Raw genomic sequence first — 230,686 nt, forward strand, 5'->3', positions numbered from 1 at the left:
CCGTTGCCTGTTGAATCTGGAAGCCGCATTGCGCGCCTTGCCGATCCCGGTGCTCGGGCGCATCGATGACGACGCGTTGTGGCTGGATCTGCGGCAACTCGATGATGAACCAGCGTGGCAGGCGCAACTCGGGCAGTTGCAAACGTGATCGTCGGCACGGCGGGGCACATCGACCACGGCAAGACGTCACTGCTCCAAGCGCTGACCGGGCAAACCGGTGACCGCCGCCCGCAGGAACGCGAGCGCGGGATGACCATCGACCTCGGTTATCTGTACGCCGAACTGGCGCCCGGCGCCGGGCTGACCGGCTTCATCGACGTGCCGGGGCACGAGAAATTCACCCACAACATGCTCGCCGGTGCGCAGGGCATCGATCTGGTGTTGCTGGTGGTGGCGGCGGATGACGGGGTGATGCCGCAGACCCGCGAGCATCTGGCGATTGTCGAGCTGCTGGGCATTCCACGGGCGCTGGTGGCGATCACCAAGTGTGATCGGGTCGAGGCGGGCAGGGTGGAAGAGGTTCGCCGACAGGTTGAAAGCCTGCTGGCACCCGGGCCCTATGCCGAAGCACCGTTGCTGACGGTTTCCAGCGTGACGGGCGAGGGCGTCGATGCGCTGCGCCAGACATTGCTGCAGATAGAAGGCGAGGAGCGCAGTCGCGAAGGCGGTTTTCGCCTGGCCATCGACCGGGCGTTCAGTGTCGCCGGCGCCGGGATCGTGGTGACGGGGACGGCGCTTTCGGGCTCGGTCGTCGTGGGTGACAAACTCAGCCTCGGCCCGGCGGACAAAACCGTGCGGGTCAGGGGCCTGCACGCGCAGAATCAGACCGCCGAACAAGCCTTCGCCGGCCAGCGCGTGGCGCTGAATATCAGCGCGGACCGCCTGGAACTCGGGCAGATCCATCGCGGCCAATGGTTGCTCGCCGAATGGCTGCACGCACCGACCCAGCGGCTGGATATCGAATTCCGGTTGTTGCCGGGCGAGCGGGTTTTCGAGCACTTCCAGCCGGTGCACCTGCATCTCGGCACTCAGGACGTGATCGCCCGGGTCGCCTTGCTGGAAGGCCCGAGCCTGGCACCCGGCGAGCGCATGTTTGCGCAACTGCTGACGAACGCTCCGGTGCATGGCGTCCACGGCGATCCGCTGATCCTGCGTGATGCCAGCGCCCAGCGAACGCTCGGCGGCGGGCGTGTGCTCGATCCCTTCGCCCCGGCCCGTCAGCGCCGCAGTCCGGAACGGCTGGCGCAACTGCGTGTGCTGGCGATCAGCTCCGAGCTGGAACAGGCGTTGCCGACGCTACTGGAATACAGCGCAAGCGGCCTCGATCCGCAGCGTCTGGAACGTCAGTTCAATCGTCCGCGTGACGGCTGGACGCTGCCGGACAACGTCCGCCTGATCGAAACCCGACAAGGCCCGGTGCTGTTCAATGCGCAGCGCTGGGGCATGCTCAAGTTCACCCTGCTGGAACAACTGGCGCGCTTTCATGAGCTGGAGCCCGATCAGATGGGCCCGGACCGCGACCGTCTGCGGCGTTTCAGCGGTTTGAGCCTCGAACGCGCTACCTTCATCAGCCTGCTGGAAGAATTGCTCGGCGCCGGCTCGCTGGTCGCCAGCGGCCCATGGCTGCATTTGCCCGACCACCAAGTGCGCCTGAGCGCCGACGACGAAACCCTGTGGCAGGCGTTGCAACCGTTGTTCGAACAGGCCGGTTTCGATCCACCGTGGGTACGCGACGTGGCGAAAGTCGTCGACCAGGAAGACGCGACCGTGCGTTTGCTGCTGCGCAAACTGGCGCGCCTTGGCGTGATGCATCAAGTGGTGCGTGACCTGTTTGTCACCGATATCACGCTGCGGCAAATGGCGGCGGTGCTGCTGCGCCTGGCCGAAGAAAATCCGCAGATCGAAGTCACGGCCTTCCGCGATGCGCTAGGCTTGGGACGCAAGCGCAGTATTCAGATCCTCGAATACTTCGATCGGCTGGGCCTGACCCGGCGCGTCGGCGAAGGCCGGCAAATCCGCTCCGACAGTGCGCTGGCCAACCCCGGCGCGGACTGAGTTCATGGAAGGCAATCGCGCCCGGTGGCGCGGCCGGGCTTCAAACCCGGTTGGGGACGGCATCCGTTCCCGGGCAGGTTCGACTCCGGCTGCCTTCCGCCAATTTCCCTCAAAAGCCCAACGGGTACTGGATCACCACGTAGATCCGGTCGATGTCATCGCCCGCTTGGGCGCTGTTGGCCCGGTGCGAAACGTGGGACAGCTGCACCGACAGATCCTTGGCCGCGCCGGACTGGACGATGTAGCGCAGATCGATGTCGCGTTCCCAGTGTTTGCCGCCGTCCCCTTGCTGCGGCTGATATTGCCCGCTGTCCGCGTCGAACGGGTTGTAGGCGCCGCCCTTGGGTGCGTGGGTGCCGTCGATGTGGCTGCCGGAAACATAGCGGGTCATGAAGTTCAGCCCGGGAATGCCGAAGGCGCCGAGATCCAGGTCGTAACGTGCTTGCCAGGAACGTTCGTTGGCGCCGTTGAAGTCGGCGTATTTGATCGAGTTGGCCAGGTAGATCGAGTCGCCGCCGACGAAATCGAACGGCGTGTCACCATTGATGCGTTGCCAGCCGAGCATGACCGCGTGGGCGCCGAAGGTGTATTTGCCCGAGAGGCTGAACGCGGTGTTGTCGATTTCTCCCGCCAGTGCCTGTCCGGTGTCGCGGGTGTGGTAGACGTTGGCGTCGAGCAGCACACCGGACCGTTTGAAATGCAGGTTGGCGTAGTACTGGCGCCAGGTGTCGCTCAGGTCGGACGCATACAGCGCGCCGCCCACCGGGCTGTCGCTGAACAGGTCGGTGCCGACAAAACTGATGCTTTCGCCCCGGGTGCTGGCGCCATAGCCCTGAAAATCGCCTCTGCCGGAAGAGCTGTCCTGATTCTTGAACGCCGTGAAACGCCCGGCGACAAGACGCGCGTTATCGATCTCGCGGCTGTCGAGCAGAAACCCCGTGGCGTATTCCGGTTGCAGGCGTTTGTCCGAAGTGTCGAATACCGGCGTTTCCACGGTCATTTCACCGAAGGCGAGGGTGGTTTTCGAGGCCTTGAGCTTCAGCGCACCACCCGCGCTGGAGTATTCGCTTTCGCTACGGCCATCACTGTCCACCGGCAACAGTCCCGTGCCGGAATGCCCTTTGCCGCCATCGAGTTTCAAACCATAAAAGGCATGAGCATCGAGGCCAAAGCCGATGGTTCCATCCGTGAAACCGGATGCGAAAGTGCCGATAAACCCTTGAGCCCATTCCTGTTTGTAGTTTTTCCCGGACGGAGAGGGCGAGCGATAGTCGTTGCTCAGGTAGAAGTTGCGGCTGAGCACTTCGGTTTTGGCGTCGTCGAGAAATCCGCTGGCAAATGCCGAGTCGGTCATTGCGCAATACAACAGTGCCAGGGCGAAACGCGGTTGCATGAAACCTTTCATGTGTCAGTGACCGGCCGTGATGGAAGTCGCCGGATACTGAAGCAAACAGTCGCGCCGCGATTGAGCGGATGTGCTGAGTCAGCGTCCTCAGGTCACCCGGCCTTTTCGCTGTCTGGAAGGATCGACAACAGCGACTCTTGATGTTTGCAGAAGACTGGCGAAGGCCGCCTTGTCGATCGGGCGACTCATGTAATAACCCTGAACTTCGTTGCATTGATCCTTGCCCAGGATGTCCAGTTGTTCCTCGGTTTCGACGCCTTCGGCGGTCACGGTCAGCCCCATCGCTTTACCCAGTCCGATGATGGCCTGTACCACCGCCCGATCATTGGCGCCGGTGCTAATGGACGCGATGAAGCGTTTGTCGATCTTGATGCCATCGAACGGGTATGCCCGCAGATAGCCAAGGGAGGAATAACCGGTGCCGAAGTCATCCATGTTCAGGCGCACCCCCAGTTCCTTGAGCGCGGTCATGGTGGTCAGCGCGCCGTCCGTGTCGTTGAGCATTACGTTCTCGGTGATTTCCAGCTCCAGCCGGCTGGCCGGGAAGCGAGTGCCGACCAGCACTTCGCGTACATCTTCGACCACATCGCTGATCGCAAACTGCGCAGGTGACAGGTTGACCGACAGGAGAATGTCCGCCGGCCAGGTCAGTGCCGTTTCACAAGCCTCACGCAGGACCCAGCGACCGAGGGGAACAATCAGGTCGGTCTGTTCGGCCAGCGGAATGAATAAATCCGGCCCGAGCAAGCCTTTGGCAGGATGCTGCCAGCGCACCAGTGCCTCGACCGAGACGATCTGCTTGCCATCGACTTTGTATCGGGGTTGATAGTGCAGCACGAACTCATTGTTCGTCAGGGCCCTTCGAAGGTCGTCCTCCATCTGCCGACGGGTCTGGATCTGATCGCTCATGTGCGCTTCGAAATAGCACCAGGTGTTCTTGCCTTCGGATTTGGCCTGGTACAGCGCAATGTCCGCGCAACGGATCAGCTCGCTGGCGATGTACCCGTGACGCCGGCTCAGGGCGATTCCGATGCTGGCGCCGATGTGCAACGGTTGCTGTTCGAAGAGGATGGGCTGATGCAGGCTGCCGATCAGGCGTGTGCAGAACCTGTCGATCTCCTGATGCGTGTCCATGCCGCAGAGCACAACGACGAACTCGTCACCGCCCAGACGGGCGACGATATCGTGGTCACGCGTGCATTCGCGCAGTCGGCCGGCAACCTCCTGCAAAACAGCATCGCCGGCGGGGTGGCCGAGCGAATCGTTGATCGGCTTGAAATTGTCTAGGTCAATCATCAACAGCGACACAGGCGGAGCGTGTTCCTTGAGCAGCAGAGCGTCGTCCAGATAGCGCGACAGTTTGTTGCGGTTGGGCAGTCCCGTCAGCGCGTCATGCAAGGACAGGTGCTGGATCTGCGCATGGGCGGCGACTTCATCGGTGATGTCGCTGGCCGTGCCGCGATAGCCGACGACTGCCGCTCTTTCCACGATGGGCCGGGCCGAGAGGCGGCAGTGGCGCTGTTGTTCCTTGCGGTCACGGTAGGTGCAGCGCAGGTCGCTGGCGTTGTTCTCCTCATCGAGTTTTTTCAGCCACAGATCCAGCGGCGTGGTGTCGCAGACCAGCAAGTGCCCGATGTGTTTCCCGATCCACTGGGCCTGCGGATAGCCGGTGACTGCACTGAACCGGGTCGACAGATAGGTGATGGACAACACTTCATCCACTTCCCAGATCCAGTCGGACGCGGCTTCGGCCACCGCCCGGAAGCGCTCTTCGCTGGCTTCCAGTGCGCGGTTGGACGCCAGCAGTGCCTGATTCGAGGCCTGCATCGCTTCAAAACTGTTGTCGACATAGCGCGAGGAACGCAATGCATGGCGAAAGAACCAGGCCGTCAGCGCCATCAACACAATCAAGGCGGAGCCGAGGGTGGGCAACAATGACCACAGCAGATGCAGGCCCGGTCGCTCCAGATCCGCAACGAGGCTGTATCCGGTGCTGTCCAGCGGGACGCGGGGCTGGCCCTGGTCGATGCTGTCGTCCGGTGCCAGCGACAGATTGTTCAGCCCGTACCCGCTGCCGATCTTGCGCAACTTGGTGGGTGTCAGTTTGTCGACGAATACCAGTACCGAAGTCTTTTGGGGATCGCCCACTGGGCGCTCATCGTTGGGAAGGATCGCCGCCGCGGTGACCAGCGCCGGCCAGCCTTCGAACAATGAATAACTACTGACGGGCTTGGTCAGGTCGGGCTGACTCTGCACTTGCTCAACCAGACTGTTCGCCGAAAGCTGAAGGAACTGGGGCATTTGCGCATCGAGCATTTGTCCGCGAACCACGGCATATTTGGTGCGTTCCCGATCAAGCACGAACAGACCGTCATAACCGTCGCTGGTAAACAGGGTCTTGCCCATGTTCTGCTCGGTATACGCCCAGTTCGTGTCGACCGTGCCGCTCAAACGTTCATACGCTGTCGTCCAGTAGGCGTAACTGGTGATGTAGTTCTTCGATGCCGTGATGCGGTTTTCCAGCGCTCGGCCGGAATAGAACCGCACGTCATTGACGTCATCCTCATCCAGTTGAGTGGCAATGCCGAGCAACGCAGTGGTCGCCGCCATCACGCCGGCAATAAACAGCGCGCCCACCGCAATGGCCAGGCGCCGGGTGACAGAGCCCTGCAGGGTGGGTAACGACGTCGCACGGCTGGAAATGTCCATTTGCTCGTCCTTGATCCGGTACTTCTTCAATCTAGAACATCTTCAGCTTCGAGATGTTCAGAAGTTCGCCAAAGGTGTCTGACCGCTCAGGCCCCGTTGCGCAAAAGCACAAGACTTCACGCTCAAAAGCCGGATAATGGCGGCCAATTTGTTTAGCCCGCTATTCTGGTAACCCGCATGGAAATCAAGGTCAATTTTCTCGACAACCTCCGACTTGAAGCCAAGTTCGATGACTTCACGGTGGTGGCCGACCAACCGATCCGTTACAAGGGCGATGGCTCTGCACCGGGTCCGTTCGACTATTTCCTGGCGTCGTCGGCCTTGTGCGCGGCTTACTTCGTAAAGTTGTACTGCAGCACCCGCAATATCCCGACCGAAAACATTCGTCTGTCGCAGAACAACATTGTCGATCCGGAAAACCGCTACAACCAGATCTTCAAGATCCAGGTCGAGCTGCCGGCGGACATTTCCGAGAAGGATCGCCAGGGCATCCTGCGCTCGATCGACCGTTGCACGGTGAAGAAGGTGGTACAGGCCGGGCCGGAGTTCGTGATCGAGGAAGTCGAGAACCTCGACGCCGATGCCCAGGCCTTGCTGATGCCGGCGTCCACGTCCGGCGCGGGCACCTGCATTGCCGGCAAGGACCTGCCGCTGGAACAGACCATCGCCAATATGTCGGGGATTCTGGCCGACCTGGGCATGAAGATTGAAATCGCTTCGTGGCGCAACATCGTGCCCAACGTCTGGTCGCTGCACATCCGCGATGCGCAGTCGCCGATGTGCTTCACCAACGGCAAGGGCGCGACCAAAGAGAGCGCGCTGGCCTCGGCGCTGGGCGAGTTCATCGAGCGGCTGAACTGCAACTTCTTCTACAACGATCAGTTCTGGGGCGAAGAGATCGCCAATGCCGAGTTCGTGCATTACCCGGACGAGCGCTGGTTCAAGCCTGGCGCCAAAGATGAGTTGCCTGCAGAAATCCTCGACGAATACTGCTTGGGCATCTACAACCGTGACGGCGAACTGCGCGGCTCGCACCTGTACGACACCAATTCCGGCAACACCCAGCGCGGCATCTGCTCGCTGCCGTTCGTACGTCAGTCGGACAACAAGGTGGTGTACTTCCCGTCCAACCTGATCGAAAACCTGTTTCTCAGCAACGGCATGAGCGCCGGCAACACCCTGGCGGAAGCCCAGGTGCAGTGCCTGTCGGAAATCTTCGAGCGGGCGGTCAAACGCGAAATCCTCGAAGGCGAAATGGCCCTGCCGGATGTGCCGCAAGAGGTGCTGGCGAAGTACCCGGGCATTCTCGCCGGGATCAAGGCGCTGGAAGAGCAGGGCTTCCCGGTGCTGGTCAAGGACGCGTCGCTGGGCGGTGAATTCCCGGTGATGTGCGTGACGCTGATGAACCCGCGCACCGGCGGCGTGTTCGCATCGTTCGGCGCGCACCCGAGCTTCGAAGTGGCGCTGGAACGCAGCCTCACCGAGTTGCTGCAGGGCCGCAGCTTTGAAGGCCTCAACGATCTGCCACAGCCGACCTTCTCGGGCCAGGCCGTGACCGAACCGAACAACTTCGTCGAGCACTTCATCGACTCCAGCGGTGTGGTGTCGTGGCGTTTCTTCAGCGCCAAGGCCGACTTCGAATTCGTCGAGTGGGATTTCTCCGGCAACGGCGAAAACTCCAACGCCGAAGAGGCCGCGACGCTGTTCGGCATCCTTGAAGACATGGGCAAGGAAGTCTACATGGCGGTCTACGAGCACATCGGCGCCAAGGCTTGCCGCATTCTGGTACCGGACTATTCGGAGATCTATCCGGTAGAAGACCTGATCTGGGACAACACCAACAAAGCGCTGCAATTCCGTGCCGACATCCTCAACCTGCACAACCTCAGCAAAGTCGGTCTGCGCAACCTGGTCAAAGGCCTGGAACACAGCGAGCTGGACGATTACACCGACATCACCACGCTGATCGGCATCGAGTTCGACGACAACACGCCATGGGGCAAGTTGACCATTCTCGAACTGCGCCTGCTGATCTATCTCGCCTTGCAGAAGTACGAGCAGGCCAAGGATCTGGTCGAAGCGTTCCTGCAATACAACGACAACACCGTCGAGCGTGGCTTGTTCTATCAAGCGGTCAACGTGGTGCTGGAAATGGAGCTGGACGAAGATCTGGAGCTGGAAGACTACGAAGCCAACTTCCGCCGCATGTTCGGCGACGAGCGCATGGATGCGGCGATCGGCTCGGTCAACGGCAGCGTGCGCTTCTACGGCCTGACGCCGACCAGCATGAAGCTGGAAGGGCTGGATCGCCATCTGCGCCTGATCGAGAGCTACAAGAAACTGCACGCAGCGCGGGCCAGCTTCACGGGTTGATTCGGTTGGCGGCACGCACAAAAAAAGCACCTTCGGGTGCTTTTTTTGTGGTCGACAAACTTTGGCGTCAGAGCGCAGCTTTCACCTGCAATCCAAACACCAATGCATTGTCGATGTCCTTCCCGGAAAACGCGCCCGGCTCGATGATGTACTGCATATTCGGGCGCAGCGTCAGCCATGGAGTGGCTTGGTAGCCGTAGCCGAGTTCGATCAATTGCTCGGCGCTGTCCAGGTTTGGAAACGCTGCGCCATTGTCCAGCGCCGCGTCTTGCTGCACATCACGGCTGCGCGGGTTCGGCACTGCGCGGCCGTAGCCAAGCGCTACGGTGTCACGCGGACGGCCCTCAAAAGGCTTGTACAGAACGAGGCCGGTGCCGTACCACTTGCTGAACGGCGAAGCTGCTTCGCTGGCCGCCGAATATTGGCCGAAGGCGTGCAGGCTGCGACCTTCAGAGGCGTCCGAGGCCCAGACGGCCTGGTCGATCAGGACGTAATGGCCGCCGCGTCCGGACACTTCCTTGTCACTGCCGATGCGTTTAACGTCGGAGCTGTCGTAGTAATACCCGAGCTTGTACTCGCCGGGCAGTTTGCCGGCCTGCTTGTAGACCAGCTCGATCGGCACCACGGTGCCGGTGGTGTGTTTCGGGCCCAGGTGCCAGGCGCGGCTGGAATTGCCGTTGCTTTCCGGGTCGACATTGAACGCGGCCACGCGCAGTTGCCAGGCAGGGGAGAGGTCGTATTTCACCCGTACACCGAGGTGGGCGTTGGGGTAGTTAGTCCAGCCGCTGCCACCGGACATGTTCAGCGGATGACCGCAGAAACCGGCGTTCATGAAGTTGCAGAGAATGCCGCTGTCCAGCCCGCCGAGGTCGTTGCCCATGGCCATGTAGCCAAGTTTGACGTTCAGCGCCGGGGTAAACAGGCTGCGCTCGTAGCTCAGCTCGGTCAGGCGCGTGTAGAGGCCGCCGTAGTTTTCCTGGATGGGCAGACGGTTGCCGACCAGATCTTCGGAGGCACTGTTGCCGCGACGGTCGTTGATGCTCAGCTGGATCTTGCCGGCGTTGTCGACGCCGTACAGTTTGCTCAGGTCGAACTGCGCGCCGAGCTTGATGTTCTGCGAATAGCGCGCCGAGCGATGCAGGCCGCCGTCGGCGTTGTAGGCGGTTTCGCCGGTGTAATCGCCGGTGAACTTGATGCCGTCTTTATCGAGCTGGTGGCGCAGGCCGCCCCAGTCGCCGGTCAGGGTGCTGCGGGTGAACACGTTCGAATCGGTATCGGCGAGGGCGGGCAGGGCAGCGCCGCAGGTGAGACCGAACAGCATGCCGGTGAATACGCCGGCGTGAGAAAAGCGAACAGCCAATGACATTGCTGAAATCCAGAGCGAAGGACATGAAACGACGCGGCACCCGAAGGTGCCGCGCACAAGTGAAGTGAAGGAGGGCGCTGCGGTTTACGGCAGGGCGTACGCCATCACGTAGTCGCCACGGTCGGTCGACTGGCGAGCGCCACCGGCGGTGATAACCACATATTGCTTGCCGGTTTTCGGCGACACATAGGTCATCGGGCCACCCTGGCTGCCGACCGGCAGACGCGCTTTCCAGATTTCTTCACCGTTGGCGCTGTTGAAGGCGCGCAGATAGAAGTCCTGGGTGCCGGCGATGAAGATCAGGCCGCCCTGGGTCGACAGCGTGCCGCCGAGGGTTGGCAGACCGATCTTGATCGGCAGGTGCATGCGGATGCCCAGGGGGCCTGTGTCTTCAACGGTGCCGACCGGAACTTGCCAGGCGACTTTCTGGGTTTTCATGTCGATGGCGGTCAGCGTACCGAACGGTGGGGCCTGGCACGGAATGCCGGCAACCGACAGGAAGCGGTTCTTGTTCACTGCGTAAGGCGTGCCTTTCAGCGGAACGGCGCCCATACCGGTGTTCAACGCTTCACCACCGGAGGTTGCCTGGCCTTTATTCTGCGACGGGATCATCTGAATCCACAGGCCCAGACGCATGTCGTTGACGAAGATGAAACCGTGCACCGGGTCAGTGGAAATGCTGCCCCAGTTCATGCCGCCCAGCGAACCCGGGAAACTCAGGGATTTGTCAGTGCCCGGCGCGGTGTACAAGCCGTCGTAACGCATCGACTTGAAATCGATCCGGCACAGCAACTGGTCGTACGGCGTGGCGCCCCACATGTCCGATTCGGTCAGGTGTTGAGCACCGATCTGCGGCATGCCGACCGATTTCGGCTGGGTTGGCGAGTAGGGTTCGTTCGGAATGTTGGCCGCCTTGACCGGTACTTCTTTAACGTCGGTCAACGGTTTGCCGGTGGCGCGGTCGAGCACGTAAATCTGCCCGGCCTTGGTGCCGATCACCACCGCCGGAACGGTTTTACCGTCCTTGGTGAAGTCGATCAGGCTTGGCTGCATCGGCAGGTCGAAGTCCCAGAGGTCGTTGTGTACGGTCTGGTAGACCCACTTTTCTTCGCCGCTGTTGGCGTCCAGCGCCAGGATCGAAGCGCCGTAGGTGTGGTCCAGTTTGCTGCGCTCGACACCATAGATGTCGGTGGACGAACTGCCCATCGGCAGGAAGATCGTGTTGGTCGCCGGGTCATAGGACATCGGCGCCCAGCTGTTCGGCGTGCTGCGCACGTAGGTGCTGCCGTCTGCCGGTGCGTTTTTATCCTGCGGGTTGCCCGGGTCGAATGCCCAGCGCATGGCGCCGGTCATCACGTCGAAACCACGGATCACGCCGCCCGGCATGTCGGTCTGCACGTTGTCGGCAACGCGACCGCCAACCACCACGGTGGTGCCGGCCATCAGCGGCGCGGAGGACAGTTGATAGTAGCTGTCCGGGACATCACCCAGACCGGCCTTCAGATCGACCTGGCCGTTGGTGCCGAAACCCTGGCAGAACTCGCCGGTGTCGGCATCGACTGCGATCAGGCGGGCGTCGATGGTGTTGGTCAGCAGACGGCGCGTGCAGTTGGCGGCGGGTGCGACCGGGGTCTCGGTAACCGGCGAACTGGCCGGTTTGGCGACGGCGGCGCTGGCGTCGAAATAGGCCATGCCACGGCAACGCTGCCAGACTTTGGATTGAGCATTGATCGCGTTTTTCCAGATTTCTTTACCGGTGTCGGCATCGAGTGCGATCAGGTTGTTGTGCGGGGTGCAGATGAAGACTTTGTTGCCGATCTGCAGCGGAGTCAGCTGGTCTTCGGCGCCGTTGCCGTCGCTCTCGGCGATGTCGCCGGTGTGGTAGGTCCACGCGACTTTCAACTTGTCGACGTTGCTGCGATTGATCTGGTCCAGCGCGGCGAAGCGGCTGCCACCCTCGGTATTACCGTAGTGCGCCCAGTCTTTCTGCGCTTTTTCCGGCTCGACCGGCGTCAGGCCCGGGCCGGTGCCAGTAGGGGCAACGGTCGGGTGTGCGACGAACATGTTGCCGGCAGCTACCGCGAGTCCAACCGCCAGAACAGCGGCAACGCCGTAAGCTCCACGACCCGCAACGTCGCCATTGGCGCGTTTAAGCAGCGGATAAACCAGCGCGACCACCAGGCCCACGGCACTGAACATGAACAAACGCGAGAACACCGGCCAGAACACCAGCCCTGCGTCGATCACTGCCCAGATCGCCGTCCCCAGCAGAAACGCCGCGAACAGCCAGGCGCCGGCAGGCTTGCGACGTGCGATCAGCAGACCGGAAATGGCCATCGCCAGACCACCCACCAGGAAGTACCAGGAGCCTCCCAGGCTGACCAATTTCACACCGCCAGCGGCCAGTGCCAGGCCGAGCAGGGCGATGATCACGCCCAGCCCGACCAGAATGAATGTTGATATGCCCGAGAGGCGTTGACTCTGCTTCACGTTGAATGTCCCGTTGAAATGAGGAGGGCATTATATAGTTAGGTAACTACCTAGTTAAATCACTAAATCAGAATGAAAGGGGTTTTGGCGCTCAATGGTGCGACGGATCGACGCTGGCCTTGTCTTCGCGGCACCTCAGGTGCTATTGGAACAGTGGAAAAGTCTTCTATTTGCCAGCAGATATGGAATTTATGACAGGTTGATCACGGCCTGGTGGTTCCCGCCAGACAGGATCTGCGGGAACAGTATTGGCTGCGGCCGAGATGAAAGCTTAGCTAACCATCAGCTCATCCAGTGCCCGCTCGAGGGTGCTGACCGTCCGCTCGATGTTGTGCAGCTTTTCGAGTCCGAACAGACCGATACGAAAGGTCTGGAAGTCGGCCGGTTCATCGCATTGCAGCGGCACCCCAGCGGCGATCTGCAGGCCGTGGCTGGCAAATTTCTTACCGTTTTTGATATCGGCATCATCGGTGTAGCTCACCACGACGCCTGGCGCCTGAAAGCCGGCTGCGGCCACGCTTTTAAAGCCTTTGCCGGCCAACATGGCGCGCACCCGGTCACCCAGAACCTGCTGGTCGTCGCGGACCTTGTCGAAACCGTAGACCTGCGTCTCTTTCATTACGTCGTTGAACCGCGCGAGGGAATCGCTGGGCATGGTCGCGTGGTAGGCATGTCCGCCCTGTTCGTAGGCCTGCATGATCTGCAGCCACTTTTTCAGGTCGCAGGCGAAGCTGCTGCTTTGCGTTTGCTCGATGCGTTCGAGGGCCAGAGCACTGAACATCACCAGAGCGCAGCAAGGGGAGGCGCTCCAGCCTTTTTGCGGTGCGCTGATCAGCAGGTCGACGGCGCATTTGTGCATATCAACCCAAAGCGTGCCGGAAGCGATGCAGTCCAGCACGAACAGCCCACCCACCGCATGCACGGCGTCGCCGACGGCCCGCAGGTACTCGTCGGGCAGGATAATCCCTGATGAGGTTTCAACGTGGGGGGCGAAGACAATCTGCGGCCTCGAAGCCGCAATGGCTGCCAGCACTTCGTCCAGAGGTGGCGGGGCGTAGGCAGCCTGGCGACCCGTTTCGACCGGTCGGGCTTTCAGCACCGTCGTGGCTGCCGGGATGTTGCCGGTGTCAAGGATCTGGCTCCAGCGATAACTGAACCAGCCGTTGCGTATCACCAGACATTGCTGGCCGGTGGCGAACTGGCGTGCCACCGCTTCCATGCCGAATGTGCCGCTGCCCGGAACCACCGCAACGGCCTCGGCGTTGTAGACCTGTTTCAGGGTCTGGGAAATGTTCTTCATCACGGCCTGAAACGACTGCGACATGTGGTTCAGCGAGCGGTCGGTGTAAACCACTGAGTACTCGATAAGCCCTTCAGGATCGATTCCGGGATATAGCTTTGACATGGGGTGGCTCCTTATGTGATTCCCTGGCAGTCGAAAGGTCTGGCGAACATCATTGGGAAGCAAGTCTAGGCAAAGGGCAGGGATGAGCTGATCGAATTGCAGAAATGAGGATAGAGTGGTCATCAATGCCTCAATCGTTGTGTGAAAAATGAATCGTCCGCTGTTTATTTCTCTGGATGGGCCAAAAGGAACCGGCAAGACCACATTATTGGAAGCGGTTACGGCAGTACTGAGGGCCGACAACAAGAAAGTCATCCGGCTTTGCGAGAGAAAAAGCGATCCGTACCGGGGTGCCACGATGGCCCTCGTTAACGAACTTGCCAGAAATCCCTCCCGGGATCTGGAGTGGGCTGTGTGTCAGCGCTTTGCTGATAGCCGTAGCTGGATCTCCCGGCACGTGCTGACTAAGCAGCCGCTGGGCAGCATTGTCTTGATCGATCGCTGGTATCCGTCTGACGCCGCGTTTCGCCATACCGTCCCGTTTGCAGAGATTCTCCAGTTGAATATCGAGCAAAACGTGCAGGTGCCAGACCTGCATGTCGGCGTCGTCACCACGCCGGATATTTCATGGGCCAGGGCAACGGCACGATCCAGAGGACTGGGCGGTACTGTGATTCAAAAGCACGCAGAGCATGTCGCGTGTACGGAGATGTTCGAGCAAGCAGCTGCCGATCATGGTTGGGTTTTGTGCCGTAATGAAGGAACGGTCGAGGATGCGACGATGCAGGTGGTTTCTGAGATCTATGAATTGTTCAACTGATTGCCGAGGTGGATCAGATGGTTTTAGGCGGGAGTTCATAAAGTTCCGCCCAGACACATCATTTAACATAATATACATTACACGTAACAAAGTATTACGAAGTCAGCCCGGTTGCGCACACCATTTCAATCTCCAGCATCGCTCTCAAGGACCTGATCCTTGGTGCCTGCAGATCTCTCCATTTGAAATGTGCTGCGCTCAATCCTCGTCACGCGTCAGCTTTTCAATCAGCACTCGATGCTGCGGATACTGCGCTGTGAGTTTCTGCCGATTCCCCATTTCCATATCCGCGAAATCAAACCCTGGTGAAACCGCTTCGCTGATCAAACCAAATCCGTTCGAACCATTCAGCAATCTGGAGGCTTTCCAGATTCCGCCCGGTACGTGCAATTGCAAATGTTGTCCGGCTAGAACATCGCTGCCCATCACCAACGTCTGCAGTGAACCGTCTTCAAGGATCAAGCTGTACTCAATGGCATCGCCCAGATGGAAATAATGCAGGATGTCCGAATGGTTGAAATGAAACTGGCCGACCGGTGATTCTTCGGTCAACAGGTAGTAAATCGACGTCATCAGATAACGCGGCCCACCGGCGGTTTCGAGCATGTCCCGATGATCGGCCTGGTAGGTTCTGCGAAAGAAACCACCTTCGACGTGAGGCTCAAGGTCCAGTGACGCAATCAGGTTCGATGCAGTAATCGGGCGTGGATTCATGACCTGCTCCATCGTTTCAATACGATCTGTAATAACTCGACTAAATGACCGTTTAGTTGAGTTATAGAAGAGGCCCAAAGTCCCCTGCTCGAAACCACATTTTATCTGAATCATCTGCTTTTAAATAAAGATTACGCACCTGAACCTCCGGTGCCAAACTTAGCCTTGTACCACCACCGTGCTCTCATAGTGGAATTCTTAGCTCGACCACTCTACGTATTTTCTTTCTATCACAGGTCGGATCCTGTGCGTTGACGGCGTAGATAACGATGCCCCGCTCGCCAGCGTATCCGCCAACTTGCCGAAGCTCCTCACTACGATCGGGTCGGATCATCGCCTCAACTTTTTCCCGATACACAAGCGCTGATCAAATTCCTGGCCTATCTTTGTCTGCGACGATTCGTTTATGCGCAAGCCTTGAGCCTCCATTTCATAAGGGATTTCGAATGAGTGCACTGACCGACCTCAACGCTTTGCAGGCCAATATCTCTGAGTCAGTGCTCGGGCAGGATCAGGTGATCCGTCAGATTTTGCTGGGGTTGCTGGCTAACGGGCATTTGCTGCTAGAAAGTCTTCCAGGGTTGGCCAAGACGCGCACGGTGAAGGCGCTATCCAAGCATCTTGATGCAAAGATGAGCCGCATTCAGTTCACGCCGGATCTGTTGCCATCAGATATCACTGGTGCAGAGGTACTGCATCAGGTCGAGGGTCGCAATGAAATCCGTTTCCAACCGGGCCCGCTGTTTGGCAACCTGATTCTTGCAGACGAGATCAATCGCGCACCGGCCAAAGTTCAGGCCGCGTTGCTTGAAGCGATGGAGGAACGACAGATCACCGTAGCCGGCAACAGTCATCCTTTGCCAGAGTTATTTATCGTAGTCGCGACCCAAAACCCCATTGAGCAGGAAGGCACCTACCCGCTGCCGGAAGCGCAAATGGATCGTTTTCTGATGAAAGTCTTGCTCGATTATCCCAGCGCTGAAAATGAAAGTCAGGTGCTGCGCCTGCTACGCGACGAAGAATTCACCAAAGGTTCGAACACAGCGTCCAAGAACAACTTCGAGCTCGCCCAGGATGTGATCTTCGCAGCGCGTAAGGAAGTCAGCGCCATACATGTTTCGCCCGCCATTGACCGTTATCTAATCGACCTGATCAATGCCACCCGCTATCCGGCTGACTATGACGAAGATCTGGGCCGCTGGATCAATATTGGCGCCAGTCCGCGTGGTGGCATCGGCCTTGATCGCTGCGCCCGCGCCGATGCGTGGTTGCTAGGCCAGGACTTCGTCTCGCCGGATAACGTGCGCGCCGTGGTGCATCCGGTGCTACGTCATCGTATACAGCTTAGCTATGACGCAGTGGCCGATGGAGTGACGGCTGACCAAGTGCTGGATCGGATACTGGACAAGGTAGCTATTCCGGCATGAGCAGTGACGGGTTTGTCTATGTATCTCTCGCCCAATTGATGGCGTTGGAGTTTCCGGCTCGAGGGCTCAGCTTTGCTGCGCGTCAACCTCAGGGCAGCATTCTCGCCGGCAATCATGCTTCGCGCTTGCGTGGCAGAGGCCTGAACTTTGACGAATTGCGCCGTTACCAGCCCGGCGACGATTTGCGGCATTTGGACTGGCGGGCTTCGTTGCGTACCGGCAAGCCTGTGGTGCGCACTTTCACAGAAGAACGCGACCGCCCTGCTCTGATTCTGGTCGATCAACGCATGTCGATGTTCTTCGGCTCTCAGCGCAGCTTCAAGTCCGTCGTCGCTGCCGAACTTGGGGTGCTGGCTGCGTGGATTGTATTCAACGCTGGCGACCGAGTGGGTGGTCTGGTGTTCAACGACTCCCGTATCGACAGCATTTCACCCTTGCGCAGCCGCAAGCGAGTGGAGGCATTATGCAGTCGTATCGCTGCGCAGAATCAGGAGCTTGATGCGTCCAGTCCCGATGCCGAAGACGCCGATCAACTCGACAAGGTTCTGCAGCGTTGCCTGGCGTTGGCCGGCCATGACCACTTGATATGCATCGTCAGCGACTTCGCAGGTGCGGGTGAGCGTACGTTGCAACTGATGCGGCAACTGGCGGCACACAATGATGTGATTGCCATGCAAGTCTATGACCCGATTGCGATAAATCTGCCAACCGACGGCAGGTTGTTGGTGACTCAAGGCGAATTACAGGTGGAGCTGGCGGTGGGCCGCCGTCAGGTGCATCAACCACTGGGTGACTATCTCGGCGGACGGCTCAAAGATGTTGCCACCCTGCTCCGCCGCAGCCAGGTACCGTTGATGATGTTCAGTACTGCCGAAGAGTCGCTCACTCAATTGCGGGCAGAGCTGGGTAAACAACCGGGGGGACGACCATGAGCGCGAACGTTCCGAGTGTCGCGCAACTCAAGGAGTTGGCGCTGCCCCCGCCCGTCAGCTATTCGCCGCAAACCTGGGGTTGGTGGTTGCTATTGGCGACTTTACTACTGGCTGCCGTGATCATTGGCACCAGGCGCTTGATTCAATGGCGTCGTGATCGCTACCGGCGCGAGGCGCTGGCACAGCTGGAGCAGTTGCGCACCAATAGTGACGAGTTGTATGCGCTCCGGGAACTGCCTGAACTGCTCAAGCGTGTAGCACTGTCTATGCAGGGACCAAGATCGCTTACCTCGAGCGCCGCTGCTGCAGCGTTGCAGAGTTCTGAGTGGCAGATTTTCCTTCAAGCCCACGTCGATCAGCCGCTCCCCGAGAAGTTCGCGCAACAACTCGCGACGCTGGCCTATGCCCCGGACGCCACCCTGCTCGCCCTCCCCGCCCCCCGGCGCGATGCATTATTTGATACTTGTAGACTATGGGTGGAGCGGCATCATGTGGCAGCTTGAATATCCATGGTTGCTGATTCTTTTGCCGTTGCCTTGGGTTACTTACCGTTATCTGCCCGCCTACCGTGAAGCTCGAAGTGCTTTGCGCGTGCCCTTTTTCAACGCAATGAGCCGCGCGGTGGGTGAGACGCCGTCATCTGCTGGCAGCCGCGGCAATCGCTGGCAATTGCTGTTGAATCTGGTGATATGGGCGCTGCTACTGGTTGCCGCCTCTCGCCCCGTGTTCATTGAAAAGCCTATCGAGCGACAACAACCCGTGCGGGATCTGCTGCTGGCCATCGATATTTCGCAGTCAATGGAGACCGAAGACTTCACTGACGCTAATGGACAAAAGACCAATCGCCTCGCTGCGGTCAAAGCCGTCGTGCAGGGGTTTATCGACAAACGCAAGGAGGATCGCATCGGTTTGATCGTATTTGGCAGCGGCGCATACCCTCAGGCGCCATTGACACTCGATCACGCTAGCCTGTCACTGTTGCTGAACGACACTGGCATTGGCATGGCGGGGCCCAATACCGCGATCGGCGATGCCATTGGTCTTGGCCTCAAAATGCTGGAAAAAGCCCAGGAACAGGAAAAAATCCTGATACTGCTCACCGACGGTAACGACACCAGTAGTGCAATTACGCCGGGTCACGCCGCGGAAATGGCCGGTGCCAAGGGCGTAATGATTCATACAATCGGCATTGGCGATCCCGGTGCTACGGGCGAAGCCAAAGTCAATCTGAGCGAGCTGGAGCGTATTGCCAAAACCACAGGCGGCCAATTCTTTCGGGCCGAAGATCGCACCGCGCTTGATCAGGTGTACAGCACACTCGACCGCCTCACCCCGCACCAGGTCAAAACTTTTAGCCACCAATCCCAGCGTGAGTTGTTCTTCTGGCCGATGGGGGCGGCGCTCGTATTGTTGGCTCTGTATCACATATCCGCGCTGCTCGGGCCCCGTATGGTCAACTCGAGCCGGCGTCAGGAGGTGTGAGATGGACATAAACCTCAGCGACTTCCATTTCCTGCGTCCGCCATGGCTTCTGTTGGCTGCGTTCGGAGCACTGCTGCCGTGGATCTGGCGCCAAAGTCGCGATCTTCAGCGCAGCCTGCGTGGCAAGATTGCAGAGCATTTGCTGCCACATCTGTTACTCACGCCACAGGACCGTCAACGACTGCGGCCGGTACATTTACTGTGCGCCCTGCTGGTGCTTGGCGCAGTGGCTGCTGCCGGACCGACCTGGGAACAGGATCGCCCGGACTTTCTGGAAAATCGTGCACCGTTGATCATCGCCCTCGATCTGTCTCCGTCGATGGATGCCAATGATATTCAGCCTACGCGGCTGGAAGCGGTCAAACATAAACTTCATGACTTGATTCAGCGAAGAGCCGGCGCCCGCACCGGACTGATCGCCTACGCAGGAACCGCACATCTGGTCTTGCCTGCGACGAACGACCCAGAACTGTTGGACACGTTCATCCAGGCGCTAGATACGGGACTGATCGAAAAGCAAGGCAAGGACGTTGCGGCGGTGATCGAACAGGCGAAACGCTTGCTGGACGCTGAGAAAACCCCTGGCACCCTGTTGTTGATCACCGACGGTGCCGACACCACCCAGTCAGAAAACCTCGGCAAACAGTTGCAGGGCGGCTCGCTTCAGGTTCTTGTGCTGGCAGCCGGAAATGAAAACGGTAGTGTGATTCTCGACAGCAACGGCCAGCCTCGTACCGCAGCTGACGGGCGCCCTGTAATCGGCAGTTTTGATCCGGCCGCGCTCAAGGATTTGGCTGCTGCCCTGGACGCACCGCTGGGCAGTCTGACACTTACCAATGATGATCTGGACTGGGTCGAAGGACACGCTCAACAACACTTTCGTAGTGCCAGTGAAGAACAGCGAGTATTGCACTGGAAGGATGCCGGTTATTGGTTGTGCTGGCCGCTTCTACTGCTGGCGTTGTTCAGTGTTCGCAAGGGGTGGAGTGTCAACTGGATGCCGGCGCTATTGCTGACAATCGGGCTCGGATGGCCGAGCGCACCGGCGCAGGCAAACGCGCTGACAGATGCTTTTCTCACCCGGGATCAGCAAGGGCGGTGGGCGTTCGAACATGAGCATTTCCCCCAGGCAGCAGAGCTGTTTACCGACCCGTTGTGGAAAGGTATCGCAGCCTACAAAGCGGCCGATTACGACTTGGCGCTGACATCATTCGCCCGCCTTGATACGCCGCAAGCCTATTTTTATCTGGGCAACATTTATGTGCGCCGATTCAAGTTCGATGAGGCTATTGCCGCTTACTCTCAGGCATTGAAACTGCAACCGCAGTTTCCAGAAGCCAGCGCTAACCTCGCTTTGGCGCAGGCTTTGCAGAAAGATACCGAAAGCGCCGAGCAAAATGCCCCAGATACCAAACCGGACCAGGTCAAATTCGACAAGGCACCGGGAAAAGGCCAAAGCAAGACGATTGAAACCGAACAGGCAACCTCGGATGCTCTGTGGTTACAAAACCTGACAACCTCCCCTGCGAAGTTTCTCAAGCAGAAATTCCGCTTGCAGGACCAAGCAGGAGCCACGCCATGAGACTCACCGCCTCACTCGCGTTGACCTCCTTGTTGCTGTGCAGCGTAAGCGCCCTCGCTGCCGAGCCCCAACTCAAGGTCCGGACCCATTTGCAGCCTGCCGATGGTGCAATGGTCGGTGAGATGTTGGAGTTACAACTCGACATCCTGACAGACACCTGGTTTACCAGCGCTCCCACCCTGCCTGAGCTGGTACTTGATGGCGCGCGGGTATTACCTCCCGATGGCCAGGCTGAGCACCTCAATCAGACGCTCGATGGCCAGTCGTTCAGCGGCATGCGTTATCGCTATCTGATCACACCGAATGTCGCCCGCGAATTCACAATCCCGGCGCTGACCGTACGCGCCACACCGGGGCAAGCGACAGAGGAACAGAGTGCCTCCAGTCAAACAGTACAGTTCAGCGCGGCCCAACCGCCGGGCTTCGAGCCGGATGAAATACCTCTGGTTGCAACGGGACTGCGATTGAGCCAACGCATAATCAATTCAGCCTCGCCCTTGAAAGTCGGCGACAGCATTACTCGGCAGTTGACTCTGCAAGCCGACAATGCCCTTGCCATGACGCTGCCGGTGCCACCGTTGGGCACAGTTGACGGCCTGAGCCGTTATCTGAAAACACCCCAGATACGCAATCTGGACGATGGGCGGGGCTTTTTGCTTGGTGGTGAACGGATCGACAGCGCCAGTTACCGTATCGATAGCGCCGGCGCTCACATGTTGCCCGCTATCAAAGTGAAATGGTGGGACTCCGGCACCCATCAGGTCCGAACCGCTCAAGTTCCTGCGGTCACGTTTGAGGCCACCGCAAACAATGCCTACAAACCTGTGTTTTCGATCGCAGAGGACCTCAGGCAACTCGGGCAAGACAGTCGCTTGCATCTTTCCACCCGGTGGTTGAGCTGGCTGGTACTTGTGAGCTTGCTGATCGCCGGCGTCTGGTTCGCCCGGCCATTGCTGACTCGTGGCTACCGCGCCTTGCGAACCCGTCAGCAAGCGCGCCATCAGGCACGATTGCAATCCGCCGACTACGCCTGGCGGCAAATCAGACCGCAGGTCGAAGGCCGGCCTCCTCAACTGACCGCTATATATCTGTGGCTGCGCCGAGGTCGATTCGGCGTGAAGCTCGCGGCACTCGACCCACATATGCAAACGCTGTTAAGCGCCGTTTATGGCGAAAAAACCAATAAAGACCAAGCGTTGCGTGAACTTCCTCAATCCTTGGCTAAGCTGCACAGTCAGGCCAAAGAGAAACAAGGCTTGCCGAAACCAGCCTTGAGACCGCTCAACCCCGTTCATGACAAGGATTACTCATGAGTCTCCCGAATCTGCATCTCCGTCGTTTCGGTCTGATCCTGCTGTTGCTCATTGCGCTGCCAAATCTGGTTCAAGCCGGTGAGCCACTGCCTTCGTGGAATGACGGCCCATCAAAAAAGAGCATCATCGAATTTGTCCAGTCGGTAACCGACCAGACGAGCAAGGATTTCGTCAAACCAGCCGAGCGTATTGCTGTATTCGATAATGACGGCACTTTGTGGAGCGAGCAGCCGGCGTATTTCGAAGTGTTATTCGCATTCGACGAGGTCAAACGCACGGCGGCGCAGCACCCTGAATGGAAAACCACTCAGCCTTTCAAGGCTGTGCTTGAAAACGACCATAAAGCGCTGGCTGCGACCGGCATGGATGGGTTGCTGAAAATCGTCGGTGCGACGCACAGTGGCATGACTACAGAAGAATTCAATGACTATGCCCAGACTTGGCTGACGCAGGCCCGACATCCAAAGACCGGTAAACCCTATACCGAGATGATCTTCCAGCCGATGCTCGAGATGCTTGATTATCTGCGCAGCGAAGGTTTCAAGACCTACATCGTCTCTGGTGGGGACACAGGCTTCATGCGCGCCTTCGCCGAAAGGGTTTACGGCATCCCGCCCGAGCAGGTCATTGGTACAACGTTCGACACGTCGTACCGGTTCAAGGACGGTAAGGCAACCATCCTGCGCAACCCGAAGTTGGCGCATAACGACGACGGGCCGGGCAAACCCGTGAGCATCGACAATATTATCGGCCGACGCCCGATTCTGGCGTTTGGCAACTCAGACGGTGACCTGCAGATGCTCCAATGGACTGCTGCCGGCGCTGGCAAACGCTTCATGGGTCTGGTACATCACACCGATCCCAAACGCGAATGGGCGTATGACCGTCAGTCGCAGATTGGTCGTCTGGACAAGGCACTTGATGAAGCCAGGCAGCGGGGCTGGACGGTTGTCGATATGGCGACAGAATGGAAGCGTATCTATCCCGCCGATGCGGGCCAACCTGCTCAGTGACAAGCGCTTTGTCCTCCAGGCCCCCGGTAAAGCCCGAGTAACGTTAAAGCACTTTCGAATCGGAATAAGGCTGTCGTGCAATGTCTTCACGAGTTACTAGCGAAATCCCGGATATGTCTGTTGCTGGCCCCTCTCATATAGCCCTGATCGTCCCCGCGCTTTTGCTGTGCATATCCGGTGCGGCGGCATTGATCTATCAAGTGCTCTGGATCAAGCAGTTGTCATTGGTGGTTGGTGTTGAGGTCTATGCCATCACCACGGGCATCAGCGCATTTTTCGCGGGTCTGGCGTTCGGTGGCTGGCTGTTCGGCCGCTGGGCAGATCGCCTGCATCAACCTGTCGTGCTGTACGCCATTCTGGAAGTGCTGGTTGCCGCACTAGGTGTCGGCGCAACGTTTGCACTTAGCCTTTCTGCCCCGGTGTTTGCCTGGCTGCAGCAGTATGTCGGCGTGCTGGCATGGACACTCCCCTTCGCTCTGGTGGGCGTCCCTGCTTTGCTGATGGCAGGTACGCTCCCCGTGCTGGTGCGATCCCTGGCATCAGCCCCGGGCAAGGCCGGCGGCCAACTGTACGCAGCCAATACCCTCGGCGCGATTGCCGGTACTCTGCTTGCCGCGTTTGTACTGGTTGCCACCTTCGGTGTCAGGGGCAGCGCGCTATTCGCCGCCATGTTCAATCTGCTGGCTGCCGCCGGCGCGCTCTGGTGGCAGCATCAGCAGCCGATAACGAAGGCTGCTGCGGTCAAGCACCTTTCCGAGCAATCCCCCGATCGCACAGCCTTGTGGCTCTACGCAGTAGCCGGCGGTGTGGCCCTGGGCTATGAAGTGGTGTGGTCGCAGTCGATCGTGCAATTCATGAGTACTCGTACCTACGCATTTGCCGTGGTGTTGGCGACGTATCTTGCCGGGCTGTTTCTCGGGAGCGCCCTGCTCTCCCGCCGCGTTGATCGGATCCGCGATCCATGGGGCGTGTTTGGTTTGCTTATCGTCGGCGCCGGGCTGATTGCGCTGCTGGAAATCGCTCTGCTCGGACGTTGGTTGGTGATGGCGCAGACTCAGGCCGAGATTTGGCTGCTGGCATTGGGCGCCGCTGAACTGGCGGGGATGAGTGCCCGTTTTGCAGTTGCCGCACTGAGCATTGTGTTTCTGCCGACCCTGTTGCTCGGAGCTGCATTTCCATTGGCGTTACGCCTGAGCGTCGGCAATGGGCGAGTTGGCCGAGATGTCGGTGCGGTGGTCGCCTTCAACACCCTTGGCGGGATCATCGGGGTGCTGCTCTGCGGATTTTTGCTGATTCCCTTGCTTGGCCTTGTGCGTACTTTGGGCCTGCTTGCGGTCATCGCGGCGGCCATCGGTTATCTGGCGGTACGCAAAGGACACGGCGTGAAAAAAGGACGGCGCCAGGCTGTTGTTGCACTCGGCCTGGTATCGGTAGCACTCGCACTGTTAACGCCGGTCGATAAGCTGGCGAGCTTGTTACCCGGCGCTCGCAATGGAACGCTGGCATTCTACGAAGAGGGGCGCGGCGGTACGGTTGCGGTGGTCACCCAAGGTAAAGGACAAAATGCATTCCAGCGCCTTTATATCCAGGGGGTTTCAAACACCGGCGACGCGATGCCGTCACTGCGCTACATGCGCATTCAGGCGTTGCTGCCGTTGCTCATCCACAATGGCGAGCCCCGCTCGGCTTTGGTGATCGGTTTCGGTACCGGAATCACCGCAGGTGCATTGCTCAAATATCCAGGGCTGGAGCATCGAGTAGTCGCGGAATTGCTGCCCTCCGTGATCAAGGCCGCCCCATTATTCAAAGGAAATTTCAACGCGGCCAGCGATCCTGGTGTCGATGTGCGTCTGCGCGACGGCCGTCAGGAGCTCCTGCGCAGTCCGCAAAGCTACGACTTGATTACGCTCGAACCACCACCACCCTCCGCCGCCGGTGTAGTGAATTTGTATTCCCGGGACTTCTATCAATTGGCCGCCAGCCGTTTGCAGAAACATGGCCTGGTCGCTCAATGGTTGCCTTTGCCAACACAAAATATTGAAGACTCGCGCTCACTGGTGCGCAGTTTTCTCGATGTATTTCCTTATGCGAATGTCTGGACCAGCGAATTTCATGAAATGTTGTTGGTGGGGTCGATGGAGCCAATCGAACTGGACGTGACAAAAATCAGCCAACGTTTTCAGCAAGATTCGGTGCGTAGCACATTGCAAGACGTCGGCATCGGCTCGCCCGCAGCGTTGCTGTCAACCTGGGTCACCGGCCGGGCCGGTCTTGAGCGTTTCGCCGCCGACGCGCCTGCCGTAACAGACGATCAGCCGCGCATAGAATACGCACCATGGGTGCGCGCCAAGGAGATCACCCGGGTACTTCCAGCATTGCTGGACCTGCACGTTTCGCCGCCTCTGGTAAATGGTGACGAAGGTTTTACCCAGCGTATGGAAGCCCATCGCCAACGCCTGATGCAGTTTTATCGAGCCAGCCTGCATGCCTATGACGGTGACCGAGACGCCTGGGCACGCGATATCCGGGAAGTCATGAGTGGTGACGGAGGTAATCCGTATTTTCGCTGGTTCGTCGGCCAGTGATTACCCGGTGAACATTTGACACTCGCCTGCCAGCAGGCTAAAGCTGCATTAGCTCGATACTTGCCTGAAGGCACATGGACCTGGACTACGGAAGTCGCAATGCCCAAGCATAAAAACAGAGCCGCACCGAACCAGCCTGACGCCGCACCGACCTCGATTTCTCGCTACCTGTTTCCCGTCACTATCGGCGTGCTGCTGGCTGCCGTGGCGGGAATCGGTTGGTTTCTGCTAAGCCCGGCACCCGCGTCGGGCAAGTATGTGGAGATCAGCGCCCCCGTGTTGCAACCCGCCAAGTCTGTACCGGTGGTCGCAGCCAAACCGGCGACGATGGTCGATGAACAACAATGCCAGGGTTGCCACAGTGAACAGGCCAAGGATTGGCAAGGCTCACACCACCAATTGGCCATGCAACCGGCCACCGCCGAAACCATGCTGGGTGACTTTAACAACGTCACCTTCAAAGCCGAAAACGAGACCACCCGTTTCGTGCGCAAGGGCGACGAATTCTGGGTCAATGCACCGGGGCTCGATGGCAAGAACGCCGATTTCAAAGTCGCTTACACCTTCGGCATCGCGCCGCTCCAGCAATACCTGATCGAGGTCGGCGAAGGTCGCTTGCAGGCACTGGGTGTCGCCTGGGATACCGAGAAGCATCGCTGGTTTCATCTCTACGCAGGCCAAGGTGTGAATTTCAAGAATCCACTGCACTGGAGCAAGCCGAGCCAGAACGCCAACTTCATGTGCGTTGAGTGCCACACCACCGGTTTCAAGCGCAACTTCGATGCCGCCAGCAACACTTTCGCCAGTCACTGGAACAGTCTTGGCGTCGGTTGTCAGGCGTGCCATGGTCCGGCGTCGAACCACCTTGAGTGGACAGCGAAGCAAACAGATCTGATCCATGCTGGTTTCGACGTCAACCTTAAGGACAAGAACGCCACCGTCGAAATCGAGACATGCGCCCGCTGCCACGCTCGCCGCGCGCCCTTGGGTGATGGCTACACCGTAGGAAAGCGTTTGATGGACGATTACCTGCCAAGCGCCCTCACCCGCGAGCTGTACTCACTGGACGGCAAAATCAAGGATGAAGTGTTCGAACATGGCTCGTTCCTGCAAAGCAAAATGTTCGACAAAGGCGTGCGCTGCAGCAATTGTCATAACCCGCATAGCAGCGAGTTGAAAGCACCGGGTAACGGAGTGTGCTTGCAATGCCATAACACCGCTGGGAAAACCGCCGTCGAAGGTGTCGATGGTAAAGGCCTCCAGGCAAAAAACTACGACTCGGTTGAACACACCCGTCACGCCATGGGCCAGCCTGGTTCACAGTGCGTCGATTGCCACATGCCCGGCAAGTTCTATATGGGTAACGATTTCCGGCATGACCACAGCTTCAGTATTCCCAACCCGGAACGCGCGGCAAAACTCGGCACTCAGGACGCCTGTTTGACTTGTCACCAAGGCCAGGGCGGGGACAAGATCACCGCGCAATTCAAATTGTGGAACAGCTCGACTGCCCCGCAGGCGCCGCGTTACGACGAAAGCCTGCGACTGATTCGCAATGGCCAACCCGGTGCAGCGCAGGCGTTATACGAGCAGTTGCAGCGCAGCAATCTACCGGCTATTCAGCGTGCGACGTTGTTGGCGGAGCTGGCGCTGTATCCGAGTGATCAAGCGTTGAAGCTGGCAACGCAGGACCTGAAAAATCCGGAGCCGCAAGTCCGTGAAGCCGCAGTACGCGCAGTCAGCGCGTTTCTCCCGCCGCCGGAGCGGACCTCTCTTTTGACGCCGCTACTGGGTGATTCGGTCAAAGCTGTGCGCATCGTGGCGGCACGGGATCTGTTGAGTGTCGCTCGCAATGGACTTGGCCCGGCACAGGCCAACTGGGACGCCGCAATTGCCGAGTACGAAGCCGTGCAAAAGAGTCTGGCGGAGCGCGCGGAAGCCAACCTCAACCTGGCGATGCTCTATCAAGCCAATGGTCGTTCCAGCGAAGTAGAGGGGCTACTGCGCACGGCAATCAAGCGCGATCCGGACTTCTACCCCGCTTTGGTCACGCTTGTGCAATGGCTGGAAGGCAACAGCCGCAGTCAGGAAGCCCAAGCCCTGCTTGATGAAAGCCTCAAACAACACCCTGACGCCGCGTTGCTGCACCATACTCGCGGACTGTCCTTGATCCGCGCGGGAAAAACCGCCGAGGCCATGCCATCCCTCAGCAAGGCTGCGCAACTGGAGCCGCAGAATGCACAGTACGGTTACGTTCTGGCAGTTGCTCTGCACGAGAATGGCAAAGTGGATGAAGCCTGTGCGCAACTGGAGCGTTTGCTCAAGGTGCAACCTGCCAATCGCAACGCGCGGCTATCGCTGATCGAGTGGTATCTCAACAGCGGGCAGGAACCCAAGGCACAGGTAGTCTTGCAGTCCTGGAAGAAAATGAATATTGCGGATCCGGCATTGAAATGAGTGCGGTTACGACTTGTAGCCTAAGGTGAAGGGGGCTGGCCGGTTCCAGGCCAGTCAATCACAGTTGCGCGCTACAGCCATTCATGAAGGAGCGGGCTATGTTCAAGTTCTTCAAGACTACAGTGCTCGGTGGCCTGATCTTTATCCTGCCGCTGGTTCTCATTTTCGTGCTGATCGAAAAAGCCATTCACCTTCTGCGAGGCCCGGTGCAAAAGCTTTTGCCAATGTTCTCCGGCTATGACATCGCCGGTGTCACGCTACTAAGCCTGGCTACCTTGGCGGGTTTGATTCTGCTGTGTTTTTTGGCTGGCCTGCTGGCGAAGACGACAGCCGCGTCGCGTGCTATCGACGCGATTGAAAACAAGGTCCTTGGCAATTTGCCCGGGTATCAACTGGTCAAGGACGCCGCGAGTCGAATGGCCGGGCTGGAAAATGACGACGGCTCAAAGGTCGGGTTAATCGCGGAAGGTGAAGGGTGGCGCGTCTGTCTGGTGCTCGAAAGTGTCGGCGAGCTCCTGACGATCTACATGCCTGATGGTGGTCCCGCTGGCGGTACTGCGGGTGAAGTGCGCTTGATTCCCGCATCACATGTGATCATTACCGAGCTGACATGGCTGACGCTGCTCACCAATTTGCGACGTGGAGGTCGTGGCCTCCTGGAAGCTATACAACCCTGGTTGCCAAATCCTGAGTGCCAGCCCACCTGCCCTGCCCCTCATCATGGTTGACAGGACAGAAGGGTTAGCAAGTCAGTCCGACGTTACTTGTTTTTCAACTTCAGGTACGACTGGTGAAGGTCCGCCGCCCACTCGTCCAATACCTTGCGCGCATCTGTCGCTTTCATGATTTGGCTGTCGTTCTCCAGCGGCTGGCCAGTGCCTTTGCGCACAACCTGAGCAATCACCGCGTTATTGCCGCCATCCAGAAATACGGCTTCAGTGGCGATCGTAGTTTCCTGGTCACGAATACCAGTCGCAGTGCTCACTGCAGCGGCGACCAGCGCGATTGGAATCACTTCGTATGGCTTGAGCCCTTCAGTCTTGCTGCTGACAGCCGTGATAGCCGCTCGCACAACGATGGTGCCCGGGCCTGGGCCATTGGCCAAAGGCAGGGACTTGCCCAGCTCACGCTTGAGTGCAGAGTCGTAGTAGGACGTGATGCCGTTGAGTGTGCTTTGCGGAATCTTGTCGGTAGGTTGTGGTTTGGGGTAAAGCTGGCTCGGCTCTACGTAAACGCTCGAGTATTTGTTCAGATCGAGCTTGGGATCAACCCAGCGCATCACGGCTGCACCCGAGGGGGATTTTTCCTCCTTCAAACGGCTGTAATCCTTGAGGAAACCCGAGTACTCATCAGGCTGAGTCAGCTTGCTTGAACATCCGGTCATGGCTAGCGTAGCCAGACATACCGACCCCATCAAAAGCGTTGCTCTCATTCTTGAATCTCCCTGGTGTGCGAAATTTCGCGAAGCCCATTCGATCAATGCATGGCTGCAAACGTCCTGGCTTTTGATGAGCCAATAGACGAGCCGTTTATGTATAGCTCAACTTTTTGCCCTGATCGCCAATCGAAGTAGATCTCGTCCTTTTCATCAGATACTGAAATAAAAAAAGTTGCTGAACCTTAAAGCACTTCTATTCTCATTGAAGTTTTTCCAGTCTCTAAAGTCCGCCGAGCGTACCCGATGGGAAATGACAAGGGATGGATCATTTGCGAGCACTGCGACGGTGTTTACGAGCGCAGCGTGCTCATCAAGAATCAGAAGACTTGGTGCGTGCGCTGCGGCGGCGTGCTCCAGCGCTATAACGGACTGACGATTGAGCAGCGTTTGGCGCTCACTCTCACAGCGCTGGTGGTGTGGATTTTCGCTAATTTTTATCCGGTGATGAGCATCAGCCTCAAAGGTCTGAAAAACAGTGCGACGCTATGGGATTCTGTCGTGGCGTTGAGCCTTGGACCGATCACTTTCATAGCACTCGTAGCCGCAGTAGCCATGATCATTGCGCCGATTATCCAGTTGCTGCTGCTGGTTTGGGTGCTGGGCTTTGCGCTGAAATCTCGTCGTTCCCCCGGTTTCCGCTTCTGCATGCGATGGCTGGAAACCCTTAGACCCTGGAGCATGCTTGAAGTCTGCCTTCTTGGGGCCATGGTCGCGGTGATCAAACTTGCCGGGCTGCTGGACGTGTTGCCGGGTATTGGCCTGTTTGCTCTCGCCGTGTTGAGCCTGATGATGATCCGCATTGCCGGGCGCGATATCCGCGAACTGTGGGACATCCTATGAACATGCCGCCCAATGCCAATGACCTTAACTTGTGTCTTTGCCACAGTTGCGGCCAGGCGTGCGACATGACGGGCGAACCCCATGAGTGCGAACGCTGCGGGTCTACCCTGCATCGCCGCAAGCCCGATTCGCTGACGAGGACCTGGGCCTATATGTTCACGGCGCTGGCGTTCTATGTTCCGGCCAATCTGCTGCCGGTCATGAATACCAAAATGGTCGGCAACGGCGCTGACAGCACTATCATGAGCGGCGTGCTGGAGTTCTGGGAGGCCGGAGCCTGGGATATCGCGCTGATCATCTTCATTGCAAGTATCGCCGTGCCCGGTATCAAGTTTGTCGCGATCACGCTGCTGCTGGTCACGGTTCAGCGCGACAGCCAATGGGCGCTCAAGGAACGCTCCGGTCTGTACCGGTTCGTTGAGGTCATCGGGTATTGGTCGATGCTCGACGTCATCGTCGTGGCACTGGTCGCGTCATTGGTGAAGTTCGACGCACTGGCCGACATCGAACCACGTGCCGGCATTCTGTTTTTTGGCTTGGTGGTGGTCTTCACCATGCTCTCGGCGATGAGTTTCGACCCGCGCCTTATCTGGGACCAACACAATCGGCAAGACAGGGAGTTCATGGATGAAGTCATCCACCAATGACAAGCCGCATACCCCGGGACAGGCCCCGCTCAAGACGCGTCGATTCGGCGTCTCGCTGGTCTGGATAGTACCCATCATTGCAGTGCTGGTAGGCATTTCACTGGTGGTTCACAGCATTCTTCAGGAAGGGCCGACCATCACGCTGACGTTTAAAACAGGTGATGGACTCACCGCCAACAAAACCGAAGTCAAGTACCGCAATGTGGTGATCGGACACGTCTCGGATGTCAGTCTGAGCGACGATCAGAAAAGCGTGAACGCCACGATCAAACTGGCCAAACAGGCAGAAGGCTTCACTCGCGAAGACTCCAAATACTGGGTAGTGCGACCCCGTATCGGCGCGGGTGGCGTGTCCGGCATCGACACCCTGCTTTCCGGCGACTACATCGGCGCCGATATCGGTCAGTCAAACACGCGGGCAAAAACGTTCAAGGGGCTGGAAAATCCGCCTCCGATTACCTACGGCGAACCGGGCAAACGCTTTACCCTGCACACCGAAGATCTCGGCTCCCTGGACATCGGCTCCCCGGTCTACTACCGCAAGATACCGGTGGGCCAAGTCGTGGCTTATGCGCTGGACCCCGATGGTAAAGGCGTCAGTATTGAAGTGTTCATTCATACGCCGAACGACGCCTATGTCACCGAGAATACTCGTTTCTGGAACGCCAGCGGTATCGACGTAAATGTAGGTGCCAACGGTTTCGCTTTGAAAACCGAATCACTGTCGACCTTACTGGTGGGTGGCATTGCTTTTCGGGCGCCCGAGTTCAGTCCGAACGACACGGCCGCAGGCGAGGACAAGAACTTCGAACTGTTCGCGAATCAAGAAGCCGCCCTCGCCCCTCCCAATGGCAAGGCACAATACCTCAGTTTGCGTTTCGATCAGGCGATGCGCGGGCTCAAGGTTGACGCGCCGGTCGAGTTTCTCGGTGTCGAGATTGGCAAGGTTGTCTCGGTCAATCTTGATTTTGATGAGGCCAAACGCAGCTTTCCGGTCAATGTAGGCATCGTGATTTATCCGCAACGGCTGGGCCAGGCACACGCAAAACTGCTGAAGGTGCTGAAACACGACCCGGAGGACATAGCGGGGACTGCACGGATATTCAGCACCTTTGTCGGCAACGGTTTGCGAGCGCAAGCACGTAGCGGCAACCTGCTCACTGGTCAGTTATATATTGCGCTGGATTTCTTTCCAAAGGCGCCGAAGGTGGCGTTCGACATCAACGCACGGCCGATTGCGATCCCCACCGTGCCTGGCAGCCTGGAACTGCTGCAAGAGCAATTGCAGGCCATGGTCGACAAGATCAACAAGCTGCCGGTCGAGCGAATTGCCAGCAATCTTGATGGCAACCTGACCGAACTGCGCAAAGGGCTTACACAGTTCAATGCCAAAACGTTGCCGAGGGTACAGAGCACGCTTGCCGACATGAGCAAAACCTTGCAGTCGGCCAATGCGACGCTGGCTGAAGACTCGCCGCAGCGGGAAAAACTGACTGAAACACTTGATGAACTCGGACGCATGTCGCGCTCTCTGCGTGAACTCTCGGATTACTTGGGACGCAACCCCGAATCGCTGATTCGCGGACGCCCCGCCAATGCCGCGCCACTGGACCTGAAAGGGCCGCCACGTAACTAAGCGCAGGAGCGAAACCGATGAAGTCAGGACGTATTTCAGCATTGGCCAGCATGCTGTTGCTGCTGGCAGCATGCCGCAGCGATCCAATCTCGTTCCACACCTTGACCCCGGCGCAACCGGCGGGCCCCTCCTACAGCGTCGTTGGCGAAATTCAGATCGAAAGCATGACGGTGCCGCCGCAAGTCGACAGGCCGCAGATCGTGATTCGCCAAGGCGACAGCGGGCTGGCAATCCTCGAAACCCAATGGTGGGCCGCCAGTCTTTCCGAAGAGCTACGCAGTGCACTGAGTGATCAGCTCAACAACGTTCGCGTTAATGGAAAAGTGCTACTACGCGTGGAGGTGCAACGCTTCGATTCGGTTCCTGGCCAATACGCTCTCATGGACGCTAATTGGCGCTTGCGGAGTGCCGACGGGGCATTTTCGCTGAATTGTCGCAGCGTCCTGCAAACCGCATCCGGTGTCAGCATTGATGATCTGGTAGCAGCCCAGCAAAACAACGTCAAACGACTGGCAGCGTTGGTGGGCCGAACTGCCAGCAAACCCGGTAACGGTTGCCCTGCCGCCCAGTAAGGAGAGACCCTCATGTCCGTCACGATTTTGCGCCGCTCTGGATCGGAACTCACCATTAGAAACGCCCTGCGCGAAGGCCTGTCACTTCTCGGTGCTACAAGTTTGTTGCTCAGCAGCATGTCCGCCCAGGCGGGCGGTATCATGATTTATGAAGCAGGCCACGAGGGCACGGGCCTTGCGAACGCCGGGGCGGCAGTGCTGGCCACAGACCCGAGTGTGCTGATGAACAACCCGGCCGGCATCAGTCAGTTGGCTGGCACCCAGGTCAACTTCAATGCCCAAGTGATCCTGGGTGACGTGAGTTTTTCCCGTGACGGAGACAATACCTTTAGTGGCAACGAGGGCGGCAATGCACTGAAGTATCTTCCGGGCAGTAGTTTTTTCGTCAGCCATCAACTTGATGATCGTTCGACTATCGGCTTCGGGATGTATGGCAATTTCGGTCTGGCACTGGACTATGACGACGACTGGGCAGGACGATATTTCACTCAAGAGTCTGCAATTATCGGCGTTTCATTCCAGCCGACCTACGCCTATAAAATTTCTGATGATTTGTCGATCGGCTTTGGACCACGCTTCATGCTGGGCTACTTCCGCACTGAAGTAGCGGTCAATAACAACGTGCTGGGCCTGGGCAACGCTGACGATGGGCAGTTACGTTACAAAGACACCGACTGGGGCACGGGCGCGAATATCGGTTTGCTTTACAAACTAAACGAAAGGACCAAGCTCGGGATTGCATGGACCAGCAAGGTCAAACTGGAATTTGAAGACCGGCCCGAGTTGAAAAACATCACCAATCCTCTGCTTCGAGTCGCGCTGAACCGTATTGACGTCGATCAACTGAATATCGACATGAATGTTCCTCAGACAGTCACCACCAGTATTTCTTACCAGCTCGATCCTCAGTGGACATTGCTGGGTAGCCTCGGCTGGCAAGACTGGAGTGATTTCGGCAAGTTGGGTGTCGAGGTTGACACCGATGCCGCATCGACCGCGCGCACTGCCGATCGGCAATACAAGGACACTTGGCATGTTTCCGTCGGCGCGCAAAACCAGATCAACCCCAAGCTGCGCTGGAATATCGGCGTCGCCTATGACTCTTCCGCCGTCGACGACAAGGATCGCACTGTCGATAACCCCATGAATGAGACATGGCGTCTGGCAACCGGATTCAACTACACGCTGCAAGAAAACCTGGACGTGCACATGAGCTACACCCTGATCTACCTGGGGGATATGGACGTGCAACAGACCAAATCACGCTCCGGAGGCACGGTATCCGGCGAGTATAAGAACGCAGCGCTGCATGTATTGGGTGGTGGTTTGGTCTGGCGGTTTTAAACCACTCGGTAAGAGTGGCTGTGCCGTGTGTCCCAAAAAGGCACAGATGACCGCAGATGACTTGGTAAAAGACGCCAGCTACTCCTACGCTTGATGTGTCCGTCGCACTGCGTCGGCATTCAATGGAATGATTCAGCACGTAGTACGAGGGCCGATCATGAATGGTTCACGGGGTGTATTTTACGGCGCACACCTGCGTCCGCAGCGTCAGTCGTTGGCTTTGGAGCCAAGGATCCTGTTCGATGGTGCTGCAGCCTCAGCGACGGTCGAGCAGCATCACACTGATCCTGCCGCCCAGCCGGCTGCGGTAGAGGCTCAAGTCCCTCACGCAACGCCCACTGAAGGCCGGGCCGATACCGAGCAAGCACCGTCTGCGGCGCGCAGTTTGTTGGTGATCGACAGCCGCATTGAAAATAGGGATCAACTGGTCGCGCAGTTGCCGGACAATGTCACAGCGATTGTGGTGAATGTCGGCGAAGACGGTCTGGCGGCGATCTCTGCGGCATTGGCACAACTGGGCAAGGTCGATTCGATCCAGATCATGTCCCATGGCGGCGCCGGACAATTCACCTTGGGTAACCGCACCGTCACCTCAGACAACATCGACTCGCTGGGCAAGACCCTCGAACAGTGGCGTAACAATCTGACCCAAGGTGCGGACATTCAGCTCTATGGTTGCGATGTGGGCGCCGGTGCGGCCGGGCAAACCCTGGTCAGCGAGCTGGCGCGCTGGACTGGCGCCGATGTCGGCGCCTCCAGCAACGACACCGGCAGCAGCAAGTCCGGCGGTGACTGGACCCTGGAAACCCGGGTTGGTGACCTCGATAAGAGCATTGCTATCAGCAGCCTCGCCATGGCCCATTTCGACGGCTTGCTGGCCGATGCGGCACCGACCGCCACGGTGTCCACGGGTGGCAGCGATGTGCTGCTCGGTGACCGCTTCACTTTTACCGTGAACTTCAGCAACACCTCGACCCAGGTGGGTTACGCGCCATTCATCAATCTGGCGATACCGGTCACCGGCAAGGATGGCGACGACGGCATCAATTTCATTTCAGCCACCTACCTGGGGCAAAACCTGATCAGTCACGTGGTGACGTTCGACGCCAACGGCAACGCTACGCATCCCTTGGCGAAAGACGCCAATGGCAACCTCCTGATCATCAACGCTGCCACCTACGGCATGCGCGCCGGCGACAAACTGGTGGTGATCGAGTTGCCCTTCGCCAGCGTCACCAACCAGCAGCCGGTGATCGGTGTGCAGGTTACCGCCAGCTTGAGCAATCTTGCCGACACGGCGTTTTCCAACGGTTCGCCTGACCTGACCATTCGCGCCAGTGGCGGCTTCGAATTCGGTAATGACGCGCTGGACAACCCGACCAATGATCCGAGCCTGATCCAGGCCGGCACCGCTGCCTTCGTCGTGCACCCGACGGTGATCACCGTCAGCGAAACCATCAATACTCCAGAAGGTGAAACTGCCACCGGCCCCAACTATGTGCGGACGCTAACCCTGTCGGCGACGCCCGCGCCCGGCCAGACGCTGACCAACGTCGTCGTTACTCAGCCCCTGCCAGACAATATTCAGGTCAACTCGATTACCCCCGGCGCTGGAGGCCGGCTGACCTCGATCACACTGCACGACGGCACTGTGGTGACCAATGCGGCGCAAATCGCTGTGCTGATTGCGGCCAACGACGTTTATATCAATTCGTTCACCGTCGAGTACGCCAGCCTTTCTGGCAAGACCGACACCGTGGTTGCGTTCTACGTCCCTGAAGTCGACGCCAACGGCCAGCCCGTGATCAACCCGGTGACCGGTGACGCCGTGACCGTAACGCTTGGCCCGCCGACCGCTTCCGGGCAATGGGTGCCACTGGATCCGCGCGACCTCACCGCGCCGAACACCACCATTGATTTCAGCGGCACCGGCCAAGGCACGCAATTCATCGCCAAATCGATCACGCTGCTGAAAACCGCGACGATGCAGACCGACATCGGCCACAGCGGCATCAGCCCCGGCGACACCCTGCAATACACCCTGAACCTGGCAATTTCCGACTACTTTGCCTTCGGCAAGGACTTTTTCAATGAGGGCCAACTGGTCATCCGCGACCAGCTCAGCGATGGTCAGATCTTCAGCGGCACGCCGACCCTGACGGTGACCATCAACGGCGTCGCGCAGACCATTACTCTGGTCACCAGCGTGGTGAACAACGCCGATGGCAGCACGTCAATGGTGTTCGACATTGCCCAGTCGCTGCGTAATGCATTCAACAACATTCGCGGCTGGCTCAACGGTGACCTGGCCTTTGACGACACGTTGCAGGGCGCCGTGGTTGCGGTGTTGAGCTATTCCGCCGTCGTCGGCCAGACCTACAAGCCGCCTTCAGGCAACCCGCATCCGGACATCAACGAAGGTGACGAACTGGGCAACACCGCTACCGTGGACGGCACGCTATTGGTCGATCGTTTCAACCTGACGGGCGAGAGTGAAACCGACGGCTCCGCCACCACCAGCGTTATTCCCACCAGCAATGTCGATATCAGTCTGGTCGAGGTCAATAACGGCGCACCGCCGGGCAACGGAGAACTGCGCCCCGGCGATGAAGTGACCTTCGAGCTGAGTTACGACCTGGTCACCGGCGATTACGAGCAGTTCAAACTCACCGCGTACCTGCCGCTGCCGTTATTCAACGTCAGCGCGATTACCTGGGGCTCGGGCAGTGATGTCGGCCAATGGGAGCTGGGCGCAGGCAATACCAATGCCGGTGGCGTGGTCAGCGTCACCAGCGCCGACGGCAATTCGGTGGTGTTCGATTTCGGCAGCTTTGCCACCAACACCACCACCGGCAGCCGCATCGTTATTCGCTTCACGGTCAGGGTCGGGGACCAGCCGTTTGCCGACCAGCGTTCGCTTGACGTCCTCGCGCAATCGAGCCAGCAGACCACCCTCACCGACCGCACGCTGATTTCCTCTGACGTCGTTGCGATCGTGTCGGTCGCCGAACCGGTGCTCAATATCAAGCACGGCGTGGTGTCCGGCTCCAACGGCACGGTGACCGGTACTTCCGGTAGCTGGAATCCACCAGGGACCGCGGGCAAACCGTTCAACGGCAGTGTCACCGACCTCTCGGCAGTCGACGGCAACATCAGCAATATCGACGGCGCCGACCGTTTGCGTTTGGTCACGGCCATTGAGAACAGCGGTGGTGGCGGCGCGTTTGACGTCAGCACCAGCATCACCCTGCCCTCTGGCTTGAGCTTCGTCGGTGGCAGTCTGGCGGCGGCCAACCTGCAGATTTATCGCGGCGACGGCACCTTGTTGGTGCTCGGTACCGACTACAGCGTCAGCGGCAATCAGATCACCTTCCTTGACGCCGGCGGCCAAGCCAGTCTGTTGGCAGGGCGCAGCGGTACGGCAGCCGATACCAGCGGTGCCAACGTTGTGATAATCAGTTATGACGTAGTGGTCAGTGCGACGATCGAGGCCAGCCGTAGCCTGCAATCCACCGCCACTCTGAGCAATTACGCCAGCGTCAACGGCGGCAGCGATTTCACCCCCACCGACCTCACAGACCTGGCCAGCCAGCAGATTGCCGCGCCGGTCATTAGCAAGGTCTTTGCCGACGGTACACTGGACAATGGCGACTCCAGCGCCAGTCACACCAACGGCAGCGATCTGGTGGTCGGCGAAAGCATGCGCTACGACATCGTGATCACCTTGCCCGAAGGGACCACACAAAACCTGCGCATCGAAGACCTGATCCCGCCGGGGATGCGTCTGGACACCAGTTTCAACGGTGGCCTCGGCTATCAGATCATCACCACCCGCGCCGGCAGTGGCGCTCTCGGCGCGGATTTCGCTGGAAGCGTACTGGTTAGCGGTTTCGCCGGGATTGGCGGCGCACTGGGGGGCGACGGTGTGGATGGGCGTTGGACCTTCAGCGTCTCGAGCGTGTCAGCGGACAACCAGACCGGTAACAACACCTTCGTGATTCGTCTGCAACTGGTGGCCAGCAACGTCATTGCCAACCAGGCCAACGTCTCACTGCAGAACAACGCACAACTGATTTTCAGTGACCCGGATGGTGACACGCCAAACGGTACCGTCGCGCTGGACCGCAACGTTGCCCTGAGCGGCGGTCAGCCCACCGTGACCCTGCGCGAACCGATACTGCAGATCAATCAGGTCATCACCTCGACTTCGGGTCTGGGCGGTTATGACCAGGGCGATACGGTGACTTTCAATATCACCCTTAGCAACGGCAACGGCAGCACCGACTTCAGTGCGTTCGACATCACTTTCCTCGACACCCTGCCGACCCAACTCAGCAACGTCACGCTGGTCGGCGTGCTGTATCAGAACGGTGCGACCAACAACGGCGGTGTTGCCTTCGAAATCGTCGGCGGCCAGTTGCGCACCGCCAGCGGCGCCAATATCGATATTGCCAAGGGCGGCAGCATCGTTTTGCAGCTTAGCGGCATCGTCAACGCCAGCGCTGCGGCCCTGTCGAATATTGCCAACGTGGCGAGCGTGCAATGGACCAGCCTCGACGGTGGCAATAGTGGCGAACGAACCGGCGTCGACGGCGCGCTCAATGGCGGCACCCTCAATGATTACCGCAACCTGTCGACTCTGCTGATTCCCGTGGCGCAGGCCATTCAGATCTCCCGTGTCGGCGGTTTGCCAGACACCGCCGCGCCCTCGCCCACCACCGCTGCCATCGAACAGGTGACCGTCGGCGAAGTGATCCGCTACCGCGTGGTGGTGCTGGTGCCAGAAGGCAACAACCCCAACTATCAAGTGCAGATCACCCTGGCCAACGGCTTGCAGTTCATCTCGCCGGACGCGCTGGTCAATGCCTTGCGCATCGCGTTCATCTCCAACGGAGGGCTGATCAGTGATGCCAACCTGATCGTCGGTGGCACGCTGAACATCGACGGCAACGAAAACAGCCCCGAAGCCCTGCCGATCACCGCCGACCTGTCAGGTCTGGCGCCGCAAGGCATTTTCGACCCGAGCCGGCTGTCCGTCGTCACCAACCCCGATGGCACCCAGGTAGTGACTTTCAATCTCGGTAACGTGGTCAACGGAAATGGAAACGACGATGATCTGGAAGGCATCTCGATCGAATTCAACGTGCGCGTAACCAACATCGCCGCCAACATTGCCGGCGCGCAACTGGCGGTGACTGCAAGGGAAATCGTCAACGGTGCCGGGCGTGCGGTGAGTGACACGGTGTTCGAACGTGTGGTCGAGCCGAGCTTCAGCGGCCTCGACAAGCAGATTGTCGCGTTCAACCCCAATCCCGCCGGAAGCACCGGCAACGCTACCGTGCAACTGAGCTTTATCCAGAACGGTGGTCTGCCGGCGTTCGATGCGCGCGTCAGCGACGGCTTTGCCGGCGGCAGCAATTACACCTTGCTCAGCGTCAGCATCAACGGCGTCAGTTACGGCCCGGGCAACCTGCCGGCGGGGATCAGCTTCAGTACCAGCGGCGGTTTGAGCGTCAACTTCGATCAATTGGATGTCGGCGCGCAGATTCAGGTGCGCTATTCGGTCGATCTGCCGAACTCGAGCATTGTCGCCAGCAGCAATGCGACATTGACCTGGAGCAGCCTGCCTGAAGACTTCACCAGTTGGGGCGGCAACAGCGTCGGGGTCGATGGCACCACCACCGGTGAACGCGATGGCAGCGCCGTCGGCCCGAACCAGTACATTTTGCGCGACACCGCCGGTCTCGGCGTGATCACCGGCACCCTGTGGAACGACACTACCAGTCCAACTGCCAGCGCTACGCCAGACGGCCCCGGTCTGGCCGGGCAAACCGTGACCCTGACCTGGGCCGGGGCCGACGGACGCCTCGACACCAGCGCCGACAACCTGCAATTCAGCACCACGACCGATGCCAACGGTCAGTACCACTTCGGCGTCTTGCCGCTGGGCGTGTTTCGTATTGACGTGCCGGCGGGGCTGGTCAGTTATCCGCAACCGGTGGGTGATCTGCGCGTACGGGTTGACAGTGATGCCGGCACCCTTGGCCAGATCACTATCACGTTGGGCGACGCCGATACGCAAAGCGCCAATGCCGGTTACGTCGAACAGAACGACGCCCCGGTCAACACCCTCCCCGGCACACAAAATGGCCAGGAAGATGTGGTGCTGGCTATCGGCGGTATCAGCGTCGCTGATCCTGATGCCAACCGTGATCCGAACGTCAACGACCGCGCCATCAGCGTTATTCTCACGGTCACTCACGGGACACTGTTCCTCGGCGCGACCGTGCCGGGTGTCACGGTCAGCGGGTCTAATACCGCGAGCATGACCCTGACCGGCAACCTCGCCGACATCAACACCGCGCTCGCTAGCCTGCGTTATCTGGGCAATACCGACTTCAATGGCACCGACACCCTGACCGTGCTGACCAACGATCGTGGCAACTACGGCGATGCCGACGGCGACGGTCTCCCGGGTACGGCCGGAGATGCGCTGACGGACACTGACAGCCTGCAAATCATCCTCGACGCGGTGAATGACAACCCAGTGGGTGTCAACGACAGCGCCACGGCGTTGGAGGCTGGCGGCACCAACAACGCCTCCGCCGGTATCGACCCACGCGGCAATGTGCTGAGCAACGACACCGACGTTGACATCGCCACCAACGCCGATCAACTGCATGTGGTGTCGGTCGGCCCTGGCGCCGGCATTCAGACGCCAGTACTCGGCGTCACCGTGATCAATGGCCTGTACGGTCAGTTGGTGATTGGCAGCAACGGCTCTTATCAATATGTCGTCGATAACAACAACGCAACCGTGCAGGCCTTGCGCGTGTCGGGCCAGACCTTGCAGGACAACTTCAATTACGTCCTCGCGGACCTTGCCGGGGCGACTTCGACAGCAACACTGACCGTCACCCTTCAAGGTGCCAACGACACGCCGCAGGGTATTGACGATGACGAAGTGGCCATCGAGGCCGGTGGGGTCAACAACGGCACGCCGGGCAGCGATGCCACCGGTAATGTGTTGAGTAATGATCAGGACGTCGACAGCGCGGCCAACGGGGAAACCCGCACCGTGACCGGTATCCGAGCGGTCGCCGAAGCCGGCGCCGGCAATTTCACTGCCGTCAGCGGCGCAACGGCCATTGCCGGGCTCTACGGCACCTTGACCATAAATCCCGATGGCACCTACAGCTATGTGGTCAACAACAGCAATGCAACAGTTCAGCGGCTCAGCGCCGGTCAACAATTGGTCGAGTTCTTCAGCTATCGCCTGACCGATACCGGCGGTCTGGATGATGTCGCGCAATTGCGCATCGTCATCCAGGGCGCCAACGACAACCCGGTGGCCAGCGATGATGCGGCGTCAGCACAAGCCGCGTCGACTAATGGCAACGCCTCGGAAAGCAATCCGAGCGGCAACGTGATTCAGTTCCCCAGCCGCCCCGGGCCAATCACCCAACCCGGTGGCAATGGTGTCGATCAGGACGTCGACACCAATGACCAGCCGAGCAGCCAATTGCAGGTCAATGGTGTAATCAACAAAAGCGAAGCCAGTTACAACCCGGCCGTCGACGTGCTCAGTGGCGTGGCCACCGGTACCACCTCAGCCAACGGCACCGTGGTGGTCGGCCTCTACGGCACCTTGCGCATCGGCGCAGATGGCTCGTTTTTCTATGACGTCGATAGCACCAATTCGGCGGTCCAGGCCTTGGCGCCGGGGCAGACTTTGACCGAGTTTTTCACTTACCGCGTGACCGACACCACCGGCCTGACCGACACCGCGCAACTGGTGATTACCGTGCACGGCGTCAACGATCCACCGGTGGCGCAAAACGTCGTCGCTATCGCCACTGAAGCCGGCGGGATCAACAACCTGACGCCGGGCGTCAATCCTTCGGGCGACGTCACGGCCAATGACACCGATCCCGATGGCGACCCTTTGACAGTCACGCTGATCAAGTCCGGAGCGAGCGGCGATCCGGGAACACCGATCGCGGTAAATGTCGGCGGTACGGTGATTGCCGGACTGTACGGCACGCTGACGATTTTCCCCGACGGCAGTTATGTCTATGAGGTCGACAACAGCAACCCTGACGTTCAGGCCCTGCGCCGCAGCGTGGATCTGCTTTCCGAGCGTTTCACCTACACCGTCAGCGATGGCGTCGGCGCCACTCCAGAAACCGACACCGCGGAAATCATCGTGCTGATTCGCGGGCAGAACGACAACCCACGGGCCAACGACGACTCAGGCGTGGCCATTGAGGCCGGTGGTTTGAACAACAGCCAGCCCGGTCAGGATCCTGCTGGTAACGTGCTGGATAACGACAGCGACGTCGACGGCGGCGAAGTACCCGGCGACCTGCCCAATTACGATTATGGTGAAACCCGCGCTGTGTCCTCGGTGCGCACCGGTACAGAGTCCGGCACCGGAACTGCCGGCACTTTGGGCACTGAGCTGCGCGGTACATACGGCTGGCTGACACTGAATGCCGACGGCAGCTACAGCTATCGCCTCGACAACAGCATGGCCGCCGTGCAGGCCTTGCGCGCCGGCGATACGTTGCTCGATGCGTTCAGCTACGAGGTGATCGACGCCGCCGGCGCAAGCGATCGCGCGACGCTGAACATCACGATTCAGGGGCGCAATGACACCCCGATCGCCCAGAACGACAGCAACACTGCTGTTGAGGCCGGAGGCTTGAACAACACTACGCCGGGTACTGATCCGACCGGCAATGTGTTGAGCAATGACAGCGATGTCGACGGCAACGGCGAAGTGCTTAGTGTCATCGGCGTCAGTCAGGGCTCGTCGGTGGGCCTGATCGGTAGCGGTTTCAATGGCACCTATGGCGTTCTAACCCTGAATGCCGATGGCAGTTACAGCTACGTGGTCGACAACCTCAATCCGCAGGTCCAGGCACTGCGCAGCAATGCCGACACCCTCACGGAAACCTTTACCTATCGGATCCGCGACCTGGCCGGCGCCACCAGCAGCGCGACGCTGACCATCACCGTGCGCGGGGCCAACGACAATCCGATCGCCAGTGACGACAGCGCGGTGGCGGTCGAGGCCGGTGGAACGTTCAACGGCACGCCCGGGGTCAATCCAAGCGGAAATGTGCTGAACAACGACAACGATGTCGATGCCAACGACGCCAAACTGGTCACCGGTATCCGCACGGGCAACGAAGCGGCGGGTGGCGCCTTTATCAACGTCGTCGGCGCGCAAACCTTCAACGGTTTGTACGGCACCCTCACCCTCAATACCGACGGCACTTACAACTACGTGGTCAATAACAACCTCGCGGCAGTGCAGGCGCTGAAGCTCGGCGATTCGCTGGTGGAAACCTTCACCTACCGCCTGCGCGACATCGCCGGGGCCACCGACACCGCGCAACTGAGCATCCGAATCGACGGTGCCTGGGATGCGCCGGTCGCGGCCAACGATACCGTCCTGGCCGTGGCAGATAACGGCAAGGGCAACGGCGTCAACCCTAGCGGCAACGTGCTGCCCAATGACACCGACGTTGACCAGGGGGACAGCAAGACGGTCACCGGCATTCGTTTCGGCACGGAAGACGCTGGCGGCAGTCTGACCGGGGTCACGGCCGGTACCGACAACAGCAACGGCACACTGATCAATGGCCTTTACGGGCAATTGATCATCGGCGCCGATGGCAGCTTCACCTACAACCTCGACTCGAGCAATCCCGCGGTTCAGGCCCTCGGCCCGCTGCAATTTCTCAACGAGCGCTTCACCTATCAGGTCAGCGACCGTGGCGGGCAAAACGATCTGGCGGAAATCCACATCATCATTCGTGGGCGCAACTTGGCGCCGGTGGCCAATGGCGACACGGCCACCGCCATCGAAGCTGGTGGCACCAACAACGATCAACCCGGACTCAACCCCGGCGGCAATGTGCTGGACAACGATACCGACGCGGAGAGTGATCCGCTGTCGGTGATCGGCATTCACACAGGCACCGTCAGCGACATCGGTACAGTGGGCAGCGTCGGCACGTCGTTGCGCGGCTTGTATGGCGACCTGCTGATCAACGCCGACGGCAGCTACACTTACACTGTCGACAACAATCTGGCCGCCGTCCAGGCCTTGCGCCAGAGCGGCCAGACCCTGAATGAAGTATTCACCTACACCATCGTCGACCGCTGGGGCGCCACCAGCACCGCCGAATTGCGCATCACTGTCGACGGTCGCAACGACACCCCGGTCGCCACTGATGACAGCGCCACGGCGGTTGAAGCCGGGGGTGTCAACAACGGCACGCCGGGCAGCAACGCCAATGGCAACGTGCTGGACAACGACAACGACGTCGACAGCGTCGTCAATGGCGAAAGCAAACAGGTGCAAAGCGTCAGCAATCAGGCCGGTCAGTCAGCAGGTGCCGGGCAAATGCTGATCGGCCTCTATGGGCAACTGACACTGAATGCCGATGGCACCTACACCTACGTTATCGACAACAATAATCCCGTGGTGCAGGCGTTGCGCACGGCAGGTGAAACCCTCAGCGAAACCTTCACCTATCGCATGGTCGACACTGCCGGCGCGACTTCGGATGCGCGGCTGACCGTGGTTATTCAAGGCGCCAATGACGCACCGCTGGCGCAGAACGACAGCGGTTTTGCCAGCGACCAGTCTCCTGCCCCGCAAACCACCGGTAACGTGTTGCCCAATGACCGCGACGTTGACGGCAACGACATCCTGGTGGTGGTCGGGATCCGCACCGGCGCCGAGGCGGGTTCAGGGACTGCGGGTGTGATCGGCCAGCCGATCATTGGCCTCTACGGCACGCTGGTATTGAACGCCGACGGCAGCTACACCTACACCATCGATCAGAACAACCCGGCGGTGCTGGCCGCCGCCGGTCTCGGGCAGATCCTGCGGGACGTGTTCACCTACACCATCAATGACCGTAACGGCGCCAGCGATCAGGCTGAACTGACGATCACCCTCGACATCGCTACGCCGTTCATTCCGGCGCCGGGTGGCAACAACTTCGAGCGCGACCCGAACACCCTCAACCGCAACTTCCTCATCCCCGATCCACAACCGGCGGTTTTCGTCACGCCAGTGGTTGAGCGTGAGGCGCAAATCTCCGAGCTGTCGGCCTGGGGCGTCGATGGCAGCAACCTGCGTCTGGCAGCGGTCGGTGAGTTCACCAGTGAGTCGGTGGGCAATGGGCTGGGGCTGGTGCCGGGGCAATTCGTCCAGCAAGCGGTGCGTACCAGTCGCCTGGAAAGCGAACTGGATCTTCTGTGGATTCAGGGGCGTCAAGGCCGTACCGGGTTGAGTGCCGATGGGCTGTTGAGCGATCCGTCGTTGTTCACCTTGAACCCGGCGGATATGACGCACAGTGCGGCACACGCTGAAAATCAACAGGAAAAACCACGGGCCAAGGGCTTCAGCGCGCAATTGCGTGATGCAGCGCAGCGGCGCTAGCCGCAATAACGCCGCTGAACTGAAAAATTCCAAGAATGCAAAGGAATGAACATGCGTATACATGCGACCCGGCTTCTCATTACCGCCATCGCTTCTGCACTGTTGCTCAGTGCTTGCTCTTCAACGGAGCCCAAACCCTCCACCGATGAAGAAAACCGCCAGCGCATCATCGCTGACCAGTCACGCATGTATTCAGGCCAAGAGCCGGTAACCACGCCGATCACCTTTTACGAAGCGGCGGCGCGGGCGCTGAAATACAACCTGGACTACCGCCTCAAACTCATGGAAAGCGCATTGGCTTCAGACCTGCGCGATGTCTCCAGCCATGAAATGCTCCCGCGGCTGGTCGCCTCGGCCGGGTATGCCGGACGTGATAACGATTCCGGTGGCACCTCGATCGGCATCGAAGACCGCCAGGTCAGCTTGCGCCCATCGACTTCGGAAGAACGTTATCGTGAAGTCTATGGCCTGGGTTTGAGTTGGAGCCTTCTGGATTTCGGTGTTGCCTATTACCGCACACAACAGAAATCCGATCAGATCCTGATGGCTGAAGAACGCCGGCGCAAAGTCGCGCAGAACGTTCTGCAGGACGTACGCAACGCCTATTGGCGCGCACTCGGCGCCCAGCGTTTGATGCCGGAAGTCGACAAACTTCTGATGCGCACCCATACCGCCCTGACCTCGGCCCGCGAAGCCGAAACCCGTGGTTTGCTGCCGCGCCAGGAAATCCTCGCCTATCAACGCGCCCTTCTCGACTCGATCTATCTGCTGACCGTGCGCCGCCAGGATCTGGAATTCGCCCAGGCCGAGCTGTCGGCGCTGATGTCGCTGCCCCCTGGCTCGAAAATGATCCTCGCCGACATGCCCGATCCACCGCTGCCAGAAGTTCGCCAGAGCATGGCGCGGCTGGAACAGTTGTCGCTGGAAAACCGCCCGGAAATCATGGAAGAGTGGTATCGCAAACGCGTTAACCAAAAGGATCTGGAAATTGCCAAGGCGCAGCTGTGGCCCAACGTCAGCGTCGATTTTGGCTACAAGTACGACTCCAACAAGTACCTTTACAACAACGACTGGATGAGTACCGGTCTCCAAGTGTCGATGAACCTCATTCGGCTGCTGCAATTGCCGTCGTTGAACGCCGCAGAAAAATCTCAGAACGAAACCGACGACACCCGCCGAGTGGCGCTGTCGATGGCAATTCTCACGCAGGTGCGCGTCGGCACCTTGCGCTATCAACTGGCTCGTCAGGAAGTCGAGTTTGCCGAAGACAGCCTGCGCGTCGATCGCAGCCTGCTCGACTACGCACAAGCGGCGAAAACCGGCGCTTTGGGCTCGGAACTGGAAGTAATCCGCTCTGAAGGCCGTTATCTGCTCTCGCGTTATCAGCGTGAAGCGGCGTTCTCCAGTGCTCAAGCTGCATGGGGGCGGATGTACAACTCGGTTGGCCTCGACGTATTGCCCAAGGAAATCTCGCAACACGACATCAAGACACTGGCCCGGGAAATCCAACGCACCTTGAATGAACAAGAACAACAACGTCTGCTCGCTGCCACTTCGCAAGGATCGCCGAATGCGCAAAATCGCCCTTGAGGCCCGTTTTGGGGCCCTGTTGTTGGCCAGTCTCATCCTGTCCGTCCACGCTCAAGACAATGCGCAAGCCCCGGCGCTGGAAAGTGCCAGTGCGATTCGTGTACTGCTTGCCGCCGAACTGGAAACCACCCTGTCCAGCCAAATGGCCGGCACATTGGGCGAATTGAAAGCCGGTTTCGGTGAACCGGTCGCCAAGGCCGAATTGCTCGCACGCTTCAATTGCAACGAGGCCGAAGCGCGCGCGAAAGTTGCAGCGGCAGAACTGGCCATGGCCAAACAAAACCTTCAGGCCAAACAGCAATTGCGCCAGCTCAACGCGGTGGGCGATATCGAAGTTTCGATGGCCAACACCGAAGTGCAGAAGGCCGATGGCGCGCGGGCCATGGGCGCGGCTCAAAGCAGTTACTGCCAAGTGCTTGCGCCGTTTTCCGGACGTGTGGCCAAGGTTTACGTGAAACCGTATCAAACCGTCACGGCGGGCACGCCGCTGTTCGATCTGGTGAGCGATGGTGCCCTGAAAGTGCGCCTGAACGTGCCGTCCAATCTGCTCAAAGACCTCAAACCCGGCTTGCCGCTGCAAGTCAGCATCCACGAAACCGGCAAGACCTACCCGGCCCATGTCAGCGGTATCAACTCTCGGGTCGATGCGGTGGCGCAAACCGTCGAACTGGAAGCTCGGCTCGACAACAAGTACCCCGACCTGATGGCTGGCATGAGCGGCACCGCGCATTTCGACCAAGACGCACGCCCATGACGATGAATGAGCCGCTGCCGCACCCTCACCTGCTGCTCGAACTCGACGCGCTGCGAGACAAAGCCATGGCCGCCGACTCGCTGAACAACCTGGCGTTCAGCATGGCCAACGATCTCTACCCGCTGCTGCAGTTTCATCAGGCCCTGGTATTCGCCCAGCGCGAATCCTCACTGGAATTGCTCAATGTCTCGGGCTTGTCACGGCCCAGTGAGGATTCGCCGTATCTGGTCTGGCTGCGCCGCGCCAGTCGCTGGGTCGCGGCGCGGGTGCCAGACGCCGAGCCGGTATGGATCGCTCAGGACAGCGCCAATCCACCAGCAGACATTGCCGAAGGCTGGAACGAATGGTGGCCGTCAGGGCTGTGGTGCGTGCCGGTGCAGGATCGTGACAATCAACGATTGGGCCTGTTGATCATCTTGCTGGAGCAGGAACCGCCGGCCGTGTTGTGGCAACACCTTAAAGGGTTGGTGGCGACGTGGGCGTATTGCTGGTCGGCGCTGACCCGGCGCAAGCGTTTCAGTCGCTGGCGGCCGAATCGCAAGCAACTGCTGCTGGTAGCGATTGTGCTCGCTGCACTGCTGTTGTTGCCGGTGCGGCAAACGGCATTGGCACCGACGGAAATCGTCTCGCGGCAGGCGCAGATCATCAGCTCGCCGATTGATGGCGTGATCGAAAAGATTCAGGTGCGTCCGAATCAACCCGTCGATGCCGGGACAGCGCTGTTCTCGCTGGATGAAACCACCCTTCGCAGCCGCGCCGAAGTGCTCGGCAAGGAAGTCGCGGTCGCCGATGCAGAGTTGCAGGCGGCCAGCCAACGGGCGTTCGACAACCCGCAAAGCAAGAGTGAGCTAACGTTGTTGACCGGTCGCGCTCAGCAACGGCGGGCGGAACTGGCGGCGGTGCAGGCGCAACTGAAACGTACGCAAGTGCTGTCTCCTCGCGGCGGTGTCGCCGTGTTCAGCGACCCCAACGACTGGCTGGGCAAACCGGTGGTGACTGGCGAACGCATCATGCAAGTGGCCGACCCGACGCAACCGGCAATGCTCCTTCAATTGGCCGTCGCCGATGCGATCGCTTTGGAACCGGGCGCCGAGGTCACCTTGTTCCTCACCGCGTACCCGCTGACGCCGCTCAAGGGGCAGATCCTCGAAACCAGTTATCAGGCGCGGCCCAGCGACGAAGGTGTGGTCGCTTATCGCCTGCTCGCCAGCATCGACGGCGCACCGGAACATGCGCGACTCGGCCTGCACGGCACGGCGAAAATCTACGGCGGGCGGGTGATGCTCGGTTATTACCTGCTGCGCCGACCGCTGGCGACGCTACGTGCCTGGAGTGGCTGGTAATGCTCGATCCGGCCGATCTGCCCGTGCCGCCCCTGCGCGAAGACTTGCGCCTGAGCGAAGCGGCCCATGGCAGCAATGGCGAACCGGCGTGGGTGATTCAGGACACGGTGATCAACCGCTTCTACCGGATTGGCTGGCTGGAATTCGAATGCCTGCTGCGCTGGGGCCAGTCGCCACGCAAAATCAGCGAGCAGATCGCTGAGGACACTGCGCTGAAACCGGATGTCGAACAGGTGCTCGACTTCCGCCAGTTTCTCGAACAACACCAGTTGTTGCGCGCCGGCCCTGCCGCGCTGGAGCGGCTGAAGAGTAAAAGCGGAGAAGGCGGTTGGCTGACGTGGCGCTGGTGGTTGCACCACTACCTGTTTTTCCGCATCCCGCTGCTGCGCCCGCAACGACCGTTGCAATACCTGGCGCGGTTGCTGGGTTGGCTGTTTCATCCACTGACCGGGATTACGGTGCTGAGCCTGAGCCTGCTCGGGATCATCTTGGTGTTGCAGCAGTGGGACGTGTTCACCAGTGCCGTGGTCGAGTCGTTTTCCACCGAAGGCTTGTTCAGTTTTGCCCTGGCGCTGATCGTCGCGAAAACCCTGCATGAACTCGGCCATGCCCTGGTCGCCACGCGCCTGGGGCTGCGCGTCGGACACATGGGCATAGCGTTTGTGGTGATGTGGCCGATGCTCTACACCGACACCGGCGAGAGCTGGAAACTCGGTCGCTCGCGGCAACGCCTGGCGATTGCTTCGGCGGGGATTATTACCGAACTGTCGCTGGCCGGGTTGTCGACCCTGGGTTGGGCGTTGTGCGATCCCGGCGCGTTGCGCAATGCCCTGCTGTATCTGGCGACCACCAGCTGGCTGCTGTCACTGGCGCTGAATGCCAGTCCGTTCATGCGTTTCGACGGTTACTTCATCCTCTCCGACCTGCTGGATTTTCCCAACCTGCACGAACGCGCCTCAGCGCTTGCGCGGGTGACGCTGCGGCGCAATCTGCTGGGTTTGCAGGAAGATTGGCCAGAGACATTTCCGACCGGTCAGCGACGTTTGCTGGTGACCTTCGCGATCATTACCTGGCTGTATCGGCTGATGCTGTTTCTGGGGATAGCGCTGGCGGTCTATCTTTTTTTCTTCAAGATTTTGGGGATTTTCCTGTTCATGGTCGAACTGTCGTGGTTTATCGCGATGCCGGTAATGCGCGAGCTGGGTCATTGGTGGAAAAACCGCACGGTGATTCCGAACCGCCGCAAAGTGGCGTTTTATACCGTGCTGCTGACGATTCTGGTCGTTCTGGCGATCCCCTGGCGTACGCAGATCGATGCGGTCGGCGTGGCCCGTGCCGAACACCAGTTGCGTGTGTATGCGCCCTATCCGGCACGCCTGCAATCGATTCACCCGGACGCCCCGGTCAAGGCCGGGGAAACCCTGATCACCCTTGATGAGCCGGACATCGCCTCGCGTCTGCAAACCAGCGAAGCGAGCGCTCGTAGCTACGAGGCTCGGCTGTCTGGGCTGATCGCCGACCCCGGTGGTCTTGCTGAAGACGCCGTGACCCGCCAGCGCCTCAACGTGCAATTCGAAGAGGCCCGCGCCGCCCGCTCGGAAATCTCCCGGCTGAACTTGCAGGCACCGTTTGCCGGCGTGTGGCTGGACGTCAATCCAGACTGGAAGCCGGGGCAATGGATCGGTAGGCAGGAGCCGCTGGGCATGCTGATCGATCCGCGCAGTTGGCAGGTCGACGCGTATGTTGCACAGGATCAGGTACACCGCATATCCACCGGTGATCACGTGCGCTTTTACCCGGACGGCCAGACCACGCCGCGATTCGGTCGTGTCATGCAGATCGGCAGCACCCGTGCCAGTCAGTTGGCGCACCGAATGCTGTCTTCACGCTTCGGCGGCCCGGTGCCGACGACCAATGCCGAACACTCGCTGATTCCCAGCAGTGCGCTGTTTCAGGTGTTGATTCAACTGGACGAGCCAGTGCCGAATCTGCGCGAGACACGGGGGCATTTGAAGATCGAGGGCAAACGGCGCAGTTTGCTGGGCGACGGTGCGACCCATGTGCTGGCGGTGTTGCTGCGCGAAAGTGGTTTCTGACTTGTTCTGTTAGCCGACGGCGACAAACACGATAATCGGCCCGCACACCGCCAATAGCACATTGGAAATCGCGTAGCACACCGTGAAGCCAATCACCGGCGTGTTGCTGCCGGACTGCTCGATGATCTTGTTCATCGACGCCGCTTCGGTCTGTGCCCCGGCCAGCGCGCCAAACAGAATCATTGGGTGCAGGCGCAGCACGTAACGGCCGAAATACAGCGCCACCAGCGGCGGTAAAATCGTCACCACCGCGCCGGACAACAATAACGCCAAGCCTTGCTCTTTCATCGCAGCAAACGCCGCCGGCCCGGCGAGCAAACCCACCACTGCGCCGAACGCAGTCAGACCGAACTCGGAAAAAGCCCATTGCGCCGCTGGCGGCAGTGCACCGATTTCCGGGTGGCGCGAGTTATACCAGCCAATCACCAGAGCAGCGACCAGCACACCGCCACCAATGCCCAGCTCCACCGGGATCATGCCGATGTGGGTCGACAACAATCCCAACAGCGAGCCGAGTACCATTCCCAGAGTGTGCATAGCGATGTCGCTTTTGTAATTGTTCTTTCGGATGCGCCCGAGACGTTTGGCCAACGCTTCGACACTCGAGGTGCGACCGGTCAACGTAAGCACGTCACCCCGGCGTAGTACCGTGTTGGGCAGCAACGGCAGTTCGTACCCCTGTCGCGTGATGGTATTGAGGAAACACCCTAGTCGCCCATCAATGCCCAACCGGGCTCTGGCTTGATGAATGGTTGTGTCGGCGAACTCGGCCGAGGTCAGTACGATGTCCACTTCGCGGGTCGGAAAAGACAAGGATTCAGGGTGATCGATCTCCGGACCAACCCAATGGCTGAGCGTGCCGACCGCGTCGCGCAAGGCATACACGCCAAGGACATCGCCGGCCATGAGGACGAAATTTTCATCACGCTCGATGATCTGTCCTGCCCGCACCACGCGCTCGACGGTCAATGAGTCATGCAACTTCTCAAAATCAACGATGCGCTGGCCATCCGCTTGGCCATTGCTCGCCACCTGGTGAGCCCGAACGACGATGCGGGTGTAGGGCACGGTGATCGCCTCCTCTTCCTTGGCGATGCCCAGTTCCAGCTCCAGTTCGCGCGCCGATTCGCGCAGGTTCACCCCGAGTAGCTTGGGCGCAATGCTGCCGACAAACACGATCAAACCAATAGTGCCGAACAGGTAAGTAATGGCGTAGGCAATGGCCATGTGACTGTTGAGTTGCGCCTTGGCAGCGGCATCAATCGTCAATTGGTTGATTGCGCTAGTCGCTGTGCCCATGATCGCCGTGTCGGTCAGCGCGCCAGCACCAAGTCCTGCAGTAAACCCGGCGTCGAAATCGAACACCGCATACATCAGCAGAATTGCACCCAGGGCGGTGGCACACAGCACCACCGATAGCAGTACCAGTTTCATCGTGCCGCGATTAAGGCTGCCGAAAAACTCCGGACCACTCTTGAAGCCGACGGCGTAGATGAACATCACGAAAAACACCGATTTCAGCCCCGCCGGCACTTCCAGACCAATTTGCCCAATCAACAGACCCATCAGCAACGCACCAGCCACGGAACCGAGGTGAAAACTGCCGATGTGAATCCGGCCGACAAACACGCCCAGGGCAATCGCGAGGAACACGGCGATCTCCGGATCAGTGCGTAGCGCGTGCAGAATGAAATCGAGCATGTCGCGGACTCCTTGCAACGGTCACTGATTCTTCGGTGGTTGCGCCGGTGCGGTGTACCACTGGTCCTTCGGCACCCACTTCTCTTGTTGCGGATCGCCCAGATAGTGCGGCGACATGATCTGCACGCTGTACTCGTTGAACACATCCTGAATATTTGCGTGCAGCATACTGAGCAGCTCGGCACGCGGACGCGGCTGGCTGGGAATCGCCTGAGCGACGAGCCGGTACTCTGGATAAAAATCGGACAAGGCCGTCTGGAAAACTTGTGGGGGGGGATTTTCAACTACACCGGGCGTGCGTCTCGCAGCCTCCAGCAACATGCCTTCCACCTGGCGCCAAGGTGTGTCGTACCCGATGGTTACCACGGTATCTACCACATACCCTGGACCCTGGACGGTACGTGAGTAGTTTTTTGTTACAGCACCGGTGATCATCGAATTCGGTAAGGTGAGTACTTCTCCAAGACCAGTGCGAATACTGGTAGTAAACATGCCAAGCTCGGTCACCGTACCTTCATATTCGCCAATCCTCACGAACTCGCCGGGTCGCAGGGTGCGCGTATAGGTCAGGATCAGTCCAGCTGCCGCCTGACCGACTACGCTAGTCGCGCCCAAAGAAATCATCAGACCGATCAGCACGGACAGTCCTTTAAACGCGTCGGTACCGGCCCCGGGTAAATACGGATAGGCCATTGCCAATGCGAATAGCCAAATCGCCAGTGAGGTGAGTCGCTGGGTCGGGTGCAGGGTCTCGTGGTTCAGCCAGCTGAATGTTCCTGGTGTCGCCATGCGTCTGAGCACACGCCGACTGAAAACAGTTGCTCCTCGAGCCATGAAAAAGATTGCCAAGGCAATCACAAGTCCAGGAACCGCGTCGATGATGGCCTGAAGCAAATAGCTCGCGACCTCAACCAGGTAACTGTTGAGGCTTTCGCCCCAAGGGCGGGTGTAGGGAAAGCGTGACAGGACAAAACCCAGCCACTCGTAAGTCAGCAGCAGGATCACCAGCCAGCGCACGAGCCAAAACAGTCGATTGACCAGCGAATACAGGTAATTGGCATCAACTAACTGAATGCGACCTACCCGCAGCGCTTGTGTATGGCGATGCATCAACTCGGGTAATTTGCGCAGCAATTTCTTGCGCAGCCAGGCAATTCCCCAGAGCAACACGAAGTAAATGCCTGTAGCAATCGCTACTGCGCCAAGCGACCGCACCATAAGTTTCAGACTACGGGCTTCGCCAGTTTCCGCGACAACCTGACGCAATTTCTCGGCAGCGGCCTCTGCTGCCAATTGCACCGAGGGGTACTGGAGATTGTCGACGTCTTTGGGTGAAACGATGAACGCGCGCTTGGTCCCCAGCAATATCAGGTAACTGTCCTGAATAGAGTCAATGCTGACTGCAAGATCGTCGGCTTCTTCCAATGCTTCGCTGATCACTGCTTTTGCGCGCTTGACTCGAGACGTTGGTGCCTCCCCAAGCAATGTAGCGCGAAAGACCATGATACTGCGGTTCGCAACCTTGAGTTCAACAGCCTGCTCAGCCGACGCGCCATTCTCATCAGCCCAAACGAGCGCAGACCAGACGACGCTGAAAACGATCATCATCAGCACAGAAAACCGGTTCTGCATGCGTCTGTTCCTTAGGCATCAGGCATGAGTTCGTGAACTACAAAACGCAGCGTAGTTCAGCGATGAACGGTTGTCAGATATGAACACCCAGCTTTTTTCGCACATTTGGTGCCCACAAATATGCGGTCATGACGACGAATCGGAATTCGCCCACTACGCTGGCTGGGGTAAACGCGTTGATGCAAATTTGCCGGTTGGTTACATACAAGGAAGATCATCATGTCCAGGCCGAGTCTACTGATGTTGCCGCTGACCTTGGCGTTACTGCACAGCGGTTTGATCTTTGCAGAAGATTCCGCCGAACTTGCCAAACAAGCACTCAACCCCATCGCCGCAATGTACAGCCTGCCCGTGCAATACAACTGGGATCAAAAGATAGGTCCCACCGGCAAAGGAATGCAAAGCGTCACCAACATTCAACCGGTGCTACCGTTTACCCTGAACGAAAACTGGAACCTGATTTCCCGAACCATCCTGCCAGTGATCGACCAACATGGTCTTGCTGCAGGTGGCGCAGCCGACAAGTCCGGCGTGGGTGACATTACCCAGAGCTTTTTCTTTTCCCCAAAAAAATCCACCGACAGCGGCTGGATACTCGGCGCGGGCCCTGCTCTGCTGATTCCAACCGGTAGTGATGAACTGCTGAGCAGCAAGCAATGGGCGGCCGGGCCTACGATCGTAGCGCTCAAGCAAGCCAATGGCTGGACGCATGGAGTCCTCGCCAACCACCTATGGGGGCTAGAAGGTAGCCCGCCAGATGACAAGGACAAGGTCAATCAAACTTTCCTGCAACCGTTCCTTTCCTACACCACGAGCCAATTCACGACGTATGGCATTAATGGCGAGTCCACCTATAACTGGCGGCAAAAAGAATGGTCGGTTCCGATCAATCTTACGGTTACTCAATTGTTGAAAATCGGTGGCCACCCGCTGACAGTCCAGGCCGGGCCACGTTACTGGGTCGATAGTTCCGAAGACGGTCCTGAGGGGTGGGGATTTCGCGCGGCAATCACCTTTTTATTTCCGCGTTGACTATTGTTTTGTGCCGCTTATCCCAAAAGCGAGGCTCAAGATCGGGCAAATATCCAGTGCTGGACTATCGTCCTTATGGTTGTCGAATTGTGCTGTTCATTTCTGGACCCAGCTGAACTTACGCACCGCATTCGCAGCATAAACAGGACCGCATCTGACATAAAAGTCGCATTTGTGCGACCCACCGGCCAAGGAGCCAGTCTTATGACTAGCGTACGCAAGTGGTTACCCAAATTCGCCATCGTGGCGACCTCGCTCATTACGTTGTCTACAGCCGTTTCAGCCGCCGATAAACCTAACATCCTCGTAATTTTTGGCGATGACGTTGGGCAGACCAACATCAGTGCTTATTCCCATGGAGTCGTGGGCTATAAGACGCCAAACATCGACCGGATTGCCAAAGAAGGCATGATGTTCACTGACTACTATGCGGAGAACAGTTGCACCGCCGGGCGTTCGACATTCATCACCGGTCAATCACCACTGCGTACCGGACTTTCCAAAGTTGGTATGCCGGGTGTTCCAGTCGGGCTGCAAGCAAGGGACGTCACGATCGCTCAAGCGCTGAAAGCAAAGGGTTATGCGACTGGACAATTTGGCAAGAACCATTTGGGCGACAAGGACGAATACCTTCCCACCAACCATGGCTTCGATGAGTTCTTCGGCAACCTCTACCACCTCAATGCCGAAGAAGAGCCCGAGCGCGAACTGTGGCCAAAAGACGATGCGGCCTTCGTCAAGGCTGCCTCTCCTCGTGGCGTAATCCACAGCTTTGCCGACGGCAAGATCGAAGATACCGGGCCGTTGAACAAAAAGCGTATGGAAACCATCGATGACGAGACCACTCAGGCCGCCATCAACTTCATGGACAAACAAGCGAAGGCCGATAAACCGTTTTTCGTCTGGATGAACACCACGCGTATGCACGCATTCACCCATGTGCGTGAGTCGATGAGGGGCCAAAGTGGCATGCCGGGCAATGAGTACGCTGACGGCATGCTGGAACACGATGGTGATGTAGGCAAGCTGCTTAAAGCAGTTGATGATCTGAAAATTGCCGACAACACGATCGTGGTCTACACCACTGACAACGGCCCGAACCAATGGTCTTGGCCGGACGCTGCAACGACTCCGTTCCGTAACGAGAAAAACTCTAACTGGGAGGGTGCATACCGCGTGCCGGCGATTGTGCGCTGGCCTGGAAAAATCAAGGCCGACACGGTTTCTACTCAGATGATGTCCGGCTTGGACTGGTTTCCGACATTGCTTGCCGCAACGGGCGATACCGATATCAAGGAACGCCTGCTGAAGGGGGCCGACGTCGGTGGAAAGAACTTCAAGGTTCATCTGGACGGCTACAACCAGCTTGATTTTCTGACCGGTAAAACTGACAAGAGCGCGCGGAACGACTTCTACTACTTCAGTGATGATGGTGATTTGGTAGCCATGCGTTACGACAACTGGAAGTTCGTCTTCTGTGAACAACGTGCACCGGGTGGATTCAAAGTATGGAGCGAACCTTTCACCTGCCTGCGCGTACCTAAAATTTTCAATCTGCGCATGGACCCTTACGAGCGCGCCGATGTTGTCTCCGATCAGTACTACGACTGGGTAGCGAAGAACGATTTCCTGATCTTTCAGGGCATCAGTAAAGCCGCAGCTTTCCTGCAGACCTTCGTAGATTATCCGCCAAGCCAACGCCCTGCCAGTTTCAGTATCGATCAGGTCAGGGCTGACGTAGACAAGAAAATCGAGGAGAAAATGAAACAGCAAAAATAATAAAAGCTGCCTTCCAAGCGTCCGCCTGATGGCGGACGTTTTGGTTTCTGGACCGAGTAGCTCAACTGATCATGGATTGAAGGAAGAAAAGCAGTGGAAAGAAAGACTTTAGTTGCCAGCTTTTTGTTATTCACGCCTGCGTTTGGAATGAGTTCCGTACTACTTGCGGCCGAGGGTGGCGTCGGGCGTCCGATTACGGGCCAACAGGTATTTTCCAACGCGGGGGTAGTGCCACCGGAACCTGGCTGGATCATGTCATTGACCAGCATCTGGTACGACGGTGATCTCAAGGGCAATAAGGGCGTGCCAATAGTCGGCAGAATTGGTGGGGATCTGGATATGAAAGTGTCCTATACCATCGCCAATTTCACCCATGTATGGGATACCGGCAAAGGTCGATGGAACTATGCATCGGCTATTGGCGTGCCGGTGCAATATACCGATGTAACCGTGGACATTACCCAGCCTCGGGGTCGCGTGCTGGGGGCAGAAGACACGGGAACACAGTTTGCCGATATTCTCGTGACACCCATCGCTGCCGGCTATCACTTCGACGCGCAAAACCACATCTCCTTTTCCCTTCCTGTTTATCTCCCGACGGGTGCCTATAACGATAATCGCTTGGCCAATCCTGGCCAGAATAATTACACGTTTATGCCCACCTTAGCCTTCACCCACCTCGACGGCTCGGGCGGCGAAATTACGCTGTCCTCCGGATTGGAGTTTTACACCGAAAACGATGCGACCGACTATCGCAATGGCAACATTTTCACCTTAGATGCACTCTGGACGCAGGGGTTTGGCAAAGGCTGGAGCGCAGGCATCGTCGGGGGGTATGTGCAGCAAGTTACCGACGACAAAGGCCAGACTGCTGAGTTATTCGGAGGCTATCGCGGTCGCGCCGTGGGAGCCGGCCCGGTGATCGGTTGGGCCGGTAAATTCAATGATGCCAGAGTGAATGTCAGTGCACGCTGGGTACCGGAGTTCGATACCAAAAATAGGCCGGAGGGCAACGGTTTCGCGGTCAATTTGACGCTGGCCTTCTTTTAAGCAAAGTTATTCTCGGCAACCGATTACGTGAAGAACGAGTCAGATTGAAAATGACTCAGTAACATTTATGTGTATCGACGGTCTGGATGTCAATGCCATTCCAAGTAAGAACCCGTCAATCCTGTAATTAAAGTCTATTACTACGTCCTCATCGGCCGAACTGGGGCGGTATTTTATAAGTCACCATGGGACGGCTAGCAAATTATAGCTTCTCTACTACTTCACACGTTGTAAAATCTAGCGCGCGTCGGCTGCCTGGAGCCGACTTGACAGTTAAAGGGGATCGCCGTGACGAAATCAGCCGATCAAGAACAGCTTCACCCTGCTCCTCTTTGACGGCAAAAGCGTTGCATATGCATCAAATGGAACAGGCACTGCCACCGTGCTTTTCAAGGTGGCGCTGATGTTCTTCATCTGCCTTTTGAAACTCACCCAGTGGCAGGATCACCGTAGCCACTGGCTTGTCCAACTGGCCACTGGAGTCCAGTTGCTGCCTGGCGACAAGCGCCAGTCGGGCCTGTTCGGCACTGTTGAAAAACAGCGCGGAACGGTATTTCGCCCCGACGTACGCACCCTGCCGGTCGATTGACGTGGGATAATGAAGCTTCCGCTCCCCAGAAACAGCCGGCAACCAATGTCGCCTGCTCTGACAGAACGTCGCCTGAAAAATCACTCATGCGCGGCCTCCTCACCCTTTAGATACTGCAGGTGCAAATGCAACTGGGCGATATGCTCCGGACCGATTCCACAGCATCCGCCGACAATGCTGGCCCCTGCGGCAACCCATGACTTCGACCAGTCCAGGTAGGACTCGGGGCCCAGGTCACGACGAATGTCCAACAAATCGCTATTGGCCTCGGCTTTGGCACTGACAGGGGGGAAAGCATTGGCATAAACCCCCAGTTCGACAGGATGATCCAGGTTTTCAATCACAGCGCGTGCCTCAATCAAAGCCGCGGCCATCACTTCCGGCTGGCTGCAATTGAAGAGCACCGCCTTGGCCCCCAGCCCAGCCGCCACGCGAACCGCATCGGCAACGGCCTCGTTTGAGCGTAATCGCGGCTCCCGCCCCTCTTCGTCCAACAGCGTGAATGACACCCAGAGTGGCGCGGGATCCGTTCCGAGGGCTTCGACCACCGCCCGTACTTCAGCAATGGAGCTTTGCGTTTCGGCCAGCCACACATCGACGTGCGCCTGCAATCCGGCAATCAGTTCGCGGTGGATCGCTACTGAACGCTGATGATCGAACAGATCCGGCCGGTAGGACCCCAACGCCGGCGGCAACGAACCGGCCACGGTGACCGCATCGGTACTTTCGCCGGCGGCCTGCCGCGCCAGCCGTCCGGCGCGCTCAGCCAGCGCTCTTCCCTGCTCGGCAAATCGCTCGTCGCCAATATGAAAAGGCACCACCGCATAGCTGTTGGTGGTGATGATCCGGGCGCCCGCTGTCACGAACGCCTGATGCGCCTGCAGCACATACTCGGGCGCTTCGATCAGTGCGAGGGCCGACCATTCCGGTTGACGGAACGGCGCGCCGATTCGCTTCAACTCGCGCCCCATGCCACCATCGAGTACACGTACGTTCGCTCTGGTCATTGGGCTGAACTCACTTGCTGCGCCTGCCCTGCAAACCACTGGTCAACAGTAGAAGGGTTGGCTTGAACCCAGGCCTTGGCGGCGACGTCTGCTGGCTGTTTTTCCTTTTCGATCTTCTGGATCAGTCCGTTCAACTGTGCCGGGTCGATGGCGAAATTGTGCAGAAACTCGGCAATTTTCGGTGCGCGCTTTTGCAGTGCGGTGGAAGCCAGGACGTACACCTTGGCATCCGGGAAGGCGCAGGTGATGTGGCTCTTGTTCAGCCAGTCAGGATCGACGGTCGGGCTGACAAATTTCCAGCAGCCATCCGCCTTGTAGAGAGGATCTTCTTTTTTGTTGTCCTGGGCGTAGCCATCGAACGCGGGTTCTTCCAGGCGACGCAGATCATAGGCCGAGAAAATCCAGTCAGGGGTGTAGGCGTAGAACACCACGCCGCGTTGCGCCTTGTAAGCCGAGGCCAGTTTGGCGTAGGTCACCGAGGCTTCCGTCGACACGGACTCGAATTTATCGGCGAAGCCGTAATCCTTGGCCTTGATCTGGCCGATATAGGTCGACTCCCAGCCCGCCGGCCCCACCAGCAGTTCGGCCTTGCCGCCGCCCACTGGTTCGAAGAGTTTGGCCACTTCCGGTTTTTTCAGGTCGTAGACCGATTTGACGCCGTACTTGTCTTGCAGATAACCGGGAATGTAGAAGCCTTGTTCGCCGGCATAAGGGTGAGCATTGGGCACCAGTGAGCGGGTGCCGCCGGTGACGTACTTGGCCCACGCCGCCGACTGATTGGGCAGCCAGATGTCCGTCAGCACATCCACAGAACCGTCGCCCTTGGCCGCCGCACTGAAAAGCACCGGCACGTCCCCGGCCAGATACGACACATCACCGTCCAGACGGGTTTTGATCACCTCACCCAAAATGTGTTGAATGGCGACGGCCCCCGTCCAGTTCTGCTCGCCAATGACAATTTTGTCCTTGGCCATCACGCTGGCCGGCACGATCAGGGAGGCCAGCACTGCTGCCGCACTCAAGTTACGCAATAGATGTTTTGCCACGATAAGTCTCACTGTTCAGTTATGCAGATGGTCTTGCTTGCGCAAGCTCGATTGAATGATTCGATCGGGGATCAATGCACACAGCACGATCGCCACGCCGGCCAGCACGCCCTCGCCGCCCTTGATATTGCGCAACGCCGTCATGACGTCGTAACCCAACCCTCCAGCGCCGATCAGGGCAGCAACCACCACCATCGACAAGCTCATGACAATGGTCTGATTGATCCCCAGCAACAGTGATCTTCGCGCCAGCGGCAGTTGCACCTTCACCAGGGTTTGCCAAGGGTTCGCACCATGGGCGATTGCCGCTTCCACGGCATCCTTCGGGACTTCCTGAATGCCCAGGGACGTCAGACGAATCATCGGTGCCAGGGCAAAAATCACCGTCGCAATGACTGCCGGAGTCTTGCCCACCGAGAAGAACGCCACAGCGGGAATCAGGTAGACAAAGGTCGGCAGGGTCTGCATGACATCCAGCAAGGGCGTGAGCAGCCTGCGGGCAAACGGCCGCTTCGCCAGCAAAATGCCGGTGGGTACGCCGATCACCAGTGCGATCAGCACCGACGAACCAACCAGCGCCAGGGTGGCAATTGTCCGCTCCCAAAACCCGAACAGGCCGATATACAACAACGCTGCGCTGCTGGTGAGCGCCAGGGCCAGGCCCGCCGAGCGCCAGGCCAGCAATACCAGCGCCAGCGCGCAAACCGGCCAGGGCAGCCAACCGAGCAGGGATTCGATTCCTTCAATGACCGTGCGAACCGCAACGATCACGCCGACAAAAGCGCTCTCGAACGTCACCTGTGACCAACCGATAAAGTCATCCACGCTCTGTGCAGTCAGTAACAGCGCCTGGCGGCTGGCCGGGAACTGCAAGAACGCCTGGGTGGTATCGGGCGTCAACACGCGCCAGATCACCAATGCCTGACTGACCAGCAGCACCGCCAGCGGCAACGCCCAACTCGAAACGGCGCGCCGCACCGGTTGACGGCTCAGCGAATACGCGGTGAAACGACTGGCCGCCAGCACGGCCAATCCCACCACGACCGATATCCAGGATGCGCTCGCAATGCCTTGCACCGCAGTGGCCAGGGCCGCGAGTTCTGCGGCGAACCCGAGCCAGAACAACCCGCCTCGGCCCCGCGCCGCCAGCGCTGCCGGCCCGAGCAACAGGGCTTGCCAGCCGCGCAAGCCCGGCTGAACCGGTTGCTCCTTCGGTGCCGTTTCGGGAACCTGACGTACCGCGCCACCGGCATCGTGCAATACCGGTGCGGCTGGAAGGCAATCGCGGAAAAAATCCGCGACCTCAGCATCGGCCGGCGTCTCGAGCAGCTGTTTCGGGGTGCCCGACTGCACCAGACGTCCCTGGCGCAATACCGCTATCCGATCAGCGAGACGGACCGCTTCGGCAGGATCGTGGGTGACCAGCAACGTGGTGATCCCGCGCTCGCGTACCAAGGACAGAAAATGCCTTTGCAGGTCTCGCCGGATGGTCGGATCCAGTGCGCTGAAAGGCTCGTCCATCAGGAGAATATCCGGATCAGTCACCAATGCCCGCGCAAGACCGACCCTTTGCTGCATACCGCCGGACAACTCGTGGGGATAATGCTCGCCCCATCCCTCAAGGCCCATCGCCTGTAACTGTCGGGTGGCCGCTGCGTGCCGGACGGCCTCGGATTCGCCGCGCAACTCCAGAGGCAGCGCAACGTTGTCCAGCACCGTGCGATGGGGCAAAAGACCAAAATGCTGGAACACCATGCCGATTCGCCGCGAGCGCAAATCCCGCAACGCTTTGTGGCTCAGGCCGCTGATAGCCTGACCTTCAATCAAGACCTCACCGCTGGTGGGTTCGATCAAACGATTGATATGGCGAAGCAAGGTCGATTTGCCGCTGCCGGAGGTGCCCATCAGGCACAGCACTTCGCCGCGCCGGACCTTCAAGCTGACGTGGTTGACAGCCGGCAACGGCGATCCGCCCTTGCGCAGATAAGCTTTAGTGACGCCTCGCAGTTCGAGGACAACATCGCCCTCCTCGGCGCTATCGTCGATGGGTGGGGCCAATCGTTCAGGCAAGTCGACCTGTACCGTTGCCAAAGAGGTTTGAATAAGTGTCACGAGGGCTCCGGGCAACAAACCGCTGACGGCCAGATATGTGGCCGTTCAGGGTAGAAAAAATGGACAGGAGCCTCAGGCAATGACCGCGGACAGGGTTGGCCTGAGGCAAAAAAACGCCGCAAGCGAGGCGCTGCACGTTTCTTTTGTTAAAAGCTAAACGATCTTAAAAAGATTAAATAAATATCTTTTTGGAATGAGCTTAGGCCTTCCCGCCCGGTTCCCGGAGGTGCTTTTCAAAGCGATGTGGTTTGTTGCGTGCCGACCGCCGGACGTGCTGCACAGCGACAACGATCCTGTATCGCAGGTCCCGCGTGGTTCATCTGCGGTCCAATCGGGATACGAGGATTTTTCTCGCAAGCATTGGCCATTCGGATGGCCGGGCTTCGCAGATTGACTGACGGTTGGCTGCTTCAGGGAACTGCCGGTGCCAGGCATCGTCCGAGCTTAAGCGTTTAAGCAAACTGCTCGCCACGAGGTTTCCGTTTGAAAGCTGCCATCGTCAAAAAATACCGCCTGATCATCAAGACCCTGGGCTACGTGGGCTGGTCTCTGTTCTGGTTGCTGCTGTGGGACATCGCCGTCACCGTCGACTTCATGCTGTTCCTCAACGCCAAGCTGAACCTGCCGCTGATGCCGCTGACCTTGCTGGGTTCGGCGTTGATCGTATTGATCAGTTTTCGCAACAGCAGCGCCTACAACCGCTGGTGGGAAGCGCGGACGTTGTGGGGGGCGATGATCAACAACTCCCGCAGCTTCGCCCGGCAGGTGCTGACGCTGCTGGACGACGCCGGCGGCGAGGTGAATCCGGTCAAATCCACTCTGCTGCGCCGCCACGTCGCGTATGTGAACTGCCTCGCCGCGCATCTGCAAGGCCAGCCTTGTCCTGACGAGGTGCGGGCGTTTATTCCCGCCGAAGAGTTCGCCCGCAGTGGCACGACCAATAACTTTGCCAACGATATTCTCACCGGCTCCGCGACTTTGCTCGCCAAGGAATACAAGGCCGGGCATCTGGACAGTATTCGCCTGGCGCGGCTTGAGTCGACGCTGGTCGACCTGTCCAACAGTCAGGGCGGCATGGAGCGGATCGCCAATACCCCGCTGCCCTACCCTTACGTCTATTTTCCGCGGCTGTTTATTTCGCTCTTCTGCCTGATCGTGCCGGTGGGACTGGTCGAATCCCTGGGCTGGTTCACGCCGCTGGCGTCGACCGTGGTGGGATTCATGCTGCTGGCCATCGAACGCATCGGCACCGATCTGCAAAGCCCGTTTCGCCACAGCGAACACCAGATTCAAATGGAAGCACTGTGCGAAACCATTGAAAAGAACTTGCAGTCGATGCAACGTGATTCGTTGGGTGATGTGCGCAGGCTTGAAGAGCACGCGTGAGGCGCTGCTTTAGCAGTAGCGCGATAGCGGGTCTCCCCTTTTCTTTATCAGGTGCAGAGCGACTATTGATGAGACGAGCGGATTAACTGACCAGTGTGCGCTCCAGGCCAGCCTTGGTGTTTCAGTTCGCGATCCTCGGCGACTTCTCTTCATCGTCGTAAGGGCGGCGAAGAAATTCGCGGACCAGGGCGGCAGTTCGTCCAGCGCTGGTCACCACAAAGAAATGTCCCTCGCCCTCCAGAAGGCGAAGTTCTGAATGTCGGATTGTGCGGCGCAGGATATGGCCGTTGTACGCCTGTATTAACGGATCGCGGTCGCCGGCAAGAATCAGCGTGCGTTGAAGCATCCGGGACAAGCGAAGCAGGCTTGTCCATCCGATCAAGGCTGCGAGCTGGAAATAGTAGGTTTGCGGATTAACAGAGAGCATGCCTTTCATCACACCGAACCGCAGCAGCGTCTGAACTGAATGGCCGGATCTTTCTTGCTTGTGCGGGATGGGAGGTAAGGGGTCAACCCAAAGCCGTGTCGAGAAACATCATGACCCCGAAACCGAGCATCAACCCCAAGGTTGCAGGTGTCTCATGACCGTTGCGATGGGTCTCGGGAATGACCTCATGGGACACCACAAAAATCATCGCGCCCGCCGCCAGACCGAGCGCTATGGGATATCCCAATGCGAAGCTGCTCGAAATCCCCAAGCCGACGATGGCGCCTATGGGCTCCATCAACCCTGAGCCCACCGCAATAAGCGCAGCGCGAAGCGCTGAAATCCCGGTCACGCGTAACGCAAGGGCCACAGCCAGGCCTTCGGGAATGTCTTGAATGGCGATGGCAGTGGTTAGCGGCAATCCCACCTTCATGTCGCCATTGGCAAAGCTCACTCCAATGGCCATCCCCTCCGGCAGGTTATGCAGCGTGATTGCCAGAACAAACAGCCATACGCGATTGATGCGCTGCACCTCGGGCCCACGGCGACCGCTTTTCTCATGTTCGTGAGGCACGAAGCGATCCAGACCGATCATCAGCGCTACCCCCAATCCCAATCCTGCAACGACGACACAGGCTGCGAGCAGCTGGTTACCGCAGAGCTCCTGGGCGGCTTCGATACCCGGAAGAATGAGCGAAAACGAACTGGCGGCCAGCATCATCCCGGCAGCGAAGCCCAGCATGATGTCCTGCGTTCTGGCGGCGATATCACGTAACGCGATCGCTGCCACCGCACCTATGGCCGTCGCAGCGAAGCCTGACATGCCGCCGAGAAATGCAAAGTGCAGATTTTGTTTGTTGGCGCCGACGAAGGCACCATACCCGCTGATCAGCAAGTAAAGCGTCACGCCAATCAGAATTGACCAGAAGGCTAGCCCGCCCCATCCGGATTTTGAGAACCGAACAAACCGTGAGCGAAGTGTTGCGCCATATGAGGTCAACGGCTCGGACATCGCACCCTCCTGTTGTCTTGAGATGAAAAAACCGCACGCCCTTTGGCGTGCGGTCACGTCGTTAAGGTTGTGGTTCGCCTTTCACACCCGCCCCCAGGTCCGCACCCGTGATCGGATTGCTGTCTGGGTCGGACATCGCCCTGGCTTCGTCGGCAATAGACATGAGCTGAATGACCTCAGTGATAATCCTTACCGACGACCGCACGCAGATAGGCCGCATCTGCCTCCCTTCTCAGGTCACGCCATTCGGAATCGGTCAACATACCCAACCGATGCATCTCATCAGACTGGCGCAATAGTTCCTCGTGATAGGCATCGGGACACTCCATGCGTAACGCTCGGTTCTCCAATGCACGATGCCAGGCATCCAGGGCTTTCAATCTGGATTCCTGCTCAAGCGTCAGTTGATTCTTGAAAGCATTCATTTCACCCACCCCGTACATTTCCCGGTTGAGCAACAGTTTTCGAATTAGGTTCAAAAGGTCTGACGAAGCACAGCCTTTCGGTAATCTCGATGGAACGTTGCGCCAGGCCCCGTCCTCTATCGCAACACCAGCGAATCTGAGGATTTCATCATGATCGACCCAGCAACCGGTATGAAGGCAGGCGAGCGCTACACCATAGACAGTCTCGAACGCACGCGACATTTCCCGGGTTTCTTCCTCGACGGAAAATATTATCTTGGCCCGGAATTGATGACGGCCATAGGTTGGCTGGAAGGAAAGCAGTTTTATTACGATGAACTTGATCCCACGGGTGAGCCGGTGTTTCCCGATCGACTCGCCGGGACTGTCGAGGACCTCACCCTGACTCTCGCGGACGGTGCGCGTTTGCCCTTGAACGAAATGCCGTACAGGGCAGATGTCGACTCCCCTGCCAGTCCAAGCAGTCTTAATCCATCGCCATCACGGAATCGACCTGCTCCGGCAAGCGATCAACTCGGAGTCGAGGGCGTCCGGATGTCAGGTAAACATCCGTATCCAATCCTCCTGGCGGCAGGCGCTGCGTTAATGCTGGGAATACTGCTTGGAGTCAAACAAGCCAATCGCCTTCCTGCCCGAAAACCTAGATAGCCGTCCTTGCTGAATTTTTGGAGAAGTGCTCTTTGAACGGTCGGAGACAGGAATGCATCCAGTGACACCAGACGGTCGCTACTTTGTTGTCAAAGGCCAGCTATGGCGATGTTCCAACCCGTCTTTGGATGAAGATGTGCGCCAGCGTCTTGTCGATGCGCTTATGGCCGCTCGACGAGAGGTCAAGAACGCTAAGAGTGCGCAAGACGGGTCGCAACTCAAGCGCGCTCGGGAAAAGGTACAAATGGCCAAAGTGGCCCTCGGGGAACGGGGGCCTGTCTGGTGGGCTGATGGAAGCCCTGACTTCAACCGGCGGCTGGTCGTCAACTCCCCTTATGCCGAATGGTTCAGCTCGCTCCAAGAGCCTGATTAACTCTCGGCGTAAGGTGCGATTCGGATGATGTTCCAGTGTTGCTCATAATCGACGAACCGAGGCATTGGATGCACCCAATACAACCGCTGGCCCTCTGGCATTTGTACGACGTAGCCAAGTTAACGCTGCGGTGGCTTGGCATAAGGTGCCCAGCCCTTGACTCAACGCATGCTTAGAGAATTCTCGTCATCAGCGACGTGCAGTCCTTCCGCGAGTTACAACTGACCAGCATCGCGCGCAGCAACGGCAACGGTGGTCGGTGAATCGGAAAGCTTGACGAAGCGCCGAGTTGCACCATCCAGCGCATCGATGCAGCCCGCCTCGATGTCATAGACCCAGCCATGCAAATTCAAGCGTCCTTGCTCAAGCGCAAGCGCCACCGATGGATGGGTGCGCAGGTTCGCCAGTTGTGCGATCACGTTTTCACGAACGAGGCCATCGAGCTTGTCGCGTGGCGTATCGAACTCATGCGCCGCGTTGATCGCTTTCGCGGCGTCCGAGTGCCGAAGCCAGTTGGCAACTGCCGGAAGATGATCCAGACACGTGCAGCGTGAAATCGCGCCCATCGCTCCGCAATCCGAGTGGCCGCAGATCACAATGTCCCGTACCCCGAGCACTGCAACCGCATATTCGACGGTAGCCGAAACACCACCCGGTTCAGGACCATATGACGGCACAATGTTGCCGGCGTTGCGGATCACGAACAGCTCACCCGGCTCACGCTGTGTGAGCAGTTCTGGCACTACACGACTGTCCGAGCATGTGACAAACAACGCCTTTGGGTTTTGCTCTGTCGCGAGCTGCCTGAAAAGCTCGACGCGTTGTGGATACACCTCGCGCTGAAACCGCAGAAAGCCATCAATAATGTCACGCATAAAGTCCTCCAAAGCCTGATTCCGGATGCCGAGACGAGCACTCGATGCCTTCGCGCCTCAGTGGGGCGTCATTATCGCAGACGTTGCAGGCGAGTGCGCGACCTCACACCGCTCAAGCTTCGTTTCAAACCTGTCAGGACCAAAACCCTCTGTGCGGTTCAGCGGCCTCCCCCTCCAACATCGGCCCCAGCACGCTGACCTTGCGTTGCCCCTTGGCGAACACTTCGCGGCACGGCAGCGAGAACGTCGGGTTCTCAGGGTGGTCCCCCGTCAAACCCAGCAAGGCATGCTCCGACAAGGCATAGACCACCCGCCCGATCCCCGTCCAATACACGGCGCCGGCGCACATGCAGCAAGGTTCGGCGCTGGTGTAGAGCGTGCACAGTTCCAACTCCTGCGGCGACAGCAGTTTTGCCGCTGCCGCCGCTGCCACCAACTCAGCGTGCTGCGTCGGATCACCTTCCGGGGGCATCGAGTTGTTCCCCGCTTCGACAATCACCTTGCCGTTGCGGTCGGCCACCAATGCCGCGAACGGATGGCGACCGCGTTGCTTCGATGCCTCGGACAAGGCGATGGTCTGGCGCAGTAGTTTCAGATCAAGCGCGCTGATGCCAGCCGGGATGAGTTCAGTCAATTGATTCATGGGTAACTCCAGGGCAGTGGAAAACAAAAGTCAGTCGGCCAGTTCAGCCGATGTAGCGCCGATGGTTTCGGTCGATTTTTTTTCATCGTTGAGCAGAACGTTGAGGACGATGGCGGTGATCGCTCCGAGGAAAATTCCACTGTCGAGCACCAGTTTCAGGGTCGGGCCGACGTGTTCGAACAGCGCCGGAAAGGACATCGGCAGCACCCCGACACTCACCGACACGGCGACGATAATGCCGTTGCGCGTACCCTCGAATTGCACCCGTGACAGTTCCTGAATTCCCGCCACCGTGGTCATGCCGAACATCACAATCGCGCAGCCACCGAGCACCGGCGTCGGCACCGCGGCGATCAACGCGCCGAGTTTCGGGAACAGGCCCATCAGCACCATGATTGCCCCGGCAGCGGCCACGACGAAGCGGCTTTTCACGTTGGAAAGCGCAATCAAACCGGTGTTCTGGGTGAAGGCGTTGTAAGGAAAGCTGTTGAACAAACCACCGAGCATGGTCGACAAGCCGTCGGCGCGAAATGCGTTGCCGAGGGTGTGTTGCGTGGTCGGTTTTCCGGTCAATTTGCCGATCGCCAGGCAGTTGCCGGTGGTCTCGGCCATAATCACCAGCATCGCCAGGGTCATGATCAGAATCGGCACCGGCGCGAACTCCGGCGCGCCGAACGCCATCGGCGCACTCAGCTCAAACCACGCCGCTTCGCTGACCCGATTGAAGTGAGTCATGCCGCAAGCCACTGCGATCAGGCTGCCGACAAACAGGCCAATCAGCACGCTGAGGTTGCCGATGAAGCCTTTGAATTTGGCGTAGATCACCAGCGTCACACTGACCGTGGCCAAACCGAGTAACAGGTTGGCGGGATTGCCAAAATCTGCCGCATCGGGATTGCCGCCGCCCAGCCAGATCGCCGCCGCCGGCATCAGCGAGATGCCGATAATGGTGATCAGGCTGCCAATCACCACCGGCGGAAAAAACCGCAGCAAGCGGCTGAACACCGGTGCCAGCGCAATGGTGAGAAAACCCGCCGCGATCACCGCGCCGAAAATCTGACTGAGGCCAAACTCCTTGCCGATCATGATCATCGGCGCCAGGGCAATGAACGAACAGCCCTGAATCAGCGGCAGGCGGGCGCCGAACTTCCAGAAACCGAGGGTTTGAATCAGCGTCGCCACACCAGAGGTCAACAGGTTCGCGTTGATCAGCAACACCACCTGTGCCGAGGTCAGCCCCATCGCACTGCCAAGAATCAGCGGCACCGCCACCGCTCCCGCGTACATCACCAGAACATGCTGCAAGCCAAACGTGAACAACTGGCGCAGTGGCAAAACCTCGTCCACCGGATGAATGCGTTGTGTGGTCATTTCACACGCTCCTGAAAGTGCGGCATCTGTTGAGATAGCGGGCATGCTCGGGGCGTTTGAAAGGAGGATCCGCCCCGGAGATCGTTTTGACGCGGGGCCATATTTGAACGTTTATTGCGATGAAACAAATTAGCAACCATCGCTTTTTCCGATGGCACGAATCTGGCATCTGCTAGCCACTCCAAACCTTCATTTCGAACCGGGAGTTCAACGCTTGCGCTTCTCACTCGATCAACTGCAGATGTTCGTCCAAGTGGTCAAAAGCGGATCGTTTTCCGCCGCCGGGCGCAAACTGGGCAAGACCCAATCGACCATCAGCGCAGCGATTGCCAACCTGGAAACCGACCTTGGCGTCGACCTGTTCGATCGCAGCAACCGCAGCCCTGCCCTCACCGCCAGCGGCCACAAATTACTGGTGCAGGCCGAAGCCGTGCTCGAACGCTGCATGACCTTCGAAGCCCACGCCGACTGCCTCTCTGACAACGTAGAGCCCAGCCTGACACTGGCCATTGAAACTCCGTACGGCCCGATCATGCCGGTGCTCAAAGCTTTCGAAGCAGCGTTCCCCTTTGTCGACCTGATCATTCGTCATCCGGTCCATGGCGACGTCAGTGAACTGGTCAGCAGCGGCGAAGCGGTGCTCGGTGTGGCGTTCTCACAGCCCGGCTACCCCAAGGAGCTGGCGTTCCAGCAACTGGGCAAACTGATCATGCTGCACGTCTGCCATCCCCGGCACCCATTGGCGCAACTTGAAAACGTCACGTTCGAGGACCTGCACGTCCATCGCCGCCTGGCCTTCAGCGCCCACGCGAGCAAACTGCCGAGCAGCGAATACCTGCGTTCGACCCAGTTGTGGCAGGCGGAAAGCTATCTGGCGTTATTGGAAATGGTCCGCGCCGGACTCGGCTGGGCCACCCTGCCCCGCCAGCTCATTCAGCGTGAACTGGCCAAGGGTGAGCTGGTGGAATTGCTGCTCTCGGCGTACCCGCATACGGACTGGCAGATTGGTGTGGATTTGCTTTGGGCGCGGCAGCGGCCGCTGGGTAAGGCGGAGCGGTGGTTGAAGGAGAAATTGCAGGGCAACAAGGTGTATGAACTGGATCGCAACGGGCAGACCACCACGCTTTGAGGTTTGCACATGACACCCAATACCTCGCCGATCGCGCCAGCATCAGTAACTGAAGTCATGCCCCAACTCACGCTGCATCCATTCCAGAAAACGCCTCACCCGGGGAAACCCCGCATGCGCCCTCGGGAAAACCAGGTGATGCGCGGTAATCGGGGCACTCAGCCCGGGAATGACTTCGACCAACTCGCCGCGCGCCAGGTAGTCCTGCGCCAGCAGCGTGCTTTCCAGTGCAAAACCAAGACCGTGGCTGGCGGCCTCGAGGGTCATGTAGGAGCGGTCAAAGCTCAAGGTATAGGGGCTTTCAGGGCGCGACAGCCCGTGTTGAGCAAACAGTTGCGGCCACTTGATCAGCGTCGCTTCCGACAGGATCAGGTTGCAGTCCAGCAAGTCGGCGACGGCGCGGATGGGGCGTTTTTCCAGAAGCTTGGGTGATGCGAGGACTGCGATTTTTTCGTTGCGCAACGTGCGCACTTCGAAACTTGGCCAGTTCGGCATGCCGTGGCGGATGTCCACGTCGATCTTGTCCCGACTGAAGTGCAGCGATTCATAGGAGCATGAGAGATTGAGCTGAATGTCGGGATGGCTCTCGCGAAACTGTTCCAGGCGCGGCATCAGCCACAACAGGCCGAAGCTGGGTGACGAATGCAATCGCAGGCAGTCGAGGCTGACATCACTGGTCGCACGCTCTGTTGCCACCGCCAGGCTGTGCAGGATGCCGGATATCTCGGACAGGTATTGCTCGCCCACGGGCGTCAACGTCACTCCCCTCGCCGTTCTGAGGAATAGCTGTCGCCCGATCATCGCCTCGAGTTTGGCCAGTTGGTGACTGACTGCCGAGGGCGTCAGGTCCAGCACTTCGGCCGCACGCGCGACGTTGCCAAAGCGCGCAGTTTGCTCAAAGGCCTGAATGGCTTTCAGCGGTGGCAGGATCGGCGGTGCTTCGCCAGATGAACTCATGATGATGGTTATTCCGCTGCAAGTGGCTGAGGCCGGGCGTTCGGCTATTCAAACACCGCAATCGCATGTTGGCGAGTGCTGAATTTTTTTCAGCATCCAGTGAAGTTTGCGTTATTGCTCAGGGTCGTTACGGGAGACAAGCTGAGTCATCGGTTCTGCACGGACCGACTCAATAACAACAATCAGAGGATTTCTCCCATGCTTCTTCAAGGCAAAGTCGCGATCATCACAGGTGCTGCCTCCGCACGTGGTATCGGCCGCGCGACAGCTACGACCTTCGCTCAACATGGCGCCCGGGTGGTGATTCTGGATCTGGACGCATCCGCTGCCCGCGATGCCGCTGCCTCTTTGGGCGAGGGTCATCTCGGCCTGGCTGCCAACGTCGCCGACGAGTCTCAGGTGCAGCAGGCTGTCGCCACCATCATCGAACACTTCGGCCGGATCGACATACTGGTCAACAATGCCGGCATCACCCAACCCCTCAAGACCCTCGATATCCGCCCCTGTGATTACGACAAGGTGCTGGACGTCAGCCTGCGCGGTACGTTGCTGATGTCCCAGGCGGTGATTCCGCTCATGCGCCAGCAAGCCAGCGGCAGCATCGTGTGCATGTCTTCGGTTTCCGCGCAGCGCGGCGGCGGCATTTTTGGCGGGCCTCATTACAGCGCCGCCAAGGCCGGTGTGCTGGGCCTGGCCAGGGCCATGGCGCGTGAGCTGGGGCCGGACAACGTGCGCGTCAACTCCATCGCCCCCGGCCTGATTCACACCGACATTACGGGCGGCCTGATGCAGGACGAACGCCGCCACGCGATCATCGACGGCATTCCGCTGGGGCGTCTGGGCGAGGCGCAGGATGTGGCCAATGCAGCGCTGTTCCTGGCCAGCGACTTGTCCTCCTATCTGACTGGCATCACCCTGGATGTGAACGGCGGCATGCTGATTCACTGACACACGTGGCGGGCCTCGCGGCCCGTGCGGTTCTGGATCGATGATACGGCCGGGCAGACTTGCCCGGCTGTCAATAAAAACAAGAGATCAGACCATCATGACTACCCTGTCGCTCGAAGCCGTTTCGGCGGTGCGTTCCAACGCCTACCGTAAAACCGCATGGCGCCTGATGCCGTTCCTGATGCTGTGCTACCTGTGCGCCTACCTCGATCGCGTCAACGTCGGCTTTGCCAAACTGCAAATGATGAACGATCTGGCGCTCAGCGAAACAGTCTACGGACTGGGCGCCGGCATGTTCTTCATCGGCTACTTTCTCTGCGAAGTGCCCAGCAACATCATCCTGCACAAGGTCGGCGCGCGAGTCTGGATTGCGCGCATCATGATCACCTGGGGCATCGTCTCCGCCCTCTTCGCCTTCGTCGAAACCGCCTGGCAGTTCTACGCCCTGCGCTTTCTGCTGGGCATTGCCGAAGCCGGCCTGGCGCCGGGTCTGCTGCTGTACCTCACCTACTGGTTTCCGTCCTACCGGCGTGCGCGCATGACGGTGTTGTGGTTCATCGCCATCCCGTTGTCGGGCATGGTCGGCGGTCCGCTCTCCGGGTGGATCATGAACCACTTCGCCGGTATGCACGGCTGGGCCGGCTGGCAATGGATGTTTGTGCTGGAGGCTGTGCCTACGGTGGTTGTCGGACTGTTGGTGCTCAGCTACCTCAAGGATGGCGTGCATCAGGCCAGTTGGCTCAACGACGACGAAAAAGCCCTGATCGCTCGTGAGCTGGCGGAGGACGACCAGCAGAAAGTGACGCATGCGTCCGTGGGCGAATTCATTCGTGACCGTCGCCTCTGGCTGCTCGCGGGGATCTATTTCTGTGTGGTGATGGGGCAGTACGCAATCACCTTCTGGCTGCCGACCCTTGTGCGTAATGCCGGGGTCTCCGATCCGATGAAGATCGGCTTGCTGACCAGCCTGCCGTACCTCTGTGCCATCGCCGCCATGTTGCTGGTCGGACGCAGTGGCGACAAACATCGCGAACGCCGCTGGCACCTGATCGTGCCGATGATCGCCGGGGCCATCGGCCTGACCCTCGCGGCGCTGATGGGAGGCAATGTGATGCTGTCCATTCTCAGTCTGTGCCTGGCGGCTTCCGGCATCCTGTCAGCGACCTCGCTGTTCTGGATGCTCCCGACCACGCTGCTCGGCGGTGTCTCCGCTGCGGCAGGCATCGCCGCCGTCAACAGCTTCGCCAACCTTGCCGGCTTCTGCTCGCCCTACTTGATTGGCTGGATAACCACACTCACTGGCTCCAGCGCTATCGGCATGTATCTGATCACCGGCGTATTGCTGGTCGGCGCCTCGCTGGTCCTGCGCATTCCCGCCGCTCTGGTCAATCGTTGATTTACAGGAGAATTCACCATGACTGCCAACCTTTCATTCACAACACCCCAGACGCTGGCCGAGCGCGCCCACAACATTCGCCGCCATGCCTTGCGCATGGGCCAGGTGCAAGGCCAGGGCTACGTCGGCCAGGCCCTCGGTGCCGCCGACCTGCTCGCGGTCGCCTACTTCCATGCGCTGAGCTATCGCCCCGAAGACCCGGCGTGGGAGCCGCGTGATCGTTTCTATCTGTCGATCGGTCACTACGCGATTGCGCTGTACGCGGCGCTGATCGAAGCCGAGATCATTCCGCTCGATGAGCTTGAAACCTACGGCTCGGATGACAGCCGATTGCCGATGTCGGGCATGGCCGCCTACACGCCAGGCATGGAAATCACCGGTGGTTCGCTGGGTCAGGGGCTGGGCATCGCCGTCGGGGCCTGCCTGGGTCTCAAGTGCAAGGGCTCGACATCGTTCGTCTACAACCTGCTGTCGGACGGCGAGCTGAACGAAGGTTCGACCTGGGAAGCCGTGATGTCGGCCTCGCACTGGAAGCTCGACAACCTGATCGCCATCGTCGACGTCAACAATCAGCAAGCGGACGGCCATTCCAGCGAGATCCTGTCGTTCGAACCCATCGTGGATCGCTGGCAAGCGTTTGGCTGGTTCACCCAGCGCGTCGACGGCAATGATCTGGACGCACTGGTCGAAGCCTTCGATGCCGCCCGCCACCACCCCGGCGCTCAGCCACGGGTGATCATCTGCGACACCACCATGGGCAAAGGTGTGCCCTTCCTCGAAAACCGCGAAAAGACCCATTTCATTCGCGTCGACGAACACGAATGGGATCTGGCACTGACCACGCTTGAAGAAGGAAAAAACCAATGAGCAACGCCGCCAACACGCCGACCTCGACTGGCGAACCGATCAAGAAGCGCCTGACCACCTCGGCGATGATTGCCTCGATTGCCTCTGAAGGCCAAGCCACCCGCTCAGCACCTTTTGGCCATGCATTGACTGCACTGGCGGATCAGCGTCCGGACATCGTCGGCCTCTCCGCTGACCTGTCCAAATACACCGACCTGCATATTTTCGCCAAGGCCCACCCTGATCGTTTCTATCAGATGGGCATGGCCGAACAGTTGCTCATGAGTGCGGCCGCAGGCATGGCCCGCGAAGGGTTCGTACCGTTCGCCACCACGTATGCGGTGTTCGCCTCGCGCCGCGCCTATGACTTCATCTGCATGGCCATTGCCGAGGAAAACCTCAACGTCAAAATCGTTTGCGGATTACCCGGCCTCACCACCGGCTACGGCCCCAGCCACCAGGCCACCGATGACCTGGCGATCTTCCGGGCGATGCCCAACCTGATGATCGTCGACCCTTGTGACGCACTGGAAATCGAACAGGCCGTGCCCGCCATCGCCGCGCATCAGGGGCCGGTCTACATGCGGCTGCTGCGCGGCAACGTGCCGCTGGTGCTGGATGAGTACGGGTATCAATTCGAGATCGGCAAGGCCAAGACCCTGCGCACCGGCAACGATGTCCTGATCATCTCGACCGGATTGATGACCATGCGCGCATTGGAGGCCGCCAAGGCGCTGCAGACTGATGGCGTCGATGTCGCCGTGCTACATGTGCCGACGATCAAACCGCTGGATGAACAGACCATTCTCGCCGAGGCCCGCAAGTCTGGCCGGCTGGTGGTTACCGCAGAAAACAGCTCGATTATTGGCGGGCTGGGTGAAGCGGTTGCCGGGGTACTGCTGCGCAACGGCGTGACGCCGACGTTCAGGCAGATCGCGTTGCCCGACGCGTTCCTCGACGCCGGCGCACTGCCGACACTGCATGATCGCTACGGCATTTCCACCGAGGCCGTCTGCGCGCAAATCAAGTCCTGGCTTTGACTGCTGCTGATCGGGGCGCTTACGGATGAGGGCCCCGATCAGATGGATTCTCCTGGCCGATTCGCCTGGCATCCCGTCGAACTGCCTGCGGCGGAACGCCAAACCCTCGCATGAATACTTCGCGCATGTGGCGACGGTCTCGAAACCCCGTTTCCTTCGCCACGCGATCCAGGCTGTGACGACTTCGCTCGATCATCACGCGAGCGGCCTCCAGACGCAGGCTTTCAACAGCCTTGGCCGGTGACTGGCCTGTCTCGGCAGTAAATACCCGGGTGAATTGTCTGGGACTCAAGTGCACGACGTCGGCAAGTTCCTCCACGCTGAGCGGGCGGTCCAGGTGCGTGCGCGCATACTCCAGCGCGCTTTGAATACGGTCCGACTTTGGAGCAAGCGCAAGCAGTTCCGAATGCTGGGACTGCCCACCCGAACGCCGTTGATGCATGACCAGTTTGTGCGCCACCGACCTGGCCATGTCCGTGCCCAGATCCTTTTCCACCATGCCCAACGCCATGTCCAGCGCGGCAATCAGGTCATCATCGCGGGCCGTCGCCAAGCCCTGCTGGATGAGATTGCTCGGGCCAATCCGGGAATCGACACCGTCCAGCTGGACATCAATGACCCGCAGCAAATCAAGGCCGCGGCCCAGGAAGTCATAGAGGAGGACATCTGATGGCGATGGACGACGAGCGCGCTGAGGACCCAATCAGCAGCAACGCGTCGTGCATTGCCGTCCGCCGTAACGGGCTTTTTGCCGCTCCTCGAAAAATTCTTTGTAGGTCATTACCGGCTCGCCTGGATGACTGGCGGTTCGGAGTGCCACATAGTTATCGTAATCAGGCATGCCCACCATCAAGCGTGCCATCTGGCGTACCCAATTGTTGAAGAGATTCAGCTTGAACTTCATTTGCGCGTTTCCTTCTGGACTGGCGTTGCAGATGTGCCGTCCCATTCTGCAAGGCATTTGTATCTGGCATGTGTCTGAGTGCCAGATCGACACCCCTCTATTCTCGTTCGTGGGTAACGTCCACCAAGGGAATGGGCTCAATCGCCCAAGCGCGAACATGACGACGTTCGGGGCTGGGAACTGCGCACGCCATACGCCCCGTAAACGTGCGCGCGAGACGTTCTTCATCGATTCGCCAGCCGCGCTGCTCCAGTGCCAGCACGCCTCTGCGAAAGGCAATCTGCAGTGCATCGGATTTCAATGAAACCTCCTGCTGAAACGAGTCCGGCACGCGCTCGGGCCGCACGTTTTTCAGCACCGCGTGATCTTGTTCGAAAATACGAATATTGCTGGCAATGAACCTGCGATCAAGCAGTCGGGAACGCAGGAATGTTCTGCCCATCATCCACCAGGTTCGCGTGCGATTGGCGTCAATCGGGACATGCGCCGAGACGATGTAGATCCGCCATCCATTGGGTAATTCAAGCTCCAGCGTCGTGCACGGACCAGACAAATGAAACCCCGGCACAGTGACCACACTGACAAACTCGGTGGATGATTTTCGCCGTAACATCCCTTTGCGCGCAGGCCTGCGCATGAGCATCTGTGCGCTGCCGCTCCACGCATCGCTTTCGACTTCAAACGATTCAATTTCGGGATGATCCGGATCGCCAAAAGTTGAGCCATGAACAAACGGTGCATGCGCAAAATCGAGGCCGTTTTCAATAATCCGGTCCCAACTGGCCTCCCAGTCAAAATGGCCTGATACCACCCGCACGGCAGGATCGTCGATCCAGTCGAGTGTGGGTAGCGGCGGACGCTCAGGCTCAGGCAGGTCCCCTAGAAATGCCCAGATCCAGCCGTAACGCTCCAGCGTCGGATAGGCGTCGACGCGGGCCTTGGCAGGAATTCGCAGGTCCGGCTGCGCAGGTATATGCGTGCAAACTCCATCCGCACCAAATCGCCAGCCGTGATAGGGGCATTGCACACTGTTGCCCACCCTTCTGCCGCCCGACAACGATCCGCCGCGATGCACGCAAACATCCGAAAGCACGTGAGCGACGCCAGCGTCATCACGGAACGCAACAAAAGGCTGTCCGAGCAAACGAACCGGCATCAGTCCGTCAGTCAACTGCGACGATGGAAGAACGACGTACCAGAGATTGGTGAGCATGAATGCGTGCGACCTGTCAGGTTGGAAAGATAAAACAGAGACAACGTCCGCCCCTGAGATACAGCAGATTATCCCTTGCCGACTTCAAGAACGGCATATTTCGACTGAGCCCTTTTGTTAGCTTATTCAAACCACAGGGCACCGCATGTACCGGTGCCCTGGCGCCGCTCTGCCCTCCCTTCCCCTGCTGTTAGCAGCCCCCATCAGTCCTTTAAGGAGCTAGTTGGATGACAACACAATCTTCGAATACCTACCCCGTGGATTCGCATACGTTTCAACAGTTTTATATCAATGGTGGCTGGTGTTCGCCGGCAACGCCTGGCAGTTTGCCCGTGATCAATCCGGCGACTGAGAGCGTAGTTGCAGAGGTCGCCAGCGGATCGGCCGAAGACGTTGATCGGGCCGTCGCTGCAGCGCGGGCGGCGTTTCCTCGCTGGTCTGCGACTTCCGCCGAAGCGCGCGCGGGTTTTCTTGGCAAGATTTACGACCTGATCCTTGAGCGAAAAGAGTCGCTTGCGCAGGCGCTTTCTCTGGAAATGGGTGCTGCCATCGGTTTTGCCCGAGCGATGCAAGTGCCCTTGGCGGCCGAACACGTTCGGATTGCCCGTGATCTGCTGTCCACCTATTGCTTCCAGACGGTTGAAGGCGGCACCGCGATTGAACGCGAACCCATCGGTGTCTGCGGTCTCATCACCCCCTGGAACTGGCCGCTTTATCAAATCACCGCCAAAGTGGCTCCAGCTATAGCCGCCGGATGCACTGTGGTGCTGAAGCCGAGCGAACTGTCACCGTTGAGCGCCCTTCTTTTCGCCCAACTGGTGCATGACGCCGGCCTGCCACCGGGTGTCTTCAATCTGGTCAATGGCACGGGCCCCGAGGTCGGCGGCGCCATGGCTGCGCACCCGGATATCGATATGATTTCGATCACCGGATCAAACCGCGCAGGTGCGCTGGTCGCACAGGCGGCCGCTCCTACAGTGAAACGCGTCACCCAGGAACTGGGCGGCAAGTCACCCAACGTGCTGCTGCCCGATGCCGACTTCGCCAACGTCGTGCCACTGGGCGTGATGACGGCGTTTCGCAACGTCGGGCAATCCTGCAGCGCCCCGACCAGAATGATCGTACCCAGGGACCGACTCGCGGAAGTCGAGGCGCTGGCCGCCGCAACCGCCAACGCGATCATCGTGGGAGATCCACAATCGGAAGAAACGGTACTCGGTCCGATAGCCAATGAGGCCCAGTTCAAGCGTGTGCAAGCCATGATCGAATCGGGCCTGAGTGAAGGGGCCAAACTCGTCTGCGGCGGACCAGGACGGATGCCTGGTCATGAAACGGGCTTCTATGCACGACCGACCGTCTTTTCCGAGGTTGATTCGAGCATGCGCATTGCCCAGGAGGAAATCTTCGGACCAGTGCTGTGCATCATTGCCTATGAAACGCTCGATGAGGCTGTCGCGATCGCCAACGACACGGTGTATGGACTGAGCGCTCACGTTCAATCCCGCGACCTTGATCATGCACGCGCCGTTGCCTCGCGCATCCGCGCAGGACAAGTGCTGCTCAACCACCCGGCCTGGAATCCCATGGCCCCGTTCGGTGGCTACAAACGGTCCGGCAATGGTCGTGAATTTGGTGTCTACGGCTTTGAGGAATATCTGGAAACCAAAGCCATTGTCGGCTTTGGTGGCTAGCACACAATGGGGGACAGTCAGCTGTCCCCTATTGGTTCGCACCTGATGGATGTAGGGAGCTTCAGTGCCGCAACAACTTGCGCAACGGCACGCCGTCCTTGAGCACCGGGGACTTGATAACGATGTAGCTGAAGTACTTGGAAATGCCGATGTTTTTATCCAGCAGGCTTTCAATCACTTCCTGATAGTGCTGAATACTGCGCGTCATGAAGCGCACCAGATAATCGTAGCCACCACTGATCAAATGGCACTCGAGCACCTCATCCACCAGCCGAATGTTCGACTCGAACTTGGCGAAGTCTTCGCGCTTGTGGTCACTCAGGGTGATTTCGGTGAAGACCGTTACCGATTCGGTGATCTTCGCCAGGTTCAGGTGGGCCTTGTAGCTGGAAATGTACCCGGCCGATTCCAGCCGTTTGACCCGTTGCAGGCAGGGGCTGGCCGACAATCCCACGGCATCGGCCAGACTCACATTGGTCATGCGCCCGTCCCTCTGCAACTCAACCAGGATACTGATGTCGATGCGGTCCAGTTTGACTAAACCTTCCATTGCGAACCTCTTGACTGCCATTTGTAGGACAATCTACTAGCAAAATCAGCGCCGTAAACAGTGCTGATGCTGTGCGACCAGATCAGCCATGCTGTTGATGCAATAATCCGCAGCACACGGGGTCGGCTGTTGGCCCCGTTCGCGCCCGATCAGGCACACATCGGTCAGCGCCTCGCCGCGCGCGGCCGGACGGGTCACCCGCAGAATGTGCTCCGGCTTCAGCTCGTTGGCATTCAACCAGTCCTCGTCCCGCAGCGGATCGTTGGCCAGCGAAATAAAGTCATCGGCCACAATCCCCAGATGCTCGCACAACACGGCGCGATCCTCGGCATCCCGGTCGCCCACCACCAACAGGCGATAAAACTTGCGCAAGTACAGCATCGCTCCCGGCGCGTCTTCGAACAATGACCAGTTGGCAGCAGAGCGCGCGAAACTCATGCCCTCCTCCCAGCTGGCTTTCAAGCTCCAGCGCTCGGCCAGCTGGCGATGGGCAAAACACAGCAATCCACTGAAGCCCAGTTCGGCAAAGCGCGGATAGAGCCCCTGCACCACCTCGCGAAATTCGCCCAGCACCTGTTCCTTGTCCGGGCGCCCGCCCCGGCTGTCGAGCAATGGCTGCAGCGCTGTCCAGACACCCGAATCACGGTCAACCAGGACTTCGTCGCAATCGATGAGCAGTGCTCGATAATCAGTCAGCCCCATGGTGTACACAGCCTCCGATGATGCGTTTCATCAATCCGTGCGCCAAAAAGGTTCAGCGACGCTGGCCAGCGACCGCGCCGCTGAACCCGGCGGACATCAGTTCAATACCCGTGCCAATGCTGCCTGCAGAATCTGCAACGCTTCATCGATCTGCGCTTCGGTCGTCACCAGTGGCGCGAGGAAGCGCAAGACGTTGCGATAGACGCCGCACTTGATCACCAGCAAGCCACCTTTGCGCGCTTCATCGATCACACGCTGGTTCAGATCAGCGTCCGGGGAGCGCGCTTCATCGTTCTTGATCAGCTCGATGGCCAGCATGAAACCGGTGCCGCGTACGTCACCGATTTGCGGGTGACGGCGCTGCAACTGCAGCAAACCTTCACGCAAGCGCTTGCCCAATGCATCGCCACGTTCGAGCAGTTTTTCTTCTGCATAAGCGTCGATCACTGCCAGGGCCGCTGCGCAGGACAGTGCATTGCCGCCGTAGGTGCCGCCGAGGCCTCCGGGCAGTGGCGAATCCATGATTTCAGATTTGCCGACCACGCCCGATAACGGCAGCCCTCCGGCCAGACTCTTGGCGACGGTGACCAGGTCAGGCTGGATGCCGGCGTGCTGGAAACCGAACCACTTGCCGGTGCGGCCGAATCCGGTCTGGATTTCATCGAGGATCAGCACGATGCCGTGCTTGTGGGTCAACTCGCGCAATGCCTGAAGGAACTGTGCCGGCGCCGCAAGGAAACCACCGTCGCCCTGCACCGGTTCAATGATGATCGCCGCAACCCGCTCCGGCGCAACCTGAGTGGCGAGCAACTCGTCCAGCGCCTTGAGGGCCATTTCGCTGGTAACGCCGCGATAGGCATTGGGATATGGGGTGTGAAACACCTCCGGCGCGAATGGCCCGAAGTTCTGTTTGTAGGGCTGGCTCATGCCGGTCAGCGTGGTGCCGAGCAAGGTGCGTCCATGAAAACCGCCGCGGAAGGAGATCACCGCAGAGCGGTTGGTGTGAGCGCGGGCGATTTTCACTGCGTTCTCCACGGCTTCGGCGCCGGAGGTGAAGAACGCCGCTTTGTAATGTTCCTCGCCACCTATCATTTCGCACAAGCGCTGGGCCAGATCCAGATACGGCTTGTAGGCCACAACCTGAAAGCAAGCGTGCGAAACTTTTTGCAATTGGGCCTGCACCGCTGCAACCACTTTTGGATGGTTATGACCAATGTTCAGCACGCCAATGCCGCCGACGAAGTCCAAGTAACGCTGGCCGTCCACGTCCCACAATTCAGCCCCTTGGGCGCGATCAATCACCAGTGGGTGAGCGGTGACCAGTCCGCGTGGCACAAACTGATCACGCTGACGGAGTAAATGAGGCGTTTGATCGACTTGGCTGTTCATGGCATTTCCCTTCGTGAGTCCGGCAGCCCGGAGTGAATGCAGGAGGTGGTTACACAGGGTCTTAAGATTAAGACTTGTGCGGAACGAACTACGCCGAACTTGGCCCCTGAGAAATCCGGATCGACTGTTTTCACCCTGCCAAACGGCAGATTCCTTCATGCCGCCGAATCTGCCGGCCGCGTGCGGATATGACGTGACGCGCAGTGTTCGCAGCGTTGCTTTCGACAGATCCTGCTCTGGCGTTGGGCGATGATGGGAGCACCTTCAACCTCCTCAGGAATTGACCATGGCCCTGCTCTACAAAGCTGACCCCGTGCGCGGCGAACGGTGGAAAGCACTGTTCGCCGAACATGCCCCGGATATCGAATGGCGCGCCTGGCCGGACATCGGCGATCCCGCAGACATCAAATACCTGGCGGCGTGGCAGGCGCCGGAGGATCTGCAGACGGTGCTGCCGAATCTGCAGGTGTTGTTTGCGTTGTCGGCCGGCGTCGATCAACTGGACCTGAGCCGTATCCCGCCAAGTCTTCCGGTGGTGCGCCTGCTCGATCCCGGGATCACCCAAGGCATGTGCGAGTACGCCAGTTTTGCCGTGCTCGCTTTGCACCGGGACATGTTGCGCTATCGCCAGCAGCAGATGGCGCGGTGTTGGCAGGCGCACCTGCTGCAGCCGGCGCATCAGCGTCGGGTGGGGGTGATGGGCCTCGGTACTCAGGCGCAGCAGATTCTCGCCACCTTGCAGCCCCTTGGCTTTGCCCTCAAGGGCTGGGCGCGCAGTGCGCATCGGATTGCCGGCGTCGAGTGCTTTGCCGGTCGCGAGCAACTGCCGGCGTTTCTGAGCCAATGCGACATTCTGATGTGCGTATTGCCGCTAACCGAGCAGACCCGTGGCATTCTCAATCGTGAGTTGTTTCGGCAATTACCGCGTGGCGCGGCCCTGATCAACATGGGGCGCGGTGGGCATCTGGTGGAAGAAGACTTGCTCCAGGCGCTGGACAGCGGGCAACTGAGCGGCGCGGTGCTGGATGTGGTGCAGAACGAACCGGCGCCGGCGGATCATCCCTTCTGGGGCCATCCGCAGATTCTGCTGACGCCGCATATCGCGGCGATGACCCAGCCGGAAAGCGCATTTGCTGTCCTGCTGGAAAACATCCGCCGCTTCGAGCGCGGCGAGTCCATGAGCGGTCAGATCGACCGCAGCAAAGGTTACTGATTCAGACCCTCTGCACGAGCGAGCAGGCTCACTCGTGCAGAGGATGACGATGCTTCAGAGGAACTCGGCGATGGCCCTGCCGACATCCTGGGTCGAGCCCTTCCCGCCCAGGTCCGGGGTGATCGGGCCCTCGGCGATCACCCGCTCGATCGCCTGCAGGATCCCGTCGTGTGCTGCGCGATAACGCTCGTCACCGTTGCCCAGGAAATCGAGCATCAGCGCCCCGGACCAAATCATCGCAATCGGGTTGGCGATGTTCTGCCCATAGATGTCCGGCGCCGAACCATGCACCGGCTCGAACAGCGACGGAAAACGTCGCTGCGGATCAAGGTTGGCCGACGGCGCAATGCCGATGGTTCCGGCACACGCCGGCCCGAGGTCGGAGAGGATGTCGCCGAACAGGTTCGACGCCACCACCACATCGAACCGATCCGGTTGCAGAACGAAGCGCGCGCACAAGATATCGATGTGCTGCTTGTCCCACGTCACCTGCGGGTACTGCGCAGCCATCAGCGCGGTGCGCTCGTCCCAATAAGGCATGCTGATCGAAATGCCGTTGGACTTGGTCGCTGCGGTCAGGCGCTTGCGTGGCCGGGTCTGGGCCAGGTCGAAGGCGAACTTGAGAATCCGGTCGACACCCCGGCGGGTGAACACCGATTCCTGCAGCACGAACTCATGCTCGGTGCCTTCGAACATCTTGCCGCCGACCGATGAATATTCACCTTCGGTGTTCTCGCGAATCACCACGAAATCGATGTCCCCCGGTTCGCGCCCGGCCAACGGGCATGGCACCCCGGGGAACAAGCGCACCGGGCGGATATTCACGTACTGGTCGAAGTCGCGACGGAATTTCAGCAGCGACCCCCACAGGGAAATATGGTCCGGCACTTTCTCCGGCCAGCCCACGGCGCCGAAGTAAATCGCGTCGAAGCCCTTGAGCTGTTCGAACCAGTCCTCGGGCATCATCTGCCCGTGTTCCAGGTAGTAATCGCAATGCGCCCAGTCGAGCACTTCAATGCTCAAGTCCAGCTGCCATTTTTTCGCGGCCTGCTCCAGCACCCGCAGCCCCTCGGGCAGCACTTCCTTGCCAATCCCGTCGCCGGCAATCGCGGCGATCTTGAAGACCTTGCTCATCAGTTGTGGCTCCCCGTTGTTGTGAAGTTACAAGCCGCCGATGTGGAAGGCTTTGACTTCAAGGTATTCGTCAAGACCGTATTTGCTGCCTTCACGGCCCAGCCCCGATTGCTTGATGCCGCCGAACGGCGCGACTTCCATGGAGATGATTCCGGTGTTGAGGCCAACCATGCCGAATTCCAGCGCTTCGCCGAAACGCCATGAGCGACGCAAATCTTGAGTGAAGTAATACGCGCCGAGGCCAAACGGCGTGGCGTTGGCCAGCGCCAAGGCTTCGGCTTCGTCGGTGAACCGCATCAGCGGCGCGACCGGTCCGAAGGTTTCTTCGTTGGCCAGGAGCATGCCGGCGTGGGCATCGCCAAGCACCGTCGGTTGCACAAATTGACTGTCACCCTCGGGAACGCCACCGCAAAGCAGCTGCGCGCCCTGGCTCAATGCATCATCGATGTGGCGGGCCACCTTGCTCACGGCCGCCTTGTTGATCAGCGGGCCAATGGTCACGTTGTCTTGCAGGCCATTGCCGACCTTGAGCTTGCCGACCTTCTCGACCAGACGCTGGGCAAAACGCGGGTAAATGCCGTTCTGTACCAGAATCCGGTTGGCGCAGACGCAGGTCTGCCCGGCGTTGCGAAACTTGCTCAGCATGATCCCGGTAATCGCCTGCTCAAGATCAGCGTCGTCAAACACAATGAACGGTGCGTTGCCGCCGAGCTCCAGGCTCAATCGCTTGATGTGCTCGGCACTCTGGCGCATCAGCAAACGGCCCACCGCCGTGGAACCGGTGAAGGAAATCTTGCGCACCGTCGGGTTGCCGGTCAGCTCTTCGCCAATCCCGGCGGGCATGCCGGTCAGCACATTGAACACCCCGGCCGGAATGCCGACGCGCTCAGCCAACACCGCCAACGCCAGCGCCGACAGCGGCGTCAGATCCGACGGCTTGACGATGATCGGGCACCCCGCCGCCAGGGCCGGTGCACACTTGCGGGTAATCATCGCGTTGGGGAAATTCCACGGTGTGATCGCCGCGCAGACACCCACCGGTTGCTTGAGGGTCAACAGTCGGCGGTCGCCGCTGGGGGCCGGCATGGTTTCGCCGTAAATCCGCCGCGCCTCTTCGGCAAACCATTTGACGAAACCCGCGCCGTAGCGGATTTCACCTTTGGCTTCGTTCAGCGGCTTGCCTTGTTCGCAGGTCATGATCAGCGCCAGATCGTCGAGGTTGTCGATCATCGCCTGATACCAACGCTCCAGCAGCGCCGCACGGTCGGCGGCCGGTCGTGCCCGCCAGGCGGGCCAGGCCCGTTCGGCGGCATCGATGGCGCGTCGGGTTTCCACGCCTTGCATGGCGGGCACGCGGCCGATCAATTCGCCGCTGGCCGGGTCGACGACATCCAGGGTCGCGAGGTCATCGGCGCCGATCCACTGGCCGTTCACATAAGCGAGTTCTGCGAGAAGACCGGGGTCTTTCAAACGATTCTTGAGCATGGTCGAGTCCTGATCCGAGACAGATTCCAGTCTAGGGAGACTCGACGGATGAGGATGCTGAAAGCGCGTAGCGGACAGTGTCGGCTGCTGAAATTGGCGGTGGAACAGCAGAACTGCTGTTTTCTATCGTTTCAGCGAACCGAGCAAACCCTCCAGAAAGCGCTCCCCCGCTTCCATCTGGCTGATCTCGATAAACTCGTCGGGCTTGTGCGCCTGCTCGATCGAACCTGGCCCGCAGACAACTACTGGCACATCCAGACGCTGCTTGAACAACCCGCCTTCCGTGCCGAACGAAACCTTGGACGTCGCGGTATCCGGCGCCGCGAAATTTTTCAGGAACCGTACCGCTTCGACGCTCGGGTGGGTGTCCAGTCCGGGGTAGACGTTGACCGTTTCAATCTCGATGGCCGCCACGCTCGAGAGCTTCTTCGCCTCGCGCACGATCACCTCGGCACGCTCCTGCATCTGCGCGAGAATCTGTTCCAGATCATCGGCCGGCAAATTGCGCACTTCAAAATCCACCGTGCACAGATTCGGCACGATATTCAGCGCCCGGCCACCGCCGATCTGGCCGACGTGCACGGTGGTGTAAGGCACGTCGTAATCGGCATCCCGGGCGCCTTGCTCCTGCAGTTGGCGCTGGGATTCACGCAACGCTGCGATGAAATCGCAGGCCACGTGGATCGCGTTGACCGACCGCGGCGCCAGCGAAGAATGCGCCTCCAGCCCCCGACAATAGGTGCGATATGAGCCCTTGCCCTTGTGCCCCAGCACAAACTGCATATTGGTCGGTTCGCCGATCAGGCACAGAAACGGCCGCACCGGCGCCAGATGCAGCACATCGAGCAAACGCCGCACGCCAACGCAGCCGATTTCCTCGTCGTGTGACAGCGCCAGTTGCAGCGGACGGCTGAGGGAATGTTCAGCAGCCTCAAGCATGGCGTCGATGGCCAGCGCGATAAAGCCTTTCATGTCGCAACTGCCGCGCCCGTAAACCCGCCCGTTCTGCTCCGTCACCTGGAACGGTGGAACCGTCCACGCCTGCCCCGCTGCTGGCACCACGTCGGTGTGCCCGGACAGCAGAATGCCCGGTTGGTCTTTCGGGCCGGTGCTGGCAAACAGATTGGCCTTCTTGCCGCTTTCGTCCTTGACGATCAGCGACTCGATGCCCTTGCTCAGCAGCAACTCGCGAACGTACTCGATCAACGCCATGTTCGACTCCGACGACACGGTATCGAACGCAATCAATCGTTTGAGAATCTCCAGTACACGGGGTTTCATGAGGCTTTGCTCCGTTGTTCGGCCAAGGGGGCGAACCGGCGTATGGAAAAGGGTTCGATCAACGTGGAAGTGCTGCCGGTGCTGATCAGCTCAGCCATGACGTCACCGACGCCCGGCCCCAACTGGAAACCATGACCGCAGAAGCCGAACGCGTAATACAGGCCATCGACCGTACCGCTTGGCCCCATGATCGGCAGCGAGTCCGGCAGATAGCTTTCGATGCCGCTCCAGACCCGGATGATGTTCAGATTGCCGACACCCGGCAACAGTCGGCGCATTTGCCGGATCTGGTTGAGGATGCTGCGCGGCTCGACATAGGCGCGGCGATTGACCATGTCCGGTTTGCTGCGATAGCCGCCGCCAATGATGATGTTGCCGCGCGGAATCTGCCGGAAATAAATGACTTCCTCAGGTATTTTGGTGAACACCCCAATCACCGTCGGCAAGGCGTATGGCACCGGTTCCGTCACCGCCATCTGCGGGCCATGGGTGTCCAGCGGAACCGGTTCGCCGAACTGCGCGGACAGTTTCTCGCCCCAGGCGCCGGCAGTGATCAGCAGTTGTGCGGCGCGATATTGCCGGCCATCGGTGGTGGTGACGCTGAACTCGCTTCCGATTTTCTGCACTTCGGCCACTTCGGTCTGTTCTTCGATACGCGCACCGATCCGCCGCGCCGCCCGAGCGAATGCCGGCGCCGCCAGACGCGGGTTGGCGTGACCGTCGTGCGGCGCGTAGGAGCCCCCCTTCACGTCCGGCCCAAGAAACGGAAAGCGCCGATGCAGTTCAGCGCCGCGATAGACCTGCAGATCCAGTTGCGCTGCTTCCGGCGCAGCGGCATACGCTTCGAGCTCGGCAATTTCGTCTTCGCGGTAACACACACGCATGTGGCCGCTGGCGATGAATTCCAGATCGTCGTCAATCAGCTCCGGCAAGCGCTTCCACAGCGCAAAGGAACGGTTGGCCAACTCCAGTTGCCCCAGATAACGACCCTGACGCCGCACGTTGCCGAAGTTGACGCCGCTGGCGTATTGGCCAATCAGGTCGCGCTCGAGCAGGGTCACGGAGTGCCCGCGCTGACGCAGGAAAAACGCTGACGCCGCACCCATGATGCCGCCGCCGATAATCAATACATCACTTTTCTGCGAGTTCATGACGGCTCCTCGATGATGACCATCGGCAACGGTTTGACGGGGGCCTGACCGCGTTGGCGACCGACCTGTTGCACACTCACGCCAGCCGCGGCGGCAATCACTTCGGCGCAGGCCTGCGAGCAGTAGCGGCCCTGGCAACGGCCCATGCCGACCCGACTGAAAGCTTTGGCCCGATTGACTTCGCACGCACCCTTTTCGCTGACCGTACGGCGCAGTTCGCCCGCGCTGATCATCTCGCAGCGACAGACGATCGCCGAATCCGGCAACGCCCCGGCCTGTTCGGCGGGCCAGGGAAATGCCTGCGCCAGACCGAGGCGGAACTGATCCATTACCGCCAGTGCGCGCCGTTGCTCTGCGCGAAAACCGGCATCCACCGGTTGTTGCTGATCCTCCAGCAGCGCCATCGCCACCAGGCGTCCGGCATGTTCAGCTGCATCGGCACCGCGAATCTTGGCCCCGTCGCCGGCGGCGTACACACCGCTGACCGAAGTACGGCCCTCTTCATCAAGCGCCAGCCACCACTGGCCGGACGCTTCATCAAAACGCATGCGACACCCGGCCAGATCGGCCAGCTGGGTTTCCGGACGCAAGTGATACCCCAGGGCCACGGCATCGCAATCGATGTCCAGGGTTTCGCCTTTGGCTGAGCGCACGCGCACGCCACTGACGCCGCTAGTGGCATCTCCCGATATGAGCTCCGGCTTGATCCCCAGATGCACCGGTATTTTCGCCTGATACAACTGCGCCAACAGTTTCATCCCGGTAAACAACACCCCGGGCCGCGCGAGCATCTTCGGCAGCGCTACAATGCGCTTGCTCATCGGCGATGTATCAAGCACTGCGGCGACGTTGGCGCCGGCCTTCACATACTGGCTGGCCACCAGATACAGCAGCGGACCACTGCCCATGAACACCACGCGATGGCCGATGGAAACCGCCTGCGACTTGAGCGCGATCTGCGCCCCGCCGAGGCTGTAGGTGCCCGCCAGCTGCCAGCCTTCAATGGGCATCAAACGGTCCGTGGCGCCGGTACACAGGATCAACGCGTCGAAGTCCACCGTCGTATGGTGACCCTGACTGACGCAGCTCAACTGCCTGGGCACCAGATTCCACACCAGCGTGTCGGGCCGGTAATCGATGTGTGGGCGCAAGCGCTCGAAACTCTCGTGCAGGTCGCGCGCCTTGGCCGCTTCAGTGCCGTACAGCGCGCGGTAGTCGCGGGTGAAACCTTCGGGTTGGCGACGATAGATCTGGCCGCCGTCGCGGCGATTTTCATCGATCAGGACCGGTTTGATGCCGGCCTTCACCAACGTCTCGGCGCAGCGAATCCCCGCAGGGCCGGCGCCGACGATAACTACCCGTGCAGTGGCCATGTCGCCTCCGGTTGTGTGGTGACGAGATCCAGCCCTTCACGGACTTCATTGGAGCACGCACGCAGACGTTCGCCGCTGCGCGTCCACACCCAGCAATCCTGGCAGGCGCCCATCAGGCAGAACCCGGCACGTCGACCGCTATCGAATTCCGACTGGCGCAACGCATTGCCCTGAGTGAGCAATGCGACCATCAGTGTGTCGCCCTGCAACGCCTTGATGGGCACGCCATCCACGGTCAACCCGACGGTCACCCGGCCCTGCTCGGCCAGTCTCACAAAACGAGCACTCATGCATAGGCTCCCTGATTCAAGATGGTCACGTCCCGCTGGGTTTTCAGCAGTTCGACGCTGTCGTGGTGGCAAAGAATTTCACTGCCACCGTCGATGATTCGGCGGTTGGGTGCCGTACGGTTGCACAGGCCATCGACACGCACCGGGCAGCGATTGAGGAAGGTGCACAGCTCGGCGACATTGGCTTTGGGCCCGATGGGCGGCAGTTCGCCGCAAGTCGTCCCGCAGGTTTCCAGCCAGCCCTGGCGCAGCTCCGGCACCGAGTGAATCAACAGATCGGTGTAGGGATGGAACGGCGCCTGCGCAAACGACTGGCGGCTGCCGGCCTGAACCTTGTGGCCGCTGTACATCACCACCACGTCATCGCACAGCGCGCGCACGGTGGAGATGTCATGACTGATGAACAGGTAGGACACGCCGAGCTGCTCACGCAAGTCGCGGAGCAATTCAAGAATCGCTGCACCGACCACGGTGTCCAGCGCCGAGGTCACTTCATCGCAAAGGATCAGATCGGGTTTGGCCGCCAGTGCCCGCGCCAGGCTCACCCGCTGTTTCTGCCCGCCGGACAACTCGCTCGGACGACGCTCGGCCAAGGCTCGCGGCAGGCGCACCAGATCCAGCAATTCGCCGATACGCTCGCGCAACGCCGCGCCTTTGAGGTTGAAATACATCTTCAGCGGCCGACTCAGAATCGTGCTGATGCTGTGCATCGGATTGAGCGCCGTGTCGGCGTTCTGGAACACCATCTGGATTCGCCGGAATTGCTCGTCGGTGCGTTCGGACAGACAACCGCCCAGCGGTTGCCCGTCAAAGGTCAGCCCGCCCAATGCCGGCGTGAGCAGGCCTGCGACCACGCGGGCCAGCGTTGACTTGCCCGAACCCGACTCGCCGATCACGCCAATCGCCTGGCCCCGGCGCACGGTCAGATCAATGTCTTCCAGTACACGAATGGCCGGCATGCCCTGGGTGTTCTTGTTGCCGTAACCGGCGGTCAGGCCGCGAATGGTCAGCAGCGGGGTTTCTTCGGCAATACCGCCAGGTGGGCGAATTGTCGTGTCCGGCCGCGCGGCCGCCAGCAGACTGCGGGTGTATTCATGACTCGGGCCTTTGAGGAGCGCCGCCGTAGCGCTTTGTTCGAAGATCTGGCCGCCATTGAGCACGACAATCTGATCGGCCATTTGCGCCACCACGGCCAGGTCATGGGACACATACACCGCTGTCGCGCCACGGTCACGCACCACGCGCTTGAACGCACGCAACACGTCGATCTGGGTCGTCACATCGAGCGCCGTGGTCGGTTCGTCGAGGATGACCAGCAACGGATCACTGATCAGCGCCATTGCCGCCATCACCCGCTGCAATTGCCCCCCGGACACCTGGTGCGGGTAACGCTGACCGATGTGATCCGGGTCTGGCAGGGCCAAATCGCGGAACAGCTCAATGGCCTTGGCCTCAAGGGTGGCGCGGGTGCCGAGGCCGTGAATCAAGGCGCCCTCCACCACTTGGTCGATCAGCTTCTTCGCCGGGTTGAAAGCCGCCGCAGCGCTCTGCGCGATATACGACACCCGATTACCGCGCAGGCCCTGCAATTGCTGCTCGCTGAGCGCGAGCATGTCGTGCTCGCCGACCTGTACCACGCCGCCGGACAACCGACAGCCCCGTCGGGCGTACCCCAACAGAGCGAGGGCAATGGTGGTCTTGCCCGAGCCCGATTCGCCGATCAACGCCAGCACTTCACCTTGTTCCAGGGCAAAGCTCACGCCTTTGACGATTTCGGTTTCCCCGTGCTCGCCGCAAGCGACCACGCGCAGGTCTTCAACTCGAATCAATTGGGTCATTTCAATGGCCTCCCGTGCGGCGACTACGTCGCGACGACAATCTGTCGATAAACAGATTCACGCCGATGGTCAGGGTGCCGATGGCCAGCGCCGGGATGACGATGGCCGGGGCGCCCTGATTGAGGCCGCCGATGTTTTCCCGCACCAGCGAACCGAGGTCGGCATCCGGCGGTTGCACGCCCAGCCCGAGAAAGCTCATGCCGCTAAGCAGCAGCACGATGAAACCAAACCGCAAGCCCAGGTCAGTGAGCACCGGGTTGAGCATGTTCGGCAGGATCTCCACGCAGGCGATGTACAAACGCCGCTCGCCACGGGTTCGGGCGACCTGCACATACTCCAGCGCTTCGATGTTCACCGCCATGCTGCGGGCGATACGGAACGCGCCCGGGGCGAAGCTCAACACCGCCGTGCTGATCAGCAGAGTCACTGAAGAGCCGAACGCCGAAACCATGATCAACGCGAGCATCTTGCTCGGGATCGAGATAAAGGCGTCCATCAAGCGGCTGATCACTTCGTCCAGCCACTTCGGCGACACCACCGACAGCAGCGCACAACCGGTGCCCAGAGCACTGGCCAGCACCGCCGCAATCAACGCCAGGCCCACGGTGAAGCGTGCGCCGACGAGCACCCGGCTGAGCATGTCGCGGCCCAGATAATCAGTGCCGAACGGGTACACCGCGCTGATGTTGTCGAACACGTTGCCCGAGACCACCTCGCCGACCGGATGCGGCGCCAGCCACGGGCCGAATAATGCAACCAGCAACCAGATAACGCAGATGGCCGCGCCGATGAGTCCCAGCCATACGGGCCCGTGAGACACCTTGCCGGCTGACAGATCGGGGGCTGCGGGCGTCGATTTCACAATGAGATTGTTCATTGGTTTCTCAGCCTCGGATTGGACAGAATCGCGCACAGGTCGGCAATCAGCACCAGACCCAGATAAGCCGTACAGAACAACATGGTGCAGGCCTGCACCAGTGCCATGTCACGGTTGGTCACGGCATCGACCATCAGGCTGGCGATGCCGGGATAGTTGAAGATGGTTTCGACAATCACCACCCCGCCGAGCAGATACGACAGGCTCAGCGCAATCGCATTGGCGATCGGCCCGATGGCATTGGGCAAAGCGTGGCGCAGTACGATGCGCATCGGACTGACGCCTTTGAGCCGGGCCATTTCCACGTAGGGGCTGTCGAGCTGGTCGATCACTGCCGCGCGGGTCATCCGCGCCATTTGCGCAACGATCACGCAGCACAGCGTCATCACCGGCAAGGCGTAGGTGCGCATGAATTGCCACGGTGAAGTGATGTCGCTGGCATAGGACAGCGCCGACAACCAGCCCAGGTTTACCGCAAAGATCAGCACCGCGAGGGTCGCCACCAGAAACTCCGGCACCGCGACCATGGCCAGGGTGGTGAAACTCAGGACACTGTCGATCCGCCCGCCCCGGCCCATCGCCGAGCCGATGCCGAGAACCAGCGCCACCGGCACCGACACCAGCGCCGTGGCGGCCGCCAGCATCAGGGTGTTGGGCACACGCCCGGCCATCAGCTCGACAACCGGCATCGCGTTCGATACCGACACGCCCATATCGCCACTGAGCAGGCTCATCAACCAGTGCAGGTAACGCACCACACCGGGTTGATCGAGCCCCAGTTTCAGGCGCAGCGCCGCCACCTGCTCCGGGGTGGCAAACTGGCCAAGGGATTGTTGTGCCGCGTCTCCAGGCAGTACCGCCGTGATCGCGAACACGACCATCGATACGATCAACAAAGTCACGATCGCGGCGCCCAGCCGTCGACCGATCAACCACAGTGTGCTGCTATTCATCGCCTACCCTCCTGCACCTGGCTTGCCGTTCATTTCGACGGCTCTGTTCAAGCGTCCAGCCAGACCTGCTCGGCGAACATGTAACCCATGAAGCCGCCGAGCGGGTTGCTGCCGTAGCCCTTGATCCGTTGATCGACGCCGTCGATGTTGCTGATGAACACCGGAATGCCGATGCCACAGTGGTCGTGCACCAGGGTCTGCATGTCTGCGTACATCTTGCCGCGCTTGGCATCGTCGGTTTCGCCGCGGGCGAGCATCAGCAACTGATCGAACTGCTCGTTCTTCCAGCCGGACTCGTTCCACGGCGCCTTCGACTGGAAGAACTGCGAGAACATCACGTCGGCGTTCGGACGTGGGTTGATGTTGCCGAAGCTGATCGGGTGCTTCATCCAGTGGTTGGACCAGTAGCCGTCGCTCGGCAGGCGCTTGACGTCGAGTTTGAGCCCGGCCTGTTTGGCCGACTGCTGCAACAGCACTGCGATATCGACGGAACCCGTTGCGGCAGGGGACGCAAACAGCTCCATGCTGATGTTTTCCATGCCCGCTTTTTTCAGCAGGAATTTGGCTTTTTCCGGGTCGTAGACCGTTTGCGGCAGGTCGCTGTTGTAGTAGCGCGAGCCGGGCGCGATCGGATGATCGTTGCCGACCACGGCAAAGCCGCGGAACACCGCCGACTTGATCTGTTCGCGATCGAGCAGGTACTTCATCGCCTGGGTGAAATCGGCGTTCTGACCCGGCAACTGATCCTGACGGATGATCAAATCAGTGTAGTTGCCCGACGGCGCATCAACGACCCGGTGTCTGGCGCTGGCCTTGATCCGGTCGGTGGAGCGTGGGTTGACCTCGTTGATCATGTGCACGTCGCCGGACAGCAGCGCGTTGACCCGCGACGGCTCGTCGCCAATGGCGATGAATTCGATTTCGTCGAGGTACGGCAGGCCAGGCTTCCAGTAGCCGGTGTTGCGTGCGGCAACCGAACGCACACCTGGTTTGAACTCCTTGACCTTGAACGGTCCGGTACCAATGCCCTGGTTGAAGTCGGTGGTGCCTTCGGGAACGATCAGCAGATGCGAGACGGCCAGAATCGACGGCAATTCGGCGTTCGGTGCAGTCAGGCGAATCTGTACTTCGTTGGCCCCCGTGGCCTTGATTTCGGCGAATTGCTCCATCAGTGGCATGACTTTGGAGCCGGTCAGCGGATCCTTGTGTCGTGACAGCGAGAACACCACATCGGCCGCGCTGAGGGTTTTGCCGTTGTGGAACGTCACGTCCTTGCGCAGGGTGATCGTCCACAGGGTCGCGTCGGTGTTGTCGATGCGTTCGGCCAGCTCCAGTTGCGGCACCAGGTGCGCGTCGAAACGGGTCAGGCCGTTGTAGAACATGTAGTGCCGCACATAGTCGGTGGACAGCGCACCTTTGGCCGGGTCGAGGGTGTCAGCCGTGGAGCTGGACATGCCAGCGACACGTATCCGCCCACCCTGCTTGCCTTTTCCCGGCGTCGCCGTGTCATCGGCCAACAGCTTGCCCGCGGCACCGAACAGGCTGCCGGCGCCGGCAGCCGCTACGCCGGCCACACCGAGCATTTGCAACGCGTGACGGCGTGACATGCCGCGATTGAGGCCTTCGAACACCCGCAGGCTTGCTTCGCCCGAGATCAGAGGTGAGTCATTCTTGTGATCAGTCATTTCAGTGCTACCTGTCGAAATTAAGAAGGCTCAAGTGTTCCGGTTGGCCGGAACGTCCTGGAAACGCAAACGACGGTAAAGCCACAGCATCAGCTCAATGCAAATAGTCCTGAAAGCGGTAATAGGCGCCCACGAAAGGCAGGAACCACGGCTTGCCGAAATGCCCGGGGATCGCCGGCCAGTCGAGTTCACGCCAGGGGTTGGCCTCGGCATTGCCGGCCATCACGTCGGCCATCACCTGCCCCATGTGCACCGACATCTGCACGCCGTGGCCGCTGTAGCCCATCGAATGGAACACGCCACCGTGCTGGCCGGCTCGCGGCAAACGGTCGGAGGTCATGTCTACCAGGCCGCCCCAGCAGTAATCGATCCTGACGCCGGCCAGTTGCGGAAACATCTGGATCATCGCCGCCTGCAGCACCTTGCCGCTCTTGGCATCGTTGACACTGTCGGACATGGCAAACCGCGCGCGCCCGCCAAACAGCAAGCGGTTGTCCGGGGTCAGGCGGAAGTAGTTACCGATCATTCGACTGGTGACATAAGCGCGGCGCCCCGGCAGCAACTGATCGATCAACGCCCGCGGCAGGACCTCGGTGGCAATCACGAAACTGCCCACCGGTACGATTCGCCGCCGATACCAGCCCAGACCACCGTGCTGACAGACACCGGTCGCCAGCAGAACCTGCCCGGCGTGCAGCGAACCCTTGCTGGTGTTGACCTGATAACCGCCGGCCCGGGCTTTCCAGTCGAGCACCGAGGTGCCCTCATGGATCAGCGCGCCGTGACGCACCGCCGCTTCTGCCAGACCGATGCCGAAACGCCCGACGTGCATCTGCACGCCATTGCGCTGCAACAGGCCGCCATGGAACTGCGCAGAGTTGACTTCGGTGCGGGTCTGTTCGGCCGACAGCAATTCAACATCGGCATCGACTTCGTTGCGGATCAGCTCGCAGGTGCGGGCCAGGCCTTCGTAGTGCAACGGTTTTGCCGCCAGTTTCAGCTTGCCGTTGCGCAGCAGGTCACAGGCGATCTGCTCCTGCTCGACCAGCGACACAACGCTTTGCACGGCACTTTCGTAAGCCTGGTAATAGGCTTTCGCCCGGTCGGCACCGAGGCTGGCGCTGAGGCTGGCGTAATCCTGCGCCACCCCCGTGTTGCACTGCCCGCCATTGCGTCCCGAAGCCTCGCCGATCACCCGCCCGGCTTCCAGCACCACCACACTGGCGCCCTTGAGCGCCAGGGCCCGGGCCGCCGCCAGCCCGGTGAAACCGCCACCGACGATGGCCACATCGACTTGCCCGGGCAAACCGCCGAGCTGTGCGCCGGTGAAGGCCGGTGCGCTGTCGAGCCAGTAGGATTCACTGCCCATGTTCAATCCCGCCTTTGCCAATGAGGATGTCGTTACAGGCCGACCAGTGCGGCCAGACCGCCGATGTCCGGGATCTGGTGGTAGCTGTAGAAGGCGTTGCCCGGTACTTCGTGACCACGGGCGACGAAGGCCTTGTTCTTGATCTTCATGTCGTGGGCCGGCATCAGGTCGTAACGGAAGCTGGAGGACACATGCAAGATGTCTTCCGGGCCGCAGTTGAGGTTGTCGAGCATGTACTCGAACGCCGCCAGACGAGGTTTGTAGGCTTGTGCCTGTTCGGCCGTGAAGACTTTGTGAAAAGGTGCGCCGAGTTTTTCGACGTTGGACATGATCTGGCTGTTGCTGGCGTTGGAGAAAATCACCAGAGGAATCTTGTCGGCGATTTTCGACAGGCCGGCCGGTACGTCCGGGTGCGGGCCCCAGGTCGGAACGGCGTCGTAATACAGCTGGCCTTCTTCGCGGTATTCGATTCCCCAACGCTTGCAGGTACGCGCCAGAGCGGTCTTGAGAATCTCGTCATACGGCATCCAGTCGCCCATGACCTGGTCCAGGCGATAGGCCGAGAAATCCTTGACGAACTGATCCATCTGCTCAGCGGGAACGCGATCGGCGAAGAGTTCGCGGGTCATTGTGCCCATGTGGAAATTGGTCAGCGTTCCGTAGCAGTCGAAGGTAATGAATTTGGGGCGAAGAAAGCTCATTGAGTGCGTTCCTGAAGTTCGTTGAGGTCAATGGCGCTACAAGCATTTGCCTGGTTTGCGCAGTAGCGATGCAACGCTGCAGCACACCGTCATTACAACACCGTGAAATCAGCAGATGGCGTTAAAAGCGACCTCCGTTCGATACAAATCACCGTTTTGGTCATTCCACTCAGCAGACTTTGCGGTGCGCTCCAGCCTTGGGCAAAGCCCCTGTTTATGCGCACTTATGGGCCTTTATCTGGCGCTTTTGATTTCCGGCAGCGACTTTGCCCGCAGAAACTGCGCCCCATCGCAGCCTTGGCATCAGTTGCTGCGGCGCCTGTCAGCCCGGTTCTGAATCGAGGCGATTGAACCTACATCCTGCGCCTGAGCGACGAGACTCGGTACAAGCCTTTTATAGGGTAAAAAGGCCCAAGCATTTGCTGCCGACACAAGGCCCGGATTAAGTAGTAAGTGTGGTCTTCGGGACCGTGCTTCGCGGAATCTGCCGAATATTCCCTGCCCCCTTGTCAGGCTTTCATCTAGATGGGATACAGGCTTCACCTCGGCGCAAAACCCGGCGCCAGCGCACACTCTTGATCGGAGAATCGCCATGTCCACCCCGCTCCCTTCCTACGTCTATCGGCCGATGACTGCCGACGACCTGCCCAAGGCTCATGCACTGTCCGTGCAATTGAAGTGGCCCCATCGACTTGACGACTGGGCCATGCTGCAACGGGTCAGCGAAGGCTTTGTCGTACTCGATGGCGAGCGTTTGATCGGCACCGCGTTTGCCTGCCCGCAAGGTGATTTCACGACCATTGGCCTGGTCATTGTCAGTGACGAATACCAGGGCCAGGGCATCGGGCGAAAGCTCATGGAACACGCGCTGCAGGCTTGCCAGTCAAGCACGGCGATATTGAATGCAACCGTGGCCGGCGCACCGCTGTACGCCAGTCAGGGTTTTGTCGAGTTTGGCCGGATTCAGCAGCACCAGGGCCAGGCGCAAGCCCCTTTGCCCGGGCCATTGGCAGACGGTGAAGAATGCCGCCCATTGCGCGAATCGGATCATGCGCGGGTGCTGGAACTGGCCAATGCCGGCAGCGGGCTGGATCGGCAAGCGGTGCTCAGCGATCTGTTCACTGTCGTAGAGCATTCGGTGGGCATTGTGCGCGACGGTCAGTTGCACGCCTTCGCCCTGCTGCGCCCGTTTGGTCGCGGTCGTTGCATTGGCCCGCTGATCGCCGAAAACCTTGAGCAAGCCCAACACCTGATCGCGACATTGTTGGCCGGGATACCGGACGCCTTTGTGCGCATCGATATTCCAGCCGATTGTGGCCTGGCCGATTGGCTGGAAGCCGCCGGCCTGAAAAAGGTCGACACCGTGGCCCAAATGTCCCGCGGTGCCGCACCGCAGGCACACCATGGCGTTCGGCAGTTTGCCCTGGTCACTCAAGCCATCGGCTGACTATCGCGCTGGCGCTTGCCGCCCCTCAATAAATCCTCTCAATACCTGGAGCGTCACCCGTATGTCCGAACCTTGCATCATGCTGTTGGCTCGTGCCGATGGCAGTCGCGTCGACACCGCTTTCAAACAGCAACCCTTGAACGCCGCAGACCCTTTCCCGATCGGACGTCAGGTCGCCTGGTCAGGGAGCGACGGCATATCTGCAGGCATCGTCGAAGCAGGCGCAAGCCTTGTTATCGAGGACTTCCCGCACACCGAGGTGATCGTAGTCCATGCGGGGCATGTGACGTTGAAAACCCGGGAGCGGACGCTGGAACTGGCCGTAGGCGCCAGCGCGGTCATCGGCCGGGGTACGGCCCTGCGGATCGAAGCAAAGACCGGCACCCGGTGGGCGTTTTGCGCGATGGCCACCGCAGCCGCGACACCCGGCCTGACGCTGCTTGATCCGCTGGCACACCTGTCTCCCTCCGCTGCGCCGGAACAACAGATTCTGATCGGTGCAACACCGCAATGCCGGTCAGGTAATGCCTTCGAAGACGCCACGACCGATCTGCGTGTCGGCGTGTGGGACTCGACGCCCTACGAACGTCACGGTCGCCCGCACAAGCTCAATGAGCTGATGTACCTGATCGAAGGCAGCGTAACGTTGCAGACGCCTGAAGGCTCGAGCGTGATCGTCAATACCGGCGACAGCGTATTTGTTGCGCGGGGTGCGCCGTGCGCCTGGAAAAGCACGCGCTATGTACGTAAGGTGTATGCGGTTAAATAGCGTCAGCCATAAAGCGCCTTGTCGAAGCGGAACGAAGCCCCATAGGCCGAGTCAGGCAGGTGGCTGGAGTGATCTGCCCGTAACCGCGAACGGAAGGTGCCGCTTTGCGGTTGAGTCCGGTACAGCCCACGCTTTTGCAGTTCGGGAATCACCAGTTCGACAAAGTCCTCAAGGCTGCCTGGGCTGATCAACGGGTTGAGCATGTAGCCGCTGGTGCCGGAAATTCGCGCGTGTTCTTCAATGCGATCGGCGACTTGCTGCGGTGTTCCGACGAGAATCAGGTCGCTGCCACGGGTAACGCTGGCGAAGCGCTTTTTCACATCACCCGCCGTCAGCGGCTTTCCACTGCCATCGGGGCGCATCACATAAGAGGTCAGGCCTTCGGTGTGCGTCGAGAGTGCATCGCTGTCGGCGTAGCGGCTGATGTCGATGCCGGTGTCGCCGGCGTAACTGACCAGTTGTGCCTGCAAGTGATAGTTGCTTTGCAACTCGTCGTATTTGCGCTGGGCTTCGATTTCGGTTTTGGCCGTGACGATGCGCAGTACCGTCAACGATTTCACGTCTTCACGTTGACGCCCAAGCGCCTGCGCCTGGGCCCAGATGTCTTCCAGGCCCTGCCGGATTTCCTGCGGGTTGGATTTGGCGATGAAGATCAGTTCCGCGTGCTTGGCGGCGAACTCTCGACCGCGTCCCGACCAGCCCGCCTGAATCAGCAATGGTGTGCGCTGCGGCGACGGAGCGGTCAGGTGCGGCCCGGCGACACGATAGTGCGCACCCTCGTGATTGATCGGTCGCACCCGCTCGCCTCTGGCATACAGCTGGCGGGACTTGTCGGCAACCACGGCGTCGTCGGCCCAACTGCCTTCCCAGAGTTTGTACACCACATCGAGAAACTCTTCGGCGCGCTCATAGCGATCGTCATGCTTGATCATTTGCTCCAGCCCGAAATTGCGGGCGGCGCTGGACAGGTAAGAGGTGACGATGTTCCAGCCCACTCGCCCATTGGTGAGGTGATCAAGCGTGCTGAAGCGCCGGGCGTGGGTAAACGGGTGCTCATAACTGGTGGTCACCGTGACACCAAATGCCAGGTTTTCCGTCACGGCCGCCAACGCCGGAATGATCATCAACGGATCGTTGGCCGGCGCTTCCACCGCCCATTTCACCGCCGCATCGGCGTTGCCACCCAGCACATCGTAAAAGCCCAGCACATCACCAAAGAACAGCATATCGAGGTGCGCCTGATCAGCAATCCGCGCCAGGTTTGACCAGTAGCCCAGCGAGTTGATCGCCAGGCGTTCGTCAGCCGGGTGAGTCCACAGACTCGGCGCACCGCCGCAGCCGACGCTGGCTTGTTCATAAAGTGCAAACAGCAGAGGTTTAGGATCGGACATCGTGGTTCCTGCAAGAAATCATTCAACGGAATGGCTCAGCGCTGATGCTTGAAGCCTCTGCCGTAATGGCGTTCGAGGCGATGCTGGATCAGTTCGAGACCGATGGATAACAGCCAATAGATGGCGGCTGCGGTGGTCAGCATTTCGATGTAACGGTAGGACGAACGCCCGTACGACTGCGCCAGAAACATCACTTCCCAGACACCCATGACCGAAATCAGGGACGAGTCCTTGAGCATCGAAATGAACTGGCTGGTGGTCGGCGGAATGATCGTGCGCATGGCTTGCGGCAGGATGATATGGATGAATGTTGCGGCGGGTCTCAGGCCCAGTGCGGCGGCTGCTTCGCGCTGACCCGGGGCAACCGCGAGGATGCCGGCACGAAAAATCTCACTGAGATAAGCCCCGTAGTTGAGCGACAGCGCGATGATCCCGGCGCTGATTGCGCCTGGCACCACACCCAGCTGCGGCAGCCCCAGATAGATCAACAGGATCTGGATCAACAGCGGCGTGCCGCGAAAGAACGAGGCGTAGAAGCTGGCGATACCAAACGCCACGGCGCTGCTCGACAGCCTGGCCAACGCGGTGACAAAGCCCAGCAATAACGAAAACCAGATCGAGCAGAAACACAGGAATATCGTCAGCGCGGCGCCCTGCAAGAACCCGTTCGGCCCCAGATGCAGGCCGACCAGGTTCGGCCACTTTTCCAGAATGATCGAAAACTTCAGATCGAAGCGCATGAAAAACCACACGCCCAGACCCGACAGCGCCGCCCACGTCAGATACAGACGCGTGCGAAAACCGAACAGCTGACGTGTCAGTGGCGGCTGCTTTTGCGGGGTAACAGCCGCTTTGGCCGGATGCGGATTGATTGCTGTCATTGGCTGATATCAGAACCGATCCACTTGCGGGATATTTTGCTTAGCGTGCCGTCAGTCTTGAGTTGTGCGATGACTTCGGTGACTTTCGCATTCCATTGCGCATCGCCTTTTTCGACCGCCACGACGTTCGGTTCGGCATACAGTGGATCTCCGGCAATCTTGAAGCGCGGATCCTGAGCGATGCGTTCACGCGCGGTGATCAGGTTGGTGACCATAGCGTCCAGGCGCACGCCGGTACCGAGTGCGAGATCCTGGAAGGCAACGGTTTCATTGTCGTAAGGCGCGATCTGGACATTGTCGAACGGATAGCTCAACGGTTTGTCCTCGGCGCCTTCAATGACCAGATCCTTGTTCAGATAGGCCTCATAAGTCGACGCACTGATCACACCGACTTTTTTGCCGGACAAGTCCTTGCCAGTGGCAATGTCCTTGTCCTTTTCATTGACCACGATCACCGCCGGTGACTGGTAATACTCCACGGGAAAGTCGAACACTTCGGCCCGCGCCTTGCTCGGCGTCATCGAGCACACGCAGATGTCGTATCGACCGTTCCAGTGCCCGGCGGCAATCACGTCCCAGGAAGGCGTTTCAAGTTTCAGCTTGACCCCAAGCCGTTCGGCCACAGCTTTAGCGACATCCACATCGAAGCCGTCGAGCTGGTTCTGGTCATTGAGAAAAGAGAACGGCGGGTAACTCTCCATCAGGACACCGGTGAGTTCACCTTTTTGCGTCACGCGATCAAGGGTTGGCCCCGCAAATGCTGCAGCGCAACTGACGGCGAGCGCCAGGCCAAGTGTCAAATGTGTCGGGATCTTCAAGTGCGAATGCTCCAATCAGGAAAAACCTGATTAGATTAAAACGCACTATAAAATTAATATGAACTTCGTTTTGGGAATAAAAAGCTGCGCTTGGGCTATATGGATTCCAGACCTCACCCTTAAGCAAAGCGCGCTCCACTCCATGCTCTGTAGGGGCAAGCAAACGATTAACTTGTACGATGTCCTATCACAGGTTATTAGTACGCCTCCCTACAAAAATAAAACCACGGAGATTGCTACATGGACTCATCCCTGTCCGCCAAGCCTGAAAGCCTCGAACAGGTAAAGGGCAATACCCGCCGCAGCTTCCTGAAAAAATCCCTCGCTGTTTCCGCCACGCTCGCTACCGGCTCTGCCTTGCTGCCCAGTCTCGCTGAAGCCACCGAACCGTTGAGTCAACGCTACCCGGATCCACTGATTCACATCCTCGACGACAGCTTCCTCGACTTGCGTATTTTCAACGCCAGTGTGGAAAAACTCGCCACCGGCATGCGCTGGGCCGAAGGACCGGTGTGGGTCGGTGATGGCCGCTATTTGCTGGTCAGCGACATCCCTAATAATCGCATCATGCGTTGGGACGAAATCACCGAGACCTTCACCGTGTACCGTGAACACTCGAACTTCTCCAACGGAATGTGCCGGGATCGCCAAGGGCGGCTTATCGTCTGCGAAGGCTCTACCACCACCAGCGAAGGCCGCCGCGTCACGCGCACCGAATACAACGGCACGATCACCGTGCTGGCCGACAGCTTTGATGGCAAGCCCTTCAACTCGCCCAACGACATCGTCTGCAAAAGTGACGGATCAATCTGGTTTACCGACCCGCCATTCCAGACTGGCAACAATTACGAAGGCCACAAAATCACCCCGAGCCAACCGCACGCCGTTTACCGCATCGATGGTGAGAGCAGAAAGGTCACTCGGGTGATCGACGACCTTAACGGCCCCAATGGTCTGTGCTTTTCTCCCGACGAGAAAACCCTGTATGTCGTCGAAGGTCGCGCCAAACCCAATCGCCTGATCTGGGCCATTGCCGTGAAGGAAGACGGCACACTGGGCGAGCGCCGCAAGCACATCGAGGGGCTGGACTACGCGGCAATCGACGGTATCAAGTGCGACGAAGCGGGCAACCTCTGGTGCGGCTGGGGCGGCAATGGCGATCCCAGGGCTGACCTGGAAAAACTCGACGGCGTGCGGGTTTTCAATCCACAGGGCAAGGCCATCGGCCATATTTCGCTGCCAGAGCGCTGCCCGAACCTGTGCTTCGGGGGGCGCGAAGGGAACAGGCTGTTCATGGCAAGCAGTCACTCGATCTACTCGCTTTTTGTGAATACTCGCGGGACTGCGTTTGCATTGTGAGCACGCCGTTGTGCTCTTGATCGTTTGCTGAGTCTCGAAACACCATCTTGCCGCGCAACCAGGGATGCGCGGCATTCAATCCCGCGCCGTGCAACTGGCGTATGCCACCGGCGAATGGAGACTTCAAGGACTGTCGGGAAAATCATTCTGACAATGCACCCAGAAGATTCGCCATAACACACCCGAAGCGTTCAAGGATGAACATTCATTCATCAAAAACAGGATTCGATGCGTCTAGTCTGCGGGTTACGACATAGTGACTACAGGAGTAACCCACCATGTTCTCGCACGAAAGCATCCCGCTGATCATCCTTTTCACCATCCTGCTGCTCGGCGTACTCACCGCCGTCCTTCATCCCGTGCATGCGTTCTACAGTTGGCTCCAGAGGCGCAGGGAAAGATCCGCTGCCGAGGCTGCGAGCGAGGCCGATTCGCACTGATGTGCATGACTGGCCCGGAGGAATCCGGGCCTTTTTCCGCCTGCTGGCGACAGCACCGCAAACCACAGTGAACACTATTCGCGCCCTCTCCCCGCTACCCAAGCAAGCCTTCAACTTGTGATGTCGGTTCTGCGCATTTGCGCGAAAAAATTGCCACTTGATTGTCAGGTGGCATTTTTCCGCCTATCGTGAACAAAACCTATACAGAACTACCATCTTCGTACAATTATTTGGGGTACTGATCCGCCATGCCGCGCAACACTGCAGCGGGAAAGTGAAATTAGACGGCCGCAACCCTGTACGCGCGCTTCATGGCGTACAAGAAACCATCTCCAGCGCGGTCCCTCTACCCCCTCTGCCATCAGGGAGTAAAGCAATGACTCGATTAGTGCTGTTACTGACACTGCTACTCAGCATCGCAAGCTGCACCAGCGTGGATGTCACCCGCTATGCCGATCAACAACCGGCACTCGATCTGCAGCGTTTTTTCAGCCAGCCCGTCAAGGCCTGGGGAATGTTTCAGAAGCGCGGCGGCGAAGTGACCAAGCGCTTTGAAGTCAACATCGTCAGCCGTCGCGAAGGCAACAACCTGATTCTCGACGAGCGTTTTCTGTATAGCGACGGTACTCGCCAACACCGCGTATGGACATTGACGCCCGAGGGCCAGGGACGCTGGAGTGGTCGCGCCGGTGATGTCGTAGGGGTTGCCCAAGGCCAAGTGGCTGGCAACACATTTCACTGGCGTTATCGCCTCAATGTACCGGTCGACGATTCGACCTATGAAATGAGCATGGACGACTGGATGTACCTGATGGACGAGGACACGTTGATCAACCGCACCAGCATGTCCAAGTACGGTGTGGAAGTCGGCCAGGTGACCTTGTTCTTCCGCCGCCAGGGCGCCGAAGCAAGCCAATGAACCGTAAAATGAACACTACCCGCCGCTTGTGCCTGGTACTGGGCGACCAGTTATCGTTCGACCTGGCTTCCTTACAGGCACTCGATGCCGAGCGCGACACGGTGTTGCTGGTTGAGGTCATGGAAGAAGCCAGCCACGTGCCCCACCACCCACAGAAGATTGCCCTGATCTTCAGCGCCATGCGCCATTTCGCCCAGGCGTTGCGAGACCAGGGTGTACGCGTTGAATACGTCAGGCTGGATGATCCGGAAAACAGCGGTTCGGTGCCGGGTGAACTACATCGATGGCAAACGCTGTTGCAGGCCGAAGAAGTGCACGTCACCGAGTGTGGCGACTGGCGGCTGGAGCAATCGATGAAGGAATGCGGTTTGCCAATTCACTGGCACGCCGATACGCGTTTTCTGTGCGGTCGCGAAGAGTTCGCCGCCTGGGCCAAGGGCAAGAAACAACTGCGAATGGAGTTTTTCTACCGGGAGATGCGTCGCAAGAGCCGGTTGTTGCTCAATGGCGACGGCTCGCCGGTGGGGGGCGCATGGAACTTCGATGCCGAGAATCGCAAGGCCCTGCCCAAAGGCGTGAAGGCACCCTACCCGGCGCGCTTCAGCAACGACGCAATCACCAGCGAAGTACTGGCACTGGTCAAGGCGCGTTTCAGCCAGCACTACGGTGCGCTCGATGACTTCAACTACCCCGTCACCCATGCCGATGCGCAGGCTCTTTGGGCGTACTTTCTCGATTACGGTCTGGCCGGGTTTGGCGATTACCAGGACGCCATGGCCAGTGATGAGCCGTTCCTGTTCCACGCACGCGTCAGCGCAGCACTCAACATCGGCCTGCTGGATCTGCGCCAATTGTGCAGCGACGTGGAGTCGGCGTACTGGTCCGGCAGCATTGCGCTCAATGCTGCCGAAGGCTTCATCCGGCAATTGATCGGCTGGCGTGAATACGTGCGGGGCGTGTACTGGCTGAAGATGCCTGATTACGCGCAGGGCAACTCGTTCGGCAACACCCGGGCATTGCCCGAGTTCTACTGGACCGGCGACACGCAAATGAACTGCATGCGCCACGCCATCGGGCAAAGCTTGCAACACGCCTACGCGCATCACATTCAGCGGCTGATGGTCACCGGTAACTTCGCCCTGCTCGCCGGTATCGCGCCGAGTCAGATCTGCGAGTGGTATCTGGCGATCTACATGGACGCCTTTGACTGGGTCGAGCTGCCCAACACGCTGGGCATGGTCATGCACGCCGATGGCGGTTATCTCGGTTCCAAACCCTATTGCGCCAGCGGCCAGTACATCAATCGCATGTCGGATTACTGCCGCGGTTGCGCGTACAAGGTCAGCGAAAGCACGGCGGACAATGCCTGCCCGTTCAACTCGCTGTATTGGCATTTCCTGATGCGCCACGGCGAACTGCTGCGCGGCAATCAGCGCATGGCCATGATGTACAGGAACCTCGACCGCATGCCGCAGGCCAAGCAAGAGGCACTGTGGCAACGCGGCCAGTCGTTGCTGGCCCGCCTGGATGACAGCGAATCGATTTGAAATCAGCGTTCACCCAAAACGACCTTGCTCCATCAGTGAAACTTAACGACGAAGCAACCTGTCAACGGATCAGCAGCCACAACGCTTCCCGATATTGACGGCACCTGTCGGGCATGCCCGACACTCTGAATCGGCCCCTGAAAAATTCAACCAAGAAGGCGAGATGGACACCCTCAAACACCTTAGTCGCGAAGCGCTCGAGTCCGAGGTCAAGCGATTACGCGCCGCCTTGCAGAGCACTGAAGCCGACGATGAGCGCGACATCACGGCGCGACTGCAAGCCAGTCAGGCCGCGCTCGCTCGTAGTGAGGCGCGGCAGCGGGCGGTTTTCGAGAGTGCAGTGGATTTCGCGATGGTCGTCACTGACCTTGGCGGATACATCACGGAATGGAACTGCGGCGCGACCAACGTGCTGGGCTGGTCCGCCGAAGAGGTTCGCGGCCAGAGCGCGGCCTGCTTTTTCACCCCTGAAGACCGCGCCGCCGGCCGCGTCGAACAGGAAATGCAGCGCGCCCTTGTCGAAGGCCGTGCCTACGATGAGCGATGGCATTTGCGTAAGGACGGCGAGCGATTCTGGGCCTCTGGCGAGCTGATGCCGCTCTACGATGAAGACCAGACTCATTTGGGCTTCGTGAAAATTCTCCGCGACCGTACTCAGGAACATCTGTTCGGGCGTGCCATAATCGAAACCAAGGAACGCTATCGACTGGCCGCCATGGCGACCAGCGATGCGGTGTGGGACTGGGACCTGCAAACCAACCAGATCATCTGGAACCAGGCGTTGCAACAGGCGTACGGTTTCGCGCTGGAGAACGTTGATCCCAGTGGCGACTGGCGGTTCGCGCGGATCCATCCTCAAGATCAGGCGCGGGTGCTGACATCGATCCGCGCCGCCATCGATGGCGACGGCACGACATGGAGCGCCGAGTATCGATTCTGCTGTCAGGATGGTTCCTATGCCGAGGTGCTCGATCGAGGTCACTTGATCCGCAATCAATCCGGCAAGGCCGAACGCATGATCGGCGCGATGCTTGACCTCACGCGCTCGCGCAGTGCCGAAACGGCGTTGCGCGAGAGTGAAGAGCGTTTCAGCACCATTCTGGAAACCATCGAGTCGGCGTTTGCCATCGTCAAAGTCAAATTCGACGCCAACGACGAGCCTGTCGACTACTACTTCGTTGAAGCCAACCCGGCGTTCGAGCGCCAGTGCGGGGTCAACCTGCGCGGTAAATGGGTGACCGAATTCGCGCCCAATCTGGAGCGCTTCTGGTTCGAAACCTACGGCCATGTGGCCAAGACCGGGGAGCCGGCGAACTTCGAGAATTACGCCAATACCTTCGAACGCTGGTTCGATGTGCGTGCCGTGCGTGTCGGCGATCCGGCCGACCGGCAGATCGCGATCCTGTTCAACGACGTCACCGAACGGCGCGACGCCGAGGAGCGCTTGCGCGCCAGTGAGGCGATCGCCCGGGAGAACGTCGAGCGCGTGCAACTGGCCCTCGCCGCCGGCGCCATTATCGGCACCTGGCACTGGGATCTGCTGACCGACCGTTTTGCCATCGACGAAGGCTTCGCCCAGGTGTTCAACCTCGACCCGAGTCTGGGGCGCGAAGGCCTCAGCCTCGAACAGGTGATCACCAGCGTGCACCCCGACGACCGCGATAGCCTGACCACGGCGATCGACGAAGCCATTGGCCGCGGTGGCGCCTATTCCCATCAGTACCGTGTGCGCCGCGCGGACGGCAGATACCAGTGGATCGAAGCCAACGGTCGCGTTGAGTGTGCCGATGACAACAAACCACTGCGCTTCCCCGGCGTACTGATCGACGTCGAGGAACGCCGCACCGTCGAGGCAGAGCGCGACGGGGCTATCGCCGCCTTGCGTGCGCTCAACGACACACTCGAACAACGGGTGTCAGCGCGCACCGCCGAGTTGATGCAAGCGGAGGAAAAACTGCGTCAGTCGCAAAAGATGGAAGCGGTCGGCCAACTGACCGGAGGCCTGGCTCATGACTTCAACAATTTGCTGGCCGGCGTTTCCGGTGCACTGGAATTGATGAGTACGCGGATCAGTCAGGGCCGGTTGAGCGAAGTCGACAAATACATGGTCACCGCACAGGGCGCGGTCAAGCGTGCCGCCGCCCTCACCCACCGCCTGCTGGCGTTCTCCAGACGCCAGACCCTCGATCCGCGACCCACCGACATCAACATGCTGATGACCGGCATGACCGAACTGATCCAGCGCACCGTGGGCCCGAGCATTCTTCTGGAAACCATTGGCTCGCCGGTGCTCTGGCCGACACTGGTGGATGCCAGTCAGCTGGAAAACGCATTGCTCAACCTGTGCATCAATGCCCGCGATGCGATGCCCGACGGCGGACGCATTACCATCGAAACGGCCAATCGCATCATGGACGCCGAGACCGCCGGCGCGCTGGATATGCCCGAGGGTGAATATGTGTGCCTGTGCGTCAGCGATACCGGCACCGGCATGTCGGCGGATGTGATCGCCAAGGCCTTTGACCCGTTCTTTACCACCAAGCCGCTGGGCCAGGGCACGGGGCTGGGCTTGTCGATGATCTACGGGTTTGCCAAACAGTCCGGCGGTCAGGTGCGCGTGCACTCGCAGGTCGATCAGGGCACCACGATGTGCATCTACCTGCCTCGTCACCGTGGCGATCCCGTGCAGAATCACGATGACAAGCATATCGCGCCGGCGGTAGTACCCAAGGCCAGCGAGACCATTCTGGTGGTGGACGATGAACCGACTGTGCGCGCCTTGTTGACCGAAGTGCTTGGCGATCTCGGCTACAACCTGCTCGAAGCAGGCGACAGCGTTGCCGGGCTGAAGGTGCTGCAATCGAATGTGCATATCGACTTGCTGATCACCGACGTCGGCCTGCCGGGTGGCATGAACGGCCGACAACTGGCAGACGCCGGGAGAGAGATCCGGCCGAATCTGACGACGCTTTTCATTACCGGATACGCAGAAAACGCAGTGATCGGCGCCGGCCAGTTGGGGCCCGGCATGCAGGTGCTGACCAAACCTTTCGCGGTCGACACGCTGGTGGCGCGGGTCAGTGAATTGATGTGCTCAAAATCCGAATGAACGACCGCTGCGGCGGAATAAACCAGGCAGACTGGCTGCGGCCAAGGAGTGATAAATGGTGAGTTTCCTGATTTTTCTGATCGCCTGCGGTGCAGCGGCCACCACCGGCATGGTTTTCAAGCCCGGCCAATGGTACGCGCAGCTCAACAAACCGAAGTTCACCCCACCCAACTGGGTGTTTCCGGTGGCGTGGACGACGATCTATCTACTGCTGGCCTGGGTCGGTTACCGTTTGACGATGATTCCCGGCAGCGAAATGGTCCTGGCGTTGTGGGCGGCGCAGATTGCCCTGAACACGCTGTGGACGCCGGTGTTTTTCGGTGCGCAGCGGATCGTTGCCGCGATGATCATTCTCGTACTGCTGTGGCTGGTCGTCGCCGTGATGGTGGTCCTGGCCCTGCGCCTGGATGTGATCACCGGCTTGATCCTGTTTCCCTATCTGGCCTGGCTGTGTGTCGCTGCGGCGCTTAATTTTTCGATCATGCGCAACAACCGGGTGGATCTCGGCTCATGACCGTAGTCCAGGAGCATAAAGCGCCGCTCAAATCCGATAGTACTGGCGATACCAACTCACAAACTGCGCCACACCCTCTGCAACTTCCACTCGTGGAGAAAACCCGATCCATTGTTCCAATGCCGAAACATCAGCCCAGGTCTTGATGACATCGCCTGCCTGCATCGGCAACAGATTGCGCTGGGCTTTTATGCCCAGAGCCTGTTCGAGGCAGTCGACGAAATCCAGTAACGCGACCGGTTTGCCGCGCCCCAGGTTGAAAATCCGGTTGACGCCACTCGCCTCCTTCTCCGGCGCTGGCGGTTTCGGACACAGGCGGACGATGCTTTCGACAACGTCATCGACGTAAGTAAAGTCCCGCGCCATCTGACCCTGGTTGTAGATGTCGATCGGTCGTCCCTGAAGAATGGCTTCGGTAAATTTGAACAGCGCCATATCCGGCCTGCCCCAGGGCCCGTAAACCGTGAAAAAGCGCAGGCCGCTGGCCTTCAAGCCGTAAAGATGGCAGTAGCTGTCGGCGAGAAGCTCATTGGCTCGCTTGGTGGCGGCATAAAGCGAGACAGGGTGCTCGACCGCATCATCGACGCTGTATGGCAACTTGCTGTTGGCCCCATATACCGAGCTGCTCGACGCGTAGACCAGATGCGCGGGCGGATAATGTCGGCAAGCTTCCAGCACATTCAGAAACCCCACCAGGTTCGATTGCGCATAGGCATCCGGGTTGTCGAGCGAATAGCGCACACCCGCCTGAGCGGCCAAATGCACCACCTCGGTGAAATCGTGCGCTTTGAATAACGCCATCAAGGCAGGCTTGTCGACAATATCCAGTGTTTCAAAACTGAAACTTTGCAGACCGCTCAACTGTTCAAGCCGCGCCTGTTTGAGATCCACACTGTAGTAATCGTTAAGGTTGTCGATACCGACAACTTCCTGGCCTTGCTGCACCAATCGTTTGACCGCGTGATACCCGATAAAGCCCGCAGCGCCTGTAACAAGAACGGTCATAATCCCTGCTCCACACAAGCCGACAGGCGATAAGTTATAGCGCTGGATGACTTATTCAGTCCAGGCTTTATAACAGCACCCAATAGTGGGGAAAGCTTTCGATCTAAACAATAGTCGCGACCATAACAGGCAGAAAAAGTTTCTACCGTTCAGCCAAAAGAATAAGTCATTAAAAAACAGTTGGTTATCCATCGGTAGAACCATTACTGGATGGATGGCGTGTTTTTTGACTGCTAACGTTTGACAGACCGTAAAGTCTGGCCGATAACTACCAAGGTTGATTTTTTACAGGGCGCGAGCAATCACTTACTCGCGCCCTGTCGCTTCAGGGACAACTACTTAGTTACCTAACCTTAAGCCTGCATGAACAGACCGTGCGGTAGCTTTGCCTTCTAAAAAGTTGAACCGATAATTCCTCCAGAGGTGCCGCATAACAGAGCAAAACTTCACTGCTCGATGCACACCAATGAAACACTTTGTGATTCAACATTGAAACACTTCACAAACCCATAATAAAAAAAATACTTCCGCTGACTGCCCTTACTTAGCCCTCAATAGAGCTTCTGCCTGCCATAAACTTTCGATCATCAAAGAGTTTACAAGCATGCCAGTCATCAGCTCGGACCAACCTAATTGGTACCTTTTACAATGCAAGCCACGTCAGGATGAGCGTGCCCACCTCAACCTGCTGCAACAGAATTACGTGGTCTTTCACCCCCAACTCGTCAGTGAACGCGTCATTCGCGGGAAACGACAGCGAGTCCAGGAATCCCTCTTTCCCGGATACTTGTTCATCCAGCTCAGTCGTGACGACAACTGGTCACCCTTGCGCTCTACTCGAGGGGTCAGTCGCTTTGTCGAATTCAACCATGGTCCCGCAACAGTGGCCGAGCACGTCATCGAACACCTGCGTGCACGTTGCCTCGAATCAACGTTGTCGGAACCGGATGAAGCGCTGAAACCCGGAGAGAACCTGCAGATCGTCAGCGGCCCGCTCGCGCCACTGGAGGGCGTGTTCCTCGGATTGCACGGAACCGACCGCGTGATGATCCTCCTGCAGTTTCTCAACCGTGAGCAGCCGGTCTGCCTGCCACTCAGCGTGATTGAACGACAACAAGCCGGTTTTCACCCCTACAACTAACGACTTGCCTTATATGCCCTTGCTCAGGAGCTATAACATGGCTTTGAAGTCACGATGCCCCGTCGCACTGATGATGGCCTGTCTCTATCCCGAAATGGCCTGGAGCATCAATCCGCAAGCCATTGATGTGTATGGATTCGACTTCACGCCATCGTTCCTGTTTTCGGAAAGTTATGACGACAACTTTCGCGAACTGGAAAACAGCAAACAGTCCTCCATGGTCACCAAACTGGCGCCTTCTTTCGAGCTCAAGGCCGAGGATCGCAACAGTGCCACGCGACTGATCTGGCAACCCACTCGCTACATTTATCACGACGAGTCGGATGCCTCGAACACGGCACAACGCGTGCGTGCGGACAGCATCATGGAGTTCACTGACCGGCATCGTCTGAAGCTCGACGCTGAATACCGCAAATGGGAGCGCACGGAATCGACGGCAGTCGAAGGCATCAACGACAAACTCAACAACAAACGGGTGGGCGGTCTCTACACCTTCGGGGCGAAAAGCGCTGACAACCAAATCGATCTCGGGGCCAGTTACGCACAACTGCGCTACGACAACGCCGATGGCATCAACGACGACAAGGAACGCAATACCACTGCCCTGACGAGCACCTGGTATCACCGCATCGGCAGCAACACGCGGGGTCTGGTGGAATATAACCACACCGACTTTGATTACCAGCAAGCCAACAGCCCGCGCAGCAGTAAATCCGACGCCGTCATGGCCGGTGCCGTATGGGATTTCACGGCACGCACGACGGGGAAAGTCCGCGTCGGTTACGAGAAAAAGAACTTCGACAACAGTGAATCCAAAGACCTCGACAACCCGACATGGCAAGTCGATCTGCAATGGAAACCGCGGACCTATTCGACATTCACCTTCGTCGCTCGCCAGGCCCTCGCCGAGGGTGACGACGGCGCGGATGCCGTGAAATCGACGTTTACCCAGGTCGGCTGGCGTCACGGCTGGACTGAACGGATTACTACCGTGGCCCAGGCCGGTTACGGGCGTTATGTCTACGAAGGCCAAAGCCGTACCGACAATCTTCAGGACTACAACCTGGCCGTGGTGTACGCCATGCGCCGTTGGCTGGATATCGAACTGGGCTATCGGTACCGCGACAACGATTCCGATGCCGACAATGAAAGCTTCACCCGCAACGTGTTCCAGATCAGCTTCAACGTCAGCCTTTAAGAGGGTCTCGACATGAACACTCGCACACTTGTCCTTTTGTTCGCGTTGTTTCTCTTGCCCCACACCTATGCGGCAGATCCCGATACGCAATACAAACTCGCTGCCGGCGACGTGTTGCGAATCATCGTTTTCGGTGAGCCGGAATTGAGCATGAAAAAGATCCGGCTCAGTGATGCCGGCACCTTTTCCTACCCGTTCCTCGGCGAAATATCCGCCAAGGGACTGACCCCCGGTCAGGTCGAGAAAATCATCGTCGACGGGCTCAAGCAGGGTTATCTGATAGACCCGAAAGTCAGTCTCAGCCAGATCGAATACCGCTCGTTCTACATCAATGGCGAAGTGAAAAAGCCCGGCAGCTATCCGTTCGTGCCCGGACTGACACTGGAAAAGGCCATCGCGCTGGGCGGTGGCCTGACCGAACGGGCCTCGATGAAGCGAGTGACCATCTTGCGCGGCGATGGTGGCGCCACCGTGACCGACAACATCACGCGAAGCACCACGATCGCCCCCGGCGATACCATTTCCATTGCACAAGGCTTTTTCTGATCATGGACAACAGCCCAAGCAACTACGTCGAACGTCCTCTTCAAGCGCATCTGCATCCTCAGCACGGCGAAGACAAGGACACCCTGGATCTGCTCAATCTGTGGAGGGTCATCTGGCGCGCCAAATGGAGCATCGGCTGGCTGGTTCTGCTGAGCTGCACACTGGCGGCCGCCGTAGTTTCCAGCATCACGCCGCAATACATCGGCAGCACCACCCTGCTGTTCAACGACAAGACACCTCCGCTGATGTCCTTCCAGCAAGTCAAGGAATCAGGCAGCAGCGGCACTGATTACCTGCAGACCCAGCAGGCACTCCTGCAATCGCGGGACCTTGCCGAACGCGCGGTGAAAAAACTCGGTCTCACCACCCACCCGGTCACCGACCCGCGCCAGCAGCCAAAGCCCTGGTTTGCTCCGCGCCAATGGCTGGCCGATCTGGACCTTGATCAATGGATCCCGGGGCTAGGTCGATATCTACCGCAAAAGAAAGAGCCACTCACTGAAGCAGACGTTTTCAACCAGGTCACGCAGAACCTCATGCTGCACACCAGCGTCAAGTTCGTTGGCAAAAGCCAGTTGCTCGAAATCGAAGTCGAGTTGCCAGACCCTGTTCTCGCAGCGGCGGCGGCCAACGCGCTGGCTCAGGGCTTTACCGACAGCCAGCTCGATACCAGCGAGAAATCGTCGCAAACCACCACGGCCTGGATGAACACACGTCTGATCAAGCTGCGCGACAACCTGCGGGCGGCCGAGAAAAAACTCCAGGGTTACCGCGAAGAACAAGGTCTGGTGGATGTTGGCGGCGTTGCCACCATCAGCGCCAACGAACTGGAAATGACCGGCAATCGCATGGTCGATGCCCGTCGCAACCGCGCTGAAGCCGAGAGCGAGTACCGGCAGGCGAAGGCGCTGGGCAACGGCGATCTGAGCCGACTCTCCAGCGTACCGGCGGTCTTGAGCAACCCTCTGGTGCAGAAATTCCAGGCCGATCGCGCGGTGGCCCAAGCCAAGGTTGATGAACTGGCCGGGCGCTATGGTCCGAAGCACCCGAGCCTGATTTCCGCACAAACCGAGCTGCGTACCGCCACCACCAGTCTGCAATTGCAGGTGCAGCAAGTGGTGGCCGGTATCGAGCGGCAATACCAGCTCGCCACCGCGAGTGAAGCGTCGCTGCGTCAATCCTTCAATAGCAACAAGGCGCAGATCCAGGATATCGCGCGCAAAGAGTTTCAGTTGCGCGAATTCCAGCGTGAAGTCGACAGCACGCGCGCGCTGTATGAAACCTTCGTCACCCGCCTGAAAGAAACCACGGCCACCGCCGACATGGACTCGACGAAAGTGCGCATCGTCGACCCGGCCATCGTTCCTGTCGACGCGAGCAAACCGCGCAAGACTTTGATTGTCGCGATCGTCGGGCTGATCGCTGCGGTCATCGGCGTCGGGCTGGCACTGCTTTTCGACAGCCTGAGCAATACCTTCAAAACCGACGAATCGATCGAGAGCGTGTTGAATGTTCCACTGCTCAGCGTCGTGCCGCTGGTGATAAAGAAAAGTCGCCGACAACTGGCGCGCCTGTTCGAGGACAACGACAACCCGCGCTTTTCCGAGACCATTCGCAACCTGCGTACCTGGCTGATGTTGCAAAGCAGCGAAAAGCCCTCGCAGGTGGTGCTCGTGACCTCCACGGTTGCCGGCGAGGGCAAAAGCACCATCGCCACCAACCTCGCAAGTTCGCTGACACCGCTGGAACGCGTGTTGCTGATCGATGCCGACATGCGTCAGCCAACCCTGTCGCTGAATTTCGATTTCCCACCGGACAACCCCGGACTGGCGAATGTCATTGCCGGCACGGCCAGGCTTGAAGACTGCATTGTTTCAGTGGGCAATCTGGACATGCTGCCGGCCGGGAAGGTCTTGCCACCGTCGCTGGATATGTTCGTTGCGCCACGCCTGCCGTCCCCTGGCGATCCGCTCAACCCGGTTCAGCCGCCGCCACAGGATTTGCTCAGCTCGCCGCGCATGGCGCGCATGCTCGAGGCGCTCAGATCAAGGTATCGCCACATCATTATCGACTCACCCCCTGCGGAGATGATCAGTGACGCGCTGTTGCTGGCCAGACATTCCGATGCGGTGATCTATGTCGTCAAGGCTGACAGCACGTCGATCAGCCAGGTTCAGCGAGGGATTGCCATGTTGCAGCAAAGCCATGTGCCGGTCTTTGGCACGGTGCTCAACCAGGTCGACCTGCGCAAGGCGCGTAAGTACGGCTACCACCATTCCCGGGCGTTCTATAACTACGATTTCGCGCCCAGGTAACCATCGGGCGCATACGCCCGCCGCTACGCCCTCTTCTGCCAACGCACTACTCGCTTCACCTCCGCCGAGCTACGGAAAAGCCATCGGGAGGCACGCCGTGCCTGCTCGATTCGCGCTGATGCATGAATGCTGCCTTGAGGTTAAGCCCATGACTTCGCTCTATACCGCTCACATGACACACCGCCGAGGCCTGACGTTCTGGGGCCAGTGGCTGTGCGCGCTGTCGCTGGTGACGGCGCTGTTGATGTTGCTCGTGCAGTGGCGCGTCGGCAGTCTGACCAGTGAATACCGCATCCTGATCATTCTGACGGTGCTCGGCTCGGTGCCGATCTACAGCGTGATGCAGGTCTACCACAAACGCCATGGCCTGCTGGTCGGGCTTGGCAGGTTGCTGGCCGGGTGGTTGACCCTGCTGGCCGTACTGGCGGCGATTGCGTTCTTCACCCAGACCAGCGCCATTTATTCACGCCAGGTGATCATGGTCTGGGCGGTGCTGGGTTTCATGGTTCAGGCCTTGAGCTTTCTGCCCCTGCATTACCTGGCCCGCCTGTACTCACGCAAGGTCTGCAACGGGCGCCGTTCGGTGATCATCGGTACCTGCCCGACGGCCCATGAACTGGCGAAAAAACTGTCCCGACCGAACCGCGCGCTGGTGCTGGGCTTCATTGCCGCCGAGGACAGCTGCGGCCCTGCCCCCAGCATTCTGCCGTTGCTCGGCCACGTTTCCGCCATCCGCGAGATCATCACGGGCCAGGAAGTGCGCCGCGTCTATATCGTGCTGCCGATGGCCCATGCCGCCACCATCGAAGCCCTCTACATCGACCTGCTGGACATGAACGTCGACGTGGTGTGGATCCCGGATTTCGGCAGCATGGTGTTGCTCAACCATTCGATCTCGGAAATCGAGCGGATGCCGGCCATCTACCTCAACGAGAGCCTGATCAGCTCGCACCCTGCCAGCCTGTTTTGCAAGGATCTGTTTGAGCGAAGCCTCGCCGCCCTGGCGATTATTCTGCTCAGCCCGGTGCTGTTGGTGGTGGCCTTAGCCGTCAAGCTGACCTCCGCCGGCCCGGTGCTGTTCAAGCAGAACCGTCACGGTTGCAACGGCGAAGTGATCAAGGTCTGGAAGTTTCGCTCGATGCACGTCCACGACGACCAGCAGGTACGACAGGCCACCCGCAACGATGATCGCCTCACGCCGATCGGCGGTTTTCTGCGTCGCAGTTCCATCGACGAATTGCCACAGCTGTTCAACGTGCTGTCCGGCCGCATGGCCCTGGTCGGGCCCCGCCCGCATGCCGTCACCCACAACCTTTATTACACCGGCAAGGTGCGCGCCTACATGGCCCGGCATCGCCTCAAGCCGGGCATCACCGGGCTGGCCCAGATCACCGGCCATCGTGGCGAAACCGAGACCGTGGAAAAAATGCAGCTGCGCGTCGCCCAGGACCTCAACTACATCAACCAGTGGTCGCTGTGGCTCGACATCAAAATCCTTATCAAGACCCCCTTCACGCTGTTCTCGAAAAACATCTACTGAACCCCTTTCCCGCGTCTGCCGCTCCCCTGCCCGACCGTTGATAACCGTCACGACGACCTGAGGTTCGACCATGAATGTGAGCGTATTCGGAATTGGTTACGTAGGCCTTGTCCAGGGTGCTGCATTGGCCGAGGTCGGGCACAACGTGCTCTGCGTCGACGTCGACGCCGGCAGGGTCGAGGCATTGAAAGAGGGCACGCTGCCGCTGTACGAACCCGGCCTGAAAAGCGTGGTGCGCGACAACTATCAAAGCGGCCGGCTGCGGTTCGGCACAGACCTGGTGGACGCCGTTCACCATGGCGATGTGCTGTTGATCGCCGTCGGCACACCGCCCGACGAAGACGGTTCAGCGGATCTCCAATACGTGCTGAGCGTGGCGCAGACCATCGCGCTGAACATGGATCGGCACCAGATCATCGTCGACAAATCCACCGTGCCCGTCGGTACGGGGGACCGAGTTCGAGCGTGTATCGAGCAGGTGCTGGCCGACAACGGTCGCGGCGATCTGACGTTCGACGTGGTTTCAAACCCGGAATTTCTCAAGGAAGGCTGTGCGGTCGAAGACTGCATGCGCCCGGACCGGATCATCATCGGCACCGACAGCCCGCGTGCCGAGGAGGTTATGCGCGAACTGTATGAACCGTTCAATCGCAGCCGCGAAAAAATCATCGTCATGGATGTTCGCAGCGCCGAGCTGACCAAATACGCCGCCAACTGCATGCTGGCGACCAAGATCAGCTTCATGAACGAAATGGCCTGCCTCGCCGAAAGGCTCGGCGCCGACATCGAAAAGGTGCGCCACGGCATCGGCGCCGACCCGCGCATCGGTTACCAGTTTATCTACCCAGGTCTGGGCTACGGCGGCTCGTGTTTTCCCAAGGACGTGAAGGCGCTGATACACGCGGCCGACGGTGTCGACATCGACGCCCGGGTGCTCAAGGCCGTGGAGGCGCGCAACCAGGAACAGAAAGCCAGCCTCTATCGCAAAGTATTCGATCACTTCGACGGTCACCTTCGCGGCAAGACGTTTGCCCTGTGGGGGCTGAGTTTCAAACCCAATACCGACGACATGCGCGAGGCCCCCAGCCGGGTACTGATGGAGGCCTTGTGGCAAGCCGGCGCCAGCGTGCAGGCGTTTGACCCGAAAGCCATGGAAGAGGCCCAGCGCCTTTACGGCTCGCGCGATGACCTGACCCTGACAGGCACCAAGGAGGCGGCGCTGAAAAATGCCGACGCCCTGATCATCGTCACCGAGTGGCAATCGTTCCGGGCGCCGGATTTCGACCGGCTCAGCCAGTTGCTCAAACAGCCGTTGATTTTCGACGGACGCAACCTGTTCGATCCGCAGCGCTTGAGCAAACGCGGTTTCACCTACGTCTCCGTGGGTCGGCAGACCCCTTCAGTTCTCTGAAAGGAGCCGCGCCATGTTCAAACTGGAGATAGTCGGGCAGTACTCGGCGAAATTACTGGAGGCCAACCAGGCCTATTCCTTCATCAACTTTGCCTCGATCGGCAGCTTTTTCGAGCAGAACCCGAGCAGCGTTGCCTATTTTTGCGACGGCATGCTGATGTCGACCTTCATGTCTCGCATCACCGGCAGACCGATTGGCCGGGTCAGCTTCGACTTCACCTCGATAGCCGACGTCGTGCTGCGCAGCGCCGAGCAACAGGGCAAACGGGTTTATTTCGTCGGCGCCCGACAAGCCGAACTCGACCTGTTCATCAGCAAGATCAAAAGCCTTTATCCGCAACTGAGCATCGCCGGCTGCCACAACGGCTATTTCGACGCTGCCCAGGCCGAAGGCATTCGGAACGACATCTGTCGCAGTGCAGCGGACATTCTGATCGTCGGCCTGGGCGCCGGACGGCAAGAGCAGTTCGAGCAGGATGCCCTGCGCGCCGGCTTTCGCGGGGTCGCCTTCAGCTGTGGCGGGTTCATCCGCCAGGAAGCTTTGGCCACGCGGCAGTACTACCCGGCGCTGATCAATCGCCTGCACTTGCGCGCGTTCTATCGCATGTACCGCGAGCCCCACACGATCAAACGTTACCTCATCGATTACCCGAGCAACTTCTTGCACCTGCTGAACATGATCGTTCGACACAAAGTCGCCATCAGCGTTGGGGAATGACCATGCACATCCTGTTTACCCTCAAGGATTTCAAGCCCGGCGGTGGCGTCGAGCGCGTTCAGCAACGGTTGTCCGAGCAGTTTCTCAAGGACGGCCGGCGCGTGAGCTTTTTCGTCATGAACGCGGACATGCCCGACACCCGGGACATTCAATGCTTCAGCGGTGGCGGCAGCGGCCTCGTCGGCCTGTTCAAGTCCATCGTTTTGCTGCGCCGGCTCATACGGCGTGAAGGTGTCACCCACCTCATTTCCGCCAAGGAGCAGGCCAACCTCTGCACGTGGTTCGCCACCCTGGGCAGTGCCTGCAAGGTCATCTACAGCCGCCATGCGACCCTCGACTGCAGCGAACAGAAAACCGGCCCCTCAAGCCTGCGTCTGCTCTACGCCTTGTACCTGTGTGGCAGTGGCAAGGTGGTGACGGTGTCCTCGGCGTTGCGCCAGACCCTTGCCGATGCCGTGCCTTGGGGGCGGCAGCGCATCAGCTATTGCCCCAACGCGGTCGTCACCGATCAACTGTTTCAAGCCGCCCGGGCGCCCCGGCCCGCCGACTTGCCCCGCAACTACTGGCTGAGTCTGGGGCGTCTGGTCGAACCCAAAGGGTTTCATCTGCTGCTCGATGCCTACGCGTTGGCGCTGCGCAGCGCGGCGCTGCCGGATCTGGTGATCGTCGGCGATGGCCCATTGCGCGAAGCCTTGGTCACCCAGGCCAGGCAATTGGGTATCGCACAACGGGTGCACTTCAGTGGTTTTCTGAGCAATCCCTATCCCGTGCTCAGGCAGGCCCGACTGTTCATTCTGAGCTCCCTGCAAGAAGGCATGCCGACCGTGCTGATCGAGGCCTTGGCGCTGGGCACCCCGGTGCTGGCCTGCGATTGCGAGACCGGGCCCAGAGAACTGCTGGACCATGGCCGACTCGGTCAACTGGTGATCGTCAACGACGTACAGGCACTGGCCGACGGCATGCTGCGCAACCTGACCTCAGGTCACATCGCTCCCGGCGAAAAGACGCTCACTGCCACCCTGCGCCCGTACACCAGTCAGTACGCGGCGCAGGCGTATTACCAGGTCTGGAATCAATGAAAAAGTTACTGATCATCCTCCATGACCTCAGCGCCGGCGGTGCTGAAAAAATGATGGCGCGTCTCGCCAAGGCACTGGTGGATGCGGGCAATGACGTGACATTGCTGATGCTCACCGGCGGCGGCATTCACGCAGCGCATCTCGACCCGCGCGTGAAAAAGGTTGAATTGCACAGTCCGCGCAGCGTCCGTGCGGTGCCGGCACTCACGCGATTCCTGCGTGCCAATCGCTTTGATGCCCAACTGGCAGCCCTCACCCACGTCAACGTGGTGGCGATCATTGCGGCGGCACTGTCCGGCACGCTGGCACGGCTGCACGTCAGCGAGCGCAATGCCTTTTCCCATGACCGGCACGTGAACCCCGATTTCATGGTGCGGATGGCTTATCGGGTGGCACCGCTGCTTTACCGGATGATTCCCAATCCGGTGATCTGCGTTTCGCGCGGCGTCGCTCAGGATCTGGTCGATACCACCCTCGCCCGACGCCAGGACGTGACCATTGCTGACAACCCGGTGCTCGACAACGACTTTCGCGAGAGGCCACCGGGACTGCCCCGCCACCGCTGGCTGCTGGAAAAGTCCGGCACGGTGATCGTCGCCGTGGGGCGCCTGGCACCGCAAAAAGGTTTCGACACGCTGATCACAGCATTCGCCGCACTGCCGGATCGCGATGCCCGCCTGATCATTTTTGGCGAAGGTGCCCTCAGGGCCGCACTGCTGGAACAGGCGAAACAGCTGGGGGTGGCGGAGCGCTTCGATCTGCCGGGTTATGCCAATGATCCCCTGGCAGAAGTGGCCGCAGCCGATTGCTTCGTACTCTCGTCGCGTTTCGAGGGCAGTCCCAACGCGCTGGTCGAGGCGTTATCCACCGGTACGCCGGTAGTGGCGACCCGCTGCCCCCATGGTCCGCAAGACATCCTCGTTGGCGGTCTGGTAGCGCCGCTGGTCGCTGTCGATGATCCGATCGCCCTGGCGCAGGCCATCGCCGAGCAACTGTCCATACCGCGCGACCTGCAGCGTCAGTCACGCCTCGATGCGGCCGCGCGATTCATGAGTGCCAGCGCGGTGCAGACCTACCTTAAAGCGTTGATCGGGAGCCCGTCACCATGAGCACATTGACGATCAGGTATTCGACGTTACGCGACGCCTTCACCGTATTCGGGATCCTGTTTTACATACAGGTGATCACTTTTGTGCTCGGTCTGGGCAGTGCCGCGAGCTTTGGCGACATCAATAAAGACCTCGAAGGCAACGTCGCCAATCAGGTCTGCGGCCTTATCACGCTGCTGGTGCCGCTGTTCTTTTTCATCCGCAACAAGGTATTCCTCAGCAAAACCTTTTATCGCAGCAACTTCTTCCTGCTGGTTTTTCTGCTCTGCGTCATCGCGTCGATCGGCTGGTCCCACGACCCGATGCTCAGCCTCAAGCGGTTCATCGCCCTGCTCGGCGTGGTGTTTTTCGCCGGTTTTCTTGCCTATAACTACTCCCTTGAAAAAATCACCTTCATGCTCGGTTGCGCCATCGGCATAGCGGCGCTGATCGGGTTGTTGCTCGCTGTGGTCATGCCTGAAGTGGCGTTTCTCTCCGGGGGGATTCGCGACGGCGCATTCAAAGGCGTTTTCGCTGAAAAGAATGCCGGCGCCCGGCTCAACGCGATCGCCATCGTGCTGTTGCTGCCGATGATCCGGCAGCGCAATCGCTGGGCGCTCTTCTGTTCGTTCTTTTCGCTGGTCGCGATCCTGCTTGCCCAGTCAGCCACCGGCGTGGCGCTGATCATTTCCGGCACGATCAGCTACTGGTACTTCCTCACAATGATCCGCCTGGGCATCAATCGCTCACAGCTGCTGTTCCTCGGATGCACCCTGCTCTACCTGCTGGTCTGTCTGTTTCTGTACAGCAACTTTGCGGTGCTGCTGGAAATGGCCGGTCGCGACCCGTCACTGACCGATCGGACGTTGATCTGGGAACTGCTCGCGCCCTTCATCGACAGCCAGTTTCTCAGGGGTTACGGCTTCGGCGCCTTCTGGGCAAGTCCCGATGCCGATGCGTTCATCACCCGCTGGGGTTACATCGGCAACGCCCACAGCGGCTACATGGAGACCCTGCTCAACGGTGGCCTCATCCAGCTGACGGCGCTGGCGCTGATGTTGGGTGAAGCACTGTTCAAGCAATACCGCGCCGTGACGGCGAATCAGGCAGCCCGGTTTCGTGCCAGTGCGCTGGTCATCATCGGCCTGTTCGTCGTCACCAATTATGTGGCGTACGTGATTCCCAACTACCGCTCCGCCGAGTTTCTGGTGTTCTGCACGCTGGCCCTGACCTTCCGGCACCACCACGCGACCTACCCCGAATCCTCACCGGCAGCGCTGCGTCAGCGTTCGTCGGGCAGCGCACTGCCGCGCGATTCCGCCCGCGCGTAACCCAAGGAGAATCACCGTGCCAAACCAAGCTCCCCGTTCAGCAGATTCAGTGTGCGTCATCATTCCGATGTACAACGGCGCCGAAAGCATCGAGCAGACACTGACCTCCCTGGCCCGGCAAACCCGACTGCCCGATCACGTCATCGTCATCGACGACGGGTCCACCGATGACGGACCACAGCGGGTCAGAGACTTTGTCGCGCCGTTTCGCCTGACGCTGTTACAGCAACCCAACGAAGGCCAGGCCAGCGCCCGTAATCATGGCATGCGGCACTCCGAAGAAACGTTTGTGGCAATGCTCGATGCCGATGACCAATGGCATCCGCGAAAGCTGGAGTTACAGCTGGCACTGTATGACGAACTCACCCGCCAGGGCCGGCCGGTGGGGCTGATCGACTGCTATGCACAAGTCAATTACAGCGATGGCAGGCGCCAGCTGGACGACCGGTTGAAGAACGGCAGGCACTTCTACGATTTCATCCATGCCAACGTCGTCAATGGCGTTTCCACCGCGCTGGTCAAACGTGACGTGATCATGCAACTGGGCGGCTTCGATGCCAGCCTGCGTTATTCCGAAGACCGTTTCATGTGGACCCGGATCGCCGAGCATTGGGAGATCCACACGGTGCCGGAGGTGTTGCTGGAGCGCACGGTCAATGGCGGCAACATGACCGCGAATCCGAAAAAGTACTATCAGAACAAAATCCGCTTCATCGAGGTGTACCTCGCCCGCTACGGCGCGCAGTTGACCCGGCAGCAGCGGATCGATTTCGTGCTGGGCAACCACACCGATTTTCTCGAGGCGTTTTCCCGACGCGGCGAGCATGACCAGGTCCTCGGCGTGTACCGGCGAATGCTGGATTGCTCCTGGCAGGCCCTGATCTTCGCCAGCGGCAAACCGACCTTGCGCTACCTCTATGCCCGCGCCAGAACCTTGCGCAAGGCAACGGCGTCAACCACGGCTCATTGATACGGTATCCGCCATGGCCAACCACCGTCTGACGACATTGACCTGGATCTTCACCGAGAAATTCGGCCTGATCCTGTTGTCGATGATTACCTTTGTCGCCTACGCCAGGCTGCTGTCGCCTGCCGAGCTGGGTGTGGGCACGGTCATCATTGCCATCGTCGAACTGATCGGCCTGGTGTACTCGTCGGTGCTGGAAGACCCGCTGGTACGGCTTGAGCGGCTGGAAGACAAGCACATCTGCACCGCCTACTGGGCGGCGGTGCTGGTCAGTCTGGCGAGCATTGGCGTCATTTCGGGCGCGGTCATGCTGTACACCCCCGACCCGGTGCTGCAATGGATGACGGCGATAGCCTCGATAAAGATCCTGTTCACCATGATGGCGCGGGTCTATGTGGCGCAGATGCGCCGCAGCGGTAACTTCAAGATGCTGGCGTCGCGCACATTGCTGGGCAAAGTGGCGGGTGGCGTCGGTGGCATTGCCGTTGCGCTTTGGGGGCTGGGTGCGTGGGCGGTCATTGCCCAGGCGCTGATCATGGAGCTGGTGTCGATCATTGTGTTGATGCGCGCCGACCCGCGACGTATCCCTTTTTACATCGACGGTCCGATCCTGCGTGAATTGTTGAGGTCAGGCGCACCGGTGGCCATTAACGCACTGAGCTCGCAAACCTTGCAGCGCGGGGTCAACGTGGTGCTGGGCATCACCGCCGGCGCGAACGCGGTCGGCATGTTCAACATGGCGATGCGCATCATCGAACTGCCACGCACCGCAATCTACAACGGCTTGCTGAGCTACGCGCTGCCGGCGTTCTCCCGGCGCAGCGCAGAGCCCAGACGATTGATCGGGATCGTTGGCGATTCTACCGCCGTCAGCGGGTTTGTGTTGACGCCCCTGTTCATCGGACTCGCACTCACGGCAAACGACCTGATCCTGTTGATCTTCGGCGCCAAATGGGCAGAGGCCATCCCGCTGCTGCAAGTACTGGCTTGCACGGCCGCCATCGGCAACAGCGCCATGTACGCCACCACCGCACTGGTGGCGGTCAACCGCAGCCACCTCACGATCACGGCCGAAGTGCTGACCACCGCGCTGGCCTTGGCGCTGGTCTACACCCTCGGCAACCTGTACGGCGGCATGGCAGCAGCCGTCGCTCTGCTGGCGCGCATGCTGGTCATCACGCCGTTGCAAATCCGCGGCCTGAACACGGCGATCGGCTACAGCTGGCGTGGCTTTTTCGAAGCCAGTTACCGCAGCGTGATCGCTTCCCTGGTCATGGCTGCAACCGTGCTGCTGGTGCTACCGCAGCTGGGTCTCCAGGGCTACATGCATTTGATCGGCAGCGTCGTGCTCGGCGCACTGAGTTATGCCGTGGGTTACAGCGCCCTGCACCCGCACTGGCCGCAGGAATTCAAATCGGTTTTCACCTCCCGCTGAGTTCAGCCCTGAGACAGGAAGGCCTCACCATGCGCAAAACCACGTTGATTACTGGCGGTGCCGGCTACATCGGCTCGCATACTGTGCTAGCCCTGATTAACGCCGGCCACAAAGTGCTGGTGCTCGACAACCTGTGCAACAGCTGTCGAGAGTGCATCCGGCGCCTTGAGCAACTGACCCTGACCCGCGTCGACTTCATCAAGGGCGATATTCGCGACCCGGTCCTGCTCGACGATATCTTCAGCCGGCACGACATCGAGGCCGTGGTGCACTTTGCCAGTCTCAAATCCGTCGAAGAAAGCGTGCGCAAGCCGCTGGATTACTACGTCAACAACGTTGCCGGCACGCTTGGCCTGTGTCAGGCGATGGCCCGCAATAACGTATTCCGGCTGGTGTTCAGCTCGTCAGCCACGGTGTACGGGGAGCCGACGCGCACGCCGATTGCCGAAGATTTTGGCACCGGCAAACCGGTCAATCCCTATGGCCGCACCAAGCTGATGATCGAAGAGTTGCTGACGGATCTGTGCAACTCCGATCCGCGCTGGAGCATTGGATTGTTGCGTTACTTCAACCCGATCGGCGCCCACGAAAGCGGAATGATCGGCGAAGACCCGCGGGGCCGCCCCAACAACCTGTTGCCGTGCCTGACCCAGGTTGCCATAGGCCGGATACCCGAACTCACGGTGTACGGCAGCGACTATCCCACGGTGGACGGGACCTGCGTGCGCGACTACATCCACGTGGTCGACCTGGCCATCGGTCACCTCAAGGCCCTGCAGGTGCTGCAGCACGCCAACGGCATTCACTACTGGAACCTCGGAACGGGCGTTGGCTACAGCGTGTTGCAAATCATTCACAGCTTCGAAGACATCACCGGCATCAGCATTCCCTACCGTTTCGTCCCTCGACGCGCGGGTGACATCGCCAAGTGCTGGGCCGATCCCGCCAAGGCAGGACGCGAACTGGGCTGGAGCGCGCTGCGTGGCCTGGAACAAATGATCACCGATACCTGGCGCTGGCAGTCGTGCAATCCGCAGGGGTATCAATCTTCATTCAAGATTCCGGCACCCATTGCGGTGAAGTGATGCCGATGTTCAAAGAATGTCTGTTGGCCGTGCTGTTTTCAGTTTCGCTGATCAGCAACGCCGCGCAGGCACCTCCTGCGGTGCCGACCACCGGGCTCATGTTGTGGCTGGACGCGGCGGATGCGTCAACAGTGACTCTGGATGCGCAGAACCGTCTCCAGCGCTGGAGCGACAAGTCAGGCAAGGCCAATGACGCGACCGTCGATGGCGCTTCTTCGCCGCCACAACGGATGGAGAACAGCCTCAATGGCCATTCGGTGGTGCGCTTGAGCGGCAACTCTGGATTGCTCGGCCGGACCCTGCGCACGGCGAAAGGGCCTGCGACTGTACTGATCGTGTCCCGGCGGTTGCCGGAACAGGCCGGGGTCGATCCCTGGCAACGTTTGTTCAGTTCACGACCGCAGGCCGCCAGTAACGATAACGTGCTGCCGAATTTCGCCGTGAGCCTTCCGCAAACCGGTGCTTATGAGCCGACGGTTTCTGTCCTTGAGCTGCAGGACGTCCCGCTGGGACCGTATGGCGTGGGGCGCAATGCCGTCGGAAATGCCGAAAACTTTCGCGGCGACATCGCCGAAGTCCTGGTGTATGACCGGCCGTTTGCCTCGCTCGCGGAGCGCCAGCGCGTATTTCGGTACCTGGCGGACAAGTGGTCCGTGGCCATACCGGTTCAGGCCGATACCTGGACACGTGTCGGCCCGCTGGACGCTCTGCCGTCCCACATCCATCCGGATCTGCCGTTGTCCGACCAGGCCAATGCCGGCCGGTGGCTGCTCAACACCACGCTGTCCGACGAGTTCGATGGCACCACCCTCGATCGCACACGCTGGCACGTCAACAATGCTATCGGCAACGAGTCGCTGGGACGCAAGCCGGCGTTGTTCACCGAGCGCAATGCCAGCGTCGGCAACGGCTATCTGAAGATTGTCTTTCGCAAGGAAACCCTGCCGCCGAAATACGTGCAGCTAGGTTTCAAGGATTACACCTCGGCGATGGTTCGTACCCTCGAACGCGGCTTCTACGGCTATTACGAAACACGGGCCAAACCCATGAACTCTGCGGCTTCCAGCGCGTTCTGGCTGGCGTGGACAGGCATGGCCGACAACGCCACCGAAATCGATATCTTTGAAATCGGCGGCAAGACCAAAGAGGCGGCCTCGGACCGCGCCTACAACATGAACGCCCACCTCTGGGCCACGCCACAGAGCACCGAACATATCGCCGACGGCAGCACCTGGACCAGCCCCTGGCGGCTGGCCGGCGACTTTCATGTCTACGGCTTCGACTGGCAGCCCGACACCCTGCGCTGGTACGTCGATGGCGTACTGGTCAGGGAGTCGAAGAACAACCACTTTTTCTACCCCATGCAGATCGTCTTTGACAGTGAGGCCATGTGGAAATGGTTCGGCGTGGTCGACGATGCTGACCTGCCCTCCACGTTTGAAGTCGATTACATCCGCATGTGGCTACGCAGTCCTTGAGCACCCTACGCCGCTTTGGCCTTGAGTCGGATGTCACACGACACAGTCCTCAGTGATCGATCCGCGCTGACGAGTCTGGAGCGCCTGTACATGAACAAGCGACGACTGAACGAACTGGACTTGCTGCGCTTCCTCGCCGCGATCGCCGTGGTGTTTTTTCACTATGCGTTTCGCGGCTATGCGAGGGGCGATATGTCGGTAATGCCCTATCCGCTATTGGCTGACGTTGCCAAATACGGTTACCTGGGCGTCGAACTGTTTTTCATGATCAGCGGATTCGTGATCCTGATGACGGCTTCGAACAACGATCTCAAAGCGTTTTTCATTTCCCGCGTCATCCGCCTCTGCCCGGCTTTCTGGGTGTGCTGCACGATCACTTTTCTCGTCACGCTGGCCATTGGTCAGCCAAGATTTTCGGCTGATTTCTATCAATACATGATCAACATGACATTCCTCGGCGACCTGATCGGTGTCCCACCCATCGACGGGGTCTACTGGTCACTGTTCGTCGAAATAAAGTTCTACCTGATGATCGCCGTCCTGTTGGCCTTCAAGAAGATAGAGAAAATAGAAAACTTCCTTGTGCTCTGGCTGCTGATCTCGGCCGCAGCGGAAGTCTTTGCTTTCGAAAAGCTGCGCTCGGTCCTGATCACCGACTACGCGGCCTATTTCATCGCTGGCGCGACGTTCTACATCATCTGGGACAAGGGTTTTACCAAATCCCGTATTTCCCTGCTGGCAGCCGCGCAGGCATTGGCCAGCTTCAACGCGATCAAGTGGGCCGAGTCGATTGAACTGAAATATTCGACCGAATACGATTCCTTGATTATCTGCGGTGTCATTGCCCTGTTCTTCATGACGTTTCTTTTTATCTCGACGCATAAAACGTCAGCCATCGGGAGGTTCGACTGGACAGCGTTGGGCGCCCTGACTTACCCGCTTTACCTGCTGCATCAAATGATCGGCTTCATGATCTTCAATATGGCTTATCCGGCTGTGAATCCTCACGTGCTGCTGTGGGGCACCCTCGCTTTGATGATAGGTGCCTCCCATGTCATCCATAAAGAAATAGAAACCCCGATGGCCAGACTGATGAAAAGATCCCTTTCATCCTCCTTCAAACGTCTCAGAGTTGGTTAGTCGGCAGCGCAACAGGCTTGGCAACATCGGCCTATCGATAAATGAAAAAGACGGGAGAGATTTCGGCGAATACCGAAACCTCTCCCGTCTTTTTTTTGTGGTGCAGAGTGCCCGTCACATCGACGATGAGCGCTTCAAGGTCTCGCTCGGCAACTCCTTGAACATCGCCCGGTAACTGCTTGAAAAACGGCCCAAATGCCAGAACGACCAGTTCATTGCGACCTCCGCCACCGTCGTATCTGCCGGCGAGCGTTTGAGCAATTCCCGCCGCGCACTGTTGAGCCTGCGCAAACGCAGCCAATGGCTCGGCGACATCCCCGTGTACGCCTTGAAGGTCTGCTGCAATTGGCGCAGGGAAACCCCGGCCACCCGCGACAGCTCCAGCAGATTGAGGGTTTCTTCCGGTGAATCCGCCGCCCACTCCCCTACGCGTTTGAGGGTGATTCGCTCTTCGGCGCGACGCTGCAAGCCACCACCGTCCAGGCACACGCTCGCGTTGTCGAGTATGAACAGGCAGTCCTCGAGCAATTGCTGGGTCAGCGCTTCTTTGCTTGGCTGATCAAGGGTTTGCGACAACTTCGTGAGAGTGGAGCTTAACCAGCGGCTGAACAATCCATTCTGCGCGCCATTGAGCGGAGCCATGAACAGACCTTCCAGCCTGGCCACGTCCAGGCCGTTGCGCTGGACGAATTCCGGGCCGAACACCACGGCGATTTCCTGATAGTTCTCCGGGGTGATCCAGATGTTGCGGCTCTCTTCATTGAGCAGATAGAGCGCGTTGTCGCTGCGATCGAAACAGAACGCCAGCGAGCCTTCCGGCGCGCTGAAATTCTGCTCGACCCGGGTGTTCATCTGTTCTTCGTAAACCTCCACACCCTGCAAATCCAGATAACGGATCTGCCCGGCGAAATGCCCCGGCGACATCTGCTGGTAATGCTGAACCCAACCCGGCGTGGCGCGGATCTGTTCGGTGACATCGGCGGTATTGAACGCTTGAACCTGTAGCGGATTACACGTTGTCATGGGAGACCTTGCGCACTCTTTTGGTGCGCTTTGGTGCTGCTGAAAGTGGATAGATGGAACGTCAAGGCCCGCCCAAGATAGTCGTCAACGCGCCACAGGGGAAGTCTGCGAAAGATGAAATCGCTTTTCCCCCGCGTCAACAAAACCAACGACGAGGTCTTTATGAATGCCCCTTTCGATCAGCTGTTTACATGGCTGAAAGATCACAAGATTACCGAAGTGGAATGCGTGGTCAGCGACCTGACCGGCATCGCCCGCGGCAAAATTGCACCGACCAACAAGTTCCTGCATGAGCGAGGCATGCGCCTGCCGGAAAGTGTGCTGCTGCAAACGGTAACCGGGGATTTTGTCGACGACGACATCTACTACGACCTGCTCGACCCGGCCGACATCGACATGGTCTGCAAGCCGGTGAGCGACGCGGTGTACGTGATCCCGTGGGCCATCGAGCCGACCGCCATCGTCATTCACGACACCTTCGACAAGTTCGGCAACCCGATCGAACTGTCGCCGCGCAACGTGCTGAAGAAAGTCCTGCAGCTGTACACCGACAAAGGCTGGAAGCCGATCGTGGCGCCGGAAATGGAGTTCTACCTGACCCAGCGCTGCGAAGACCCGGACTTGCCATTGAAGGCACCGCTGGGCCGTTCAGGTCGCGCCGAAAGCGGTCGTCAGTCGTTCTCCATCGACGCGGCCAACGAATTCGATCCGCTGTTCGAAGACGTCTACGACTGGTGCGAACTGCAAGGCCTGGACCTGGACACGCTGATCCACGAAGACGGCCCGGCGCAGATGGAAATCAACTTCCGCCACGGCGACGCGCTCGATCTGGCCGACCAGATCACCGTGTTCAAGCGTACCCTGCGTGAAGCCGCCCTCAAGCACAACGTGACCGCGACTTTCATGGCCAAGCCGATCGGCGACGAGCCCGGCAGCGCCATGCACCTGCATCAGAGCGTGGTCGAGATCGCCAGCGGCCAGCCAATTTTCGCCAATGCCGACGGCAGCATGAGCGATCTGTTCCGCCATCACATCGGCGGCCTGCAGAAGTACATTCCGAAGGTGCTGCCGATGTTCGCGCCGAACGTGAACTCGTTCCGCCGCTTCCTGCCGGACACCTCGGCACCGGTCAACGTCGAATGGGGCGAAGAAAACCGCACCGTCGGCCTGCGGGTGCCGACCTCCGGCCCTGAGGCGATGCGGGTTGAAAACCGTCTGCCCGGCGCCGACGCCAACCCGTATCTGGCCATCGCCGCGAGCCTGCTGTGCGGCTACATCGGCATGGTCGAAGGCATCGATCCGAGCGCCGCCGTCGAAGGCCGGGCTTACGAGCGCCGCAACCTGCGCCTGCCGATCACCATCGAAGAAGCCCTGACCCAGATGGAAGAGTGCGACACCGTCGCGCAATACCTGGGCAGCAAGTTCGTGCGCGGCTACGTCGCGGTGAAACGCGCCGAGCATGAAAACTTCAAGCGCGTGATCAGCTCCTGGGAGCGGGAGTTCCTGTTGCTGAGCGTCTGATTAAAACAACAAAAACCAACCCACGATCGTTCCCACGCGGAGCGTGGGAACGATCAGCAAGAGTCGCCTGAAAAATCCAATAATTCGAAGAGGTGTCGATATGCGTCTGTTGAAATCCATGATCCCCGCCGCGCTGGCCCTGGCGTGCAGTGCCGGTGCCCTCGCCCAACCCCAGGTCAGCGTCTACAACTGGACCGATTACATTGGCGAAACCACCCTCGCCGACTTCCAGTCCTCCAGCGGGATCAAGGTGATCTACGACGTCTTCGACTCCAACGAAACCCTCGAAGGCAAACTGCTCGCCGGGCGCACCGGGTATGACGTGGTGGTGCCGTCCAACCACTTTCTCGCCCGTCAGGTAAAGGCCGGCGCCTTCCTTAAACTGGACCGCTCGCAACTGCCGAACTGGAAAAACCTCGACCCGAAACTGCTGGCCCTGCTTGAGAAGAACGATCCGGGCAACGAGCACTCGGTGCCGTACCTGTGGGGCACCAACGGCATCGGCTACAACGTCGACAAGGTCAAGCAAGTGCTGGGCATCGATCACATCGATTCCTGGGCCGTGCTGTTCGAACCGGAGAACCTGAAGAAACTCACCCAGTGCGGCGTGTCGATGATGGACTCGGCCGATGAAGTGTTCCCGGCCATCCTCAACTACATGGGCATGGACCCGCGCAGCGAGAAACCCGAGGACTACAAGAAGGCCGAAGAGAAACTGCTGAGCATCCGGACGTACATCACCTATTTCCACTCCTCGAAATACGTGTCCGATCTGGCCAACGGCGACATCTGCGTGGCCTTCGGTTATTCCGGCGACGTGTTCCAGGCCGCCAACCGCGCCAAGGAAGCCAAGAACGGCGTGAACATCGCTTACTCGATTCCCAAGGAAGGCGCGAACCTGTGGTTCGACCTGCTGGCGATTCCCGCCGATGCCGGCAACACCAAGGAAGCCCACGCCTTCATCAATTACCTGCTCGATCCGCAAGTGATCGCCAAGGTCAGCGCCTCGGTGGGTTACGCCAACCCGAACCCGGCGGCCAAGCAATACATGGATCCGGAGCTGGTCAACAATCCCGAGGTCTATCCGTCTCAGGAAGTCCTCGACAAGCTCTACATCTCCTCTACCCCGCCCCAGTCGATCATGCGTCTGATGACCCGGTCCTGGAGCAAAGTGAAGTCGAACAAATGAATCAGTACACCCAGGAACACGCCCAGTCCTATTACGCCGCGTCGGCCCGGGCCAGCACACCTTATCCGGAACTGGCGGGTGACCTGATCGCCGATGTCTGCGTAATCGGCGGTGGTTTCACCGGCGTCAACACGGCCATTGAACTGGCGCAGCGCGGGCTTTCGGTAATTCTGCTCGAAGCCCGGCGCATCGGCTGGGGCGCCAGCGGGCGCAATGGCGGACAACTGATTCGCGGGATCGGTCATGACGTCGAAGGTTTCTCGCGGCATGTTGGCGCCGAAGGCGTGCGCTACCTCCACCGGGCCGGGATCGACTCGGTGGAGCTGGTGCGCCAGCGCATCAGCGACAACGCCATCGAGTGCGACCTGCGCTGGGGTTTCTGTGAGCTGGCGAACACGCCGGCGCAGTTCGACGCCTTCAAGGCCGAGCAGGACAGCCTGGCGCAGCTGGGTTACCGCCATGAAACGCGGCTGGTTGCCCCTGAGCTGATTCGTCAGCAAGTGGTGAACGCGGGTGTCTACAAGGGCGGCCTGATCGACATGGGTTCGGGCCACTTGCACCCGCTCGACCTGGTGCAGGGTGAAGCGCGGTTGGCGGCGTCCCTCGGGGTGCGGATTTTCGAACAGAGCCCGGTGCTGGAAATCGTCCATGGCGCGACCGTTCAAGTACGCACCCCAAGCGGCACCGTGCGCGCCGGCAGTCTGGTGCTCGGCTGCAACGCGCACCTGGAAGAACTCGAACAGCAACTCAGCGGCAAGGTCCTGCCCGCCGGCAGTTACATCATCGCCACCGAACCGCTGTCGCCGGAACGCGCCGCCGAGCTGATTCCGCAAAATCTGGCGCTGTGCGACCAGAAAGTCGGCCTCGACTACTACCGGCTCTCGGCGGACCGGCGCTTGCTGTTCGGCGGCGCCTGCCATTATTCGGGACGGGATCCGGCGGACATCGCCGCGTACATGCGACCAAAGATGCTCAAGGTGTTCCCGCAACTGGCGGATGTGCGCATCGACTATCAGTGGGGCGGCAAAATCGGCATCACCGCCAACCGCTTCCCGCAGGTCGGCCGTTTGAAGCAGCACCCGAACGTGTTCTACGCCCAGGGCTATTCCGGCCACGGCCTGAACGTCACTCACTGGTGCGCCAAGCTGCTGGGCGAGGCGATTCATGCCGGCCACAGTCAGGGCATGGATGTGTTCAGCGGCGTGCCGCACATGACCTTCCCCGGCGGCCCGGCGCTGCGCTCGCCGCTGCTGGCACTGGGGATGTTCTGGTATCGCCTGCGGGAACTGCTGGGATGAGGCCTGCCGGTTAAAGCGCCCTGCACATTTGCTCTATCGCGAAGCACTTCTATATTGATGAAGTGCTTTTGCGTTCCTGACGCTCAGTGCCCAACACACCCTGGAGGTCATGGATGGAGTCGTCAGCCGCCGATCAACCGCGAGCGCCCGGCCAGGCGCCGGTCAAGACCCGGCGTTTCAGCATCTCGCTGGTGTGGATCGTGCCGATCATCGCGGTGCTGGTGGGCATCTCGCTGGTAGTGCACAACCTGATGCAGGAAGGCCCCAGCATCATTGTCACCTTCAAGACCGGCAGCGGCCTGACCGCCAACAAGACCGAAGTCAAATACCGCAACGTGGTCATCGGCCAGGTCACGGACGTCGAGCTGAGCGACGATCAGAAAAGCGTCAACGCCACGATCAAACTGGCCAAGCAGGCCGAAACCTTTACCCGCGAAGACTCGCAGTTCTGGGTCGTGCGCCCGCGCATCGGTGCGGGCGGTGTTTCGGGCATCGACACGTTGCTGTCCGGCGACTACATCGGCGCCGATATCGGTCAGTCGAACTCGCGCGCAAAACACTTCAAAGGCCTGGAAAACCCGCCGCCGATCACCTACGGCGAACCGGGCAAACGCTTCAACCTGCACGCCTCGGACCTCGGCTCGCTGGATATCGGCTCGCCGGTCTATTACCGCAAGATCCCGGTGGGCCAGGTGGTGGCCTACGCGCTGGACGCTGATGGCAAAGGGGTGAACATCGAGGTGTTCATCCACGCACCGAACGACGCCTACGTCACGGAAAACACCCGGTTCTGGAACGCCAGCGGGATTGACGTCAACGTCGGCGCCAACGGCTTTGCGGTGAAAACCGAATCGTTGTCGACCTTGCTGGTGGGCGGCATCGCCTTCCGCGCGCCGGAGTACAGCCCCAACGACGTTGCCGCCGCCGAAGAAAGAACCTACGACCTGTTTGAAGACCAGCAAACCGCCCTCGCCCCGCCCAACGGCAAGGCGCAATACCTGAGCCTGCGTTTCGATCAGGCCCTGCGCGGGTTGAAAGTCGGCGCACCGGTGGAGTTTCTCGGCATCGAAATCGGCCGGGTAGTGAGCGTCAACCTGGACTTCGATCCGAAAAAACGCAGCTTCCCGCTCAACGTCGGCATCGTGATCTACCCGCAACGCCTCGGTCAGGCTCACGTCAAGATGCTTAAGGTACTCGAGCACAATCCGGACGACGAAGCCGCCGCCGTGCGCCTGATCGGCACCTTTATCGACAACGGCCTGCGCGCCCAGGCCCGCAGCGGCAACCTGCTGACCGGGCAGTTGTATATCGCGCTGGATTTCTTCCCCAAAGCCGAAAAAGTCGCGTTCGACCCGACCGCCCGCCCGATCAGCGTTCCGACCGTCCCCGGCAGCCTCGAACAGTTGCAGGAAAAACTCGAAGCGATGATCGACAAGCTCAACAAACTGCCGGTGGAACGGATTGCCGGCAACCTCGACAGCAACCTCGTGGAATTGCGCAAAGGCCTGACCCAGTTCAATGCCAGGACCCTGCCCGGCGTGCAGAACACCCTCGCCGACCTGAGCAAGACCCTGCAGTCGGCCAGCTCGACCCTGGCCGAAGATTCGCCGCAACGCGAACAACTGACCGAGACTCTCGACGAGCTCGGGCGCATGTCGCGTTCGCTGCGTGAGCTGTCCGATTATCTGGGCCGTCATCCGGAATCGTTGATTCGCGGCCGCCCCGACAACGCCGCGCCACTGGACCTCAAAGGGCCGCCGCGCAATTGAGCACAGGAGCTGTCCCATGGCTTTACCGCTGAAGTTCACCGTGCTCGCCATTGGCCTGCTGCTGGGCGCCTGTAAAAGCGCCCCGATCAGCTTTCACACCCTGACACCGACGCAACCGATGACCGGCCGCGCCGGTTCGGAAATCGCCATCGAAGGCATCAACGTGCCGCCGCAGGTCGACCGGCCGCAGATCGTCATCCGCCAGGGCAACAGCGGCCTCGCGATTCTCGAGACCGAATGGTGGGGCGCGAGCCTCAGTGATGAATTGCGCAGCGCACTGGTGGATCAACTGAGCAATGCCGGCGGCCCGCGCAAGACCTCGGTGCGCATTGATGTGCAACGCTTCGATTCGATACCCGGCCAATACGGGCTGATCGACGTCAAATGGCGCCTGCGCCAGGCCAACACCGGCGACGACGCCCTGCTCGCCTGCCGCTCGCTGCTGCGAACCCCGTCCGGGCCGACCATCGATGATCTGGTGGTGGCCCAGCAGAACAACGTCAAGCGCCTGGCTGCGTTGATCGGTCAGGCTTCCACCGGCTCACGCGGCTGCCCGCCCGCCTCCTGAGCGAAACGCAATGCCTACAAGTCGAAACGATCCACCGCGCGGCGCCGCTCGTTGTCGTCGCGCACGTCGTAGTTGGCAGTCGTCTGGATATTGCTGTGATGGGCCAGTTTCTGGGCGATCGACAGGTCATGCTCCTCGATCACCCGGGTGATGAACGAACGCCGGAAATCATGGGGCATGATCTTCACCCCGACCTGGGTGCCGCGCTGGCGGGCGATGTAATAGATCGCGTGCTTGGTGATGCGCTCGCGGGTGATGTGGCTGCCACGGCGAATACGGTTGAACAGAAACGCGTCGTCGCTCTCGCCTTCCTTGAGTTCCGAACGACGGAACTCCAGCCAGGCATTGAGTTTGGCAAACGCCCAGGCCGGTGCGTACTTGATCAGTTGTTTATTGCCCTTGGCGGTGACACACAAACTGCGCTCGTTGAAATCGACCTGATTGAGGTCCAGATCCACCGACTCCGACTTGCGCATGCCAGTGCCGTACAACAACGCAATCACCGCTGCATCGCGCAAACCTTGTGGCCGTGGATCAGCGGCGCAGACTTCCATCAATTCATGAATCAGCGTGCGCTTCAGATTGCGCCCCTGAGACAGTCGCGTGCCGGCAATGCCTTTGACCGAGCGCATCTTCAATAGATGTTCCTGGCTGATAAGACTCATGCGCCAGGCTTCATTCATTACACCGCGAATGGCGTTTACATACAGCGAAGAAGTATTCGGTGCGTAATTGTCGGCGCGCAATGCAGCGACTAACGCAACGACATCTTCCGGTTGCAGCGCGTGCCACGGAATGTCTTCGACGTTCATGTCTTCGAAACCGAGTCGGTCGGCGGCATCTTGCAAAACGTAACGCATGGTGAGTTGGCTGGAGGGAGCCAGACGCGCCAGATACACGGTCATCGGGTTGGTTTTCAGGGTGTCGGGGGATGCAACGGGTAAGTCAATCAAACGTCGGGCCTTGAGTAAAAGCAGTTCAACACAGCAACTAACAACTGCAACATTCTTAATATAAGGGGAACACTTCCGTAGGACTTTTCTACTAAAAACCGCGATAAACGGTAGAAGTCTGAACAGTGGCTGTATGGGTTTCAGATAAACGATTCGCCGACCGGTTTTTCATGTTCCTTTCACAAAAACGGGCATAACCTTAATTCCACTGAGTCCTGTGCCGGCGCTGCCCAAGCTGCCGGGCAATGCCTGAAAAGTCAACCGAACCCGACGTTATGTCGTCTTGGCAACTTATTGATGCAAAGGATTTTTTCGCGTCTACGCTTTGATTGGATCCAATTATTCAATGGATCTATTTCTTTTTTCTTTGCAATGAGGTGTGCATGAGTCAGGCGTTTCTCCCCTTCTCCCGCCCCAGTATCGGTGATGAAGAAATTGCCGCCGTGGAGCAAGTCCTGCGCTCCGGCTGGATCACCACCGGGCCGAAAAACCAGGCTCTTGAAGAACAGTTTGCCCAGTACGTCGGTTGCCGCCATGCCGTGGCACTTTCCTCGGCCACCGGTGCCATGCATGTAACGTTGCTGGCGCTGGGTATCGGCCCCGGCGATGAAGTCATCACCCCGTCACAGACCTGGGTCTCGACCGCCAACATGATTTCCCTGCTCGGCGCCACGCCGGTGTTCGTCGATGTCGACCGCGACACCCTGATGACCGACGCCGCGCGCATCGAAGCCGCCATCACGCCGCGCACCAAAGCGATCATTCCCGTGCATTACGCCGGCGCTGCTTTCGATCTCGATCCGCTTTACGCCCTGGCCGACAAGCACGGCATCACCGTGATCGAAGACGCCGCCCACGCCGCCGGCACCCGCTACAAGGGCCGTCACGTTGGCTCGCGAGGCACCGCGATCTTCTCGTTCCACGCGATCAAGAATATGACCTGCGCCGAAGGGGCGATGTTCGTCACCGACGACGAAGCCCTGGCCAACCGTGTGCGCATGCTCAAGTTTCATGGCCTCGGCGTCGATGCCTACGACCGCCTGACCCACGGCCGCAAGCCCCAGGCCCAGGTAATCGAGCCCGGTTTCAAATACAACCTGGCCGACATCAACGCCGCGATTGCCCTGGTGCAACTGGAGCGTCTGGACGCGATCAACGCCCGTCGCACCGAACTGGCCACGCAATACCTGCAAAAACTCGAAGGCCTGCCGGTGCAACCGCTGGCCGTCCCGCCATACGCCCAACAGCACGCCTGGCACCTGTTCATCCTGCGCATCGACAGCGAGCGCTGCGGGATGGACCGCGAAGCCTTCATGAAGGGTTTGCAGGAGCAAGGCATCGGCACCGGCATCCACTTCATCGCCACCCACCTGCACACCTGGTATCGCCAGCGTGACCCGCACCTGTCCCTGCCCGACACCGAGTGGAACTCGGCGCGGCTGTGCTCGATTCCCTTGTTTCCCGACATGACCGACCAGGATCTGGACCGGGTCGTCGGGGCCATTGAACACCTGATGGGGAAACGCCCTTGAGACCTTATCCGATTCATTGCGTGTCGATCGTCATCCCGGTCTACAACGAAGAAGACAGCCTGCCGGAACTGCTGCGCCGCACCCAGGCCGCCTGCCAGCAATTGCGGCATGACTACGAAATCGTGCTGGTCGACGACGGCAGCCGCGACGCCTCCGCGCAATTGCTCGAAGACGCCGCGTCCGTCGTGGACAGTCCGTTCGTGGCGGTCATCCTCAACCGCAACTACGGTCAGCACGCGGCGATCATGGCCGGTTTCGAACAGTGCAAGGGCGACGTGGTGATTACCCTCGACGCCGACCTGCAGAACCCGCCGGAAGAAATCCCGCGGCTGGTGGCCGAGGCCGAAAAGGGCTTTGATGTGGTCGGCACCGTGCGCGGCAATCGCCAGGATTCGGCCCTGCGCCGTTATCCGTCGAAACTCATCAACCTCGCCGTGCAACGCTCCACCGGCGTCGCCATGAGCGACTACGGCTGCATGCTGCGCGCCTACCGCCGCACGATCATCGACGCGATGCTCGCCTGCCGCGAACGCAGCACGTTCATTCCGATCCTCGCCAACAGCTTCGCCCGACACACCACGGAAATCCCCGTGGCCCACGCCGAGCGCGAACACGGCGATTCGAAATACAGCCCGATGCGCCTGATCAACCTGATGTTCGACTTGATCACCTGCATGACCACCACGCCCCTGCGCCTGCTGAGCATCGTCGGCTTCGCCATGGCCGGCCTCGGCGTGCTGTTCGCGGCGGCGCTGATTGTCCTGCGCCTGGCCTTTGGCGCCGGATGGGCCGGCGATGGCCTGTTCGTGCTGTTCGCCGTGCTGTTCGTGTTCACCGGCGGCCAGTTCATCGGCATGGGCCTGCTGGGCGAATACCTGGGGCGCATGTACAGCGATGTGCGCGCCCGCCCGCGTTTTTTCATTGAAAAGGTCCTGCGCGGGCACCCCGCCACGCCGGCCCCCGCCATCACCGTTGACGGCCTTACTTCCAACTCCTCGTCTGATCAGGTTCTCTCATGAGCGCAAAAACCGTTGTCTTCGCCTACCACGATATTGGCTGCGCCGGCATTCAAGCCCTGCTCGACAGCGGCTACGACATTGCGGCGGTGTTCACCCATGCCGATGACCCGCAGGAAAACGCGTTCTACGCCTCGGTGGCGCAACTGTGCGCCAACAAAGGCATCGCGGTTCATGCACCGGAAGACGCCAACCACCCGTTGTGGATCGAGCGGATTGCCAAGCTCGATCCGGATTACATCTTCTCCTTCTACTATCGCAACCTGCTGAGCGAGCCATTGCTGGCCACCGCCAAAAAAGGCGCGTTCAACCTGCACGGCTCCCTGCTGCCGCGCTACCGTGGCCGCGCCCCGGCCAACTGGGTGCTGGTCAACGGCGAAACCGAAACCGGCGTCACCCTGCATCGCATGGTCAAGCGTGCCGACGCCGGCGCCATCCTCGCCCAGCAACGCGTGGCCATCGAACGCAGCGACACCGCGCTGAGCCTGCACGGCAAACTGCGGATCGCCGCCAGCGACCTGCTGCGCGATGCACTGCCGGCGATGCTGCACGGCAAACTGCGGGAAACCCCGCAGGACGAATCCCAGGCCACGGTGTTCGGTCGTCGCACCCCGGCAGACGGCAAACTGGTCTGGGCGCAACCTGCCGAAAAACTGTTCAACCTCGTGCGGGCCGTGACTCAGCCTTACCCGGGCGCCTTCTGCGCCGTGGGCGAGCACAAGCTGATCGTGTGGAACGCCGACGTGGTCAAGGGCAACGAAGGTCAGGCGCCGGGCCGCGTCATCAGTGTCGATCCGCTGCGCATCGCCTGCGGTGAAGACTCGCTGGTGATCAACGCCGGCCAGCGCAACGACAACGGCCTGTACCTTAGCGGCCCGCAACTGGCCAATGAACTCGGTCTGGTGGACGGCTCGCTGCTGCGCGGCGCCGAATCCGGTCGTGGCCCGCGCCGTACACGGGTGCTGATCCTCGGCGTCAACGGTTTCATCGGCAACCACTTGTCCGAGCGTCTGCTGCGTGGCGAGCGCTACGAAGTCTATGGCCTGGACATCGGCTCCGACGCCATCGACCGCCTGCGCAGCCACCCGCGTTTTCACTTCGTCGAAGGCGACATCAGCATTCACTCGGAGTGGATCGAGTACCACATCAAGAAATGCGACGTGGTGCTGCCGCTGGTGGCCATCGCCACGCCGATCGAATACACGCGCAACCCGCTGCGGGTGTTCGAGCTCGACTTCGAAGAAAACCTGAAACTGGTGCGCTACTGCGTCAAATACAACAAGCGCGTGATCTTCCCGTCGACCTCGGAAGTCTATGGCATGTGCCAGGACAAGCACTTCGACGAAGACCGCTCGAACCTGATCGTCGGCCCGATCAACAAGCAGCGCTGGATCTACTCGGTGTCCAAGCAACTGCTGGACCGGGTGATCTGGGCCTACGGCGCCAAGGGCCTGAACTTCACCCTGTTCCGTCCCTTCAACTGGATGGGCCCACGCCTGGATCGCCTTGACTCGGCGCGCATCGGCAGCTCCCGCGCCATCACCCAATTGATCCTCAATCTGGTGGAAGGCACGCCGATCCGCCTGTTCGACGGCGGCGAACAGAAACGCTGCTTCACCGACATCGCCGACGGCGTCGAGGCGCTGGCGCGGATCATCGATAACGACAACGACGTCTGCAACGGCCAGATCATCAACATCGGCAACCCGGACAACGAAGCGAGCATTCGTCAGTTGGGCGAAGAACTGTTGCGCCAGTTCGAGGCTCATCCGCTGCGTTCCAACTTCCCGCCGTTCGCCGGTTTCCGCGACGTGGAAAGCAAGGCGTTCTACGGCGCCGGTTACCAGGACGTCGAGCACCGCAAACCGAGCATCGCCAACGCCAAGCGCCTGCTGGACTGGACGCCGACCGTGGAAATGCGCGAGACCATCGGCAACACGCTGGATTTCTTCCTGCGTGAGGCCATGGCCGAAATCGAGAGCAAGCGCTGATGCAGGCCGGTTTGCGCATCGACGTCGACACCTTTCGCGGCACCCGCGAAGGCGTGCCGCGCTTGCTGGAAATCCTCGATGAAGCGCAGATCAAGGCGACGTTTTTCTTCAGTGTCGGCCCGGACAACATGGGCCGGCATCTGTGGCGCCTGATCCGTCCGCAGTTCCTGTGGAAGATGCTGCGCTCCAACGCCGCCGGCCTGTACGGCTGGGACATCCTGCTGGCCGGCACGGCCTGGCCGGGCAAACCGATCGGCCGCGACCTCGGGCACCTGATGCGTCAGGCCCGGGCCGCCGGCCACGAAGTCGGTCTGCACGCCTGGGATCACCACGGCTGGCAGGCCAATGCCGGGCGCTGGAGCGATGCGCAACTGGTCGAGCAGATCCGTCAGGGCGTCGACACCTTGAGCGACATCCTCGGCGAAAAAGTCATGTGTTCGGCCGCCGCCGGTTGGCGCGCGGACGAGCGTGTGATCGAAGCAAAGCAGGCCTTCGGCTTTCGCTACAACAGCGATTGCCGTGGGCAGCGGTTGTTCCGACCGTTGCTGTCTGACGGTTCGGTCGGTGCGCCGCAGATTCCGGTGGACTTGCCGACCTTCGATGAAGTGGTCGGGCCGAGTGTGGCGGCGAAGGATTTCAACGCCTTCATCCTCGACCGGTTCCGCCCGGACAACCTCAACGTCTACACCATTCACGCCGAAGTAGAAGGGATTCTGATGGCCGAAGATTTTCGTCGACTGCTGGCCGACGCACGCCAGCGAAACATCAACTTTCAACCGCTGGGCGACTTGCTGCCCGAGTTTCTCAACACCCTGCCCGTCGGCCGTGTGCAACGCGGTGCCCTCGAAGGCCGCGAAGGCTGGTTGGGAGTGCAAGGCGCATGAGCAAACGCTGGGCATTGCCGCTGTTGCTGGGGATTTTCCTGCTGGCGTATCTGCTGCCGCTGGGCAGTCATGGTCTGTGGATTCCCGATGAAACCCGTTATGCGCAAATCAGCCAGGAAATGCTGCTGAGCGGCAACTGGGTGTCGCCGCATTTCATGAACCTGCGTTACTTCGAAAAACCGGCGGCCGGTTATTGGATGATTGCCCTCGGGCAGGCCGTGTTCGGCCAGAACCTGTTCGGCGTGCGGTTTGCCTCGGCCCTGAGCACCGGGCTGAGCGTGCTGCTGTGCTTCCTCATCGCCCGCCGTTTGTGGAATGACCCGCGCAAAAGCTTCGTCTGCGCCCTGCTCTACATGAGTTTCGTCATCGTCGCCGGCCAGGCTGGTTACGCCAACCTCGATCCGCAATTCACCTTCTGGGTCAACCTGAGTCTGGTGGCGCTGTGGTTCGCCCTCGACAGCCGTTCCAATGGTCAGCGCATCGCCGGTTGGGCGGTGCTGGGACTGGCGTGCGGCATGGGCTTCATGACCAAGGGTTTTCTCGCCTGGCTGCTGCCGGTGCTGATCGCCTTGCCGTGGATGCTCTGGCAAAAACGCTGGAAAGAATTGCTGCTGTACGGCCCGGTGGCCATCGCGGTAGCGATCATCGTCAGCCTGCCGTGGGTGCTGGCGGTGCACGGTCAGGAACCGGATTACTGGCGGTTCTTCTTCTGGCACGAACACATCCGCCGCTTTGCCGGTGACGATGCCCAGCATGACGCGCCGTGGTGGTTCTATCTGCCGCTGCTGGTGGCGTTCAGTCTGCCGTGGGTCGGGATGCTACCGGTGGCGTTGAAGCAGGCCTGGCAGACCCGCCGCGAAACCGGCATCGCGTTTCTCGGCCTGTGGCTGTTGATGCCGCTGCTGTTCTTCAGCCTGAGCAACGGCAAGTTGCCGACCTACATCCTGCCGTGCCTGCTGCCGCTGGCGTTGCTGCTGGGCCACGCGCTGGCCGATCGCTTGCGTCTGGAGCAAGGCCGGGCGCTGGGCCTCAATGGCCTGCTGAACCTGTTGCTGGGCATCGTCACGCTGATCGGGCTGGTTTACGTGCAGCTCAAGCGTCCGCTGTACGACCACGAACTGCACAGTCTGGTGCTGGTGTTCATCGCCCTGACCGGCTGGATCATCAGCAACCTGCTGCAAGCCTTCCGCCCGTTGCAATGCTGGGCGGCACCGGCGGTGGGCAGCCTGCTGCTGATCGCGCTGCTGCCGGCGGCACTGCCCAAATCGGTGGTGGCGAACAAGATGCCTGACCAGTTCGTGCTCGCCCACCAAACAGAACTGGCGGCCACCACGCACCTGTTGAGCAACGACCTGGGCGCCGCGTCGGCCCTGTCCTGGCGGGTCAAACGCCCGCAGGTGGCGATGTACAACACGATAGGCGAATTGAAATATGGCCTTGCCTATCCTGATGGCATTCAACAGCGGGTTGATACCGATCAGGTGCAACAGTGGATGCGCGAAGCCCGCAAGACCGGTTCGGTCGGCGTGGTGATGCGGGTCAAGGGGCAAGACGAACTGGACGAACTCGACAGACTGCCCAAGGACGGCGTTCGTTATGAGCAAGGCAATCTGGTGATCGTGATTCTTCCGCAGGAGGCGTCATGAGCCTGTGGCTGCTGTTGCTCGCCTGCCTGCTGACCTGCCTGGGCCAGGTCGCGCAGAAATTCGCCGTCGAGAGCTGGCGCGGCGCGAGCTTGCCGTGGTCGCGCAAACTGCGCTCGCCGTGGTTGTGGCTGGCCCTGTTTGCCCTCGGCACCGGTCTGCTGGTGTGGCTGCTGGTGTTGCAGCGCCTGCCCGTCGGCATCGCCTACCCGATGCTCAGCCTCAATTTCGTGATCATCACCCTGATCGCCCGCTTCGTGTTCAAGGAGCCCGTCGACGTTCAACACTGGTTCGGCGTGTTTCTGGTAATCGGTGGCGTGGCGCTTTTGGGGCAACAGTCATGAACCAGGGTCGTGGAATCTTCTTCGCCCTGGCCAGCGTGCTGCTGGTCAGCGTGGCGCAACTGAGCATGCGCTGGAGCATGACGCGTCTGCCCCGGCCGGATCAGTGGCTGTCCGTACAAAGCGTCGATTCAGTTGCGCTGGCCGTGGTGCTCGCGGCGATCTTCGCCTATGCGCTGTCGATGCTCTGCTGGCTCGCCGCCCTGCGCGATCTGCCGTTGGGGCGGGCCTATTCGCTGCTGAGCATCAGCTACGCGCTGGTGTACCTGCTGGCGGCCAGTCTGCCGCTGTTCAACGAATCCTTCAGTTTCTCTAAATCACTGGGTGTGGCTCTGGTCATGCTCGGGGTCATCACCATCAACACTCGTCCGGCCCGTGCGCCCGAATTGAGGAGTTCGCCATGAAAATCACAGTGTTTGGTAGCGGTTATGTCGGCCTGGTGCAGGCCGCCGTGCTGGCCGAAGTCGGCCATGACGTGGTGTGCATGGACATCGACGAAAAAAAGGTCGAGCTGCTGCGCCAGGGTCACGTCAGCATCTTCGAGCCGGGGCTGGCCAGCCTGGTCCGCGAGGGCCTGGACGCCGGGCGCCTGCAATTCACCTGCGATGAAAAACTCGCGGTGCAGCACGGCAAGGTCGCGTTCATTGCAGTCGGCACCCCGTCGAAAGAAGACGGCTCGGCAGACCTGCGTTACGTGCTGTCGGTGGGCGACGCCGTGGCCCGGCATCGTGAACAACCGCTGATTCTGGTGGAGAAATCCACCGTACCCGTCGGCACCGGCGACACCTTGCGCACCCACCTGGACAAGGCGCTGATCAAGGCCGGGCGCCTGTTGCAGTTCGATATCGTGTCCAACCCGGAATTTCTCAAGGAAGGTTCGGCGGTCGCCGATTGCCGCCGGCCGGACCGGATCGTCATCGGCTGCGAGCGCGAAGAAGTGCGCGACGTGATGCGCGATCTGTATTCGCCGTTCAACCGCAACCACGACCGCATCATGTTCATGGACCTGCGCAGCGCCGAGCTGACCAAGTACGCCGCCAACTGCATGCTGGCGACCAAGATCAGCTTCATCAATCAGATCGCCGAGCTGGCCGAACACCTGGGCGCGGACATCGAATCGGTGCGCCAGGGCATCGGCGCCGACAGCCGCATCGGCTACCACTTCATCTACCCCGGTTGCGGTTACGGCGGTTCATGCTTCCCCAAAGACATGCGCGCGCTGATCCACAGTGCCGAAGAGGCGCACTGCTCCAGCGATTTGCTGCAAGCGGTGGAAGCGATCAACCAGCGGCAGAAGCACAAGCTGTTTGAACGCATCAACGCGTTCTACAAGGGCGAACTGCGCGGCAAGACTTTCGCCCTGTGGGGGCTGGCGTTCAAGCCGAACACCGACGACATGCGCGATGCGCCGAGCCGGGTTCTGCTGGAATCGCTGTGGGCCGCTGGCGCCAGTGTGCGGGCGTTCGACCCGGAAGCGATGCAGGAAACCCAGCATCTGTACCCGGACGAATCGAAACTGATGCTGATGGGCACCCCGGAATCGGTACTCGCCGGTTCCGACGCGCTGATCATCTGCACCGAATGGCAGCAGTTCAAGGCGCCGGATTTCGACCTGATCCAGCAACGCCTCAAGGCCCCGGTGATCTTCGACGGCCGCAACCTGTACGACGCCGAACGCCTGGCCCGCAACGGCTTCCATTACTTCCCGATGGGCCGTGGCGAATCGCGCACCTTGCCGATTCCGCTGCAGCAATGGCCGCACGCCTCGGACGTGGCTTGATCGGGTTGAACCCTGCCCTGCGCCGGCAGTCCCTGATCGCAGGGCTGCTGGCGTTTCTGCTGTTCATCGCCGGCGTGTACGGGCAGGCGCCCATCGGTTTCGACTCGCGTTTCGTGTTGTTCGCCCAGGAAATGCTGCGGCACGGGCCCAGTGTATTTCCCACCACCTATGGTGAGCCGTACGCCGATTATTCGTCGCTCTCGACCTTGTTCATCTGGCTGTTGTCGTTGCCGTTCGGGACGGTCAACAGCCTGACAGCGTGGCTGCCGAGCGCTGTCGCCGGCGCGGTGATCGTGGCGTTGATGTATCGCTTGCTCGCGCCCGCATCCGTGCGCTGGGCGGTGGTCAGCATCGCGTTGCTGATGCTCACCAGCACCTTCATCAGCGAGACCCGCGCGGTATCGCAGGACCTGATGCTCGCCGCCGTGGCGTTTTCGGTGTTCTACCTCGGCTATGCCCACGACCATTTCGCTGCCGCTCGACGCTGGCCGCTAGTGTTCATTCTGTTGCTGCTGGGGTTCGGCATTCGCGGGCCGATCGGGCTGGTGGTGCCGACCGGCATGCTGTGCAGTTACTACCTGCTGGATCGCCAATGGTCGCGCCTGTTGACCTTCGGTGTGCTGGCTTCGCTGTTGCTGGCGGCCTGCGTCGGGCTGTTGTTGTGGCTGGCGGAAGTCAGCGGCGGGCCGGCGTTTCGTCAGGACGTGATCCGCATGCAGTTCATGGGGCGCATGGACGGCAGCGAAGGCGTCAGCGGTTCGCTGTATTACTTCACCAGCTCACTGGGCAACTACGCGCTGGCGTATCCGCTGGCGTTGCTGGCACTCGCGGCCGCTTGGCTGAGCAAGCCCCGGCAACGCGGCCCGGCCTTGCGCCTGGTGCAATATTGCGCCGCGGCGGGGTTGATCGTGATGCTCGGGCTGTCGATTCCACAGGCGAAAAAGGCCCGTTATCTGCTGCCGATGCTGCCCATGGCGGCGATTATTGCGGCGTATCCGTTTCAGGTGTTGCATGGTCGGGTGTTTGCCTGGCTGCGCGTCGGCATGCAGGGATTGTGGTTGTTGATTCCCGCATTGTTGATCGTCCTGTTATGGGTGGCGAAACGACGGTTTCCCGAGTCCTTGACCGACCTGACGCCAGTACTCAGCGTGCTGGGATTGCTGCAACTGGCCGCGTTGTCGCGGTTGTGGCTACCGCGCTGGCGAACCGAAGTCCTCGCGTTCAGCGCTGTTTTGGCGGTCTGGTCGGCGTACGCGCTGGTGTTCGAGCCGGTGGAGCGCCAGCTCTATGACACGCGGACCTTCAGCCAAGCGGCACTGGCGCGGATCCACGAGCAACCCGCGCCGCTGGTGCTGCACGGCATGGGCAAGGACGCCAAGGCGATCAAGTTCATGGTCAACGTCGAGCAGGATCTGCAACCGCTGTTCACTGAAACCACGCAAGCGCTCGAAGCGCTCAAGGGGCCGGCGTGGCTGATGATGGATCGCAGCGACTTCCAGGCGTTGCAAGGCACACCGCTCGGTGCGCTGCAGCCGGTCTTGAGTGGGCGTTTCGACAAAAACGATTATGTGTTGCTGTGGCTGACGCCTTAACCTGCGCGACGTGATTTCGACAGGGACCGCTGACTGATGACCTTTACTGTGCGACAGGCCCTGGCAGCCGATGCCACCGCCCTCCCCGCCATCGAGCGCTCGGCCGCCGCGCTGTTTCGCCTCGACCCTTCATTGGCCTGGCTGGCGGATGCCGCCGTGCCGCAGGCCTCGGCGCATTTACCGGCCATTGAACGGGGTGAAATGTGGATGGCGGAAAACAACGACGGGCAACTTGCAGGTTTTTTAAGGGCGGTGACTGTCGACCAACAGTTGCACATTGAGGAACTGTCCGTCAGCCAACACTTTCAGGGCCGGGGCGTCGGTCGCAAGTTGCTGTTGGCGGCGATTGAACAGGCGCGTCTGTGGCAACTTCGGGCGGTGACGCTGACGACATTTCGCGATTTGCCGTGGAATGCGCCGTTCTATCAACGCATGGGTTTTGCGCTATTGAACACCGAAGACACGGACGCACGTCTGCGCGATGTATTGCGCGATGAAATCACTCACGGATTGCCCGGTGAGCGACGTTGCGCCATGCGCCTGATACTCACGCCGTCGGCTTGAGATCAACCCCCAGTGCCTGGGCGAACGCCTTGACCAACGGACTGCGCACGGTGTTGTGCCGCAGGATCAGATTGAACGGCGTGTCGAAGTGGATCAGCTCCGGGCACACCGCGCGAAACTGCCCGGCGGCCACCAGCGTGGCGGCGTAGTGCCGGGGCAGAAAGCCCACGAAACGCCCGGTCTTGATCAGCAACGCCACCGCTTCGACCTGGGTCGCCGAGGCGGAAAAACTGTCGTAGCGGGCAAAGTTGAGCTTGTCGCGATGGATCGCATAGCGGTGGTTGATGCACTCGTAATCCTGCAGCACGTTGCCACCCATCTGCTCCGCCGGCATCTCGAACAACGGATGGCCGACGGCGCAGTAAGCCTGCGAGCGTTCCTCATAGAGCGGGTAATAATCGAACTCTTCACGCTTTTGATAAACCGGGACTATTCCGGCAACCAAGCGCCCTTCAACTACGCTTCTTTCCACTTCATCCAGCTGGGTGGCTTGAAGTTGAAATCTTACTTTCGGCGAATGTTCATTTATCTTTCTGAGCGCAGCAACTAACGGCGAATTATCGTCGCTAATCGTATTGTCGATCACCCCTACTCCGAGATCGCCGATAAGTTCGTTCTGTGCCGAACTAAGCCGATCCCGAAAGTTGTCGACCGAAGCAAACAGATCAATCGAAGCCTGATACACCAGACGCCCTTCTTCGGTCAGGTGAAACCCTTCCCGGCCCCGGGTACACAGGCGCATGCCAATGCGGATTTCCAGGTCGGAGATCTGCTTGCTGATCGCGGCCAGGCCCACGTTCAGCTCGTTTTGCGCCGCGCTGAAGCCGCCGGCCTCGACCACCGCCTTGAACACCTTGAGCAGTTTGAAATCCAGTCCGCTGAGGGCCAAAGGTGCCCGGTGAGCGGTTTTGACCGGTGGGTTTCCGGAATTGGAAAGTGGGGTTTCCATAATGCTGATTTACCTCTGGCGCAATGTTCAACAATCTGTGTCCAACAACAAAAACATCGCCGGCTAATAATAATGATCACAGAAAACCAGCCTTGGCAACCGCCAGAAAATTCCGAACATCAGTGCCAACTCACTGATCGCCAAACATTAAAAGCTGACACTTCGATCAGCTCTTGTCTCTTTGCAACTGCCCTCTTGAAAACTGCTTTGGCCTGATTCCGTCTGCTCACTTTTCAGCGTGTTCGACAGGCCTGGCACATCGATTTCAGTTCGCGTTACCGACGAGGAAAACAACAAATGTCTCAAACCACCGACCGTCTCTGGGGTGCCCGTTTCAAAAGCGGCCCGTCCGCAGCCCTGGCGGCCCTGTCCCGTTGCCCCGAGCGCTATTTCCGCCTGACGCCGTACGATCTGGCCGGCTCCAAGGCCCACGCCGGGGAACTGCAACGTGCCGGCCTGCTCGACGAGCAGGAAACCCGCAAGATGATCGAAGCCCTGGACGGCATCGGTGCCGACTTTGCAGCCGGGCGCATCGCCCCGACCCTGGACGACGAAGACGTTCACACCTTTATCGAGCGCTTGCTGACCGAGCGCCTCGGCGCACTGGGCGGCAAGCTGCGCGCCGGCCGTTCGCGCAACGACCAGACCGCCAACGACCTGCGCCTGTTCCTGCGTGACCACGTGCGCACCCTGGCCGTGGAAGTGCTGGCCCTGCAAACGGCGCTGGTAGATCAGGCCGAGCAGCACGTCGAAAGCATCTGCCCCGGTTTCACCCACTTGCAGCAAGCGCAACCGATCGTGTTCGCCCACCACCTGCTGGCCCACGCGCAGTCGATGTTGCGTGACGTACAGCGTCTGGTGGATTGGGACGCGCGCACTTCGCTGTCGCCCCTCGGTGCTGCGGCCATGGCCGGTTCCGCGATCGCTCGTCAGCCGCAGCAGTCAGCCAAGGAAATGGGTTACGCCGGGGTCTGCGAAAACTCCATCGACGCCGTGGCCAGCCGCGATCACGTCGCCGAATTCCTGTTCATCGCCAGCATGCTCGGGATCAACATCTCGCGTCTGGCCGAAGAGTTCTGCCTGTGGTCGTCGCGCCAGTTCCGCTGGGTCGATCTGGATGACGCCTACGCCACCGGCAGCTCGATCATGCCGCAGAAGAAAAACCCGGACATCGCCGAACTGGCGCGGGGCAAGGCTGGCCGCCTGATCGGCAACCTGACCGGCCTGCTGTCGACGCTCAAATCCCTGCCGCTGTCGTACAACCGCGACCTGAGCGAAGACAAGAACGGCGTGCTCGACAGCGTCGACACCCTGCTGCTGGTGCTGCCGGCGATGGCCGGGATGGTCGCGACCATGACCGTCAACGTCGAGGAACTGCGCCGTCAGGCACCGCTGGGTTTCACCCTCGCCACCGAAGTTGCCGACTGGCTGGCGGTGCGCGGCGTGCCGTTCAAGGAGGCCCACGAAATCACCGGCGCACTGGTGCAGGCCTGCGAAAAACACGACCTCGAATTGTGGGAAGCCTCGCCGGCGCTGCTGGCCGAGATCGACCCGCGCCTCACGGCAGACGTGCGTGACAGCCTGACCCTGGAAGCCGCCATCGCCGCCCGCAGCGGCTGGGGCGGCACCGCGCCGCAACAGGTGAGTGAGCAGATCGGCCGCCTGAAAACCGCCCTCGCCGCACAGCAACAGTGGACCGAAAACTACCAGGGCTTCCGCCTCTAAGCCGGGTCCCCCTCCCACCGGGAGGGGGTTGATCGAAAAGTACAGTGTACGGAGAAACACCATGAGCCAGACTCAGGCAGAACGACTCCAGGCGGAGCGCAAACTGGCGGAAAACCAGTTCGACATTACCCAGTACCAGCATGTGCCACGGCGTTATTACGGGCGGATCTTCTTCGCCACGTTGATTGTGATCGCCATCATCGGCCTGGTGCGCGCCTTCGCCGAAGGCAAGATCGAATGGTCGTACATCGGCCAGTTCCTCACCTCCGAAGCAATCATGTGGGGCCTGTTCAACACGATCATCATGGCCGTACTCGCCATGGCGCTGGGCATCGTGTTCGGGGTGATCACCGCGATCATGCGCATGTCGGCCAACCCGATCCTGCGTTACGTGGCCGTGACCTACACCTGGCTGTTTCGCGGTACGCCGCTGATTCTGCAACTGCTGTTGTGGTTCAACCTGGCGCTGATCTTCCCCACCATCGGCATTCCCGGCCTGTTCGAACTCGACACCGTGAGCCTGATGACCCCGTTCGTGGCCGCCCTGCTCGGCTTGAGCATCAATCAGGGCGCCTATACCGCTGAAGTGGTGCGCGCCGGCCTGCTCTCGGTGGACACCGGCCAGTACGAAGCCGCCAAGTCGATCGGCATGCCGCGCCTGCAGGCGCTGCGCCGGATCATCCTGCCCCAGGCCATGCGGATCATCATTCCGCCGGTCGGCAACGAATTCATCGGCATGGTGAAAATGACCTCGCTGGCGAGCGTCATCCAGTACTCGGAACTGCTCTACAACGCCCAGAACATTTACTACGCCAACGCCCGGGTCATGGAGCTGCTGATCGTCGCCGGTATCTGGTACCTGGCCACCGTCACCGTCCTGTCCTTCGGTCAAAGCCGTCTGGAGCGTCGTTTCGCTCGCGGCGCCGGCAAGCGTTCTTGAGGAGTCGAACATGAGAAACATCGTCAAGGCCGTGAGCCTGAACAAATATTACGACCAGTACCACGCGCTCAAGGACATCAACATCGAGGTAGAGCAAGGCGAAGTGCTGTGCATCATCGGCCCGTCCGGCTCGGGCAAGAGCACCCTGCTGCGCTGCGTCAATCAGCTGGAAAAGATCGACAAGGGCGGCCTCTGGGTCGACGGCGAGCTGGTCGGCTACCGCGTGGTCGGGCACAAGCTGCACGAACTCAACGAGTCGCAGATCGCCCGTCAGCGCCTGGCCACCGGCATGGTGTTCCAACGCTTCAACCTGTTCCCGCACATGACCGTGCTGCAAAACATCATCGAAGGCCCGTGCCAGGTGCTCAAGCGTTCGCCCAAGGAGGCGCACGAAGAAGCCTTGGAACTGCTGGCCCGGGTCGGCCTGGCCGACAAACGCAACAGCTACCCGATCGAGTTGTCGGGCGGTCAGCAGCAACGGGTGGCGATTGCCCGCGCCCTGGCCATGCGCCCCAAACTGATGCTGTTCGATGAACCCACTTCGGCACTCGACCCGGAACTGGTCGGTGAGGTGCTGTCGGTGATGCGCGATCTGGCGCAGACCGGCATGACCATGATCGTCGTCACCCATGAACTGGGCTTCGCCCGGGAGGTTTCCAACCGCATGGTGTTCATGGACGGCGGGCAGATCGTGGAGGCTGGAAGCCCCGAAGAAATACTAATAAGTCCGCAAAACCCGCGCACCCAAAGCTTCATTTCTGCCGTTCGAACCTGAGGCCCCTTTGGCCTTCACAACACTCATAAGAGAACGTCCATGAAGAACTTCGTCATTCCAGCAGTACTCACCTCCCTCATGTCTTGCGGTTTCGCCGTGGCCGCCGAGTTGCCGGCCAGCATCAAGGAGAAAGGCGAGATCGTCGTCGCGATCATGCCCAACTATCCGCCGATGGACTTCAAGGACCCGGCCACCAACAAGCTCACCGGCCTTGACTACGACCTGGGCAACGCCCTGGCCGAACGCCTCGGGGTGAAGATCAAGTGGCAGGAAACCGGCTTCGAGCAAATGATCAACGCCCTGACCACCGACCGCGTGGACATGGTCCTGTCAGGCATGACCGACACCGCCGAGCGTCAGGCCAGCGTGACCTTCGTCGACTACTTCACCAGCGGCCCGCAGTTCTACACCTTGCAGAAGAATGCGGCGACCAACGAGATCATCGACCTGTGCGGCAAGAAAGTCGGTACCAGCCGCCGCACCACCTTCCCGGCGGAAATCGCCGCGTGGAGCAAGGAAAACTGTGAAGCCGCCGGCAAACCTGCAATCAACGTGATCGGCACCGAAGGCTCGGCCGACGCCCGTGCGCAACTGCGCCAGAGCCGCATCGATGCGGCGATGCAGGGCAGTGAAACCCTGTCGTACCTCAAGACTCAGGAAAAGGACATGTACAAGACGGTCGGCCAACCGATCTCCGTGCAGTTCACCGGCCTGGGTGTGAGCAAGAAGAAGCCTGAGCTGAGTGAAGCGGTGAAGGTGGCGTTGCAGAGCATGGTGGATGACGGCAGCTATAACGCGATTCTGAAGAAGTGGGATCTGGAGCTGGGTGCGATCAAGGATGTGACCATTAACGCGGGCAAGTAAGGCTCGAGATCGCTCCCCCTCACCCCAGCCCTCTCCCCCAAGGGGGCGAGGGGGAAAGGGAGCCGATTTTCATGCTGTTCAAAGCCTGAGTTCGACTCGTTTTTTCAGGTCGATGTAACCCTGAAGAACACCCCGATCGGCTCCCTCTCCCTCCGGGCGGTCCGACGTTTCGGGAGGGCTGGGGTGAGGGCTCGATCTGATCAACACCCAGGATCCAACTGACCAAACCCCGGAGCGTCACAACAATGTCCGCCCCCCAACAACCCACCTGGCCCGACCAGCGCAAAGCCTGCCTCGCCCTGGCCTTCGACCTCGACGGCCCGACCGGCGATGCCATGCTCAACGGCTCGATCTGGCACAAACCCGAATACTTCGGCTTCGGCGGCTACGGCCCCTACCGCGCCCTGCCCCGCCTGCTGGACCTGCTCGACGCCTTCAAGATCCCGACCACTTTCTTCGTCCCCGCGTGGGTCGTGGAAAACTGGCCGAAACAATGCCAGGCCATCGCCGAGCGCGGTCATGAAGTCGCCTACCACGGCTACAAGCACGAATCCTTCTACGCCCTGACGCTGGACCAGCAGCAGGTCGTGATGAACAAATCCCGCGACGTCTTCTGGCAATACCTGCACATCCGCGCCGAGGGCTTTCGCACCCCGTCCGGCGACTGGCGCGCCGAAACCCCGGCGATGCTGGCCGACAACGGCGTCATCTATTCCAGCAGCATGCGCGGCGACGACCGCCCGTATCTGGTCAACGTCCCCGGCCACGACACGCCACTGGTGGAAATCCCCGGCCGCTGGGAAATGGACGACTACGCCTCCCTCGCCTACACCCGCGCACCGAACTTCCCGTCCGGGCTCGACCGCACCGCCAGCTACGAGCTGACCCTCGACAACTGGCAACGCGAGTACGACGGCGCAATGGACGAAGGCCTGTGCCTGACCACCCTGTTCCACCCGAAAATCACCGGCAAACCGGGGCGCATCCTGTTGCTGGAGAAACTCTTCGAACACATGCGCCAGCGCAATGACGTGTGGTTCGCCACCTGCCGCGACGTCGCCCGCTGGTGGCTGAAGGAGCATCACCATGGCTGACGCTGACAACCTCTGGCCCGCCAGCAAACGCTGCGCGGTGGTGCTGACCGTCGATTACAACGACATCCACGGCATTCTCACCCAGGCCCCGGAAGTCGCCGGGCGCGACAAGACGCTGTCGGTGTGGCGCTACGGCACGCAACGGGGCGTCGAGCGTTTGCTCGGCCTGTTCAGGGAACTCGGGGTGCGCAGCAGCTGGTTCGTGCCCGGCATCGTTGCCGAGGAAAACCCGCAGCACATCGCCGCGATTCTGGCTGACGGCCATGAAATCGCCTGCGCCGGTTACCGCCATCAGGATTACGACACGCTGGATCTGGCGGCGCAAAGCGCGGAAGTCGCCAAGGGCTGTGCAGCGCTGGAAGCATTGACCGGCGTGCATCCAACCGGTTTCCGGATTCCCGCCGGCAACGGTGCGCCGGGATTCATCGAAGCCTTGAAAGCTCACGGCATTCTCTGGTCGTCATCTTGGCGTGGCGATGACCTGCCGTTCTTGCATCCAACTGCGCGTGAAGTGGTCGAGTTGCCGCTGCATTACGAACTGGAAGACGAGCCTTACTTCGCCTTCAACCTGAGCCCGGCCGTGCCGCCGGCGCAATCGCGGATCGCCTCCTACAGCCACACTCTGGGCAACCTGCAAATGGACTTCGCCGGATTCCACCGTTTCGGCCTGTGCTACGTGCTGCGCCTGCACCCGGAAATCATCGCCACGCCGGGGCGTATCGGTGTGCTGCGGGAATTGCTGCAAGGCATTCAGCAGCATGACGGCGTGTGGATCGCCACCGGTGCCGAAGTCGCGCAGTGGTGGGCGCAAACGGCGGCGCCGGTCGCGCAGGATCATCCGGCGTCGGTGTATGAGCGCCACTATCGGGACTACCTCGTATGACCGAACGCATGCAGCGGCTGGCGCAGTTTTGCGTCGACACACGGTTTGAAGATCTGCCGCCAGCGTTGGTGGAACAGGCCAAGCGACACATTCTCGACACCTTCGGCGCAGCACTGGCCGGGGCCGACAGCGCGGTGGCGCTTCAGGCGCGGCAGGTGTTCGGCGCCGAACCCGGCACTGCGTTGGTCTGGGGTTCATCGTTGCGGGTCGGCGCGGGGCATGCGGCATTGCTCAATGGCATCGCCGCCCATGCGCTGGAGCTGGACGACACCGGCGGTTGCGATCATTCCGGCGCGGTGGTGTTGCCGGCGGTGATGGCGGCGCTGTCGCTGGTGGATAGGCCGGTGGACGGTCGCGAATTCATCACCGCCGTGGTCATCGGCTACGAAATCGGCCGGCGGGTGCTGGAAGCCTGTGGCAGTTATTCGGCGCACAACGGCGCCGGTTGGCATTCGACCGCCACTTGCGGCGTGTTCGGCGCGGCGGCGGCCTGTGCACGGATCTTTGCGCTGGATGTCGGGCAAACCGTGTCGGCACTGGGCATCGCCGGCAGTTTCAGCGGCGGGTTGTGGGCGTTCATCCATGACGGTTCGCAAAGCAAGAAACTGCACAGCGGTCGTGCGGCCGAGGGTGGTTTGCTCGCGGCGCGTTTTGCCCGTGAAGGCGTCAGCGGGCCGTCGGTGTTGTTCGAGGATGTCTGGGGCGGGTTTCTCAAAACCCTGGCGCCGGGCAGCGCGCAGCCGGATGCGCTGGATGCCGAATTGGGACAGGTCTGGAAACTCGCGCGCTGTTCGATCAAACCCTATGCCGCCTGCCGTGGCACTCATTCGGCGATCGATGCGCTCGGCTTGTTGCTGGAGCAATTGCAGGTTGGCGCCGATCAGGTTGAAGACATCCAGGTGCACCTGTGCGGGTTTCTGCTCGATATGTGCGGCGGTCGCGACACCCGCAGTCTGGCCGCTGCGCAGATGAGCCTGCCCTACGCCCTCGCCGCGCGACTGGTGCATGGTCATTGCCGATTGGAGGCTTACGACGAACAGCCACGCAACGATCCGCGCATCGCTTACTGGCTGACGCGCATTCGCCTTGAAGTGGATGAGCGACTGTCGGAGGATGGCGAGCCAGTGGTCGTTGTACGAACCCGCGACGGGCGTGAGGCGAGTATGTGTGTCGATGTGCCGCTGGGGGCGCCGGGCAATCCGCTGAGCGAGGCGGCGCTGGAGGAGAAGTTTTTCAGTCTGGCGTTGCGGGTCATTTCACCGGTCAAGGCTGAGCCTTTACTGGCGCAGCTGCGGCAACTGCAAACGCTGGATTCCGTGCGCGATCTCGAGCACCTGTTAACCGAATAAGGACATTTGATTTTCCGTGGCCACCTACTCGCTCGTTATCCGCCGCCTGATGATCGTCTCGCTGACCATCGTCGTCAGCCGCGCCATCACCAGTCCGTTGCTCACCCTGTTTTTGAGCAACAAGCTCGGCCTCAACCAACAGGATGTCGGGTTGTTGCTGGGCATCGCGGTGTTCATCGCCACCCTGCTTGCGCTGTACGGCGGCTACATCATCGACCGGCTCGAGAAGCGCCGGTTGCTGATTCTGGCGATGCTCTCCAGCGCCATCGGCTTCGTGCTGCTGACCTTCGCCAAAGACCTGTACCTGACGACCGCCACCCTGGTCATCACCGAAACCGCCTCGGCGCTGTTCCTGATCGGCTCCAAGGCGATCCTCAGTGAAAACCTGCCCATGGGCCAACGGGCCAAGGCATTTTCCCTGCGCTATACCCTGACCAACATCGGCTACGCCACGGGCCCGATGCTCGGTGTGGTGATCGCCGGGGTGTACCCGATTGCGCCGTTCCTGATAGCCGCTGGCATCGCCTTCGGCAGCATCTTCCTGATGATCGGCATCCCGAAGGACGCCAGCCCGGTCGCCGCCATCGGCCAGCCGCAAAGCTTCCTGAAGACCCTGATCACCCTGAAAAACGACCGCACGCTGATCATGTTCACCTGCGGCTGTTTGCTCAGCACCGTGGTTCACGGGCGTTTCACGTTGTACCTGTCGCAATACCTGCTGGTGGTCGAAGACTCGCAGCGTGCGTTGCAAACCATGGCCGCCCTGCTCGCCTGCAACGCCATCGCGGTGATCCTGCTGCAATACCAGATCGGTCGTTTCCTCAACCGGGAAAAACTGCGCTACTGGATCGCCGCCGGCACCAGCCTGTTCATCCTCGGTTTGATCGGTTTCAGCCTCGCCGACAGCCTGGTGACGTGGTGCATCGCGATGTTCATCTTCACCCTCGGCGAGATGATCATTTACCCGTCGGAGTTCCTGTTCGTCGACACCCTGGCCCCGGAAGAACTGCGCGGCAGCTATTACGGCGCGCAGAATCTGGCGGCGCTGGGTGGCGCGCTGAGCCCGGTAATTTGCGGCTTCCTGCTGATGCACACGCCGGCGCCGACCATGTTCTATGCGCTCAGCGCATTGACGGCTATGGGCGGTTTCCTTTGTTTCATGAGCGGGCGACGCGTGGCTTTACTGCATAAATAATGCACTGAAACTGCATTTATATGAATTTGTCAGCATCGTGAATGCTTGGCACACTGTGCGCGTTCCTCCCCCAATAGTTGGAACACTTCGAAGGACTTTCCGCGTTTACGGACAAGTCCTTTTTTTTGCCCTGAATTTCGCAAAGGATCGATTCTGCATGCTCGCTCGCTGGTTGCCCGCCGCCATCAACACCCGCCCCACCGAATGGAGCCGCGCCGCGATCGGCATGGCCTTGGGCACGTTGTTCAGCGTGTGGGCGTGCAGTCAGGTGTTCGGCATTGAAGTGGCCTACCACCTGATCGGCCCACTGGGCGCTTCGGCGGTTTTGCTATTCGCGGTGTCGTCCGGCGCCCTCGCCCAGCCGTGGTCGATCATCGGCGGCTACCTGTGCGCAGGCGTCGTTGCGTTGCTGGTGGCCCACGTCCTCGGCCGAACCCTCGGCAGTGCGTGCCTCGCCGCCGGCATGGCGCTGATCCTGATGTGCTGGCTGCGCTGCCTGCACCCACCGGCCGGCGCCGTCGCGTTGACCATGGTGCTGGCCGACCCGATGACCATCGCCATGGACTGGAAAGCCCTGGAACCGGTGATGCTCAGCGCCGCGTGCCTGCTGCTGGCCGCACTGGCCTACAACAACCTCACCCGCATCCGCTACCCGAAACGCCCTGCCGAACCCGCGCCGGCTGTGGCCCCGGTGGATATTCAGTCCATCACGGCCGAGGATCTGAAATTGGCACTGGCCGATATGGAGGCATTCATCGATGTCACGCCGGAGGATCTGGAGCAGTTGATTCATGCCAGTGAACTGCATGCCAAGCGGCGCAGCATTGGCCAGGTGTTCCGCTGAGTCCGGAGCCAGTCCCTGTCAGCGTTGTCGATTGAAAAGAAGCCGCGATCCCGTGCATTTGGCCTAAGGTAAAAATGCAGACAGCCCGTGCACATATCCCCGTTGTACACGGCAAATTTGCACTGTTACGATCCGGTAACGCTCGCGCGCGAGCTTCTCGAATAAAGACAATAAAAGCAGGGAGTTAGTGATGACTGCTCAGGCTTCATCTCCGCGGACTTCGTCCATGGATGCCACGCCGCACGAAGTGCTGGCCGAGGTTCGCAATCACATCGGTCATCTGACCCTCAACCGCCCCGCCGGCCTCAATGCCCTGACCCTCGACATGGTGCGCCAGCTCCAGCAACACCTGGACGCCTGGGCCGCCGATGCCGATATCCACGCCGTCGTGCTGCGCGGTGCCGGCGAGAAAGCCTTCTGTGCCGGTGGCGACATTCGATCCCTGTACGACAGCCATAAAAGCGGCGACACGCTGCACGAAGACTTTTTCGTCGAGGAATACGCCCTCGACCTGACGATCCACCACTACCGCAAACCGGTGCTGGCGCTGATGGACGGTTTCGTCCTCGGCGGCGGCATGGGTCTGGTGCAAGGCGCCGATCTGCGGGTGGTCACCGAGAAGAGCCGTCTGGCGATGCCGGAAGTGGCGATCGGCTATTTCCCGGATGTCGGCGGCAGTTATTTCCTGCCGCGCATTCCCGGCGAGCTGGGGATTTATCTGGGCGTCAGCGGCGTGCAGATCCGTGCAGCGGATGCGCTGTATTGCGGCCTCGCCGACTGGTATCTGGACAGCAGCAAACTCGGCACTCTCGACGAACAGCTCGATCACCTGGAGTGGCACGACACGCCGCTCAAAGACCTGCAAAACCTGCTGGCCCGCCACGCCGTGCAAACCCTGCCGGATGCGCCGCTTGAGGCCTTGCGCCCGGCCATCGACCATTTCTTCGCCTTGCCTGACGTGCCGAGCATCGTCGAGCAACTGCGCGCCGTGACCGTCGCCGACAGCCACGAATGGGCAACCACCACCGCCGACCTGCTGGAAACCCGCTCGCCGCTGGCCATGGGCGTGACCCTGGAAATGTTGCGTCGCGGCCGGCACCTGAGCCTGGAACACTGCTTCGCCCTCGAACTGCATCTGGATCGCCAGTGGTTCGAACGCGGCGACCTGATCGAAGGCGTGCGCGCCTTGCTGATCGACAAAGACAAATCACCACGCTGGAACCCGCCGACCCTGGCTGCACTGCACGCCGAGCAGGTCGAGAGTTTCTTCCACGGTTTCGAAGAGAGCGGGAGCTGAGCCATGCACGATCTCGAATTGACTGAAGACCAGGTAATGATCCGCGACATGGCCCGGGACTTTGCCCGCGGCGAAATCGCCCCCCACGCGCAAGCCTGGGAAAAGGCCGGCTGGATCGATGACGGTCTGGTGGCAAAGATGGGCGAACTCGGCCTGCTGGGCATGGTGGTGCCTGAGGAATGGGGCGGTACTTACGTCGACTACGTGGCCTATGCGCTGGCGGTGGAAGAGATTTCCGCCGGTGACGGCGCCACCGGCGCGTTCATGAGCATCCACAACTCGGTGGGCTGCGGGCCGGTGCTCAACTACGGCAGCGAAGAACAGAAGCAGACCTGGCTGGCGGACCTGGCCAGCGGAGCGGTGATCGGCTGCTTCTGCCTGACCGAACCCCAGGCCGGCTCCGAAGCACACAACCTGCGCACCCGCGCCGAACTGCGCGACGGGCAATGGGTGATCAACGGCGCCAAGCAATTTGTCAGCAACGGCAAGCGGGCAAAACTGGCGATCGTGTTTGCGGTGACCGATCCGGATCTCGGCAAGCGTGGCATCTCGGCGTTTCTCGTGCCGACTGACACGCCGGGGTTCATCGTTGACCGGACCGAACACAAGATGGGCATCCGCGCTTCCGATACCTGCGCGGTGACGCTGAACAATTGCAGCATTCCTGAAGCGAACCTGTTGGGTGAGCGCGGTAAAGGCCTGGCGATTGCCCTTTCCAACCTGGAAGGCGGACGTATCGGTATTGCCGCGCAAGCATTGGGCATCGCCCGAGCTGCGTTTGAAGCTGCGCTAGGTTACGCCCGTGATCGGGTGCAGTTCGGCAAGGCGATTGTCGAGCACCAGAGCATCGCCAACCTGCTGGCGGACATGCAGATGCAGATCAACGCAGCACGCTTGATGATTTTGCATGCGGCGCGGCTGCGTACGGCGGGCAAACCGTGTCTGTCGGAGGCTTCACAGGCCAAGCTGTTTGCTTCGGAAATGGCCGAGAAGGTGTGCTCGTCAGCGATTCAGATTCATGGCGGGTATGGGTATCTGGAGGATTACCCGGTTGAGAAGTACTACCGGGATGCGCGGATTACCCAGATTTATGAGGGGTCGAGCGAGATACAGCGGATGGTGATTGCTCGGGAGTTGAAGAACTATCAGTTGTGACCGTGTCGGCCCCTTTCCCTCACCCCAGGCCTCTCCCGGAGGGAGAGGGAGCCGACCGAGGTGTCTCAGGTCTGACATCGACCTGAAACATCCCGGTCGATTATGGAATTGCCAAACGAAGACACCAATCCCGCGCTATTCAAGCCTGAGTTCAACTCGGTAGCTCAGGTCGGTGCAACTCCCGAAAACAACTCGGTCAGTCCCCTCTCCCTTTGGGAGAGGGTTAGGGTGAGGGGGCTTTTGAGGGCGCCGCGTTATTTGCCTTGGAACTCGGCAGGCCGCTTCGCCACAAACGCCGCCATCCCTTCCTTCTGATCCTGCGTTGCAAACGCCGCATGGAACACCCGGCGCTCAAAGCGCACGCCTTCAGTCAGATTCACTTCAAACGCGCGGTTGACGCTTTCCTTGACCATCATCGCAATCGGCAGCGATTTGCTGGCGATCACCGCCGCGACTTTCAGCGCCTCATCCAGCAACTCGGCACTCGGCACGATCCGCGCGACGATGCCGCAACGCTCGGCTTCCACCGCGTCGATCATGCGGCCGCTCAGGCACATTTCCATGGCCTTGGCCTTGCCCACCGCGCGGGTCAGGCGCTGGGTGCCGCCCATGCCCGGCAGCACGCCGAGGTTGATTTCCGGCTGGCCGAATTTGGCGTTGTCGCCGGCCAGGATGAAGTCGCACATCAACGCCAGTTCACAGCCGCCACCCAGGGCAAAACCGTTGACCGCCGCGATGATCGGTTTGCGGCGGTTGGCCACGCGGTCGCTGTCGCTGAACAGGTCGTCCATGTAGATCTGCGGGTAGGTCAGATCGGCCATTTCCTTGATGTCGGCGCCGGCGGCGAAGGCTTTGGTCGAGCCGGTGATGACGATACAGCCGATGTTCGCGTCGGCTTCAAAACCATCGAGCGCGCGGTTCACTTCGCTGACCAGTTGCGCGTTCAGGGCGTTCAGCGCCTGCGGGCGATTGAGGGTGATCAGGCCGACGCGGCCATGGGTTTCCAGCAAAATCGTTTCGTAACTCATGTGCAGATTCCTTTTCAAAGATTGCGCGAAATGACCATGCGCTGAATGTCGCTGGTGCCTTCGTAGATCTGGCAGACCCGCACGTCGCGGTAGATGCGCTCCAGCGGGAAGTCGTTGAGGTAACCGTAACCGCCAAGGGTTTGCAATGCCATGGAGCAGACCTTTTCGGCCATTTCCGAGGCGAACAGTTTGGCCATCGACGCTTCGACCAGCGCTGGTTGGCCGCTGTCGCGCAGGGCGGCGGCGTAATGCACCATCTGCCGCGCCACGGCGATCTGGGTGGCCATATCCGCCAAGCGGAACGCCACGGCCTGATGCTCGATGATCGGCTTGCCGAAGGTGTCACGTTCACGGGCGTAATCGCGCGCCGCTTCGAACGCGGCGCGGGCCATGCCCACCGATTGCGAAGCGATGCCGACGCGGCCGCCTTCGAGGTTGGCCAGGGCGATCTTGTAGCCCTCGCCCTCCTCGCCCAACCGGTTGGCCACCGGCACTTTCACGTCTTCGAACAGAATCTGGCAGGTGTCCGAGGCGTGCTGGCCGAGCTTGTCTTCGACGCGGGCGACTTTGTAGCCCGGCGAATCGGTCGGCACGATGAAAGCGCTGATCCCGCGCTTGCCGGCGCTCGGGTCGGTGACGGCAAACACGATCACGACCCCGGCGTTCTGCCCGGAGGTGATGAACTGTTTGCAGCCGTTGAGCACGTAGTGATCGCCTTCCAGCCGCGCGCGGGTTTTCAGGCTGCTGGCGTCGGAACCGGCCTGTGGTTCGGTCAACGCGAAAGCGCCGAGCATTTCGCCGCTGGCCAGCGGTTTGAGAAAGCGCTCACGCTGGTCGTCGTTGCCGAACTTGAGGATCGGCACGCAACCCACCGAGTTGTGCACGCTCATGATCGTCGAGCAGGCGCCGTCGCCGGCGGCGATTTCTTCCAGGGCCATGGCGTAGGCCAGGTAACCGGTGTCGCAACCGCCCCACTGCTCCGGCACCAGCATGCCGAAGAAGCCCAGCCCGGCCATTTCGCCGATGGCTTCTTTCGGGAAGCGATGCTCGCGATCCCACTCGGCGGCGAACGGTTTCAACCGTTCCTCGGCAAACTGCCGAGCCATGTCGCGGATTTGTTGCTGGTCGTCATTGGGAATCATGGCAAATCCTTAACTCGGGTTCAGACGCACTCGACAGCCATCGCCGTGGCTTCGCCGCCGCCGATGCAGATCGCCGCGACGCCGCGCTTCAGGCCCTTCTGGCGCAGGGCCGAGAGCAAAGTCACCAGAATCCGCGCGCCGGAGGCACCGATCGGATGGCCAAGGGCGCAGGCGCCGCCGTGGATGTTGAGCTTGTCGTGAGGGATTTCCAGGTGGGTCATCGCCGCCATGCCGACCACGGCGAAGGCTTCGTTGACTTCGAACAGGTCGACCTGATCCAGCGACCAGCCGGTTTTCTTCATCAGCTTCTTGATCGCACCAATCGGTGCCACCGGGAACAGGCCTGGGGTATCCGCGAAGGCTGCGTGGCCGTGAATCACTGCCAGCGGTTTCAGCCCCTGTTTCTGCGCTTGCGACTGACGCATCAGCACCAGTGCGGCAGCGCCGTCGGAGATCGAACTGGAGTTGGCTGCGGTCACGGTGCCGCCCTCGCGGAACGCCGGTTTCAGCGAGGCGATCTTGTCCAGCTTGGCTTTTGGTGGCTGCTCGTCGTTGCTGATCACAACCTGTTCTTTGCCAACGGTCACGGTCAGCGGAACGATCTCGGCCTTGAAGCTGCCGTCCTTGATCGCCTGCTGGGCGCGGGTGGTCGAGGCAATGGCGAAAGCGTCCTGAGCCTCGCGACTGAAGTCGTTGGTTTCGGCGCAATCCTCGGCGAAAGTGCCCATCAGGCGGCCCTTGTCGTAGGCGTCTTCGAGGCCGTCGAGGAACATCGAATCCAGCACCCGGCCATGGCCCATGCGGTAACCGGCGCGGGCGCGATCCAACAGATACGGCGAGTTCGACATGCTTTCCATACCGCCGGCGATCACTACATCGGCGCTGCCGGCCAGCAGCATGTCGTGGGCCAGAATCGTGGTTTCCATGCCCGAACCGCACATCTTGTTGACCGTGGTGCAGCGGGTGGATTTATCCAGCCCGGCGCCCAGCGCAGCCTGACGCGCAGGTGCCTGGCCGAGGCCGGCTGGCAGTACGCAGCCGAACAGCACTTCATCGACCGCATCGGCGGCCACACCGGCACGTTCAACCGCAGCCTTGATCGCGGCAGCGCCGAGTTGCGGCGCGGTCAGGCTTTTCAGTTCGCCCTGAAAACCGCCCATCGGGGTGCGGACGGCGCTGACGATGACAATCGGATCGTTGGAGATGGTCATGAGAAATCCTCCTTATTTGGCGGCCATGCGCAAGGCACCGTCGAGACGGATCACCTCGCCGTTGAGCATGCTGTTTTCAATGATATGCCGCACCAGCGCGGCGTACTCGGCAGGTTTGCCCAGGCGCGGCGGGAACGGTACGCCGGCGGCCAGCGAGTCGCGCACTTCCGGGGTCATGCCGGCCATCATCGGGGTTTCGAAAATTCCCGGGGCGATGGTCATCACGCGGATGCCGAAGCGCGCCAGTTCACGGGCGGCAGGCAGGGTCAGGCTGGCGATGGCGCCTTTGGACGCGGAATAAGCGGCCTGGCCGATCTGGCCGTCGAACGCAGCGACCGATGCGGTGTTGATGATCACACCGCGTTCGCCGTCGGCGTTGGCTTCGCTTTCGGCAATCGCCGCCGCTGCCAGACGCAGCATGTTGAAGCTGCCGATCAGGTTGACGTTGATCACCTGAGCGAAACTGGACAAGGCGTGCGGGCCGTTTTTGCCGAGGATTTTCTCGCCGCGAACGATGCCGGCGCAGTTCACCAGACCATTCAGGCTGCCGAAGGCTTTTACCGTTGCCTGCACGGCGGTCTCGGCGGCGGCTTCGTTGCTGATGTCGGCGACCACGCTCTGCGCGCCGAGGCGTTGGGCCTGAGCGGCGACGGCGTCGGCGTTCATGTCCACCAGCATCACTTTGGCGCCGGCGCTCACCAGCAATTCAGCGGTGGCGGCACCCAGGCCGGATGCGCCGCCGGTGACGATAAAAACCTTGTTCTCGATCTGCATGACTGTTTCCTTGGATTCAAGCTGAAACGTTGTGCGCCGCGGCCTCTTGAGCCTTGGCGATTTCCTGGTTGCGCAAGATAAAGCGCTGCAATTTGCCGCTCGGGGTTTTCGGCAACTCGCTGACAAATTCGATTTCACGGGGGTACGAATGCGCGGCCAGACGTTTGCGCACGTGTTGGCGCAGTTCTTCGGCCAGCGCCGGTTCGGCGCGGTATTGCGGGTTGAGCACGACGAAGGCTTTGACCAGTTCGGTGCGCTCCGGATCGGGCTTGCCGACCACTGCTGCCTCGACGACGGCCGGGTGTTCGATCAGTGCACTTTCCACGTCGAACGGGCCGACCCGGTAGCCGGACGTGGTGATCACGTCATCGCTGCGGCCGACGAAGCTGATGCTGCCGTCCGGGTTCCACTCGACGGTGTCGCCGCTCAGGTAGTAATTGCCGACGAAGGCCTTGGTCGGCGCGCCTTGGTAACCGGCGAACCAGCACATCGGCGATTGTGTGCGGTCGATGGCGAGGATGCCGGGCTGGCCGACGCCGAGTTCGTTGTTCTGCTCGTCGAGCACCACGATGCGATGGCCCGGCGAGGCGAAACCGGCGGCGCCGAGGTGGATCGGGTGTTCGAGGCCGTGGTGATTGCACAGGACCATGCCCAGTTCGGTCTGGCCGTAATGATCGTGAATGACCACGCCGAGGTTGTCGGCGAACCAGCGAATCACTTCCGGGTTCAACGGCTCGCCAGCGCTGCTGACGATGCGCAGCTTGCCCTTGATCGACTTGGCGAACTCGTCGCCGCCGGCAATCAGCAGGCGATACGCCGTCGGCGAACCGGTGAGGTTGGTGATTCCGTATTTGTTGATCACCCGGCAGGTGCTTTCGAGGGTGAACGGGCCATCGTAGAACGTGATCGGATGCCCCATCGACAACGGGCCGGTGACACCGAAATAAATTCCGTAGGCCCAGCCCGGGTCGGCGACGTTCCAGAACGCATCTTCCGGGCGCAGATCCACGGCATCGCGGGTGTAGCTCTGAAACGCCACGACTGCCTTGAGCGGCACCGACAGCGCTTTCGACGGGCCGGTGGTGCCCGAGGTGAACATCAGCAGGAACGGGTCTTCGCCGGTCAGCATCACCGGTTCGCAGACATTTGAATGGTTGGGCAGCTCGGCCCAGAAACTGAAATCGCCACGGACGATGCCCTGGCCTTTCGGGCCGCCAACGGTGACCAGCGTCGGGCAGTCGGCGACTTCGCTGAGTTTCGACCGGTTGGCGGCGTCGGTCACCACGACTTTGGCGCCGGAGCTGTTCAGGCGATGTTCAAGGGCTTTGGGGCCGAACGCGGTGAACAGCGGTTGATACACCGCGCCGATGCGCCAGGTGGCGAACACGGTGATCAGCAATTCGATGTTGCGCGGCAGCAGGCCGGCGACTTTGTCGCCCTTCTGCACGCCTTGGGCGAGAAGGAAATTGGCGAAACGCGCGGCTTTGTCCTGCAGGTCGCTGAAGGTATACGTCGCACTGGCGCCGTCGCGGCCTTCCCAGAACAGCGCGATACGCCCCGGCAAGGCGTGGCGGTCACAACATTCGACGCAGGCGTTAAGCGCCTCGAGCGTGCCGCTGAGCGCGGCGTCCACGGTGTGCTGATAATCAAACTGTGCGGTGGCAGACAAGTAATCGCGCATTGCCAGAATCCCTCTGTTCTTATTAGGTTGGGGAACCGTAAACAACAGAGGAATACTCGCGCCGCACGCCGGCTGCGGCAATGGTCAAAGCCCTCAAAGTGGATGACTGGTTTGGCCAAGATTCAAAGGGTGTGATCGTTCCCACGCTCTGCGTGGGAATGCAGCCCGGGACGCTCCGCGTCCCTTCCAGAGCTGGAACGCGGAGCGTCCCTTGAGGCATTCCCACGCAGAGCGTGGGAACGAGAGTTGGCGGTGGGCGGTGAGTCAGCGGTGGATCAGACCGCTTCGTTGAGGATCAAGCTGCGATAGTGCCCAGGATTGGTCCCCGACCACTTGCGAAACGCCTTGTAGAACGAGCTTGCATCGGCAAACCCCAGCCGCGTGGCGATCTCGGCAAAACTGATCGAAGGCTCCGCCAGCCAAGTAATCGCCAGTTCCTTGCGCACGCTGTCCTTGAGGCCCTGATAGGTCTGCCCTTCTTCCGCCAGACGCCGGCGCAGGGTCGAGGCCGACATGCACAACTGCTGGGCCAGCGCGTCGGTTTCCGGCCACTTATCTGCGGATAATTGCCGCAGATCCTGCTTGATCCGGCTCGCAAGGCTTTCCGGGTCGCGGTACTTCACCAGAATGTTGGCCGGGGCATGGGCCAGAAAGCGCTTCAATTCCTCGGCGCTGCGCTTGATCGGCAGATCCAGCACGTCGGCGGCGAAGATCATCCGCGTGCGCGGCCGGTCGAAACGCAGGTTTTCCGAGAACATCACCCGATAGTCATCACAGAAATCCGGCGCCGGGCAGCGCAGCTCGATGGCCAGGATCGGAATCCGCCGCCCCGCCAGCCAGCACGCCACGCCGTGGACGATCATCCAGTAAGTGAAATAGGTGAAGGCGCGGCGCGGTTCCGGGTCGTCTTCCAGCAGCACGATTTCCGCCAGACTCTGCTGATGCACCAGTTGCGCCGGCAGGCGCTCGAGCATCAACGACAGGAAATTCAACCCGGTGCTCAACCCAGCGGCCAGGTTCGGCTGGGCCATCGCGCTGCGGCAGAGGAATTCCAGGCTGCCGGATTTCAGCTTGCGCGGGTCCATGCCAAAGAACTCGTCATCGCCGCGCCGCGCCAACAGGCGCCACAACCGCGCGTACTGGCTGGCCGGGACGCGCGCGTCGTCGGTGGCCAGCAACGCCGGATCGATCCCGACCTTGCTCAAGACTTCTTCCGTGGCCACGCCCAGGGCACAACTTTGCAGCAGTGCCTCGCGCACCAGTTGAATGGCGATGGTGTCTTTTTCCGACATGGAACGCGCGCAATCCTGTTGTTGTTCGAGTGGCGGGCATCTTAGCGCAGCTGGCTCGGTGGCGTGGATGTTCAGACTCGTTCAGCTCCGGTTCAGCTAAATGTCAATGAATGCCATGTGAGAATGACTTTCATTATGTTACAACTTGTAACCTCATTTCGTTACACAGTGATCGTCGAATGCTCGTTCCCTTTTTGATCATGTTGCGCGAAGGCATCGAAGCCGCGCTGATCGTTGGCATCATCGCCAGCTACCTGCAACAGACCGGCCGTGGCCAGTGGATGCCGGCGGTGTGGATCGGAGTGTTCCTCGCTGCTGCGCTGGCGTTGCTGGTCGGCGGTGGCCTGGAGCTGGTCAGCGCCGAATTCCCGCAAAAACAGCAGGAACTGTTCGAAGGCGTGGTCGGGCTGGTGGCCGTGGGCATTCTCAGTTCGATGGTGTTCTGGATGCGCAAGGTGGCGCGTTCGATCAAGCATTCGCTGCAAGCCTCCCTCGATCACGCGCTGACCGCGTCAAAGCATCAGGTCATCGCGCTGATCGCCATGGTGTTTTTCGCCGTGGCCCGTGAAGGTCTGGAAACCGTGTTCTTCCTGCTCGCCGTGTTCCAGCAGAGCGAAGGCCCGGCCGCGCCGATCGGCGCCCTGCTCGGCCTGATCCTGGCGATCATCGTCGGCTTCCTGATCTACAGCGGCAGCATGCGCTTGAACCTGTCGGCGTTCTTCCGCTGGACCGGGCTGTTCATCCTCGTGGTTGCCGCCGGGATTCTCGCCAATTCGGTGCAGGCCCTGCATGAAGCCGGGGTGTGGAACCACCTGCAAACCGTGCTCTTCGACTTCAGCGCGACGCTGCCGATGGATGGCCCGCTGGGCTCGGTGCTGGCCGGCATGTTCGGTTATCAGGATGCACCGACCGTCAGCACCCTCGGCGCGTACCTGATTTATCTGCTGGTGGCGCTGGTCATGTTCTTCATGCCGGCGCCCAAGCCCGCTGCCCAATCGTCTTCCGTTTCCAGCCAATAAGGGCCTTCATGTCAAAGCCTAATATTCCTCAGGCCTCGCCTCCCCGCGCCTTGCGCTGGGCGGTCGCCGGTTCGGTGGTCGTGATGATCGCCGCCGGTGGCCTGTTCTACTACGCCTCGAAAATGGCCGCCGCCAAACGTCAGCACAACCGCGACGAAGTGGTGGTGAACATCCATCCGCACAGTTGCGAGCCGAACGCCCTGACGGTGCCGGCCGGCCACGCCAGCTTTCGCATCGTCAACCGCTCCGACCGGGCGGTGGAATGGGAAATCCTCGACGGCGTGCTGGTGATCGAAGAACGCGAGAACATCGCCCCGGGCCTGAGCCAGGTAATCAACGCCAACCTGCAACCCGGCGATTACGCCATCACTTGCGGCCTGCTGAGCAACCCGCGCGGCACGCTGCACGTGACGCCGACCGCCGCTTCGGATGCCGCCGCCAAGGCCAAGCCTTCGATGGTTGCCTTCGTCGGGCCGCTGTCGGAGTTCCGCGTGTATCTGGCCAGCCAGAGCAGCGCGCTGATCAAAGCCGTGACGGCGCTGAATCAAGCCATCGACAGCGGCGATCTGGCCCAGGCCCAGGCTTTGTATTTGCCGACCCGCGCCGCGTATCAGCGTCTGGCCCCCGCCGCACAACGTCTGGCGGAGCTGGACAACAGCATCAACGCCCGCGCCGATTACTTCGAAAAACGCGAGCAGGATCCGGCCTTCGTCGGTTTCCACCGTCTCGAATACGCGCTGTTCCAGCAACGCAAACTCGATGATCTGACGCCCATTGCCCAAGGCTTGCTCGACAACGTCACCACCCTGAAACAACAGCTGCTGGCCCAGTCGCTGCCGCCGGAGCAACTGGTGGAAATCGTCGTGCGCAACCTCAATACCCTCGCCGACGTGCGCGCCGCCAGCGGCGAAGAGGAACGCTACAGCCACAGCGATCTCAACGGCTTCGCGGCCAATCAGGAAACCGCGCACAAAGTCGTCGAACTGCTGCGCCCGCTGCTGAGCAAATCCGCCGCCGACCTGATGCCGAAAATCGACAGTGCGCTGGCTGATTTCGATACCACGCTGAACGGCTTCAAGGTCAAGGACGGCTACGCCAGTTACGACACCGTCAACGGTGAGCAACGCAAGCAGATCGCCGACAAGGCCAAGGCCCTGGCCGACGCCCTCGACGCCATTGATCCCGCCCTCGGCCTCTCCGGCCTGTAAGCAGAAGACGAATACCGATGAACGATTCCGAACACTTCAACCTGCAACGTCGCCGCGTACTGATGGGCATGGGCGCCGCCGGCGTCGCACTGGCCGGTACTGCCCTGAGCTGCCCGGCGATGGCCGCCGCCCCTGCGCAAGTCACCGAAGCGCCGAGCAGCGACAAGACCCAGGATCACCACGATTTCCATGGCGTGCACCAGACTGGCATCGTCACCCCGCGTCCGGCGGCCGGCATGCTGGTGTCGTTCGATGTGCTGGCCAGCGACCGTGAAGACCTGGAGCGTCTGTTCCGCACCCTCAACGAGCGCATCGCATTCCTGATGAAGGGCGGCCCGGTGGCGCAGATCGATCCGAAGTTGCCGCCGCCGGACTCCGGCATCCTCGGCCCGGTGGTGACACCGGACAACCTGACTATCACCGTGTCGGTGGGCGAATCGCTGTTCGACGAGCGCTTCGGCCTGGCCGCCGCCAAACCCAAGCGTCTGGTACGCATGGTCGGTTTCCCTAACGATGCGCTGGAAGCCGATTGCTGCCACGGCGACCTGAGCCTGCAGTTCTGCTCCAACACCGCCGACACCAACATCCACGCCCTGCGCGACATCGTGAAAAACCTGCCGGACCTGCTGCTGGTGCGCTGGAAACAGGAAGGCAGCGTGCCGCCGCAAGCCCCTGCCAAACCCGGTGTGCCGGCGCAATCGGCGCGCAACTTTCTGGGTTTCCGTGACGGTTCGGCCAACCCGGATTCCAACGACGGCAAGGCCATGGACCGCATCGTCTGGGTGCAACCGGGCAGCGACGAACCGGCCTGGGCGGCCCACGGCAGTTATCAGGCGGTGCGAATCATCCGCAATTTCGTCGAACGCTGGGACCGCACGCCATTACAGGAACAGGAAAGCATCATCGGCCGGGTGAAAACCACCGGCGCGCCGATGGGTGCCAGCCATGAAACCGAAGTCCCGGATTACAGCAAGGACCCGGAAGGCAAGCTGACCAAGCTCGACGCGCACATCCGCCTGGCCAATCCGCGCACTGCCGCGAGCCAGGCCAACCTGATCCTGCGCCGGCCGTTCAACTACTCCAACGGCGTGAACAAGAACGGCCAGCTCGATATGGGCCTGCTGTTCATCTGTTACCAGGCCGACCTGGAAAAAGGCTTCATCACCGTGCAGACCCGCCTCAATGGCGAGCCGCTGGAGGAATACCTCAAGCCGGTCGGCGGCGGTTATTTCTTCACCTTGCCGGGTGTCACGGGCGACAAGGACTTCATTGGTCGCTCGCTGCTGGCTGCCACACAACCCAAAACAACTGCATAACAACAGTCATATCAGGAGCCGCCCCCATGAAAAAGACGCCACTCGCGTTATTGCTGACCCTTGGTTTGCTCAACACCCCGCTGTCGGCGTTCGCCGCGACCGCGCCACTGGATCTGGTGGGGCCGGTGTCGGACTACAAGATCTACGTCACCGAACAACTGGATGAACTGGCCAGCCACACCCAGCAGTTCACCGACGCGGTGAAAAAAGGCGACCTGGCCACCGCGCAGAAGCTCTACGCGCCGACCCGCGTCTATTACGAGTCGATCGAGCCGATCGCCGAGCTGTTCAGTGACCTAGACGCGTCCATCGACTCCCGCGTCGACGACCACGAGCAAGGCGTGAAAGCCGAAGACTTCACCGGTTTCCACCGCATCGAATACTCGCTGTTCTCGGAAAAGAGCACCAAGGATCTGGACGCCCTGGCCGATGGCCTGAACAAGGACGTGAAGGACCTGCAGACCCGCGTCGCCGGCCTGACCTTCCCGCCTGAGAAAGTCGTCGGCGGTGCCGCTGCGCTGCTCGAAGAAGTCGCCGCAACCAAGATCTCCGGTGAAGAAGACCGCTACAGCCACACCGACCTGTACGACTTTCAGGGCAACATCGACGGCGCGAAGAAAATCGTCGACCTGTTCCGTCCGCAGATCGAGAAACAGGACAAGGCCTTCGTTGCCAAAGTCGACAAGAACTTCGCCACGGTGGACAAGATCCTGGCGAAGTACAAGACCAAGGACGGCGGTTTCGAGACTTACGACAAGGTGAAGGACAACGACCGCAAGGCGCTGGTCGGCCCGGTCAATACCCTGGCGGAAGACCTGTCGACATTGCGTGGCAAACTCGGGCTGAACTGAGTCCGGGCATAAAAAAATCCCCCGGACGCTTGCTGCGTTCGGGGGATTTTTTGTGGGCCGGTTTTAGAGAATGCGATAGAGCAACCGCTCGACCCGCACCCGGCTCACACGCTTGAGGAACTTGGCCACGCCCGCCGGGTAGTCCGGCAAGGCTTCCAGGTCCTGGAAGCGTGCGATTCGCGTGGTGTGAACGAAGATGTTCTCCAGCTCCGCACGGCGCGGCTCGAGCCACTCGCCTTTCGGGTCATCGATCAGCAAGGCGTTTTCCAGATCGAGACGGAACGCCCGCGGATTGAGGTTGTTGCCGGTCAGCAGCGTATAGCGCTGGTCGATCCACATGCCTTTGAGGTGATAGCTGTTGTCGCCTTCACGCCACAGATGCAGGTTCAACTGGCCGCTGTCGATGTTGCGCTGATGACGCTTGGCGAAACGGCGCAGGCTGATCTCGTACAGATACGGCAGCGCGGCGATCACCTTGAACGGCTCGGTCGGCGGGATGTAGAAGTCGTTGGCGGTCTTGTCGCCGACCACGATGTCGATCTTCACGCCACGCGCCAGCGCCCGGTTGATCTCGCGGATCACGCCGAGCGGCAGGTTGAAGTACGGCGTGCAGATGGTCAGCTGCTTCTGGGCGCTGGCGATCAGCTCCAGAATCACCCGGTTCAGCGGGTTGTTCTTGCCCACGCCAAGCAACGGACTGACCGACAGGCCGGTATGCGCCGTGCTGCCGGCACTGGTGTCGTACGCCGCGTATTTGAGACGGCTGCGCAGATCGCCGATGTCGTTGCGCAGGCTGCGGGTGGTCGGCAGGTTCGGCAGGTCGAGGCGATGCACTGCTTTCGATTCGATCAGGCCGTGCTTGACCAGATGGTGCATCGAGTCCGCCAGTTCGCGGCTTTGCAGCACGTGATAACGGTCGAAACGGTACTTGTCGAATTTGTGCAGGTAGACGTTGTTCAGGCTGGCACCGCTGTAGACCACGCAATCGTCGATCACGAAGCCTTTGAGGTGCAGCACGCCGAACAACTCGCGGGTCTGCACCGGCACGCCGTAGACCGGCACCACGCTCTGGTGGGTGCGGGTCATTTCCTGATACCACGCCGAGTTGCCCGGCTGTTTGCCGGCACCGATCAAGCCGCGCTGGGCCCGCAGCCAGTCGACGACCACCGCGATTTCAAGCTCGGGACGCTTGAGTTTGGCGGCGTGCAAGGCATCGAGGATTTCCTGGCCGGCTTCATCGTTTTGCAGATAAAGCGCGACGAGGTAGATGCGCTGGGTCGCCTGGGCGATTTTCTCCAGCAGGCAACGGCGGAAATCGGCGGCGCCGGGCAGGATCGTCACGGCCTCGGCGGTCAGCGGAAAGCTGCGCAGTTTGGGCAGCAGAGAGCGTTTGAAAAGCAACGGCATAGGGCTCGCAATGGGTCGAATCCGAAGAACCGAGAGCTTACACCATCAACTCCTTCGGGTCTTCCCGCCTGATTGATCGTTTCCACGCTCTGCGTGGGAACGCAGCCCGGGACGCTCCGCGTCCCTTCCAGAGCTGGAAAGCAGAGCGTCCCTTGAGGCATTCCCACGCAGAGCGTGGGAACGATCAAGTAGAACGCGAGAGCGATCATAAAATAACTGCTTGACCAAGGAGAACGATCGTTCTACTGTTCGCCACATGAACGAAATCACCAGCAACGACACGACCCGAGACATCATTCTGGATGTCACCGAAAAGTTGATCTACAAAAGTGGCATCGCTGCCACCGGTATGGATCTTCTGGTGAAAACCGCCGGCGTTTCCAGAAAGAGTATCTACCGCTACTTCGCCAACAAGGAGGAGCTGACCGTCGCCGCCCTGCAACGACGAGACGTGCGCTGGATGCACTGGTACAGAAGCGCCGTCGATCAGGCCGAAACCCCGGCCGATCGTCTGCTCAACCTGTTTACCGTGCTCAAGGGCTGGTTCGCCTCGGAAGGTTTCCGGGGCTGTGCCTTCATCAACACCAGCGGTGAGACCGGCGATCCCGAGGATCCGGTTCGCCTGGTCGCCAAAGACCACAAACAGAAACTGCTCGACTACCTGTGCGAGCTGTGTACCGAACATGGTGCCGAGGATCCGCAACTGTTGGCCAAACAGCTGCTGATACTGATTGACGGTGCCATTACCGTAGCGCTTGTGATGGGTGATCACAGTGCCGCCGATAATGCGCAATGCATGGCGCGAAAGTTATTGGACCTGTAACGCCTTAATAAGCCTGACAAGTTGTTTAACTGTTAATAGATCGGGAGACAAACATGTCTACTGCAGCCGAAGTTCGTCCGCCATTGCCACCGTTCAACCGTGAATCGGCCATTGAAAAAGTTCGTCTGGCCGAGGATGGCTGGAACTCCCGCGACCCGGAGCGCGTGTCGCTGGCCTACACCCTGGACACCAAATGGCGTAACCGCGCCGAATTCGCCAACAACCGCGAAGAAGCCAAGGCTTTCCTGACCCGCAAATGGGCCAAGGAACTGGATTACCGCCTGATCAAGGAACTCTGGGCCTACTCCGACACCCGCATCGCCGTGCGCTACGCCTACGAGTGGCACGACGACTCGGGCAACTGGTTCCGTTCCTACGGCAACGAGAACTGGGAATTCGACGACAACGGCCTGATGTTCCAGCGTTACGCCTGCATCAACGACATGCCGATCAAGGAAAGCGAACGCAAGTTCCACTGGCCGCTGGGCCGGCGCCCGGATGATCATCCGGGATTGTCCGAGCTGGGTCTGTAATTAAGTAGCCGATCCCTCCTGCACAGTGTGCAGGAGGGATTTTCAGGCGAATTCGGCAGTCCGGGCCGATTGCGCTTTGGCCTCAAGCTCCCGCACCAGCGGCAACACCCGCTGACCGAAATACTCCACCTCTTCCTGAAAATGCAGGAACCCCGCCAATACCAGATCAACCCCCACCGCTTTCAACGCGACGATGCGCTCGGCAATCTGCTGCGGCGTGCCGATCAGGTTGGTCTTGAAGCCGTCGTTGTACTGCACCAGATCTTCAAAGGTCGATTTGGCCCAGTTGCCCTCACCTTCCGGCGACGCCCTGCCCGCCTGTTTCGCTGCATCACCGAAGGCATTCACCGCTTCCGGGTCAGCCTGATCGATGATCTGCGCCAGCACCGCTTTGGCTTCTTCTTCGGTATCTCGGGCGATCACAAAAGCATTCACCCCGATTTTTACTGAATGATGGTTTGCCGCCGCTTTGGCGCGAATGTCGTCGACCTGTGCCTTGATGCCCTCGACGCTGTTGCCGTTAGTGAAATACCAATCCGACACCCGCGCCGCCATGTCACGTGCGGCACGGGAGCTGCCGCCCTGAAAGATTTCCGGGCGGCCCAGCGGTTTCGGTTTGAGGCTGTAATTGTCGAAGCGATAGAAATCGCCACGGAAGGTGAAGTTGTCCTGACTCCAGATCCCTCGCAATGAACGGATGAACTCTTCAGAACGACGATAGCGCTCGTCGTGCTCCAGCCAATGCTCGCCAATCGCCTGGAATTCGCCCTTGAACCAGCCGCTGACGATGTTCACCGCAATCCGGCCGTTGGTGAGTTGATCGATGGTCGCCAATTGTTTGGCCGCCAGCGCCGGTTGCCACGGGCCGGGCAAGATGGCGGCGATGACTTTGAGTTGGCTGGTGGCCGCGAGCAGCGCGTGGCTGAAGGCAACCGATTCATGCTGAAACTCGGCGCCGTAACCGGCGGTGAAGCGGATTTGCGTCAGGGCATATTCGAAACCCGCCGCCTCGGCCAATTGCGCCAGTTTGCGGTTGTAGTCGATGCCCCAATCGGTGCGTTGCTCGATCTTGCTGACCACCAGGCCACCGCTGACGTTCGGCACCCAGTAGGCAAATTTCGCGGCTTGCTGACTCATTGGCGTGTCCTCGGGACAGTTGATGAAGGTGAGTAAGCCAGAGCAGCAAGCGTGCCAGCGGCGGGAGACCCGGTTTTATTGGTTTCTCCGGAAATCGGCATGCATGGTGAGAGGGTGAATTGTTGGGTGCGTGTTGGGTGGGCAACAGTTGAGCCGTCGCTGGTCGAGTCTTATGGGTCGCCGCAACATTCGGAAATGAGTAACATGACTGCCCTCCCCGCAGCCCAGCTCTGCGCCCTGCCGAAATAAGCCGATTCCATGCCTTTCGAACTCAGCGTTGACCTCACCACCCTGGCCGTTCTGGCCCTTGTCGCTTTCATTGCCGGATTCATCGACGCCATCGCCGGCGGTGGCGGTCTGTTGACCACGCCTGCGTTGCTCACCGCCGGCCTGCCGCCGCACCTGGTGCTGGGCACTAATAAACTGAGTTCGACCTTCGGTTCGGCCACCGCCAGTTTCACCTTCTACCGACGCAAGCTGTTTCACCCACGGCAGTGGATGCACGCCATCGTCGGCACGCTGGTCGGTGCGCTGACCGGCGCCGTCGTCGCCCATTACCTGCCCGCCGAATGGCTGAACAAGATGCTGCCGGTGATCGTCTTCGCCTGTGGCCTGTACCTGTTGTTTGGCGGCACGCCGAAAGCGCCGCTGGACAGCGACGCACCGATCAAGAAGAAGTGGCAATCGACCCAGGGCTTCAGCCTCGGTTTCTACGACGGCGTAGCCGGCCCCGGCACTGGCGCGTTCTGGACGGTCAGTAGCCTGCTGCTGTACCCGATCGATCTGGTCAAGGCCAGCGGCGTGGCGCGCAGCATGAACTTCGTCAGCAACATTGCGGCGCTGTCGGTGTTCGTGTTTTCCGGGCAGGTGGACTGGATCATCGGCCTGAGCATGGGCCTGTCGGTGATGGTCGGCGCATTCTTCGGGGCGCGCACCGCGATCAGCGGCGGCGCCAAGTTCATTCGTCCGGTGTTCATCACCGTGGTGCTGGGGTTGACCGTGCGTCTAGCCTGGCAGCACTGGTTCAGCGTGGCCTAAGCGCCGCGCCACGTAGACGTCGATCAGATAACGGGCAATCGATTTGGACGCCGGCAACGGCGGCAGATCGTGCACGTTGAACCACTGGGCGTCTTCGATCTCGTCTTCCTGACAGACAATCTCGCCACCGGCATATTCGGCATGGAAGCCGAGCATCATCGAATGCGGGAACGGCCAGCACTGGCTGCCCATGTATTGGATGTTCTTCACCTCGATCTGCACTTCCTCGCGCACTTCGCGAATCAGGCAATCCTCGGCCGACTCACCCGGTTCGGCAAACCCGGCCAGCGTGCTGTAGACCCCGGTGACGAAACGCGGTGAACGCGCCAGCAGCACTTCATCGCCACGGGTCACCAGCACGATCATGCTCGGCGAAATCCGCGGATAACTGCGCAGGTCGCAGGGCTGGCAATACATCGCCCGCTCCCGCGGCACCTGGGTCATGGCCTGACCGCAGTTGCCGCAGAAACGGTGTTCGCGCGCCCAAGTACCAATCTGCGCCGCATAACCCAGCACTTTGTAGATCGTGTGATCGCCATCGAGCATGAACGCCCGCAGGCCTTTCCAGCTGCAACCCGGCACCTCGCTGGTGCTGCGCAGTTCCAGCAGATACACCGGCTCGCCATCGAGATGACCGATACCGTGCTCGGCAAGGATCGACAAGTCCTGGCGCTTGAGCCATTCCCGGGGGAACAGCGCGCCGTTGTCATCGAACAGGAAACCCTCGGGGCTGCGCGCCACGGCCCAGCCGCCGGGTTGATCGGTGTCCAGTACTGCAGTGGTCCAGCGAGATGTCATGGTTTCTCAATCCAGAAATTCGGGTTTCTGTTTGCTCATATGGGCGGCCATGGCCACGCGCAAATCGTTGGATTGCAGCATGGCGGCGTTCCAGGTGGCAACGTACTCGAGACCGTCGTCGATGCGATGGTCGCGCATGTAGCTGATCATTTCCTTGGTGCCGGTGACCGCGATCGGCGACTTGCCGGCGATGTCCCGGGCAATGTCCATCACGCCTTCGATAAGGCTGTCCTTGTCGCTGTAGACGCGATTGACCAGACCGATGCTGCGCGCTTCTTCGGCGCCAAAGGTGCGACCGGTGTAAGCCAGCTCACGCAGCATGCCGTCACCGATGATCCGTGGCAACCGTTGCAAAGTGCCTACATCAGCCGCCATGCCGATATCGATTTCTTTAATAGAGAATTGCGCGTCTTCGGCGGCGTAGCGCATGTCGCAGGCGGCGATCAGATCGATGGCGCCGCCCAGGCAGTAACCCTGGATCGCCGCGAGTACCGGTTTGCGGCAATTGTCGACCGCATTGAAGGATGCTTGCAGGGTCAGGATCTTCTTGCGCAGCAGGCGCGCATTGCGGCCGACGTCCTTGCCCAGCTCATTGGCCACGCCGGCCAGCATCATCAGGTCGATGCCCGAGGAAAAGTGTTTGCCGGCGCCGCTGAGCACCACCACCCGCACTTCGTCGGTGTCGTCGATCCACTGGAACACCTCGACGATTTCGCTCCAGAACGCGGCGTTCATCGAGTTGATCTTTTCCGGACGATTGATCTGCACATGGGCGATGTTGTCGGCCAGTTCGACGCTGAAGGCGGTGTATTGAGTCATGGCAGAAGTCCTTTACCGGGCTGAAAATGAGGCCCGAACTATAACAAGGCATCAGCACGGCGGTTCGGCCAAATGCGGGACTCTAGCCGTTCTTCACCGCGACGAAGGCGGCGGTCTCGTAAGGCACCGTCACCACTTCCCTGCCCCGCAACTGCGGCTCGCCGGCAATCAGTTGAGCAATCTGCTCGTCGATCTTCGCACGTTGTTGGTCACTCAACGCCGCAATGAAACTGGTGGAGCGCACCCGGTTGAAAATCACATCTTCCGGCGAGCCGGTATGACCATGCTGAAAGTGCTGCGCCTGCAATGGCCCGAAACCCGGATGGGGAAAGGCCTTGCGCCACTCGCCGGTGTAGAAGCGCGGTGTATCGCCTTCCAGCGCATTGACGATGGCGTCCAGCTTGGGCACCCAATCGATCCGGGTGTCGCGCAGGTTCCAGATCAAACCCAGTTTGCCGCCCGGTTTGAGGACCCGGGCAATTTCATCCAGCGCCTCGGTGCTGGCAAACCAGTGAAAGGCCTGCGCGCAGACGACGGCATCCACAGAGGCATCGGGCAACGGCAGATCCGTTGCCGTACCGCTGACGGCCAGCACCTGCGGCCAGGCCAGCGACAGTTTTTCCAGCATCTGCGCCACCGGTTCCACGGCGATCACCTGGGCGCCGGTCGCCACCAGCCGTCCGGTGAACTTGCCGGTGCCGGCGCCGAGGTCGATAACGGTCTTGTGGCCATCGAGGCCCAGCGTGCCCGTCAGCCATTCACTGACGGCCGGCGGATAGTCGGGCCGGCCTTTGACGTAGGTGTCGGCAGCGGTTTTGTAGCCGCTGGCGGCCGAGTGGTGAACCTGATCTTTCATGGCCAAACTCCCATGGTAGAACTGCAGATCGACAACGAGTGCTGACGAGCATAGCGCCGGAAAAAGGGCTTTCCTTTAACAAAGCCTGACAAAGCAATGAATAAATTTTCACCCTGCGGTGTTCAAAGTGAAACATGACCCCCTGTGGAGCCTTGCCCATGACTATCCGTTCCGTTATGTTCGCCGCCCCGTTGCTGGTGGCCGCGGTTTTCGCGAGCCCCCTCGCCTTCGCCAATGGCGATGAAGAGGCGCCGGTACAGAAGCCCAACTGCCCCAAAGGCCAGGTGTTCGACACCAAGACCCAGAAGTGTGTGATGCAGACCAGCCATCTGGTGCCCGACGCCGACCGGACCGATTACGCCTACCGTCTGGCCAAGGCCGGCCGTTATGAAGAAGCCCTGGCCGTGCTCGACACGCTGGAACAACCGAACACCGCCAAGGCCCTCAACTATCGCGGTTACGCCACGCGCAAACTGGGGCGCACCGACGAAGGCATCGGTTACTACCTGCAATCGGTCAAACTTGATCCGCAGTACGCGCAAGTCCGCGAATACCTGGGCGAAGCCTATGTGATCAAGGGCCGCGTCGATCTGGCGCAGGAGCAATTGCAGCACATCCAGAAGATCTGCGGCACGACCTGCGAGGAATACCGGGACCTGGCCGAAGCCATCAACGATTCATCGAAAACCTGACACGACACGCGGAGGCGAACATTTTCAGCGATCAGGCCTTCAGAGCCGAACTCGGGCAACACCTGGCGCGCCTGTGGCGCTACGGCTTGCTGCTGTCGCGCAATCGGCACGTGGCCGAGGATCTGGTACAAGCCACCTGCGTGCGGGCGCTCGAACGTTCGGGCCAGTACCTGGCCGGCACCCGTATGGATCGCTGGCTGCTGAGCATTCTGCATTCGATCTGGCTCAACGAAGTGCGCGCCCGCCGGGTGCGCCAGGGCCAGGGTGTGACGGACGCCGACAGCCAGCTGACGTTCGATGGCGAATACGCCGCGCAAACCCACGTCATGGCGGCACAGGTGATCCGCCGGGTCGATGCGCTGCCGGAAACCCAGCGCGAAACGGTTTATCTGGCCTACGTCGAGGGCCTGTCCTACCGCGAAGTCGCCGAGATCCTGCAAGTGCCGATCGGCACGGTCATGAGCCGGCTGGCCACCGCGCGCCTGAAACTGGCCGAATACCCGCCGCTGCAAGCGGTACCGAACAGCCCCGCAGGAGACCGGCAATGAATGCGCCTTCCGACGAGCAACTGGTGGCGTATCTGGACGATGAACTTGACCGCGAACAGCGCAGCCAACTCGACAGCCTCATCGCCGACGATCCGCTGCTGAGTTTGCGCGTGCAATGGCTGAGTCGCAGCAACCTGCCATTCAAGGCTGCCTACGACGAACTGGCCCAACAGGCGCCGCTCGACCGTTTGCAGGCCCGGCTCGATGCCGCGCCGTCACCGCAGAAGCCCGGTTTCAGCCGGCGCTGGTTCATCGGCGCCGCAGCAGCGGGCGTGGCGCTCGCAGGTGTCGCGGCGGACCGCTTGCTCCTGGCCTGGCAAACGCAGCAATCGCACAACTGGCGCGAGCTGGTGGGCGATTACATGGCGCTGTATGTGCCGCAGACCCTCGAACATCTGCCCACCGACGAAGCCTCGCAACTGGCGCAGCTGCGAACCGTCGATGCGCGGCTGGGCGTGAGCCTGTCGCCGGCGAAACTGAAACTGCCGGGCGCACAGTTCAAACGCGCGCAATTGCTCGAGTATGACGGCGTGCCCATCGCCCAGATGACCTGGCTCGACGCCACCCACGGCCCGCTGGCGCTATGCGTCACGCGCACCAACAGCGGCAGCCAGCCGCTGGCCCATGAACGCCGGCACGGGATGAACGTGGTTTACTGGACCGAACGCGAACACGCCTGGATGCTGATCGGCCACCACCCGGCTTCCGAGCTGGAGGACATGGCAAAAATGTTTAAGACCCGGCTGAACGTTTAAAGAATTTTGTCACTATGCTGCTCGGGTGATTTTCCAAGAAGGATGGATTTATGCCGATTTCGCCACGCACAGCCCTGCTGGTCATCGACGTGCAGAACGACTTCATTCCCGGCGGCCAGTTGGCCGTGCCCGAAGGTGACCTTATCGTTCCGCTGATCAACCGGCTCGCCGGGCAGTTCAAGCAAGTGGTCATTGCCCAGGACTGGCACCCGGCCGGGCATGCTTCGTTTGCTTCCAGCCATCCAGGCCGCCAGCCTTACGACGTGATTCAACTGCCGTACGGTGAGCAGACGCTGTGGCCGGATCATTGCATTCAGGGTTCACGCGGTGCCGAGTTTCACTCGGGACTCGATCTGCCCCACGCGCAGTTGGTCATCCGCAAGGGCTGCAACCCGGACATCGACAGCTATTCGGCGTTTCTGGAAGCGGATCGCGTCACGACCACGGGTCTGGCCGGTTATCTGAAGGAACGCGGGGTCGACACGGTGTACATGGTTGGCCTGGCGCTGGATTTCTGCGTGATGTTCTCCGCGCTGGATGCACGGGCGGCGGGGTTCAATGCGTTTGTGGTGCTGGATGCTTGCCGGGCGATTGATTTGAACGGCTCGCTGGCGTCGGCGATCGAGCGGATGCAGGTAGCTGGGGTTGGGTTGATCCAGTCCACTGAACTGCTTTGACCCACTTGCTGATCGTTCCCACGCTCCGCGTGGGAATGCATACGGTGACGCTCTGCGTCACAAAGGACGCGGAGCGTCCTGGGCGGCATTCCCACGCAGAGCGTGGGAACGATCAGCGCTCTGGGTGGGACCTCAGCGATCATCAGGTCGGGGTTGGCAGCCAAAGCCTGAAACGCGCCCCGCCCAATGGCGAACCCTCCACCGTCAACGTCCCGCCCTGCGCTTCCAGCGCCCGCCGGCTGATCGCCAGTCCCAGGCCAAACCCGCCGGTCGCCCGATCGCGACTGCGATCCAGTCGATAGAACGGCTCGAAAATCCGCTCCCGCTCGTCTTCCGGAATGCCGATGCCGTCGTCATCCACCCAGATCTCGCAGCCTTTCGGGCAGACCTGCACACCGATCTGAATGCGTTTCTCGCAGTAGCGCATGGCGTTGCGCAGCAGGTTCTGAATCGCACGGGCCGTCAGGCGCGGGTCGAGGGAGAAGCGTTCCAGCTGATTGTGCAGCAGCACATCGATGACGATTTCCGGGGATTCCAGTTCTTCATCGACGCTGCCCAGAATGCTGTCGATGAACTCGTCCAGCGACACTTCGACCTGCTCCGGCAACTTCGCCGGATTCTGCAGGCGACTGTAGGACAGCAACTCCAGCACCAATTCATCCAGTTCGCGAATGTGCGCGACCAGCCCCTGCAGGCGTTCGCGGCTGGCTTGCGGCAAGTCATCGGACAGCGCCAGCGCCAGGCCGAAGTCCAGGCGTGTCAGCGGCGTGCGCAATTCGTGAGACACGGCGTTGAGCAGATCGCGCTGCTGGTTGAGCAGGTTTTCGATATCGCCGGCCATGGTGTCGAACACATTGGCCAGGCTGCCGATGTTGGATTTCGCGCCGATCTGCGTACGCTCGCTCAAATGGCCCTTGCCGAAACGTTCGGCCGTGCCCTTGAGGCGTTCCAGATCGCGCCAGTGCGGGCGAAACCAGAGCAACAGGCACGCCAGCAGACTGGCGCCGATCAGCACGTTGATGCTCCAGTACAACAGGTTCACGTCCATCGGATCCGGCGGCACCACCATCTGCACTGCCATTTCGTCGTTGAGCGGCGTGACCGCCAGCGTGCGCCAGCCCCAGTCGCCCACCCGCACCATGTTTTCGCCGCGCCGCAGACGTTCCTGCTCGATGGCGGTGAAGTCCGGGTCGTCAATACGGGCAAGGACGATGTGCAGCGGCTGGAAATCCTTGTCCATCGATGCCGCGAGCGCCGGCCACTGATCCTGCGGCACCGCGCGAAACTGCTTGGTGATCAGCGATTGCAGGCCACGGGAATAGTCGAGGTTGTAGGTGACGAATCGCTGTTTGAACGCCATCACCACCAGATCCGGCACCAGATAGATCGCCGCGCTGTAGGAAACGATCGTCACCAGATAGAGGCGAAACAGGATTCTGAACATCGAATCAGCATTCCCACTCGGAACGGCTGAACAGATAACCCTTGCCCCACACGGTCTTGATCTTGCGCGCCTCGCCGGCGTGGTCGTCGAACTTGCGCCGCAGCTTGGAAATCGCCACGTCCACCGAGCGGTCGGTGCCGTTGAATTCGATGCCGCGCAGGCGTTGCAGGATCTGGTCGCGGCTCAGCACTTCGCCGGCATGACGGGCCAGCACCACCAGCAGGTTGTATTCGCCGCTGGACAGCTCGACCGGTTGCTCGCGCCAGGTCACCGTGCGTTCCGACAGGTCGATGCACAGATTGCCCATCAGGATCCGGTCGTTGGCGGTCATCGGCTCGCCGAGGCTGCTGCGCCGCAGTAAAGTCCGGACCCGCGCCAGCAGGACGCGCGGCTCACAGGGTTTGGTGACGTAATCGTCGGCACCCATTTCCAGGCCCAGCACCTGATCGTGGCTGTCATCGCGAGCGGTGAGCATCAGGATGGGCAGCGTTGCCGAGTCGGCGCGCAGCAATCGACAGACCTGTAAGCCATCCAGGCCCGGCAGCATCAGGTCGAGAATCACCAGATCCGGCGGATTGAGCCGCGCCCGCTCGCGCACATGGTCGCCGCGGCCGATCACGCTGACGGAGTAACCGTTGCGTTCGAGGTAACTGGAGATCAGTTCGGCGAGGGCGGTGTCGTCTTCGACCAGAAGAATGTTGGGCATTGAGGTGATCCAGAAATACAGTGGCGACCCATCGTCCGCTATCGCGAGCAGGCTCGCTCTCACACTTGGAATGCAATCCCTTGTGGGAGCGAGCCTGCTCGCGATGCTTTATCTGTCGCAATAAATATCAAGGCGTAAAGGATATACGCCCTCACTCGTCCCGGAGCAAAACCCTTACACAATTTCACACAGCGCCTACAAAGCTTCACCGCTACCCTCGGCGACTGTCCGTAGGATGCGCAGATCAATATTGGGGGTTGTACATGTCGAAGAATCTGCTGGCCGGGCTCGGCCTGATCGCATTGGCGCTGACGCTGAGTGCCTGTGATAAATCCTCGAACGCCGAGGAACAGGCGCCGCCGGCCACCGTGCGGATCGAAACCCTTGAGGCGCGCCCCCTGTCGATCAGCAGCGAACTCAGCGGGCGGATTGCCGCGCCGCGCATTGCCGAAGTCCGCGCCCGGGTCGCCGGCGTCGTGCTGCAACGCACCTACCGCGAAGGCAGCGACGTGAAAAAGGGCGATGTTTTGTTCCGCATCGATCCGGCACCGTTCAAGGCTGACCTCGATAGCGCCGAAGCCGCCCTGCGCAAGGCCGAGGCAAACGCGTTCCAGGCAAAACTGCAGGAACAGCGCTACGCCCAGTTGATCGACGACAAGGCCATCAGCGCACAGGATTACGACAACGCCCGCGCCAATGCCCGGCAGACTGCCGCCGACGTGGCCGCCAACAAGGCTGCCGTCGAGCGCGCGAAGTTGAACCTTGGTTACGCCACCGTCACCGCGCCGATTTCCGGCCGCGTTGGTCGCGCGCTGGTGACCGAAGGCGCACTGGTGGGCCAGAACGAAACCACGCCCATGGCGCTGATCCAGCAACTGAACCCGATCCACGCCGACCTCACCCAGTCGACCCGCGAACTCAACGAACTGCGCCGGGCATTCCGGTCCGGCCAGTTGCAGCAGGTCGGCCAGGATCAGGTCAAGGCCACGCTGATCCAGGACGACGGCAGCCTTTATCCGCTGCCAGGCAAATTGCTGTTCAGTGACATCACCGTCGATCCGGGCACTGGCCAGATCATCCTGCGCAGCGAGTTTCCCAACCCGGATCTCGATCTGCTGCCCGGCAGCTACGTTCGCGTGCGCCTGGAACAAGGCGTGATTCAACACGGCCTCACCGTGCCGCAGCGCGCAGTACAACGTGACAGCGCCGGCGTGGCCCAAGTGCTGACCATCGACGATCAGATGCGCGTCGCCCAGCAGCCGGTTCAGCTTGGCGCTGTGCAGAACGACCGCTGGATCGTCACCGGCGGCCTGAAGGCCGGCGACCGCATTGTCATCGAAGGCCTGCAACACGCCCGTCCGGGCGAAGTGGTGCAGATCGACGACACCCCTCTTCCACTTGCCCAGACCTCTGGTCAGTAAGCAGGACGCTCTTCTATGCCGCAGTTCTTTATCGACCGCCCGGTGTTCGCCTGGGTCGTCGCGTTGTTCATCCTGTTGGCCGGTGCGCTGGCCATCCCGCAATTGCCGGTGGCGCAATACCCCGACGTCGCGCCGCCGCAGATCGAAATCTACGCCGTGTACCCGGGCGCCTCGGCGCAGACCGTCGACGAGAGCGTGGTCAGCCTTATCGAAGAAGAACTCAACGGCGCCGATCATCTGCTGTATTTCGAATCGCAGAGCAGCCTCGGCAGCGCGACGATCAAGGCCACTTTCCAGCCGGGTACCAACCCGGAACTGGCGCAGGTTGACGTGCAAAACCGCCTGAAAGTGGTCGAGTCGCGCCTGCCGCAAGCGGTCAATCAGCAGGGCTTGCAGGTGGAGAAAGTCTCCGCCGGTTTCCTGTTGCTGATCACCCTGACCTCCAGCGACGGCAAACTCGACGACGTAGCGCTCAGCGATTACCTGGCGCGCAACGTGATGAACGAGATCAAGCGCATCGACGGCGTCGGCAAGGCCCAGTTGTACGGTGCCGAGCGGGCGATGCGGATCTGGGTCGATCCGCAGAAGCTGATCGGTTTCAACCTGACGCCGGCTGATGTCAACGCCGCCATCGTTGCGCAGAATGCCCAGGTCTCGGCAGGCAGCATCGGCGATCTGCCGAACCCGAGCACTCAGGAAATCACCGCGACGATTCTGGTCAAGGGACAACTGTCGACGCCGGAAGAGTTCGCCGACATCGTGCTCAAGGCCAACCCGGACGGCTCTACAGTACGCATCAAGGATGTGGCGCGGGTCGAGATCGGCAGCCAGGAATACCAGTTCGGCACCCGTCTGAACGGCAAGCCGTCCACCGCCGTCGGTGTACAACTGTCGCCGGGCGCCAACGCCCTCAGCACCGCGACCTTGATCCGGGCAAAGATGGATGAGCTGTCGCGCTACTTCCCGGCCGGCGTGGAATACAAGATCCCCTACGACACGTCGCCGTTCGTGAAGGTCTCGATCACCAAAGTGATCTATACCCTCGGCGAAGCGATGCTGCTGGTGTTCGCGGTGATGTTCCTGTTCCTGCAGAACATCCGCTACACACTGATTCCGACGCTGGTGGTGCCGGTGGCGTTGATGGGTACTTTTGCGACGATGCTGGCGCTGGGTTTCTCGATCAACGTGCTGACCATGTTCGGCATGGTGCTGGCCATCGGCATTCTGGTGGACGACGCCATCGTGGTGGTAGAGAACGTCGAACGGATCATGGCCACCGAAGGCCTTTCACCGAAAGAGGCAACGCGCAAGGCGATGAGCCAGATCACCGGCGCGATCATCGGCATTACCCTGGTGCTGGTGGCGGTGTTCATTCCGATGGCGTTCATGCAGGGCTCGGTGGGCGTCATCTATCGCCAGTTCTCGTTGTCGATGGCGACTTCGATCCTGTTTTCGGCATTCCTCGCCCTGACCTTGACCCCGGCACTGTGCGCCACTTTGCTCAAGCCGATTGCCAAGGGTGAACATCACGAGAAAACCGGGTTCTTCGGCTGGTTCAACCGCCGATTCGAACAATTGACGGATCGTTATCAGGGCTGGGTCGGTTACGCACTGAAACGCACCGGTCGCTATCTACTGATTTACGTTGTGCTGCTGGTGGGTCTGGGCCTGTGCTTCGCGCGCCTGCCCTCCTCGTTCCTGCCGGTCGAGGATCAGGGTTACACCATCACCGACATTCAACTGCCGCCCGGCGCGAGCAAGAACCGTACGGTGCAGGTGGTCGAGCAGATCGAAGCGCACAACGCCGGCGAGCCGGGCGTGGGCGACAGCACTGTGATTCTCGGTTTCAGCTTCTCCGGCAGCGGGCAGAACGCCGCATTGGCGTTTACCACGCTCAAGGACTGGTCGCAGCGTGGCGGCGACGACTCGGCAAGTTCGATTGCCGACCGCGCCAACATCGCCCTCAGCCAGATCAAGGACGCAGTGGCCTTTGCCGTACTGCCGCCACCCGTTGATGGCCTCGGCACATCCAGCGGCTTCGAGTTCCGCCTGCAGGATCGCGGCGGCCTCGGTCATGCGACCTTGATGGAGGCGCGCACCCAACTGCTGGAAGCCGCCGAGAAAAGCCCGATCCTGATGAACGTGCGTGAAAGCGCGCTGGCCGAAGCACCGCAAGTGCAGCTGGAAGTGGATCGCAAGCAGGCCAATGCCCTGGGGGTTTCGTTCGCCGATATTGGCAACGTGCTGTCCACCGCCATTGGCTCTTCGTACGTTAACGACTTCCCCAATCAGGGGCGGATGCAACGCGTTGTCGTGCAGGCTGAAGGTGACCGTCGCAGTCAGGTCGATGACCTGCTGAAAATGCATGTGCGCAACGACGCCGGAAAAATGGTGCCCCTGTCGGCGTTCGTCAAAGCCACATGGACCCAGGGCCCGGCGCAGCTGACCCGCTACAACGGCTACCCGGCGATCTCGATTTCCGGCGAGCCTAAACCCGGCCACAGTACCGGCGAAGCCATGGCGGAAATCGAACGGCTGGTCGCTCAGGGGCCGAAAGGCTTGGGTCAGGAATGGACTGGTCTGTCGTTGCAGGAACGTTTGTCCGGCAGTCAGGCGCCGATTCTGCTCGGGCTGTCGCTGCTGATCGTGTTCCTGTGCCTGGCGGCGTTGTACGAAAGCTGGTCGATTCCAACATCGGTGTTGCTGGTTGTACCGCTGGGCGTACTCGGCGCGGTGCTGGCGGTGACTTTGCGCGGGATGCCCAACGACGTGTTCTTCAAGGTCGGCCTGATCACCATCATCGGCCTGTCGGCGAAGAACGCGATCCTGATCATCGAGTTTGCCAAGAGTCTTTATGACGAAGGGCATGACCTGATTGACGCCACGCTGCAAGCAGCGCGCCTGCGGTTGCGGCCGATTGTCATGACTTCGCTGGCGTTCATTCTGGGCGTGGTGCCGCTGGCGATTGCCACCGGCGCAAGTTCGGCGAGCCAGCAGGCGATCGGTACCGGAGTGATTGGCGGGATGATTACCGCGACGTTGGCGGTGATTTTTGTGCCGGTGTTTTTTGTGGTGGTGGTGAAAGCCGTAACCCGATGGGCCGGCAAAAAATGAAGTTTCGCTATAAGTCGATCGGTTTTTACACCTGTCAAAGTTGACAGGTTCGCCAATTGCTCCAAAAACTTAGGCTAGCTCCTGTCACGTTTGACTTAGCGGTTTGACTTGAATCAGGAGCTTCTCATGACGAATGTAAAGGGCAATGCAGATGGCAAATTCACAGCCACCACGAGCGATCCCGAACTCCGGAATTTTAACGCAGAAGAAAAGTTCTACTCATTGGGTATGGGCCGCTCCCTTCAGGGGTGGGCCTCGTTGGTGCAATCGCCGAATGAACGCAGAAACATTGCCCTGAATTTCATAAACAAGGGCGATATGGAAAACCAGACCTTCGATTTCGCCGATCCTGATCGCCAAGCGTCAGGCAGCTGGTGGAAAAGTACATCAAGCTCTGTCGAGGCGCCTTTCCTTGCGCAAAGCGGCACAGTCACTGTCACCGTGGACGCCGCTAAAGATGAAGCCATGGCAACGTTTGACTTCGTTGCGGTGTCGCAGGATGGAAAGGAGAAAGTGACTGTCAACGGAGAACTGCATCTGGTGCCGAACGACCAAGGGAGAGCAAAACCATGAGTGCTGCTCAACCAGTGTCCGAAGGTAGCTTGACCGCTGACGTCGATGGCCTGGAGCCGCCAGTGAAGGATAGCTACACGGCAGAAACGGTTCTCCTCACGGCTCAATACGATCAACTTTTCAAACAAGAGGCCTGGTCAGCCAGGGGAGAATGGTGGATTGATGGCCCGAGTCGTCCTCAACGTAGTCTGAGTATTGTTCTGAATGTGGTGCAAACCGCCAGTTTGAATACCCCCTACGACTTGAGTACGGATGTCAGTCTGATCAGAGCGGTTTTCGTGGAAAAACTCGCGGTTGGTATCAATCCTTTTTACCAGGCGATTCAAGGGACAGTCACCTTTCTCAGCTTCCCTGTTGCCGGCTCGGAGAAGGGAAAAATTGAAGCCGAGTTCGACTTCCTCGGCCAGAACGGTGATGCTGTTCCAAAAACTGTGACAGTCTCCAAAGGCAAGCTTCAGATCCGTAATTGATCCAGCTTCCCGCCCATCCTTCTGAAACATAAAAACCTTGAGCTTCTTGTCGATGCTGACAGAGTCACAAGGTTTCTTTTTGCAGTCCTCCGCGCCAGCCAGCACCCACACCCATGCTATGGTTTGCTCGACGCCGTTAACAAAGAGCCGCCCATGCGCTTCCTCGCCCGCACCCACCCTCGCCTCTCTGCCGCGTTCCTGCTCGGCCTCGCCGTCGGTCTGCTGGTACCTGCCGATTCCATCATCAGCAAAATCCTCATCGGCTGGAACGCCGGGGTCTGGACTTACCTGTCGCTGATGCTCTGGCTCACCGCCCGTGCCAAGGCGCCGGATGTCAAGCAGATCGCCGTCGTCGAAGATGAAAACGCCGGGCTGGTGCTGTTCGTGGTGTGTATTGCGGCGCTGGCCAGCCTGGCGGCCATCACCCTGGAACTTGTCGGCAGCAAGGATCTGGATACCCACCACAAATTGATGCACTACGGTTTTACCGCACTGACGGTCATCGGCTCATGGCTGCTGATCGGGGTGATTTTCTGCGTGCATTACGCCCGGCTGTTTTACACCTGGGACGGCAAAGAGCCGGCGCTGCGCTTTGCCGAAGGCCTGACGACGCCCAATTACTGGGACTTTCTGTACTTCTCGTTCACCATCGGCGTCGCGGTGCAGACGGCGGATGTCGGCGTGGCCACGCGGGAGATCCGCAAGATCGTGCTGGCGCAGTCGCTGATCGGTTTCGTATTCAACACAGCGATTCTGGGTTTCTCGATCAACATCGCCGCCGGATTGTTTGGCTGAGGGCTGGCGTCAGTGGCTATTCGCTCACAGATTTCAAGGGCTGTAACCTGTCAAGTCTGACAGTGTACAGATCGCCTGAATCGCGCTTTTATGATGCATCCAGAGTTAGGGCCCAATGGCCTTTGGATACTTCCCCAAAGTGAACGGAGATCCAATTCATGAACGCTGTGATCAGACGCACCAGTTTTGCCCCCGGTAATTTTGTGACCGCAAAAGCTTTCGCCAACGGTGGAGCCCCTGTCGCGGACTTCACTGCCTCTTCCCGACTGATTGAAACCAAAAAGGTCGGCCCTGACAAAATCGACGCGGTAGAGATAACCGCCATTGATCGGCCACCTTCGGGCACGAAAGCCAAAACAAACCCGGCACGTGAACTTACCCTGATCGTCCCCGATGGTTTCCCGATCGGGAAACATGTCTTGACCAGCCGCTCTGACGTAGCCGTCAGCTATAAAGACGGCACTGCGATCAGTGAAGGCATTTCAGGTGACATCGAGATCAAGCCTGCGAGCGATCAAAAGAATGTCGCGGCCGATTTCAATGTGACGCTGGAGAACGCCGATGGCACTACCTTCCAGTTGAAGGGAGGTTTTCAAGTCTTGAAGTGATGCAGCCGCAGGCACAAAAAAGGGAAGCCATCGCTTCCCTTTTTAGTTTCCGTTCCCTCAAAACCTGTAATGCGCCCCCATGTTCACACCGAAGTCTTTGGTGACGTTGTCGCCCTTGCTGGTGTCCAGCTCCGCGTGCAGCTGCCAGCGGTCATTCAGGGTCCAGGATGCGCCGGCGGCCACTTCGAAGCGCGTGCCGGAAAGATCATTGTTGAACTTGTTGTCGTTGACCCGCACTTCGTTGGTTTTGACGAACTCATGTACGGCAGCCACCCGCACGTGGGGTTGCAGGACACTGCCATCCGCCAGTTTCATGCCTCGCCCTAAGTTCAGGCCCGCCTTGCCCAGCATGGAACGGGTTGTATCAGCGTCGACACTCAGACCATTGTCCAGACGAAAATCCTTGCCTTGCACCGAGGCTCCCTGCCATTGGGTGAACGGTTCGATGTAATAGCCATCCGCGAACTCAATATGCTTGCCGAACTCCACCGACGCGCTTGCACCCAGACTGTTGTAACTGCCTTTGGTTTTGGTGTTGTCACTCAGCATCACGTCGGCCTTGTTGCGAAAGTGATTGAGCTTGGCCACCGTGTCCAGGTAGTAACCGCTGTCGCCCAGCCAGGTGCCGTAAAGACCGAGTGAGGTGCTGCCGATTTCCCCGGAGCTGCCGCGGCTCAAATCCAGATCGGATTTGCTGTAACCGGCAAACACACCGAGCAGTACACGCTCGCCGGCGATTTGCACCGGCGTATCGACGCCCATCGAGAAACCATACTGTCGTTGTTTGTAACCATTTCCGTAAGCATTGTTACTGATGCTGTACTGGCTGCCGAAAGAGCGCACCCATCCGCCCGTTTGCCCGCCATTGACCCGCAAATCACCCATGCGGTTGTTCAGCAGAACCGTTTCGCCATAGGTCACTGTCGGGGCTGTACCGGCAATGGCCAATGCGGCGCGTGTCGGTGTGCTGACAACAGTCTTGTCCGGTTGCAGGAACCAGTCATCTCCCTTCTTCACCAGAAGATAAGTGAATGCGCCTACGTCGACACGGTTGTTCACCAGGCCGTACTGCGCGCCTGACGCCACGCTCTGCACCACTTTGATGGACGAGTCATTGACCGGATCAAGACCGGAACTGGTGACCAGCAACTGATGGTAGCCGGAAGCACTGCGCGTGACATTCAGCAGATCGCTGAGACCCTGATTGAAGTCGGTGCCCATCCGGAACGTGCCGTTGCCCGACAGGTTGGCGACGTTCAATTGAAAGTATTGCTGAGGAGTGCCGAAACCTACCGTGCCGCCATTGCCCAGCGACAGATTGTTCACCGATTGACTGCCGGTCATCTGCCATAGCGCCTGATTGTTGATCGCAAAATTGGCGACATTGTTCACCTGGCCGGTGAGCGTGGCAGCATTGTCCAGCGTCAGACTCGAAGCACTATTGGCAGAAGCATTGACGTCACCGTTCATGACGCTCTGATTGTTGATCGTCACCGTGGCGACGTTGCCGAGATTGCCGGTCAGGGTCGAGCCGTTGTCGAGCGCCACACTCGAAGCACCGAGCACATTGCCGGTCATGCGCGCCTGATTGTTCAACACCGCGGTCGTGACGTTTTGCAGATCACCGGTCAGCGACGCATTGTTCTGCAACGTGACATTCGCGGAACTGCCCGAAACCACCGTGACGTTACCGGTCAGGTCACTGTTCTCGACGAGGAATCCAGCCGAAGCACCTTGTCGGACTTCAAGCAACGTGTTGTTGCCGGCCACCAGCGTCGAACGGTTACGCACTTCGATGTCTGCCACTGTCGGGAAATTCGGCGCGTTGATGCCGACCACCAGTGCCGAGCCGGTCTGGCCTTCGACACGAGTGCCGTCCAGAATTATTTTGGTCGGGATAACGGCGTTCACCTGAGTGTCAGTGCCAACCGTCACGCCATTAAGACCGCCGCTAATCGTACTGCCGGTGGCCGACAGTGAACCTTCCAGCATCCTGATCCCGAAGCTGTTCGCACCAGTGCCTTCGGCGGTGGAGTTTTGCAGACTGATGACGCTGAATCGGTTGCCCGCAATGCCCCCCGTCAAGCCCTGAACACCTGAGCCATTACGCAGCGTCACGCTTGAACCGCCTACGCTGTTGTTATTGCGTACTGCCGAAATGCCGATGCCAGTGGCATTGTTAACCGTTGAGTTGTCCAGAGTTGCGCTGGCGTTGACCAGTGAAATCCCCGAGACCGCTGCGGCGTTGACATTCGAGCCCGTCAGATTGATCAGGCCACCGGGATTGCTGTTCATTTCCAGTGTCGTGGCATTGGTGGCATTCAGGATGGCGTTGTCTTGAAGTTGCCAGATTTGCACCGGCGTCGTGCCGTCAATGGCAAGCATGGTACCCGCCGGAACGGTACCCGCCTGGGTGAGCGGCGAATTCATCAATAGGGGCAGCAGGGACAAAATTCCCAAGCTGATCGAGGTTTTCTGAAACGGGGTGTTCAATTTGGGCGACATGGTTGAGTCCTACTCGATTACATTCCGTGAGGAACGAGCGTCCGACTCAAACGAGTTGCGAGCCGGAACTGAAGCGGTCGCCAGACTACGGATAACTTTCCGAGGGATATGTAGGACTAATCTCCATCTTCGTACGACTTATCCCCTTGTCCCGTAAGAGCACCCGTATCTGACTTCGATTCCCACGATGGGGACGGTATTGACTGCCGTCCCCATCGCAGGAAACTTCACTCGAAGTACTGTTGATGCACGATCAAGGACGGTTCTGGTCGCAATACACCAGGCTCGAGTTCAAGAGCGCGACAGGGACGATGACCGACGCTGTAATGCCGTTGACCCCATACTCGATGTACGCATATTGAGTCGCCGGACGCTGGCCAGGGCCGGGGCTCGGCAGCTGGATCGGACGGACATTGGTGTATGGCACGTCAAATTCCAGAGGGCCCGTTGCAGGCATGGGCTTGGAATCTGTGAATGGCGTGTTGGGTATCACCGTCCCGCCAGCTCCGTTGGTCGTCCGCCCCTCAAATTTTAACGCAACCGTTGCACCTGTCGGGATGTTGGCATCCCGCTCGACCCTGATCCGCAGTCTGCGTGTAGCCTCATACGGCGGCATCGGTCCGTTCGCGACAGCCGGGTGATCCAGACACGGGCAGTTGACGGACATCAAGAAGCTCTCGGGAACCACCGCACCGGTGGGGGTTCTGAAAGCCGAAACGACAATCTTCGGCGCCGGCAGATTGATCACGATCGCTGTCACGTTGACACGCGTAACAGGCGTCTGCGTCATCGCGTTTGAACTGCCGGGGTAGGAGACAACAATGTAGGCCTCGCGCGCGGTAGCGCCGGTGCCGTTCCCTTCCAACAGAATCTCGGCCCAAGGCAATCGCGTGGTGACCCTCGTCGCGCCAACCTGCACGCCCACAGGCTGACCCACTTGTTTGCCCTGATAGAAGAACGTGACGATTTCTCGACCGGTAATCGGCCGCAGAGGATTTGTCCACAAGTTCCAGATCATGGTTGCATCAAGACCGGCCTGAGCCGGGCCAAGCGTGTTGGGTGCAGGCACAGGCGTGCCGCCACCCTGAACGATCACCGGGATGGCATTGGGGTTTTCCAGTTCAGGAAGGTTCGGCTGCTCATCCCCGGCGTATGCAAAATCGACAGTAGCAAATTGCTGAGGCGTGGAAACCGGATTCGGTGTAATCGTCGAGCGAATCAATTCGTACCAGTACTCGACCTGCTCTTCGGTGTCCCGGTTAGGGTCGCCGAAGACCACCGCCCAAAAGGCGTAATCAATCACGAATTTCAGCGGCCCGGCAGTGCCTGGCGCCGGGATTGTCTGTTCCGCAAGATCATGGACAATACCCTTCGAATCCATGATATGCGGCAGGATTCGGTCATCTTGCAACGAGTTGGTCGGGAAATCGATCTCCATTACCACTGCATCTGGATCAGATTTGAATGATGCGAGCGTAATGGGCGTCTGACCGTTGATACCGGTCGCCGGAATCCTTGGAATACCCAGCACCGGGGCCGGTGCGCTGACCCGATTGAACAGCAGCGTGATGGGTGCGTTGTTGCTGATATTGCCCGCGGCATCCTCTAGGTTGTAGGAGTAAAAATACGCGCCATCCTTCAACGCTTGCAGAATGACCAGTGAAATATTGATAACGCCGTCAGGCCGCACCGGCAAATCTACAACAACAGCGCCCTCACCTTGCATGCCGGTGAATGTGGTGAGTTGGGAGATGAAGAAGTTGACCAGATCAAGGCCTGGTTCGAATTTTGTCCAGCCCGTTGGAATGGTGATGTTCAAGCCGCCAGCGTTGGCAGGGTTGTTCAACCAAGCGTCATCGATGAGGGTTGGCAAACCTGTCAGGCTGATCTGCGGCGGCCGATTGCCGGTGCCATTGCCAGTGCCGGGTTGGCGCTGCCATTGTGCAGTCAGGTCGATGAGGATCACGAGATGCGGTTGAGAGTTGTCGAGGTTCCCGAATGCGTCAATGATAACGAACGCTGCAAAAAACTTGTTGTAATCCCCGCTAGCCGAGAACTTGTCGACGAAGATACTGAGCTGCGTGTCGGTCCGGTCAAAACTGACCGGAAAAGTCCAGTCACCTCCTGGCTGGCTGGCTTTAAGCTTAGTGTCCACTAAATAAGTCGGATCTCCCGGTATCAGCTGCGCCCCTTCCGGAAAGATATACAGTTGAATTTGGTGCGCACCATCCGGAGTTTTGTCATCAACGTCCGCCAACTGAAAGGTCACTTTTTTATCAACTTTCAGTTGTTGATACGTCAGTCGACCATCTGCCAACTGATCCACAATCGTTGGCGGCAACGCCAGAGCACCACCACCCGTTTTAGCCTGCATATTCATGTTCGTGAACTCCATCGATGAGTGTGTTGTTGAACCATCAACGTTGTTTCCCAATGAAGAATTTCGCGACTGCGGGCTGCGTGTTCCTGGGATTGACGTTCTGCCAACGTTTTGTTGGATCTATCGCTTTTCACTGCTTTTTTGGACTGCTTGATTCAAGGACCGCAAGGCGGTTTCCCGGAAAGGCGCCTGTCGATCTTCACGAATTCCGGATATGAACTGGCCAGCGCAACACCGTTTCGGTAGTGGGTGTAGGTGCACATCGCAGATCCGAATTCGATCGGTTTGATGTATTGGACGTAGTAGCTACTGTCGAGTCTGAAATCGAACCCTTGGGGAGAGGTCGCTTCCTGTTGCGACAGCGTTTTTCGAATTCGTAGCGCTGTGCCCGGAATTGGGTTGACACCGTTCAGGCTCGTGCAGCCTTCCCAATTCAGTACGCACTCATCATTCGCCAGAAACGTTCCCGGTTGCGCCGGAACCCGCACGACCACCACATCCCAGATCGCCGGGAATGTTAAACACATGAGCCAGCCCCAAAGGTTCGCGTCGGGATAAACCACCTCTTTCAATTTGACCGGAACCGGGCGCTTGAGGATGAACACTTGCGGTATCGAGTCATCTTCATTACTGGTGTCGCCGGAGGTCACCCGGTACCTCAACGTGATGTCGCCTGTCTGTTGCAAGTACTGCGCAGGCAGGTGGATCGTGCCCGGAAAGACCACCGGAACCGGAAACAGGTTGTTGTAGAAACGCGTCTCGGATATTGCCCCGGGCTCAAGTATCCAGATCTCCAGCAAATCACTTTTGCCGGGGATGATCGAAGGTGCAACCCACGGCGACATGCGCAGTGTGACGCCGTTGATATGCGCATCCAGAGGCAGCACTTTGTCGGCACCCACCCCTTCGATGGTCAACGGCAAGGCGAATGTCCCGATGGATTTTTTGGCGCTCATCCACTGTTCTCCAGAGGCGTAAAAAACACTTTGCTTCGGAAGAAATTAAACGCAGTAACCGCGCTTTCGCCTACTGTCAGATCTGACAGGTTTGATGACCGCTGGTCGGAATTGACCTTAAGCTGTTTCTGATTCAGATCCTCTCGGGCTTGACGAAGCGATGGTTAATGCGGTTATCTGAAACCGGTTTCAGCCTTGCCGTGCTGACTCGAACAATTCCAATAAAAAGGCTTTTTCAACCGTGAACGATTTCTCCGCCGCCCAGCGCAGCCGCGTGACCATGCTCGATGTCGCCGAACACGCTGGCGTGTCCAAGGCCAGCGTCTCGCGCTTTATCGGCGATGACCGCGCCCTGCTCTCCGATGCCATTGCCCAGCGCATCGAGCAGGCGATTGCCGAACTCGGCTATCGCCCCAATCAAATGGCCCGTGGTTTGAAACGCGGCCGCACCCGCCTGATCGGCATGCTGGTGGCCGATATCCGCAACCCTTATTCGATTGCCGTGATGCACGGTGTGGAAACCGCCTGCCGCCGGCACGGTTACAGCCTGGTGGTGTGCAACACCGACCGCGATGACGAGCAGGAACGCCAGCACCTGGCGCTGCTGCGCTCGTACAACATCGAAGGGCTGATCGTGAACACCCTGGGCCATCATCGGGATGAGCTGGATGGGCTGAAGCGGGAAATGCCGCTGGTACTGGTGGATCGCAAGGTCGAGGGGCTCGACAGTGACATGGTCGGATTGAACAACCCGCAGGCCATCGAGATGGCGCTCGAACATCTTCAGCAGCGTGGCTATCGCAATGTGCTGCTGGTGACCGAACCCTATGACGGCACCAGTTCGCGGATCGAGCGGGTCAGCAGTTTTCAGCAGCAGATTGGTCAGCGCAAAGACATGCGTGGCGCGGTGCTGGAAACCGGTTCGAGTCTTGCGAACGATCTTCAAACCTTTTTGAACGCACCTGATTCGGGCCCGAAAGCCCTGTTCTGCGCCAACGGCGTGGCGGCGCTGGCTTGCACCCTCGCCTTGCGCGAGATTGGCGGCCGGTTGTTCGAGGATGTCGGGTTGATCGCGCTGGATGATCTGGACTGGTATCCGTTGGTGGGCAGCGGGATTACTGCCCTCGCTCAGCCGACTGAGGAGATTGGTGCGCGGGCGTTTGAGTGCTTGCTCAAGCGGTTGCGTGGGGATGATGAAGCGGCGCGGACGCTGGATTTTGCACCGGTGCTGATTGAGCGCGGTTCGACGCGCAGCAAGGCAGAATAAGGCCCTGCGGGGCCACCCAAAATTTTTTGAACAAAAATGAAACCGGTTTCAGAGGTAGATAACAATGAATAAACCTGCCGTTTCCATCAGCCTGTCCAGCTACGGCGCCGATCTTGTTCGCCGTCGCGGCCAAGGCTCTTTCATCGAAGTGCTGGCCGCTGCCGGCGCCCATCGCATCGAATGGCGCGAAGAGTTGCTGACCAACGAAGTCCCCGAGCAACTGGCCGCTGCCACACAGGCTGAAGGCCTGCAAAGCATCTATTCCTCACCGACCGAACTGTGGCTAGCCGGTCAGTCGCGGCCCAATCCGGAACTCATCACCGCGCTGCAAAACGCCGAAGCGTTCGGCTCGAGGTGGCTGAAGGTTTCCCTTGGTTTCTTCACTGACAACAACGATCTGCAGACGCTGGCGCAAATCCTTGCGCAAAGCCCGGTACAACTGCTGGTGGAGAACGACCAGACCTTGCACGGCGGCCGCATCGAACCGTTCCAGCGTTTCTTCGCCGCCGTTGAGCAACACAACCTGCCGATCAAGATGACGTTCGACATCGGCAACTGGCAGTGGCAAGACCAGTCCGCCACCAGTGCCGCACGCCTGCTGGGCCGTCACGTCGGCTACGTGCATTGCAAAGCCGTGGCCCGCCGTGCCGACGGCAAACTGGTCGCGGTGCCGCCCGCCGCCACTGACCTGCATCTGTGGGAACAACTGCTGCGGCACATGGCCCAAGGGGTCATGCGCGCCGCCGAATACCCGTTGCAGGGCGAAGACCTGGTGCAACTCACCACCGAACACGTCGCCGCCCTCACCCGCCTCGGCCAGTCCCGCCTGGAGCCTGCTCATGTCTGAGATCGATATTCTGTCGTTCGGCGAAACCATGGCCATGTTTGTCGCTGAACAGAGCGGCGATCTGGCCTCCGTCGAGCAGTTTCACAAGCGGATTGCCGGGGCCGACAGCAACGTCGCCATCGGACTGTCTCGACTGGGCTTCAAGGTGGCCTGGCTGAGCCGTGTCGGTGCCGATTCGCTGGGACGATTTGTCGTCGAAACCCTGGCCCGCGAAGGCCTGGATTGCAGCCATGTCGAAGTCGACAACGCGCACCCGACCGGTTTTCAGCTCAAGTCGCGCAACGATGACGGCAGCGATCCGACGGTCGAATACTTCCGTCGCGGCTCGGCAGCCAGTCATCTGTCATCGCAGTCGATCAACCCGACGTTATTAAGCGCCCGACACCTGCACGCCACTGGCATTCCGCCGGCGCTGTCCGCATCGGCCCGGGAAATGTCCCGTGAACTGATGACCCGCATGCGCAACGCCGGGCGCAGCGTCTCGTTCGACCCGAATCTGCGCCCGAGCCTGTGGGCCAGCGAGCGAGAGATGATCCGCGAGATCAACCGCCTCGCCGCCCTCGCCCACTGGGTGTTGCCGGGGTTGAGCGAAGGCCGGCTGCTGACCGGATTTGAAGATCCGGCGGATATCGCCGCGTTCTATCTCGATCAGGGTGCCGAAGCAGTGGCGATCAAGCTCGGGCCGCAGGGTGCGTATTACCGCACGCATCTGGATCAGGGTTTTGTCGCCGGGGTGCCGGTTGAAACCGTGGTCGATACGGTCGGTGCCGGCGATGGATTTGCGGTCGGGATGATCAGCGCCCTGCTGGAGCATCAGAGTTTTCCCGAAGCCGTCAGACGCGCCAACTGGATTGGCAGTCGTGCGGTGCAGAGCCGTGGCGACATGGAGGGTTTGCCGACCCGATCCGAACTCACCGCTGATCGTTCCCACGCTCCTGCGTGGGAATGCAGCTCGTGACGCTCTGCGTCACATGGGACGCCGAGCGTCCCCGGAGGCGTTCCCACGCGGACGGTTCGACGCCTCGACGTGGGAACGAGCAAGCAATAAACCATTGAACCTGCTGCGACAAAAACAACAAGCTCAGGAGCAAGACCATGAAAACCGCAACCCTCGCCACCCGCCGCTGGTGGTACATCATGCCGATCGTGTTCATCACCTACAGCCTGGCGTACCTCGACCGCGCCAATTACGGCTTCGCCGCCGCGTCCGGGATGGCCGCCGACCTGATGATCACCCCGGGCCTGTCCTCGCTGCTCGGCGCGCTGTTCTTCCTCGGCTACTTTTTCTTCCAGGTGCCCGGCGCGATCTACGCGCAGAAGCACAGCGTCAAGAAGCTGATCTTCGTCAGCCTGATCCTCTGGGGCGGGCTCGCCACGTTGACCGGCGTGGTCTCCAACGCCTATTGGCTGATCGTCATCCGCTTCATGCTCGGTGTGGTCGAAGCGGCGGTGATGCCGGCGATGCTGGTGTACCTGTGCCACTGGTTTACCCGCGCCGAACGTTCGCGGGCCAATACCTTCCTGATCCTCGGCAACCCGGTAACGATGCTGTGGATGTCGGTGGTTTCGGGCTATCTGGTGCAGCATTTCAGTTGGCGCTGGATGTTCATCATCGAAGGCTTGCCGGCGGTGCTCTGGGCATTCATCTGGTGGAAGCTCGCCGATGATCGTCCGGCCCAGGCCAAGTGGCTCAGCGAGCAGGAAAAGCACGATCTGGAAAGCGCGCTGGCGGCCGAACAGGTCGGCATCAAAGCGGTGAAGAACTACGCCGAAGCCTTCCGTTCGCCGAAGGTGATCATTCTGGCGCTGCAATTTTTCTGCTGGAGCATCGGCGTCTACGGCTTCGTGTTGTGGCTGCCGTCGATCCTCAAGGCCGGCGCGCAGATGGACATGATCGAGGCAGGCTGGCTGTCGGCGCTGCCGTATCTGGCGGCAGTGATCGGCATGCTGCTGGTGTCGTGGGGCTCGGACAAACTGCAAAAGCGCAAACGTTTCGTCTGGCCGCCGCTGCTGATTGCCTCGGTGGCGTTCTACGGCTCCTACGCCTTGGGCGCGGAGCATTTCTGGTGGTCGTACACGCTGCTGGTGATTGCCGGCGCCTGCATGTACGCGCCGTACGGGCCGTTCTTCGCCATCGTCCCGGAGATCCTGCCGGCCAACGTCGCCGGTGGCGCCATGGCGCTGATCAACAGCATGGGCGCCCTCGGTTCTTTCGGCGGTTCGTATCTGGTCGGTTACCTGAACAGCTCCACCGGTTCGCCCGGCGCTTCGTACCTGTTGATGAGCGGCGCGCTGATGCTCTCGGTGGTGCTGACGATTTTTCTCAAACCCGGCGCGAGCGACCGGGTGACGGCCAAGCGCGTCGCACCGCGTCCGCAGCCGGCTCATTCCTGAATTGATAGAGAGATGACTGCGATGAAAAAGCAGGTTGTGCTGTACAAGAAACTGTCGCCGCAATTGATGGCGCGTCTTGAGGAACAGGTCGATGTGACACTGATCGACAGCCTCGACGCCGATGGCCTGATGAAACTGCGCGACGCCCTGCCCGGTGCCCACGGCTTGCTCGGCGCGAGCCTGAAACTGGACGCGGCGCTGCTCGATCTGGCGCCGCAGCTCGAAGCGATTTCCAGCGTCTCGGTCGGCGTCGACAACTACGACATCGACTACCTGACCCGACGCAAGGTCATGCTGACCAACACCCCGGACGTGCTCACCGAAACCACCGCCGACACCGGTTTCGCACTGATCCTGGCCACTGCCCGGCGCGTGGTGGAACTGGCGAACATGGTGCGTGGCGGTCACTGGCACCGCAGCATCGGCCCGGCGCATTTCGGTACCGATGTGCATGGCAAGACGCTGGGCATCATCGGTATGGGGCGAATTGGCGAGGCGTTGGCGCAGCGCGGGCATTTCGGGTTCGGGATGCCGGTGATCTATCACAGCCAGTCGCGCAAACCGGCGGTTGAAGAACGTTTTGATGCGCAGTACCGCAGCCTGGAAAATCTGTTACAGGAGGCGGATTTCATCTGTCTGACCTTGCCGTTGACGGCGCAGACTGAAGGTTTGATTGGCGCGGAACAGTTTGCGCTGATGCGGCCGGACAGCATCTTCATCAACATTTCCCGGGGCAAGGTGGTGGATGAGGCCGCGCTGATCGACACCTTGCGCCATAACCGGATTCGCGCGGCGGGGCTGGATGTGTTCGAGCGTGAGCCGCTGAATCATGACTCGCCGTTGTTGCAGCTGAACAACGTGGTGGCGACGCCGCACATGGGCTCGGCGACCCATGAGACGCGCGAGGCGATGGCGCGGTGTGCGGTGGAGAATCTGTTGGCGGCGTTGGCCGGTGAAAAACCCGCCAACCTGGTGAATTCTCTCCACTGATGATCGTTCCCACGCTCTGCGTGGGAATGCCTCAAGGGACGCTCCGCGTTCCAGCTCTGGAAGGGACGCGGAGCGTCCCGGGCTGCATTCCCACGCGGAGCGTGGGAACGATCAGGAGGAAACCCTCAGGCGCTGCGCACCTGGAGAAGCTGCGCAGCGCACAGTGCAATCCGCGAACACGCATCCGCCAGTTTTACTCTATCCACCACCAGCCCGATGCGAATATGCCCCGCCGCACTCGGCCCGAACGCCTCACCCGCCAGCACCGAAACCCCATACCCCTCCAGCAATCGCTCGGCAAAATCCTGCGCGCCGAGCCCGGTCTGGCGCACGTCGACCATCACGAACATCCCGCCATCCGGTTTGATCGGGTACAACCCCGGACAACCACGCAACCGCTCGCACACCAGATCCCGACGCAACCGGTATTCCTCGCGCATCTGCGTCACTTCCGGCAGATCTTTCTCCAGTGCTACCTGCGCCGCTTTCTGCACAAAGTCCGGCAGACCGAACAACATGCTCAGCGACAGATTCACCAGATGCTCGGCCAACGGTTTCGGCCCGATCATCCAGCCGATCCGCCACCCGGTCATCGCATGGGATTTGGACAGACTGTTGATGGTCGCGGTGCGCTCGGCCATGCCCGGCAGGCTCGCCGGGCTGACGTGCTCGCCTTCGTATAACAATTCGCTGTAGACCTCATCGCTGATCAGCCACAGGTCATGACGAATGCACAACGCCGCCAGCTCCTGCCAGATCAACAACGACAGGCTCGCACCGGAAGGATTGTTGGGACTGTTGAGCAACATGGCCCGTGTCTTCGGAGTGATCCGCGTCGCGACATCCGCCGGATCGACGCGAAAGCCGTTTTCCGGACGAACCGGAACAGGCACCACGGTAGCTCCGCAAGCACCGAACACACCTTCATAAGTCACGTACATCGGTTCGGCGACGATCACCTCATCCCCCGGATCCAGCAGACATTGCGCCACCGAATACACCGCGCATTGCGCGCCGGGCAGTACGATCACATGCTCGGCATCGACGTCCTGGCCGCTGCGTTGCCGATGGTGCTCGGCGATGCGCCTGCGCAACTCCAGCCGGCCGCGCACTTCGGAATAATGGGTATCGCCCGCCAACAGGCTGTCGATGGCGCCGTGGATGATCGGCAGCGGCGTATCGAAATCCGGATCACCCACCGACAGCAGCAACACATCGACCCCTTCGGCGCGCAGCTCCAGCGCTCGGTCGTGAATCCGCCAGGCTGCTGCTCCCTCCCCGGCGATTCGTTGGGTCAAGGCTGAATAGCGCATGTACGTCTCCTGATTGCGCGGTCTCCAGCCTTCACCCTAGGTCAAATCACAAAGCGCGCCACCATCGCATTCAAATCCACCGCCAGACGCGACAGTTCGTGGGTCGCGGCGCTGGTTTGATTCGCGCCGGCAGCTGATTGGGTGGCCAGGTCGCGGATGTTGACCAGGTTGCGATCGACCTCGCGGGACACCTGTGCCTGTTCTTCTGAAGCGCTGGCGATTACCAGGTTGCGCTCGTTGATCTGGTGAATCGATTGGGTGATCTGCTCCAGCGCCACGCCAGCGGCGCGGGCCATTTCCAGAGTCGACTGAGTGCGCTGGTTGCTCTGTTGCATCGACTCGACCGCTTCGCCGGTGCCGTTCTGGATGCCGGCGACCATTTTTTCGATTTCCTGGGTCGACTGCGCGGTGCGATGGGCCAGGGCGCGAACCTCGTCCGCTACCACCGCGAATCCGCGTCCCGCTTCACCGGCACGCGCGGCTTCAATAGCAGCGTTGAGCGCCAGCAGGTTGGTCTGTTCGGCGATGGCGCGGATCACGTCCAGCACCTTGCCGATGTCGCGGCCCTGAGCGGCCAGGCCTTCAATCATTTGCGCGGTGTTCTGGACGTCGTGGGTCATGGTCTGGATCGCATCGACGGTTTTCACCACTTGGTCGCGACCTTCACGGGCAGCGTGGGTCGACTGGTTCGAGGCTTCGGAAGTCGACACCGCGTTGCGTGCGACCTCTTCCACAGCAGCGGTCATTTCGTTGACGGCGGTCGCGGCCTGTTCGATTTCGTCGTTCTGCTGTTGCAGGCCACGGGACGCTTCTTCGGTCACGGCGCTGAGTTCTTCGGCAGCAGCGCCCAGCTGCGTGGCGGAGCCGGCGATTTGTTCGATGGTTTTGCGCAGGTTGGTCTGCATCGCCGCCAGCGCTTCAAGCAGGCGCGCCGGTTCGTCCTTGCCGTCGATTTCGATGACTTTGGTCAGGTTGCCGCCGGCGATGGTTTGCGCGGCAGCGACCGCGCGGTTCAACGGGGTGACGATGCTGCGGGTCAACAGCCAGGCCAACAGCACGGTCAGCAACGCGGCAATCACGGCCACGGCGACAATGCCGGTAATGGCACTGTTGTAATACTCACCCGCCTGAGTGGAAGCGGTCTTCGCGTCGGCGGCATTGATTGCAATCAGCTTGTTGAGCTGTTCGCCCATCTTGTCGGTGCCGTCCTTGATCTTCGTGTTGATCAGGGCGCGCATCTCGTCGAGTTTGTCCTGGCGCGACAGCTCCATCATCTGGTTCTGCGCTTGCACATAGTTGTCGAGAGTCGTCGAAAACTCCTGATATAACGCGCGTTCCTCCGGGCCGGCCGGCAGGACTGCGTAACTGGCCTGGGCAGCGCGCACCTTGTCCACCAGCACACCGATGCGGGTCTGGGCTTCCTGCAAACCGGCCGGTTCGCGGTTGACCAGAATGCGGAACGACAGAATGCGCAGACGCAAGACGTTTTCCGTGACCACGGCGAGTTGGGTGACGCTTGGCAACTGCGTCGAGTCCATCTCCAGGGAAGCCTGACGGATGATCGACATGCGGTTGACGGCGAACACGCCAAGCACGATCACCAGCAAGGCAATAAAAGCAAAACCGAGGAAGGCACGGGGCGCGATATTCAGATTACGCAAGGACATAGGAGGACTCTCGGATGATTGAAACTACGAGCGTCCATGCCGTGATCACTGGCCCTTGGGGCGGGCTTCAGTCCGGCGTCACTATTTTAAGAAGTCTTGTGTGCGCCTGACTTCTGTATCGGCCAGGCTTGAGGAAGTTTGCGGGGAAAGATGAAATATTTTTCAAAGTGTTGCGGGTGTTTCAGCGGTGAAACACCCTTCGCTTCAGATGATGACTGACAGGTCAGGCTGGAGCTGCCATACCCCATACGCGAGCAATATCTGTTGCACGTTCACGCAACAGGCGCGGGGCTTCGGCGCAGGCTTGTTCCAGGGACATCGGGCCGCTGGTGACCGCGAATGCAGCGTCGATGCCGTGATCGTAGAGCGCTTGATAGCCCTCGCCCAACGTACCGGCAATGACGATTACCGGTACGCCGTGTTGCTTGGCGATCCGCGCGACGCCGAACGGAGTTTTGCCGCGCAGGGTCTGGGCATCGAAGCGCCCTTCTCCGGTAATCACCAGATCTGCGCCCTTCACTGCGTCGGACAGTCCGACCAGTTCTGCGACGACTTCGACACCGGCCTGGAAGCGTGCGCCGAGAAACGCTTTGGCGGCAAAGCCCAACCCACCTGCGGCACCACTGCCCGGTTCATCGCGTACGTCCTTGCCCAACGCCTGCGCGCAGAGTCCGGCGAAGTGGCCGAGGGCCTGATCCAGTTGTTGAACTTGCGCCGGTGATGCGCCCTTTTGTGGGCCAAAAATCGCCGAAGCGCCGTGGGGGCCGCACAGTGGATTGTTGACGTCAGCGGCGATGTCGAAACGGACGTGAGCCAGACGCGGGTCGAGTTCGCTCAGGTCCAGACGTGCGAGTTGCGCCAACGCCAATCCGCCCGGCACCAGAGCTTGCCCTTGAGCATTCAGCAGTTTCACGCCCAGCGCCTGCATCGCGCCGGCGCCGCCGTCATTGGTGGCGCTGCCGCCGATGGCCAGAATCACCCTTTGCGCGCCAGCGTCCAGCGCAGCGCGGATCAGCTCACCCGTGCCGAACGTGCTGCTGATGCACGCATCGCGTTGCCCCGGCGGCACCAATTGCAGGCCGCTGGCTTCAGCCATTTCGATGATTGCGGTGTGATTGTGCGGCAACCAGCCCCATGCAGCTTCAACTGCTGCGCCCAACGGGCCACGCACGCGGGTGCGGCGCAGTTCGCCTTCGCACGCGGCGAGAATCGACTCCACCGTGCCTTCGCCACCGTCAGCCATCGGACACTTGACCAGCGTCGCCTGCGGCCAGACCTGCGCCAGGCCCAGCGCAATGGCTTCTGCAACGCCTTGGGCACACAGGCTGTCCTTGAACGAATCGGGGGCGATGACGATTTTCATGCGAATTCTCCAGTTCCAATGCCCTCATGCTGCCAGTCGCCTTGCCGGTTGACGCCTGTCCGCTGCACAAGTGGCGCAGGCGTTTATTGTTCATTTCGACAAATCGTCGGTCTGTGGCAGCAATTGCACCCCGAGATACAACGCCAGCATGCCGTCGAGTTTCAGCGGATCGACCCCGCTCAACTCGGCAATCCGCTCCATCCGGTAACGCAGGCTGTTGCGGTGAATGCCCAAGGCATCGGCGCAGGCCTGGCTCTGCCCGTCGTGATCGCACCAGCTGCGCAAAGTCGCGAGCAACTGGCCGTTGCTGTCTTTGGCGATGACTTTGCGCAACGGTTTGAGCAGTTCATCCAGTGCATCATCGTTGCGATGGCGCCAGAGCATCACCGGCAAACGGTAGCGATTGAGGGTCAGCAGCCGTGAGCGCGGCAGTACTTCGCGGCCATAGGCGAGCAAATCGCCGACCCGCCGATAGCAACGTCGCAGCCCGGCCAGCCCATCGGCCTGCCCGCCGACGGCAATGCGCAGGATGTTCCAGCCCAGGCCATCGAGTTTTTCCAGCAGTCGATCATGCTCAACGTTCTGACTCGCCGGCCGGCACCACAGCAGCGACGACTTGGCCGAACTCACGCACCAACTGTCGGGATAACGCGACGTCAGCCAGGCACTCAGCGCCTCGACGGTTTGCCCCGGTCCGTGTTCCAGACCCAGCTCGAACAGATACGGCACTCGCGTCAGTTGCGGTTTGAGCCCGAGTTGCTGGGCCTCGTCGACCAACCTTGGCGAATCCCCCGCTTCACTCAACAGCAACGCCAGCAAGTCATCGCAACGCTGCCGCCGCCATTGCTGCTCGGATTGCTGGTTGCGCTGGCCCACCAGCATTTCAGCGGTCATGCGCACCAGTTCGGCGTAAGTACGCAGTTGCTCCGGCTCGCCAGTGATGCCGAGTACGCCGATCAAACGCTGATCGAGCAACAGCGGCAGATTGATCCCCGGCTGCACGCCTTTCAGATGCACCGCCGTCTGCGCGTCAATCTCCACCACCCGCCCGTTGGCCAGCACCAGTTGCGCGCCCTCGTGGCGGGTGTTGATCCGCTCCGGCTCGCCGCTGCCGAGAATCAGCCCCTGGCTGTCCATGACGTTGACGTTGTACGGCAAAATGGCCATGGCCCGGTCGACGATATCCTGGGCGAGGTCGTGATCGAGTTCGAACATAAGGGCTGGAATCCTTGAAAACAGGCGCGGACGGTTGTTCACCCGCACAGGGTCTGGCAGCAAACCCTGTGCTCAGGCACAAAGACAATCCGGCCAAAGGTGGCCGAGACTCTCAGGGCGATCAACGTTACCCTTTGCATCGCAAAAAATCATAATAAAGAGAGAGCCGCCATGTCGCAGAGCGCCGCTGCCGCCCAGACCATCGATGACGATAAAAATGCCGTCTACAAACGCATCACTCTGCGTTTGATCCCCTTCATCTTCATCTGCTACCTGTTCAACTACCTCGACCGGGTCAACGTTGGATTCGCCAAACTGCAGATGCTCGACGCGCTGAAATTCAGCGAAACCGTGTACGGCCTTGGTGCCGGTATCTTCTTCATCGGCTACGTGCTGTGCGGCGTACCGAGCAACCTGGCCCTGACCAAATTCGGCCCACGGCGCTGGATCGCGCTGATGATGATCACCTGGGGCACGCTGTCGACCTGCCTGCTGTTCGTCACCACACCGACCGGGTTCTACACCCTGCGCCTGTTCACCGGCGCGGCTGAAGCCGGGTTCTTCCCGGGTGTTGTGCTGTATCTCTCGCAGTGGTTCCCGACCTTCCGCCGTGGCCGGATCATGGCGCTGTTCATGTCGGCGATCCCGGTGTCCGGCCTGCTCGGCAGCCCGTTTTCCGGCTGGATCCTCAACCACTTCGCCGCCGGCCAGGGTGGTTTGGCCGGCTGGCAGTGGATGTTCCTGCTGCAGGGCATTCCAACCGTGGTGCTGGGCGCACTCGCCTACTTCCTGCTCAGCGACAACTTCGCCAACGCCAAGTGGCTGACCGCACATGAGCGTTCGGTGCTGGAAGCGGATCAGGCAGAAGACCTGGCGAACAAACCGAAAACCACATCCGATTCGCTGATCGCCGTGTTCAAGAACCCGGCCATCTGGGCGTTTGGCCTGATCTACTTCTGCATCCAGAGCGGCGTGTACGCGATCAACTTCTGGCTGCCGTCGATCATCAAAAACCTCGGCTTCAGCGACAACCTGGTGATTGGCTGGTTGAGTGCGATTCCTTACCTGCTGGCCGCCGTGTTCATGCTGGTAGTAGGTCGCTCGGCGGACTTGCGTAAGGAACGTCGCTGGCATTTGGTGGTGCCGATGTTGATGGGCGCGATTGGCCTGTTGATCGCGGTGAATTTCGCGGCGAATCCGGCGATTGCGATTCTCGGTCTGACCATTGCGACCATGGGCGCGCTGACCGGTCTGCCGATGTTCTGGCCGGTGCCGACGGCCATGCTGAGCGCGGGCGCTGCGGCGGGTGGGTTGGCGTTGATCAACTCGATGGGGCAGATGGCCGGGTTCCTGAGCCCTTACCTTGTGGGTTGGGTCAAGGACAGCACCGGGTCGACCGATGCGGCGCTTTATCTGTTGGCGGGTGTGATTGTTGGCGGGAGTTTGCTGGCGTTGCGGATGACGCGGACGTTGCGGGCTTAAGCATTAGTCGAAATACAGAAACGGCCCATTACGGGCCGTTTTTCTTTTAGATCTGGCTACAGCGGCGCTTCAGCCTTCAGTTCCAGATTATCCAGCGCCCGATTCACCGCCAATTCCCCCAGCATGATCAGTTGCGCGATCCCCAGCAGCACATGTCGCTGCGAGCCGTCCACCAGCCCGGCGAAGTCGGTGGCCATGGTTTTGGCGCAAGTCAGAGTTTCAGAGGCGTCGGCCAGCAGTTCTTCACTGTCGATGCCGGGGGCGATTAGGTAGCGGGTGTTGGGTTTGAGCAGCGGTTTTCTGGGGAGCAGCGGATTGAGGTAGTGATCGAGGGCGCGTTCGGCGGCTTCGTGGAAGGTCTTGGAGTCGAGGGATTCGTAGGGTGAGGTTGTATCGATTTCGGGTGGGTTGGGTGTTGGTTTGATCATGGTGAAACTCCTAAGGCGCTTATTGGAGCCACCACACTCGCTACCAAACGATGGTGGTGGCCAGACGCAGGTTGGTAGACCGGGCCTTAGGAGAAACGGCGCACCCGAAGGTGCCCTGCGAATGACCACCATAAAACAGAGACAAAAGACTCTACAAAATGGAGCACTCTGCACTTAAAGACCCGGGCTACCAAACCCGATCGCTGTTCTTTTCAGCGACGGGACAACGATAAAACCCGGCCCTTGAGCGCACAAGCCGGCGGATTCTGGCTTAGTCGTAGGCAACGGCGCAAGGTTGTGTAGCCTGGGTGCGTGTCTGGAAGTGTCCTTTAAACGCATGGTTTAAACACTGCGGTGTACTTGAGAACCTACCCCCTCACCCCAGCCCTCTCCCCCAGGGGGGGCGAGGGGGAAAGGGAGCCGATCTCGGTGCTTTTCAAGGCCGGCGTTCGACTCAATATCCCACGTCGGTATAAGTCGTGAGGTGTGTTTTTCTAAGCCTGAGTTCAACTCGGTATTTCACGTCGGCGTAACTTGTGAGAACACCTCGTTCGGCTCCCTCTCCCTCCGGGAGAGGGCTGGGGTGAGGGCGCTCTTGATTCTAACCACCCGATTTCGCGTCCAACTCAAGAACCACTCCCCCCGGCATCTGCACAAAAATCTGCCAGACCCCGTCCTCCGGCACCTGCGCCACCTGATACGGCAACCCACTGCCCTGCACCCGCTTCAAAACCACCGCCGCGTCTTCATCAGTACGAAACGCGATGTGGCTCAAAGCAGCGTCCTCGGACAAAGGCTGCTCAATCACATGCACCAACGCCTCCCCATCCTGATACAACCACCGCCCGGGAAACGGAAACGGCGGCCGGCGCCCCGGCGTCAATCCCAACAACCCACCAAAAGCGTCCTGCAGCGCCTGACCGTCAGCGGTGTTGAAAGCAAGATGATCAAATGTCCACGTCATGTCTGTCTCCTGCGGTTATTCAGGATTTCAGTATCTGCGCTTGCCAATCCCGGAAAAATCCCGCAAAACGCCAAGGATCTTCAACGGATTTTTACTAATGAGCTCAATCCTCGATCTGGAAATCTTCGTCCGCACCGCCGACTCCGGCAGCATCTCCGCCGCCGCTCGGGCGCTGGAGCTGACGCCGGCAGCCGCCAGCATCGCGTTGAAACGCCTGGAAACCCGCCTCGGCATACGCCTCTTCGCCCGCTCCACCCGCAGCATGCGCCTGACCGAAGAAGGCCGGCGCTATCTGGAAAGCGTGCGTCTGGCGCTGGCGACACTGGCCGAGGGCGAGCAGGCACTGAAGCAGCAGACCGAAGGCTTGAGCGGCGTGCTGCAACTGGCGGCGCCGTCGGACTTCGGGCGCAATGTGTTGCTGCCGTGGCTGGACGATTTCAAGCGCGAGCACCCGCACATTCAACTGCAATTGCTGCTCAATGACCGGCATGCGGATCTGTTTCGCGAAACGGTGGACGTGGCGCTGCGCTTCGGCGTGCCGAGTGATTCGACGCTGGTGGCGTTGCCGATTCTGCCTGAGCATCGGCGTGTGGCCTGCGCCAGCCCCGCGTATCTGGAACGTCACGGTACACCGTTAAACCCTGCCGATTTAAGCGAGCACAGCGCCCTGCTCTACCTGCGCAACGGTCGGCCTTACAACACTTGGCGCTTCCATCGCGAAGACGAAACCGTCGAGGTCGAAGTACGCGGCGACTACCTCAGCGACGACGGCGAAGTCGCCCGCCGCTGGGCCCTCGTCGGGCACGGAATCGCCTACAAGGCCTGGCTCGACGTGGCCGAAGACGTGCGTGCCGGGCGACTGATGACACTGTTCGATGACTGGCATGGCGAGAGTGTGCCGTTCAATCTGTTGTGCCCGCACCGGGTGCAGGTGTCGGAACGGGTCAAGGTGCTGCAGGTGTTTTTACGCGAGCGCTGCGAGGCATTGCGTCGATAAATTCACTTTGCCGCGCCGGGCGCTTCTGGTATTTGATGGAAGCTTTCCCACCGACAAAAGGATTTCGGCATGAGCTATCGCACACTGGGTCACTCGGGATTGCAGGTGTCCACCCTCACCCTCGGCACGATGATGTTCGGCGAACAGACCAGCGCGGAAGACTCGCTGCGCATCATCGACAAGGCCTGGGATCAGGGCATCAATTTCATCGACACGGCCGACGTCTACACCAACGGCCGCTCGGAAGAGATCGTCGGCGAAGCCATCGCCCGTCATCGGCATGAATGGGTGCTGGCGACCAAAGTCGGTTTCGGCCCGGTGGATGGCGTGCCGAACCGCAGCGGCTTGAGCCGCAAGCACATCTTCAACGGTCTGGAGGCCAGCCTGACCCGGCTCGGCACCGACTACCTCGACATCTATTACCTGCACCGCGAAGACCACAATACGCCGCTGGAAGTGACGATTTCGGCGATTGGCGATCTGATTCGCCAGGGCAAAATCCGTTATTGGGGCCTGTCGAACTATCGCGGCTGGCGGATTGCCGAGGTGATTCGCGTGGCGGACAAACTAGGTGTCGATCGCCCGGTGATCAGCCAGCCGCTGTACAACATCGTCAACCGTCAGGCCGAAACTGAGCAGATCACCGCCGCCCAGACTTACGGCCTTGGCGTGGTGCCTTACAGCCCGCTGGCCCGTGGCGTGCTCAGCGGCAAGTACGCACCGGACGTGACCCCGGACGCCAACAGCCGTGCCGGGCGCCAGGACAAACGGATTCTGGAAACCGAGTGGCGCGTGGAGTCGTTGCGCATTGCCCAGCAGATTCAGCAATACACCCAGGAGCGTGGGGTCGGGATCGTTGAATTCGCAATTGCCTGGGTACTGAACAACAGCGCGGTGACGTCGGCGATTGTCGGGCCGCGTACTGAAGAACAGTGGGATGCGTACACCAAGGCGCAGGCGGTGAAGATTACGGCTGAGGATGAAGCGTTTATCGACTCACTGGTGACGCCGGGGCATGCTTCTACGCCGGGGTTTAATGATGTGAGCCATTTTGTGTCGGGGCGTAAACCGCATCAGGCTTAAGCACCTATGCTTCGACACAGGTCCGTGCTCTCACCGGACCTGTGTCGAATGTTGGAAATATTGATCACTCGGCCAATATTCAGCACAAAAACCACGTATCCTGCGCGCCCCGTTTCACCATCACCCCCGCGAGGACAGTTTGTCTAAAGGCATTGCTTTATCGGTGACAGCATCGACGCTGTTTGCCGTCATGTATTACTACACCTCGTTGCTCACCCCGTTGAGCGGCGTGGAAATCTTCGGTTGGCGCATGCTGCTGACCGTGCCCTGCATGACCGTGTTCATGCTGGTTTCCGGCGAATGGCGGCGGGTGCTGGAGCTGCTGCGCCGGATCCCTGCGCTGCCGAAGTTGATCGGTGGCCTGATTCTTTCGTCAGCGCTGCTGGGCGTGCAGTTGTGGCTGTTCATGTGGGCGCCGCTCAATGGCTACAGCCTTGACGTCTCGCTGGGTTACTTCCTGCTGCCGTTGTCCATGGTCCTGACCGGACGCATCGCTTATGGCGAAAACCTGTCATACCTGCAAAAAGTCGCGGTGTTTTTTGCCAGCCTCGGCGTGTTGAACGAGTTGTATCAGGTCGGCGGGTTTTCCTGGGCGACGCTGGTGGTGGTCGTCGGCTACCCGCTGTACTTCGTGCTGCGCAAATACCTCAAGACCGACAACCTCGGCGGTTTGTGGGTCGACATGACCCTGATGCTGCCGGTGGCGTACTGGTTTGTGCGCGGCGGCGAACAGGGTTTCGGCGTGTTCGATCAGTACCCGGCGCTGACATGGCTGATTCCGCTGCTCGGCCTGATCAGTGCGTCGGCGCTGGTGGTGTACATCATTGCCAGTCGCCTTCTGCCGTTCAGTCTGTTCGGTTTGTTGAGTTACGTAGAGCCAGTGTTGTTGCTCGGCGTGGCGCTGCTGCTGGGTGAGAGCATCAAGCCCGGAGAATGGCTGACCTACATCCCGATCTGGCTCGCCGTGGTGGTGCTGGTGTTTGAAGGCTTCAAGCATCTGATGCGCCAACGGCGCCCGTAAGACGCGCAATAAAAAGCCCGGCCTGCACAATTGCAGGCCGGGCTTTTTTACATCTGGTGCGGATTACTCGGTAGCGAGTACACCGCGACGCACCTGGTCACGCTCGATCGATTCGAACAGTGCCTTGAAGTTGCCTTCGCCGAAACCATCATCGCCCTTACGCTGGATGAATTCGAAGAACACCGGGCCCATCAGGGTTTCCGAGAAGATCTGCAGCAGCAGACGCTTGTCTTCTTTATCCGACGCACCGTCGAGCAGGATGCCGCGCGATTGCAGTTGATCCACCGGCTCGCCGTGGTTCGGCAGGCGGCCTTCGAGCATTTCGTAGTAGGTGTCCGGCGGCGCGGTCATGAAACGCATGCCGATCTTCTTCAACTGATCCCAGGTCTTGACCAGGTCGTCGGTGAGGAACGCCACGTGCTGGATGCCTTCGCCGTTGAACTGCATCAGGAACTCTTCGATCTGCCCGGCGCCCTTCGACGATTCTTCATTGAGCGGGATGCGGATCATGCCGTCCGGCGCTGTCATCGCTTTCGAGGTCAGGCCGGTGTATTCGCCCTTGATGTCGAAGTAGCGGATTTCGCGGAAGTTGAACAACTTCTCGTAGAAGTTCGCCCAGTAGGCCATGCGACCGCGATACACGTTGTGGGTCAGGTGGTCGATGATCTTCAGGCCGGCACCGACCGGGTTGCGGTCAACGCCTTCGAGGAACACGAAGTCGATGTCATAGATCGAGCTGCCTTCGCCGAAACGGTCGATCAGGTACAGTGGCGCACCGCCAATGCCTTTGATCGCCGGCAGATTCAGTTCCATCGGGCCGGTTTCGATGTGGATCGGCTGGGCGCCGAGTTCCAGTGCGCGGTTGTAGGCCTTCTGCGAATCCTTGACCCGGAACGCCATGCCGCAAACGGACGGGCCGTGCTCGGCCGCGAAGTACGAAGCAACGCTGTGGGGTTCGTTGTTGAGGATCAGGTTGATCGCGCCCTGACGATACAGGTGCACGTTCTTGGAACGGTGGGTCGCGACCTTGGTGAAGCCCATGATCTCGAAGATCGGCTCCAGGGTGCCAGGTGTCGGCGATGCGAACTCGATGAACTCGAAGCCCATCAGGCCCATTGGGTTTTCGTATAAATCTGCCATGGTTGGCGCCTCATCATTCTTATCAATTAACCAGAGTTATTTGTCAGTAATGCTGAGACCGGTGGGTGGCGCACAGGAGATGCCACGCACACTGCGGGCGAGGAAGTCACCGTAGATCAGTTGAAACCCGAATATCTTCATTGTCGACCCAAGGCTCTTGCGGGCGAGGCTTCTGCTGCCAGAAGACGATTATTATTGTATGCGTAACCCGATTCTACACAGCGTAAATAGGGTTGTCTGCCCTCTCTATAAAATCCGCTTTTTTCCGGCCGGTGCAAGGGGTTTGTTGCACAGCCAGATGCCCGCCAGAATCAGCACGCCGCCCAGGCACATGGCCAGCGTCAGCTGTTCACCCAGCAGGATTGCACCGGCCAGCACGGCGGTCAGCGGGTTGAGCGCAATGAACACGCCGGAACGCGTGGCGCCGATTTTACGGATGCCATCGTAGTAACCGATGTAGGCCAGCGCCGAACCGAGTACGCCCAGATAAGCCAGGCTCAGCCATTGGCGTGTGCCAAGTGCCGCCAGCGCTGCAACGTCCACTTCGCCCCGGCTCAGGGCCAGCGCCCACAACATCAGGGTGCCCAGCAGAATCGAAAAGGTCACGGTCTGCACCGGACCGATGCTCTGGTTCAGGCCGCGAGAGAACAGCGAATAGACGCCCCAGCTCAAAACGCAGCCGAGGATCAGCAGATCGCCAATCCACGCGTCCGGCGTTTCGCTCAACAGCTGCGGGTTGCGACTGACGATCACCACACCCGCCCCGCCGATGCAGATTGCGATGCCGGTCACCTTCAACGGGCTCAGCCGCTCCTTGAACAGCAGCCATGACGCCAGACCAATGACCGCCGGGTTCAGCGCCACGATCAACGAGGCCCGGGAAGCGTTGATGTATTGCAACCCGTAAAAGAAGCACAGGTTGTAGAAGAAAATTCCGAAGAACCCCAACAGGGCCAGTTGCAGCCATTGCCTGAACGTAGGCCGCGCCAACCGTATTCGAGCGAGCCTTAAACACACGAGCAACGCCACGCTGGCCAGCAGAAACCGCAGGCTGGCAGCAAACACCGGGCTCAGGCTGCCGGCCAGAAAACGCCCGGCCACCCACGTTCCGCCCCAGATCATGGTGACCAAGGCCAGGTTCAAATAGACGGGCATGTCCGAGGCGACCGGACGAACAGGTTCATGACAACTCATAACGCTCCAACGATGAGACTGACGGATGACGTATCATTCGATTGATTCCTCATCATCGTAAAATGAGTCTTTACTCATGACCCTGACCCAACTCGAAATCTTCTCGCTGGTGGCCGAACTGCGCGGCTTCACCCTCGCCGCCCATCGTCTGGGAATTTCCCAGTCAGCGGTGTCTCATGCATTGAAGTCGCTGGAACAGGAACTGGGCGTCGAGCTGCTGCGCCGGCATCAATCGCAAGTGGAACTGAGCGACATCGGCGAACAACTGCTGTTGCGGGCACGGGCGATGCTTGGGCTGGCGAACACCTTGCGTCAGGAGGCGGCGGATGCGCGCGGCATGAAACGCGGCACGCTGCGCATCGGCTCGTTCGGGCCGACGTCTTCGATCAAATTATTGCCGCGGATTCTTCAGCAGTATCGCGAGGCGCATCCGGGGATCGAAGTGCACATCGATGAAGGCCCGGATCGGCAGGTCATTCAGTGGCTGGAGGAGCGGCGGATCGATATCGGTTTTGTGGTGCTGCCCGAGGAGCGCTTCGACACGTTCGCCTTGATTGAAGATCAGATGGTCGCCCTTCTTCCGCTCGGTCACCCGCTGGCGGCGCACGACTCAGTGAGTCTTAAAGACCTGTGCAACGATCCGTTTGTGCTGACCGAGGCGGGTTCGTCGGAACTGGTTTCGCGCCTGTTCAACGCCGCGCGGTTGAGCCCTAACATCCGCTATCGCTGTTCGCAGCTGCTCAGCACGCTCGACACCGTGGGCCGGGGCGATGCGATGACCGTGGTGGCCGAAGGTTCGTTGCCTTTCGATCCGGAACCGCGATACATCAAGCGACCGCTGTCCCCCGTAGTCACCCGGCAGGTCGGCCTGGCGGTGCTGAACCAGCGCCAGGCATCGCCTGCCACGCTGGCATTCATTCAGCTGGCAACCCGGCTGGATTATCGTTGAGCGGCGCAGGTGTCATTGGCCATCTATCATGGGCTCAGACCTCGGGCTTTGCGCGCACGCTTCGCCTGCCATCAAGAGCCCCACTCCACCGCGACAGGATGCGCCCATGCCACTGACCGTCAGGCCCCGCCGCAAGCGCAGCACACGGATTATCGTGACATTGCTGTGCGGCTTGCTGCCGATCGTACTCGGCAGCGTGATTCTTTATATGCAGGCCGGACGCGCCCTTCAGCAGAGTTCGCAACACACCGCCGATGAAGCCCTGCGGCAGTTCGAACTGATGCTCGACAACACTGCCCAGGCCGCCCGGGAGTTGCTGCCGCTGGCCGGCCAGACCTGCGAGACGGTTAAACTGGCCCTGCGCGAACAAGTCACCCGCCGCCCGTTTGTGCGCTCGACCAATCTGGTGTGGGACGACAACCTCTATTGCAGTTCGCTGTTCGGCGACTTCAAGGAAGTCGTGAATCCCGGCGACTACGCCCAAGGCAAGTTGTGGCTCATGAACGGCAACCCGGTGACGCCAAACACCGCGCTGCTGGTGTATCGCCTGAGCGAGGGACGCGGTGGCGCACTGAGCACGCTGGACGGCTATCACCTGAGCAACATCCTGCGCCTGATCGGCCGGCACACGTTGTTGTTGCTGCAAGTCGGCAACAACTGGCTCTCCGCCGACGGCAAAGTGCATCAGGGCGCCCTGCCCGCGTTGCCCGTGGCGCAAAGTATCTTGCACTCATCACACTATGCATTCTCGGTGACAGCGGCTTTTCCGGAAGGCGAAACCTGGCGCTACATGAAAGACGAGTATCCGCCGCTGTTCAGTCTGCTGATGTTCTTCGGCGCCGTATCAGGAACGATCGGCTACATCGTTCAGAAGCGCTCCACCTCGCCCAGCCATGAAATGCTTCGGGCATTGGAAGCAGGTGAATTCATTCCCTATTTTCAACCGGTGGTGCACGGCGACAGCAAACGCTGGTCGGGCGCGGAAGTGCTGATGCGCTGGAAACATCCCAAGGAGGGGCTGGTGCGTCCGGACCTGTTCATTCCCTTTGCCGAACACTCCGGGTTGATCGTGCCGATGACCCGCGCCTTGATGCAACAAACGGCTGTTGTGCTGGGGCCGCTGTCATCGACCTTTACCGCGCCCTTCCACATCGGCATCAACATCACCGCCAGCCACTGCCACGATCTGGAGCTGGTTGAAGATTGCCGTGAATTTTTGTCAGCGTTCCAGCCTGGCAGCATCAGCCTGGTACTGGAGCTGACCGAACGCGAGCTGATCGAGCCGTCCGACATCACCCATCAACTGTTCGCGCAACTGCGCGCAATGGGCGTGAAGATCGCGATTGACGACTTTGGCACCGGTCATTCAAGCCTCGGCTATTTGAGGACCTTCAATGTCGACTTCCTCAAGATCGATCAGACATTCGTGGCCATGATCGATAAAGATGCCCTGTCGCGGCACATTCTGGACACCATCATCGAGCTTTCTACCAAACTGGATCTGGGCATCGTGGCCGAAGGTGTGGAGACGCAAGCCCAGTGTGATTATCTGGCCGCTCACCATGTCAACTTTCTGCAAGGTTACCTTTTCGGCAAACCGATGCCGGCTGCAGACTTCATCGAAGCATTAACTCATCATTAACTTGACGGGATAAATCCAGACTCGCCGACAGCGCGCACCAAATTGATACAAAACAGCGTTATTGTTACATGAAGAAAAAGTCAGGATTTACTCTTGTCGCATTAACTACTACAATTTTTCTTACCTGTTGCAAGATGGGCAGGTGAGCCATTATCACCGAGTCGCTTCAAGGCTCTTGGCTTATAGCTTTGTTTGCGGTTGGTATCAGCCAAACACACTATTGGAGTAAAGATATTGTCCAGACTCGCTGAATTTCGTGCAGCTGAAAAGGCCCTTCAGGAGCAGCTCAAGCAGCTGGAATCGCTGAAGAACGATGCCGGGCTCAAGAAAGAAATCGAATTCGAAGAAAAGCTCCAGGGGCTGATGAAAACCTACGGCAAAGGCCTGAAAGACATCATCGCCATTCTCGATCCGAACCCGGCGAAATCCGGTCTGCAATCGACCGCCGCACCTAAAACCCGCCGCGCTCGCGTGGTCAAGGTCTATCAGAACCCGCACACCGGCGAGCTGATCGAGACCAAGGGCGGCAACCATCGCGGCCTGAAGGCCTGGAAGGAACAATACGGTGCAGCTACCGTTGATTCCTGGTTGCGCGGTTAATCCCTCGCAAACATGAAAGCCCTGCATATGCAGGGCTTTTTTTTGGACAATATTTAACAAATACAACGATTTTTCTGGCGGGAAAGTTGAGTCTCAAACCGCTCTCGCACTGAAACTATGCTTCCGAATGTTGCCCCGTTAGCCGGAGTTAACTTTATGTTTAATCAGTTCCGGTATCTAACACCAGACCGGCCACGAACAGACGACTAGAATTTCAAGCTGTTTCGCGCAGCGACTATGTCGTCGCCGCTCGCCTTATAAACCTCTGCCTGCCCTGCATACGAAAGTACGTAAGCCTTATCCGCTTCGACCGCTGCAACCAATGTTTGCGACAACACGTGGCGGCCGTTTTCAGTCACCGTACAAGTGGTTTCAAGCGCGGTCAGCGAGCCCAGCGTACTCGCGTGAACCTTGTTGCAGACACTCTGATAACCGCTCTGGAAAAAGTCTTTCTGAACCGACTTGCGCATCTCCAGCAACACGCCCTGCAAGTTGACCTGATGGCCGCTTTCCACGTGGGTCATCGTCAACTCCATCACCATCACCTGATTGCCATCGGCGTCAGTCTTTACCGCGCGCTGACGGGAGACTTCAGGGGAGGTTTCGGGCAGCGCCTCGACTTCCCAGCCAGCCGGCCAGGTGATGCTCGGCGCCTCGGCAAAGGCAGGCAGAGCAAGCAGGGAAAAACCCAGGAAAACGAACAGCGATTTGAACGGTCGGATCATTACCAGAGGCACTCGCGGATTGAGCCGTAAAGTCTGAGGCCCGCCCGCTCACAGGGCAAGCCCGCGCTTTCGGTTTGGCGATGCTGCCAGGCATGCGTATCATTGCGCCCATTCACTCGCCCCAATTTGTTACGGAGGGCCCATGAGCCTGCAAGAACTGAACACCTTCCCTGGCGTCACCGCCACCCCGGACAGCGCAACCCGCAACTTCGTGTTCAACCACACCATGCTGCGCGTCAAAGACATCACCAAGTCGCTGGACTTCTACACCCGTGTATTGGGTTTCTCGCTGGTAGAGAAGCGTGATTTTCCGGAAGCTGAATTCAGCCTGTACTTCCTCGCTTTGGTCGACAAATCGCAGATCCCGGCCGACGCCGCTGCTCGCACCGAGTGGATGAAGTCGATTCCCGGCATCCTGGAACTGACCCACAACCACGGCACCGAAAACGACGCGGACTTTGCCTACCACAACGGCAACACCGACCCGCGTGGCTTCGGCCACATCTGCATCTCGGTACCGGACATCGTCGCTGCCTGCGCACGCTTTGAAGAACTGGGCTGCGACTTCCAGAAGCGCCTGACCGATGGCCGCATGAAGAGTCTGGCGTTCATCAAGGATCCGGATGGCTACTGGGTCGAGATCATCCAGCCGGCACCGCTGTAAAGCTGAACCTGGCTAGAAAGCACCCCCGCAAAGAAAAACCCCCATCATCACTGATGGGGGTTTTCTTTTTCAGGCCCGGGATTTACGCCGGAGCCGAAGTGCGGATCAGGTGATCGAAAGCGCTGAGAGAAGCCTTGGCGCCCTCGCCCACTGCAATCACGATCTGCTTGTACGGCACGGTGGTCACGTCACCGGCAGCGAAGATGCCGGGGATCGAGGTTTCACCGCGGTTGTCGACGATGATCTCGCCGCGCGGCGACAGCTCGATGGTGCCTTTGAGCCAATCAGTGTTAGGCAGCAGACCGATCTGCACGAAGATCCCTTCCAGCTCGACCGTGCGCAGCTCGTCAGTATTGCGATCCTTGTAGCGCAGGCCGTTGACCTTCTGGCCGTCGCCGGTGACTTCAGTGGTCAACGCACTGGTGATCACGGTGACGTTCGGCAGGCTGTGCAGCTTGCGTTGCAATACGGCGTCGGCGCGCAGCTGAACGTCGAACTCCAGCAGGGTCACGTGGGAGACGATACCCGCCAGGTCGATGGCCGCTTCGACGCCGGAGTTACCGCCGCCAATCACCGCCACACGCTTGCCTTTGAACAGCGGGCCGTCGCAGTGCGGGCAGTACGCCACGCCTTTGTTGCGGTACTCCTGCTCGCCCGGCACGTTCATTTCACGCCACCGTGCACCGGTCGCCAGAATCACGCTCTTGGCCTTGAGGGTCGCGCCGCTGGCAAAGCGGACTTCATGCAGCTCGCCATTCTTGCCGGGGATCAGCTTGTCGGCGCGTTGCAGGTTCATGATGTCGACGTCGTACTGCTTGACGTGTTCTTCCAGCGCGGTCGCCAGTTTCGGGCCTTCGGTTTCCTGCACGGAAATGAAGTTCTCGATGGCCATGGTGTCCAGCACCTGACCGCCGAAGCGCTCGGCTGCAACACCGGTGCGAATGCCTTTACGTGCGGCGTAGATCGCCGCGGAAGCACCCGCCGGGCCACCGCCGACTACCAGCACATCAAAAGACTCTTTGGCGCTGATTTTCTCGGCCTGACGCTCGATGGCGCCGGTGTCGAGTTTGGCGAGGATTTCTTCCAGGCCCATGCGGCCCTGGCCGAAGTTTTCGCCGTTGAGATAGATGCTCGGCACGGCCATGATCTTGCGATCATTGACTTCGTCCTGGAACAGCGCGCCGTCGATGGCGACGTGGCGGATGTTCGGGTTCAGCACGGCCATCAGGTTCAGCGCCTGAACGACGTCCGGGCAGTTCTGGCAGGACAGCGAGAAGTAAGTCTCGAAGTTGAAGTCGCCCTTGAGCGAGCGGATCTGTTCGATCACTTCGACACTGGCCTTCGAAGGGTGGCCGCCGACTTGCAGCAGGGCCAGCACCAACGAAGTGAATTCATGGCCCATCGGGATACCGGCGAAACGCAGGCTGATATCGGCACCCGGGCGGTTGATCGAGAACGACGGCTTGCGTGCATCGTCGCCGCTGTCGATCAAGGTAATCTGGTGCGAAAGACTGGCAACGTCTTTCAGCAGATCGAGCATTTCACGGGATTTCGCACCGTCGTCGAGTGAAGCAACGATCTCGATCGGCTGGGTGACCCGTTCCAGGTACGATTTCAACTGGGCTTTAAGATTGGCGTCCAACATACGGGCGATCTCCTGACTTTATTTGAGGCGAAAAAAAGCCCGAGCGAATCTCGCCCGGGCTTTTCTATTGGGCGGTGCAGCTTACTTGAGTAGGTGCGGAATCCCGCCCTGCATTGCGTGTGTCACAGACTTAGATCTTGCCGACCAGGTCCAGGGACGGAGCCAGAGTGGCCTCGCCTTCTTTCCACTTGGCCGGGCAAACTTCGCCTGGGTGAGCAGCGACGTACTGAGCAGCCTTGATTTTGCGCAGCAGCTCGGAAGCGTCACGGCCAACGCCGCCATCGTTCAGTTCAACGATTTTGATTTGGCCTTCAGGGTTGATCACGAAGGTGCCACGGTCAGCCAGACCAGCTTCTTCGATCAGCACGTCGAAGTTGCGGGAGATGACCTGAGTCGGGTCGCCGATCATGGTGTATTGGATTTTGCCGATGGCTGGCGAAGTGTTGTGCCAGGCAGCGTGGGCAAAGTGGGTGTCGGTCGAAACGCTGTAGATCTCTACGCCCAGTTTCTGGAAGGCGGCGTAGTTGTCAGCCAGGTCTTCGAGCTCGGTTGGGCAAACGAAAGTGAAGTCGGCCGGGTAGAAGAACACTACGGACCATTTGCCTTTCAGGTCAGCGTCCGAGACTTGTACGAAGTCGCCGTTTTTGAACGCGGTAGCTTTGAACGGTTTTACTTGGCTGTTGATGATAGGCATTGATGACTCTCCTTCAGGGTTGTGAATTCGATGGGTGAATCCTACCCAGTCACTCGACGGATGGCTCATTGGCAAACCTGATGCTGCTGATTTGTTTTCGCTATTAGCGGACTGTATTAATAGAAGAAAACGATATCTACGGCGACAGCGGCTTATCCGTAATCCGGGCCATCCCGTGAAAGGGGCTCGCTTCAACATAGCGCATGGCGGACTTCATATCCTTCCAGCCCACGTAACTCATCAACGATTTGAGATCCCAGCCGCTTTGGTGGGCCCATGTTGCGAAGCCGCGTCGCAGGGAATGGCTGGTGTAGCGCTCGGCGGAGATCCCGGCGCGCTCCAGGGCCTGGCGCAGCAACGGAATCACGCTGTTGGCGTGCAAGCCCTCCTCGCTCAGATTGCCCCAGCGGTCGACGGCGCGGAACACCGGGCCTCGTACCAGTGCTGCCTCGGTGATCCATTCGATATAAGCCTGCACCGGGCATAGCTTGAGCAGGGCCGGGGCCTGATAGGTCTGGCCGAGGTTTTCCCGATCACCCTTGCTGCGGGGCAGGTACAGGGTGATGCCGCTGCCGGCGTGCGCCTGCACATGCTCGATCTGCACACGACACAATTCATCGCTGCGAAAGCCACGCCAGAAGCCCAGCAGGATCAACGCGCGGTCGCGGCAAGCTCTTAGCAGCAGCGGCCGGTCCTGTTGTTCCCGGGCGTCTTTCATTTCCTGCTCAAGCCAGGCAACTGTCTGTTCAAGGTCGCGCAGTTGCAATGGCTCGGCCTGCTTCTCCTGGGCGGGATGCAGGGCGCGAATGCCCTTGAACACTTTGCGCACCACCGGCGACTTGGTGGGATCGGCGAAGCCCTGACTGTTGTGCCACTGCGCCAGCGCCGACAGACGCAACTTCAGCGTGTTGACCGACAACACGCCCGCATGCGCCACCAGATACCGCGCGATGCTGTCCGCTGTCGCGGGCAGGAACCCACCCCATACCGTTTCGAAATGCTCGACGGCCGCACGATAGCTGCGACGGGTGTTGTCACGGGTGGCGGCTTGCAGGTAGCGATCGATATCGCTCATGGGCTGATTTTCTCGTGGCGTACTGAGGGTTTGTGCGGAAACCGATTTTAGGGGTTTCACATGGGGTAATACCAGTATATCCCGCCCGTTTATCGGTGCTTGTTTCACTTTATTTTCAACATGGTACACTGTGTACTTTAGTGGCATGTACCACAGTACGAAATGTTAGGAGCAGATATGGCCCGTGGCGGCGTTAACAAAGCAGTAGTTCAGATCGCGCGCACAGCGATCCTCGCCCGTGGCGAACACCCCAGCATCGACGCAGTACGCATCGAGCTGGGTAATACGGGTTCCAAAACCACGATTCATCGCTACCTGAAGGAGCTGGATGACGGCAGCGAACCGGCCGATCCTTCAGCAGAACCCATCGATGACGAGCTGCTGGCACTCGTCACGCGCCTTGCCCAACGCCTGAAAGAACAGGCGCAGGAGCCGATTGATCAGGCGCGCGAGCAGTACGAGCAACAGCGTCAGGCACTGGAGGACGAGCTGAATCAGCTTCGTCAGGATCACGCGCAACTGGAGAAGAAGCACGACATTCAGGCCGCCGCGCTGGCCAAGGAATCCGAAGCCTTGAGCGATACCCGCTCGATGCTGCAGACCGAGCAGACTCGCAATGCCGGACTGAATCAGGCGCTGGCCGATTTTGAATTGCGCTTGCAGGACAAGGATGAGCAGATCCGCTCGCTGGAAGAAAAACACCTGCACGCCCGCGATGCACTTGAGCACTACCGCAACGCCATCAAGGAACAGCGCGAGCAGGAGCAGAGCCGTCACGAAAGCCAGGTGCAGCAGTTGCAGATGGAGTTGCGTCAGGCGCAACAAAGTGCGCTGGTACGTCAGGACGAGATCACCCAGCTGCACCGCGACAACGAGCGCCTGCTGACCGAAAATCGCGGCACCGTGCGTGAACTGAGCTTGGTGCAGGATCAGCTCAAGCACAGCAATCAGCGTCAGGATCAATTGCTGGAGCAAGCGTCCCGCGTCGACAGCGAACGCACCCTCCTCCAGGAACGCCTGCGCGTGGCGTTGCTGGAAAGCCAGACGCTCAAGCAAAACGTCGACGAACAGTCGCAGCTCAATCAGTCACTGGAAAAGGAATTGACCAAGGCGCAAGACAGTCTGCGCCTGGCCACCACCGTTGCGGCAGCGCCAGACGCAGCAGAACCGAAAAAGACTTAAGCGCCGACCGGCGTACGCATGGTGACAAATTCTTCGGCCGCCGTCGGGTGCACCCCGATGGTGTCGTCGAAGTCACGCTTGGTGGCGCCAGCCTTCAACGCGATTGCCAGACCTTGCACGATCTCGCCAGCATCCGGCCCGACCATGTGACAGCCCAGCACCTTGTCGGACTTGCCATCGACCACCAGCTTCATCAGCGTGCGCTCCTGGCAGTCAGTCAGGGTCAGCTTCATCGGCCGGAAGCGGCTTTCGTAGATCACCACGTCATGACCCGCGTCCCGCGCCTCTTCTTCGGTCAGGCCGACGGTGCCGATGTTCGGCAGACTGAACACTGCTGTCGGGATCATCTTGTAATCCACTGGGCGGTATTGCTCAGGTTTGAACAGACGCCGTGCCACTGCCATGCCTTCAGCCAGCGCCACTGGCGTCAACTGCACACGACCGATGACATCGCCCAGCGCCAGAATTGACGGCTCGGTGGTTTGATATTGCTCGTCGACTTTGATGAAACCCTTGTCGTCTAGCTGCACATCGGTATTTTCCAGCCCCAGGTTGTCCAGCATCGGACGCCGACCGGTGGCGTAGAACACACAATCCGCTTCCAGCACGCGACCATCCTTGAGGGTGGCCTTCAGGCTGCCGTCGGATTGCTTGTCGATGCGGGCAATGTCGGCATTGAATTGCAGATCCAGACCGCGCTTGGTCAGCTCTTCCTTCAGATGATTACGCACCGAACCGTCGAAACCACGGAGGAACAGATCCCCGCGATACAACAACGTCGTGTTGGCGCCCAGGCCATGGAAAATCCCGGCAAATTCGACGGCGATGTAACCGCCGCCGACGACCAGGACGCGCTTGGGCAGTTCTTTGAGGAAGAACGCCTGGTTCGAGCTGATCGCATGCTCATGCCCCGGAATCTCCGGGATCTGCGGCCAGCCACCGGTGGCGATCAGAATATTCTTCGCGGTGTAGCGCTCGCCGTTGACCTCAACTTCGTGCGGACCAACGATTTTCGCGTGGGCTTCATGCAGCGTCACACCGCTATTAACCAGCAGATTGCGATAAATGCCGTTCAGGCGATTGATCTCGCGATCCTTGTTGGCAATCAGCGTGGCCCAATCGAAATCCGCCTCGCCCAGGCTCCAGCC

General features: G+C 60.0%; 189 protein-coding genes, 1 tRNA gene and 2 pseudogenes (2 of these 192 cut by a window edge). 118 read left to right on the top strand and 74 right to left on the bottom strand.

The window, feature by feature from the left end; genetic code table 11:
- The 3 genes from selA to GQX66_RS23365 all read left to right on the top strand — a co-directional run.
- On the top strand, positions 1–148 hold the final stretch of the coding sequence (gene selA / locus GQX66_RS23355; protein ID WP_240871761.1) for an L-seryl-tRNA(Sec) selenium transferase. 1,259 nt of this gene lie to the left of the window's left edge; the window shows 148 of its 1,407 coding nt (coding positions 1,260–1,407); the start codon falls outside the window, past its left edge; it ends in the stop codon at positions 146–148.
- Positions 145–2,055 (top strand): selenocysteine-specific translation elongation factor, encoded by a 1,911-nt coding sequence (gene selB, locus GQX66_RS23360; RefSeq protein WP_240871906.1) that lies wholly within the window; start codon positions 145–147, stop codon positions 2,053–2,055. The genes selA and selB overlap by 4 nt, the downstream gene beginning before the upstream one ends.
- 6 nt (positions 2,056–2,061) lie before the next feature.
- A tRNA-Sec gene (locus GQX66_RS23365) sits at positions 2,062–2,157 on the top strand.
- Between the two features lie 7 nt (positions 2,158–2,164).
- Here GQX66_RS23365 and GQX66_RS23370 read toward each other — a convergent pair.
- Together GQX66_RS23370 and GQX66_RS23375 are read right to left on the bottom strand one after the other, a co-directional pair.
- Complete coding sequence (locus tag GQX66_RS23370) at positions 2,165–3,448, bottom strand: OprD family porin (RefSeq protein ID WP_236188541.1); 1,284 nt, start codon at positions 3,446–3,448, stop codon at positions 2,165–2,167.
- Between the two features lie 99 nt (positions 3,449–3,547).
- Positions 3,548–6,169 (bottom strand): EAL domain-containing protein, encoded by a 2,622-nt coding sequence (locus GQX66_RS23375; RefSeq protein WP_240871764.1) that lies wholly within the window; start codon positions 6,167–6,169, stop codon positions 3,548–3,550.
- A gap of 177 nt (positions 6,170–6,346) precedes the next feature.
- On the opposite strand from GQX66_RS23375, the gene GQX66_RS23380 reads away from it, so the two are divergent.
- Positions 6,347–8,542 (top strand): OsmC domain/YcaO domain-containing protein, encoded by a 2,196-nt coding sequence (locus tag GQX66_RS23380; protein ID WP_240871766.1) that lies wholly within the window; start codon positions 6,347–6,349, stop codon positions 8,540–8,542.
- Between the two features lie 67 nt (positions 8,543–8,609).
- On the opposite strand, the gene GQX66_RS23385 is transcribed toward GQX66_RS23380, so the two are convergent.
- From GQX66_RS23385 to GQX66_RS23395, 3 genes are all read right to left on the bottom strand, one after another.
- A complete protein-coding gene (locus tag GQX66_RS23385; RefSeq protein WP_240871767.1) occupies positions 8,610–9,908 on the bottom strand; it encodes a carbohydrate porin in 1,299 nt (432 codons plus the stop codon).
- 84 nt (positions 9,909–9,992) lie between these two features.
- Entirely contained in the window at positions 9,993–12,398 is a 2,406-nt protein-coding gene (locus GQX66_RS23390; RefSeq protein ID WP_240871768.1) for a glucose/quinate/shikimate family membrane-bound PQQ-dependent dehydrogenase, read from the bottom strand.
- A gap of 271 nt (positions 12,399–12,669) precedes the next feature.
- Positions 12,670–13,803, bottom strand: coding sequence for an aminotransferase class V-fold PLP-dependent enzyme (locus GQX66_RS23395; protein ID WP_085745690.1), 1,134 nt, complete (start codon positions 13,801–13,803; stop codon positions 12,670–12,672).
- Between the two features lie 148 nt (positions 13,804–13,951).
- Between GQX66_RS23395 and GQX66_RS23400 the strand changes: the two genes are divergently transcribed.
- Complete coding sequence (locus GQX66_RS23400; protein ID WP_102686161.1) at positions 13,952–14,563, top strand: dTMP kinase; 612 nt, start codon at positions 13,952–13,954, stop codon at positions 14,561–14,563.
- Between the two features lie 198 nt (positions 14,564–14,761).
- Here GQX66_RS23400 and GQX66_RS23405 read toward each other — a convergent pair whose 3' ends face one another.
- Positions 14,762–15,277 carry a cupin domain-containing protein gene (locus GQX66_RS23405; protein ID WP_240871770.1) on the bottom strand — a complete coding sequence of 172 codons (516 nt, stop codon included), beginning with the start codon at positions 15,275–15,277 and terminating at the stop codon, positions 14,762–14,764.
- Between the two features lie 446 nt (positions 15,278–15,723).
- Between GQX66_RS23405 and GQX66_RS23410 the strand changes: the two genes are divergently transcribed.
- The 10 genes from GQX66_RS23410 (at position 15,724) to GQX66_RS23455 (ending at position 28,796) form a co-directional block, all read left to right on the top strand.
- Positions 15,724–16,704 (top strand): MoxR family ATPase, encoded by a 981-nt coding sequence (locus GQX66_RS23410; protein ID WP_085745687.1) that lies wholly within the window; start codon positions 15,724–15,726, stop codon positions 16,702–16,704.
- Positions 16,701–17,636, top strand: a complete 936-nt coding sequence (locus GQX66_RS23415; protein WP_085745686.1) for a DUF58 domain-containing protein — start codon at positions 16,701–16,703, stop codon at positions 17,634–17,636. Before GQX66_RS23410 ends, GQX66_RS23415 begins: the two co-directional genes overlap by 4 nt.
- Entirely contained in the window at positions 17,633–18,139 is a 507-nt protein-coding gene (locus GQX66_RS23420; RefSeq protein ID WP_085745685.1) for a DUF4381 domain-containing protein, read from the top strand. Before GQX66_RS23415 ends, GQX66_RS23420 begins: the two co-directional genes overlap by 4 nt.
- A complete protein-coding gene (locus GQX66_RS23425; protein ID WP_085745684.1) occupies positions 18,126–19,118 on the top strand; it encodes a VWA domain-containing protein in 993 nt (330 codons plus the stop codon). Before GQX66_RS23420 ends, GQX66_RS23425 begins: the two co-directional genes overlap by 14 nt.
- A gap of 1 nt (position 19,119) precedes the next feature.
- Entirely contained in the window at positions 19,120–20,700 is a 1,581-nt protein-coding gene (locus tag GQX66_RS23430; protein WP_240871773.1) for a VWA domain-containing protein, read from the top strand.
- Positions 20,697–22,013: a hypothetical protein gene (locus tag GQX66_RS23435; protein ID WP_240871775.1), complete on the top strand. Its 1,317-nt coding sequence runs from the start codon at positions 20,697–20,699 to the stop codon at positions 22,011–22,013. The genes GQX66_RS23430 and GQX66_RS23435 overlap by 4 nt, the downstream gene beginning before the upstream one ends.
- Entirely contained in the window at positions 22,010–23,026 is a 1,017-nt protein-coding gene (locus GQX66_RS23440; RefSeq protein ID WP_240871778.1) for an HAD family hydrolase, read from the top strand. Before GQX66_RS23435 ends, GQX66_RS23440 begins: the two co-directional genes overlap by 4 nt.
- 80 nt (positions 23,027–23,106) lie before the next feature.
- On the top strand, positions 23,107–25,611 hold the full coding sequence (locus GQX66_RS23445) for a fused MFS/spermidine synthase (RefSeq protein WP_240871780.1): 2,505 nt from the start codon (positions 23,107–23,109) through the stop codon (positions 25,609–25,611).
- Between the two features lie 99 nt (positions 25,612–25,710).
- The gene (locus GQX66_RS23450; protein ID WP_240871783.1) at positions 25,711–28,068 is read left to right on the top strand and encodes a tetratricopeptide repeat protein; all 2,358 of its coding nucleotides are present in this window, start codon (positions 25,711–25,713) and stop codon (positions 28,066–28,068) included.
- 98 nt (positions 28,069–28,166) lie between these two features.
- Positions 28,167–28,796: a hypothetical protein gene (locus GQX66_RS23455; protein WP_085745678.1), complete on the top strand. Its 630-nt coding sequence runs from the start codon at positions 28,167–28,169 to the stop codon at positions 28,794–28,796.
- A gap of 32 nt (positions 28,797–28,828) precedes the next feature.
- On the opposite strand, the gene GQX66_RS23460 is transcribed toward GQX66_RS23455, so the two are convergent.
- Positions 28,829–29,500, bottom strand: coding sequence for a DUF3313 domain-containing protein (locus tag GQX66_RS23460; protein ID WP_085745677.1), 672 nt, complete (start codon positions 29,498–29,500; stop codon positions 28,829–28,831).
- Positions 29,501–29,749: 249 nt separating this feature from the next.
- Here GQX66_RS23460 and GQX66_RS23465 point away from each other — a divergent pair, with 249 nt between their 5' ends.
- From GQX66_RS23465 to GQX66_RS23510, 10 genes are all read left to right on the top strand, one after another.
- Positions 29,750–30,346: a paraquat-inducible protein A gene (locus tag GQX66_RS23465; RefSeq protein ID WP_085745676.1), complete on the top strand. Its 597-nt coding sequence runs from the start codon at positions 29,750–29,752 to the stop codon at positions 30,344–30,346.
- Positions 30,343–30,993 carry a paraquat-inducible protein A gene (locus tag GQX66_RS23470; RefSeq protein WP_240871784.1) on the top strand — a complete coding sequence of 217 codons (651 nt, stop codon included), beginning with the start codon at positions 30,343–30,345 and terminating at the stop codon, positions 30,991–30,993. Before GQX66_RS23465 ends, GQX66_RS23470 begins: the two co-directional genes overlap by 4 nt.
- Positions 30,974–32,629, top strand: a complete 1,656-nt coding sequence (locus tag GQX66_RS23475; RefSeq protein WP_085745674.1) for an MlaD family protein — start codon at positions 30,974–30,976, stop codon at positions 32,627–32,629. Before GQX66_RS23470 ends, GQX66_RS23475 begins: the two co-directional genes overlap by 20 nt.
- 50 nt (positions 32,630–32,679) lie before the next feature.
- On the top strand, positions 32,680–33,201 hold the full coding sequence (locus tag GQX66_RS23480) for a PqiC family protein (RefSeq protein WP_240871787.1): 522 nt from the start codon (positions 32,680–32,682) through the stop codon (positions 33,199–33,201).
- 117 nt (positions 33,202–33,318) lie between these two features.
- Complete coding sequence (locus GQX66_RS23485; RefSeq protein ID WP_240871907.1) at positions 33,319–34,545, top strand: OmpP1/FadL family transporter; 1,227 nt, start codon at positions 33,319–33,321, stop codon at positions 34,543–34,545.
- Positions 34,546–34,702: 157 nt separating this feature from the next.
- Entirely contained in the window at positions 34,703–46,009 is an 11,307-nt protein-coding gene (locus GQX66_RS23490) for a VCBS domain-containing protein (protein WP_240871789.1), read from the top strand.
- Between the two features lie 51 nt (positions 46,010–46,060).
- A complete protein-coding gene (locus GQX66_RS23495) occupies positions 46,061–47,599 on the top strand; it encodes a TolC family protein (RefSeq protein WP_085745671.1) in 1,539 nt (512 codons plus the stop codon).
- Positions 47,580–48,353, top strand: coding sequence for an efflux RND transporter periplasmic adaptor subunit (locus GQX66_RS23500; RefSeq protein ID WP_085745670.1), 774 nt, complete (start codon positions 47,580–47,582; stop codon positions 48,351–48,353). The genes GQX66_RS23495 and GQX66_RS23500 overlap by 20 nt, the downstream gene beginning before the upstream one ends.
- A complete protein-coding gene (locus GQX66_RS23505; protein WP_178083774.1) occupies positions 48,350–49,696 on the top strand; it encodes an HlyD family secretion protein in 1,347 nt (448 codons plus the stop codon). Before GQX66_RS23500 ends, GQX66_RS23505 begins: the two co-directional genes overlap by 4 nt.
- Entirely contained in the window at positions 49,696–51,792 is a 2,097-nt protein-coding gene (locus tag GQX66_RS23510) for an HlyD family efflux transporter periplasmic adaptor subunit (RefSeq protein WP_240871791.1), read from the top strand. Before GQX66_RS23505 ends, GQX66_RS23510 begins: the two co-directional genes overlap by 1 nt.
- Before the next feature lie 9 nt (positions 51,793–51,801).
- Here GQX66_RS23510 and aspT read toward each other — a convergent pair whose 3' ends face one another.
- Together aspT and GQX66_RS23520 are read right to left on the bottom strand one after the other, a co-directional pair.
- Complete coding sequence (aspT, locus tag GQX66_RS23515; RefSeq protein WP_085745668.1) at positions 51,802–53,493, bottom strand: aspartate-alanine antiporter; 1,692 nt, start codon at positions 53,491–53,493, stop codon at positions 51,802–51,804.
- A 21-nt stretch (positions 53,494–53,514) separates the two neighbouring features.
- Complete coding sequence (locus tag GQX66_RS23520) at positions 53,515–55,125, bottom strand: mechanosensitive ion channel domain-containing protein (protein ID WP_085745667.1); 1,611 nt, start codon at positions 55,123–55,125, stop codon at positions 53,515–53,517.
- Between the two features lie 240 nt (positions 55,126–55,365).
- On the opposite strand from GQX66_RS23520, the gene GQX66_RS23525 reads away from it, so the two are divergent.
- The 3 genes from GQX66_RS23525 to GQX66_RS23535 all read left to right on the top strand — a co-directional run bounded on the left by GQX66_RS23525 (position 55,366) and on the right by GQX66_RS23535 (position 58,986).
- Complete coding sequence (locus GQX66_RS23525) at positions 55,366–56,157, top strand: transporter (protein WP_240871793.1); 792 nt, start codon at positions 55,366–55,368, stop codon at positions 56,155–56,157.
- A gap of 204 nt (positions 56,158–56,361) precedes the next feature.
- Complete coding sequence (locus tag GQX66_RS23530) at positions 56,362–57,936, top strand: arylsulfatase (RefSeq protein ID WP_085745665.1); 1,575 nt, start codon at positions 56,362–56,364, stop codon at positions 57,934–57,936.
- A gap of 147 nt (positions 57,937–58,083) precedes the next feature.
- Entirely contained in the window at positions 58,084–58,986 is a 903-nt protein-coding gene (locus GQX66_RS23535) for a transporter (RefSeq protein ID WP_240871908.1), read from the top strand.
- A 358-nt stretch (positions 58,987–59,344) separates the two neighbouring features.
- Here GQX66_RS23535 and GQX66_RS23540 read toward each other — a convergent pair whose 3' ends face one another.
- The 4 genes from GQX66_RS23540 to GQX66_RS23555 all read right to left on the bottom strand — a co-directional run bounded on the left by GQX66_RS23540 (position 59,345) and on the right by GQX66_RS23555 (position 63,698).
- Complete coding sequence (locus GQX66_RS23540) at positions 59,345–59,659, bottom strand: peptide-methionine (S)-S-oxide reductase (protein ID WP_240871794.1); 315 nt, start codon at positions 59,657–59,659, stop codon at positions 59,345–59,347.
- On the bottom strand, positions 59,656–60,582 hold the full coding sequence (locus GQX66_RS23545; protein WP_240871795.1) for a homocysteine S-methyltransferase family protein: 927 nt from the start codon (positions 60,580–60,582) through the stop codon (positions 59,656–59,658). The genes GQX66_RS23540 and GQX66_RS23545 overlap by 4 nt, the downstream gene beginning before the upstream one ends.
- Positions 60,579–61,556, bottom strand: coding sequence for a glycine betaine ABC transporter substrate-binding protein (locus tag GQX66_RS23550; RefSeq protein ID WP_240871909.1), 978 nt, complete (start codon positions 61,554–61,556; stop codon positions 60,579–60,581). The genes GQX66_RS23545 and GQX66_RS23550 overlap by 4 nt, the downstream gene beginning before the upstream one ends.
- Positions 61,557–61,643: 87 nt before the next feature.
- Positions 61,644–63,698 (bottom strand): ATP-binding cassette domain-containing protein, encoded by a 2,055-nt coding sequence (locus tag GQX66_RS23555; RefSeq protein WP_240871910.1) that lies wholly within the window; start codon positions 63,696–63,698, stop codon positions 61,644–61,646.
- Positions 63,699–64,223: 525 nt separating this feature from the next.
- Here GQX66_RS23555 and GQX66_RS23560 point away from each other — a divergent pair.
- On the top strand, positions 64,224–65,126 hold the full coding sequence (locus GQX66_RS23560) for a bestrophin family ion channel (protein ID WP_039768508.1): 903 nt from the start codon (positions 64,224–64,226) through the stop codon (positions 65,124–65,126).
- 121 nt (positions 65,127–65,247) lie between these two features.
- Here GQX66_RS23560 and GQX66_RS23565 read toward each other — a convergent pair whose 3' ends face one another.
- The 3 genes from GQX66_RS23565 to GQX66_RS23575 all read right to left on the bottom strand — a co-directional run bounded on the left by GQX66_RS23565 (position 65,248) and on the right by GQX66_RS23575 (position 66,990).
- Positions 65,248–65,562 carry an alpha/beta hydrolase gene (locus tag GQX66_RS23565; protein WP_240871797.1) on the bottom strand — a complete coding sequence of 105 codons (315 nt, stop codon included), beginning with the start codon at positions 65,560–65,562 and terminating at the stop codon, positions 65,248–65,250.
- A gap of 73 nt (positions 65,563–65,635) precedes the next feature.
- The gene (locus tag GQX66_RS23570; RefSeq protein WP_127798171.1) at positions 65,636–66,565 is read right to left on the bottom strand and encodes a ZIP family metal transporter; all 930 of its coding nucleotides are present in this window, start codon (positions 66,563–66,565) and stop codon (positions 65,636–65,638) included.
- 176 nt (positions 66,566–66,741) lie between these two features.
- On the bottom strand, positions 66,742–66,990 hold the full coding sequence (locus tag GQX66_RS23575; protein WP_240871798.1) for a hypothetical protein: 249 nt from the start codon (positions 66,988–66,990) through the stop codon (positions 66,742–66,744).
- A 150-nt stretch (positions 66,991–67,140) separates the two neighbouring features.
- On the opposite strand from GQX66_RS23575, the pseudogene GQX66_RS23580 reads away from it, so the two are divergent.
- Both GQX66_RS23580 and GQX66_RS23585 read left to right on the top strand, forming a co-directional pair.
- A pseudogene (locus GQX66_RS23580) lies at positions 67,141–67,416 on the top strand (short chain dehydrogenase); the annotation flags it as partial.
- A 274-nt stretch (positions 67,417–67,690) separates the two neighbouring features.
- Positions 67,691–68,011 carry a hypothetical protein gene (locus GQX66_RS23585; protein WP_129974205.1) on the top strand — a complete coding sequence of 107 codons (321 nt, stop codon included), beginning with the start codon at positions 67,691–67,693 and terminating at the stop codon, positions 68,009–68,011.
- Between the two features lie 215 nt (positions 68,012–68,226).
- Here the strand turns inward: GQX66_RS23585 and GQX66_RS23590 are convergent, their stop codons facing one another.
- The 3 genes from GQX66_RS23590 to GQX66_RS23600 all read right to left on the bottom strand — a co-directional run bounded on the left by GQX66_RS23590 (position 68,227) and on the right by GQX66_RS23600 (position 70,900).
- Positions 68,227–68,886, bottom strand: a complete 660-nt coding sequence (locus GQX66_RS23590; RefSeq protein WP_085745657.1) for a carbonic anhydrase — start codon at positions 68,884–68,886, stop codon at positions 68,227–68,229.
- A 133-nt stretch (positions 68,887–69,019) separates the two neighbouring features.
- On the bottom strand, positions 69,020–69,529 hold the full coding sequence (locus tag GQX66_RS23595) for a nucleoside deaminase (protein WP_102716819.1): 510 nt from the start codon (positions 69,527–69,529) through the stop codon (positions 69,020–69,022).
- Between the two features lie 30 nt (positions 69,530–69,559).
- Positions 69,560–70,900, bottom strand: a complete 1,341-nt coding sequence (locus GQX66_RS23600; protein WP_240871800.1) for a nucleobase:cation symporter-2 family protein — start codon at positions 70,898–70,900, stop codon at positions 69,560–69,562.
- Positions 70,901–71,114: 214 nt separating this feature from the next.
- On the opposite strand from GQX66_RS23600, the gene GQX66_RS23605 reads away from it, so the two are divergent.
- Positions 71,115–72,029 carry a LysR family transcriptional regulator gene (locus GQX66_RS23605; protein ID WP_085745654.1) on the top strand — a complete coding sequence of 305 codons (915 nt, stop codon included), beginning with the start codon at positions 71,115–71,117 and terminating at the stop codon, positions 72,027–72,029.
- 42 nt (positions 72,030–72,071) lie between these two features.
- Here the strand turns inward: GQX66_RS23605 and GQX66_RS23610 are convergent, their stop codons facing one another.
- Positions 72,072–72,986 carry a LysR substrate-binding domain-containing protein gene (locus GQX66_RS23610; RefSeq protein WP_127798179.1) on the bottom strand — a complete coding sequence of 305 codons (915 nt, stop codon included), beginning with the start codon at positions 72,984–72,986 and terminating at the stop codon, positions 72,072–72,074.
- 198 nt (positions 72,987–73,184) lie between these two features.
- On the opposite strand from GQX66_RS23610, the gene GQX66_RS23615 reads away from it, so the two are divergent.
- The 4 genes from GQX66_RS23615 to GQX66_RS23630 all read left to right on the top strand — a co-directional run bounded on the left by GQX66_RS23615 (position 73,185) and on the right by GQX66_RS23630 (position 77,216).
- A complete protein-coding gene (locus GQX66_RS23615) occupies positions 73,185–73,934 on the top strand; it encodes an SDR family NAD(P)-dependent oxidoreductase (protein WP_240871803.1) in 750 nt (249 codons plus the stop codon).
- A gap of 97 nt (positions 73,935–74,031) precedes the next feature.
- Entirely contained in the window at positions 74,032–75,330 is a 1,299-nt protein-coding gene (locus tag GQX66_RS23620; protein WP_236188526.1) for an MFS transporter, read from the top strand.
- A gap of 18 nt (positions 75,331–75,348) precedes the next feature.
- The gene (locus GQX66_RS23625) at positions 75,349–76,197 is read left to right on the top strand and encodes a transketolase (RefSeq protein WP_240871804.1); all 849 of its coding nucleotides are present in this window, start codon (positions 75,349–75,351) and stop codon (positions 76,195–76,197) included.
- Entirely contained in the window at positions 76,194–77,216 is a 1,023-nt protein-coding gene (locus tag GQX66_RS23630; RefSeq protein ID WP_240871806.1) for a transketolase family protein, read from the top strand. Before GQX66_RS23625 ends, GQX66_RS23630 begins: the two co-directional genes overlap by 4 nt.
- 19 nt (positions 77,217–77,235) lie before the next feature.
- Here GQX66_RS23630 and GQX66_RS23635 read toward each other — a convergent pair.
- From GQX66_RS23635 to GQX66_RS23645, 3 genes and pseudogenes are all read right to left on the bottom strand, one after another.
- Positions 77,236–77,841, bottom strand: a pseudogene (locus tag GQX66_RS23635) (helix-turn-helix domain-containing protein); the annotation flags it as partial.
- A gap of 78 nt (positions 77,842–77,919) precedes the next feature.
- A complete protein-coding gene (locus GQX66_RS23640; protein WP_085745650.1) occupies positions 77,920–78,120 on the bottom strand; it encodes a YbdD/YjiX family protein in 201 nt (66 codons plus the stop codon).
- A 97-nt stretch (positions 78,121–78,217) separates the two neighbouring features.
- The gene (locus GQX66_RS23645) at positions 78,218–79,333 is read right to left on the bottom strand and encodes an aromatic ring-hydroxylating dioxygenase subunit alpha (RefSeq protein ID WP_240871811.1); all 1,116 of its coding nucleotides are present in this window, start codon (positions 79,331–79,333) and stop codon (positions 78,218–78,220) included.
- 227 nt (positions 79,334–79,560) lie between these two features.
- Between GQX66_RS23645 and GQX66_RS23650 the strand changes: the two genes are divergently transcribed.
- Entirely contained in the window at positions 79,561–81,024 is a 1,464-nt protein-coding gene (locus tag GQX66_RS23650) for an aldehyde dehydrogenase family protein (RefSeq protein ID WP_240871813.1), read from the top strand.
- A gap of 61 nt (positions 81,025–81,085) precedes the next feature.
- Here GQX66_RS23650 and GQX66_RS23655 read toward each other — a convergent pair whose 3' ends face one another.
- The 3 genes from GQX66_RS23655 to gabT form a co-directional block, all read right to left on the bottom strand.
- Positions 81,086–81,574: an Lrp/AsnC family transcriptional regulator gene (locus tag GQX66_RS23655; RefSeq protein ID WP_039768527.1), complete on the bottom strand. Its 489-nt coding sequence runs from the start codon at positions 81,572–81,574 to the stop codon at positions 81,086–81,088.
- 45 nt (positions 81,575–81,619) lie between these two features.
- Positions 81,620–82,276 carry a 2-haloalkanoic acid dehalogenase gene (locus GQX66_RS23660; RefSeq protein WP_240871816.1) on the bottom strand — a complete coding sequence of 219 codons (657 nt, stop codon included), beginning with the start codon at positions 82,274–82,276 and terminating at the stop codon, positions 81,620–81,622.
- Between the two features lie 96 nt (positions 82,277–82,372).
- On the bottom strand, positions 82,373–83,665 hold the full coding sequence (gene gabT, locus GQX66_RS23665) for a 4-aminobutyrate--2-oxoglutarate transaminase (protein WP_240871817.1): 1,293 nt from the start codon (positions 83,663–83,665) through the stop codon (positions 82,373–82,375).
- Positions 83,666–83,951: 286 nt separating this feature from the next.
- Here gabT and GQX66_RS23670 point away from each other — a divergent pair, with 286 nt between their 5' ends.
- Entirely contained in the window at positions 83,952–84,878 is a 927-nt protein-coding gene (locus GQX66_RS23670; RefSeq protein WP_240871818.1) for a glyoxylate/hydroxypyruvate reductase A, read from the top strand.
- A 54-nt stretch (positions 84,879–84,932) separates the two neighbouring features.
- On the opposite strand, the gene GQX66_RS23675 is transcribed toward GQX66_RS23670, so the two are convergent.
- From GQX66_RS23675 to GQX66_RS23730, 12 genes are all read right to left on the bottom strand, one after another.
- Positions 84,933–86,012: a tartrate dehydrogenase gene (locus GQX66_RS23675; RefSeq protein ID WP_085745644.1), complete on the bottom strand. Its 1,080-nt coding sequence runs from the start codon at positions 86,010–86,012 to the stop codon at positions 84,933–84,935.
- 27 nt (positions 86,013–86,039) lie between these two features.
- On the bottom strand, positions 86,040–87,497 hold the full coding sequence (locus GQX66_RS23680) for an NAD-dependent succinate-semialdehyde dehydrogenase (protein ID WP_240871819.1): 1,458 nt from the start codon (positions 87,495–87,497) through the stop codon (positions 86,040–86,042).
- A gap of 123 nt (positions 87,498–87,620) precedes the next feature.
- Entirely contained in the window at positions 87,621–88,778 is a 1,158-nt protein-coding gene (gene argE / locus GQX66_RS23685) for an acetylornithine deacetylase (RefSeq protein ID WP_240871820.1), read from the bottom strand.
- A complete protein-coding gene (locus tag GQX66_RS23690) occupies positions 88,775–89,929 on the bottom strand; it encodes an FAD-binding oxidoreductase (protein WP_102686143.1) in 1,155 nt (384 codons plus the stop codon). Before GQX66_RS23690 ends, argE begins: the two co-directional genes overlap by 4 nt.
- Positions 89,926–91,302 (bottom strand): FAD-dependent oxidoreductase, encoded by a 1,377-nt coding sequence (locus GQX66_RS23695; protein WP_240871821.1) that lies wholly within the window; start codon positions 91,300–91,302, stop codon positions 89,926–89,928. The genes GQX66_RS23690 and GQX66_RS23695 overlap by 4 nt, the downstream gene beginning before the upstream one ends.
- Positions 91,284–91,592 carry a (2Fe-2S)-binding protein gene (locus tag GQX66_RS23700; RefSeq protein WP_240871822.1) on the bottom strand — a complete coding sequence of 103 codons (309 nt, stop codon included), beginning with the start codon at positions 91,590–91,592 and terminating at the stop codon, positions 91,284–91,286. The genes GQX66_RS23695 and GQX66_RS23700 overlap by 19 nt, the downstream gene beginning before the upstream one ends.
- A complete protein-coding gene (locus GQX66_RS23705) occupies positions 91,589–93,430 on the bottom strand; it encodes an ABC transporter ATP-binding protein (RefSeq protein WP_240871823.1) in 1,842 nt (613 codons plus the stop codon). Before GQX66_RS23705 ends, GQX66_RS23700 begins: the two co-directional genes overlap by 4 nt.
- A gap of 1 nt (position 93,431) precedes the next feature.
- On the bottom strand, positions 93,432–94,307 hold the full coding sequence (locus GQX66_RS23710) for an ABC transporter permease (RefSeq protein ID WP_085603597.1): 876 nt from the start codon (positions 94,305–94,307) through the stop codon (positions 93,432–93,434).
- Positions 94,304–95,260 (bottom strand): ABC transporter permease, encoded by a 957-nt coding sequence (locus tag GQX66_RS23715; RefSeq protein ID WP_039768548.1) that lies wholly within the window; start codon positions 95,258–95,260, stop codon positions 94,304–94,306. The genes GQX66_RS23710 and GQX66_RS23715 overlap by 4 nt, the downstream gene beginning before the upstream one ends.
- 47 nt (positions 95,261–95,307) lie before the next feature.
- Positions 95,308–96,945: an ABC transporter substrate-binding protein gene (locus GQX66_RS23720; RefSeq protein ID WP_240871826.1), complete on the bottom strand. Its 1,638-nt coding sequence runs from the start codon at positions 96,943–96,945 to the stop codon at positions 95,308–95,310.
- 94 nt (positions 96,946–97,039) lie between these two features.
- Positions 97,040–98,314 (bottom strand): FAD-binding oxidoreductase, encoded by a 1,275-nt coding sequence (locus tag GQX66_RS23725; RefSeq protein ID WP_240871831.1) that lies wholly within the window; start codon positions 98,312–98,314, stop codon positions 97,040–97,042.
- A 32-nt stretch (positions 98,315–98,346) separates the two neighbouring features.
- Entirely contained in the window at positions 98,347–99,015 is a 669-nt protein-coding gene (locus tag GQX66_RS23730; RefSeq protein ID WP_039768553.1) for a haloacid dehalogenase type II, read from the bottom strand.
- A 592-nt stretch (positions 99,016–99,607) separates the two neighbouring features.
- On the opposite strand from GQX66_RS23730, the gene GQX66_RS23735 reads away from it, so the two are divergent.
- On the top strand, positions 99,608–100,462 hold the full coding sequence (locus tag GQX66_RS23735) for a GNAT family N-acetyltransferase (protein WP_240871832.1): 855 nt from the start codon (positions 99,608–99,610) through the stop codon (positions 100,460–100,462).
- Between the two features lie 61 nt (positions 100,463–100,523).
- Positions 100,524–101,231: a cupin domain-containing protein gene (locus GQX66_RS23740; RefSeq protein ID WP_240871833.1), complete on the top strand. Its 708-nt coding sequence runs from the start codon at positions 100,524–100,526 to the stop codon at positions 101,229–101,231.
- A gap of 2 nt (positions 101,232–101,233) precedes the next feature.
- Here the strand turns inward: GQX66_RS23740 and GQX66_RS23745 are convergent, their stop codons facing one another.
- From GQX66_RS23745 to GQX66_RS23755, 3 genes are read right to left on the bottom strand one after another with little or no spacing between them, the layout of a single operon-like run.
- A complete protein-coding gene (locus GQX66_RS23745; protein WP_240871834.1) occupies positions 101,234–102,622 on the bottom strand; it encodes an LLM class flavin-dependent oxidoreductase in 1,389 nt (462 codons plus the stop codon).
- 35 nt (positions 102,623–102,657) lie between these two features.
- The gene (locus GQX66_RS23750) at positions 102,658–103,503 is read right to left on the bottom strand and encodes an amino acid ABC transporter permease (protein ID WP_011334213.1); all 846 of its coding nucleotides are present in this window, start codon (positions 103,501–103,503) and stop codon (positions 102,658–102,660) included.
- Positions 103,500–104,321 carry an ABC transporter substrate-binding protein gene (locus GQX66_RS23755; RefSeq protein ID WP_085745631.1) on the bottom strand — a complete coding sequence of 274 codons (822 nt, stop codon included), beginning with the start codon at positions 104,319–104,321 and terminating at the stop codon, positions 103,500–103,502. The genes GQX66_RS23750 and GQX66_RS23755 overlap by 4 nt, the downstream gene beginning before the upstream one ends.
- 240 nt (positions 104,322–104,561) lie before the next feature.
- Between GQX66_RS23755 and GQX66_RS23760 the strand changes: the two genes are divergently transcribed.
- From GQX66_RS23760 to GQX66_RS23785, 6 genes are all read left to right on the top strand, one after another.
- Complete coding sequence (locus GQX66_RS23760) at positions 104,562–105,680, top strand: SMP-30/gluconolactonase/LRE family protein (protein WP_240871836.1); 1,119 nt, start codon at positions 104,562–104,564, stop codon at positions 105,678–105,680.
- A 278-nt stretch (positions 105,681–105,958) separates the two neighbouring features.
- Positions 105,959–106,120 (top strand): hypothetical protein, encoded by a 162-nt coding sequence (locus tag GQX66_RS23765; protein WP_165369533.1) that lies wholly within the window; start codon positions 105,959–105,961, stop codon positions 106,118–106,120.
- Between the two features lie 376 nt (positions 106,121–106,496).
- On the top strand, positions 106,497–107,039 hold the full coding sequence (locus tag GQX66_RS23770) for a DUF3833 domain-containing protein (protein ID WP_240871838.1): 543 nt from the start codon (positions 106,497–106,499) through the stop codon (positions 107,037–107,039).
- A gap of 8 nt (positions 107,040–107,047) precedes the next feature.
- The gene (locus GQX66_RS23775; protein WP_240871840.1) at positions 107,048–108,586 is read left to right on the top strand and encodes a cryptochrome/photolyase family protein; all 1,539 of its coding nucleotides are present in this window, start codon (positions 107,048–107,050) and stop codon (positions 108,584–108,586) included.
- A gap of 163 nt (positions 108,587–108,749) precedes the next feature.
- On the top strand, positions 108,750–111,695 hold the full coding sequence (locus GQX66_RS23780; RefSeq protein WP_240871842.1) for a PAS domain-containing protein: 2,946 nt from the start codon (positions 108,750–108,752) through the stop codon (positions 111,693–111,695).
- 58 nt (positions 111,696–111,753) lie between these two features.
- Positions 111,754–112,209 (top strand): TspO/MBR family protein, encoded by a 456-nt coding sequence (locus GQX66_RS23785; RefSeq protein WP_240871911.1) that lies wholly within the window; start codon positions 111,754–111,756, stop codon positions 112,207–112,209.
- A gap of 27 nt (positions 112,210–112,236) precedes the next feature.
- On the opposite strand, the gene GQX66_RS23790 is transcribed toward GQX66_RS23785, so the two are convergent.
- Positions 112,237–113,214 carry an NAD-dependent epimerase gene (locus GQX66_RS23790; RefSeq protein WP_085745623.1) on the bottom strand — a complete coding sequence of 326 codons (978 nt, stop codon included), beginning with the start codon at positions 113,212–113,214 and terminating at the stop codon, positions 112,237–112,239.
- A gap of 604 nt (positions 113,215–113,818) precedes the next feature.
- On the opposite strand from GQX66_RS23790, the gene rfaH reads away from it, so the two are divergent.
- The 15 genes from rfaH to GQX66_RS23865 all read left to right on the top strand — a co-directional run bounded on the left by rfaH (position 113,819) and on the right by GQX66_RS23865 (position 131,686).
- A complete protein-coding gene (gene rfaH / locus GQX66_RS23795) occupies positions 113,819–114,355 on the top strand; it encodes a transcription/translation regulatory transformer protein RfaH (protein WP_240871844.1) in 537 nt (178 codons plus the stop codon).
- Between the two features lie 37 nt (positions 114,356–114,392).
- Positions 114,393–115,553 (top strand): outer membrane beta-barrel protein, encoded by a 1,161-nt coding sequence (locus GQX66_RS23800; RefSeq protein WP_039768571.1) that lies wholly within the window; start codon positions 114,393–114,395, stop codon positions 115,551–115,553.
- A gap of 12 nt (positions 115,554–115,565) precedes the next feature.
- Positions 115,566–116,099 carry a polysaccharide biosynthesis/export family protein gene (locus tag GQX66_RS23805; protein WP_085745621.1) on the top strand — a complete coding sequence of 178 codons (534 nt, stop codon included), beginning with the start codon at positions 115,566–115,568 and terminating at the stop codon, positions 116,097–116,099.
- A gap of 2 nt (positions 116,100–116,101) precedes the next feature.
- The gene (locus GQX66_RS23810; protein WP_240871846.1) at positions 116,102–118,414 is read left to right on the top strand and encodes a GNVR domain-containing protein; all 2,313 of its coding nucleotides are present in this window, start codon (positions 116,102–116,104) and stop codon (positions 118,412–118,414) included.
- Positions 118,415–118,562: 148 nt separating this feature from the next.
- Positions 118,563–119,954, top strand: a complete 1,392-nt coding sequence (locus GQX66_RS23815) for an undecaprenyl-phosphate glucose phosphotransferase (protein WP_085745619.1) — start codon at positions 118,563–118,565, stop codon at positions 119,952–119,954.
- Positions 119,955–120,024: 70 nt separating this feature from the next.
- Complete coding sequence (locus GQX66_RS23820) at positions 120,025–121,365, top strand: UDP-glucose/GDP-mannose dehydrogenase family protein (RefSeq protein WP_240871848.1); 1,341 nt, start codon at positions 120,025–120,027, stop codon at positions 121,363–121,365.
- Positions 121,366–121,378: 13 nt separating this feature from the next.
- Positions 121,379–122,083 (top strand): WecB/TagA/CpsF family glycosyltransferase, encoded by a 705-nt coding sequence (locus tag GQX66_RS23825; RefSeq protein ID WP_240871851.1) that lies wholly within the window; start codon positions 121,379–121,381, stop codon positions 122,081–122,083.
- A 2-nt stretch (positions 122,084–122,085) separates the two neighbouring features.
- Positions 122,086–123,162 (top strand): glycosyltransferase, encoded by a 1,077-nt coding sequence (locus tag GQX66_RS23830; RefSeq protein ID WP_236188469.1) that lies wholly within the window; start codon positions 122,086–122,088, stop codon positions 123,160–123,162.
- On the top strand, positions 123,159–124,271 hold the full coding sequence (locus tag GQX66_RS23835; RefSeq protein WP_240871852.1) for a glycosyltransferase: 1,113 nt from the start codon (positions 123,159–123,161) through the stop codon (positions 124,269–124,271). Before GQX66_RS23830 ends, GQX66_RS23835 begins: the two co-directional genes overlap by 4 nt.
- Positions 124,268–125,581, top strand: a complete 1,314-nt coding sequence (locus GQX66_RS23840; protein WP_102716788.1) for an O-antigen ligase family protein — start codon at positions 124,268–124,270, stop codon at positions 125,579–125,581. Before GQX66_RS23835 ends, GQX66_RS23840 begins: the two co-directional genes overlap by 4 nt.
- Positions 125,582–125,597: 16 nt before the next feature.
- Entirely contained in the window at positions 125,598–126,551 is a 954-nt protein-coding gene (locus GQX66_RS23845) for a glycosyltransferase family A protein (RefSeq protein WP_085745614.1), read from the top strand.
- Between the two features lie 13 nt (positions 126,552–126,564).
- Complete coding sequence (locus tag GQX66_RS23850; protein ID WP_240871853.1) at positions 126,565–127,983, top strand: oligosaccharide flippase family protein; 1,419 nt, start codon at positions 126,565–126,567, stop codon at positions 127,981–127,983.
- Between the two features lie 29 nt (positions 127,984–128,012).
- A complete protein-coding gene (gene galE, locus GQX66_RS23855) occupies positions 128,013–129,068 on the top strand; it encodes a UDP-glucose 4-epimerase GalE (protein WP_102686117.1) in 1,056 nt (351 codons plus the stop codon).
- Positions 129,068–130,546, top strand: coding sequence for a family 16 glycosylhydrolase (locus tag GQX66_RS23860; protein WP_240871854.1), 1,479 nt, complete (start codon positions 129,068–129,070; stop codon positions 130,544–130,546). Before galE ends, GQX66_RS23860 begins: the two co-directional genes overlap by 1 nt.
- Positions 130,547–130,636: 90 nt before the next feature.
- Positions 130,637–131,686 (top strand): acyltransferase, encoded by a 1,050-nt coding sequence (locus tag GQX66_RS23865; RefSeq protein ID WP_102686115.1) that lies wholly within the window; start codon positions 130,637–130,639, stop codon positions 131,684–131,686.
- A gap of 114 nt (positions 131,687–131,800) precedes the next feature.
- Here GQX66_RS23865 and GQX66_RS23870 read toward each other — a convergent pair whose 3' ends face one another.
- Positions 131,801–132,709 carry a helix-turn-helix domain-containing protein gene (locus tag GQX66_RS23870; RefSeq protein ID WP_085745609.1) on the bottom strand — a complete coding sequence of 303 codons (909 nt, stop codon included), beginning with the start codon at positions 132,707–132,709 and terminating at the stop codon, positions 131,801–131,803.
- Between the two features lie 162 nt (positions 132,710–132,871).
- Here GQX66_RS23870 and GQX66_RS23875 point away from each other — a divergent pair, with 162 nt between their 5' ends.
- The 5 genes from GQX66_RS23875 (at position 132,872) to GQX66_RS23895 (ending at position 139,054) form a co-directional block, all read left to right on the top strand.
- Entirely contained in the window at positions 132,872–134,230 is a 1,359-nt protein-coding gene (locus GQX66_RS23875; protein WP_102686282.1) for a glutamine synthetase family protein, read from the top strand.
- Between the two features lie 100 nt (positions 134,231–134,330).
- On the top strand, positions 134,331–135,419 hold the full coding sequence (locus tag GQX66_RS23880; RefSeq protein WP_240871855.1) for a polyamine ABC transporter substrate-binding protein: 1,089 nt from the start codon (positions 134,331–134,333) through the stop codon (positions 135,417–135,419).
- Positions 135,416–136,717 (top strand): FAD-binding oxidoreductase, encoded by a 1,302-nt coding sequence (locus tag GQX66_RS23885; protein ID WP_240871856.1) that lies wholly within the window; start codon positions 135,416–135,418, stop codon positions 136,715–136,717. Before GQX66_RS23880 ends, GQX66_RS23885 begins: the two co-directional genes overlap by 4 nt.
- 113 nt (positions 136,718–136,830) lie before the next feature.
- A complete protein-coding gene (locus GQX66_RS23890; RefSeq protein ID WP_240871857.1) occupies positions 136,831–138,486 on the top strand; it encodes an MlaD family protein in 1,656 nt (551 codons plus the stop codon).
- A 16-nt stretch (positions 138,487–138,502) separates the two neighbouring features.
- Complete coding sequence (locus GQX66_RS23895; protein WP_102686111.1) at positions 138,503–139,054, top strand: PqiC family protein; 552 nt, start codon at positions 138,503–138,505, stop codon at positions 139,052–139,054.
- A gap of 14 nt (positions 139,055–139,068) precedes the next feature.
- Here the strand turns inward: GQX66_RS23895 and GQX66_RS23900 are convergent, their stop codons facing one another.
- Entirely contained in the window at positions 139,069–139,959 is an 891-nt protein-coding gene (locus GQX66_RS23900; RefSeq protein ID WP_102686110.1) for a tyrosine-type recombinase/integrase, read from the bottom strand.
- Positions 139,960–140,390: 431 nt separating this feature from the next.
- Between GQX66_RS23900 and arnB the strand changes: the two genes are divergently transcribed.
- The 10 genes from arnB to GQX66_RS23950 are packed head-to-tail and all read left to right on the top strand — an operon-like array spanning position 140,391 to position 151,350.
- A complete protein-coding gene (gene arnB, locus GQX66_RS23905; RefSeq protein WP_240871858.1) occupies positions 140,391–141,539 on the top strand; it encodes a UDP-4-amino-4-deoxy-L-arabinose aminotransferase in 1,149 nt (382 codons plus the stop codon).
- Positions 141,536–142,558, top strand: coding sequence for an undecaprenyl-phosphate 4-deoxy-4-formamido-L-arabinose transferase (gene arnC / locus GQX66_RS23910; RefSeq protein ID WP_134020151.1), 1,023 nt, complete (start codon positions 141,536–141,538; stop codon positions 142,556–142,558). The genes arnB and arnC overlap by 4 nt, the downstream gene beginning before the upstream one ends.
- Positions 142,555–144,546 carry a bifunctional UDP-4-amino-4-deoxy-L-arabinose formyltransferase/UDP-glucuronic acid oxidase ArnA gene (arnA, locus tag GQX66_RS23915; RefSeq protein WP_085745600.1) on the top strand — a complete coding sequence of 664 codons (1,992 nt, stop codon included), beginning with the start codon at positions 142,555–142,557 and terminating at the stop codon, positions 144,544–144,546. Before arnC ends, arnA begins: the two co-directional genes overlap by 4 nt.
- Entirely contained in the window at positions 144,546–145,430 is an 885-nt protein-coding gene (gene arnD / locus GQX66_RS23920; protein WP_085745599.1) for a 4-deoxy-4-formamido-L-arabinose-phosphoundecaprenol deformylase, read from the top strand. The genes arnA and arnD overlap by 1 nt, the downstream gene beginning before the upstream one ends.
- A complete protein-coding gene (arnT, locus tag GQX66_RS23925; RefSeq protein ID WP_240871859.1) occupies positions 145,427–147,076 on the top strand; it encodes a lipid IV(A) 4-amino-4-deoxy-L-arabinosyltransferase in 1,650 nt (549 codons plus the stop codon). Before arnD ends, arnT begins: the two co-directional genes overlap by 4 nt.
- Positions 147,073–147,417: a 4-amino-4-deoxy-L-arabinose-phosphoundecaprenol flippase subunit ArnE gene (gene arnE / locus GQX66_RS23930; RefSeq protein WP_085745597.1), complete on the top strand. Its 345-nt coding sequence runs from the start codon at positions 147,073–147,075 to the stop codon at positions 147,415–147,417. Before arnT ends, arnE begins: the two co-directional genes overlap by 4 nt.
- On the top strand, positions 147,414–147,818 hold the full coding sequence (arnF, locus tag GQX66_RS23935) for a 4-amino-4-deoxy-L-arabinose-phosphoundecaprenol flippase subunit ArnF (RefSeq protein ID WP_085745596.1): 405 nt from the start codon (positions 147,414–147,416) through the stop codon (positions 147,816–147,818). Before arnE ends, arnF begins: the two co-directional genes overlap by 4 nt.
- On the top strand, positions 147,815–149,194 hold the full coding sequence (locus GQX66_RS23940; protein ID WP_240871860.1) for a UDP-glucose/GDP-mannose dehydrogenase family protein: 1,380 nt from the start codon (positions 147,815–147,817) through the stop codon (positions 149,192–149,194). The genes arnF and GQX66_RS23940 overlap by 4 nt, the downstream gene beginning before the upstream one ends.
- Positions 149,167–150,786, top strand: a complete 1,620-nt coding sequence (locus GQX66_RS23945) for a glycosyltransferase family 39 protein (protein ID WP_240871861.1) — start codon at positions 149,167–149,169, stop codon at positions 150,784–150,786. Before GQX66_RS23940 ends, GQX66_RS23945 begins: the two co-directional genes overlap by 28 nt.
- 36 nt (positions 150,787–150,822) lie before the next feature.
- Positions 150,823–151,350, top strand: a complete 528-nt coding sequence (locus GQX66_RS23950) for a GNAT family N-acetyltransferase (RefSeq protein ID WP_085745594.1) — start codon at positions 150,823–150,825, stop codon at positions 151,348–151,350.
- Here GQX66_RS23950 and GQX66_RS23955 read toward each other — a convergent pair.
- Positions 151,334–152,299, bottom strand: a complete 966-nt coding sequence (locus GQX66_RS23955) for a LysR family transcriptional regulator (RefSeq protein ID WP_236188455.1) — start codon at positions 152,297–152,299, stop codon at positions 151,334–151,336. The two genes, GQX66_RS23950 and GQX66_RS23955, sit on opposite strands and share 17 nt — an antisense overlap.
- 297 nt (positions 152,300–152,596) lie before the next feature.
- Here GQX66_RS23955 and argH point away from each other — a divergent pair, with 297 nt between their 5' ends.
- From argH to GQX66_RS24010, 11 genes are all read left to right on the top strand, one after another.
- Entirely contained in the window at positions 152,597–154,024 is a 1,428-nt protein-coding gene (argH, locus tag GQX66_RS23960) for an argininosuccinate lyase (RefSeq protein ID WP_240871862.1), read from the top strand.
- Positions 154,025–154,085: 61 nt separating this feature from the next.
- Complete coding sequence (locus GQX66_RS23965) at positions 154,086–154,964, top strand: amino acid ABC transporter permease (RefSeq protein WP_085610364.1); 879 nt, start codon at positions 154,086–154,088, stop codon at positions 154,962–154,964.
- Between the two features lie 10 nt (positions 154,965–154,974).
- Complete coding sequence (locus GQX66_RS23970; protein ID WP_039768627.1) at positions 154,975–155,739, top strand: amino acid ABC transporter ATP-binding protein; 765 nt, start codon at positions 154,975–154,977, stop codon at positions 155,737–155,739.
- Between the two features lie 39 nt (positions 155,740–155,778).
- A complete protein-coding gene (locus GQX66_RS23975; protein ID WP_085603455.1) occupies positions 155,779–156,603 on the top strand; it encodes an ABC transporter substrate-binding protein in 825 nt (274 codons plus the stop codon).
- 245 nt (positions 156,604–156,848) lie between these two features.
- A complete protein-coding gene (locus GQX66_RS23980) occupies positions 156,849–157,697 on the top strand; it encodes a polysaccharide deacetylase (protein WP_240871863.1) in 849 nt (282 codons plus the stop codon).
- Positions 157,690–158,580 (top strand): polysaccharide deacetylase, encoded by an 891-nt coding sequence (locus tag GQX66_RS23985; RefSeq protein ID WP_240871864.1) that lies wholly within the window; start codon positions 157,690–157,692, stop codon positions 158,578–158,580. Before GQX66_RS23980 ends, GQX66_RS23985 begins: the two co-directional genes overlap by 8 nt.
- Complete coding sequence (locus GQX66_RS23990) at positions 158,577–159,929, top strand: MmgE/PrpD family protein (RefSeq protein WP_240871865.1); 1,353 nt, start codon at positions 158,577–158,579, stop codon at positions 159,927–159,929. The genes GQX66_RS23985 and GQX66_RS23990 overlap by 4 nt, the downstream gene beginning before the upstream one ends.
- Before the next feature lie 16 nt (positions 159,930–159,945).
- A complete protein-coding gene (locus tag GQX66_RS23995) occupies positions 159,946–161,124 on the top strand; it encodes an MFS transporter (RefSeq protein ID WP_064596823.1) in 1,179 nt (392 codons plus the stop codon).
- 157 nt (positions 161,125–161,281) lie between these two features.
- Complete coding sequence (locus GQX66_RS24000) at positions 161,282–161,968, top strand: HPP family protein (RefSeq protein ID WP_102686096.1); 687 nt, start codon at positions 161,282–161,284, stop codon at positions 161,966–161,968.
- 190 nt (positions 161,969–162,158) lie between these two features.
- Complete coding sequence (locus GQX66_RS24005) at positions 162,159–163,265, top strand: enoyl-CoA hydratase/isomerase family protein (RefSeq protein ID WP_085745587.1); 1,107 nt, start codon at positions 162,159–162,161, stop codon at positions 163,263–163,265.
- A gap of 3 nt (positions 163,266–163,268) precedes the next feature.
- Positions 163,269–164,420, top strand: coding sequence for an acyl-CoA dehydrogenase family protein (locus GQX66_RS24010; protein ID WP_039768643.1), 1,152 nt, complete (start codon positions 163,269–163,271; stop codon positions 164,418–164,420).
- 254 nt (positions 164,421–164,674) lie between these two features.
- Here the strand turns inward: GQX66_RS24010 and GQX66_RS24015 are convergent, their stop codons facing one another.
- The 6 genes from GQX66_RS24015 to GQX66_RS24040 all read right to left on the bottom strand — a co-directional run bounded on the left by GQX66_RS24015 (position 164,675) and on the right by GQX66_RS24040 (position 171,548).
- Complete coding sequence (locus GQX66_RS24015; protein WP_039768644.1) at positions 164,675–165,448, bottom strand: enoyl-CoA hydratase; 774 nt, start codon at positions 165,446–165,448, stop codon at positions 164,675–164,677.
- Positions 165,449–165,462: 14 nt separating this feature from the next.
- Entirely contained in the window at positions 165,463–166,590 is a 1,128-nt protein-coding gene (locus GQX66_RS24020) for an acyl-CoA dehydrogenase (protein ID WP_240871866.1), read from the bottom strand.
- Between the two features lie 20 nt (positions 166,591–166,610).
- Complete coding sequence (locus GQX66_RS24025; RefSeq protein ID WP_007951273.1) at positions 166,611–167,801, bottom strand: acetyl-CoA C-acyltransferase; 1,191 nt, start codon at positions 167,799–167,801, stop codon at positions 166,611–166,613.
- Between the two features lie 12 nt (positions 167,802–167,813).
- Positions 167,814–168,575: an SDR family NAD(P)-dependent oxidoreductase gene (locus GQX66_RS24030; protein ID WP_240871867.1), complete on the bottom strand. Its 762-nt coding sequence runs from the start codon at positions 168,573–168,575 to the stop codon at positions 167,814–167,816.
- 16 nt (positions 168,576–168,591) lie between these two features.
- Positions 168,592–170,256 (bottom strand): AMP-binding protein, encoded by a 1,665-nt coding sequence (locus GQX66_RS24035; protein WP_085745583.1) that lies wholly within the window; start codon positions 170,254–170,256, stop codon positions 168,592–168,594.
- Between the two features lie 275 nt (positions 170,257–170,531).
- A complete protein-coding gene (locus GQX66_RS24040) occupies positions 170,532–171,548 on the bottom strand; it encodes an AraC family transcriptional regulator (protein ID WP_240871868.1) in 1,017 nt (338 codons plus the stop codon).
- 179 nt (positions 171,549–171,727) lie between these two features.
- Between GQX66_RS24040 and efeU the strand changes: the two genes are divergently transcribed.
- Genes efeU through efeO (GQX66_RS24060) form a run of 4 tightly spaced genes read left to right on the top strand, consistent with a single transcriptional unit; the run spans position 171,728 to position 175,942 of the window.
- Positions 171,728–172,567, top strand: a complete 840-nt coding sequence (gene efeU / locus GQX66_RS24045; RefSeq protein ID WP_007951269.1) for an iron uptake transporter permease EfeU — start codon at positions 171,728–171,730, stop codon at positions 172,565–172,567.
- A gap of 8 nt (positions 172,568–172,575) precedes the next feature.
- On the top strand, positions 172,576–173,775 hold the full coding sequence (gene efeO / locus GQX66_RS24050; protein WP_240871869.1) for an iron uptake system protein EfeO: 1,200 nt from the start codon (positions 172,576–172,578) through the stop codon (positions 173,773–173,775).
- A gap of 17 nt (positions 173,776–173,792) precedes the next feature.
- Entirely contained in the window at positions 173,793–175,091 is a 1,299-nt protein-coding gene (efeB, locus tag GQX66_RS24055; RefSeq protein ID WP_240871870.1) for an iron uptake transporter deferrochelatase/peroxidase subunit, read from the top strand.
- A 26-nt stretch (positions 175,092–175,117) separates the two neighbouring features.
- Positions 175,118–175,942 carry an iron uptake system protein EfeO gene (gene efeO / locus GQX66_RS24060; protein ID WP_085687128.1) on the top strand — a complete coding sequence of 275 codons (825 nt, stop codon included), beginning with the start codon at positions 175,118–175,120 and terminating at the stop codon, positions 175,940–175,942.
- Positions 175,943–176,005: 63 nt separating this feature from the next.
- Here efeO (GQX66_RS24060) and pssA read toward each other — a convergent pair whose 3' ends face one another.
- Positions 176,006–177,349, bottom strand: coding sequence for a CDP-diacylglycerol--serine O-phosphatidyltransferase (gene pssA, locus GQX66_RS24065; protein WP_085687126.1), 1,344 nt, complete (start codon positions 177,347–177,349; stop codon positions 176,006–176,008).
- Positions 177,350–177,605: 256 nt separating this feature from the next.
- On the opposite strand from pssA, the gene GQX66_RS24070 reads away from it, so the two are divergent.
- Positions 177,606–178,172: a TetR family transcriptional regulator gene (locus GQX66_RS24070; RefSeq protein WP_007951264.1), complete on the top strand. Its 567-nt coding sequence runs from the start codon at positions 177,606–177,608 to the stop codon at positions 178,170–178,172.
- 53 nt (positions 178,173–178,225) lie between these two features.
- Entirely contained in the window at positions 178,226–178,705 is a 480-nt protein-coding gene (locus tag GQX66_RS24075) for a nuclear transport factor 2 family protein (RefSeq protein WP_085745578.1), read from the top strand.
- Positions 178,706–178,747: 42 nt separating this feature from the next.
- Here the strand turns inward: GQX66_RS24075 and sfnG are convergent, their stop codons facing one another.
- Complete coding sequence (sfnG, locus tag GQX66_RS24080; RefSeq protein WP_085745577.1) at positions 178,748–179,842, bottom strand: dimethylsulfone monooxygenase SfnG; 1,095 nt, start codon at positions 179,840–179,842, stop codon at positions 178,748–178,750.
- 258 nt (positions 179,843–180,100) lie between these two features.
- Here sfnG and GQX66_RS24085 point away from each other — a divergent pair, with 258 nt between their 5' ends.
- Entirely contained in the window at positions 180,101–180,880 is a 780-nt protein-coding gene (locus GQX66_RS24085) for a TSUP family transporter (RefSeq protein WP_007951261.1), read from the top strand.
- Here GQX66_RS24085 and nudC read toward each other — a convergent pair.
- From nudC to GQX66_RS24100, 3 genes are all read right to left on the bottom strand, one after another.
- Positions 180,848–181,678: an NAD(+) diphosphatase gene (nudC, locus tag GQX66_RS24090; RefSeq protein ID WP_085745576.1), complete on the bottom strand. Its 831-nt coding sequence runs from the start codon at positions 181,676–181,678 to the stop codon at positions 180,848–180,850. The genes GQX66_RS24085 and nudC overlap by 33 nt on opposite strands.
- Positions 181,679–181,684: 6 nt before the next feature.
- Complete coding sequence (locus GQX66_RS24095; protein ID WP_085745575.1) at positions 181,685–182,497, bottom strand: crotonase/enoyl-CoA hydratase family protein; 813 nt, start codon at positions 182,495–182,497, stop codon at positions 181,685–181,687.
- Positions 182,498–182,579: 82 nt separating this feature from the next.
- Positions 182,580–183,353 (bottom strand): class I SAM-dependent methyltransferase, encoded by a 774-nt coding sequence (locus tag GQX66_RS24100; protein WP_240871871.1) that lies wholly within the window; start codon positions 183,351–183,353, stop codon positions 182,580–182,582.
- Between the two features lie 158 nt (positions 183,354–183,511).
- Between GQX66_RS24100 and GQX66_RS24105 the strand changes: the two genes are divergently transcribed.
- The 4 genes from GQX66_RS24105 to pncA all read left to right on the top strand — a co-directional run bounded on the left by GQX66_RS24105 (position 183,512) and on the right by pncA (position 186,025).
- Entirely contained in the window at positions 183,512–184,045 is a 534-nt protein-coding gene (locus tag GQX66_RS24105; RefSeq protein WP_240871872.1) for a tetratricopeptide repeat protein, read from the top strand.
- 89 nt (positions 184,046–184,134) lie between these two features.
- Positions 184,135–184,593, top strand: coding sequence for a sigma-70 family RNA polymerase sigma factor (locus GQX66_RS24110; RefSeq protein ID WP_240871912.1), 459 nt, complete (start codon positions 184,135–184,137; stop codon positions 184,591–184,593).
- Entirely contained in the window at positions 184,590–185,348 is a 759-nt protein-coding gene (locus GQX66_RS24115) for a twin-arginine translocation signal domain-containing protein (RefSeq protein ID WP_240871873.1), read from the top strand. Before GQX66_RS24110 ends, GQX66_RS24115 begins: the two co-directional genes overlap by 4 nt.
- Before the next feature lie 50 nt (positions 185,349–185,398).
- Positions 185,399–186,025 carry a bifunctional nicotinamidase/pyrazinamidase gene (gene pncA / locus GQX66_RS24120; protein ID WP_102688062.1) on the top strand — a complete coding sequence of 209 codons (627 nt, stop codon included), beginning with the start codon at positions 185,399–185,401 and terminating at the stop codon, positions 186,023–186,025.
- Between the two features lie 142 nt (positions 186,026–186,167).
- Here pncA and GQX66_RS24125 read toward each other — a convergent pair whose 3' ends face one another.
- On the bottom strand, positions 186,168–187,469 hold the full coding sequence (locus GQX66_RS24125) for an ATP-binding protein (protein WP_240871874.1): 1,302 nt from the start codon (positions 187,467–187,469) through the stop codon (positions 186,168–186,170).
- A 4-nt stretch (positions 187,470–187,473) separates the two neighbouring features.
- On the bottom strand, positions 187,474–188,175 hold the full coding sequence (locus GQX66_RS24130) for a response regulator transcription factor (RefSeq protein WP_007960391.1): 702 nt from the start codon (positions 188,173–188,175) through the stop codon (positions 187,474–187,476).
- Positions 188,176–188,438: 263 nt separating this feature from the next.
- Here GQX66_RS24130 and GQX66_RS24135 point away from each other — a divergent pair, with 263 nt between their 5' ends.
- The 6 genes from GQX66_RS24135 to GQX66_RS24160 all read left to right on the top strand — a co-directional run bounded on the left by GQX66_RS24135 (position 188,439) and on the right by GQX66_RS24160 (position 195,156).
- Complete coding sequence (locus GQX66_RS24135) at positions 188,439–189,596, top strand: efflux RND transporter periplasmic adaptor subunit (protein ID WP_102688061.1); 1,158 nt, start codon at positions 188,439–188,441, stop codon at positions 189,594–189,596.
- Positions 189,597–189,611: 15 nt separating this feature from the next.
- A complete protein-coding gene (locus GQX66_RS24140; RefSeq protein ID WP_240871875.1) occupies positions 189,612–192,710 on the top strand; it encodes an efflux RND transporter permease subunit in 3,099 nt (1,032 codons plus the stop codon).
- Positions 192,711–192,836: 126 nt separating this feature from the next.
- Positions 192,837–193,283 (top strand): hypothetical protein, encoded by a 447-nt coding sequence (locus GQX66_RS24145; RefSeq protein WP_240871876.1) that lies wholly within the window; start codon positions 192,837–192,839, stop codon positions 193,281–193,283.
- Positions 193,280–193,753 (top strand): hypothetical protein, encoded by a 474-nt coding sequence (locus tag GQX66_RS24150; protein WP_240871877.1) that lies wholly within the window; start codon positions 193,280–193,282, stop codon positions 193,751–193,753. The genes GQX66_RS24145 and GQX66_RS24150 overlap by 4 nt, the downstream gene beginning before the upstream one ends.
- Positions 193,754–193,906: 153 nt before the next feature.
- Positions 193,907–194,548, top strand: coding sequence for a DUF1345 domain-containing protein (locus tag GQX66_RS24155; protein WP_236190644.1), 642 nt, complete (start codon positions 193,907–193,909; stop codon positions 194,546–194,548).
- A 158-nt stretch (positions 194,549–194,706) separates the two neighbouring features.
- Complete coding sequence (locus GQX66_RS24160; RefSeq protein ID WP_085745563.1) at positions 194,707–195,156, top strand: hypothetical protein; 450 nt, start codon at positions 194,707–194,709, stop codon at positions 195,154–195,156.
- A gap of 57 nt (positions 195,157–195,213) precedes the next feature.
- On the opposite strand, the gene GQX66_RS24165 is transcribed toward GQX66_RS24160, so the two are convergent.
- The 3 genes from GQX66_RS24165 to GQX66_RS24175 all read right to left on the bottom strand — a co-directional run bounded on the left by GQX66_RS24165 (position 195,214) and on the right by GQX66_RS24175 (position 200,997).
- The gene (locus GQX66_RS24165) at positions 195,214–197,541 is read right to left on the bottom strand and encodes an autotransporter outer membrane beta-barrel domain-containing protein (RefSeq protein WP_240871878.1); all 2,328 of its coding nucleotides are present in this window, start codon (positions 197,539–197,541) and stop codon (positions 195,214–195,216) included.
- A gap of 373 nt (positions 197,542–197,914) precedes the next feature.
- A complete protein-coding gene (locus GQX66_RS24170; RefSeq protein WP_240871879.1) occupies positions 197,915–200,041 on the bottom strand; it encodes a hypothetical protein in 2,127 nt (708 codons plus the stop codon).
- A 155-nt stretch (positions 200,042–200,196) separates the two neighbouring features.
- Positions 200,197–200,997 carry a hypothetical protein gene (locus GQX66_RS24175; protein WP_085745560.1) on the bottom strand — a complete coding sequence of 267 codons (801 nt, stop codon included), beginning with the start codon at positions 200,995–200,997 and terminating at the stop codon, positions 200,197–200,199.
- Between the two features lie 241 nt (positions 200,998–201,238).
- On the opposite strand from GQX66_RS24175, the gene GQX66_RS24180 reads away from it, so the two are divergent.
- The 5 genes from GQX66_RS24180 to GQX66_RS24200 all read left to right on the top strand — a co-directional run bounded on the left by GQX66_RS24180 (position 201,239) and on the right by GQX66_RS24200 (position 206,495).
- The gene (locus GQX66_RS24180) at positions 201,239–202,264 is read left to right on the top strand and encodes a LacI family DNA-binding transcriptional regulator (protein WP_129972954.1); all 1,026 of its coding nucleotides are present in this window, start codon (positions 201,239–201,241) and stop codon (positions 202,262–202,264) included.
- Positions 202,265–202,328: 64 nt separating this feature from the next.
- On the top strand, positions 202,329–203,111 hold the full coding sequence (locus GQX66_RS24185; protein ID WP_129972955.1) for a TIM barrel protein: 783 nt from the start codon (positions 202,329–202,331) through the stop codon (positions 203,109–203,111).
- Positions 203,104–204,069 carry a sugar kinase gene (locus GQX66_RS24190; RefSeq protein WP_129972956.1) on the top strand — a complete coding sequence of 322 codons (966 nt, stop codon included), beginning with the start codon at positions 203,104–203,106 and terminating at the stop codon, positions 204,067–204,069. The genes GQX66_RS24185 and GQX66_RS24190 overlap by 8 nt, the downstream gene beginning before the upstream one ends.
- 137 nt (positions 204,070–204,206) lie before the next feature.
- Positions 204,207–205,505, top strand: coding sequence for an MFS transporter (locus GQX66_RS24195; RefSeq protein ID WP_085745556.1), 1,299 nt, complete (start codon positions 204,207–204,209; stop codon positions 205,503–205,505).
- Positions 205,506–205,526: 21 nt separating this feature from the next.
- Positions 205,527–206,495 carry a D-glycerate dehydrogenase gene (locus GQX66_RS24200; protein ID WP_240871880.1) on the top strand — a complete coding sequence of 323 codons (969 nt, stop codon included), beginning with the start codon at positions 205,527–205,529 and terminating at the stop codon, positions 206,493–206,495.
- A 125-nt stretch (positions 206,496–206,620) separates the two neighbouring features.
- Here GQX66_RS24200 and GQX66_RS24205 read toward each other — a convergent pair whose 3' ends face one another.
- The 4 genes from GQX66_RS24205 to GQX66_RS24220 all read right to left on the bottom strand — a co-directional run bounded on the left by GQX66_RS24205 (position 206,621) and on the right by GQX66_RS24220 (position 212,053).
- Positions 206,621–207,808, bottom strand: a complete 1,188-nt coding sequence (locus GQX66_RS24205) for a pyridoxal phosphate-dependent aminotransferase (RefSeq protein ID WP_240871881.1) — start codon at positions 207,806–207,808, stop codon at positions 206,621–206,623.
- A 41-nt stretch (positions 207,809–207,849) separates the two neighbouring features.
- Complete coding sequence (locus GQX66_RS24210; RefSeq protein ID WP_134020213.1) at positions 207,850–209,475, bottom strand: methyl-accepting chemotaxis protein; 1,626 nt, start codon at positions 209,473–209,475, stop codon at positions 207,850–207,852.
- A 223-nt stretch (positions 209,476–209,698) separates the two neighbouring features.
- Complete coding sequence (locus GQX66_RS24215; RefSeq protein WP_240871882.1) at positions 209,699–210,838, bottom strand: glycerate kinase; 1,140 nt, start codon at positions 210,836–210,838, stop codon at positions 209,699–209,701.
- 90 nt (positions 210,839–210,928) lie between these two features.
- Positions 210,929–212,053 carry a sugar diacid recognition domain-containing protein gene (locus tag GQX66_RS24220; RefSeq protein WP_240871883.1) on the bottom strand — a complete coding sequence of 375 codons (1,125 nt, stop codon included), beginning with the start codon at positions 212,051–212,053 and terminating at the stop codon, positions 210,929–210,931.
- A 171-nt stretch (positions 212,054–212,224) separates the two neighbouring features.
- On the opposite strand from GQX66_RS24220, the gene GQX66_RS24225 reads away from it, so the two are divergent.
- On the top strand, positions 212,225–213,535 hold the full coding sequence (locus tag GQX66_RS24225; RefSeq protein WP_240871884.1) for an MFS transporter: 1,311 nt from the start codon (positions 212,225–212,227) through the stop codon (positions 213,533–213,535).
- A gap of 56 nt (positions 213,536–213,591) precedes the next feature.
- Here GQX66_RS24225 and GQX66_RS24230 read toward each other — a convergent pair whose 3' ends face one another.
- Both GQX66_RS24230 and GQX66_RS24235 read right to left on the bottom strand, forming a co-directional pair.
- The gene (locus GQX66_RS24230; protein ID WP_240871885.1) at positions 213,592–213,963 is read right to left on the bottom strand and encodes a DUF6124 family protein; all 372 of its coding nucleotides are present in this window, start codon (positions 213,961–213,963) and stop codon (positions 213,592–213,594) included.
- 601 nt (positions 213,964–214,564) lie between these two features.
- The gene (locus GQX66_RS24235; RefSeq protein WP_129973251.1) at positions 214,565–214,927 is read right to left on the bottom strand and encodes a hypothetical protein; all 363 of its coding nucleotides are present in this window, start codon (positions 214,925–214,927) and stop codon (positions 214,565–214,567) included.
- 97 nt (positions 214,928–215,024) lie between these two features.
- Here GQX66_RS24235 and GQX66_RS24240 point away from each other — a divergent pair, with 97 nt between their 5' ends.
- From GQX66_RS24240 to rarD, 3 genes are all read left to right on the top strand, one after another.
- Positions 215,025–215,924 (top strand): LysR family transcriptional regulator, encoded by a 900-nt coding sequence (locus GQX66_RS24240; RefSeq protein WP_102718089.1) that lies wholly within the window; start codon positions 215,025–215,027, stop codon positions 215,922–215,924.
- A gap of 69 nt (positions 215,925–215,993) precedes the next feature.
- Positions 215,994–217,007, top strand: a complete 1,014-nt coding sequence (locus tag GQX66_RS24245) for an aldo/keto reductase (RefSeq protein WP_085745547.1) — start codon at positions 215,994–215,996, stop codon at positions 217,005–217,007.
- Between the two features lie 139 nt (positions 217,008–217,146).
- Positions 217,147–218,028, top strand: coding sequence for an EamA family transporter RarD (gene rarD, locus GQX66_RS24250; protein WP_103385188.1), 882 nt, complete (start codon positions 217,147–217,149; stop codon positions 218,026–218,028).
- Between the two features lie 63 nt (positions 218,029–218,091).
- Here rarD and hppD read toward each other — a convergent pair whose 3' ends face one another.
- Complete coding sequence (hppD, locus tag GQX66_RS24255; protein WP_007958955.1) at positions 218,092–219,168, bottom strand: 4-hydroxyphenylpyruvate dioxygenase; 1,077 nt, start codon at positions 219,166–219,168, stop codon at positions 218,092–218,094.
- Positions 219,169–219,414: 246 nt separating this feature from the next.
- Positions 219,415–220,362 (bottom strand): DMT family transporter, encoded by a 948-nt coding sequence (locus GQX66_RS24260; protein WP_085745545.1) that lies wholly within the window; start codon positions 220,360–220,362, stop codon positions 219,415–219,417.
- Between the two features lie 76 nt (positions 220,363–220,438).
- Here GQX66_RS24260 and GQX66_RS24265 point away from each other — a divergent pair, with 76 nt between their 5' ends.
- The 3 genes from GQX66_RS24265 (at position 220,439) to GQX66_RS24275 (ending at position 223,553) form a co-directional block, all read left to right on the top strand.
- On the top strand, positions 220,439–221,311 hold the full coding sequence (locus GQX66_RS24265; protein ID WP_240871886.1) for a LysR family transcriptional regulator: 873 nt from the start codon (positions 220,439–220,441) through the stop codon (positions 221,309–221,311).
- Positions 221,312–221,417: 106 nt separating this feature from the next.
- Entirely contained in the window at positions 221,418–222,953 is a 1,536-nt protein-coding gene (locus GQX66_RS24270; protein ID WP_129973255.1) for an EAL domain-containing protein, read from the top strand.
- A 234-nt stretch (positions 222,954–223,187) separates the two neighbouring features.
- Positions 223,188–223,553: a histone-like nucleoid-structuring protein, MvaT/MvaU family gene (locus GQX66_RS24275; RefSeq protein ID WP_011334329.1), complete on the top strand. Its 366-nt coding sequence runs from the start codon at positions 223,188–223,190 to the stop codon at positions 223,551–223,553.
- Between the two features lie 206 nt (positions 223,554–223,759).
- Here the strand turns inward: GQX66_RS24275 and GQX66_RS24280 are convergent, their stop codons facing one another.
- Entirely contained in the window at positions 223,760–224,278 is a 519-nt protein-coding gene (locus tag GQX66_RS24280) for a DUF4946 domain-containing protein (protein WP_102688036.1), read from the bottom strand.
- A gap of 142 nt (positions 224,279–224,420) precedes the next feature.
- On the opposite strand from GQX66_RS24280, the gene gloA reads away from it, so the two are divergent.
- Entirely contained in the window at positions 224,421–224,942 is a 522-nt protein-coding gene (gloA, locus tag GQX66_RS24285) for a lactoylglutathione lyase (protein WP_065260490.1), read from the top strand.
- 82 nt (positions 224,943–225,024) lie between these two features.
- Here the strand turns inward: gloA and ahpF are convergent, their stop codons facing one another.
- The 3 genes from ahpF to GQX66_RS24300 all read right to left on the bottom strand — a co-directional run bounded on the left by ahpF (position 225,025) and on the right by GQX66_RS24300 (position 228,356).
- Positions 225,025–226,587, bottom strand: coding sequence for an alkyl hydroperoxide reductase subunit F (gene ahpF / locus GQX66_RS24290; RefSeq protein ID WP_102688035.1), 1,563 nt, complete (start codon positions 226,585–226,587; stop codon positions 225,025–225,027).
- Positions 226,588–226,717: 130 nt separating this feature from the next.
- Entirely contained in the window at positions 226,718–227,281 is a 564-nt protein-coding gene (ahpC, locus tag GQX66_RS24295; RefSeq protein ID WP_007958941.1) for an alkyl hydroperoxide reductase subunit C, read from the bottom strand.
- A 136-nt stretch (positions 227,282–227,417) separates the two neighbouring features.
- Entirely contained in the window at positions 227,418–228,356 is a 939-nt protein-coding gene (locus tag GQX66_RS24300; protein ID WP_129973257.1) for a site-specific integrase, read from the bottom strand.
- A 177-nt stretch (positions 228,357–228,533) separates the two neighbouring features.
- Here GQX66_RS24300 and GQX66_RS24305 point away from each other — a divergent pair, with 177 nt between their 5' ends.
- Positions 228,534–229,538, top strand: a complete 1,005-nt coding sequence (locus tag GQX66_RS24305; RefSeq protein WP_102688033.1) for a DNA-binding protein — start codon at positions 228,534–228,536, stop codon at positions 229,536–229,538.
- On the opposite strand, the gene gorA is transcribed toward GQX66_RS24305, so the two are convergent.
- Positions 229,535–230,686: the 3' portion of a glutathione-disulfide reductase gene (gene gorA, locus GQX66_RS24310; protein WP_134020240.1), read on the bottom strand. The gene runs 207 nt beyond the window's last position; the window shows 1,152 of its 1,359 coding nt (coding positions 208–1,359); its start codon lies beyond the right edge, outside the window — the gene reads right to left on this strand; it ends in the stop codon at positions 229,535–229,537. The two genes, GQX66_RS24305 and gorA, sit on opposite strands and share 4 nt — an antisense overlap.

The organism is Pseudomonas sp. B707 (assembly GCF_022496685.1).
Classification (GTDB): domain Bacteria; phylum Pseudomonadota; class Gammaproteobacteria; order Pseudomonadales; family Pseudomonadaceae; genus Aquipseudomonas; species Aquipseudomonas paraglycinae.

Coding starts and splice junctions, on each gene's coding strand:
- GQX66_RS23940 (WP_240871860.1), top strand. CDS start 147,815: ATGAAAATCACAGTGTTTGGTAGCGGTTATGTCGGCCTGGTGCAGGCC.
- GQX66_RS23495 (WP_085745671.1), top strand. CDS start 46,061: ATGCGTATACATGCGACCCGGCTTCTCATTACCGCCATCGCTTCTGCA.
- GQX66_RS23950 (WP_085745594.1), top strand. CDS start 150,823: ATGACCTTTACTGTGCGACAGGCCCTGGCAGCCGATGCCACCGCCCTC.
- efeO (WP_085687128.1), top strand. CDS start 175,118: ATGAAAAAGACGCCACTCGCGTTATTGCTGACCCTTGGTTTGCTCAAC.
- GQX66_RS24175 (WP_085745560.1), bottom strand. CDS start 200,997: ATGAGCGCCAAAAAATCCATCGGGACATTCGCCTTGCCGTTGACCATC.
- GQX66_RS23405 (WP_240871770.1), bottom strand. CDS start 15,277: ATGAATCCACGCCCGATTACTGCATCGAACCTGATTGCGTCACTGGAC.
- GQX66_RS23480 (WP_240871787.1), top strand. CDS start 32,680: ATGCTGTTGCTGCTGGCAGCATGCCGCAGCGATCCAATCTCGTTCCAC.
- GQX66_RS24185 (WP_129972955.1), top strand. CDS start 202,329: ATGAATAAACCTGCCGTTTCCATCAGCCTGTCCAGCTACGGCGCCGAT.
- GQX66_RS24150 (WP_240871877.1), top strand. CDS start 193,280: ATGAGTGCTGCTCAACCAGTGTCCGAAGGTAGCTTGACCGCTGACGTC.
- GQX66_RS24210 (WP_134020213.1), bottom strand. CDS start 209,475: ATGTCCTTGCGTAATCTGAATATCGCGCCCCGTGCCTTCCTCGGTTTT.
- GQX66_RS23590 (WP_085745657.1), bottom strand. CDS start 68,886: ATGCGTGACATTATTGATGGCTTTCTGCGGTTTCAGCGCGAGGTGTAT.
- GQX66_RS24205 (WP_240871881.1), bottom strand. CDS start 207,808: ATGCGCTATTCAGCCTTGACCCAACGAATCGCCGGGGAGGGAGCAGCA.
- GQX66_RS24005 (WP_085745587.1), top strand. CDS start 162,159: ATGACTGCTCAGGCTTCATCTCCGCGGACTTCGTCCATGGATGCCACG.
- GQX66_RS23760 (WP_240871836.1), top strand. CDS start 104,562: ATGGACTCATCCCTGTCCGCCAAGCCTGAAAGCCTCGAACAGGTAAAG.
- GQX66_RS24235 (WP_129973251.1), bottom strand. CDS start 214,927: ATGACGTGGACATTTGATCATCTTGCTTTCAACACCGCTGACGGTCAG.
- GQX66_RS23750 (WP_011334213.1), bottom strand. CDS start 103,503: ATGACAGCAATCAATCCGCATCCGGCCAAAGCGGCTGTTACCCCGCAA.
- GQX66_RS23600 (WP_240871800.1), bottom strand. CDS start 70,900: ATGACCACACAACGCATTCATCCGGTGGACGAGGTTTTGCCACTGCGC.
- GQX66_RS23815 (WP_085745619.1), top strand. CDS start 118,563: ATGACTTCGCTCTATACCGCTCACATGACACACCGCCGAGGCCTGACG.
- gabT (WP_240871817.1), bottom strand. CDS start 83,665: ATGAACAGCCAAGTCGATCAAACGCCTCATTTACTCCGTCAGCGTGAT.
- GQX66_RS24000 (WP_102686096.1), top strand. CDS start 161,282: ATGCTCGCTCGCTGGTTGCCCGCCGCCATCAACACCCGCCCCACCGAA.
- GQX66_RS23890 (WP_240871857.1), top strand. CDS start 136,831: ATGGAGTCGTCAGCCGCCGATCAACCGCGAGCGCCCGGCCAGGCGCCG.
- arnD (WP_085745599.1), top strand. CDS start 144,546: ATGCAGGCCGGTTTGCGCATCGACGTCGACACCTTTCGCGGCACCCGC.
- GQX66_RS23880 (WP_240871855.1), top strand. CDS start 134,331: ATGCGTCTGTTGAAATCCATGATCCCCGCCGCGCTGGCCCTGGCGTGC.
- GQX66_RS23430 (WP_240871773.1), top strand. CDS start 19,120: ATGGACATAAACCTCAGCGACTTCCATTTCCTGCGTCCGCCATGGCTT.
- GQX66_RS23805 (WP_085745621.1), top strand. CDS start 115,566: ATGAACACTCGCACACTTGTCCTTTTGTTCGCGTTGTTTCTCTTGCCC.
- GQX66_RS23415 (WP_085745686.1), top strand. CDS start 16,701: ATGAGCAGTGACGGGTTTGTCTATGTATCTCTCGCCCAATTGATGGCG.
- GQX66_RS24140 (WP_240871875.1), top strand. CDS start 189,612: ATGCCGCAGTTCTTTATCGACCGCCCGGTGTTCGCCTGGGTCGTCGCG.
- GQX66_RS23990 (WP_240871865.1), top strand. CDS start 158,577: ATGACCGAACGCATGCAGCGGCTGGCGCAGTTTTGCGTCGACACACGG.
- GQX66_RS23985 (WP_240871864.1), top strand. CDS start 157,690: ATGGCTGACGCTGACAACCTCTGGCCCGCCAGCAAACGCTGCGCGGTG.
- GQX66_RS23490 (WP_240871789.1), top strand. CDS start 34,703: ATGAATGGTTCACGGGGTGTATTTTACGGCGCACACCTGCGTCCGCAG.
- aspT (WP_085745668.1), bottom strand. CDS start 53,493: ATGCTCGATTTCATTCTGCACGCGCTACGCACTGATCCGGAGATCGCC.
- GQX66_RS24075 (WP_085745578.1), top strand. CDS start 178,226: ATGTCTACTGCAGCCGAAGTTCGTCCGCCATTGCCACCGTTCAACCGT.
- efeB (WP_240871870.1), top strand. CDS start 173,793: ATGAACGATTCCGAACACTTCAACCTGCAACGTCGCCGCGTACTGATG.
- GQX66_RS24225 (WP_240871884.1), top strand. CDS start 212,225: ATGTCGCAGAGCGCCGCTGCCGCCCAGACCATCGATGACGATAAAAAT.
- GQX66_RS23380 (WP_240871766.1), top strand. CDS start 6,347: ATGGAAATCAAGGTCAATTTTCTCGACAACCTCCGACTTGAAGCCAAG.
- GQX66_RS23445 (WP_240871780.1), top strand. CDS start 23,107: ATGTCTTCACGAGTTACTAGCGAAATCCCGGATATGTCTGTTGCTGGC.
- GQX66_RS23525 (WP_240871793.1), top strand. CDS start 55,366: ATGTTGCCGCTGACCTTGGCGTTACTGCACAGCGGTTTGATCTTTGCA.
- GQX66_RS24010 (WP_039768643.1), top strand. CDS start 163,269: ATGCACGATCTCGAATTGACTGAAGACCAGGTAATGATCCGCGACATG.
- GQX66_RS23595 (WP_102716819.1), bottom strand. CDS start 69,529: ATGAATCAATTGACTGAACTCATCCCGGCTGGCATCAGCGCGCTTGAT.
- GQX66_RS23500 (WP_085745670.1), top strand. CDS start 47,580: ATGCGCAAAATCGCCCTTGAGGCCCGTTTTGGGGCCCTGTTGTTGGCC.
- GQX66_RS24170 (WP_240871879.1), bottom strand. CDS start 200,041: ATGAATATGCAGGCTAAAACGGGTGGTGGTGCTCTGGCGTTGCCGCCA.
- GQX66_RS23740 (WP_240871833.1), top strand. CDS start 100,524: ATGTCCGAACCTTGCATCATGCTGTTGGCTCGTGCCGATGGCAGTCGC.
- GQX66_RS23485 (WP_240871907.1), top strand. CDS start 33,319: ATGTCCGCCCAGGCGGGCGGTATCATGATTTATGAAGCAGGCCACGAG.
- GQX66_RS23410 (WP_085745687.1), top strand. CDS start 15,724: ATGAGTGCACTGACCGACCTCAACGCTTTGCAGGCCAATATCTCTGAG.
- sfnG (WP_085745577.1), bottom strand. CDS start 179,842: ATGAGTCAGCAAGCCGCGAAATTTGCCTACTGGGTGCCGAACGTCAGC.
- GQX66_RS24195 (WP_085745556.1), top strand. CDS start 204,207: ATGAAAACCGCAACCCTCGCCACCCGCCGCTGGTGGTACATCATGCCG.
- GQX66_RS23370 (WP_236188541.1), bottom strand. CDS start 3,448: ATGCAACCGCGTTTCGCCCTGGCACTGTTGTATTGCGCAATGACCGAC.
- GQX66_RS23955 (WP_236188455.1), bottom strand. CDS start 152,299: ATGGAAACCCCACTTTCCAATTCCGGAAACCCACCGGTCAAAACCGCT.
- GQX66_RS24095 (WP_085745575.1), bottom strand. CDS start 182,497: ATGACTCAATACACCGCCTTCAGCGTCGAACTGGCCGACAACATCGCC.
- arnB (WP_240871858.1), top strand. CDS start 140,391: ATGAGTCAGGCGTTTCTCCCCTTCTCCCGCCCCAGTATCGGTGATGAA.
- GQX66_RS23830 (WP_236188469.1), top strand. CDS start 122,086: ATGCACATCCTGTTTACCCTCAAGGATTTCAAGCCCGGCGGTGGCGTC.
- GQX66_RS24190 (WP_129972956.1), top strand. CDS start 203,104: ATGTCTGAGATCGATATTCTGTCGTTCGGCGAAACCATGGCCATGTTT.
- pncA (WP_102688062.1), top strand. CDS start 185,399: ATGCCGATTTCGCCACGCACAGCCCTGCTGGTCATCGACGTGCAGAAC.
- efeU (WP_007951269.1), top strand. CDS start 171,728: ATGCTCGTTCCCTTTTTGATCATGTTGCGCGAAGGCATCGAAGCCGCG.
- nudC (WP_085745576.1), bottom strand. CDS start 181,678: ATGACATCTCGCTGGACCACTGCAGTACTGGACACCGATCAACCCGGC.
- GQX66_RS23385 (WP_240871767.1), bottom strand. CDS start 9,908: ATGTCATTGGCTGTTCGCTTTTCTCACGCCGGCGTATTCACCGGCATG.
- GQX66_RS23435 (WP_240871775.1), top strand. CDS start 20,697: ATGAGACTCACCGCCTCACTCGCGTTGACCTCCTTGTTGCTGTGCAGC.
- GQX66_RS23615 (WP_240871803.1), top strand. CDS start 73,185: ATGCTTCTTCAAGGCAAAGTCGCGATCATCACAGGTGCTGCCTCCGCA.
- GQX66_RS23375 (WP_240871764.1), bottom strand. CDS start 6,169: ATGGACATTTCCAGCCGTGCGACGTCGTTACCCACCCTGCAGGGCTCT.
- GQX66_RS23705 (WP_240871823.1), bottom strand. CDS start 93,430: ATGACCCAATTGATTCGAGTTGAAGACCTGCGCGTGGTCGCTTGCGGC.
- ahpF (WP_102688035.1), bottom strand. CDS start 226,587: ATGTTGGACGCCAATCTTAAAGCCCAGTTGAAATCGTACCTGGAACGG.
- GQX66_RS23565 (WP_240871797.1), bottom strand. CDS start 65,562: ATGAAAGGCATGCTCTCTGTTAATCCGCAAACCTACTATTTCCAGCTC.
- GQX66_RS23735 (WP_240871832.1), top strand. CDS start 99,608: ATGTCCACCCCGCTCCCTTCCTACGTCTATCGGCCGATGACTGCCGAC.
- GQX66_RS23745 (WP_240871834.1), bottom strand. CDS start 102,622: ATGTCCGATCCTAAACCTCTGCTGTTTGCACTTTATGAACAAGCCAGC.
- GQX66_RS23625 (WP_240871804.1), top strand. CDS start 75,349: ATGACTGCCAACCTTTCATTCACAACACCCCAGACGCTGGCCGAGCGC.
- GQX66_RS24025 (WP_007951273.1), bottom strand. CDS start 167,801: ATGACCATCTCCAACGATCCGATTGTCATCGTCAGCGCCGTCCGCACC.
- GQX66_RS23610 (WP_127798179.1), bottom strand. CDS start 72,986: ATGAGTTCATCTGGCGAAGCACCGCCGATCCTGCCACCGCTGAAAGCC.
- efeO (WP_240871869.1), top strand. CDS start 172,576: ATGTCAAAGCCTAATATTCCTCAGGCCTCGCCTCCCCGCGCCTTGCGC.
- GQX66_RS24200 (WP_240871880.1), top strand. CDS start 205,527: ATGAAAAAGCAGGTTGTGCTGTACAAGAAACTGTCGCCGCAATTGATG.
- GQX66_RS24280 (WP_102688036.1), bottom strand. CDS start 224,278: ATGATCCGACCGTTCAAATCGCTGTTCGTTTTCCTGGGTTTTTCCCTG.
- GQX66_RS24240 (WP_102718089.1), top strand. CDS start 215,025: ATGAGCTCAATCCTCGATCTGGAAATCTTCGTCCGCACCGCCGACTCC.
- GQX66_RS23775 (WP_240871840.1), top strand. CDS start 107,048: ATGAACACTACCCGCCGCTTGTGCCTGGTACTGGGCGACCAGTTATCG.
- GQX66_RS23630 (WP_240871806.1), top strand. CDS start 76,194: ATGAGCAACGCCGCCAACACGCCGACCTCGACTGGCGAACCGATCAAG.
- GQX66_RS23520 (WP_085745667.1), bottom strand. CDS start 55,125: ATGCAGAACCGGTTTTCTGTGCTGATGATGATCGTTTTCAGCGTCGTC.
- GQX66_RS23680 (WP_240871819.1), bottom strand. CDS start 87,497: ATGCTCAAGAATCGTTTGAAAGACCCCGGTCTTCTCGCAGAACTCGCT.
- GQX66_RS23655 (WP_039768527.1), bottom strand. CDS start 81,574: ATGGAAGGTTTAGTCAAACTGGACCGCATCGACATCAGTATCCTGGTT.
- arnE (WP_085745597.1), top strand. CDS start 147,073: ATGAGCCTGTGGCTGCTGTTGCTCGCCTGCCTGCTGACCTGCCTGGGC.
- GQX66_RS23535 (WP_240871908.1), top strand. CDS start 58,084: ATGAGTTCCGTACTACTTGCGGCCGAGGGTGGCGTCGGGCGTCCGATT.
- GQX66_RS24145 (WP_240871876.1), top strand. CDS start 192,837: ATGACGAATGTAAAGGGCAATGCAGATGGCAAATTCACAGCCACCACG.
- GQX66_RS24115 (WP_240871873.1), top strand. CDS start 184,590: ATGAATGCGCCTTCCGACGAGCAACTGGTGGCGTATCTGGACGATGAA.
- GQX66_RS23395 (WP_085745690.1), bottom strand. CDS start 13,803: ATGTCAAAGCTATATCCCGGAATCGATCCTGAAGGGCTTATCGAGTAC.
- GQX66_RS23585 (WP_129974205.1), top strand. CDS start 67,691: ATGCATCCAGTGACACCAGACGGTCGCTACTTTGTTGTCAAAGGCCAG.
- GQX66_RS23455 (WP_085745678.1), top strand. CDS start 28,167: ATGTTCAAGTTCTTCAAGACTACAGTGCTCGGTGGCCTGATCTTTATC.
- GQX66_RS24165 (WP_240871878.1), bottom strand. CDS start 197,541: ATGCTTGCCATTGACGGCACGACGCCGGTGCAAATCTGGCAACTTCAA.
- GQX66_RS23725 (WP_240871831.1), bottom strand. CDS start 98,314: ATGGGCAGTGAATCCTACTGGCTCGACAGCGCACCGGCCTTCACCGGC.
- GQX66_RS24030 (WP_240871867.1), bottom strand. CDS start 168,575: ATGCAGATCGAGAACAAGGTTTTTATCGTCACCGGCGGCGCATCCGGC.
- GQX66_RS23550 (WP_240871909.1), bottom strand. CDS start 61,556: ATGGCCAAGGACAAAATTGTCATTGGCGAGCAGAACTGGACGGGGGCC.
- GQX66_RS24265 (WP_240871886.1), top strand. CDS start 220,439: ATGACCCTGACCCAACTCGAAATCTTCTCGCTGGTGGCCGAACTGCGC.
- GQX66_RS23620 (WP_236188526.1), top strand. CDS start 74,032: ATGACTACCCTGTCGCTCGAAGCCGTTTCGGCGGTGCGTTCCAACGCC.
- GQX66_RS23460 (WP_085745677.1), bottom strand. CDS start 29,500: ATGAGAGCAACGCTTTTGATGGGGTCGGTATGTCTGGCTACGCTAGCC.
- GQX66_RS23530 (WP_085745665.1), top strand. CDS start 56,362: ATGACTAGCGTACGCAAGTGGTTACCCAAATTCGCCATCGTGGCGACC.
- GQX66_RS24215 (WP_240871882.1), bottom strand. CDS start 210,838: ATGAAAATCGTCATCGCCCCCGATTCGTTCAAGGACAGCCTGTGTGCC.
- GQX66_RS23730 (WP_039768553.1), bottom strand. CDS start 99,015: ATGAGCTTTCTTCGCCCCAAATTCATTACCTTCGACTGCTACGGAACG.
- GQX66_RS23835 (WP_240871852.1), top strand. CDS start 123,159: ATGAAAAAGTTACTGATCATCCTCCATGACCTCAGCGCCGGCGGTGCT.
- GQX66_RS23545 (WP_240871795.1), bottom strand. CDS start 60,582: ATGACCAGAGCGAACGTACGTGTACTCGATGGTGGCATGGGGCGCGAG.
- GQX66_RS23645 (WP_240871811.1), bottom strand. CDS start 79,333: ATGCTCACCAATCTCTGGTACGTCGTTCTTCCATCGTCGCAGTTGACT.
- GQX66_RS23790 (WP_085745623.1), bottom strand. CDS start 113,214: ATGACCGTTCTTGTTACAGGCGCTGCGGGCTTTATCGGGTATCACGCG.
- GQX66_RS23770 (WP_240871838.1), top strand. CDS start 106,497: ATGACTCGATTAGTGCTGTTACTGACACTGCTACTCAGCATCGCAAGC.
- GQX66_RS23440 (WP_240871778.1), top strand. CDS start 22,010: ATGAGTCTCCCGAATCTGCATCTCCGTCGTTTCGGTCTGATCCTGCTG.
- GQX66_RS23675 (WP_085745644.1), bottom strand. CDS start 86,012: ATGAGCAAGGTCTTCAAGATCGCCGCGATTGCCGGCGACGGGATTGGC.
- GQX66_RS24220 (WP_240871883.1), bottom strand. CDS start 212,053: ATGTTCGAACTCGATCACGACCTCGCCCAGGATATCGTCGACCGGGCC.
- GQX66_RS24155 (WP_236190644.1), top strand. CDS start 193,907: ATGCGCTTCCTCGCCCGCACCCACCCTCGCCTCTCTGCCGCGTTCCTG.
- GQX66_RS24245 (WP_085745547.1), top strand. CDS start 215,994: ATGAGCTATCGCACACTGGGTCACTCGGGATTGCAGGTGTCCACCCTC.
- GQX66_RS23800 (WP_039768571.1), top strand. CDS start 114,393: ATGGCTTTGAAGTCACGATGCCCCGTCGCACTGATGATGGCCTGTCTC.
- GQX66_RS24260 (WP_085745545.1), bottom strand. CDS start 220,362: ATGAGTTGTCATGAACCTGTTCGTCCGGTCGCCTCGGACATGCCCGTC.
- arnF (WP_085745596.1), top strand. CDS start 147,414: ATGAACCAGGGTCGTGGAATCTTCTTCGCCCTGGCCAGCGTGCTGCTG.
- GQX66_RS24160 (WP_085745563.1), top strand. CDS start 194,707: ATGAACGCTGTGATCAGACGCACCAGTTTTGCCCCCGGTAATTTTGTG.
- GQX66_RS23865 (WP_102686115.1), top strand. CDS start 130,637: ATGAACAAGCGACGACTGAACGAACTGGACTTGCTGCGCTTCCTCGCC.
- galE (WP_102686117.1), top strand. CDS start 128,013: ATGCGCAAAACCACGTTGATTACTGGCGGTGCCGGCTACATCGGCTCG.
- GQX66_RS23720 (WP_240871826.1), bottom strand. CDS start 96,945: ATGACTGATCACAAGAATGACTCACCTCTGATCTCGGGCGAAGCAAGC.
- GQX66_RS23450 (WP_240871783.1), top strand. CDS start 25,711: ATGCCCAAGCATAAAAACAGAGCCGCACCGAACCAGCCTGACGCCGCA.
- GQX66_RS23465 (WP_085745676.1), top strand. CDS start 29,750: ATGGGAAATGACAAGGGATGGATCATTTGCGAGCACTGCGACGGTGTT.
- GQX66_RS24305 (WP_102688033.1), top strand. CDS start 228,534: ATGGCCCGTGGCGGCGTTAACAAAGCAGTAGTTCAGATCGCGCGCACA.
- GQX66_RS23420 (WP_085745685.1), top strand. CDS start 17,633: ATGAGCGCGAACGTTCCGAGTGTCGCGCAACTCAAGGAGTTGGCGCTG.
- GQX66_RS23700 (WP_240871822.1), bottom strand. CDS start 91,592: ATGAGTGCTCGTTTTGTGAGACTGGCCGAGCAGGGCCGGGTGACCGTC.
- GQX66_RS23860 (WP_240871854.1), top strand. CDS start 129,068: ATGCCGATGTTCAAAGAATGTCTGTTGGCCGTGCTGTTTTCAGTTTCG.
- GQX66_RS23945 (WP_240871861.1), top strand. CDS start 149,167: ATGGCCGCACGCCTCGGACGTGGCTTGATCGGGTTGAACCCTGCCCTG.
- GQX66_RS24085 (WP_007951261.1), top strand. CDS start 180,101: ATGCCTTTCGAACTCAGCGTTGACCTCACCACCCTGGCCGTTCTGGCC.
- GQX66_RS23505 (WP_178083774.1), top strand. CDS start 48,350: ATGACGATGAATGAGCCGCTGCCGCACCCTCACCTGCTGCTCGAACTC.
- GQX66_RS24125 (WP_240871874.1), bottom strand. CDS start 187,469: ATGTTCAGAATCCTGTTTCGCCTCTATCTGGTGACGATCGTTTCCTAC.
- GQX66_RS23570 (WP_127798171.1), bottom strand. CDS start 66,565: ATGTCCGAGCCGTTGACCTCATATGGCGCAACACTTCGCTCACGGTTT.
- GQX66_RS23715 (WP_039768548.1), bottom strand. CDS start 95,260: ATGAATAGCAGCACACTGTGGTTGATCGGTCGACGGCTGGGCGCCGCG.
- GQX66_RS24015 (WP_039768644.1), bottom strand. CDS start 165,448: ATGAGTTACGAAACGATTTTGCTGGAAACCCATGGCCGCGTCGGCCTG.
- arnA (WP_085745600.1), top strand. CDS start 142,555: ATGAGCGCAAAAACCGTTGTCTTCGCCTACCACGATATTGGCTGCGCC.
- GQX66_RS24020 (WP_240871866.1), bottom strand. CDS start 166,590: ATGATTCCCAATGACGACCAGCAACAAATCCGCGACATGGCTCGGCAG.
- gloA (WP_065260490.1), top strand. CDS start 224,421: ATGAGCCTGCAAGAACTGAACACCTTCCCTGGCGTCACCGCCACCCCG.
- GQX66_RS23820 (WP_240871848.1), top strand. CDS start 120,025: ATGAATGTGAGCGTATTCGGAATTGGTTACGTAGGCCTTGTCCAGGGT.
- pssA (WP_085687126.1), bottom strand. CDS start 177,349: ATGCCGTTGCTTTTCAAACGCTCTCTGCTGCCCAAACTGCGCAGCTTT.
- GQX66_RS24070 (WP_007951264.1), top strand. CDS start 177,606: ATGAACGAAATCACCAGCAACGACACGACCCGAGACATCATTCTGGAT.
- rfaH (WP_240871844.1), top strand. CDS start 113,819: ATGCCAGTCATCAGCTCGGACCAACCTAATTGGTACCTTTTACAATGC.
- arnT (WP_240871859.1), top strand. CDS start 145,427: ATGAGCAAACGCTGGGCATTGCCGCTGTTGCTGGGGATTTTCCTGCTG.
- GQX66_RS23780 (WP_240871842.1), top strand. CDS start 108,750: ATGGACACCCTCAAACACCTTAGTCGCGAAGCGCTCGAGTCCGAGGTC.
- GQX66_RS24105 (WP_240871872.1), top strand. CDS start 183,512: ATGACTATCCGTTCCGTTATGTTCGCCGCCCCGTTGCTGGTGGCCGCG.
- GQX66_RS23825 (WP_240871851.1), top strand. CDS start 121,379: ATGTTCAAACTGGAGATAGTCGGGCAGTACTCGGCGAAATTACTGGAG.
- GQX66_RS23690 (WP_102686143.1), bottom strand. CDS start 89,929: ATGAACTCGCAGAAAAGTGATGTATTGATTATCGGCGGCGGCATCATG.
- GQX66_RS23640 (WP_085745650.1), bottom strand. CDS start 78,120: ATGAAGTTCAAGCTGAATCTCTTCAACAATTGGGTACGCCAGATGGCA.
- GQX66_RS23975 (WP_085603455.1), top strand. CDS start 155,779: ATGAAGAACTTCGTCATTCCAGCAGTACTCACCTCCCTCATGTCTTGC.
- GQX66_RS23425 (WP_085745684.1), top strand. CDS start 18,126: ATGTGGCAGCTTGAATATCCATGGTTGCTGATTCTTTTGCCGTTGCCT.
- GQX66_RS24270 (WP_129973255.1), top strand. CDS start 221,418: ATGCCACTGACCGTCAGGCCCCGCCGCAAGCGCAGCACACGGATTATC.
- argH (WP_240871862.1), top strand. CDS start 152,597: ATGTCTCAAACCACCGACCGTCTCTGGGGTGCCCGTTTCAAAAGCGGC.
- GQX66_RS23870 (WP_085745609.1), bottom strand. CDS start 132,709: ATGACAACGTGTAATCCGCTACAGGTTCAAGCGTTCAATACCGCCGAT.
- GQX66_RS23875 (WP_102686282.1), top strand. CDS start 132,872: ATGAATGCCCCTTTCGATCAGCTGTTTACATGGCTGAAAGATCACAAG.
- GQX66_RS23810 (WP_240871846.1), top strand. CDS start 116,102: ATGGACAACAGCCCAAGCAACTACGTCGAACGTCCTCTTCAAGCGCAT.
- GQX66_RS24230 (WP_240871885.1), bottom strand. CDS start 213,963: ATGATCAAACCAACACCCAACCCACCCGAAATCGATACAACCTCACCC.
- GQX66_RS24100 (WP_240871871.1), bottom strand. CDS start 183,353: ATGAAAGATCAGGTTCACCACTCGGCCGCCAGCGGCTACAAAACCGCT.
- GQX66_RS23510 (WP_240871791.1), top strand. CDS start 49,696: ATGCTCGATCCGGCCGATCTGCCCGTGCCGCCCCTGCGCGAAGACTTG.
- GQX66_RS23765 (WP_165369533.1), top strand. CDS start 105,959: ATGTTCTCGCACGAAAGCATCCCGCTGATCATCCTTTTCACCATCCTG.
- GQX66_RS23965 (WP_085610364.1), top strand. CDS start 154,086: ATGAGCCAGACTCAGGCAGAACGACTCCAGGCGGAGCGCAAACTGGCG.
- GQX66_RS24130 (WP_007960391.1), bottom strand. CDS start 188,175: ATGCCCAACATTCTTCTGGTCGAAGACGACACCGCCCTCGCCGAACTG.
- GQX66_RS23900 (WP_102686110.1), bottom strand. CDS start 139,959: ATGACCGTGTATCTGGCGCGTCTGGCTCCCTCCAGCCAACTCACCATG.
- GQX66_RS23895 (WP_102686111.1), top strand. CDS start 138,503: ATGGCTTTACCGCTGAAGTTCACCGTGCTCGCCATTGGCCTGCTGCTG.
- GQX66_RS23695 (WP_240871821.1), bottom strand. CDS start 91,302: ATGGCCACTGCACGGGTAGTTATCGTCGGCGCCGGCCCTGCGGGGATT.
- GQX66_RS23475 (WP_085745674.1), top strand. CDS start 30,974: ATGAAGTCATCCACCAATGACAAGCCGCATACCCCGGGACAGGCCCCG.
- GQX66_RS23980 (WP_240871863.1), top strand. CDS start 156,849: ATGTCCGCCCCCCAACAACCCACCTGGCCCGACCAGCGCAAAGCCTGC.
- hppD (WP_007958955.1), bottom strand. CDS start 219,168: ATGGCAGATTTATACGAAAACCCAATGGGCCTGATGGGCTTCGAGTTC.
- GQX66_RS23670 (WP_240871818.1), top strand. CDS start 83,952: ATGGCCCTGCTCTACAAAGCTGACCCCGTGCGCGGCGAACGGTGGAAA.
- argE (WP_240871820.1), bottom strand. CDS start 88,778: ATGAAACCCCGTGTACTGGAGATTCTCAAACGATTGATTGCGTTCGAT.
- GQX66_RS23840 (WP_102716788.1), top strand. CDS start 124,268: ATGAGCACATTGACGATCAGGTATTCGACGTTACGCGACGCCTTCACC.
- ahpC (WP_007958941.1), bottom strand. CDS start 227,281: ATGCCTATCATCAACAGCCAAGTAAAACCGTTCAAAGCTACCGCGTTC.
- GQX66_RS23850 (WP_240871853.1), top strand. CDS start 126,565: ATGGCCAACCACCGTCTGACGACATTGACCTGGATCTTCACCGAGAAA.
- GQX66_RS24135 (WP_102688061.1), top strand. CDS start 188,439: ATGTCGAAGAATCTGCTGGCCGGGCTCGGCCTGATCGCATTGGCGCTG.
- GQX66_RS23710 (WP_085603597.1), bottom strand. CDS start 94,307: ATGAACAATCTCATTGTGAAATCGACGCCCGCAGCCCCCGATCTGTCA.
- GQX66_RS23470 (WP_240871784.1), top strand. CDS start 30,343: ATGAACATGCCGCCCAATGCCAATGACCTTAACTTGTGTCTTTGCCAC.
- GQX66_RS23660 (WP_240871816.1), bottom strand. CDS start 82,276: ATGGGGCTGACTGATTATCGAGCACTGCTCATCGATTGCGACGAAGTC.
- GQX66_RS23575 (WP_240871798.1), bottom strand. CDS start 66,990: ATGAATGCTTTCAAGAATCAACTGACGCTTGAGCAGGAATCCAGATTG.
- GQX66_RS24300 (WP_129973257.1), bottom strand. CDS start 228,356: ATGAGCGATATCGATCGCTACCTGCAAGCCGCCACCCGTGACAACACC.
- GQX66_RS23885 (WP_240871856.1), top strand. CDS start 135,416: ATGAATCAGTACACCCAGGAACACGCCCAGTCCTATTACGCCGCGTCG.
- GQX66_RS24040 (WP_240871868.1), bottom strand. CDS start 171,548: ATGTCGGAAAAAGACACCATCGCCATTCAACTGGTGCGCGAGGCACTG.
- GQX66_RS23400 (WP_102686161.1), top strand. CDS start 13,952: ATGAATCGTCCGCTGTTTATTTCTCTGGATGGGCCAAAAGGAACCGGC.
- GQX66_RS23970 (WP_039768627.1), top strand. CDS start 154,975: ATGAGAAACATCGTCAAGGCCGTGAGCCTGAACAAATATTACGACCAG.
- GQX66_RS24035 (WP_085745583.1), bottom strand. CDS start 170,256: ATGCGCGATTACTTGTCTGCCACCGCACAGTTTGATTATCAGCACACC.
- GQX66_RS23650 (WP_240871813.1), top strand. CDS start 79,561: ATGACAACACAATCTTCGAATACCTACCCCGTGGATTCGCATACGTTT.